This is a genomic window from Pseudoxanthomonas sp. SGNA-20, assembly GCF_003931635.1.
GTDB lineage: Bacteria > Pseudomonadota > Gammaproteobacteria > Xanthomonadales > Xanthomonadaceae > Pseudoxanthomonas.
The window spans coordinates 786,082-1,010,818 of the sequence record NZ_RRYK01000001.1; the positions used below are offsets into that span (position 1 = coordinate 786,082).

General features: G+C 72.6%; 203 protein-coding genes and 5 pseudogenes (1 of these 208 cut by a window edge). 81 read left to right on the top strand and 127 right to left on the bottom strand.

The annotated features are described in order from the left end of the window. The 6 genes and pseudogenes from EIM48_RS03500 to EIM48_RS03525 all read right to left on the bottom strand — a co-directional run. Window positions 1–322, bottom strand: the start of a protein-coding gene (locus EIM48_RS03500) for a TonB-dependent receptor (RefSeq protein ID WP_233581616.1). The gene continues 1,808 nt to the left of window position 1, outside the view; the window shows 322 of its 2,130 coding nt (coding positions 1–322); it begins with the start codon at window positions 320–322; its stop codon lies beyond the left edge, outside the window. A gap of 103 nt (window positions 323–425) precedes the next feature. Further along, window positions 426–821, bottom strand: a complete 396-nt coding sequence (locus tag EIM48_RS03505; protein ID WP_019398200.1) for a DUF2946 family protein — start codon at window positions 819–821, stop codon at window positions 426–428. A 66-nt stretch (window positions 822–887) separates the two neighbouring features. Then, entirely contained in the window at window positions 888–1,592 is a 705-nt protein-coding gene (locus EIM48_RS03510; RefSeq protein WP_019398199.1) for an HAD family phosphatase, read from the bottom strand. Continuing rightward, window positions 1,589–2,299 carry a pseudouridine synthase gene (locus EIM48_RS03515; protein WP_026010436.1) on the bottom strand — a complete coding sequence of 237 codons (711 nt, stop codon included), beginning with the start codon at window positions 2,297–2,299 and terminating at the stop codon, window positions 1,589–1,591. The genes EIM48_RS03510 and EIM48_RS03515 overlap by 4 nt, the downstream gene beginning before the upstream one ends. Window positions 2,300–2,307: 8 nt before the next feature. Beyond that, entirely contained in the window at window positions 2,308–3,351 is a 1,044-nt protein-coding gene (locus tag EIM48_RS03520) for a class I SAM-dependent methyltransferase (RefSeq protein ID WP_125111080.1), read from the bottom strand. Window positions 3,352–3,511: 160 nt separating this feature from the next. Beyond that, a pseudogene (locus tag EIM48_RS03525) lies at window positions 3,512–4,978 on the bottom strand (TonB-dependent receptor); the annotation flags it as partial. Between the two features lie 20 nt (window positions 4,979–4,998). On the opposite strand from EIM48_RS03525, the gene EIM48_RS03530 reads away from it, so the two are divergent. Next, complete coding sequence (locus EIM48_RS03530; RefSeq protein WP_233581618.1) at window positions 4,999–5,523, top strand: BadF/BadG/BcrA/BcrD ATPase family protein; 525 nt, start codon at window positions 4,999–5,001, stop codon at window positions 5,521–5,523. Window positions 5,524–5,731: 208 nt separating this feature from the next. Here EIM48_RS03530 and alr read toward each other — a convergent pair whose 3' ends face one another. Beyond that, entirely contained in the window at window positions 5,732–6,802 is a 1,071-nt protein-coding gene (alr, locus tag EIM48_RS03535; RefSeq protein ID WP_125111081.1) for an alanine racemase, read from the bottom strand. A 52-nt stretch (window positions 6,803–6,854) separates the two neighbouring features. After that, entirely contained in the window at window positions 6,855–8,165 is a 1,311-nt protein-coding gene (locus EIM48_RS03540) for a D-amino acid dehydrogenase (RefSeq protein WP_026010398.1), read from the bottom strand. 149 nt (window positions 8,166–8,314) lie between these two features. Between EIM48_RS03540 and EIM48_RS03545 the strand changes: the two genes are divergently transcribed. Further along, window positions 8,315–8,818, top strand: a complete 504-nt coding sequence (locus tag EIM48_RS03545) for a winged helix-turn-helix transcriptional regulator (protein WP_019398043.1) — start codon at window positions 8,315–8,317, stop codon at window positions 8,816–8,818. A gap of 157 nt (window positions 8,819–8,975) precedes the next feature. Here the strand turns inward: EIM48_RS03545 and EIM48_RS03550 are convergent, their stop codons facing one another. The 4 genes from EIM48_RS03550 to EIM48_RS03565 form a co-directional block, all read right to left on the bottom strand. Next, window positions 8,976–11,156 carry a carboxy terminal-processing peptidase gene (locus EIM48_RS03550; RefSeq protein WP_125111082.1) on the bottom strand — a complete coding sequence of 727 codons (2,181 nt, stop codon included), beginning with the start codon at window positions 11,154–11,156 and terminating at the stop codon, window positions 8,976–8,978. A 217-nt stretch (window positions 11,157–11,373) separates the two neighbouring features. Then, window positions 11,374–12,387, bottom strand: a complete 1,014-nt coding sequence (gene lipA / locus EIM48_RS03555) for a lipoyl synthase (protein WP_125075799.1) — start codon at window positions 12,385–12,387, stop codon at window positions 11,374–11,376. Window positions 12,388–12,748: 361 nt separating this feature from the next. Beyond that, on the bottom strand, window positions 12,749–13,462 hold the full coding sequence (gene lipB / locus EIM48_RS03560) for a lipoyl(octanoyl) transferase LipB (protein ID WP_125111083.1): 714 nt from the start codon (window positions 13,460–13,462) through the stop codon (window positions 12,749–12,751). Next, a complete protein-coding gene (locus EIM48_RS03565; protein ID WP_125111084.1) occupies window positions 13,450–13,728 on the bottom strand; it encodes a DUF493 family protein in 279 nt (92 codons plus the stop codon). Before EIM48_RS03565 ends, lipB begins: the two co-directional genes overlap by 13 nt. A gap of 147 nt (window positions 13,729–13,875) precedes the next feature. On the opposite strand from EIM48_RS03565, the gene EIM48_RS03570 reads away from it, so the two are divergent. Beyond that, window positions 13,876–14,946 carry a lipid A deacylase LpxR family protein gene (locus tag EIM48_RS03570; protein WP_343202905.1) on the top strand — a complete coding sequence of 357 codons (1,071 nt, stop codon included), beginning with the start codon at window positions 13,876–13,878 and terminating at the stop codon, window positions 14,944–14,946. A 51-nt stretch (window positions 14,947–14,997) separates the two neighbouring features. On the opposite strand, the gene EIM48_RS03575 is transcribed toward EIM48_RS03570, so the two are convergent. The 10 genes and pseudogenes from EIM48_RS03575 to EIM48_RS03620 form a co-directional block, all read right to left on the bottom strand. Further along, entirely contained in the window at window positions 14,998–16,185 is a 1,188-nt protein-coding gene (locus EIM48_RS03575; RefSeq protein WP_051403605.1) for a CsgG/HfaB family protein, read from the bottom strand. Between the two features lie 151 nt (window positions 16,186–16,336). Beyond that, window positions 16,337–17,224, bottom strand: a complete 888-nt coding sequence (locus tag EIM48_RS03580; protein WP_019397118.1) for a CsgG/HfaB family protein — start codon at window positions 17,222–17,224, stop codon at window positions 16,337–16,339. A 268-nt stretch (window positions 17,225–17,492) separates the two neighbouring features. Continuing rightward, window positions 17,493–18,710: a D-alanyl-D-alanine carboxypeptidase family protein gene (locus tag EIM48_RS03585; RefSeq protein WP_125075797.1), complete on the bottom strand. Its 1,218-nt coding sequence runs from the start codon at window positions 18,708–18,710 to the stop codon at window positions 17,493–17,495. Between the two features lie 77 nt (window positions 18,711–18,787). Next, window positions 18,788–19,885, bottom strand: coding sequence for a septal ring lytic transglycosylase RlpA family protein (locus tag EIM48_RS03590; protein WP_125075796.1), 1,098 nt, complete (start codon window positions 19,883–19,885; stop codon window positions 18,788–18,790). After that, window positions 19,882–21,027 carry a lytic murein transglycosylase B gene (gene mltB, locus EIM48_RS03595; RefSeq protein ID WP_125111085.1) on the bottom strand — a complete coding sequence of 382 codons (1,146 nt, stop codon included), beginning with the start codon at window positions 21,025–21,027 and terminating at the stop codon, window positions 19,882–19,884. The genes EIM48_RS03590 and mltB overlap by 4 nt, the downstream gene beginning before the upstream one ends. A 55-nt stretch (window positions 21,028–21,082) precedes the next feature. Then, window positions 21,083–22,204 carry a rod shape-determining protein RodA gene (gene rodA, locus EIM48_RS03600; protein WP_019398170.1) on the bottom strand — a complete coding sequence of 374 codons (1,122 nt, stop codon included), beginning with the start codon at window positions 22,202–22,204 and terminating at the stop codon, window positions 21,083–21,085. 401 nt (window positions 22,205–22,605) lie between these two features. Further along, window positions 22,606–24,468: pseudogene (mrdA, locus tag EIM48_RS03605) on the bottom strand (penicillin-binding protein 2); the annotation flags it as partial. Window positions 24,469–24,477: 9 nt separating this feature from the next. Continuing rightward, window positions 24,478–24,963, bottom strand: coding sequence for a rod shape-determining protein MreD (gene mreD, locus EIM48_RS03610; protein WP_019397792.1), 486 nt, complete (start codon window positions 24,961–24,963; stop codon window positions 24,478–24,480). Then, complete coding sequence (gene mreC, locus EIM48_RS03615) at window positions 24,960–25,934, bottom strand: rod shape-determining protein MreC (protein WP_125111086.1); 975 nt, start codon at window positions 25,932–25,934, stop codon at window positions 24,960–24,962. Before mreC ends, mreD begins: the two co-directional genes overlap by 4 nt. A gap of 103 nt (window positions 25,935–26,037) precedes the next feature. Next, a complete protein-coding gene (locus tag EIM48_RS03620) occupies window positions 26,038–27,084 on the bottom strand; it encodes a rod shape-determining protein (protein WP_013533965.1) in 1,047 nt (348 codons plus the stop codon). 327 nt (window positions 27,085–27,411) lie between these two features. On the opposite strand from EIM48_RS03620, the gene EIM48_RS03625 reads away from it, so the two are divergent. Beyond that, window positions 27,412–28,347: a carbohydrate kinase family protein gene (locus EIM48_RS03625; RefSeq protein ID WP_028914442.1), complete on the top strand. Its 936-nt coding sequence runs from the start codon at window positions 27,412–27,414 to the stop codon at window positions 28,345–28,347. A gap of 72 nt (window positions 28,348–28,419) precedes the next feature. Here the strand turns inward: EIM48_RS03625 and EIM48_RS03630 are convergent, their stop codons facing one another. The 4 genes from EIM48_RS03630 to ubiE all read right to left on the bottom strand — a co-directional run bounded on the left by EIM48_RS03630 (window position 28,420) and on the right by ubiE (window position 32,387). Continuing rightward, window positions 28,420–28,686 carry a hypothetical protein gene (locus tag EIM48_RS03630; protein WP_199728370.1) on the bottom strand — a complete coding sequence of 89 codons (267 nt, stop codon included), beginning with the start codon at window positions 28,684–28,686 and terminating at the stop codon, window positions 28,420–28,422. A gap of 7 nt (window positions 28,687–28,693) precedes the next feature. Then, window positions 28,694–29,434 carry a hypothetical protein gene (locus tag EIM48_RS03635; protein WP_125111087.1) on the bottom strand — a complete coding sequence of 247 codons (741 nt, stop codon included), beginning with the start codon at window positions 29,432–29,434 and terminating at the stop codon, window positions 28,694–28,696. Window positions 29,435–29,484: 50 nt separating this feature from the next. Then, window positions 29,485–31,419: a M1 family metallopeptidase gene (locus EIM48_RS03640; RefSeq protein WP_125075793.1), complete on the bottom strand. Its 1,935-nt coding sequence runs from the start codon at window positions 31,417–31,419 to the stop codon at window positions 29,485–29,487. A gap of 206 nt (window positions 31,420–31,625) precedes the next feature. Next, the gene (gene ubiE / locus EIM48_RS03645) at window positions 31,626–32,387 is read right to left on the bottom strand and encodes a bifunctional demethylmenaquinone methyltransferase/2-methoxy-6-polyprenyl-1,4-benzoquinol methylase UbiE (protein WP_019397786.1); all 762 of its coding nucleotides are present in this window, start codon (window positions 32,385–32,387) and stop codon (window positions 31,626–31,628) included. A gap of 89 nt (window positions 32,388–32,476) precedes the next feature. Here ubiE and EIM48_RS03650 point away from each other — a divergent pair, with 89 nt between their 5' ends. From EIM48_RS03650 to EIM48_RS03680, 7 genes are all read left to right on the top strand, one after another. Then, a complete protein-coding gene (locus EIM48_RS03650) occupies window positions 32,477–32,944 on the top strand; it encodes a MarR family transcriptional regulator (protein WP_158675193.1) in 468 nt (155 codons plus the stop codon). A 6-nt stretch (window positions 32,945–32,950) separates the two neighbouring features. Further along, window positions 32,951–34,558: an MFS transporter gene (locus EIM48_RS03655; RefSeq protein WP_125111089.1), complete on the top strand. Its 1,608-nt coding sequence runs from the start codon at window positions 32,951–32,953 to the stop codon at window positions 34,556–34,558. Then, window positions 34,555–35,676, top strand: coding sequence for an HlyD family secretion protein (locus EIM48_RS03660; protein WP_125111090.1), 1,122 nt, complete (start codon window positions 34,555–34,557; stop codon window positions 35,674–35,676). Before EIM48_RS03655 ends, EIM48_RS03660 begins: the two co-directional genes overlap by 4 nt. Window positions 35,677–35,731: 55 nt before the next feature. Continuing rightward, a complete protein-coding gene (locus EIM48_RS03665; protein ID WP_019397593.1) occupies window positions 35,732–36,202 on the top strand; it encodes a nucleoside deaminase in 471 nt (156 codons plus the stop codon). A 65-nt stretch (window positions 36,203–36,267) separates the two neighbouring features. Then, window positions 36,268–37,314 (top strand): ligase-associated DNA damage response exonuclease, encoded by a 1,047-nt coding sequence (locus EIM48_RS03670; protein WP_125111091.1) that lies wholly within the window; start codon window positions 36,268–36,270, stop codon window positions 37,312–37,314. Next, complete coding sequence (locus EIM48_RS03675; protein WP_125111092.1) at window positions 37,311–38,915, top strand: ATP-dependent DNA ligase; 1,605 nt, start codon at window positions 37,311–37,313, stop codon at window positions 38,913–38,915. The genes EIM48_RS03670 and EIM48_RS03675 overlap by 4 nt, the downstream gene beginning before the upstream one ends. Continuing rightward, window positions 38,912–41,482, top strand: a complete 2,571-nt coding sequence (locus EIM48_RS03680; RefSeq protein WP_125111093.1) for a ligase-associated DNA damage response DEXH box helicase — start codon at window positions 38,912–38,914, stop codon at window positions 41,480–41,482. Before EIM48_RS03675 ends, EIM48_RS03680 begins: the two co-directional genes overlap by 4 nt. Here the strand turns inward: EIM48_RS03680 and EIM48_RS03685 are convergent. From EIM48_RS03685 to EIM48_RS03695, 3 genes are all read right to left on the bottom strand, one after another. Further along, window positions 41,364–41,843, bottom strand: coding sequence for a LysR family transcriptional regulator (locus EIM48_RS03685; RefSeq protein ID WP_019397596.1), 480 nt, complete (start codon window positions 41,841–41,843; stop codon window positions 41,364–41,366). The genes EIM48_RS03680 and EIM48_RS03685 overlap by 119 nt on opposite strands. A 165-nt stretch (window positions 41,844–42,008) precedes the next feature. After that, a complete protein-coding gene (locus EIM48_RS03690) occupies window positions 42,009–43,616 on the bottom strand; it encodes an alkaline phosphatase D family protein (protein WP_019397597.1) in 1,608 nt (535 codons plus the stop codon). A 55-nt stretch (window positions 43,617–43,671) separates the two neighbouring features. Further along, window positions 43,672–46,299 (bottom strand): TonB-dependent receptor, encoded by a 2,628-nt coding sequence (locus EIM48_RS03695; RefSeq protein WP_019399933.1) that lies wholly within the window; start codon window positions 46,297–46,299, stop codon window positions 43,672–43,674. A 165-nt stretch (window positions 46,300–46,464) separates the two neighbouring features. Here EIM48_RS03695 and EIM48_RS03700 point away from each other — a divergent pair. Together EIM48_RS03700 and EIM48_RS03705 are read left to right on the top strand one after the other, a co-directional pair. Further along, a pseudogene (locus EIM48_RS03700) lies at window positions 46,465–47,194 on the top strand (metallophosphoesterase). Window positions 47,195–47,444: 250 nt separating this feature from the next. Further along, window positions 47,445–47,909: a hypothetical protein gene (locus EIM48_RS03705; protein WP_019399935.1), complete on the top strand. Its 465-nt coding sequence runs from the start codon at window positions 47,445–47,447 to the stop codon at window positions 47,907–47,909. Between the two features lie 57 nt (window positions 47,910–47,966). On the opposite strand, the gene hslU is transcribed toward EIM48_RS03705, so the two are convergent. Together hslU and hslV are read right to left on the bottom strand one after the other, a co-directional pair. After that, on the bottom strand, window positions 47,967–49,331 hold the full coding sequence (gene hslU, locus EIM48_RS03710; RefSeq protein WP_028914432.1) for an ATP-dependent protease ATPase subunit HslU: 1,365 nt from the start codon (window positions 49,329–49,331) through the stop codon (window positions 47,967–47,969). Between the two features lie 159 nt (window positions 49,332–49,490). Beyond that, window positions 49,491–50,042, bottom strand: a complete 552-nt coding sequence (gene hslV / locus EIM48_RS03715) for an ATP-dependent protease subunit HslV (RefSeq protein ID WP_019399937.1) — start codon at window positions 50,040–50,042, stop codon at window positions 49,491–49,493. A gap of 563 nt (window positions 50,043–50,605) precedes the next feature. On the opposite strand from hslV, the gene EIM48_RS03720 reads away from it, so the two are divergent. Further along, complete coding sequence (locus tag EIM48_RS03720; RefSeq protein ID WP_019399938.1) at window positions 50,606–51,766, top strand: zinc-dependent alcohol dehydrogenase; 1,161 nt, start codon at window positions 50,606–50,608, stop codon at window positions 51,764–51,766. 23 nt (window positions 51,767–51,789) lie between these two features. Next, entirely contained in the window at window positions 51,790–52,197 is a 408-nt protein-coding gene (locus EIM48_RS03725; protein ID WP_233581619.1) for a hypothetical protein, read from the top strand. A 59-nt stretch (window positions 52,198–52,256) separates the two neighbouring features. Here the strand turns inward: EIM48_RS03725 and EIM48_RS03730 are convergent, their stop codons facing one another. The 17 genes from EIM48_RS03730 to acs all read right to left on the bottom strand — a co-directional run bounded on the left by EIM48_RS03730 (window position 52,257) and on the right by acs (window position 69,983). Next, entirely contained in the window at window positions 52,257–52,580 is a 324-nt protein-coding gene (locus EIM48_RS03730) for an MmcQ/YjbR family DNA-binding protein (protein ID WP_019399940.1), read from the bottom strand. Window positions 52,581–52,603: 23 nt separating this feature from the next. Further along, window positions 52,604–52,996 (bottom strand): DoxX family protein, encoded by a 393-nt coding sequence (locus EIM48_RS03735; protein ID WP_051403602.1) that lies wholly within the window; start codon window positions 52,994–52,996, stop codon window positions 52,604–52,606. A 147-nt stretch (window positions 52,997–53,143) separates the two neighbouring features. Continuing rightward, window positions 53,144–54,025: a tyrosine recombinase XerC gene (gene xerC / locus EIM48_RS03740; RefSeq protein WP_125111095.1), complete on the bottom strand. Its 882-nt coding sequence runs from the start codon at window positions 54,023–54,025 to the stop codon at window positions 53,144–53,146. 66 nt (window positions 54,026–54,091) lie between these two features. After that, window positions 54,092–54,772 (bottom strand): DUF484 family protein, encoded by a 681-nt coding sequence (locus tag EIM48_RS03745; protein WP_019398822.1) that lies wholly within the window; start codon window positions 54,770–54,772, stop codon window positions 54,092–54,094. Continuing rightward, complete coding sequence (dapF, locus tag EIM48_RS03750; protein ID WP_125111096.1) at window positions 54,769–55,614, bottom strand: diaminopimelate epimerase; 846 nt, start codon at window positions 55,612–55,614, stop codon at window positions 54,769–54,771. The genes EIM48_RS03745 and dapF overlap by 4 nt, the downstream gene beginning before the upstream one ends. Then, window positions 55,601–55,846, bottom strand: coding sequence for a lipoprotein (locus EIM48_RS03755; protein WP_125111097.1), 246 nt, complete (start codon window positions 55,844–55,846; stop codon window positions 55,601–55,603). Before EIM48_RS03755 ends, dapF begins: the two co-directional genes overlap by 14 nt. A 49-nt stretch (window positions 55,847–55,895) precedes the next feature. Continuing rightward, on the bottom strand, window positions 55,896–56,306 hold the full coding sequence (locus EIM48_RS03760; protein WP_125111098.1) for a YbaN family protein: 411 nt from the start codon (window positions 56,304–56,306) through the stop codon (window positions 55,896–55,898). Window positions 56,307–56,412: 106 nt separating this feature from the next. Continuing rightward, entirely contained in the window at window positions 56,413–58,560 is a 2,148-nt protein-coding gene (locus EIM48_RS03765) for a S9 family peptidase (protein ID WP_233581620.1), read from the bottom strand. A 97-nt stretch (window positions 58,561–58,657) separates the two neighbouring features. Further along, window positions 58,658–60,769, bottom strand: coding sequence for a prolyl oligopeptidase family serine peptidase (locus EIM48_RS03770; protein WP_125111100.1), 2,112 nt, complete (start codon window positions 60,767–60,769; stop codon window positions 58,658–58,660). Window positions 60,770–60,868: 99 nt separating this feature from the next. Continuing rightward, window positions 60,869–61,210: a hypothetical protein gene (locus tag EIM48_RS15730; protein WP_026010563.1), complete on the bottom strand. Its 342-nt coding sequence runs from the start codon at window positions 61,208–61,210 to the stop codon at window positions 60,869–60,871. A gap of 283 nt (window positions 61,211–61,493) precedes the next feature. Further along, window positions 61,494–62,462, bottom strand: a complete 969-nt coding sequence (locus EIM48_RS03780; protein ID WP_028914427.1) for a YafY family protein — start codon at window positions 62,460–62,462, stop codon at window positions 61,494–61,496. Between the two features lie 148 nt (window positions 62,463–62,610). Then, on the bottom strand, window positions 62,611–63,516 hold the full coding sequence (gene hemC, locus EIM48_RS03785) for a hydroxymethylbilane synthase (protein WP_019398830.1): 906 nt from the start codon (window positions 63,514–63,516) through the stop codon (window positions 62,611–62,613). An 81-nt stretch (window positions 63,517–63,597) separates the two neighbouring features. Next, window positions 63,598–64,326: a LytTR family DNA-binding domain-containing protein gene (locus tag EIM48_RS03790; RefSeq protein WP_199728371.1), complete on the bottom strand. Its 729-nt coding sequence runs from the start codon at window positions 64,324–64,326 to the stop codon at window positions 63,598–63,600. An 88-nt stretch (window positions 64,327–64,414) separates the two neighbouring features. Next, a complete protein-coding gene (locus EIM48_RS03795) occupies window positions 64,415–65,077 on the bottom strand; it encodes a dienelactone hydrolase family protein (protein ID WP_125111101.1) in 663 nt (220 codons plus the stop codon). A 72-nt stretch (window positions 65,078–65,149) separates the two neighbouring features. After that, window positions 65,150–67,084, bottom strand: coding sequence for a glucans biosynthesis glucosyltransferase MdoH (gene mdoH, locus EIM48_RS03800; RefSeq protein ID WP_233581621.1), 1,935 nt, complete (start codon window positions 67,082–67,084; stop codon window positions 65,150–65,152). A gap of 159 nt (window positions 67,085–67,243) precedes the next feature. Continuing rightward, window positions 67,244–67,909 (bottom strand): response regulator transcription factor, encoded by a 666-nt coding sequence (locus EIM48_RS03805; protein ID WP_019398978.1) that lies wholly within the window; start codon window positions 67,907–67,909, stop codon window positions 67,244–67,246. A gap of 130 nt (window positions 67,910–68,039) precedes the next feature. Continuing rightward, window positions 68,040–69,983, bottom strand: coding sequence for an acetate--CoA ligase (gene acs, locus EIM48_RS03810; RefSeq protein ID WP_019398979.1), 1,944 nt, complete (start codon window positions 69,981–69,983; stop codon window positions 68,040–68,042). A 312-nt stretch (window positions 69,984–70,295) separates the two neighbouring features. Here acs and EIM48_RS03815 point away from each other — a divergent pair, with 312 nt between their 5' ends. Both EIM48_RS03815 and EIM48_RS03820 read left to right on the top strand, forming a co-directional pair. Then, on the top strand, window positions 70,296–71,636 hold the full coding sequence (locus EIM48_RS03815; RefSeq protein WP_125111102.1) for a DcaP family trimeric outer membrane transporter: 1,341 nt from the start codon (window positions 70,296–70,298) through the stop codon (window positions 71,634–71,636). Window positions 71,637–71,650: 14 nt separating this feature from the next. Further along, window positions 71,651–73,312 (top strand): MFS transporter, encoded by a 1,662-nt coding sequence (locus EIM48_RS03820; RefSeq protein WP_028914423.1) that lies wholly within the window; start codon window positions 71,651–71,653, stop codon window positions 73,310–73,312. Between the two features lie 436 nt (window positions 73,313–73,748). On the opposite strand, the gene EIM48_RS03825 is transcribed toward EIM48_RS03820, so the two are convergent. The 5 genes from EIM48_RS03825 to def all read right to left on the bottom strand — a co-directional run bounded on the left by EIM48_RS03825 (window position 73,749) and on the right by def (window position 79,753). Further along, on the bottom strand, window positions 73,749–74,990 hold the full coding sequence (locus EIM48_RS03825; RefSeq protein ID WP_125111103.1) for an O-antigen ligase family protein: 1,242 nt from the start codon (window positions 74,988–74,990) through the stop codon (window positions 73,749–73,751). 107 nt (window positions 74,991–75,097) lie between these two features. After that, entirely contained in the window at window positions 75,098–76,816 is a 1,719-nt protein-coding gene (locus tag EIM48_RS03830; RefSeq protein WP_125111104.1) for a glycosyltransferase family 39 protein, read from the bottom strand. 29 nt (window positions 76,817–76,845) lie between these two features. After that, on the bottom strand, window positions 76,846–78,201 hold the full coding sequence (gene rsmB, locus EIM48_RS03835) for a 16S rRNA (cytosine(967)-C(5))-methyltransferase RsmB (protein WP_199728372.1): 1,356 nt from the start codon (window positions 78,199–78,201) through the stop codon (window positions 76,846–76,848). Window positions 78,202–78,204: 3 nt separating this feature from the next. Beyond that, complete coding sequence (gene fmt, locus EIM48_RS03840) at window positions 78,205–79,125, bottom strand: methionyl-tRNA formyltransferase (RefSeq protein WP_019398985.1); 921 nt, start codon at window positions 79,123–79,125, stop codon at window positions 78,205–78,207. A gap of 115 nt (window positions 79,126–79,240) precedes the next feature. Beyond that, entirely contained in the window at window positions 79,241–79,753 is a 513-nt protein-coding gene (gene def, locus EIM48_RS03845; protein ID WP_019398986.1) for a peptide deformylase, read from the bottom strand. Window positions 79,754–79,897: 144 nt separating this feature from the next. Here def and EIM48_RS03850 point away from each other — a divergent pair, with 144 nt between their 5' ends. From EIM48_RS03850 to EIM48_RS03890, 10 genes and pseudogenes are all read left to right on the top strand, one after another. Beyond that, window positions 79,898–81,016: a LysM peptidoglycan-binding domain-containing protein gene (locus EIM48_RS03850; protein ID WP_125075772.1), complete on the top strand. Its 1,119-nt coding sequence runs from the start codon at window positions 79,898–79,900 to the stop codon at window positions 81,014–81,016. A gap of 74 nt (window positions 81,017–81,090) precedes the next feature. Beyond that, entirely contained in the window at window positions 81,091–82,209 is a 1,119-nt protein-coding gene (gene dprA / locus EIM48_RS03855; protein ID WP_125075771.1) for a DNA-processing protein DprA, read from the top strand. Window positions 82,210–82,284: 75 nt separating this feature from the next. After that, window positions 82,285–82,755, top strand: a complete 471-nt coding sequence (locus tag EIM48_RS03860) for a DUF494 family protein (RefSeq protein ID WP_019398989.1) — start codon at window positions 82,285–82,287, stop codon at window positions 82,753–82,755. A 103-nt stretch (window positions 82,756–82,858) separates the two neighbouring features. Then, window positions 82,859–82,999, top strand: a pseudogene (locus tag EIM48_RS15735) (DUF4339 domain-containing protein); the annotation flags it as partial. Window positions 83,000–83,128: 129 nt separating this feature from the next. Continuing rightward, complete coding sequence (locus tag EIM48_RS15740) at window positions 83,129–83,374, top strand: CD225/dispanin family protein (protein ID WP_050992193.1); 246 nt, start codon at window positions 83,129–83,131, stop codon at window positions 83,372–83,374. Beyond that, window positions 83,371–84,045 (top strand): GYF domain-containing protein, encoded by a 675-nt coding sequence (locus EIM48_RS03870; RefSeq protein ID WP_125111106.1) that lies wholly within the window; start codon window positions 83,371–83,373, stop codon window positions 84,043–84,045. The genes EIM48_RS15740 and EIM48_RS03870 overlap by 4 nt, the downstream gene beginning before the upstream one ends. Window positions 84,046–84,069: 24 nt before the next feature. Next, window positions 84,070–85,299, top strand: coding sequence for an RDD family protein (locus EIM48_RS03875; RefSeq protein WP_125111107.1), 1,230 nt, complete (start codon window positions 84,070–84,072; stop codon window positions 85,297–85,299). A 179-nt stretch (window positions 85,300–85,478) separates the two neighbouring features. After that, the gene (locus tag EIM48_RS03880) at window positions 85,479–87,971 is read left to right on the top strand and encodes a DNA topoisomerase I (RefSeq protein WP_125111108.1); all 2,493 of its coding nucleotides are present in this window, start codon (window positions 85,479–85,481) and stop codon (window positions 87,969–87,971) included. Window positions 87,972–88,092: 121 nt separating this feature from the next. Then, complete coding sequence (locus EIM48_RS03885; RefSeq protein ID WP_019399204.1) at window positions 88,093–88,656, top strand: Sua5/YciO/YrdC/YwlC family protein; 564 nt, start codon at window positions 88,093–88,095, stop codon at window positions 88,654–88,656. A 4-nt stretch (window positions 88,657–88,660) separates the two neighbouring features. Next, the gene (locus tag EIM48_RS03890; RefSeq protein ID WP_232210958.1) at window positions 88,661–89,362 is read left to right on the top strand and encodes a hypothetical protein; all 702 of its coding nucleotides are present in this window, start codon (window positions 88,661–88,663) and stop codon (window positions 89,360–89,362) included. Between the two features lie 7 nt (window positions 89,363–89,369). Here EIM48_RS03890 and EIM48_RS03895 read toward each other — a convergent pair whose 3' ends face one another. Beyond that, window positions 89,370–90,176, bottom strand: coding sequence for a sulfite exporter TauE/SafE family protein (locus EIM48_RS03895; protein WP_233581622.1), 807 nt, complete (start codon window positions 90,174–90,176; stop codon window positions 89,370–89,372). A 91-nt stretch (window positions 90,177–90,267) separates the two neighbouring features. On the opposite strand from EIM48_RS03895, the gene EIM48_RS03900 reads away from it, so the two are divergent. From EIM48_RS03900 to EIM48_RS03915, 4 genes are all read left to right on the top strand, one after another. Then, on the top strand, window positions 90,268–92,262 hold the full coding sequence (locus EIM48_RS03900) for a transglycosylase SLT domain-containing protein (RefSeq protein WP_019399207.1): 1,995 nt from the start codon (window positions 90,268–90,270) through the stop codon (window positions 92,260–92,262). A gap of 42 nt (window positions 92,263–92,304) precedes the next feature. Further along, a complete protein-coding gene (locus EIM48_RS03905) occupies window positions 92,305–93,546 on the top strand; it encodes a multifunctional CCA addition/repair protein (RefSeq protein ID WP_125111109.1) in 1,242 nt (413 codons plus the stop codon). A 102-nt stretch (window positions 93,547–93,648) separates the two neighbouring features. Then, window positions 93,649–94,005, top strand: a complete 357-nt coding sequence (locus EIM48_RS03910) for a DUF1428 domain-containing protein (RefSeq protein ID WP_125076083.1) — start codon at window positions 93,649–93,651, stop codon at window positions 94,003–94,005. A 91-nt stretch (window positions 94,006–94,096) separates the two neighbouring features. Beyond that, window positions 94,097–94,522 carry a YciI family protein gene (locus EIM48_RS03915; protein ID WP_125111110.1) on the top strand — a complete coding sequence of 142 codons (426 nt, stop codon included), beginning with the start codon at window positions 94,097–94,099 and terminating at the stop codon, window positions 94,520–94,522. Window positions 94,523–94,550: 28 nt separating this feature from the next. On the opposite strand, the gene crcB is transcribed toward EIM48_RS03915, so the two are convergent. From crcB to EIM48_RS03930, 3 genes are read right to left on the bottom strand one after another with little or no spacing between them, the layout of a single operon-like run. Continuing rightward, window positions 94,551–94,928: a fluoride efflux transporter CrcB gene (gene crcB, locus EIM48_RS03920; protein ID WP_026010643.1), complete on the bottom strand. Its 378-nt coding sequence runs from the start codon at window positions 94,926–94,928 to the stop codon at window positions 94,551–94,553. A 47-nt stretch (window positions 94,929–94,975) separates the two neighbouring features. Then, a complete protein-coding gene (locus tag EIM48_RS03925) occupies window positions 94,976–96,295 on the bottom strand; it encodes an SGNH/GDSL hydrolase family protein (RefSeq protein WP_125111111.1) in 1,320 nt (439 codons plus the stop codon). A 28-nt stretch (window positions 96,296–96,323) separates the two neighbouring features. Next, window positions 96,324–97,547: an MFS transporter gene (locus EIM48_RS03930; RefSeq protein ID WP_199728373.1), complete on the bottom strand. Its 1,224-nt coding sequence runs from the start codon at window positions 97,545–97,547 to the stop codon at window positions 96,324–96,326. Between the two features lie 148 nt (window positions 97,548–97,695). Here EIM48_RS03930 and EIM48_RS03935 point away from each other — a divergent pair, with 148 nt between their 5' ends. Next, a complete protein-coding gene (locus EIM48_RS03935) occupies window positions 97,696–98,616 on the top strand; it encodes a LysR family transcriptional regulator (protein ID WP_125075766.1) in 921 nt (306 codons plus the stop codon). A gap of 21 nt (window positions 98,617–98,637) precedes the next feature. Here EIM48_RS03935 and EIM48_RS03940 read toward each other — a convergent pair whose 3' ends face one another. From EIM48_RS03940 to EIM48_RS03950, 3 genes are all read right to left on the bottom strand, one after another. Further along, window positions 98,638–99,033 carry a GFA family protein gene (locus EIM48_RS03940; protein ID WP_125111112.1) on the bottom strand — a complete coding sequence of 132 codons (396 nt, stop codon included), beginning with the start codon at window positions 99,031–99,033 and terminating at the stop codon, window positions 98,638–98,640. A gap of 16 nt (window positions 99,034–99,049) precedes the next feature. Next, the gene (locus tag EIM48_RS03945) at window positions 99,050–99,475 is read right to left on the bottom strand and encodes a VOC family protein (RefSeq protein WP_125109108.1); all 426 of its coding nucleotides are present in this window, start codon (window positions 99,473–99,475) and stop codon (window positions 99,050–99,052) included. Window positions 99,476–99,544: 69 nt separating this feature from the next. Then, window positions 99,545–99,949 (bottom strand): ester cyclase, encoded by a 405-nt coding sequence (locus EIM48_RS03950; RefSeq protein ID WP_037034338.1) that lies wholly within the window; start codon window positions 99,947–99,949, stop codon window positions 99,545–99,547. A gap of 222 nt (window positions 99,950–100,171) precedes the next feature. Here EIM48_RS03950 and EIM48_RS03955 point away from each other — a divergent pair, with 222 nt between their 5' ends. Further along, window positions 100,172–101,446, top strand: coding sequence for an RNA polymerase sigma factor (locus tag EIM48_RS03955; protein WP_125111113.1), 1,275 nt, complete (start codon window positions 100,172–100,174; stop codon window positions 101,444–101,446). A gap of 8 nt (window positions 101,447–101,454) precedes the next feature. Here the strand turns inward: EIM48_RS03955 and EIM48_RS03960 are convergent, their stop codons facing one another. Genes EIM48_RS03960 through EIM48_RS03980 form a run of 5 tightly spaced genes read right to left on the bottom strand, consistent with a single transcriptional unit; the run spans window position 101,455 to window position 107,186 of the window. After that, entirely contained in the window at window positions 101,455–102,528 is a 1,074-nt protein-coding gene (locus tag EIM48_RS03960) for a heparan-alpha-glucosaminide N-acetyltransferase domain-containing protein (RefSeq protein ID WP_019399219.1), read from the bottom strand. Window positions 102,529–102,578: 50 nt separating this feature from the next. Next, complete coding sequence (gene nagA, locus EIM48_RS03965; RefSeq protein WP_125111114.1) at window positions 102,579–103,730, bottom strand: N-acetylglucosamine-6-phosphate deacetylase; 1,152 nt, start codon at window positions 103,728–103,730, stop codon at window positions 102,579–102,581. Beyond that, complete coding sequence (locus EIM48_RS03970) at window positions 103,730–104,779, bottom strand: SIS domain-containing protein (RefSeq protein WP_019399221.1); 1,050 nt, start codon at window positions 104,777–104,779, stop codon at window positions 103,730–103,732. Before EIM48_RS03970 ends, nagA begins: the two co-directional genes overlap by 1 nt. Window positions 104,780–104,786: 7 nt before the next feature. Continuing rightward, complete coding sequence (locus EIM48_RS03975) at window positions 104,787–105,860, bottom strand: LacI family DNA-binding transcriptional regulator (protein ID WP_028914409.1); 1,074 nt, start codon at window positions 105,858–105,860, stop codon at window positions 104,787–104,789. A 39-nt stretch (window positions 105,861–105,899) separates the two neighbouring features. After that, the gene (locus EIM48_RS03980; protein ID WP_028914408.1) at window positions 105,900–107,186 is read right to left on the bottom strand and encodes a sugar MFS transporter; all 1,287 of its coding nucleotides are present in this window, start codon (window positions 107,184–107,186) and stop codon (window positions 105,900–105,902) included. Window positions 107,187–107,564: 378 nt separating this feature from the next. On the opposite strand from EIM48_RS03980, the gene EIM48_RS03985 reads away from it, so the two are divergent. From EIM48_RS03985 to EIM48_RS03995, 3 genes are all read left to right on the top strand, one after another. After that, window positions 107,565–108,566 (top strand): glucokinase family protein, encoded by a 1,002-nt coding sequence (locus EIM48_RS03985; protein ID WP_125111115.1) that lies wholly within the window; start codon window positions 107,565–107,567, stop codon window positions 108,564–108,566. A 128-nt stretch (window positions 108,567–108,694) separates the two neighbouring features. Beyond that, window positions 108,695–111,361 (top strand): TonB-dependent receptor, encoded by a 2,667-nt coding sequence (locus EIM48_RS03990; protein WP_125111116.1) that lies wholly within the window; start codon window positions 108,695–108,697, stop codon window positions 111,359–111,361. A gap of 110 nt (window positions 111,362–111,471) precedes the next feature. Beyond that, window positions 111,472–113,781: a family 20 glycosylhydrolase gene (locus EIM48_RS03995; RefSeq protein ID WP_037034225.1), complete on the top strand. Its 2,310-nt coding sequence runs from the start codon at window positions 111,472–111,474 to the stop codon at window positions 113,779–113,781. Between the two features lie 44 nt (window positions 113,782–113,825). On the opposite strand, the gene EIM48_RS04000 is transcribed toward EIM48_RS03995, so the two are convergent. Together EIM48_RS04000 and EIM48_RS04005 are read right to left on the bottom strand one after the other, a co-directional pair. Next, window positions 113,826–114,212, bottom strand: a complete 387-nt coding sequence (locus tag EIM48_RS04000; RefSeq protein ID WP_019399227.1) for a membrane protein — start codon at window positions 114,210–114,212, stop codon at window positions 113,826–113,828. Next, on the bottom strand, window positions 114,209–115,399 hold the full coding sequence (locus EIM48_RS04005; RefSeq protein ID WP_028914405.1) for an SAM-dependent methyltransferase: 1,191 nt from the start codon (window positions 115,397–115,399) through the stop codon (window positions 114,209–114,211). Before EIM48_RS04005 ends, EIM48_RS04000 begins: the two co-directional genes overlap by 4 nt. A 51-nt stretch (window positions 115,400–115,450) precedes the next feature. Here EIM48_RS04005 and EIM48_RS04010 point away from each other — a divergent pair, with 51 nt between their 5' ends. After that, window positions 115,451–116,188, top strand: coding sequence for a pteridine reductase (locus EIM48_RS04010; RefSeq protein ID WP_019399229.1), 738 nt, complete (start codon window positions 115,451–115,453; stop codon window positions 116,186–116,188). A gap of 7 nt (window positions 116,189–116,195) precedes the next feature. On the opposite strand, the gene folK is transcribed toward EIM48_RS04010, so the two are convergent. The 7 genes from folK to tsaD form a co-directional block, all read right to left on the bottom strand. Next, a complete protein-coding gene (gene folK, locus EIM48_RS04015; protein WP_028914404.1) occupies window positions 116,196–116,705 on the bottom strand; it encodes a 2-amino-4-hydroxy-6-hydroxymethyldihydropteridine diphosphokinase in 510 nt (169 codons plus the stop codon). A 14-nt stretch (window positions 116,706–116,719) separates the two neighbouring features. Beyond that, a complete protein-coding gene (locus EIM48_RS04020; RefSeq protein WP_028914403.1) occupies window positions 116,720–117,550 on the bottom strand; it encodes a 20S proteasome subunits A/B in 831 nt (276 codons plus the stop codon). Between the two features lie 63 nt (window positions 117,551–117,613). Next, the gene (locus EIM48_RS04025) at window positions 117,614–118,543 is read right to left on the bottom strand and encodes an alpha-E domain-containing protein (protein WP_019399232.1); all 930 of its coding nucleotides are present in this window, start codon (window positions 118,541–118,543) and stop codon (window positions 117,614–117,616) included. Next, window positions 118,543–119,988 carry a circularly permuted type 2 ATP-grasp protein gene (locus EIM48_RS04030; protein WP_019399233.1) on the bottom strand — a complete coding sequence of 482 codons (1,446 nt, stop codon included), beginning with the start codon at window positions 119,986–119,988 and terminating at the stop codon, window positions 118,543–118,545. Before EIM48_RS04030 ends, EIM48_RS04025 begins: the two co-directional genes overlap by 1 nt. A gap of 72 nt (window positions 119,989–120,060) precedes the next feature. Continuing rightward, window positions 120,061–121,311, bottom strand: coding sequence for a mechanosensitive ion channel domain-containing protein (locus EIM48_RS04035; RefSeq protein WP_125109155.1), 1,251 nt, complete (start codon window positions 121,309–121,311; stop codon window positions 120,061–120,063). Window positions 121,312–121,368: 57 nt separating this feature from the next. Further along, window positions 121,369–121,734, bottom strand: coding sequence for a dihydroneopterin aldolase (folB, locus tag EIM48_RS04040; RefSeq protein ID WP_019399235.1), 366 nt, complete (start codon window positions 121,732–121,734; stop codon window positions 121,369–121,371). Window positions 121,735–121,858: 124 nt separating this feature from the next. Then, entirely contained in the window at window positions 121,859–122,893 is a 1,035-nt protein-coding gene (gene tsaD / locus EIM48_RS04045) for a tRNA (adenosine(37)-N6)-threonylcarbamoyltransferase complex transferase subunit TsaD (RefSeq protein WP_019397769.1), read from the bottom strand. Between the two features lie 132 nt (window positions 122,894–123,025). Between tsaD and rpsU the strand changes: the two genes are divergently transcribed. The 11 genes and pseudogenes from rpsU (at window position 123,026) to EIM48_RS15665 (ending at window position 133,278) form a co-directional block, all read left to right on the top strand. Then, window positions 123,026–123,241: a 30S ribosomal protein S21 gene (gene rpsU / locus EIM48_RS04050; protein ID WP_013533886.1), complete on the top strand. Its 216-nt coding sequence runs from the start codon at window positions 123,026–123,028 to the stop codon at window positions 123,239–123,241. A 155-nt stretch (window positions 123,242–123,396) separates the two neighbouring features. Further along, a complete protein-coding gene (locus tag EIM48_RS04055) occupies window positions 123,397–123,843 on the top strand; it encodes a GatB/YqeY domain-containing protein (protein ID WP_019397770.1) in 447 nt (148 codons plus the stop codon). A 216-nt stretch (window positions 123,844–124,059) separates the two neighbouring features. Next, window positions 124,060–125,226, top strand: coding sequence for an acyltransferase family protein (locus tag EIM48_RS04060; protein ID WP_125111117.1), 1,167 nt, complete (start codon window positions 124,060–124,062; stop codon window positions 125,224–125,226). Beyond that, window positions 125,216–126,349 (top strand): serine hydrolase, encoded by a 1,134-nt coding sequence (locus EIM48_RS04065; protein ID WP_051403597.1) that lies wholly within the window; start codon window positions 125,216–125,218, stop codon window positions 126,347–126,349. The genes EIM48_RS04060 and EIM48_RS04065 overlap by 11 nt, the downstream gene beginning before the upstream one ends. After that, window positions 126,340–127,440 (top strand): serine hydrolase, encoded by a 1,101-nt coding sequence (locus tag EIM48_RS04070; RefSeq protein WP_125111118.1) that lies wholly within the window; start codon window positions 126,340–126,342, stop codon window positions 127,438–127,440. Before EIM48_RS04065 ends, EIM48_RS04070 begins: the two co-directional genes overlap by 10 nt. A gap of 143 nt (window positions 127,441–127,583) precedes the next feature. After that, window positions 127,584–128,075 (top strand): GNAT family N-acetyltransferase, encoded by a 492-nt coding sequence (locus EIM48_RS04075; protein ID WP_125111119.1) that lies wholly within the window; start codon window positions 127,584–127,586, stop codon window positions 128,073–128,075. Between the two features lie 62 nt (window positions 128,076–128,137). Continuing rightward, entirely contained in the window at window positions 128,138–129,064 is a 927-nt protein-coding gene (locus EIM48_RS04080) for a YihY/virulence factor BrkB family protein (RefSeq protein ID WP_125111120.1), read from the top strand. Window positions 129,065–129,151: 87 nt separating this feature from the next. Then, window positions 129,152–130,870 (top strand): DNA primase, encoded by a 1,719-nt coding sequence (gene dnaG / locus EIM48_RS04085; protein WP_125111121.1) that lies wholly within the window; start codon window positions 129,152–129,154, stop codon window positions 130,868–130,870. A 379-nt stretch (window positions 130,871–131,249) separates the two neighbouring features. After that, window positions 131,250–131,996, top strand: a complete 747-nt coding sequence (locus EIM48_RS04090; RefSeq protein WP_125111122.1) for a TerC family protein — start codon at window positions 131,250–131,252, stop codon at window positions 131,994–131,996. A 656-nt stretch (window positions 131,997–132,652) separates the two neighbouring features. Beyond that, window positions 132,653–132,763, top strand: a pseudogene (locus tag EIM48_RS15660) (MBL fold metallo-hydrolase); the annotation flags it as partial. A 140-nt stretch (window positions 132,764–132,903) separates the two neighbouring features. Then, window positions 132,904–133,278, top strand: coding sequence for an MBL fold metallo-hydrolase (locus EIM48_RS15665; RefSeq protein ID WP_255416921.1), 375 nt, complete (start codon window positions 132,904–132,906; stop codon window positions 133,276–133,278). A gap of 48 nt (window positions 133,279–133,326) precedes the next feature. Here the strand turns inward: EIM48_RS15665 and EIM48_RS04100 are convergent, their stop codons facing one another. Genes EIM48_RS04100 through EIM48_RS04115 form a run of 4 tightly spaced genes read right to left on the bottom strand, consistent with a single transcriptional unit; the run spans window position 133,327 to window position 136,771 of the window. Next, on the bottom strand, window positions 133,327–134,226 hold the full coding sequence (locus tag EIM48_RS04100) for a heme o synthase (protein ID WP_125111123.1): 900 nt from the start codon (window positions 134,224–134,226) through the stop codon (window positions 133,327–133,329). Beyond that, entirely contained in the window at window positions 134,223–135,410 is a 1,188-nt protein-coding gene (locus EIM48_RS04105; protein WP_019397011.1) for a COX15/CtaA family protein, read from the bottom strand. The genes EIM48_RS04100 and EIM48_RS04105 overlap by 4 nt, the downstream gene beginning before the upstream one ends. A 13-nt stretch (window positions 135,411–135,423) precedes the next feature. Then, window positions 135,424–135,999 carry a hypothetical protein gene (locus EIM48_RS04110; protein ID WP_125111124.1) on the bottom strand — a complete coding sequence of 192 codons (576 nt, stop codon included), beginning with the start codon at window positions 135,997–135,999 and terminating at the stop codon, window positions 135,424–135,426. Window positions 136,000–136,054: 55 nt separating this feature from the next. Beyond that, window positions 136,055–136,771 (bottom strand): SURF1 family protein, encoded by a 717-nt coding sequence (locus EIM48_RS04115; protein WP_050992095.1) that lies wholly within the window; start codon window positions 136,769–136,771, stop codon window positions 136,055–136,057. Window positions 136,772–136,846: 75 nt separating this feature from the next. Here EIM48_RS04115 and EIM48_RS04120 point away from each other — a divergent pair, with 75 nt between their 5' ends. Then, entirely contained in the window at window positions 136,847–137,065 is a 219-nt protein-coding gene (locus EIM48_RS04120) for a twin transmembrane helix small protein (RefSeq protein ID WP_019397014.1), read from the top strand. 110 nt (window positions 137,066–137,175) lie between these two features. On the opposite strand, the gene EIM48_RS04125 is transcribed toward EIM48_RS04120, so the two are convergent. From EIM48_RS04125 to EIM48_RS04145, 6 genes are all read right to left on the bottom strand, one after another. Further along, entirely contained in the window at window positions 137,176–138,051 is an 876-nt protein-coding gene (locus EIM48_RS04125; protein WP_125111125.1) for a cytochrome c oxidase subunit 3, read from the bottom strand. 22 nt (window positions 138,052–138,073) lie between these two features. Then, entirely contained in the window at window positions 138,074–138,676 is a 603-nt protein-coding gene (locus EIM48_RS04130; protein ID WP_019397016.1) for a cytochrome c oxidase assembly protein, read from the bottom strand. After that, window positions 138,673–138,804 carry a hypothetical protein gene (locus EIM48_RS15670; protein WP_255326644.1) on the bottom strand — a complete coding sequence of 44 codons (132 nt, stop codon included), beginning with the start codon at window positions 138,802–138,804 and terminating at the stop codon, window positions 138,673–138,675. The genes EIM48_RS04130 and EIM48_RS15670 overlap by 4 nt, the downstream gene beginning before the upstream one ends. Window positions 138,805–138,871: 67 nt before the next feature. Beyond that, window positions 138,872–140,485, bottom strand: coding sequence for a cytochrome c oxidase subunit I (gene ctaD / locus EIM48_RS04135; protein ID WP_019397017.1), 1,614 nt, complete (start codon window positions 140,483–140,485; stop codon window positions 138,872–138,874). Between the two features lie 62 nt (window positions 140,486–140,547). Continuing rightward, window positions 140,548–141,471 (bottom strand): cytochrome c oxidase subunit II, encoded by a 924-nt coding sequence (coxB, locus tag EIM48_RS04140; protein WP_026010171.1) that lies wholly within the window; start codon window positions 141,469–141,471, stop codon window positions 140,548–140,550. A gap of 19 nt (window positions 141,472–141,490) precedes the next feature. Beyond that, a complete protein-coding gene (locus tag EIM48_RS04145) occupies window positions 141,491–141,964 on the bottom strand; it encodes a DUF2244 domain-containing protein (RefSeq protein ID WP_125111126.1) in 474 nt (157 codons plus the stop codon). A gap of 211 nt (window positions 141,965–142,175) precedes the next feature. On the opposite strand from EIM48_RS04145, the gene EIM48_RS04150 reads away from it, so the two are divergent. Continuing rightward, window positions 142,176–142,889 carry an AraC family transcriptional regulator gene (locus EIM48_RS04150; RefSeq protein WP_019397020.1) on the top strand — a complete coding sequence of 238 codons (714 nt, stop codon included), beginning with the start codon at window positions 142,176–142,178 and terminating at the stop codon, window positions 142,887–142,889. Window positions 142,890–143,085: 196 nt separating this feature from the next. Then, entirely contained in the window at window positions 143,086–146,274 is a 3,189-nt protein-coding gene (gene putA / locus EIM48_RS04155; protein WP_125111127.1) for a bifunctional proline dehydrogenase/L-glutamate gamma-semialdehyde dehydrogenase PutA, read from the top strand. A 72-nt stretch (window positions 146,275–146,346) separates the two neighbouring features. Here putA and tyrS read toward each other — a convergent pair whose 3' ends face one another. After that, window positions 146,347–147,555, bottom strand: coding sequence for a tyrosine--tRNA ligase (tyrS, locus tag EIM48_RS04160; RefSeq protein ID WP_028914390.1), 1,209 nt, complete (start codon window positions 147,553–147,555; stop codon window positions 146,347–146,349). Between the two features lie 182 nt (window positions 147,556–147,737). Here tyrS and EIM48_RS04165 point away from each other — a divergent pair, with 182 nt between their 5' ends. The 3 genes from EIM48_RS04165 to EIM48_RS04175 all read left to right on the top strand — a co-directional run bounded on the left by EIM48_RS04165 (window position 147,738) and on the right by EIM48_RS04175 (window position 151,392). Next, complete coding sequence (locus EIM48_RS04165) at window positions 147,738–149,165, top strand: peptidoglycan DD-metalloendopeptidase family protein (RefSeq protein WP_028914389.1); 1,428 nt, start codon at window positions 147,738–147,740, stop codon at window positions 149,163–149,165. A gap of 19 nt (window positions 149,166–149,184) precedes the next feature. Next, window positions 149,185–150,303: an anhydro-N-acetylmuramic acid kinase gene (locus tag EIM48_RS04170; protein ID WP_026010177.1), complete on the top strand. Its 1,119-nt coding sequence runs from the start codon at window positions 149,185–149,187 to the stop codon at window positions 150,301–150,303. Between the two features lie 63 nt (window positions 150,304–150,366). Beyond that, a complete protein-coding gene (locus EIM48_RS04175) occupies window positions 150,367–151,392 on the top strand; it encodes an isoaspartyl peptidase/L-asparaginase (RefSeq protein ID WP_125111241.1) in 1,026 nt (341 codons plus the stop codon). 6 nt (window positions 151,393–151,398) lie between these two features. Here the strand turns inward: EIM48_RS04175 and EIM48_RS04180 are convergent, their stop codons facing one another. Further along, window positions 151,399–151,905 (bottom strand): O-acetyl-ADP-ribose deacetylase, encoded by a 507-nt coding sequence (locus EIM48_RS04180; RefSeq protein WP_125111128.1) that lies wholly within the window; start codon window positions 151,903–151,905, stop codon window positions 151,399–151,401. Between the two features lie 229 nt (window positions 151,906–152,134). Between EIM48_RS04180 and EIM48_RS04185 the strand changes: the two genes are divergently transcribed. Then, on the top strand, window positions 152,135–152,824 hold the full coding sequence (locus EIM48_RS04185; RefSeq protein ID WP_125111129.1) for a hypothetical protein: 690 nt from the start codon (window positions 152,135–152,137) through the stop codon (window positions 152,822–152,824). Between the two features lie 25 nt (window positions 152,825–152,849). On the opposite strand, the gene EIM48_RS04190 is transcribed toward EIM48_RS04185, so the two are convergent. From EIM48_RS04190 to EIM48_RS04200, 3 genes are all read right to left on the bottom strand, one after another. Continuing rightward, window positions 152,850–153,077, bottom strand: a complete 228-nt coding sequence (locus EIM48_RS04190) for a hypothetical protein (RefSeq protein ID WP_028914386.1) — start codon at window positions 153,075–153,077, stop codon at window positions 152,850–152,852. 74 nt (window positions 153,078–153,151) lie between these two features. Next, window positions 153,152–154,459: an MFS transporter gene (locus tag EIM48_RS04195; protein ID WP_125111130.1), complete on the bottom strand. Its 1,308-nt coding sequence runs from the start codon at window positions 154,457–154,459 to the stop codon at window positions 153,152–153,154. Further along, window positions 154,456–155,268, bottom strand: coding sequence for an exodeoxyribonuclease III (locus EIM48_RS04200; RefSeq protein WP_019398612.1), 813 nt, complete (start codon window positions 155,266–155,268; stop codon window positions 154,456–154,458). Before EIM48_RS04200 ends, EIM48_RS04195 begins: the two co-directional genes overlap by 4 nt. Before the next feature lie 114 nt (window positions 155,269–155,382). On the opposite strand from EIM48_RS04200, the gene pyrE reads away from it, so the two are divergent. Together pyrE and EIM48_RS04210 are read left to right on the top strand one after the other, a co-directional pair. Continuing rightward, entirely contained in the window at window positions 155,383–156,042 is a 660-nt protein-coding gene (pyrE, locus tag EIM48_RS04205; protein ID WP_019398613.1) for an orotate phosphoribosyltransferase, read from the top strand. 51 nt (window positions 156,043–156,093) lie between these two features. Beyond that, complete coding sequence (locus tag EIM48_RS04210) at window positions 156,094–156,738, top strand: hypothetical protein (RefSeq protein WP_037034215.1); 645 nt, start codon at window positions 156,094–156,096, stop codon at window positions 156,736–156,738. 40 nt (window positions 156,739–156,778) lie between these two features. Here EIM48_RS04210 and EIM48_RS15515 read toward each other — a convergent pair whose 3' ends face one another. The 3 genes from EIM48_RS15515 to coaBC are packed head-to-tail and all read right to left on the bottom strand — an operon-like array spanning window position 156,779 to window position 160,835. After that, entirely contained in the window at window positions 156,779–159,118 is a 2,340-nt protein-coding gene (locus EIM48_RS15515; protein ID WP_125111131.1) for a phosphomannomutase/phosphoglucomutase, read from the bottom strand. A gap of 14 nt (window positions 159,119–159,132) precedes the next feature. Then, entirely contained in the window at window positions 159,133–159,594 is a 462-nt protein-coding gene (gene dut, locus EIM48_RS04220) for a dUTP diphosphatase (RefSeq protein ID WP_125111132.1), read from the bottom strand. Then, window positions 159,591–160,835 carry a bifunctional phosphopantothenoylcysteine decarboxylase/phosphopantothenate--cysteine ligase CoaBC gene (gene coaBC, locus EIM48_RS04225; protein WP_051403594.1) on the bottom strand — a complete coding sequence of 415 codons (1,245 nt, stop codon included), beginning with the start codon at window positions 160,833–160,835 and terminating at the stop codon, window positions 159,591–159,593. The genes dut and coaBC overlap by 4 nt, the downstream gene beginning before the upstream one ends. Window positions 160,836–160,930: 95 nt before the next feature. Between coaBC and radC the strand changes: the two genes are divergently transcribed. The 4 genes from radC (at window position 160,931) to EIM48_RS04245 (ending at window position 165,146) form a co-directional block, all read left to right on the top strand. After that, window positions 160,931–161,605 carry a DNA repair protein RadC gene (gene radC / locus EIM48_RS04230; RefSeq protein ID WP_125076345.1) on the top strand — a complete coding sequence of 225 codons (675 nt, stop codon included), beginning with the start codon at window positions 160,931–160,933 and terminating at the stop codon, window positions 161,603–161,605. A 76-nt stretch (window positions 161,606–161,681) separates the two neighbouring features. Continuing rightward, on the top strand, window positions 161,682–163,370 hold the full coding sequence (argS, locus tag EIM48_RS04235; RefSeq protein WP_028914380.1) for an arginine--tRNA ligase: 1,689 nt from the start codon (window positions 161,682–161,684) through the stop codon (window positions 163,368–163,370). A 28-nt stretch (window positions 163,371–163,398) separates the two neighbouring features. Next, window positions 163,399–164,172 carry an SPOR domain-containing protein gene (locus EIM48_RS04240; RefSeq protein ID WP_026010292.1) on the top strand — a complete coding sequence of 258 codons (774 nt, stop codon included), beginning with the start codon at window positions 163,399–163,401 and terminating at the stop codon, window positions 164,170–164,172. A gap of 224 nt (window positions 164,173–164,396) precedes the next feature. Next, window positions 164,397–165,146 carry an SDR family NAD(P)-dependent oxidoreductase gene (locus tag EIM48_RS04245; RefSeq protein WP_028914378.1) on the top strand — a complete coding sequence of 250 codons (750 nt, stop codon included), beginning with the start codon at window positions 164,397–164,399 and terminating at the stop codon, window positions 165,144–165,146. 37 nt (window positions 165,147–165,183) lie between these two features. On the opposite strand, the gene speA is transcribed toward EIM48_RS04245, so the two are convergent. Beyond that, window positions 165,184–167,073: an arginine decarboxylase gene (speA, locus tag EIM48_RS04250; protein WP_125109130.1), complete on the bottom strand. Its 1,890-nt coding sequence runs from the start codon at window positions 167,071–167,073 to the stop codon at window positions 165,184–165,186. A gap of 153 nt (window positions 167,074–167,226) precedes the next feature. On the opposite strand from speA, the gene speE reads away from it, so the two are divergent. Both speE and EIM48_RS04260 read left to right on the top strand, forming a co-directional pair. Beyond that, a complete protein-coding gene (speE, locus tag EIM48_RS04255) occupies window positions 167,227–168,078 on the top strand; it encodes a polyamine aminopropyltransferase (protein WP_019397621.1) in 852 nt (283 codons plus the stop codon). Window positions 168,079–168,308: 230 nt separating this feature from the next. After that, the gene (locus EIM48_RS04260) at window positions 168,309–168,977 is read left to right on the top strand and encodes a phosphotransferase (RefSeq protein WP_125111133.1); all 669 of its coding nucleotides are present in this window, start codon (window positions 168,309–168,311) and stop codon (window positions 168,975–168,977) included. A gap of 26 nt (window positions 168,978–169,003) precedes the next feature. On the opposite strand, the gene EIM48_RS04265 is transcribed toward EIM48_RS04260, so the two are convergent. Next, a complete protein-coding gene (locus EIM48_RS04265; RefSeq protein WP_019397619.1) occupies window positions 169,004–169,342 on the bottom strand; it encodes a P-II family nitrogen regulator in 339 nt (112 codons plus the stop codon). Between the two features lie 191 nt (window positions 169,343–169,533). On the opposite strand from EIM48_RS04265, the gene EIM48_RS04270 reads away from it, so the two are divergent. Beyond that, entirely contained in the window at window positions 169,534–169,809 is a 276-nt protein-coding gene (locus tag EIM48_RS04270) for an accessory factor UbiK family protein (RefSeq protein WP_019397618.1), read from the top strand. Window positions 169,810–169,815: 6 nt separating this feature from the next. Further along, window positions 169,816–171,336: a YifB family Mg chelatase-like AAA ATPase gene (locus EIM48_RS04275; RefSeq protein WP_028914376.1), complete on the top strand. Its 1,521-nt coding sequence runs from the start codon at window positions 169,816–169,818 to the stop codon at window positions 171,334–171,336. Window positions 171,337–171,553: 217 nt separating this feature from the next. On the opposite strand, the gene aceA is transcribed toward EIM48_RS04275, so the two are convergent. Beyond that, entirely contained in the window at window positions 171,554–172,846 is a 1,293-nt protein-coding gene (aceA, locus tag EIM48_RS04280) for an isocitrate lyase (RefSeq protein WP_028914375.1), read from the bottom strand. Window positions 172,847–172,981: 135 nt separating this feature from the next. Next, a complete protein-coding gene (aceB, locus tag EIM48_RS04285) occupies window positions 172,982–174,667 on the bottom strand; it encodes a malate synthase A (RefSeq protein WP_233581624.1) in 1,686 nt (561 codons plus the stop codon). Between the two features lie 114 nt (window positions 174,668–174,781). On the opposite strand from aceB, the gene EIM48_RS04290 reads away from it, so the two are divergent. Then, window positions 174,782–175,744, top strand: coding sequence for a LysR family transcriptional regulator (locus EIM48_RS04290; RefSeq protein ID WP_026010694.1), 963 nt, complete (start codon window positions 174,782–174,784; stop codon window positions 175,742–175,744). Window positions 175,745–175,789: 45 nt separating this feature from the next. Here EIM48_RS04290 and EIM48_RS04295 read toward each other — a convergent pair whose 3' ends face one another. The 6 genes from EIM48_RS04295 to EIM48_RS04320 form a co-directional block, all read right to left on the bottom strand. Beyond that, on the bottom strand, window positions 175,790–176,023 hold the full coding sequence (locus EIM48_RS04295) for a hypothetical protein (protein WP_125111134.1): 234 nt from the start codon (window positions 176,021–176,023) through the stop codon (window positions 175,790–175,792). A 21-nt stretch (window positions 176,024–176,044) separates the two neighbouring features. After that, window positions 176,045–176,308: a hypothetical protein gene (locus EIM48_RS04300; protein WP_019399431.1), complete on the bottom strand. Its 264-nt coding sequence runs from the start codon at window positions 176,306–176,308 to the stop codon at window positions 176,045–176,047. Window positions 176,309–176,421: 113 nt separating this feature from the next. Continuing rightward, the gene (locus EIM48_RS04305; RefSeq protein ID WP_125111135.1) at window positions 176,422–177,858 is read right to left on the bottom strand and encodes a deoxyribodipyrimidine photo-lyase; all 1,437 of its coding nucleotides are present in this window, start codon (window positions 177,856–177,858) and stop codon (window positions 176,422–176,424) included. Window positions 177,859–177,867: 9 nt separating this feature from the next. Continuing rightward, window positions 177,868–178,479, bottom strand: coding sequence for a lysophospholipid acyltransferase family protein (locus tag EIM48_RS04310; RefSeq protein ID WP_125111136.1), 612 nt, complete (start codon window positions 178,477–178,479; stop codon window positions 177,868–177,870). A gap of 2 nt (window positions 178,480–178,481) precedes the next feature. Continuing rightward, window positions 178,482–178,913 carry an alternative ribosome rescue aminoacyl-tRNA hydrolase ArfB gene (gene arfB / locus EIM48_RS04315; protein ID WP_019399428.1) on the bottom strand — a complete coding sequence of 144 codons (432 nt, stop codon included), beginning with the start codon at window positions 178,911–178,913 and terminating at the stop codon, window positions 178,482–178,484. A gap of 36 nt (window positions 178,914–178,949) precedes the next feature. Beyond that, the gene (locus EIM48_RS04320; RefSeq protein WP_051403592.1) at window positions 178,950–179,678 is read right to left on the bottom strand and encodes a pseudouridine synthase; all 729 of its coding nucleotides are present in this window, start codon (window positions 179,676–179,678) and stop codon (window positions 178,950–178,952) included. 177 nt (window positions 179,679–179,855) lie between these two features. On the opposite strand from EIM48_RS04320, the gene EIM48_RS04325 reads away from it, so the two are divergent. After that, complete coding sequence (locus EIM48_RS04325; RefSeq protein ID WP_125111137.1) at window positions 179,856–182,660, top strand: pitrilysin family protein; 2,805 nt, start codon at window positions 179,856–179,858, stop codon at window positions 182,658–182,660. Between the two features lie 91 nt (window positions 182,661–182,751). Here EIM48_RS04325 and ubiB read toward each other — a convergent pair whose 3' ends face one another. The 5 genes from ubiB to oleC form a co-directional block, all read right to left on the bottom strand. After that, the gene (gene ubiB, locus EIM48_RS04330) at window positions 182,752–184,410 is read right to left on the bottom strand and encodes a ubiquinone biosynthesis regulatory protein kinase UbiB (RefSeq protein ID WP_125111138.1); all 1,659 of its coding nucleotides are present in this window, start codon (window positions 184,408–184,410) and stop codon (window positions 182,752–182,754) included. Then, window positions 184,407–185,039 (bottom strand): SCP2 sterol-binding domain-containing protein, encoded by a 633-nt coding sequence (locus tag EIM48_RS04335; protein ID WP_028914369.1) that lies wholly within the window; start codon window positions 185,037–185,039, stop codon window positions 184,407–184,409. Before EIM48_RS04335 ends, ubiB begins: the two co-directional genes overlap by 4 nt. Before the next feature lie 123 nt (window positions 185,040–185,162). Further along, complete coding sequence (locus EIM48_RS04340; RefSeq protein ID WP_019399423.1) at window positions 185,163–185,321, bottom strand: DUF1328 domain-containing protein; 159 nt, start codon at window positions 185,319–185,321, stop codon at window positions 185,163–185,165. 68 nt (window positions 185,322–185,389) lie between these two features. Beyond that, complete coding sequence (gene oleD / locus EIM48_RS04345; RefSeq protein WP_125111139.1) at window positions 185,390–186,397, bottom strand: 2-alkyl-3-oxoalkanoate reductase; 1,008 nt, start codon at window positions 186,395–186,397, stop codon at window positions 185,390–185,392. Next, window positions 186,394–188,061 carry an olefin beta-lactone synthetase gene (gene oleC, locus EIM48_RS04350; RefSeq protein WP_019399421.1) on the bottom strand — a complete coding sequence of 556 codons (1,668 nt, stop codon included), beginning with the start codon at window positions 188,059–188,061 and terminating at the stop codon, window positions 186,394–186,396. Before oleC ends, oleD begins: the two co-directional genes overlap by 4 nt. A gap of 115 nt (window positions 188,062–188,176) precedes the next feature. On the opposite strand from oleC, the gene EIM48_RS04355 reads away from it, so the two are divergent. Further along, on the top strand, window positions 188,177–188,605 hold the full coding sequence (locus tag EIM48_RS04355) for a YkgJ family cysteine cluster protein (protein WP_028914366.1): 429 nt from the start codon (window positions 188,177–188,179) through the stop codon (window positions 188,603–188,605). Between the two features lie 113 nt (window positions 188,606–188,718). On the opposite strand, the gene EIM48_RS04360 is transcribed toward EIM48_RS04355, so the two are convergent. After that, window positions 188,719–189,633, bottom strand: coding sequence for an alpha/beta fold hydrolase (locus EIM48_RS04360; protein WP_028914365.1), 915 nt, complete (start codon window positions 189,631–189,633; stop codon window positions 188,719–188,721). A 118-nt stretch (window positions 189,634–189,751) separates the two neighbouring features. On the opposite strand from EIM48_RS04360, the gene EIM48_RS04365 reads away from it, so the two are divergent. Continuing rightward, entirely contained in the window at window positions 189,752–190,471 is a 720-nt protein-coding gene (locus EIM48_RS04365; RefSeq protein ID WP_232210957.1) for a UPF0149 family protein, read from the top strand. Window positions 190,472–190,567: 96 nt separating this feature from the next. Here EIM48_RS04365 and EIM48_RS04370 read toward each other — a convergent pair whose 3' ends face one another. The 3 genes from EIM48_RS04370 to EIM48_RS04380 all read right to left on the bottom strand — a co-directional run bounded on the left by EIM48_RS04370 (window position 190,568) and on the right by EIM48_RS04380 (window position 194,951). Beyond that, entirely contained in the window at window positions 190,568–191,584 is a 1,017-nt protein-coding gene (locus EIM48_RS04370) for a 3-oxoacyl-ACP synthase III (protein ID WP_019399417.1), read from the bottom strand. Window positions 191,585–191,677: 93 nt separating this feature from the next. Then, on the bottom strand, window positions 191,678–191,992 hold the full coding sequence (locus EIM48_RS04375) for a DUF4156 domain-containing protein (RefSeq protein ID WP_019399416.1): 315 nt from the start codon (window positions 191,990–191,992) through the stop codon (window positions 191,678–191,680). A gap of 106 nt (window positions 191,993–192,098) precedes the next feature. Further along, window positions 192,099–194,951, bottom strand: coding sequence for a pitrilysin family protein (locus EIM48_RS04380; RefSeq protein WP_028914363.1), 2,853 nt, complete (start codon window positions 194,949–194,951; stop codon window positions 192,099–192,101). 99 nt (window positions 194,952–195,050) lie between these two features. Between EIM48_RS04380 and EIM48_RS04385 the strand changes: the two genes are divergently transcribed. The 8 genes from EIM48_RS04385 to EIM48_RS04420 all read left to right on the top strand — a co-directional run bounded on the left by EIM48_RS04385 (window position 195,051) and on the right by EIM48_RS04420 (window position 205,561). Beyond that, entirely contained in the window at window positions 195,051–195,749 is a 699-nt protein-coding gene (locus tag EIM48_RS04385; RefSeq protein WP_028914362.1) for an SDR family oxidoreductase, read from the top strand. Between the two features lie 590 nt (window positions 195,750–196,339). Beyond that, window positions 196,340–196,747, top strand: coding sequence for a hypothetical protein (locus EIM48_RS04390; protein ID WP_028914361.1), 408 nt, complete (start codon window positions 196,340–196,342; stop codon window positions 196,745–196,747). An 87-nt stretch (window positions 196,748–196,834) separates the two neighbouring features. Beyond that, window positions 196,835–197,311 (top strand): tRNA (cytidine(34)-2'-O)-methyltransferase, encoded by a 477-nt coding sequence (locus EIM48_RS04395; RefSeq protein ID WP_125111140.1) that lies wholly within the window; start codon window positions 196,835–196,837, stop codon window positions 197,309–197,311. 471 nt (window positions 197,312–197,782) lie between these two features. Then, window positions 197,783–200,803, top strand: a complete 3,021-nt coding sequence (locus EIM48_RS04400; RefSeq protein WP_125111141.1) for a TonB-dependent receptor — start codon at window positions 197,783–197,785, stop codon at window positions 200,801–200,803. 215 nt (window positions 200,804–201,018) lie between these two features. Further along, complete coding sequence (locus tag EIM48_RS04405) at window positions 201,019–201,999, top strand: cupin-like domain-containing protein (protein ID WP_125111242.1); 981 nt, start codon at window positions 201,019–201,021, stop codon at window positions 201,997–201,999. Continuing rightward, on the top strand, window positions 201,999–203,537 hold the full coding sequence (locus EIM48_RS04410) for a tryptophan halogenase family protein (protein WP_125111142.1): 1,539 nt from the start codon (window positions 201,999–202,001) through the stop codon (window positions 203,535–203,537). Before EIM48_RS04405 ends, EIM48_RS04410 begins: the two co-directional genes overlap by 1 nt. 244 nt (window positions 203,538–203,781) lie before the next feature. Further along, a complete protein-coding gene (locus EIM48_RS04415) occupies window positions 203,782–204,339 on the top strand; it encodes an Ax21 family protein (protein ID WP_125111143.1) in 558 nt (185 codons plus the stop codon). Window positions 204,340–204,574: 235 nt separating this feature from the next. Continuing rightward, entirely contained in the window at window positions 204,575–205,561 is a 987-nt protein-coding gene (locus tag EIM48_RS04420; protein WP_125076361.1) for a LysR substrate-binding domain-containing protein, read from the top strand. Window positions 205,562–205,769: 208 nt separating this feature from the next. Here the strand turns inward: EIM48_RS04420 and EIM48_RS04425 are convergent, their stop codons facing one another. The 11 genes from EIM48_RS04425 to EIM48_RS04475 form a co-directional block, all read right to left on the bottom strand. Then, complete coding sequence (locus tag EIM48_RS04425; protein WP_125111144.1) at window positions 205,770–206,348, bottom strand: YceI family protein; 579 nt, start codon at window positions 206,346–206,348, stop codon at window positions 205,770–205,772. Window positions 206,349–206,389: 41 nt separating this feature from the next. Beyond that, the gene (locus EIM48_RS04430) at window positions 206,390–206,866 is read right to left on the bottom strand and encodes a TlpA disulfide reductase family protein (protein ID WP_019399405.1); all 477 of its coding nucleotides are present in this window, start codon (window positions 206,864–206,866) and stop codon (window positions 206,390–206,392) included. Further along, the gene (locus EIM48_RS04435) at window positions 206,863–208,659 is read right to left on the bottom strand and encodes a protein-disulfide reductase DsbD domain-containing protein (RefSeq protein WP_233581625.1); all 1,797 of its coding nucleotides are present in this window, start codon (window positions 208,657–208,659) and stop codon (window positions 206,863–206,865) included. Before EIM48_RS04435 ends, EIM48_RS04430 begins: the two co-directional genes overlap by 4 nt. Then, window positions 208,656–209,693 carry a cytochrome c peroxidase gene (locus EIM48_RS04440; RefSeq protein ID WP_028914353.1) on the bottom strand — a complete coding sequence of 346 codons (1,038 nt, stop codon included), beginning with the start codon at window positions 209,691–209,693 and terminating at the stop codon, window positions 208,656–208,658. Before EIM48_RS04440 ends, EIM48_RS04435 begins: the two co-directional genes overlap by 4 nt. Before the next feature lie 8 nt (window positions 209,694–209,701). Next, entirely contained in the window at window positions 209,702–210,178 is a 477-nt protein-coding gene (locus tag EIM48_RS04445) for a disulfide bond formation protein DsbD (RefSeq protein ID WP_125111145.1), read from the bottom strand. Between the two features lie 51 nt (window positions 210,179–210,229). Beyond that, complete coding sequence (locus tag EIM48_RS04450; RefSeq protein WP_125111146.1) at window positions 210,230–211,582, bottom strand: TlpA disulfide reductase family protein; 1,353 nt, start codon at window positions 211,580–211,582, stop codon at window positions 210,230–210,232. Window positions 211,583–211,812: 230 nt separating this feature from the next. Beyond that, on the bottom strand, window positions 211,813–212,844 hold the full coding sequence (locus EIM48_RS04455) for an NAD(P)H-dependent glycerol-3-phosphate dehydrogenase (RefSeq protein WP_028914351.1): 1,032 nt from the start codon (window positions 212,842–212,844) through the stop codon (window positions 211,813–211,815). Window positions 212,845–212,866: 22 nt separating this feature from the next. After that, on the bottom strand, window positions 212,867–213,403 hold the full coding sequence (gene secB / locus EIM48_RS04460) for a protein-export chaperone SecB (RefSeq protein ID WP_028914350.1): 537 nt from the start codon (window positions 213,401–213,403) through the stop codon (window positions 212,867–212,869). A 108-nt stretch (window positions 213,404–213,511) separates the two neighbouring features. Beyond that, window positions 213,512–213,946, bottom strand: coding sequence for a rhodanese-like domain-containing protein (locus EIM48_RS04465; RefSeq protein ID WP_026010665.1), 435 nt, complete (start codon window positions 213,944–213,946; stop codon window positions 213,512–213,514). A 67-nt stretch (window positions 213,947–214,013) separates the two neighbouring features. Continuing rightward, window positions 214,014–214,433 carry a hypothetical protein gene (locus EIM48_RS04470; RefSeq protein ID WP_019399304.1) on the bottom strand — a complete coding sequence of 140 codons (420 nt, stop codon included), beginning with the start codon at window positions 214,431–214,433 and terminating at the stop codon, window positions 214,014–214,016. Window positions 214,434–214,464: 31 nt separating this feature from the next. Beyond that, window positions 214,465–214,953 carry a YiiD C-terminal domain-containing protein gene (locus EIM48_RS04475; protein WP_125111147.1) on the bottom strand — a complete coding sequence of 163 codons (489 nt, stop codon included), beginning with the start codon at window positions 214,951–214,953 and terminating at the stop codon, window positions 214,465–214,467. Between the two features lie 57 nt (window positions 214,954–215,010). Here EIM48_RS04475 and EIM48_RS04480 point away from each other — a divergent pair, with 57 nt between their 5' ends. The 3 genes from EIM48_RS04480 (at window position 215,011) to EIM48_RS04490 (ending at window position 218,091) form a co-directional block, all read left to right on the top strand. Next, a complete protein-coding gene (locus EIM48_RS04480) occupies window positions 215,011–215,763 on the top strand; it encodes a uroporphyrinogen-III synthase (RefSeq protein ID WP_028914349.1) in 753 nt (250 codons plus the stop codon). Window positions 215,764–215,860: 97 nt separating this feature from the next. Beyond that, on the top strand, window positions 215,861–216,838 hold the full coding sequence (locus EIM48_RS04485; protein WP_028914348.1) for a uroporphyrinogen-III C-methyltransferase: 978 nt from the start codon (window positions 215,861–215,863) through the stop codon (window positions 216,836–216,838). Then, window positions 216,835–218,091, top strand: coding sequence for a heme biosynthesis HemY N-terminal domain-containing protein (locus EIM48_RS04490; protein ID WP_028914347.1), 1,257 nt, complete (start codon window positions 216,835–216,837; stop codon window positions 218,089–218,091). Before EIM48_RS04485 ends, EIM48_RS04490 begins: the two co-directional genes overlap by 4 nt. 82 nt (window positions 218,092–218,173) lie before the next feature. Here the strand turns inward: EIM48_RS04490 and EIM48_RS04495 are convergent, their stop codons facing one another. Further along, the gene (locus tag EIM48_RS04495) at window positions 218,174–219,451 is read right to left on the bottom strand and encodes an acetyl-CoA C-acetyltransferase (protein WP_019399314.1); all 1,278 of its coding nucleotides are present in this window, start codon (window positions 219,449–219,451) and stop codon (window positions 218,174–218,176) included. Between the two features lie 168 nt (window positions 219,452–219,619). Here EIM48_RS04495 and EIM48_RS04500 point away from each other — a divergent pair, with 168 nt between their 5' ends. Continuing rightward, window positions 219,620–220,507: a hypothetical protein gene (locus tag EIM48_RS04500; protein WP_019399315.1), complete on the top strand. Its 888-nt coding sequence runs from the start codon at window positions 219,620–219,622 to the stop codon at window positions 220,505–220,507. Between the two features lie 189 nt (window positions 220,508–220,696). On the opposite strand, the gene EIM48_RS04505 is transcribed toward EIM48_RS04500, so the two are convergent. From EIM48_RS04505 to EIM48_RS04520, 4 genes are all read right to left on the bottom strand, one after another. After that, window positions 220,697–221,284 (bottom strand): superoxide dismutase family protein, encoded by a 588-nt coding sequence (locus tag EIM48_RS04505; RefSeq protein WP_125076367.1) that lies wholly within the window; start codon window positions 221,282–221,284, stop codon window positions 220,697–220,699. 120 nt (window positions 221,285–221,404) lie between these two features. Next, window positions 221,405–222,835 (bottom strand): nitrogen regulation protein NR(I), encoded by a 1,431-nt coding sequence (gene ntrC, locus EIM48_RS04510; protein WP_028914344.1) that lies wholly within the window; start codon window positions 222,833–222,835, stop codon window positions 221,405–221,407. Further along, entirely contained in the window at window positions 222,832–223,890 is a 1,059-nt protein-coding gene (locus EIM48_RS04515; protein ID WP_125076368.1) for an ATP-binding protein, read from the bottom strand. Before EIM48_RS04515 ends, ntrC begins: the two co-directional genes overlap by 4 nt. Window positions 223,891–223,944: 54 nt before the next feature. Next, window positions 223,945–224,691 carry an N-acetylmuramoyl-L-alanine amidase gene (locus EIM48_RS04520; protein ID WP_125076369.1) on the bottom strand — a complete coding sequence of 249 codons (747 nt, stop codon included), beginning with the start codon at window positions 224,689–224,691 and terminating at the stop codon, window positions 223,945–223,947. Between the last annotated feature and the right edge of the window lie 46 nt (window positions 224,692–224,737).

Here is a 224,737-nt window from a genome sequence, read left to right on the forward strand (position 1 = left end):
GGCTGACCTGGCTGCCGGAGAAGCCGCGCCAGGCCACGTTGTTGCCTTGCCCGGGCGGAGCGGCGGCGGTCAGGCCGGGCACCGCGGCCAGGGCTTCCTGGGTGGTGCGCACGCCGCGTGCGTCCAGGGTGTCGCGTTCGACCACGGTGACTGCGGCCGGGGTGTCGAGCACGTCCAGCCCCAGGCGCGAGGCGCTGCCGGCCGGCGCCTGCAGCGGCCCGGCGCGGCCGCTGACCTGCACGGCATCGAGGGTGGTGGTGGCCGGCGCCTGGCCGGCATGCACGATCGGGATCGGGGACAGGAGAAGCAGGACCGCGGGCATGGCCACGGTCCGGCGTGCCGCGGTTGGCGGCAGGCGGTGGCAGGGCATGTTGGGCTCCAGGACGCGGGAACGCGCGGCGTGGCCGCGCGGGACGGTTCGCGGTTCAGGCCTGGAGCGGCGGTCCACGGCTGCCGGGACCGTGGAGGCGGCGGAAGCGGCGCCGCGGGCTGGCACGCCGGGCGGGAGGCGTGGCCGGGGCCAGGCCGGGCACGGTCGCGGTCGCCGTCGCCGGCAGCGCCAGCGAGGCAGCCAGCGGGCAGTAGGGGCAGTCGGCGTCGCCATGGAGGCTGGCCGGCGCCAGCGGTGCGCCGTCGGCATCGCGGGCCTCGCTGGGCGCCAGCTGCAGGCCTTCGGCGGTGCACAACTCGGACCAGCCGGCCAGCAGCTGCGGGCCGCCGGCGGCCAGCACGCGCCCGGCCACCGGCGCCAACGCCAGCAACAGCCCCGCCAGCAGGGCCAGCGGGGCCAGGAGCCGGTGGAGGCGGGAGGCGCGCAGCATGGGCCGGATTCTAGACAAAGGGGCGCGCACGGCCAGTGACAGATGGTCCCAGCCGCGCGGCGGCGCTCAGTCCGCCGCCGCCACCGGGTCGAACACCGCCTGCAGCAGCGGCAGCACCTGCTCCAGCGAGGCGGCGATGCGGTGGCCCAGGGCGCGGGTGGCCGCGTCCGGCGCCACCAGGTCCGGGACCTGGATCGGGGTCATGCCCGCGGCCAGCGCGGCGCGCACGCCGGCGGGCGAGTCCTCCAGCACCAGGCAGCGCGCCGGCTCCACGCCCAGGCGGCTGGCGGCCAGCAGGTACACGTCCGGCGCCGGCTTGGGATGGGCCACGTCCGAGGCGGTGCAGACCACCGGGAAGTACGGCAGCAGGCCGGCCTGGCGCAGCTTGTGGCTGGCCAGCGGGTTGCGGGTGGAGGTGGCGACCGCGCGCGGGACGCCGCGCTCCTGCAGCCACTGCAGCAGGGCGAGGATGCCGGGACGGTGCGGGATGCCGGCATCGACCATGGCGCTGTACTCGGCGCCGGAGCGCTGCAGCAACGCATCGGCCTGGGCCTGGCCCAGGCGCTCGACCAGCATCGCGCGGCAGGCGGCATCGCCGGTGCCGACCATCTGCAGCCAGTAGTCCTCGGGCAGGTCGTGGCCGAGCGCGGCGGCGGCGCGCGCGTAGCAGCGGGTGATGGCGCGCTCGCTGTCCAGCATCAGCCCGTCCATGTCGAACAGCACCGCCTCCGGGGCGAATGGCAGCGGGGCCAGGCCCGCGCCGGCGCTCACGCGCCCGCTCCGGCGAACAGCGCGTCGAGGTCGGCCTGGCCGAGCTGGCGCCACTGTCCTTCCGGCAACCCGCCCAGCTCCAGCCCGCCCACCTGCGGCCGGTGCAGTGCCAGCACCCGGTTGCCGGCGGCGGCGAACATGCGCCGCACCTGGTGGTAGCGGCCCTCGTGCAGGACCAGGCGCGCGCGGCGCGGGCCCAGCACCTCCAGGCGCGCCGGCAGCAGCGGCGTGTCCTCGCCTTCCAGCACCAGGGTGCCGCTGGCGAACAGCTGCGCCTCGTCGCCGCGCAGGTCCTCGGCCAGCCCGGCCTCGTAGACCTTGGCCAGCTTCGACTTCGGCGAGACGATCCGGTGCAGCAGCTGGCCGTCGTCGGTCATCAGCAGCAGCCCGGTGGTGTCGCGGTCCAGCCGTCCGACGGTGGACAGCACCGGGTTGCGCAGGCGGAAGCGCGGCGGCAGCAGGTCGTAGACGATGCGGCCCGGGTCCTTGGTCGAGCAGGTGTAGCCGGCCGGCTTGTGCAGCATCAGCACCAGGCCCGGCGGCGGGTCCAGCGGCTGCCCGTCCACGCGCACGTTGTCGTGGTCCAGCGGGTCGTCCTGGTACAGCACCCCGCCATTGGCGTCGGTGACGCGGCCCTCGCGGAACATCCAGGCCACCTCCTTGCGGCTGCCGTAGCCCAGGTTGGCCAGGTGCTTGACCAGCTTCATCGACTTGCTCAACGCGACGCTCCCTTGGTTGCCTCGATCACCTTGAATCCCCCGGCTTCGGCCAGCACCCTGCGCTGGCCGAACGCCTGCGCCAGGGTGCCCTCGTACGGCAGGTGGCGGTTGGCCACCAGCAGCAGGCGCCCGCCGGGACGCAGCGCCCGCGCCGCCACCTCGATGAATCGCTGGCCCAGTTCCGGGCGGTCGCCGCGGTCGTGGGCGTGGAACGGCGGGTTGCTGACGATGAAGTCGTAGCCGCCCCGGGCCAGCCCGGCGGTGACGTCGTGCCAGTGGAAGCCCGGCGCGATGCGCGCCCCGGCAAGGTTGCGGCGCGCCAGCTCCAGCGCGCGGAACTCGGCCTCGTACAGGTCCAGCGCGGTCACGCCCGGGGCGCGTTCCAGCACCTCGGCGGCGAGGTAGCCCCAGCCGGCGCCGAGGTCGGCGCCGCGCCCGCGCAGGTCGGCCGGCAGGTGCGTGGCCAGCAGCGCCGAGGCGGCGTCGATCCGGTCCCAGGCGAACACGCCGGGGCGGCTGTGGAAGCGCCCGCCCGGCAGCGGCCGCACCGCGTCGCCGCCGCGCCACTGCGCGGCCAGCGCGGCGTCGCGCGGCCCCTGCAACGGCGGGGTCCAGAACACGCGGCAGTGGAACTTGGCCAGGTTGCCGTCCAGCCCGGCCAGCTGCTGCAGGTCCTTCTCCCGCGAGCGCGCGCCTTCGTCGTTGGCCGCGGCGGCCACCACGCGCGCGCCGGGCGCGGCCAGGTCCACGGCGCGTGCCAGCAGGGCGCGCGCCTCCTCGCGCTGGCGCGGCGGCAGCACCAGCACCAGCGCCGCCGGCTCGTCGGCGGGCAGTTCCGGGACCGCGTCGATCCCGGCGCGCTGCAGCGCGTCGGCCAGCGGCCGCGAGCCCTGCTCGCAGCGCAGGCGCGAAAGGTCGTGGCGGCGCAGCGGCCAGCCGTCGCGCCCACGCAGGAACAGCACGCGGCCCTGCGGCCACGGCAGGACGCCGCCGTCGAACGGCAGCAGCAGGGCCTTGAGGGGTTCGTCTTCGGTGCTCACGCGGTCGGGAACGGGCGGCGGGGCCGGCTATTATCCGCCAGTCGCGGCAGCGCGCCGCAGCGGCCGGTGCGCGGGCAAAAAAAGAAGGCCAGCCTCCGCGGGGGAGGCTGGCCCGGGTTACGCGGCGTCATGGCCGGCGCCGCGTCGCCCTCTCGCAAGCTCAGAAGCGGTAGCTCACCCCGAGGGTGATGCCGCGGCCGTAGCGGTAGTAGCCCTGGCTCAGCAGCGGGTTGCCGTTGATGCTGTAGGTGTTGGCCTCGTCCAGCAGGTTGCGGCCTTCCAGCGAGAAGGTCAGGTGCTTGTCGTACTCGTAGGACACGTGCGCGGTGACCCAGGTGATCGGGTCGGCCACTTCGTTGAAGCCGGCGCCGAGCACGTTGGTCGCGGTGACGAAGCCGTCGGTGCGGTCGGCGGTGACGCCGGCCGACCACGGGCCACGCTCGTACATCACGCCCAGCGAGTACACCGACGGGGCGATGCCCTCCAGCGGGCGCTCCTCGCCGTCGACCCAGCTGCTGGACCAGTTGCGGGTGTACTGCGCGCGCACGCCGAAGCCGTTGTCCCAGAAGTGCTGGGCGCCGATCTCGTAGCCATGCACCTTGGCGTGGTCGCCGTTGATCGGGCGCATGATGTTGAACAGGGTCGGGCCGTCGGTGATGGCGTTGCCGGCGGCGTCGAGGATCGGGCCGACGCCGATGTCCTCGCCGGGCTCCCAGCTGGTGGTGATCTGGTTCTTGATCTTCTTGTAGTACACCGCGAAGTTGAAGATCGAGTTCTCGGCGAAGTACCACTCCAGCGAGGCGTCGGCCTGGTTGGCGGTGTACGGCTTCAGCTCGGCGTTGCCGCCGTAGATCTGGGTGAACTCGCCCCAGGACACGCTCTCGGTGGTGTTGGTCGGCGCCAGGGTGCTGACCGCCGGGCGTGCCATGGTCTTGGCCGCGCCCAGGCGCAGCAGCAGGTCCTCGCTGAAGTGCCAGCTGAAGTTGGCCGACGGCAGCGCGCAGGTGTAGTCCGAGGTCTGGTAGATCGAGCTGGGCTCGGCGTAGGTGGCGGTGTAGTTCCAGGCGCCGTTCTCGACGATCTTCGTGATCTTCCCGTCCCAGGCCTGGGCGGTGGTGCGGGTCTTGACCAGGCGCACGCCGGCGTTGGCGTCCCAGCGCTCGCCGGCCATCTCCAGCTCGACGTAGCCGGTCCAGGTCTTCTCCGTCACCCGGTAGCTTTCCAGCGGGTTCCACACCGGGCCGGCGGCGGCGTAGTCGTACGGGGTGCCGTCCGGGCGGGTGCCGTTGTAGGCCTTCAGCGCCTCGATGTAGGCCGGCACGTCGAACGCCAGGAACGAGCGCGGGAACACCGAGCCGGACTCGTCCATGAAGTGCGGCAGGTTGAAGCTGCGCGAGAGCACGTTGCCGCCCAGCAGGCCGACGTTGATCGCGTTGTCGCCGGAGTAGTAGTCGGCGCCGCCGTTGAGCGAGTTGTTGACCAGGTCGCGCGACTTCTTGCGCTGGTTGTGGCCGATCCCGAACTTGATCTTGTCGATGTTCAGTTCGCCCACGTACAGCTCGCCGCCGACGTTGCTGCCGGTGATCTGGTCGCGGACGTTGTCGCCGGCCAGCGAGAAGTAATGGGTGTTGAAGTCGGACGGCGCGCGTGGGCGGCTGGGGCGAGGTGTTCTCCGACGAGGGCTCGGCCTACTGGATCGCGGTGCGCGGCCTCAACGCGTATTCGCGCATGAGCGACGGCCGCTTGCCGAAGGGCCCGCTGCACGCGGTGTTCAACCGCGCCCTCGGCCTGCAGCGCGACCTGGACCTGTGCGCGCGGATCAACGGCGCCGGCGGCCTGGCGCGCGGCGAGCTGGCGCAGCTGTCGCGGCTGGTCAGCGAGGCGGCGGCCGCGGGCGACGCGGTGGCGCTGGCGATCTTCTCCGACGCGGCGCGGGAGTTGGCGGCGATCGCGCTGGCCCTGCACCGGGAACTGCGGTTCCCGGCCGGCACGCCGGTGCCGCTGTCCTGGTCCGGCGGCGCCTTCAGCGCCGGCGAACTGCTGCTGCAGCCGTTCCGCGAGGCCCTGGCCCGGGCCGATGCCGGGTTCGTGCCGACCGCGCCGAAGCATCCGCCGCACTACGGCGCGGCGCTGTATGCCGCGCGCCTGGCCGGCGTGTCCATCCCGGCCTGATTTCCCCCAAGGACAGCCGGGCCGCTCCTCCCCTCCATGGCCCGGCTGTCCGTCTTCTTCCGTGCATGGCGGACACCCGCCGGCACATGAAAAAGCCAGCCCCGCGGGGCTGGCCGGAAAACGTGGCGGCACCGGCCGCTGCATCAAGTAGTCCGCGCGCCGGGCCCATCCCGCGGGAGGATGGCCTGCGCGCCGCGCCCGCGCGGGCTCAGTCCTGGTACTGCAGCGGCACGCGCTTGACCGCGCACAGCAGGCGGTAGCTGCTGGTCTGGCTGTGCGCCACCACCTGCGCGGCCGGCACCCGGCTGCCCCACAGCTCGACCACGCTGCCGACCCCGGCGTGCGGGTGGTCGGTCAGGTCCACGGTGAGCATGTCCATCGACACCCGGCCGACGAGGCGCCCGGGGCGGCCGTCGATCGCCACCGGGGTGCCGTTGACCGCGAACTGCGGGTAGCCGTCGGCATAGCCCATCGCCACCACACCCACCCGGGTGGGCGCCTCGGTGACGAAGCGCGCGCCGTAACCCACCGGTTCGCCCGCGGGCAGCTCGCGCACCGCGATCACCTTCGACTCCAGGGTCATCACCGGGCGCAGCTGCGCGGCCAGGTCGTGGTCCTGGGCGAACGGCGAGACGCCGTACAGCATCAGGCCCGGGCGCGCCCAGTCGCCGCGTGCCTGCGGCCAGCCCAGCAGCGCCGGCGAGTTGCAGATGCTGGTCTGGCCCGGCAGCCCGGCGGTGGCGCGGGCGAAGGTGTCCAGCTGCTCGCGGGTGCGCGCGCAGTCCAGTTCGTCGGCGCGCGCGAAATGGCTCATCTTCACCACCACGCGCACGTGCGGCAGCGCCTCCAGCCGGCGCCAGGTGGCGGCGTAGTCGTCGGCGCCGATGCCCACGCGGTGCATGCCCGAGTCCAGCTTCAGCCACACCGTCAGCGGCGCCGGCAGCGGCGTGCGCTCCAGCGCCTCCACCTGCCAGGGTGCGTGGACCACGCACCACAGGTCGTGCTGCAGCAGCAGCGGCAGTTCGGAAGCCTCGAAGAAGCCCTCCAGCAGCAGGATCGGCTTGCGGATCCCGGCCTCGCGCAGGACCAGCGCCTCCTCGATGCAGGCCACCGCGAAGCCGTCGGCCTCCGGCTCCAGCGCCGCAGCGCAGCGCAGCGCGCCATGGCCGTAGGCATCGGCCTTGACCACCGCCAGCGCGCGCCCGCCGCCGAGGCTGCGTGCCAGGCGGTAGTTGTGGCGCAAGGCGGAAAGGTCGATCAGGGCGCGGGCGGGACGCATGGCAGGCAGGGGGCAGCGGGAACGGGGAAGCGGTGTGCGGATGCGCGCCGGATCAGGGCGACATTGTCGCCGGAACCGGGCCCTTGCCGTCGCCGCGTGCGCCGCCGCGGCCGTAGCGCGAGATGTCCAGGCCCTCGCGGCGGATGCCGGTGGGCTGGCGCGCGATCACGTCGGCCAGGTAGCGGCCGGAACCGCAGGCCATGGTCCAGCCCAGGGTGCCGTGGCCGGTGTTGAGGTACAGGTTGCGCAGGCGGGTCTCGCCCACCACCGGGGTGCCGTCGGGCGTGGCCGGGCGCAGGCCGGTCCAGAACGTGGCCCGGGACAGGTCGCCGCCACGCGGGTAGAGATCGTTGACCACCTTCTCCAGGGTCGCGCGCCGGCGCGGATCCAGGCGCAGGTCGAAGCCGGCCACCTCGGCCATGCCGCCGACGCGGATGCGCTGGTCGAAGCGGGTGATGGCGATCTTGTAGGTCTCGTCGAGGATGGTCGAGGTCGGCGCCATCTCCGGATCGGTGATCGGGATGGTCAGCGAGTAGCCCTTGAGCGGGTACACCGGCAGGTCGATGCCCAGCGGCCGCAGCAGCCGCGGCGACCAGCTGCCCAGCGCCAGCACGTAGCGGTCGGCGGTCTCGACGCGGCCGTCGATGCGCACGCCGGTGACGCGCTCGCCATCGGACTCGATCGCCTCGATGGTCGCGCCGTAGCGGAACTCCACGCCCTGCGCCGCGGCCAGCGCGGCCAGGCGCTCGCTGAACAGCTGGCAGTCGCCGGTCTGGTCGCCGGGCAGGCGCAGGCCGCCCACCAGCAGGCCGGAGGCGGCGGCCAGCGCCGGCTCCACGCGGGCGATGCCGGCGCGGTCCAGCACCTCGTAGGGCACGCCGGCCTGCTCCAGCACCGCGATGTCGCGCGCCGCGGCGTCCAGCTGGGCCTGGGTGCGGAACAGCTGGGTGGTGCCCAGCTTGCGGCCTTCCCAGCTCAGCCCGGTCTCGCGCGCCAGCTCGTCCATGCAGTCGCGGCTGTACTCGGCCAGCCGCACCATGCGCTCCTTGTTCACCGCGTAGCGGCCGGCGGTGCAGTTGCGCAGCATCTGCCACAGCCAGCGGTACTGCGCCGGGTCGGAGGTCAGGCGGATCGCCAGCGGGGCGTGTTCCTGGAACAGCCACTTGATCGCCTTCAGCGGCACGCCCGGCGCCGCCCAGGGCGAGGCATAGCCCGGCGAGATCTGTCCGGCGTTGGCGAAGCTGGCGCCGCGCGCCGGGCCCGGCTCGCGGTCGACCACGGCCACCTCGAAGCCGGCGCGCGCCAGGTACCACGCGCTGGCCACGCCAATCACGCCACTGCCAAGAACCAGGACCCGCTGCATCGCACCCTCCGTCAGGAGCTTTCACTGCCCCGAAGCGCCGGAGCCATGGAATGCGCGCATACTACCGCCACGATTCCAGGATTATTTTCTGTTTTTCTTCCCGCCAGCCGGCCTTTGCACTGCCACAGGCCGCTTCCACGGAGGTTTCCATGCCCGCCCGCCCCGAACGCCTGCGCGGCGACCGTCCGCGCCACCTGGACCGGATCGACCGCCACATCCTGCGCATCCTGCAGGAGGAGGGCCGCATCTCCTTCACCGAGCTGGGCGAGCGCGTGGGCCTGTCGACCACGCCCTGCACCGAGCGCGTGCGCCGGCTGGAGCGCGACGGGGTGATCACCGGCTACCACGCCCGCCTCAATCCGCAGCACCTGGGCGCCAGCCTGCTGGTGTTCGTGCAGATCAGCCTGGCCTACAAGTCCGGCGACATCTTCGAGGAATTCCGCCGCGCCGCGCTGAAGCTGCCCAACGTGCTGGAATGCCACCTGGTCTCCGGCGACTTCGACTACCTGATCAAGGCGCGCATCACCGAGATGGCCTCCTACCGCCGGCTGCTGGGCAGCAGCCTGCTGACCCTGCCGCACGTGCGCGAGTCCAAGAGCTACATCGTGATGGAGGAGGTCAAGGAGACACTGGCGCTGGATGTGCCTGACTGACGGGATTGGTGATTGGTGATTGGCGATTGGTGATTGGCGATTGGTAACGCGGGCAAGCGGAGCGCAGCCGGGATCGGCTTGCAACGCGCGCGGAACGCACAAAGAAAGACGGCGGCCCCTGGGCCGCCGTTCTTCATTGCACCACCGGCGCCGGGGCTCAGCGCGCCCAGCGCACCGCCGAGGCGGTCAGCGGCAGCACCTGCGCGGTCAGCGGACGGTCCTGCTCCAGCAGGCCGATGGCGTTGGCCAGGATCGCGGCGGCCTCGCGCTGCAACGGGTCCGGGCGCTTCTCGGCCGCCTTCTCGCGCTCGGCGTCCTTGACCACGTCGCGCTCGCTGGCGGTCAGGCCGTCGTCGAAGTCCTCGGCCAGCGGATCCAGCTCCAGGCCCTTCTCCTTGCGGATCGCCTGGCGCTCCTTGCGCTGCTTCTCCTGGCGCTCGCGCTCGGCGCGGCGCTCGGCCTCGTTGAGCGACAGGTACTTCTTCGCCGCTTCCTCGCGGTAGCGCGCCACGTCCTCGCTCCACCACTGGAACTCCAGGTCGTCGGCGATGCGGCGCGCATGCATGGCCTGCAGGCGCGGCAGCAGCGGCTGGAAGTTGCCGTAGCGCTCGTGCGGCACCGCGGCGATGCGGGTCCACGGCAGGGCGTTGTCGTAGGTGCTCTCGCCGAACTCGTTGGCGTCCACGCTCAGCGGGTAGGCGATGTCGGGGACCACGCCCTTGTGCTGGGTGCTGCCGCCTTCGATGCGGAAGAACTGGGCGATGGTCAGCTTGACGTGGCCAAAGCGCGGGCCCTCGGAAGCCGGCCAGCGGTCCAGGTCGACCAGGTTCTGCACCGTGCCCTTGCCGAAGGTGGTCTCGCCGATGATCAGGGCGCGGCCGTAGTCCTGCATCGCCCCGGCGAAGATCTCCGAGGCCGAGGCCGAGGCACGGTTGACCAGCACCGCCAGCGGGCCGTCCCAGGCCACGCCCGGCTTGTTGTCGCTGTTGACCGTGACCCGGCCGCCGGACTCGCGCACCTGCACCACCGGACCGCGGTCTATGAACAGGCCGGTCAGCTGCACCGCCTCGTCCAGCGAGCCGCCGCCGTTGTTGCGCAGGTCCAGGACCACGCCGTCCACGCCCTCTTCCCGGAAGCGCGCCAGCAGGTTGGCCACGTCGCGGGTGGCGGAGGTGTAGTCGCTGCCGTTGCGGCGGCGGCCCTCGAAGTCCTGGTAGAAGGTCGGCAGCTCGATCACGCCGATCTTGCGCGCCGGCAGGCCGTCCTGCGCCGGGATGTTGTACAGCTTGCTCTTGGCCGCCTGCTCGGACAGCTGGACCCGCGCGCGGGTCAGGGTCACGGTGCGGTGCTCGCCGTCCAGGCCATCCTCGGCCGGGATGTACTCCAGCCGCACCTGGGTGCCCTTGGCACCGCGGATCTTGGCGACCACGTCGTCGATGCGCCAGCCGATCACGTCCTCGACCGGCCCGGACTTGCCCTGGCCCACCCCGACGATGCGGTCGCCGGCCTTGAGCGTGCCGTCCAGGGCCGCCGGGCCGCCGGGGATGATCTCGCGCACCACCACCACGTCGTCCTGGCGCTGCAGCTGGGCGCCGATGCCCTCCAGCGACAGCGACATGGCCTGGTTGAAGTTCTCGGCCGTGCGCGGGTTGAGGTAGTTGGTGTGCGGGTCGATCGAAGCGGTGTAGGCATTGAGGAAGATCGAGAACACGTCGTCGCTCTTGAGCTGGTCCACCGAGCGGGCCAGCTGGGCGTAGCGCTTCTCCAGCGTCCTGCGGATCTCCTCCGGCTCCTTGCCGGCCAGCTTCAGGCGCAGCCAGTCGTTCATCACCGACTTGCGCCACAGCGCGTCCAGCTCGGCGCCGTCGGCGGCCCACGGCGCGTTCTCGCGGTCGTATTCCCAGCGCTCGTTGCCGCTGAAGTCGAAGTTGCCTTCCTGCAGCAGCTTCTGCGCGTAGGCCACGCGCTCGACCACCCGCTGCCGGTACACCGAGAACATGGCGAACGCGGGGCTCGGGTCGCCGCCGCGCACGGCGTCGTCCAGCTGCAGGCGGTAGGGCTCGAAGCGCTGGATGTCGGCCGCGGTGAAGTACTGCTTGTTGCCGTCCAGCGCCTCCAGGTAGCGGCGGAAGATGTCCTCGGACATCGCGTCGTCGGCCGGGCGCGGGCGGTAGGCGTAGCGGCTGTCCGACAGCAGGCCGTAGACCAGGCGGGTGGTGGTGGACTGGTCCGGGGTCGGCGCCACGGCCACCTGCGCGGGGGCGTCGGCGCGCGCGAGCAGCGCCGCGGGGGCGGCCAGCAGGAGGGCGAACAGTGCTGCGGTGATTCTGGAATTCATGCGGGGGCTCGGGCCGGAGGCGGCCGTTGGAAATCGGGCGTCACCGCCACTGGGACCACGGCCGGCGCCGGAAGTTGCCGGACGGTCCCGTGGGTGCACGGGGACGTTCCGCCGCAGGCTAGCCGCTGCGGCGTAGGGAAAGGTGAACGGAAACGGCGTGGCGACGGGGCGCGACGGGGCCGGCGCCCGCGGAGGAGAAGGACCGCGCGCGGCCGGCTCAGGCCGCCACCCCGGCGCCGGCCGCCTGGCGGTCGGCGTGGTAGGACGAACGTACCATCGGCCCGGAGGCGACGTGGCTGAAGCCCAGCTGGTAGCCGTACTCCTCCAGCGCCTTGAACTCCTCGGGGGTCCAGTAGCGCATCACCGGGTGGTGGTGCGCGGTCGGCTGCAGGTACTGGCCGATGGTGACCATGTCCACGTCGTGCGCGCGCAGGTCGCGCAGGGTCGCCTGCACCTGCTCAAGGGTCTCGCCCAGGCCCAGCATGATCCCGGACTTGGTCGGGATCGACGGATGCTGCGCCTTGAAGTTCTTCAGCAGGGTCAGCGACCACTGGTAGTCCGCGCCCGGGCGCACGTTGCGGTACAGGTCCGGGACGGTCTCGATGTTGTGGTTGAACACGTCCGGCGGGTTCTTCGCCAGGATTTCCAGCGCGCGCTCCATGCGCCCCTTGCCGCGGAAGTCCGGGGTCAGGATCTCGATCCGGGTGCCGGGAGCGCGCTCGCGGATGGCGGCGATGCAGTCGACGAAGTGCTGGGCGCCGCCGTCGCGCAGGTCGTCGCGGTCCACGCTGGTGACCACCACGTACCTCAGGCCCATGTCGGCCACGGTCTGGCCGAGGCTGGCCGGCTCGTCCGGATCCGGCGGCTTCGGGCGGCCGTGGGCCACGTCGCAGAACGAGCAGCGGCGGGTGCAGACCTCGCCGAGGATCATGAAGGTCGCGGTGCCGTGGCCGAAGCACTCGTGGATGTTCGGGCAGCTGGCCTCTTCGCACACCGTGACCAGGCGGTTGGCGCGCAGCTTGGCCTTGAGGTTCTGCACGGCGTTGCCGGACGGGATGCGCACGCGGATCCACGAAGGCTTGCGCAGCACCGGGGCGTCGGCGAACTGCACAGGAGAACGGCCGATCTTGTCCCCGCCCAGCTGCTTGGCCCCGGCCTGCAGCGGAGCCGCCGGGGCGGCAGGTTCGGACAGGACCTGGAGCGGGATGGTGCGGGGAGCGGCGTCAGTCATGGCGCCTATTGTAGGCCGCCGCCGCGCCCCGCGCCCGGCACCAGCAGTGCCGGGACCGGAACGCCCGGTGGCGGCGGATGGAACGGACGGGGCCAGCCCCCACTGTCCGCGCCTGCGGCGCAGCTGGATGGCACCCCACTCCGGGTACGGGAAAACGAAGCCACGCGCCCGGCGCGCCCGCGGACGCGGTAGCGCGGGGGATGGGGCAAGCAGGCCATGGATGGCCCGTGGTCGCGCATCGGAGCCAGGGCGGCGAGCGGGAGGGGGAAGCCCCGGGCAGTGCGGCCAGGCCAGCGGCGCGCGGCAACGCGTCATGCACGCCGGCACCCGATTCCATTCCCGGCGCCCGCAGCGCCGGTCTTCATTCCCCGCCTGGCGCGGCGGAGAGGTCGGGCAGCCCCGCCTGGGGCCGCAGCTCCAGCCCGAACTGGCGCGCGACCTGCTCCAGCAGCACCGGCTTGACCGCGTCCATCGAGGACGGGCCGCCCAGGTCCTGCAACGAGGTCACGCGCAGCCCCTGGTAACCGCAGGGATTGATCCGGTGGAACGGCTCCAGGTCCATGCCGATGTTGAACGACAGGCCGTGGAAGCAGCAGCCGCGGCGCACGCGGATGCCCAGCGCCGCGACCTTGGCCCCGCCCACGTACACGCCCGGCGCGCCCTCGCGGCGCCCGCCGCCGATGTTCCATTCGCCGAGCGTGTCGATGATCGCCTGCTCGATCCGGCACACGTACTCGCGCACGCCCACGCCCAGCCGGCGCAGGTCCAGCAGCGGGTAGAGCACGATCTGGCCGGGGCCGTGGTAGGTCACCTGGCCGCCGCGGTCCACGTGCAGCACCGGGATGTCGCCCGGCGCCAGCACGTGCTCGGGCTTGCCGGCCTGGCCGAGGGTGAACACCGGCTCGTGCTCGACCAGCCACAGCTCGTCCACGGTGTCGCCATCGCGCGCGTCGGTGAAACGCTGCATTGCCCGCCACACCGGCTCGTAGGCCTGGCGGCCGAGGTCGAATACCCGCGCCGGGCGCAGGGCGCGGGCCGGCGCCGCGGAGGCGCCGCAGGCGTTCACAGCGTCCATTTCACTTCCGGATGGTCGCGCAGCGCCTGGTGGGCGCGCTCGTACTGCTCGCGGCTCTGGGCGCGGAAGCCGATCCGCACCGAAACGTAGCGGCCGTTGGAGGAATGGCGCCACTGCACGCTTTCCTCCAGCACTTCCACGCCGGTGGCGGCCAGCAACCGGGGCAGTTCGGTCTCCAGGCCCTTGTCGGCCGCGCCCATGGCGCTGAGCTCGAAGGTGCCGGGGAACTGGAAGCCGTGCTGGGGGTTGTCGGACTTGATTTCCATCGGGGCATTATCAGGGCCTGCGTGCGCGAACCCAAGCGGCGGTGCGTTGCAACGCACCGGTGCGGCCATGCACGCCCCGCGGACGCTCCGCATGCGATTCAATGCGCGTCCCTCCCCCACCACCTCCCCCGCCCAAGGATCCCGCCCATGCCCGCTCCCGCACGGACGCGACCCCCGCGCGTCCCCACCGCCGCGTTGTTGTTGGTCTTCCTGTTCCCCGCCGCGGCCATCGGCGCCCCGCAATGCAGCAACAGCCGCCTCAGCGAAACCCCGCCGGCGGTGAACTTCCGCGTCGACAACGACCTGTTCGGCGGCGAGAACCAGGACCAGGGATACACCAATGGCGCGGTGATCACCCTGGTCTCGCCCAACCTGGCCGACTACACCGACGACCCCTGCCTGCCGCGCCCCGCGCGCTGGATCAACCGCTACCTGGAGCGGCTGCATCCCGGCCGCTTCGAGCAGCAGAACATGGTGTTCAGCATCAGCCAGAGCCTGTACACGCCCACCGACTACAGCCGCGCCGACCTGATCCCCGACGACCGCCCGTACGCGGCGATCCTGATGGCCAGCTTCGGCTACAACGCGCGCAGCGGCGACAGCCTGCGCACCACCCAGCTGCAGCTGGGCGTGATCGGCCCGGCGGCCCTGGGCAAGCAGGTGCAGAGGGCGGTGCACCACGTGTTCGACGGCGAGGACTTCCGCGGCTGGGACAACCAGCTGCACAACGAGCCGCTGCTGGGCATCGTGCACGAACGCATGCACCGCTGGGGCGACAGCGAGGGCAACGCCGGCGGCTGGGGCTGGGACGCGATCGCGCACTACGGCGGCGCCCTCGGCAACCGCGCCACCTACGTCAACACCGGCCTGGAACTGCGCTGGGGCTGGCGCCTGCCCGACGACTTCGGCAGCACCCCGCTGCGTCCGGCCGGCGAGAACACCGCGCCGGCGCGCGAACGCCTGTCGGGCTGGTCCTGGCACGTGTTCGCCACCTCCGACGTGCGCGCGGTGGCGCGCGACATCACCCTGGACGGCAACACCTTCCGCAGCAGCCACAGCGTGGACAAGCGGCCGCTGGTGGGCGAGGTCGGCTACGGGATGGCCGTGACCCACGGCCGCTGGAAGTTCGCGCTGGCGCGCTACCACGGCGCGCGCGAGTTCGAGGGGCAGAAGGAGCGGCCGGTGTTCGGCAGCTTCACCATCAGCCGGATGCTGTAGGCCCGGCCGGGAAGCCGGCGCCGCCGCGCGGCGGCGCCGGGGGAACGCGCCTTACTGGGCGACGGTGACCGCGGCCGAGGGCACCCAGCCGCGCTGGCCGACCTCGTTTTCGACCTCGAGCATGGTGCCCTGCTTGCCGCCGGTCGGGAACAGCAGCATGCCGGTGCGCAGCTCGGCCACGACGTCGGCGTCGGCGCTGGGCTGGGCCAGCAGGCGCGCGGTACGGCGCAGGGCCAGGGTCTGGCTGGCCAGCAGCTCCGCGTCCGCGTCCATGTCCGGCGCCACCACCGCCGCCGGCGCCGGCGCGGCAACCGCCGGTTCGGCGGCGGGCGCGGCGGCGACGGGGGCCGGCTCCGGTTCCGGCGCAGCGGCCGGCACGGGGGCCGGAGCCGCGGCGGCGGCCACCGGGGCGGGCGCCGCGCCCGTCCGCAGCGCCGCCGGGGCGTCCTTGGGCACGCCCAGCAGGCCCAGGGCGGCCGACATCATCCCCTGCGGGCGCCCGGTGCGCTGCGCGGCCAGCCGGCGCAGGGCCGGCTCCATCTTCTCGAAGGCCTCCTCGTAGGCCTTCTTGATCACCTTGCCGATCTCGGTGTTTTCCCAGCTGCTGTAGTGGATCCCGCCGCGCACGCCGGCCTGGGCCTGCTGCGCGCGCAGCGCCGCGTCCCAGGCCTTGTCGGAGATCTTGGCCTCGCCGCTGACGGTGGCCACCTGCTCGGAGGTGCGCGCATCGATCAGGGTCAGCACCACCTCCGCGTTCTGGCGCCGGGTGGACACGCCGGCGCGGCCGGCGCCGGTGATCCCGCGCAGCAGGCCGCGCTTGGCCTCGGCCTCGACCCCGAAGCTGCTGCCGCCGGCATTGGCGTTCTGCGAGACGATGTCCGGGACCAGCACGAAGTCGGCGGCGCGGATCTGGCCACCGCCGACGTTGTGGCCCTCGCGCAGCTGGCCGGCCGCGGCCAGCTCCTGCTCGGCACGGATCGCGGCCAGGCCGGCGCCGCGGTCGACCACGGTGAAGCAGCGCGATTCGTTGACCAGCACCCGCAGCATGCGGGTCGGGGCCGACAGGCCGTAGCTGGCCCACAGCTCGTCGCCGTCGTCCGGCTCGGAGATGCGCACGGTGCCGATCGGCTCGCTGCAGGTGGAGCCGAACAGGGCGGCGCGGGCGTCCGGCGCCCAGGCCGCCGTGGCGAGGACCGCGCCCAGCACCAGGGCACGGGACGGAAGATGCGGATGGCTCATGGTTTCCCCTTGGATTGCTCTGGCGCCTGGTTGCGGCGCGCAGGAAGCCAAGTTTAACGAAACCTTCATTTCAATGAACAAGGCCGGGAGGCCACCCTCCCGCAAAAGGAAAAGGCCGGCAAAGCGCCGGCCTTCCCCGGAACCGCCGCGCTCAGCGGGCCAGTTCGGTGCTGGTCGAGTTGACCCAGCCGCGGTTGCCGAGTTCGTCCTCGACTTCCCACATCGCCCCGTCCTTCTGCCCGGTCGGGTACAGCAGCATGCCAGGCTCCAGGTCGCGCACCGCCTTGCCGGTGCCCTTGGCGTTGGCCAGCATGCGCGCCGCGCGGGTTACGCGCAGGGCCTGGATCGGGCTGGCCGCCGAGGCGTCCTCCGGCAGGCCGCCGAGCTGGGCGACCAGGTTGGTGTAGGCCTGCAGGTAGGCCAGGGTGATGACCTGGCCGATCTCGGTGTTGGCGTAGCCGCCGACGCCGGCCGCGCCCAGGCCGCTGCCCGAGAACAGGTTGCCGCGCGCGCCGAAGCCGATGTCGGTCTTCTTGGCGCTGCCCTCGGCCAGCGCCACCTGCTCGGAGGAGCGCACGTCGGTGACCGTCAGCACCACGTCGGCGGTCTTCTTCTTGAAGTTGAGGCCGCCGAGCACCTGCCCGGCACGGCCGCCGACCAGGCCGCTGAGCAGGCCGCCGACCGCGTTGCCGCCGGCGTCGCTGTTCTGCGAGATCAGGTCAGGCACCAGCACGTAGTCGGCCGCCTTGACCTGGCCCTTGCCGACGTTGGAGCCGCGGCGCAGGTTGCCGTCCGCCGCCAGCGCGCGCTCGTTCTGCGCGGCGGCCATGCCGGCGCCGCGGTCGACCAGGGTGAAGCAGCGCGAGCGCGACACGAACACCTTGATCAGGCGCGAGGGCTCCGGGAGCTGGTGGCCGCTCCACCAGTTCACCCCATGCTCCGGTTCCAGTACCGAGATCGTGCCCAGCGGCTTCTTGCATACCGGGATCTCCGCCGCCTGCTGCTGGCGCAGTTCCTGCGCGCTGTGCCGTTGCGCCATGGCCGGAGCGGACACAAGCGCCACCGTCAACGCAGCGCCGAGCGCCGCGCGTACTGCCTTCCTATTGCCCATGTTTTTCCCCGTTGGAGATTTGCACAAAGCGCGGGCAATCCCGCCCGCCACGCGCGACCTCGGCAGGCAACGCGCCGGCCGAGGATAAACGATGGAAAAACCCGAGCGGGCGCCACCCGTCGGGAGGCGCGGTCGCGCGCAACGAAAACAGCCGGCGCGGGGCCGGCTGTTTCCAGGGCGTTGCGTGGGCGATCCGTCAGGATTCCCACCACATCCAGAACGCGTCCCACAGGCGCTTGAAGAAACCGGCCTCCTCGACCGCGCCGGTGGCCACCAGCGGCGCCTCGGCGATGACCTGGCCGTCCAGCGACACCTTCACCGTGCCGATCTGCTGCCCGGCGGCAATCGGCGCCACCAGCGAGCGCGGCACTTCCATCGCCGGCTTGAGGTCGCCGTAGCGGCCACGGGCCACGCTCACCAGCAGCGGCTCGGCCACGCCCAGCTGCACCTGGTCGGCCTTGCCCTTCCACACCTTCAGCGAAGCCACCGGCTTGCCGGGCTCGTACAGGCGGTGGGTCTCGTGGAAGCGGAAGCCCCAGTTGAGCAGGGCCAGGCTGTCGTCGGCGCGCTGGCGCTCGGAGGCGCCGCCCATCAGCACCGCGATCAGGCGCTGGTCGCCGCGCTGGGCCGAGCTCATCAGGCAGTAGCCGGCCCTGGAGTGGTGCCCGGTCTTGATGCCGTCGACCGAGGAATCGCGCCACAGCAGCAGGTTGCGGTTCGGCTGGGTGATGCCGTTGACCGTGAATTCCTTGATCTTGTTGTACGCGTACTGCTCCGGGTAGTCGCGCACGAAGGCGCGGCCCAGCAGCGCCAGGTCGCGCGCGGTGCTGTAGTGCCCTTCCGCCGACAGGCCGTGGGCGTTGACGAAGTGGCTGTTCTTCATGCCGATCTTCGCCGCGTAGCTGTTCATCAGGTCGGCGAACGCCTCCTGGGTGCCGGCCACGTGCTCGGCCAGGGCGATCGCGGCGTCGTTGCCCGACTGCACCGCCATGCCCTTCTCCATATCCTCCAGCGGCGCGGTCTGGTTGACCGGGAAGCCGCTGAAGCTGCCGTCGGTGCGCGCGCCGCCCTCGCGCCATGCGCGCTCGCTCATCAGCACCTGGTCGTCGGGCCGGACCCGGCCGGCGGCCATTTCCGCGGCGATCACGTAGGCGGTCATCACCTTGGTGATGCTGGCCGGTTCCACCCGCTCGTCGACGTTCTCCCCGGCCAGGATCTGGCCGGTGGCGTAGTCCATCACCAGCCAGGCGGTGGCCTGGGAGGGACGCGGCGCCGGCGGGATCGCGACCGGGGCCGGCGCGGCGGCGGCCGGCGCCGCCGGGGCGGGTGCCGGCGCCTGGGCGCTGGCCAGGCCGAAGGCGAAGGTGGCCACCGCGGCGAGGGCGGCGAGCATGCCTGGGGAACGGAACTTCATGGAAACGGGAACTCCTGCGGCAACCGGCTCGCGGCCGGGCGGAAGGGAAGGACGAAAGGACGGATTGTAGCCCCGGCTCAGTCGCGCACCGGCTGCGGGGTACCGAATCCCAGACCGGCGATGCGCAGTGCAAGTTCCGCCGGGTCGCCGGCGGCCGGCACCCGCAGGCGCCACAGGGTGCGCCCGCCGCTGACCACGTCCTCCAGGCGCGCGTCGCTGATGCCCGCGGCCAGCAACCGTTCCAGGGCGCGGCGGGCATTGTCGGCGCTGGAGAAGCTGGCCACCTGCAGCAGGGTCGACGCAGCGGCGGCCGGCGCGGCGGGGGTGGCGGCTGCCGGCGCGGCGGCAGCGGGCGGCGGATCCGGTGGCAGCGCCTGCACCAGCTGGTCCAGGGCGGTGGCCGGGGTGGCCGGCGCGGTCTGCACCGGCGCGGGCGTGGCCGGGCGCGCAGCGGGGGTGGCGGCGCGGCCGGCGTAACGGGTGCCGTCGTCCTCGCCCGGGACCAGCGCGCGCACCTCGACCCGCCCGGTACCGCGCGGATGGATGCCCAGCTTGACCGCCGCGGCGTAGCTGAGGTCGATCACCCGGCCCTCGTGGAACGGGCCGCGGTCGTTGACCCGCACCACCACCGACTTGCCGTTGTCCAGGTTGGTGACGCGGGCGAAGCTGGGCAGCGGCAGGGTCTTGTGCGCGGCGGTGAAGGCGTACATGTCGTACACCTCCATGTTCGAGGTGCGGCGGCCGTGGAACTTGGCGCCGTAGTAGGAGGCGATGCCCTGCTCGACGTAGCCGTGCGGACGGTCCAGCACCTTGTACTGCTTGCCCAGCACCGTGTACGGCGAGCGGTTGCCGACCGGCGAGCGCGGCTCGTCGGTCACCACCGGCTCGGGGATGCAGTCGACGTTGGGCAGGTGGTCGGGGAGCCGGTCAGGCACCCCGGGCTTGTACAGCCCACCGGCCGTGTAGTGGCCGCGGGTGGACGGGTCCTCCTGCGCCGGCGGGTAGTAGACCCCGGCGCAGTCGCCGGCCGGCGCGGCGCCCGCGGGCGCGCCGCCGGCCCTGCCCGTGGACGGGGCCGCAGGCTTCTTCGGCGCGCTGCCGCAGGCGGCCAGCGCAAGCGCGGCCAGCACCATGGCGGCGCGCAGCCCCAGGGTCCGGGCCCGGCGCCGGGTCATGCCGGCGGGATCTCCCGCCCGGCGATCGCCTCCGACAGCTGGAACACCGCCATCGCGTACATCTTGGAGATGTTGTAGCGGGTGATCGCGTAGTAGTTCTGGAAGCCCAGCCAGTACTGCGGGCCGTTGCTGCCGGCCAGGCTGACCGGGGTGGCGGTGGCGCCGGCCGGCACCGGCGCCTGCGGGGTGTAGCCGCGCGCGGCCAGCTCGGCCAGGCTGTGGGTGGGCGCCCACTCGGACGGCTCGAACGGCTCGCGCCCCGGCTCCAGGGTGGCCGGCACCGCGACCAGGCCGCCGCGCACCCAGCCGCCCTTCTCCACGAAGTAGTTGGCGACCGAGGCGAACACGTCGTCGAGGCTGCCGAACAGGTCGCGGCGGCCGTCGCCGTCGCCGTCCACCGCGTACTCGCGGTAGCTGGAGGGCATGAACTGGCCCATGCCCATGGCGCCGGCGTAGCTGCCCTTGAGCGCGGCGATGTCGAGCTTTTCCTCGCGGCCCAGCGCGAACAGCTGCGCCAGTTCCTCGCGGAAGAACAGCTCGCGCCGCACCTCGCGCTCGAGCTTGGCCGGGTCGCCGCTGCGCGGGTAGCGGAAGGCCAGGGTGTACAGCGCGTCGAGCACCGAATAGCGGCCGGTGTTGGCGCCGTAGCTGGTCTCCACGCCGATGATCGCCACGATCACCTCGGCCGGCACGCCGGTTTCGGCCTCCACCTTCGCCAGCTTCGCCCGGTGCTGTTCGAGGAAGCGGCGGCCACCGTCGATCCGGGCCTGGCTGATGAACATCGGCCGGTACTCGTGCCAGGGCTTGACCCGCTCGGCCGGTCGCGACATCGCCGCGACCACGCTGTCGAGGAAGTTCGCCCGGGCCAGGGTGGCCTCGATCTCGGCGGCGGGAATGCCGTAGCGCTCGCTGGTCTGGGCGACGAAGCGCGCGCGCGCCAGCTCGAACGGCACCGGGGTGAGGTCCACCGGCGCGGCGGCCGGGGCCTCGGGCCGGGCCTCGGCCGGCGTGGACGTGGCGGCCACCGGGACCGCGTCCGGCGGGTTCTGGGACACGACGCCGGCGCGGGGCGTGCAGCCCAGCAGTCCGGCGAGGATCAGGCCGGTCAGCACACGGCCGCGCGTTGCGGGCTTCCTGGTCATCGAAGGCAGATTAGCATGCGCGCGCAAGGCCGCGCAGGCATTGGGATTTCCCGCTTCAGTGCCAGGCATGGACCGGACGGTGGCTGCGCACCGCCATCACCAGCCCCAGCCCGGCCAGCAGCGACACCGCCGAGGTGCCGCCATAGCTCAGCAGCGGCATCGGCACGCCGACCACCGGCAGCAGGCCGGAGACCATGCCGCCGTTGACCAGCACGTAGACGAAGAAGGCCAGGCCCAGCGAGCCGGCCAGCAGCCGCGAGTAGCCGTCGCGCGCCTGCGCCGCGATCCACAGGCAGCGCCCGATCACGAACAGGTACAGGGCCAGCATGGTGGCCACGCCGATCCAGCCGAACTCCTCGCTGAGCACGGCGAAGGCGAAGTCGGTGGTCTGCTCGGGGATGAAGTTCAGGTGCGACTGGCTGCCCTCGCCCCAGCCCTTGCCGGTGAGGCCGCCGGAACCGATCGCGATCTTGGACTGGATGATGTTCCAGCCGGCTCCCAGCGGATCGCGCTCCGGATCGAGGAAGGTCAGGATCCGGTCCTTCTGGTACGGCCGCAGCAGCCAGAACCAGGCCACCGGCGCCACCGCGGCCACGCCGCCGATGCCGACCCCGACCCACCACCACGGCAGGCCGGCCAGCAGCAGGGCGAACACGCCGCTGCTGGCGATCAGCATCGCCGTGCCGAAGTCCGGCTGCAGCAGGATCAGCCCGGTCGGCACCGCGATCAGCACGCCGGTGGCCAGCACCGTCGGTACCCGCGGCGGCAGGGGCCGCGAGTGCAGGTACCAGGCGACCATCATCGGCAGGGCGATCTTCAGCAGCTCCGAGGGCTGCAGGTAGAACACGCCGAGGTTGAGCCAGTGCCGGCCGTGCTTGCCGGTGCCCACCAGCAGCACCGCCAGCAGCGGCAGCAGCGACAGCGCGTACACGATCGGCGACCAGGCACGCAGGCGGATCACCGAGACCCGCGAAAGCGCCCACATCGCCAGCACGCCCAGGGCGAAGCGCGCGCCCTGGGCCTTGACCAGCGCGGCGCCGCCGGAGGGGCCGCCGGCGCTGTACAGCACCGCCAGGCCGAACGCCATCAGCCCGGCCAGGGCCAGGCACAGCGGCCAGTCCAGGGTGCGCACGAAGCGCCCGGCCAGGTCCAGCAACCAGCGCAGGAAATCCCTCATGGGTCGCCTCCCTCCTGGTCGGGCGCGGGTCCGGGGGACGCCGGGGCGGCGGGCGCGTCCCCGCCGGGCCCGGCAGGCGGGGCAGGCGACACCTGCGTGCCGGTGCCGTTGTCGGTGCCGTTGTCGCCGCGCCTGCCATCGCCGCTGCCGCCGCCGGCCGCGGGCGTGGCCTGGCGCAGCAGGTGCGGCTGGCGCCGGATCCAGCTGCCGAAGCTGTTGCCGGCGGGATTGCGGTCGCTGGCCAGGGCCGGGGTGCGCCGCGACGCCACCGGCGCGGCCGGCACCGCGGCGGCATCCCCGCCCGCGCCGGCGGATGGCGTGCCCTCCCCGGGCTGCCCCGCCGCGTCCAGCGGCGCGCACCCGGCGCCGCCCTCGCTGCAGGAGGCAGGCTGCGGGGCGCCGTCCAGCGGTTCCAGCCCGTCCGGCAGCTTGCCCAGCAGCCAGGCGTCGAAGATCTTGCGCGCGATCGGCGCGGCGGTGCTGCCGCCGTAGCCGCCGCCCTCCACCGCCACCGCCACCGCGATCTGCGGGTCCTCGGCCGGGGCGAAGCCGATGAACAGCGCGCGGTGGCGCAGGTGCATGGGCAGGCTGCGCGGGTCGACCGCGCTGGTGCCGCGGCGGCTGACCACCTGCGCGGTGCCGGTCTTGCCGGCGATCCGGTACGGCGCGCCGACGCCGATCGCGCGCGCGGTGCCGCCGGGGCCGTGCACGGTCATCTCCATGCCCTCGCGCACCACCCGGAGGTTGTCCGGGCGCTCGCTGATCCGCTCCGGCTCGCCGCCGGGCAGCGGCGCCCACGGCGCGTCGAAGCGGTCGCGGCGCGCCTCCACCAGGCGCGGACGGCGCAGCCGGCCCTCGTCGGCCAGGGCACCGGTGGCGCGCACCATCTGCAGCGGGGTGACCTTCCAGTCGCCCTGGCCGATGGAGATGTTCACGGTGTCGCCGGGATACCAGCGCTCCTTGCGCTGCTTCATCTTCCACGCCGGGGTGGGCAGGATGCCCGAGCTCTCGCCGACCAGGTCGATGCCCGAGGGCTGGCCGAAGCCGTAGCGCACCAGGAAGCGCTCGATCCGCTCGATGCCCATGTCCAGCGCCAGCTGGTAGTAGTACGTGTTGACCGAATCGGCGATCGACTTGCGCGCGTCGGTCCAGCCATGGCCGCCGCGGTGCGAATCGCCCCAGCCGCGGCTGGTGCCGGGCAGGTAGAACATGCCAGTGGACAGGGTGCGGTCCTCGGGCCGGCGCACGCCGCTGTCCAGGCCGGCCAGGGCCAGGAACGGCTTGAGCGTCGACCCGGGGGCCACGCCGCCGAGCACCGCGCGGTTGAACTGCGGGCGCGAGGGGTTGTCCATCAGCGCGCGGTAGTCGGCGTGGGAGATGCCGTTGACGAACAGGTTGGGGTCGTACGACGGCAGGCTCACCAGCGCCAGGATCTCGCCGGTGCGCGGATCCATCGCCACCGCCGTGCCCTCCAGGTCGCCGAACGCGGCCACGGTGGCGCGCTGCAGCTCGGCGTCGATCGACAGGCGCAGGTCCGCGCCCGGACGCGCCGGCACCCGGCCCACGGTGCGCAGGGCGCGGCCCTGGACGTTGGTCTCGATCTGCTCGTAGCCGACCTTGCCGCGCAGCACGTCCTCGTAGGCGCGCTCGATCCCGGTCTTGCCGATGTGGGTCAGCGCGCTGCCGCCCTCGCCCAGCGTCTCCAGGTCCTTCTCGTCGATCCGGCCGACGTAGCCGATCACGTGCGCGAACAGCTCGCCGTAGGGGTAGTGCCGGGTCAGGTACGGCTCCATCTCCACGCCCGGGAAGCGCCAGCGGTTGACCGCGAACGCGGCCATCTCCTCGTCGGTGAGGCGCAGCTTCAGGGTGATCGGCCGGAAGCCGCGCCCGGCCTTGCGCTCGCGGCGGAAGCGCTCGATGTCGTCCTCGTCCAGCCGGATCAGCCGGCCGAGCTCGGCCAGCAGCTTCTCGGTGTCGCCGGCCTTGTCCGGGACCACGTCCAGGCGGAAGGCGGGCACGTTCTCGGCCAGCAGCCGGCCCTGGCGGTCGTAGATCATGCCGCGCGCGGGCACCACCGGCCGCGGGCGGATGCGGTTGGCCTCCGAGCGGGTGGCGTAGTCGTCGTGCTGCAGCACCTGCAGGCGGAAATACCAGGCCGCCAGCCCGCCCAGGGCCAGCGCCACGGCGAGGAAGCCGAGCGCGGCGCGGCGCCGGAACTGCTCGGCCTCGGCGTGCGGGTTCTTGCTCGCGCGGCGGCTGCCCATGCGATGGCCTCAGTCCCGGCGGCCCAGGCGCAGGGCGTCCAGCAGCAGGAACAGCGGCGGCCACAGCGCCAGGCCCAGCAGCGGCGCCCACCAGTATTCCCACGGCAGCAGCGGCTGCCCCAGGGCCAGGTTCACCGCCGCGTCGACGATGCGGTCGTTGAGCAGCAGCGCGCCGATCGCCAGCGCCTGCTGCGACAGCGGGAAGAAACGCAGCCGGGCGCGGAAGCGCTGCAGGATGAAGGCCATGATCACCAGCCGCAGGGCCTGCTCGCCGAGCAGGCTGCCGTAGGCCAGGTCGGCGACCAGGCCGCAGGCGAAGGCCAGGCCCAGGCCGGCGCGCGAGGGCGTCTCGATCACCCAGTAGGCCAGCACCAGGGCCAGCCAGTACGGCCGCAGCGGCTGCAGCTGCGCGTGCAGCGGCAGCAGGCCCAGCAGCAGCGCCAGCAGCAGGCTCAGCGGCAGCAGCCAGCCACCGAGGCGGTCGCGGGCGCTCATCGGGTCGCCTCCTGCGGAGGCTGTGATTCGTTATTGGGGATTGGTGATTCGGAAGAGCCGGCGGCCGGCTCCCCTTGCGCGGCCGGATCCTCGGCCTCGCCGGGCTCGCCGGGGACGGGAGGGAGCGGCAGGTCGGGGGCGGCGCCAGGGCGCAGGAGCAGGACGTCGCGGCCGCGGTCCAGCTGCGCGGCCGGCCTCAGCTCGCCGACCAGGAAGGCCTGGCTGTCGTCCGGGTGCAGGGCGGTGATGGTGGCCACCGGAAAACCCGGCGGGAAGCGCCCGCCCAGGCCGGAGGTGACCAGCTGGTCACCAACCTGCACGTCCTGGTTGAGCGGGATGTCGCGCAGCTCCAGGCGGTCGCCGCGGCCGTACACGATCAGGCGCACGCCGTTGCGCGCCACCATCACCGGCACCGCGTGGTCCGGGTCGGTCAGCAGCAGCACGGTGGACTGGGTCGGGGTGGTCTCGATCACCTGGCCGAGCAGGCCGCCGGCGTCGATCACCGCCTGCCCGCGCTGCACGCCCTGGCGGCTGCCGGCACGCAGCACCAGGCGCTGGCGCGAGGGCTCCAGGTCGATGTCCAGGATCGGCACCAGCTGCACGTCCAGGCCGCGGCGCTCGACCACGCCCAGCAGTTCGCGCAGCTGGGCGTTGTCGACCGCGGCGTTGCGCAGCCGGGTCAGGCGCGCATTGGCCACCAGCAGCTCGTTGCGCAGGCGCCGGTTCTCCTCGACCAGGCTGGCGTGCGAGGCCAGGCCGTCGCGCAGCGCGCCGCGGACCGTCCCCGGCAGGCCGGCGATGCTGCGCAGCGGCTGCACCAGCACCGTGGCCTGGGTGCGCACCCACGACAGCCAGCCGCCGCGGTGGTCCAGCACCAGCAGGGTCACGGCCAGGGCGAGGTAGGCCAGCAGCCGCAGGGGACCGGATTCACCGGGGCGCGCAGCGTGTGGGGAACCGACGTAGGACGACACGGACGGTGATCAGTCGGGGCAGCGCGGCGGAGATGGGAGTATGGCGGCAGCGTCCGCCGCTGGCGAACGCCGCCCCGGCGCGGGGCGGCGCGGAGGGCGCGGGTCAGTCCGGCGCGAAGAACTCGTTGCCGTGCATGTCGACCAGCTCCAGCGCGCGGCCGCCACCGCGGGCCACGCAGGTCAGCGGGTCGTCGGCGACCTGCACGTGCAGGCCGGTCTCCTCGGAGATCAGCTTGTCCAGGTCGGCCAGCAGGGCGCCGCCGCCGGTCAGCACGATGCCGCGCTCGGCCACGTCCGCGCCCAGTTCCGGCGGGGTCTGCTCCAGCGCCAGCTTGACCGCCGAGACGATGCCCGACAGCGGCTCGTGCAGCGCCTCCAGCACCTCGTTGGAGTTGATCTTGATCATCTTCGGCACGCCCTCGGCGAGGTTGCGGCCGGTGATCTCCATCTCCTTGGCCTCGGCCTGCGGATAGGCGCAACCCAGCTCCATCTTGATCCGCTCGGCGGTCACCTCGCCGATCAGCATGCCGTGGTTGCGGCGCACGTAGTTGGTGATCGCCTCGTCGAAGCGGTCGCCGCCGATGCGCACCGAAGCCGAATACACGATGCCGTTGAGCGAGATCACGGCGACCTCGGTGGTACCGCCGCCGATGTCGATGACCATCGAGCCGCGCGCCTCGGACACCGGCATGCCGGCGCCGATCGCCGCGGCCATCGGCTCCTCGATCAGGTAGACGTCGCGGGCGCCGGCCTCCTCGGCCGATTCCTTGATCGCGCGGCGCTCGACCTGGGTGGAGCCGGCCGGCACGCACACCAGCACGCGCGGGCTCGGACGCAGGACCCGGGCCTTGTGCACCTTCTTGATGAAGTGCTTGAGCATGGCCTCGGTGTAGGTGAAGTCGGCGATCACGCCATCCTTCATCGGCCGGATGGTGGTGATGTTGCCCGGGGTGCGGCCCAGCATCTGCTTGGCCTCCGCGCCCACCGCCGCGACCGAGCGGGTGCCGCCGATCGCGCGGTCCTGGCGCACGGCCACCACCGAAGGCTCGTTCAGCACGATGCCCTGCCCGCGGACGTAGATCAGGGTATTGGCCGTGCCCAGGTCGATGGACAGGTCGTTGGAGAACATGCCGCGGAGCTTCTTGAACATCGAGGGGCGGTCCTGGGGTTTCCGGTCTGGAGGAGGCGGGCGTGACGGAACCGGCTGGACGCCGGCGCTTGCGGCGGTCGGCGCGCGAGGCGCGCCGATGGCGAAAAATTGGACAGCGAAAACAGGCCGGCTAGCCTAGCAACGGGGCCGGTCGCGGGCAAGGAATTCCGCGGTAATCCGCGGGTTTGGACGCATCCGGGGCGTCGCCGGCGGCGCCCGCCCCGAGGCCCGGGCTGGCCGCGCGGGGGCGCAGCCGGTAACCTTTGCGCCGCGGCGCAAGGCCGCAGCCCCTGTCACGCGCGCCGCGCGCGCCCGAGTACCAAGCCGATGTCCACCCTGATCTGTGGTTCCCTCGCCTACGACACCATCATGGTGTTCCCGGACCAGTTCAAGAACCACATCCTGCCGGACAAGGTGCACATCCTGAACGTCTCCTTCCTGGTCCCGCGCATGCGCCGGGAGTTCGGTGGCTGCGCCGGCAACATCGCCTACAACCTCCACCTGCTCGGCGGCAAGCCGGTGCCGATGGGCACCGTTGGCGGCGATTTCGGCCCTTATCGCGAGCATTTCGAGTCCCTTGGCATCGACCTGTCGCAGGTCAAGGTGATCGAGGAGCTGTTCACCCCGCAGGCCTTCATCACCACCGACCACGACAACAACCAGATCACCGCCTTCCACCCGGGCGCGATGATGCGTTCGCACGAGAACCACGTGAAGGACGTGCCGGGGATCACCCTGGGCCTGGTCGGCCCGGACGGCCGCGAGGGCATGTTGCAGAACGCCGCCGAGTTCCACGAGATGGGCGTGCCGTTCATCTTCGACCCGGGCCAGGCCATGCCGCTGTTCAACGGCCAGGAGCTGCGCCAGTTCATCGAGCTGGCCGACTACGTGGTGGTCAACGACTACGAGTCCAACCTGCTGCAGGAGCGCACCGGCTGGACCGACCGCGAGATCGTCTCGCGGGTGAAGGCCTACATCACCACCCAGGGCCCGCGTGGCGCCCTGGTGCATACCCCGGAGAAGACCTACGAGGTGCCGCCGGCGCACGAGCGCCGGGTGGTCGATCCGACCGGCTGCGGCGACGCCTTCCGCGCCGGCCTGATCTTCGGCATCGAGAAGGGCTACGACTGGCTGACCATCGGCCGCATGGGCAACCTGATGGGGGCGCTCAAGGTCGAGCACCCCGGCACCCAGAACCAGCGCTTCGACTTCGCCGAGTTCAACGAGCACTTCCGCCAGCAGTTCGGCTACAGCCTCGAGTAAGGCGGCCCGCGCCGCCGGGCAGGCGCCCGGCACCGCCGTCGCCGCGGGCCAGGCCAGCCCGCGCCTTCGCTTTCAGCCTTCCGCCGGCGGGCTTGCCGCCGCGGGCGCCGCCCTGGCCGCCTGCTCCAGCCAGACCGGCAGATCGCGCCGGCGCACGCCCTGGCGGCGGGCCAGGGCCAGCTGCTCCAGCATCCACTGCCGCCGCGCCGGGTCCTCGCCGGCCAGCGACAGCGCCAGGTCGCGGTCCATCCAGCGCCGCACCAGCACGAACAGGACCACGTGCAGGGCGATGGCCAGCACGCTGACCACCGCCACGACCACGTAGTCCAGGTTCGGCATGGCGGCGTCAGTCCCAGCCCGGCATCTGGCTGCCGTCCAGGCCCCCGGTCTCGAACACCGCGGTGCGGCTGCCGCCGGCCTTCACCGGGAAGCTGATCTCCAGCCGCCGCGCCTGGCGCATGCGCTTCCACAGCCCGCGGTAGTCCTCGATGAACATGGCGATGGCCTCGTCGGTTTTCGGGCGCCAAGCCGACATCGGCCGCGCCGCGGCATCGTCGAACTTCACCTGGACCTTGCAGCCGCCGTAGCAGTCGAAGTCGCCGCCCTCCAGCACCAGGTAGGCGCTGCGCTTCCACTCGGGGTGGTCGCGGATCACCAGCTGCACCGCGGCCGGGCGGCTGCCGCCGGTGTCCACCGGCTCCTGGCTGAGGATCGCCGCGGTGCGCTGTTCGCCCTTGCCGGCCGGCACCCGGGCGTAGTTCCACAGGCTCGCCAGGCGGCGCTGCTCGCGCGCCTCCTCGGCGCGCGCCTTGACCTCCTCCAGCCCGGGGCCGATGGCCGCGGCGGCCTCGCTGTCCGGGTACTGGTCCAGCAGGGCCACGCCGTGGACCCGCGCCAGTTCCCAGTTGCGGTCGGCCACCGCCGCCTCGTACTGGCGCTGCAGTTCCGCCGCGGCACGGGCCCGGGCCTCGGCCTCGGCGGCCAGCTGCGCCTGGCGCTGGGCCTCGCGGTCGGTGCAGGCGCTGGCGCCGGCCAGGGTGGCGGCCAGCAGCAGGGCCAGGGACAGTCGCGGACGGATCGGCTGCATGTCTTGCTTCCTCGGGCGGGCGCGCCGGGTGGGCCGGCGCGCCCGGGGTCTTACTGCTTCGCGCCTTCGGCACGGGCCAGGATCGCCTCCACCGAGGCGGTGGTGATCGGGTGGTAGCCGGGCCTGGCGCGCTCGAACACCTCGCGGGCGAAGGCCAGGCCGTCCGGCGTCTTCACCAGCTCCAGGTACACCGGCAGGATCAGCTTGCGCCGGCCGACCCGCTGGATGAACTCGCCGGCCGCCGGGCGCGCCTCGAGGTAGCCGCTGCGCAGGGCCAGCGGATACCAGCGCATGGCGATCTCGCCGTTCGGGGTGCCGGTGAAGCGGTAGGCCTTGTCCAGCTGCGCCAGCCGCGCGGGCTCGAGGCGCTCGCCCATGCCTTCCAGGAAGCGCACCCAGGCCTGGGTGCCCCAGTCGGCGGTCACCTGCGGGCTGGGCAGCTCGCCGCTGCCGAGCCAGGCGATGCGCGCGCTGTCCACGCTGGCGAAGGTGCGCGCCTGCGCCGGGGTGGCGAACGCGGGGATGCCGGGCTGGTTGAGCCAGGCGTCCAGCTCTTCCTCGGTCACCGCCATCGGGTTGTCCTTCAGCAGCTTCTCGCGCAGGTAGGCGACGAACTGCTCGCTGTCGGCGCTCTGGAAGGCGTGGTCGTCGAACCAGCCGCGCAGGAAGGGGTCGAACTTCGCGCGGCCCACCCGCTGCTCCAGGAACTGCAGGAACCAGGCGCCCTTGGTGTAGGCCACCTCGCTCAGCGCCTCGTCCGGGTCGCGTGCGGCCAGCGGCGGCAGCACCAGCAGCTGGTCCTGGGCGGCCATGTGCTCCATGTCGGCCTTGACCCCGGCCTGGTCGATCTGGCGCTCCATCTCGGCCAGCTCCTCGCCGTACAGCGCCTCGACGATGCGGCCCTGGACGTAGGTGGTGAAGCCCTCGTTGAGCCAGATGTCCTTCCAGCTGGCGTTGGTGACCAGGTTGCCGGACCAGCTGTGCGCCAGCTCGTGGGCGATCAGCGAGACCAGCGACTTGTCGCCGACGATCACGGTCGGGGTGATGAAGCTCAGGCGCGGGTTCTCCATGCCGCCGAACGGGAACGACGGCGGCAGCACCAGCATGTCGTAGCGCTCCCACCGGTAGGCGCCGTACAGGCCCTCGGTGGCGACGATCATCTGCTCGGTGTCCTCGAACTCCTTCACCGCGCGGTCGACCATGGACGGCTCGGCCCACACGCCGCTGCGCGCGGAGATCGGCTTGAACACCAGGTCGCCGGCGGCGATCGCCAGCAGGTAGGACGGGATCGGCTGCGGCATGGTGAAGCTGTAGTCGCCGTCGCGCACCGCCGCCGGGTCGTTGTCGGCGCTCATCAGCACCATCACGTCCGGGCGAGTGGTGACGTGCGCGCTATAGGTGAAGCGCACGCCCGGGGTGTCCTGCAGCGGCACCCAGCTGCGGGCATGGATCGCCTGCGACTGGCTGAACATGAAGGGCAGCTTGCCGCCCTCGGTCATCGACGGCTCCAGCCACTGCAGGCCGGAAGCCTGCGGCGAGGTGGCGTAGGTGACGCGGATCCTGGCGTTGCGCTGCGGCGCCTGGATGGTCAGCTTGCTGCCGAACACCGGGTCGGCCTCGGCCAGCTCGAACTGCAGCGGGGTCCAGGCGCCGTCGACCTCGCCCTCGACCTTGTCGATGGCCAGGTCGCGGGTGTCCAGCACCAGCTGGGTGGCCTTCGGATCGGCCCACTGCAGGGCGTAGGTGGCGGTGCCCGACAGCTGGCGGGCGTCGAAGTCCAGCTTCAGGTCCAGCGCCAGGTCGGCGATGCGCACCTTGTCCGGCTCGGACCAGGAGCTTTCGTCGTGGCGGCGGGCCGAGGCCTGGGCGGCCTGGGCCGGGCGGGCCTGGGGATTGGCGGGATCGGCCGGACCGGCCTGTTCGCCGGAGCAGCCGCTGGCGGCGGCGGTCATGGCAAGGGTGAGCAGCAGGGCTGGAAAGCGCATGTTCGAGGGTCAAGCGGAAAACAGCGAGTGTACCGCGCGCCCCGCGCCCTGCCCCCTTTCCCAGGCCGGTGGCCCCTGACCCCGGCTGGCGGCCGGCCACCGGCGCAGGCCACGCCACGCCGGGCGCGCCCGCGCCCCGGCCACCCGCCGACGCGCAGGCCGGGCAAGCCGGAAGGACAATCCGGGCCGCCTGGCGGCCCGCGCGCTCAGACCTTGTAGCCGGTATGCACCGCGACGATGCCGGCGCTGAGGTTCACGTAGCCGCAGCGCGACAGCCCGGCCTCTTCCATCATCGCCTTCAGCTGCTCCTGCGGCGGATGCTTGCGGATGCTCTCGGCCAGGTACTGGTAGCTGGCGGCATCGCCGGCGAACAGCTGGCCCAGCCTCGGCAGCACCTTGAACGAGTGGAAGTCGTAGATCGGCCGGAACCACTCGGCCTTCACCTCGGAGAACTCCAGCACCCGCGCCTGGCCACCCACGCGCAGCACGCGCGCGATCTCGCGCAGGGCCGCGTCCTTGTCGGTGACGTTGCGCAGGCCGAAGGCCATGGTCACCAGGTCGAAGCTGCCATCCGGGAACGGCAGCTTCTCGGCGTTGCACTGCACGTACTCCAGGCCCGAGACCAGGCCGCGGTCGGTGAGGCGGTCGCGGCCGACCGAGAGCATGCCGGCGTTGATGTCGCCCAGCACGATCTGCCCGGTGGCGCCCACGCGCGGCTTGAGCAGCGCGGCGATGTCGCCGGTGCCGCCGGCCAGGTCCAGCACCCGGTCGCCCGGCTTCACCTGGCAGGTGGCGGTGAAGTAGCGCTTCCACGCGCGGTGGATGCCCAGGCTCATCAGGTCGTTCATCAGGTCGTACTTGCGCGCGACCGAGGTGAAGACCTGGCCCACCAGCTTCTGCTTCTCCGTGGCCGGGACGTCCCGGAAGCCGAAGTGGGTGGTGCCGCGTTCGTAGGGGGATTCGCTCATGCGGCAATTATGGCACCACGGGCGTGGAGGCCGCCCGCCGGGCGCGCGGTTCCGGCCAGTTCATAAGCCAAGCTTACAATATGGCTCCCATGGAAACCCACTCCCCCTCACGCGGCGACGACAGCTTCGGCTTCCTGCTGGTCACCGCCGCCCGCCTGCTGCGCCAGCGCTTCGAGGCCGCCCTGGCCGCGGCCGACCTGGACATGACCCCCGGCGAGGCCCGCACCCTGGTGGTGGCCGACAAGCTCGGCCCGGTGCGCCAGACCGAGCTGGCTGCGGCGCTGTCGATCGAGCCGATGTCGCTGGTCGCCCACCTGGACCGGCTGGAGGCGCGCGGCATGGTCGAGCGCCGGCCCGATCCGGACGACCGCCGCAGCAAGCGCGTGCACCTGGCGCCGAAGGCGCGCCCGGCCCTGCGCCGGATCCTGCGCGTGCTCGGCCAGGCGCGCGAGCAGGCCATGCAGGACTTCGGCCCGGACGAGACCGCGCAGCTCCACGACTACCTGCGGCGGCTGTGCCGCAGCCTTGGCGCCGCGCCCGGGGACGGCAACGGCTGAACCCCGATGGACCCGCGCTACATCCCGCGGCAGTGGCTCCCGCACGAACGCCCGACCTTCCCCGGCTCGCCGTCCACGCCCCACCATCCCACCCTGCGCCGGCTGCAGTTCGCCGGCGTGGGCGTGCTGGTGGCGCTGGCCGGCGGCCTCGGCAACGCCCTGGTCAGCGCCAACCTGCCCTACCTGCAGGGCAACTTCGGCGCCTATGCCTGGGAAATGCAGTGGCTGCCGGCGGCGTTCTTCATGACCAGCATGTCGGCCAACCTGGTGCTGGTGAAGTTCCGCCAGCAGTACGGCCTGCGCCTGTTCACCGAGATCTGCCTGGCGCTGTACGCGGCCATCGCCCTGGCCCACCTGTTCGCCAACGACCTCGGCTCGGCGGTGGCGGTGCGTGCCGCGCATGGCCTGTGCGCCACCGCGCTCAACTCGCTGGGCGTGTACTACATGATCCAGGCCTTCCCGCCCGAGCACCGCCGCAAGGCCCTGGCCATCGCCCTGGGCCTGACCCAGCTGCCGATCCCGCTGGCGCGGATGTTCTCCACCGAGCTGCTGCAGCTGGGCGAATGGCGCGGCCTGCACGTGTTCGAACTGGGCCTGGCGATGGTGGCGCTGGCCGGGGTGCTGGCGGTGAAGCTGCCGCCCGGCGACCGCTACAAGGTGTTCGAGCGGCTGGACCTGGCCACCCTGCTGAGCTTCATCCCCGGCGCCGCGGGCCTGGCCGTGGTCCTGGCCTTCGGCCCGGTGTTGTGGTGGGCCGACACCCCCTGGCTGGGCCTGGTGCTGGCCGCCTCGCTGGCCCTGCTGGCGGTGCCCGCGGTGATCGAGCACAACCGCCGCAATCCCATGCTCAACCTGCGCTGGCTGGCCAGCGGCGACCTGCTGCGGCTGACCCTGTCGATCCTGCTGATCCGCGTCTGCCTGTCCGAGCACAGCTTCGGCGCGGTGCCCATGTTCCAGCAGCTGGGCCTGGACAACGCCCAGCTGCAGGTGATGTCGGCAATGGTGGTGGCCGGCTGCCTGTGCGGGATCGCGGCCAGTGCCCTGACCCTGGCGCCGCCGAACTTCCCGCAGCAGCTGATCGCGGCGGTGCTGCTGATCGCCACCGGCGCGTTCATGGACGCGCACGCCACCAGCCAGACCCGGCCGGCACAGATGTACCTCAGCCAGTTCCTGATCGGCTGCGGCAGCACCGTCTTCATCGCCCCGGCCATGCTCAGCGGCATCGGCAAGGTGCTGGCCCAGCCGCGCAACTTCATCAGTTTCATCGTCCTGTTCGGCATGGCCCAGGGCCTGGGCAGCCTGCTCGGCAGCGCGGTGCTCGGCAGCTTCCTCACCGTGCGCACCCGGCTGCACGCCGCGCGCCTGGGCGAGGGCCTGGAGCCGCCCGACCCGCAGGTGGCCGCGCGCCTGCACGGCTACGCCGCGCTGCACCTGCACGACGTGCCCGATGCGGCGCAGCGCCAGCTGCAGGCGCTGCGCATGCTCGGCCAGGCCACCGGGCGCGAAGCCACGGTGCTGGCCTACAACGACCTGTACCTGCGCCGGCGCAAGGCCGCGCCGCAACCCACCGCACCCGGCGCGTTGCCCGCGCCCGCTTCCCCCGCACGCCCATGAACGCCCCCGCCACCGCCTCCCCCACCGCCTCCCCCACCGCCTCCACGCCGCAGCCCGCCGCGCCCCGGCGCCGGCTCTTGGCCACACTGGGCATCGCCGCGCTCGCGCTGGCGGGGATCGGACTGGTGCTCTACGCCTGGCAGGTCCCGCCGTTCCACGGCGCCATCGAACGCACCGAGGACGCCCAGGTGCAGGGCCAGGTCACCCTGGTCGCACCGCAGGTGGAAGGCTACGTGGTCGAGGTGGCGGTGCAGGACTTCCAGCAGGTCCGCCGCGGCCAGCTGCTGGCGCGGATCGACGACCGCATCTACGCCCAGCAGCTGCAGCAGGCCCGGGCCCAGCTGCTGGCCGCCCGCGCCGAGCTGGCCGCCTGGGACCAGCAGCGCCGCGGCGCGGCTGCCGCCAGTGCCCAGGTCGCCGCCCGCATCCAGGCGCAGCAGGCCCAGCGCGAGCATGCCGATGCGGTGCTGCGCCGGGCCAACGAACTGGCCGCGCAACGCCTGGTTTCCGAACAGGACCGCGAGGCCGCGCTGGCCAGCGACCGCCAGGCCCGTGCCGACCTCGTCCAGGCCCGTGCCGACCTCGTCCAGGCCCGCGCCGCGCTGCAGGCCGCGCGCGAGAACGAGCGCGGCATCGAGACCGGGCGCCGGGGCCTGGAAGCGCGGGTGGCCGCCGCCGAGGCGGCGGTGGAACTGGCCCGGATCAACCTCGACAACACCCGCATCCTCGCACCGCGCGACGGCCGCCTGGGCCAGGTAGGCGTGCGCGAGGGCGCATACGTGGCCACTGCGACGACGCTGATGGCACTGGTGCCGGACGAGCTGTGGGTGGTGGCCAATTTCAAGGAGACGCAGATGGCGCGGGTGCAGTCCGGGCAGCCGGTGCGCTTCACCGTCGACGCGCTTGGCGGCCTGGCCCTGTCCGGCCACGTGGAGCGCATCGCCCCGGCCACCGGCGCGCAGTTCTCGGTGCTGCCGCCGGACAACGCCACCGCCAACTTCGTGAAGATCCCGCAGCGCATCCCGGTGCGGATCGGCATCGACCCGGGCCAGGAACCGCTGCTGTCGCGCCTGGCGCCGGGCATGTCGGTGGTGGTGGCGGTGGATACCGGCGCCTGACAACCACGCCCGTCCGGCGTACGCTGGCGCCCCCCTCCGCAACCTGACCGCGACCGTGAGCATCGATTACCGCAGCCTGCTGGCCATTGCCGTCGAGGAAGCCCGCCAGGGCCTGGCCGAGGGCGGCATCCCGATCGGCGCGGCCCTGTTCCGCCGCGACGGCACCCTGCTCGGCCGTGGCCACAACCGCCGGGTGCAGGAAAACGATCCTTCCGTGCACGGCGAGACCGATGCCTTCCGCAAGGCCGGGCGCCAGCGCTCCTACCGCGACACCATCATGGTGACCACGCTCTCGCCGTGCTGGTACTGCAGTGGCCTGGTCAGGCAGTTCGGCATCGGCACGGTGGTGATGGGCGAGGCGGTCAACTTCCAGGGCGGGCACGAGTGGCTGCGCGAACAGGGCGTTGAGGTCATCGACCTCAACGACGCCGAGTGCATCCGCATGCTCGGCGACTGGATCGCCGCCAACCCGCACGTGTGGAACGAGGACATCGGCGAAGACGACGCCTGCGGCCACGGACACTGAATGACTGATCCGCGGCGCGCGGGAGGTTCTCGCCGCCTGCACGCGCGCCGGCCGAGACTCGGGCCATGCCCGAGTCCCCCGACGACCTGGTCGTCCTGCGCCCGGAAGGGCTTTACTGCCCGCCCGGCGATTTCCACATCGATCCGTGGCGGCCGGTGCCGCGCGCGGTCATCACCCATGGCCATGGCGACCACGCCCGCGGCGGCATGGGCGAGTACCACTGCAGTCGCGACAGCATTCCGATCCTGCGCTGGCGCCTGGGCGGGCAGGTGGTGCACGCGCACGATTACGGCGAGGCCTTCACCCTCGGCCGGGCACGCGTGTCGCTGCATCCGGCCGGGCATGTACTGGGCTCGGCGCAGGTAAGGATCGAGGCCGATGGCCAGGTCTGGGTCGCCTCGGGCGACTACAAGCGCCAGCCCGATCCCACGTGTGCTCCGTTCGAACCGGTCCAGTGCGACACCTTCATCACCGAGGCGACCTTCGGGCTGCCTGTGTACCGCTGGCCGGACACGCGCCAGGTCGCGGCCGACATCGTGCAATGGCGGCGGCAATGCGCCGAGCGCGGCGAGGCCGCGATCCTGTACTGCTACGCGCTGGGCAAGGCGCAGCGCGTGCTGGCCGAACTGCGCGACCTCGACGACGTGCCAGCGCTGCTGCACGGTGCGATCGACGCCGGCGTGCAGGTCTACCGCCAGGCCGGCATCGCGATGCTCGATACCGAACGCGTCTCGGACCTGCCACGCAACGCCGACTGCGCCGGGCGCCTGGTGATCGCCCCGCCCTCGGCCGCAGGCAGCGCCTGGCTGCGGCGCTTCCGTCGCGCCCAGCACGGCTTTGCCTCCGGCTGGATGCGGATCCGCGGCAACCGCCGCCGGCGCAACGTGGACCGCGGCTTCGTCATCTCCGACCACGCCGACTGGCCCGACCTGCTGCGCACCATCGCCGACACCGGCGCGCGCCGGATCATCGCCACCCACGGCAACACCGACGCCCTGGTGCGCCACCTGTGCGAACAGGGCGTGGCCGCCGAGTCCTTCCACACCGGCTACGGCGATGAAACCCTGCAGGACGCCGCAGCGGCCGGCGAGCCGCAGGAGCCGGGCACATGAGGCGCTTCGCCGCGCTCTACCGGGAACTGGACCGCAGCACCGCCACCGGCGACAAGCGCGCGGCCCTGGTCGCCTATTTCCGCGATGCGCCGCCGGCCGACGCCGCCTGGGCCCTGCACCTGCTGTCCGGCGGCAAGATCTCCGGCGCCGGCCGCAAGATCGCCGCCAGCGGCGAACTGCGCGCCTGGGTGGGCGAAGTCGCCGGCCTTCCCGGCTGGCTGGTGGACGACAGCTACTCGCAGGTGGGCGACCTGGCCGAGACCGTGACCCTGCTGCTGGACGACCCGCCCGATGCCGGCGCCGACGTGCCGCTGTCGGAATGGATCGAACGGCGCCTGCTGCCGCTGGCCAATGCCGTGCCGGAAGTACGTCGCGCCGCGATCATCGAGGCCTGGCGCAGCCTGTGCTTCGACGAGCGCCTGGCCTTCAACAAGCTGCTGACCGGCTCGCTGCGGGTGGGTGTGTCGCAGCGACTGGTGCAGCAGGCGCTGGCCGAGCTGTCCGGGGTGGATATCGCCCGCATTGCCCAGCGCATGCTTGGCGCCTGGACGCCCGATGCGGCCTGGATGCAGCACCTGCTGGACCCGGAAGAGCAACCAGGCGACCGCCAGCAACCCTATCCGTTCTTCCTTGCCTCGCCGCTGGAAGCCGAACCCGGGAACCTGGGCCCGATCGACGACTGGCTGCTGGAATGGAAGTGGGACGGCATCCGCGTGCAGCTGCTGCGCCGCGCCGGCGAGGTGGCGCTGTGGTCGCGCGGCGAGGAGCGCCTGGATGGCCGCTTCCCCGAGATCGAACAGGCCGCCGCGGCGCTGCCGGACGGGACGGTGATCGACGGCGAACTGCTGGCCTGGCGCGATGGCGAGGATGCGCCGCTGCCGTTCACCGCGCTGCAGACCCGAATCCAGCGGCGCAAGCCGGGCGCGAAGACCCTGGCCGACACGCCGGTGCGGGTGGTGGCATACGACCTGCTGGAGCTCGATGGCCAGGACCTGCGCGCGTTGCCGCAACTGCAGCGCCGCGCGCGGCTGGAACGGGTGCTGGCGGCGCTGGATGGCCCGCGCATCGCGCTGTCGCCGCAGGTGCAGCCCGCCAGCTGGGAGCACGCCGCCGCGCTGCGCATGCAGTCGCGCGGGCGCGGCGTGGAAGGCCTGATGCTCAAGCGCGCCAGTGCCGCCTACCAGTCCGGCCGCCGCCGCGGCGACTGGTGGAAGTGGAAGATCGACCCGCTGACCATCGACGCTGTGCTGATCTACGCCCAGGCCGGCCATGGCCGGCGCAGCACCCTGTTCACCGACTACACCTTCGGCCTGTGGCACGACGGCGCCCTGGTGCCGGTGGCCAAGGCCTACTCCGGGCTGGACGACGCCGAGATCCTGAAACTCGACCGCTGGATCCGCGCGCACACCCTGGAACGCTTCGGCCCGGTGCGCTCGGTGGAACCGGTGCAGGTGTTCGAGCTGGGCTTCGAAGCAGTCAACCGCAGCAGCCGGCACAAGTCCGGCATTGCCGTGCGCTTCCCGCGCATCCTGCGCTGGCGCCACGACAAGCCGGCCGCCGAGGCCGACGTGCTGGCCACGCTGCAGGCGCTGGCGCGATGAGCGGCGCGCCGCCGGCCACGCCACCGGCGCCTCCGCGGCCGACCGCGGCCGCATTGCGTCGCGCGCGCCGGCAACTGGATGCCTGGTTCGCGCAACGCGAATGGATTCCGCTGCGTTTCCAGCGCGAGGTCTGGCGCCGCGCCCTGGCTGGCGAGTCAGGCCTGCTGCACACGCCCACCGGCAGCGGCAAGACCCTGGCGGTGGCCGGCGCGTCCCTGCTCGAGGCGCTGGCACGCGCCGAATCCGCGCCAGCCACGAAGCGCCGCATGCGCGCCGCCGAGGCGCATCCCCTGCGCCTGCTGTGGATCACCCCGCTGCGCGCGCTGGCCAGCGATACCACCCGCGCGCTGCGCGAGCCGGCAGCGGCGCTGGGCCTGGACTGGCGCGTGGGCCATCGCACCGGCGACGCCTCCGCGCGCGACCGCCGCCTGGCGCGCGAGGGCGGGCTCGACGCGCTGGTGACCACGCCGGAATCGCTGGCCCTGCTGCTGTCCTATCCCGACGCGCCGGAGCGCCTGCGCGCGCTGGACATGGTGGTGGTCGACGAGTGGCACGAGCTGCTGGGCAACAAGCACGGCGTGCTGCTGCAACTCAACCTCGCGCGCCTGCGCGCGCTGCGCCCCGGGCTGCGCATCTGGGGCCTGTCGGCCACGCTGGGCAACCTCGGGCAGGCACGCGAGGTGCTGCTGCCTCACGTTCCCGGTGCGGCCCTGGTCGGCAGCCCCCGCGCCCGCACGGTGGCGGTGCGGACGCTGCGACCCGAGGGCCGTGAACGCTTCCCCTGGGCCGGGCATCTGGGCCTGGGCCAGCTGGCGCGCGTGCTGCAGCGGCTGCTGGCGGTGCGCAGCAGCCTGCTGTTCACCAATACCCGCGCCCAGGCCGAACTCTGGCACCAGGCGCTCGCTGCGGTCTGGCCCGAGGATCCGGCCACCCTCGCCCTGCACCACGGCTCGCTGGACCCGGCCCTGCGCGGCGCCGCCGAGCAGGGACTGCGCGAGGGCACGGTGCGCTGCGTGGTGGCCACCTCGAGCCTGGACCTGGGCGTGGATTTCCCGGCGGTGGACCAGGTGCTGCAGCTGGGCAGCCCCAAGGGCGTGGCGCGCCTCCTGCAGCGCGCCGGCCGCGCACGCCACCGTCCCGGCGAATCCGGCGCGATCACCTGCGTTCCCACGCACGCGCTGGAACTGCTGGAGTTCGCCGCCGCCCGCCATGCGCTCCGCAGCGGCCGGGTGGAAGCGCGCCCGCCACCGCGGTGCCCGCTGGACGTGCTGGCCCAGCACTGCGTCAGCTGCGCGCTGGCCGGCGGCTTCGAGCCGGATGTGCTGCTGGCGGAGGTGCGCGGCACCCACGCCTTCGCCGGGCTGGACGATGCGACCTGGCGGGCGGTGCTGGACTTCATCGTCCAGGGCGGCCGCGCGCTCTCGCACTACCCGGACTTCCGCAAGGTGGTCCGCGCGGAAGACGGCCGCTACGTGGTCGAAGACCGCCGCGTGGCGAGCCGCCACCGGCTGTCGATCGGCACCATCACCAGCGATGGCAGCGTCACCGTGCGCATGCTGCGCGGCGGTCGGCTCGGTGCGGTGGAGGAACAGTTCGTCGGCCGCCTGCGTCGCGGTGACCGCTTCCGCTTCGCCGGCCGCCTGCTGGAGCTGGTGCGGCTGGAGGACATGACCGCCTACGTGCGCCTGGCCCGTGGCGGCGAGGGTGCGGTGCCGACCTGGCGCGGCGGGCGCATGCCGCTGTCCTCGCAACTGGCCGACGGGGTGGAGCGGTTGCTGGCCGTGCCCGACGGCTCGCTCGAGCTGCTCGCGCTGGCGCCACTGCTGGCGCTGCAGGAGCGCATCTCCGCCCGGCCCGGACCGGACCGCCTGCTGGTCGAGCGGCTCCGCCTGCGCGGGCGCCAGCACCTGTTCGTGTACCCGTTCGGCGGGCGCCAGGTGAACGAGGGCCTGGCCGCGCTGTTCGCCCTGCGCTGGGGTCGGCTGCAGCGCAACAGCTTCGCCTTCGCCGCCAACGACTACGGCCTGGTGCTGTCGCCGGTGCAGGCGGCGCCGGTGGACGAAGCCCTGCTGCGGGCGATGTTCTCGCCGGCAGGGCTGGAGGCCGACCTGCGCCAGGCGCTCAACCTGGGCGAGCTGGCGCGCCGCCGCTTCCGCGAGATCGCGCGCGTCTCCGGCCTGCTGGTGCCCACGCTGCCGGGCCGCCAGCTGCGCAGCCTGCGCCAGCTGCAGGCCTCCTCCGGGCTGCTGTTCGACGTGTTGAGCCGCCACGATCCCGGGCACCTGCTGCTGGCCCAGGCCGAGCGCGAGGTGCTGGAGGGCGAACTGGAACTGGCGCGGCTGGAGCAGGTGCTGCGCGACCGCGGCGCGCGCGCGCTGGTCCTGGCCCGGCCGCCGGGGCTGACCCCGCTGTCGTTCCCGCTCTGGGCCGAGGGCCAGCGTGGCCAGCTCAGCACCGAGGACTGGCGCACCCGCGTGCGCCGCGCCGCCGAACGTGGAGACCGGGCCAAGTGCCCAGTCCGCTGCGGATCGCGACGTCGAAATCGAGCGCATCGAGGTCCGCCGTAGGGACGCTCATGTCGAGGCGCACGCGCAGGGCAGGCATGCGCGCCTTGAAACGGCCGAGCTTCGGCGCCAGCCATGTCGCGCCGACCGTCGGCAAGGTCGTGATGGAAAGTTCGTCCTGCGCACGCTCGACCGTCTGGGCGACTGCGGCTCGCATCGTGGCGAATGCGCCGGAGATCGCCGGTGCGAGCATGTCCCCATTCGCGGTCAGTTCCACGCGGCGCGGGAAACGGCGGAAGAGCACTACGCCAAGCCGCGCTTCGAGTTGCTTGATCTGGTAGCTGACCGCCGCCGGGGTCATGTTGAGCTCGGCGGCCGCCCGCGAAAAGCTGCCCAGCCGCGCGGCCGCCTCGAAGGCGCGCAAACTCGAGAGCGGCGGCAAGGAGGGCGGAGGCACACGGCAAGTTTAGCTTGCCCTGCGAGCCTCGCCCCGGGTCGACCGGCGCGGTGTTCCCCATGCCGGGTGCCCCGGGGTGGCGGGCTGGCGGGGCGCACAGGGCCGCCCCGGCAGCTCGCCAAGCGGCCGGCGTCAGGCCGGCTGCAGCCCCGGCCGACCGCGCTCGACCACGAAGCTGGCGTAGGTGCGTACCGGTTCGTCCGGTACCGTCACCCGGTCGAGCACCTTCAGGTCGCCGCGCCACTCGTCGCGGGTCACCTCGCACAGCACGTAGCCGCGGCGGTCGGTGATCGCCTTGAGCTGCGGATTGAGGCTGCGCGCGTTGCGGTTGAAGTCGTCGTCCTCGCCGGCGCCGTCGGCGCCCGAGCTGATCGACGTGGCGAGGAACTCGGTGGAGATCACGCCGGAGTCCTCGTGGTCCTGCAGCAGGTCGCTGGCGAAGTGCCGATGCGCGTCGCCGCACACGGTGACCACGTTCTTCATGCCCGCCTCATGGATGTGCCCCAGCAGGCGGCGGCGCGGGCCGAGATAACCGGACCACTGGTCCATGGAATGCACGACCTCTCCGGTTTCGCGCGAGCGCATCGCCAGGTTGGCCAGGCTCACCTGGTGGGCGATCGCGTGCCAGCGATGGTGGTCCGGGCGCAGGCCGTCGTACAGCCAGGCTTCCTGTTCCGCGCCGAGCATGGTGCGCGAAGGATCGGCCACCGCGTCGTTCTGGGGACCGTCGCGGTCGCCGTTGACCTGGTCGCTGCGGTACTGGCGCGTGTCGAGGAAGTGCGCCTGCAGCAGGTCGCCCCAGCCCGCGCGGCGATACATGCGCATGTGGCCGTTGTGCGGCATCGAGCGCCGCCGCAGCGGCATGTGCTCGTAGTAGGCCTGCATGGCGACCGCACGGCGCAGCATGAACAGCTCGGGCGGCGTGCCGTCCTGGTCGAACTCGCCGGCCCAGTTGTTGTCGATCTCGTGATCGTCGAAGCTGACGAACCAGGGCACCGCAGCGTGCGCCGCCTGCAGGTCCGGGTCGCTGCGGTACTGCGCATAGCGCCGCCGGTAGTCGTCCAGCGAATAGATCTCGCCGCCGACGTGGCGGCGCAGCGGCATGAACGGGCGGCCGTTGAGCATGCGCTCGCCAGGGCCGCGGTCGGGGCCTTCGTATATGTAGTCGCCGTAGTGGAAGACGAAGTCCAGGGGCTCCTCGGCGATCCGGCGCCAGGCCGTGAAATGGCCCTCCTCCAGGTGCTGGCAGCCGGCCACGGCGAAGCGCACGCGGTCCACGCGCGCATCCGTCGCAGGGAGCGTGGCGCTGCGGCCGACCGGACTGGTCGCACCGCCTACGGCGAAGCGATACCAGTACGGCCGTCCGGGCGCCAGGCCCTCGACCTCGACATGCACGGCATGCGCGAGCTCCGGCCGGGCCAGCGCTTGGCCATCGCGGACGACGCGGCGGAAGCCTTCGTCCTCGGCCAGCTCCCAGGTCACCGCCATGGGCCGCATCACCATGCCGCCGCCCTGTTCCAGCGGCTGCGGCGCGAGCCGGGTCCAGAGGACGAAGCCATCGGGCGCGGGCTCTCCGGAGGCGACGCCGAGCTGGAACGGGTCGCGGTCGAAGCGCGGATTGGCAAGCAGGTTGCGCGGTGCGGCCTGGCCGAAGGCCATGCCGAACGGCGCGAGGAGCCCGCTGGCGGCGCCGGTGCCCAGCGCCTTGAGCAGGCGCCGGCGGTTGATGTCGTGGGTCATCTCGGACGGTTCCGGAACGGGCGCCGCGCCCGTGCGGGCGCGGCGCGAAGGCGGGTCAGAACGAATAGATGGCGTGGAAGTACACGCCCTGGCCGTACTCGTCGCGCTGAGAGATCGTGCCGCCGATGTCGCGCGCGTGGTACCACTCCGGGCTCGCATCCAGCAGGTTGTCGATCTCGTACTTGAACGTCCAGCGCTCGCCCACCTGGTGCCAGAAGGAGAGATCGACCGTGGTCATCCGGTTGACGAACTTGTCGTTCCATGGCGTGGAGCCGATGGAGCCGAGGTAGTCGTCCTGGTGGTTCACCGACAGGCGCGCGGTGCCGCGGATCGCGGGGATGCGGTAGCTCAGCGTCAGGTTGGCCATCCAGTCCGGCTGGTACTGCATGCGGTCGAGCTTGCGGCCGCTGCCGTCGGCAACGTAGTTCATCTCGCCGTCGAGCCAGCTGACGTTGAACGAGGCGCCCAGGTTCGGATGGAAGCCGAACGAACGGTTCACCAGGGCGAGCTCCAGGCCCTGGATCATCGATTTCTCGGCATTCATCGGCTGGCGGATGCGGTTGGTCAGCCCGTCGACGACCTCTTCGGTGGTGAGGGTGAAGATGTCGTCGGCGATGTCCTTGCGGAACGCGGTCAGCGCGACCAGGGCGCTGCCGCCGAAGTAGCGCTCGATCGCCAGGTCGTAGTTGTCGGCGCGGCGGGGGTCGAGATCGGGGTTGCCGCGGGTGATGCTGCAGCCGCTGGTTTCCTCGCCGCAGGTGCGGCTCTCGGCCTGGGCGAGCTGCCCGGGCGTGGGCCGGCCGATGGTGCGGCTCACCGAGCCTCGCAGCTTCCAGTTCTCGCCGAGATCGTGGACGACGTTGAACGACGGCAGCCAGCTCCTGTACTCGCCGCTCGGCCGGGTGACCTGGTCGGTGAGCGTGCCGTCTAGGGTCAGCGGGGTGCGGGCATCGAAGCTCGCATCGTCGTAGCGCAAGCCGAGGATGTAGTGGGTCGCGTCGGTCGCGTAGTGCAGCGACAGGTAGGCGTTGGCGACTTCTTCCTCGTAGGCGTAGTCGGAGATCGTGCTGTGGTGCCGGGTGGCCGCCTGGTCGACCGGCAGGTTCGGGAACACGCTGCCGTAGAAGCGGTCGTAGTCCGGCCACGGCACGACGAAGCCGTTGCTGCCGTGGTGCGAATAGCCGGGGTCGTACATGTATCCGGTCGCGTCGCTGCCGGTGACCTTGCGTATGCTGTCCACGTCCTTGTCCATGCGCAGGCGGCTCCAGCGCACCCCGGTCACGAAGCCCAGGCCGGTCGCGCCGGGGGCCACGTTGAATGAGTAGTCGGCGCGCAGGTCGAGGACGTTCTGCTGCGCCCGGGTGTAGGTCATCTCCGCCGAGCGCAGCACGTAGGTGTTGGAGAGCGGGTCGCCGGTGTATCCGGCGAGCTCCGGAAGCTCGCTCATCCGGTAGCTGAAGTACTGCCCGCGCGGCGTCGTGCGCGTCTGCAGGTAAGGCTGCGTGTCCTTGTAGACCTCGCGCGTGTAGCCGGCGCGCAGCGACAGGTCGGACAGGTCGCCCAGCCGCCAGTCCATGCCGCTGATCAGGCCGCTGGCGGTGCGGTCCCACTGGTTGTAGCGCACCACGGACTGGATGTAGTCCACGGCCACCGTTCCACTGTCCCGCAACCGTTCGGGGAAGTTGCGGGGGTTGCCCAGCAGGTTCGTCGAGTTCATCGTCGACGATTCCCGGCGGTTGTAGGCATAGCCCATCGCGAAGGCGTCGACGTCCTCGCGGGGGCGCCACTCCAGCTTGAGCGAGGCGCCCTTGTTGGTGATGACGTTGCTGTAGTCGCCCCAGGCCAGCTTCGTCAGCGAGTTGTTGCCGTCCCAGCCCAGCGCCGGGTCGGGCGCGGCGATCGTCTGGCCGGCCTCGTTGAAATAGGTGCGCGCGTCGCTCCAGATCTTGCTGGAGTTGCGCACGCGGTCCTGGTAGCGCGCGGTGAACACCACGCCGAACTGCTCGTCGGCGCCGAAACGGCTTGCGAACGCGGTCTTCAGGCCCTTGCCCCAGTGCGACCTGCCGGCGCCGCCCGCGTTCTCGCCGGCCGGGCCCTCGAAGCTGGAATAGATCCCGTAGGCGTCGGCCATGAAGTAGGGGCTGGCCGTGGCGAAGGCCGATCGCGTGACGATGTCGACCGCACCGCCGATGGCGGCGGCATCCTGTTCCGCGGTGAACGCCTTGAATACGTCCACGCGTTCGGCGATGTCGCTGGGGATCAGCTGCAGGTTGACGCGGCGGCTGCCGCCGCCGTTCTCGCCGGTCGTCGCCAGCGCCAGGCCGTCCAGCGTGGTCACGTTGAGGTCCGCGGAGATGCCGCGAATGGTGATGTAGCGCGGCTCGTCGCCGTCGCCCTCGAAGCTGACTCCCGGGACCTGGACCAGCATCGAAGCGATGGAGTTGTCGCCGGTCGGCGCCTCGAGGTCGTTGTACGTGACCGAATCGACGATGACGTCGGCGTCCCGCTTCACGTCGACGGGCTGGTAGCCGTAGTCCGCCACGACGCGCACGGCGTCGAGCGTGCTGACCGGGGTGTCGGCGGCGACTGCATCTTCTGCCATGCCGGGGGCCGCCGGCGCGAGCGCCAGGATGCCGGAGATGACGACGAACAGGCGGTTTCTGCTGCAAGTGGTGCGCTTCATCGGGTTCTGCCAAAAAAGAAAGGCCACCGGTCGGTGGCAGCGCGGCATGGTAGTCGCCAGTGCGTTTCAAATTTTTCTTCGCGAACATTGCAGGGCGATGAAACCCGCGTGCGCCTTGCGACGCCGAGTTGTCGACGCGATCCCAGAAACGGCTGGAGCGCCGCCATGGACGCTGAGTGGCGCACGCGGCTGGCCGGCGAGCCGGTGCACCTGCTGGGTGGCCGCGCGCTCTGGCGCCCACGCGCGCGCGCCCTGCTGGTGGCCGACCTGCACCTGGGCAAGGGCGATGCCTTCCGCCGCTGCCTTGAAGAAGTCCGATTTCCACTACGACCTGCCCGAGGAACTGATCGCGCAGGCGCCCGCGTGCGCCGATTCCAGGACGGGGATCGCCATCCCCGGCGGCGGCACCGCGCACGACCTGCAGCGCCTGGATGCCCTGCTGGCCGCGCATCCGGCCCAGGTGCTGTGGATCCTCGGCGACCTCCTGCACGGCCCGGCACCGCGCGCACACTGGCTGGCGGCGTGGCAGGCCTGGCGCGCAGGCCATCCCGGCTTGCGCATCCGCGTGCTGCGCGGCAACCACGACCGCGCCCTGGACGCGGCCGCGCTGGGTGTCGAGGACGCCGGCAGCGAACAGCGCGATGGCCCGTTCCTGCTGCGCCACGAGCCGCGCCCGGCGCCGGACGCGCACGTGCTGTGCGGCCACCTGCACCCCCTGGCCGCCCTGCCCGGCATGCGCCGGCGCTGGCCGGCGTTCTGGCTGCGCGAGCGCCTGACCGTGCTGCCGGCGTTCTCGGCCTTCACCGCCGGCGTGGTGCCGATGCAGCAGCCGGGCGAGCGCCTGGTAGCGTGCGTCGAGGACGAGGCCTTCGCCCTGCCGCCATGGCCGCGCTGAACGCTGTGCGATGAAGGCCCTCTAAAGCGCCAGCCACCAGCCGCCGAGGAACGCGCCACCACCGCCGGCGCAGTGAAGCAGGCATCGGCGATTCCGCTGCATGACGCGCGCGGAGGCTCGCAGATCGCGAAGCAGACCCGGGGCACGTCCGCCGGGTGGCGCGTGGCCCGCGGGGCGGCACAAATCGCACGGCCTGCACGCCGTGCTCCGCATGATCCAGGGCACGCCCGACGAAGACGGAGGACCTCAGATGAGGATGACGCCCGCCCAGTCCGCCCTGCTCAATGCCCGCGAGAAGCAGCTGCTGCAGGCGCGCGGGCCGTACGAAGTGAAACAGCTGGCCACCCTGATCCGGCGCACCCGCGAACTGCGCGACCGCCAGCGCGACCTGGCCCAGCGCCAGCGCGTGGCGGCAACCACGCAGGGACGCTCCAGGGAATCGGCCACGATCACGCGCACCTTGCGCAAGGAGCAGCTGTTCAGCCGCGCCCTGGAGCACTTCGAGGCACAGCTGGCCCGGATCAACCGCGAATCATCCGATGTGATGGGCGAGCTGGCACTCGGCAACAACGCCGCCGCCTCGCGCCCGGGCCGGCGCGCGACGACCGCGGCCGCGCCGCGCGAGCCTTCGGCCGGGAGCGCGAAGAAAGCCGGCGTGGCCAGGTCGCGCACCGGCGTTGCGCTGCGCGGGCGCGCCCAGGCGGCTTTCCGCTAGCAAGAAGGGCCGGCACCGCCATGGTGCCGGCCCTTCCATGCCAGGCGTCGCGAGCGCTCAGAGGATGTAGCGGCTCAGGTCCGGATCCTGCACCAGTTCGCCCAGGTGCTGGTCCACGTAGGCGCGGTCGATGGTAATCGCCTGGCCATCGCGGTCCGGGGCCTCGTAGCTGAGGGTGTCGAGCAGGCGCTCGAGCACGGTGTGCAGGCGGCGGGCGCCGATGTTCTCCTGGCGCTCGTTGACCTGGGCCGCGATCTCGGCGATGCGCTCGATGGCGTCGGTGGTGAATTCCAGCTTCACCCCCTCGGTGGCCAGCAGCTCCACGTACTGCCGGGTCAGCGCGGCCTTGGGCTCGGTGAGGATGCGCACGAAGTCTTCCTTGCTCAGCGCGCCCAGTTCCACGCGGATCGGGAAGCGGCCCTGCAGCTCCGGGATCAGGTCCGAGGGCTTGGCCAGGTGGAAGGCGCCGGAGGCGATGAACAGGATGTGGTCGGTCCTGACCGTGCCGTACTTGGTGGACACGGTGGAGCCTTCCACCAGCGGCAGCAGGTCGCGCTGCACGCCCTCGCGGGAGACGTCGCCGCCGCCCACGTTCTCGCCGCGCTTGGCGACCTTGTCGATCTCGTCGATGAACACGATGCCGTGCTGCTCGCAGGCCTCGATCGCCGCGGCGCGCACGTCGTCCTCGTTGACCAGGCGCGCGGCCTCCTCCTCGATCAGCTGCGGGCGCGCGGCACGGATGGTCAGGGTGCGCTTGTGGGTGCGGCCGCCGCCGAGGCTGGCGAACATCTGCTTGAGCTGCTGGCCCATCTCCTCCATGCCCGGCGGGGTCATGATGTCCACGCCCGGGGCGGCGGCGGCCAGCTCCAGCTCGATCTCGCGGTCGTCCAGCTCGCCGTCGCGCAGCATGCGGCGGAACTTGGCGCGGGTGGAATCCTCCGGGCCGGACACCTGCACCTCGGCGGTGCCGCCGCCGAAGCCCGGCACCGCGCGGCGCGGCAGCAGCGCGTCGAGGATGCGCTCCTCGGCGCGTTCCTCCGCCTGCAGGCGCACGCGCGCCTTGGCCTGCTCGCGGTACATCTTGACCGCGGTATCGGCCAGGTCGCGGATGATCTGCTCCACGTCCTTGCCCACGTAGCCGACCTCGGTGAAGCGGGTGGCCTCGACCTTGACGAACGGGGCGTTGGCCAGCGTCGCCAGGCGCCGCGCGATCTCGGTCTTGCCCACGCCGGTGGGGCCGATCATCAGGATGTTCTTCGGCATCACCTCGTTGCGCAGCTCCGGGTCCAGCTGCATGCGCCGCCAGCGGTTGCGCAGGGCGATCGCGACCGCGCGCTTGGCGGCCTGCTGGCCGACGATGTGGCGGTCCAGCTCCTGCACGATCTCGCGCGGGGTCATGGTCGGGGAATTGTTCGCGGTCATCTGGGGGATCCGTGATTCGTTATTCGTGGTTCGTGATTTGTGGCTGGAAGAAGCAGCACCGGGCCGGTTCGCGACGGAAGTGAGTTGAAGGAGCGCTTTGCTCTCTACGAATCACCAATCCCGAATCACGAATCCCGGCTCTTGAATCCCGGTTCTTCCTCACAGCTCTTCGACCACCACGTTGCGGTTCGTGTAGATGCAGATGTCGCCGGCGATGCCGATCGCCTCGGTGGCGATGGTGCGGGCGTCCAGTTGCGTATGCGCCAGCAGGGCGCGCGCGGCCGACAGCGCGTAGCTGCCACCGGAACCGATGGCGATGATGCCGTCCTCCGGCTCGATCACGTCGCCGGTGCCGCTGATGACCAGCGAGGTTTCCTTGTCGGCCACCGCCAGCAGGGCCTCGAGCTTGCCGAGGCGGCGCTCGGTGCGCCAGTCCTTGGCCAGCTCCACCGCGGCGCGGGTCAGCTGGCCATGCTTCTCAAGCTTGGCCTCGAACAGTTCGAACAGGGTGAAGGCGTCGGCGGCGGCGCCGGCGAAGCCCGCCAGTACCTGGCCGTCGCGGCCCAGGCGGCGCACCTTGCGCGCGTTGCCCTTCATCACCGTGTGGCCAAGCGTCACCTGGCCGTCGCCGGCGATGGCCACCTTGTCGCCGCGGCGCACGCAGACGATGGTGGTGGCGTGGAACACATTGGGGTTCTGGCTGGGGTCCATGCGGCACTCCGGGGATCGATAGCTCCCTCAGTGGGGGCTGACCCGGACCGGTTCAAGCCGGCCGCCGCCAGGCCTGGCGCCCGCCGGCGATGACCACCGCGCGCAAGCCCATTGGGCATCCAGGGCCCGGATCCCCACCGGGGCCAGGCCAGGCCCGCCATCGCCGCGCCATCCAGGCCGCAGCCCAGCAGTCCACCGCTCGCGGCAACCGGGACCGCGGCGGGCAGTCTCCGCACGCGACGCCTCGCTGGCAGCTGCGCGTGCGATCCCCTTCCACGGGCCCGGCAAGGCCGCGTCGCCGCAAGTCCATCCACCGCACGCGGACGCGGCACCGGCCGGGTTCCTGCCCGCGATTGGCGGCCTGCCGCCCTCGGGTCCGGCCCGCGGCGGCTGGCAGGCGGCTGCGGAGCATCTGCCGGACCGTCGGCACTGCAGAACGTGCAGGCTCCGGCGCGGCACCTCCACGCCCCCGCCACGTCGGCGACGCGTGCTGTTCACGGCTCTGGCGCCAAGGTCGTACGCCTGGCCGGGCCCCCGGCGCAGCAATCCGAGTGGAGATCCCAATGCTGGCCACCACCTACCGCCGCCCCCGCAAGATGCGCATCGAGCATGTCGCCGAGCCGGAGATCGAGCATCCGAACGATGCCATCGTGCGCGTCACCCGCACCTGCATCTGCGGATCGGACATCCATATCTACAACGGCCTGGTGCCCGACACCCGGGTCGGCTCGATCATCGGCCACGAGTTCTGCGGCGTGGTCGAGGAAGTCGGGCCCTCGGTGCAGAACCTGAAGGTGGGCGACCGGGTGCTGGTGCCGTTCAACATCTTCTGCGGCAGCTGCTATTTCTGCCAGAAGGAGCTGTACGGCAACTGCCACAACGTCAATTCGCAGGCCAGCGCAATGGGTGGCTTCTACGGTTACACCCATACCGCCGGCGGCTACGACGGCGGCCAGGCCGAGTACGTGCGCGTGCCCTTCGCCGACGTCGGCCCGACCGTGATCCCCGAGGACATCCACATCGAGGACGCGGTGCTGCTGACCGACGCCTTCCCCACCGGCTACCAGGCCGCGGAGATGGGCAGCATCCGCGAGGGCGACACCGTGGTCGTGTTCGGCGCCGGTCCGGTCGGCCTGTTCGCGGCCAAGAGCGCGTGGTTCTTCGGCGCCGGCCGGGTGATCGTGGTCGACTGCGAGGACTACCGCCTGGAGTTCGCGAAGAAGTTCGCCCACGCCGAGACGGTCAACTTCCGCGAGGTCGATGACGTCGCCACCCACCTGAAGAAGATCACCGACTGGCTGGGCGCGGACGTGTGCATCGACGCGGTCGGCTGCGACGCCACCGGCAGCGCGTTCCACGGCATCACCGGGAAGATCCTGATGCTGCAGGCCGGCTCGCCGATCGCCCTGCACTGGGCAATCAACAGCGCGCGCAAGGGCGGGCGCATTTCGATCGTCGGTGTCTATGGGCCGACCTTCAACATGATTCCGATCGGCAACGCGGTGAACAAGGGCCTGACCCTGCGCATGAACCAGGCCAGCGTGAAGCGCCACCTGCCGCGGCTGATCGAGCACATCCGCGCAGGCCACATCTCCCCGCGCGAGGTCATCACCCACCGCATCCCGCTGGAGGACGTGGCCGACGCCTACGACATCTTCGTCAACAAGCGCGACAACTGCATCAAGACCGTGCTGGTCCCGCCTTCGGCGCGGGCGGAAGCATGAGCCGGCGCGCACAGGAGCAGACCATGGATCGCAGCAGCTACGCCCACATCCCCGGCTGGGGTTCGGACCTGGAACGCGGGAACCGCCCGGCTGTGCCAATGGAACGCACCCCACCACGGCTGGACGTGCCGTGGAGCGACCCGCCGCCGCGGCAGCCGATGACCGTCGAGGTGCTCAAGTCGGTCGAGCGGCCGGAGCATTCGCGCACGTTCGGCACCCGCCTTCCACCGAAGGGCCTCAGCGGCGCGATCCGCCGCGCCGCCTTCCGCCGCAGCGAGAACGACATCGGCCACTGGTTGGCGCTGGTTGCCGCCGACCGGGTGAACATCGTCGAGGGCCTGTGCCAGGACGTGCGCCGCTCGCCGGCCAAGGCCATCATCGCCGGGCTGGGCATCGGGCTGGCGGCCTGGTGGCTGTTGCGGCGCGACTGAGCGGCCGGAACTTCGATCTGGCCAGGGCCGCTGGCACGCAGCTGCGGCGTCCCGGCGCCTCAGCCGCCGCGCAGCGCCCTGGGCGCCCGGCGCTCCCAGGCCAGGCGGACCAGCGCGGCCACGATCTTCGGGTTGGCGCCGGCCAGGCGGATGCGCACCCCCACCGCCTTGCTGCCCCAGGTCAGGGTCTCGACCCAGGCCGGATGCAAACGGACCGCCAGTTCCCGCTGCTCGTCGTCGAGGAAGAGGTGCGCGTGCTTGCCGTCCGGCGGCATGGTCGCGAAGATCCTGCCCCCGACCCGGAACGAGGCGTAGTCGAAGTGCGGGGCCTCGCTGGCCTCCGGCAGTGAGAGCGCATACTGGCGCAGTTGTTCCGGCTTCATTGGTAGCCTCCGGGTGCCGGGCTTCAGGAGCGCGGTCGCGACTCCCGGTAATGCGTGCCCACGCATAGCAGGGCGCAGACCAGCAGCACGCTGTACTCCATGCCGTTGCGGCCCAGGCCGACCACGAACCAGCCCTCGGGCAGGTGCACCAGCACCAGTCCCGCCAGGTAGATCGCGGCAAAGCCCAGGCTCAGCGGGAACACCAAACGACGCAGCGCGAACAGGGCCGAGCCGACGATCTCGTACAGCGTCACGCCCCAGGCGATCACCGGTCCGATCATGAAGCCCAGGCCGTCCAGCCACTGCCCGAACGGCGCCACCGCGCCGGCGAACAGGCGTGCCCAGCCATGCGCGGCGATCAGCACCGCCAGCACGAGGCGCAGCACGGTCCACAGCTTCTCGTCGCGGGAATGCATCCTCGTCCTCCACTGCCCGCGGGCGCTGCCGGTTGCGGCGCTACCCTGCCCAGGATGGCCCGCCGCTGGAACCCGGCGGGGCGACGCAGGCAGGGTACGCCGGAATCGCCTGCGGGGCATCTCCGGGCCGGCCTGCGCCGCCCGCCGCTAGCCCTTGCGCCGGGCGCGCGGGTGCGCGGCGTCGTAGACCTTCGCCAGGTGCTGGAAATCGAGGTGGGTATAGATCTGGGTGGTGGCGATGTCGGCATGGCCGAGCAGTTCCTGCACGCCGCGCAGGTCGCCGGAGGACTCCAGCACGTGGCTGGCGAAGCTGTGCCGCAGCATGTGCGGGTGCACGTGCTTGAACAGCCCCTGGCGCGCGGCCAGCTGGCGGATCCGCACCTGCACCGCGCGCGGGCTGATCGGGCGGCCGCCGCGGCCGGGGAACACGAAATCGTCGGCGCCTGCACCGGTGGACTTGCGCCACTCCTGCAGCGCGCGGCGCGCGTGCGAGCCCACCGGCACGGTGCGCTGGCGGCTGCCCTTGCCGAGCACCGTGACCAGTCCTTCCTCCAGCTGCAGGTCGCGCCAGCGCAGCGCGCACAGCTCGCTCAGGCGCAGGCCGGAGGAATAGAACAGTTCCAGCAGGGCGCGGTCGCGCAGGCCCAGCGGGGCGTCGGTGTCCACTTCCACCAGCTGCACCGCCTCGTCCACGTCCAGCACCTGGGGCAGCCTGCGCGGGGCGCGCGGCGCGCGCAGGCCGGTGGCCGGGCTGGCGGCGATCGCGCCGTGCTTCAGCAGCCAGGCGTAGTAGCTGCGGCAGGCGGACAGGCGCCGCTGCAGGCTGGTCGGCGACAGCCCGCGGCGGTGCTCGCTGGCGATGAACTCGCGCAGCTGCGCGCCGTCCAGGCGGGCGGCCGCGGCGCCGCGCGCGGCAGCCCAGTCCTGCAGCGCCTGCAGGTCGCGCTGGTAGGCGTCCAGGGTGTGCGGCGACATCGCCCGCTCCACCCGCAGGTGCTCGAGGAAATCGTCGATGCCGTTCGTGGTCATGGCGCCGGGGCCGGGGACATGGGTCGCATCATGCGCCCGCCGCGGCGCGGCGGGCGCGTGCCGGGCTCAGGGCTGGGCGTCGAAGCGCGCCAGCGCGGTGGCCAGGGCCTCGCCCATCATGCGCAGGAACAGGGTGCCCATGCCCGGGTAGAAGCGGTTCGGGTCGTGGCTGCCGACCGCGACCAGGCCGGTGCCGGCCAGCGGCAGCAACGCGCTGGACTGCACCTGCTCGCGCGCCTGCCCGTACAGCACCGCGTTCTTGTCCGCTTGCAGGCGCCCGCACAGCGGCTCGCCGGAGGCCAGCGCGTCGCGGAACGCGCCCAGTTCCGGCGCGTCCTCGGCCACCACGCGCAGCCACTCGGCGTCCTCCAGGCCCGCCACCGGGCGGAACGAGACGATCCGCACCAGGTCGCCGGCGAAGTCCTCGGCCAGCGAGGCGGCCATCGCGCGCAGGGTCTCTGCGCGGCTGTCCTGGCGCATCAGCGACAGGGTCAGCTGGTGGGTGCGCACCGCCAGCTGCTCGTTGACCTGGGCGTTGGCCGACAGGTCGGCCAGCCGCCGCGACAGCTCGCGGTTCTTCTCCCGCAGCACCTCCAGCTGGTAGCTGGCCAGCGAGGCGGTGCGTCCGTCCTCGCGCGGCACCACCAGGCTTTGCGCCAGGTCGGGGAACTGCTTGAGGAAATCCGGGTGCCGGCGCAGCCAGGCAGCCACCTCGTGCGCGCCGAGTTTCTCCTGGGTCTCGCTCATGCCTGCCACTCCCCTTCGAATACGAATGCGGCCGGTCCGGCCATGATGATCGGTGCGTCGTCGGCCGCCCAGCCGATGCGCAGGTCCCCGCCCGGCAACGACACCGTGGCCTGCCGCGCGATGCGGCCGCGCCGCACCAGCGCGGCCACCGCGGCGCAGGCGCCGCTGCCGCAGGCCAGGGTCTCGCCCACGCCGCGCTCGTACACGCGCAGGCGCACGTGGTCCGGCGCCAGCACCTGGGCGAAGCCCACGTTGACCGACTGCGGGAACGCGGGCGAGGCCTGCAGGGCGGCGCCAAGCCCGGCCACGTCGGCTGCGCCCACGTCGCCTACCTCGATCACCGCGTGCGGATTGCCCATCGACACCGCGCCAAACACGACGCGGCGGCCATCGAGCTCCAGCGCGTACTCCGCCGCCTCGGCCTCGAACCCGGCCAGCGGCACCGCAGCCGGGGCGAAGCGCGGCGCCCCCATGTCGACCGCGTAGCGGTCGTCGCCCAGTACCTGCACCTGGTGGATGCCGGCGGGGCTGTCGACCACGAAGCGTTCGCCGCGGGCGGCACCGTCGCGCACCAGCCAGGCGGCCACGCAGCGCGCGCCGTTGCCGCACTGCCCCGAGGGGCTGCCGTCGGCGTTCCAGATGCGGTAGGCGGCCACCGCGCCGGCGCTGCGCGGCGGCTCGATGGTCAGGATCTGGTCGCAGCCCACGCCGCGGTGGCGGTCGGCCAGGCGCGCGGCCAGTGCCGCGTCCGGCGGTGGGCTGCCATCGCGCAGGTCCAGCACGACGAAGTCGTTGCCGGCCCCGTGCATCTTGCTGAAGCGCAGGCGCTCAGCCATCGCCATCGTCCGCGCCTGCGTCCTCCGGCACGGGCAGCGGCCCGGCCGGGGTGGTGGGAACGGCGCCCGGCGCGGGCGCGTCCGGCTCCACCGGGGAACTGGCCGGCGGCGCGGGCGCCGGGTCCTCGACCGGGACCGGCTTCTGCGGCATGACCAGCGGGCCCTTGTTGCCGCAGGCGGCCAGCAGCGGCAGCGCGGCAAGTGCCAGGAGCAAGGCGGAACGTCGGATGGTGTCCATGCGCCGAGTATAGCGACGCGCTGGTGCAGGCCGGTTCGCCGGCTGCCATTCACGGCGGCGGATCGGCGCCCTCCGGTGGCTCCGGGCGCAGCCACAGCCAGGTGCCGACCACGGCCATGCAGGCAACCGGCAGCACCACCATCCAGGCGCGGTGCGAGGGCACGGCCAGCATCACCCCCAGCAGGACCGCGGCGCAGGCGAGCATCGCCCAGGTCGCCGCCCATTTGGCCCGGCGTGGTACCGCGCGGTGCTGGCGCCAGGCGCCAATCACCGGACCGAAGCGCGGATGCTCCAGCAGCCGCCGTTCCAGCCGATCGGAGCCGCGTGCCGCGGCCCAGGCCGCGACCAGGATGAAGACCGTGGTCGGCAGGCCCGGCAGGAAGATGCCGAGGATGCCCACGCCGAGGCTGGCGTAGGCCAGCAGCCACCAGGCCCAGCGGAAGCGGTCGCGGTTGCCCATCGGCGCATCATAGGCCGGCGGGCGTGGCGCGTCCGTGGCCGCCCGGCCACGGACGCTGCAGGAAGGCATGGCGTGCGCGGGCGGCAGGCCCGCGCACGCGCCCGGGTCAGGGCTTTTCGGCCACGCCCAGCTGGTCGAGCACGAAGGCGTAGTACTCGGCCTGCTCGCGGAAGCGGCGGAAGCGGCCGGACTTGCCGCCGTGGCCGGCGTCCATGTTGGTGCGGAACACGATCGGCGCGCTGCCGGTGTTGAGGTCGCGCAGCTTCGCCACCCACTTGGCCGGCTCCCAGTACTGCACCTGCGAGTCCCACAGGCCGGTGCCGACGAACATCGCCGGGTAGGCCTGGGCGCGCACGTTGTCGTACGGGGAGTACTTGAGCATGTACTCGTAGTACTGCGGCTGCTCCGGGTTGCCCCACTCGTCGTACTCGTTGGTGGTCAGCGGGATCGACGGATCGAGCATGGTGGTGACCACGTCCACGAAGGGCACCTGGGCCACGATCACCTTGTAGTCCTGCGGCGCCTGGTTGGCCACCGCGCCCATCAGCAGGCCGCCGGCGCTGCCGCCCATGGCCGCGACCCGGGCCGGCGCGGCATAGCCCTGCGCGACCAGGGCGCGGGTCACGTCGACGAAGTCGTTGAAGGTGTTCTGCTTGCGCAGCAGCTTGCCGTCCTCGTACCACTTGCGGCCCAGTTCCTGGCCGCCGCGGATGTGGGCGATGGCGTAGACCACGCCGCGGTCCAGCAGGCTCACCACCGGGCCGTTGAAGCCCGGGTCCATGGAGATGCCGTAGCTGCCGTAGGCGTACTGGAACAGCGCCGCGGTGCCGTCCTTCCGGAAGCCCTTGCGGTAGACCAGCGACACCGGGATGCGCACGCCGTCGCGCGCCTCCACCCACAGCCGCTCGGTGGCGTACTGCGACGGGTCGTAGCCCGGCACCGCCTGCTGCTTGAGCTGGCGGCGCTCGCCGGTGGCCACGTTGAGCTCGTAGGTGGTGGCCGGGGTGGTCAGCGAGGTGTAGCCGTAGCGCAGCCACTGGGTGTCCGGCTCGGCGTTGACCGACAGGCCCATCGAGTAGGCCGGCTCGTCCGCCGCCACGTACTGCTGGCTGCCGTCGGCGCGCAGGATGCGCACCCGCTCCAGGCCGCCGGAGCGCTCGCCGACCGCGGTGAAGCCGTCGAACAGCTCGTACTCCTCGATGAACACCTCGGGGTCGTGCGGCAGCCAGTCCTGCCACTGCTTGCGCGAGGTGGCGTCGCTGGGCGCGGTGACCAGCTTGAAGTTGGTGGCGCCGTCGGCGTTGGTGCGGATCACCCAGCGGCCGCCGTGGTGGTCGGCGTCGTACTCCACGTCGCGCTGGCGCGGCGCCAGCACCCGGAACTCGCGCGGGTCCGCGGCCGGGGCGTAGCGGACCTCGGAGGACACGGTGCTGTCCAGGCCGATGGTGATGTACTTGTCGTCGCGGGTGCGGCCGATGCCCATGTAGAAGGAATCGTCCTCCTCCTCGTACACCAGCGGGTCCTGCTCCGCCGGGGTGCCCAGCACGTGCTTCTTCACGCGCACGGTCAGCAGCGTTTCCGGGTCGTTCTCGACGTAGAACAGGGTGCGGTTGTCGTCGGCCCACACCAGGTTGGGCGAGACGCCCTTGATGGTGTCCGGGTAGACCTCGCCGGTGGCCAGGTTGCGGAAGCGGATGGTGTACTGGCGGCGGCCGACGTCGTCCTCGGCCCAGGCCAGCAGGGTGTTGTCGGGGCTGACCTCGTAGTCGCCGACGCTGAAGTAGTCCTTGCCGGCGGCCAGCTGGTTGACGTCCAGCAGCACCTGCTCGGCGGCGAAGTCGCCGGCCTCGTTGGCGGCCTGGATCGCGACCGCGTCCACGCCGGGGCCGTCCTTGCGGCGGGCGTGGACCGGGTAGTCCTTGCCCTTCTCGTAGCGCGAGTAGTACCACCAGCCGCGCTCGCGGTACGGCACCGAGCTGTCGTCCTGCTTGATGCGCGCGACGATCTCCCCGTACAGCTTCTCCTGCAGCGGCTTCAGCGGCGCCAGCAGCTGGTCGGCGTAGGCGTTCTCGGCCTCCAGGTAGGCCAGCATGCGGCGGTCCTGGCGGGTGTCGTCGCGCAGCCAGTAGTAGTCGTCCTGGCGGGAGGCGCCGAACGGGGCGGTCACCGTGAACGGCTTGCGCTCGGCGTCGGGCGGGGCGGCGATGGCGGGGGGCGTGGTCATCAGCAGGGCAAGTGCGAACAGGAAGGGCATTCTCATCGATGCGGTCCCGGGATGGAAAACGGAAGGGTCCGCGCGCGCGCGGACCCCGGAACCAGGCGCCCCCGGCCGGGGCCGGGGGCGCGAGGGATCACTTCTTGGCCTTGGCCGGCTGGCTCAGGCGCTGCCAGAGGAAGGCGTAGGCCAGCGCGCTCATGTGCGCGGCCTGGGCATTGTTGGCCGCGCCGCCGTGGCCGCCCTCGATGTTCTCGTAGTAGGTCACGTCCTTGCCGGCATCGATCATCTTCGCCGCCATCTTGCGCGCGTGGCCCGGGTGGACGCGGTCGTCGCGGGTGGAGGTGAGGAAGATCACCGGCGGGTACTCCTTCGCCGGGTCGAACAGGTGGTACGGCGAGAAGGTCCTGATGAACTCCCAGTCGGAAGTGTCCGGGTTGCCGTACTCGGCCATCCACGAGGCGCCGGCCAGCAGCTTGTTGTAGCGCTTCATGTCCAGCAGCGGCACCTGCACCACCACCGCGCCGAACAGCTCCGGGTACTGGGTCAGCATGTTGCCGGTCAGCAGGCCGCCGTTGCTGCCGCCCTGCACGCCCAGGTGCTGCGGCGAGGTGATCTTGCGCTTGACCAGGTCCTGCGCGACCGCGGCCATGTCCTCGTAGGCCTTGTGCCGGTTCTGCTTGAGCGCGGCCTGGTGCCAGCGCGGGCCGTACTCGCCGCCGCCGCGGATGTTGGCCACCGCGTACACGCCGCCGCGCGACAGCCAGGCGCGGCCGAGGCCGCCGGAGTACGACGGGGTCAGCGAGATCTCGAAGCCACCGTAGCCGTACAGCAGGGTCGGCGCCTTGCCGTCCAGCTTCAGGTCCTTCGGCCGCACCAGGAAGTACGGCACGCGGGTGCCGTCCTTGCTGGTGGCGAAGTGCTGCTCGATCGCGTGCTTGCTGCTGTCGAAGAACGACGGCATCGACTTCAGCTGCTCCGGCGGCTGGCCGATGGCGGCCAGCGACAGCGTGGTCGGGGTCAGGTAGTCGGTGGCGGTCAGCCACACCGCGTCGGATTCGTCGCTGTCCACCGCGCCCACGGCCAGGGTGCCGAACGCCGGCGCGCCCACGAACTCGCTGCGCTTCCAGCCGCCGGCGGCCGGGGTCAGCACGTGCAGGCGGTTCTTCACGTCCTCCAGCACGTTGAGCACCAGGTGCGAGCGGGTCCAGGCGAAGCTGGCCAGCGAGCTGCGCTCGGTCGGCTCGAACAGCACCTGGAACTCGCGCTTGCCGGCCATGAACTCGTCGAAGTTGGCCGCCAGCAGCGAACCGGCGGCGTAGGTGCGGCCGCCCACGGACCACGGCTCGCGCAGCTCCAGGGTCAGCCACTGGCGCTTGACGCCCTTGTTGGCCGAGTTGGGCGCGTCGACCTTGGCCAGCTTGCCGTCCTTGCCGACCAGGTACAGCTCGTCGTTGTAGAAGGCGATGGTGCGGCTGACGAAGTCGCGCTCGAAGCCCGGGGTGTCGTCGTGGAAGGCGGCGATGTACATGTCGTCGTCCTTGCCCTCGTACACGACCTCGGCCGACTCCAGCGGGGTGCCGCGCTTCCAGCGCTTGACGATGCGCGGGTAGCCGGACTCGGTGGTCGAGCCGTCGCCGAAGTCGGTGTAGACGTAGACGGTGTCCTGGTCGATCCAGTTCAGGCCGCCCTTGGCCTCGGGCCGGAAGAAGCCGCCCTCGACCCAGGCCTTGCGCTTGAGGTCGAACTCGCGGGTGACGTCGGCGTCGGCGCCGCCGCGCGACAGCGCGATCAGGCAGCGCTCGTAGGCCGGGCGCAGGCAGTCGGCGCCGTGCCACACCCAGTTCTCGCCCTCGGCCTTGTTCAGCGCGTCGAGGTCGAGGATCGTTTCCCAGGCGGGATTGGGCTTGCGGTACTCCTCGAGCGTGGTGCGGCGCCAGACGCCGCGCTCGTGGTTACGGTCCTTCCAGAAGTTGTAGTAGTACCCCCCGATCTTCTGCACCCCGGGGATCTTGGCGTCGGAGTCCAGCACCTCGCGGATGCCGGCCTCCATGGCCTTGAACTCGGGCGTGGAGGCGAGGGCGGCGTCGGTCCGGGCGTTCTGGGCGCGGACCCAGGCCAGCTGGCGCTCGCCGGTCACGTCCTCCAGCCACTGGTAGGGATCGTCGGCCATGTTGGGCTCCTGGGCATGGGCCACCCCGGCGGCGGCGAGACCAGCGACGAGGCAGGCCTGGGCAAGACGCGACATACGCACTCCGTGAAACTGGGACAGCCGGCGAAGCTAGCACAGCGCCCGCCGGACGTACGCATGCCGATGGTCAGGGGCCCGTGGCGGTCCCGGCCGCGCTCAGGCGGCGGCGCGGCGGCCGAAGCCGGAAGCCCGGCGCCCCCCGCGGCGGCGGGCCTGGACCCGCGGCCGCAGCTGGCGCAGGCGGCGCGCGGCGGCCGGCAGCGCCGGCGGCAGGCGGAAACGGTGCAGCGCCCACCATGCCGCCAGCGGCATGCCCACCAGCCACAGCGGCCACCAGCCGATCCACTCGGAGGAACCGCGCAGCGGCGGCACCAGGCATACGCCCAGCAGGCCGGTGGCGAACCAGTAGCGCAACAGCCTTTCCAGGTTCGATTCCGGAGCCCCGGCCGCTTCGGGTTGGCGGGGGGCGGCGGCGGGGGTAGGCGACCAGTTCGACATGGCTGCGGCTCCTTGTTGGGAGGCGCAGGTTGCCGGGGGGCCATCTCACCGGCTGCGATGGTGTACCCCCTCCGCCTGCGGGGAGGTCGGGGGCGAGAGCCGGGCTCCAGCCGCAGCGATCACTGCCAGGGCCTACGGAAGCACACCGACTTTGCGGGCAATGCTGCAACCGGTGCCCGCGCCCGGGGAGCCCGGAGTTCCGCTTCTTGCGGGCCCCAGCCGGCGCCGGGTTGCCGGGCCCTTCCCCTATCCCCGGGAGGAAGAGGGAAGCATGGCCCCCGCCTCAGCGGTCGTACTGCGCCAGCGCCAGCGAAAGCAGGCTCTTGGCCTGCTCGCGCAGCACCGCCGGCTCGACGATCTCGGCATCGGCACCGTAGTGCAGCACGTCCATCAGCAGCTCGCGCGAGACGCTGTAGGGCACCTTCAGCTCGTAGCGGCCGTCGGGCAGGAAGCGGCCCTGCTGGCGCGAGTGCCAGTGCTCGTCGGCCACCCAGCGCGCGACCTTGGGGCTGAACACGATGGTCGCCCAGCCCTTGGGCTCGCCGGAGAAGATGCCGTAGCTGGAAGCGAAGTGCTGGTCCAGCACGCCGTCCTCGACATCGTGCGCCGGCTCGTCCAGCAGCCGCGCCTGGCTGATCCGGTCCACGGCGAAGCTGCGCAGGCCCTCGCGCTCGTGGTCCCAGGCATCCAGGTACCAGTTGTCGCGGTAATGGGTGATCCGCTGCGGCGAGACCTTGCGCCGGGTGATCTCGTCGGTGGAGCGGGCGCGGTATTCGAAGGCCAGGCGCTTGCGCTCCAGCACCGCCGAGGCGACGGTGCGGAAGCTGGTCTCGTCCAGGCGGCGGCCGCGGTGCGGGATCACCCGCACCCGCTCCACCGGCCAGCGGCTGGTGCCAGCCTGGGCGGCAAGCAGGCCCTCGATGCGCTGCTGCAGCGGCGCCAGCACGCTGGACAGCACCCCGGCGCCGGTGCGCCGCAGCAGCTGCTGCGAGGCCAGCAGCGCGTACAGCTCCTCGGAGCTGAGCCACAGCCCCGGCAGCTCGAACCGCTCGCTCTCGGCCGCCGCGTAGCGGAAGCCCGCCTCGCCGTCGCCCTCCACCGGCGCCATCAGCGCGTCGCGCAGGAAGGCCAGGTCGCGGTAGACGGTGGCCCGGGAGCAGCCCAGCTCCTCCTGCAGCCGCGGCACGGTCACCGGGTAGCGCGCCGCCTTGAGGATGCGGTGCAGCGCGTTGATGCGTTCGTAGCGGTCCATGCCCGCGATTATGCGCGGTTGCAGGGCCCGCTGCGACGGAGGCCGGGCGACCCGCCCTGCCGGCCGCGCTTGCCTGGCTCGCAGGCACCCGGCCCACCGGCGCGGCTCGCGCCAGCTGCGGCACGGGGCGTGCGGGCGGGCGCGGGGCCTACAGGAACTCGCCGGCGCCGCGCTCCAGCAGCTCGGCGGCCAGGCGCCGGCCCAGCGCCGCCGGGTCGGCGGCCGGGCCCTCGCCTTCGGCGCGCACGGCGCGGCCGTCGGCGGCCGAGCCGACCAGGGCCTGCAGGTGCAGGCGGTCACCGCGCAGCTCCGCGTAGGCGGCCACCGGCACGTGGCAGCTGCCGTGCAGGCTGCGGTTGAGCGCGCGCTCGGCCTCGATCACGGTGCGGGTGGGCGCGTGCTCCAGCACCGACAGCAGGCCGAGGGTGCGTTCGTCGCCGGCGCGGCACTCGCAGGCCACCACCGCCTGCGCCGGCGCCGGCAGCCACTGCGGCGGCAGCAGGCGGGAGCGGATGCGCGCGTCCAGGCCCAGCCGCTGCAGGCCGGCGCACGCCAGCACGATGGCGTCGTACTCGCCGGCGTCGAGCTTGGCCAGGCGGGTGTTGACGTTGCCGCGCAGGTCGCGCAGCTGCAGGTCCGGGCGGCGCGCGCGCAGCTGCGCCTGGCGGCGCAGCGAGGAGGTGCCGACCACCGCGCCCTGCGGCAATGCGTCCAGGTCGGCGCAGGCGTTGCTGACGAAGGCATCGGCCGGGTCGGCGCGCTCCAGCACCGCCGGCAGGGCGAAGCCCGGCTCCAGCTCCATCGGCACGTCCTTGAGCGAGTGCACCGCGCAGTCGGCCTCGCCGCGCTGCATCGCCAGCTCCAGTTCCTTGAGGAACAGGCCCTTGCCGCCGATCGCCGCCAGCGAGCGGTCCAGGACCTCGTCGCCGCGGGTGCTCAGCGGCACCAGCACCACCTCCAGGCCGGGATGGGCCGCGCGCAGGCGGGCGGCGACGTATTCGCTCTGCCACAGGGCGAGCGGGCTCTTGCGGGTGGCGATGCGCAGGGTGTCCATGCGCGCATTATCGGCGAAGCACGCCCCCGGCGCCTTGCGCGGAACGCTTGCGCCGGTGGCCTGCCCCTGCCCGGCTGGCGCTCAGGGCTGCTGCAGGGCCTGGCGCAGCACCGGCACGCAGCGCCGGCTGACCTCCAGGGCCGGCCCGCCGCTGCGCAGCAGGGCCTGGACGTGGCCGTCCGGGCCGCGCCGCAGTTCGGACAGTTCGCGGCGCGCCACCAGGCAGTTGCGGTGGATGCGCACGAACAGGTCGCCGAACTCCTCTTCCAGCGACTTCAGCGATTCCTCGATCAGGTCCTGGCCGCGGGCGTGGTGCACGACCACGTACTTCTCCTCGGCCTGCAGATAGCGCACGTCCTCCAGCGGGATCACCCGCAGGCTGCCGCGCAGGCGCGCGCACAGCTGGGTGCGGCGCTGCGCCGGGACGGCGTTGCCGCGCCCGGTCAGGAACGCGCGCACGCGCTCCAGCGCGGCGGCCAGCCGCTCCGGGCGCACCGGCTTGACCAGGTAGTCGATCGCCGCGGCCTCGAACGCCGACAGCGCGTGCTCGTCGTAGGCGGTGCAGAACACCACCGCGGTGGCCGGGTCGCTGCCGGCCAGGCGCCGCGCCACTTCCAGCCCGTCCATGCCGGGCATGGCGATGTCCAGCAGCACGGCGTGCGGCTGGTGGCGGGCGCAGGCCTCCAGCGCCTCGCTGCCGTCGCCGGCCTCGGCCACTACTTCGACTCCTGCATCGCCGGCAAGAAGCGTGCGCAGGCGCTCGCGCGCCAGCGGCTCGTCGTCGGCGATCACCAGCTTCAGGCTGTGCATCAGGCGGATTGCGGATTTTCCCCGCGGCCATGGTAGCCGCGCCGGCGGCCGGCCGCCATCCGTCCTCGCCGCCCCCCCGTTCCGCGCCTCAGCGGAAGCGGCGTTCCAGCCAGTCGCCGAGGTCGGCGATCTCCTGCGCGCAGACCTGGTGGGCCATCGGGTAGTGGTGCCATTCCACCTCGAAACCCGCCTGCTCCAGCGCGCGCGCGCTGGCCTGCCCGTGCTGGAAGGCGACCACCGGGTCGGCGCTGCCATGGGCGAAGAACACCGGCTGGGCCACCGCGTTGGGCTCGCGCGCGGCTGCCGCCGCGGTGCCGCCGGGCAGGTAGGTGGACAGGGCGACCAGGCCGGCCAGCGGCTCGCGCCGGCGCAGGCCGGTGGCCAGGGTGATGGCGCCGCCTTGGGAGAACCCGGCCAGCAGCAGGCGCGAGGCGGGGATGCCGCGCTCGGCCTCGCGGGCAATCAGGGCCTCGACCTGTTCGATCGATTCCTCCACCCCGGCCGCGTCGGCGCGGGTGGCGAAGTCCATGCCGACGATGTCGTACCAGGCGCGCATCGGTACCCCGCCGTTGATGGTCACCGGGCGCACCGGCGCGTGCGGGAACACGAAACGCAGCGCCGGCCAGTGCGGACGCACCAGCTCCGGGACGATGGGGGCGAAGTCGTGGCCGTCGGCGCCCAGTCCGTGCAGCCAGAGCACGGTCCATTGCGGGTTGGCGCCGGTTTCCTGTTCGACGGTCTGCAGCAGCATGGGATTCCCCGGAAAACGAAGCCCCACAGTATGCCCGCTGGCGGCAGGCGCCGCCGCGGGCACCGTCGCGGCTCAGGCGCGGGCGCGCAGTTCGGCGGCGCGGCGCAGCACCGGCGGCGGCTGCAGTTCCTCGGGGATGCACAGCAGGCGGTGCCGGCGCAGCCACTGGCCGGCCTGGCGCGAGGAGGTCAGCCACACGGTCGGGATCGACAGCACCATGCCGGCCACCACCGGCAGCATCCACAGCGCCAGCCCGGGCGACACCGCCCAGGACAGCAGGCCCATGAACGCGCCGAACAGGGTGATGCCGCCGTAGCTGCGCACCAGCGCCGACAGCGGCACGCTGCCGTCGTCGCGCTGCTGCGCTTCCCAGCCGGAATCGCGGCCGGCCAGCACCTCGGCCACGCCGCGCGACTGCCGGAACATCACGATCGGCGCCATCAGCGCGGCCAGCACGCTCTCGATCAGCACGCCGGCGAAGGCGCGCGCCGCGCCGCCGCAGCCACGGCGCTCGGCCGGGTCGGCGAGCATGGCCAGGAAACCCAGGATCTTGGGCAGGAACAGCACCAGCATGGTCGCGGCGAACAGCCAGGCCACGCGCTCGGCGTCGTGCCGGGTCCAGTACTCGATCGGCGAGAACCCGGCCAGCTGGAAGCCGTCCCAGGCCAGGTCGGCGTGGTACAGCGGGATCGCCAGGCCGACCAGCATCAGCATGGCCCACATCGGCGCGGTGAAGTAATGGCCGATGCCGACCAGCATGTGGCTGCGGCTGACCCAGTGCAGGCCGGCGCTGCCGACCACCTTCATGTGCTGCAGGTTGCCCTGGCACCAGCGGCGGTCGCGCACCATCATGTCGCTCAGCGAGGGCGGGCCCTCCTCGTAGCTGCCGCCCAGCTCCGGCACCAGGTGCACGGCCCAGCCGGCGCGCCGCATCAGCGCCGCCTCGACGAAGTCGTGGCTCAGCACGTGGCCGCCGAACGGCTCCCGCCCCGGCAGCTCCGGCAGGCCGCAGTGCGCGGCGAAGGCCTCGGTGCGGACCATCGCGTTGTGGCCCCAGTAGTTGCTCTCGGCACCGTGCCACCAGGCCACGCCATGGCCAATCACCGGGCCGTACACGCGCCCGCCGAACTGCTGCATGCGCGCGAACAGGGTGTTGCCATTGACCACCCGCGGCAGGGTCTGCAGCAGGCCCACGCCCGGATGCGCCTCCATCGCCCCGGCCAGGCGCACCAGGGTCTGGCCGCTCATCACGCTGTCGGCGTCCAGGATCAGGAACTGCGGGTAGGCGCCGCCGAAGCGCTGCACCCAGTCGCCGATGTTGCCGGCCTTGCGCCCGCGGTTGTCCGAGCGGCAGCGGTAGAACAGCCGGCCCTCGGCGCCCAGGCGCTCGCGCAGGGCGCGGAACTGCTCGACCTCGGCCGCCACCACTTCCGGGCGGCGGCTGTCGCTGAGCAAGAAGAAATCGAATGCGTCCAGCTGCCCGGTGGCGGCCACCGACTCGTACACCGCCTGCAGGCCGGCCAGGACCCGCGCCGGGTCCTCGTGGTAGGTCGGCATCAGCAGCGCGGTGCGGGTGCGCAGGCGCGGCAGCGGGCCGTCGGCCGACAGCCCCAGCGGATTGCGCCGGCGGGACAGCAGCACGCAGAAGCCGGCGAAGGCGGTCACCGCCGACAGCGCGATCCAGGCGAACAGGGCCACGAACAGGCCCAGCAGGATCAGGTCCAGCAGGCTCAAGCCGCCAATGCGCAGCACCTGGGTCATGCCCAGGCTGGCGGCGGCGGTGAGCACGGCGGTGGAGCCGACCACCGCGGCGCGTCGCCAGCCGACGCGGGCCGGCGAGGTGGCCGGCCGGACCCTGGCCAGCTCGCCTTCGCGCAGGGACTGGCGCGGCATCGGCAGCGGCGTGGCCGGCGGCAGCCAGGCCTCGGCGGCCAGCGGCCGCGGGGACGGCAGCGGCGCGGGGCACCGCTGGACGGCGGGGCCGGTGGATTCGATGACTTGCAACACGGGTGTCTCCCTCGGTCGCATTCCGGAGCCCGGTGAGGGGCCGGAGGAAAGCGTCGCATCATTGTGCGCCGCACCAAGGGGCTGGGCACGGGGTTGCAGTATTCCCGTTCAGCCGCGTGTTTGCCTTGCGAAGGGTTGGTTAGCCGTGGTTTTGTGACATCAGTCCTGTTCTTCCGGCGGCACCACCAGCCCGTCCGGATCCACCGCCAGGCGTCCGGCCATCAGCACGGCCTGGGTGCGGTTGCCCACCCCCAGCTTGCGCAGCACCGCGGTGACGTGCGCCTTGATGGTCGCCTCGGACACGCCCAGGTCGTAGGCGATCTGCTTGTTCAGGCGGCCCTCGCCCAGCATCTGCAGGACCCGGAACTGCTGCGGGGTCAGCTCGCGCAGGCGCTGGGCCACTTCCTGCTCGTCGCGGCTCAGCGCCGGGGCGGCGGCCGCAGCCGCCGGCGCCCAGCGCTCCCCGTCCAGCACCGTGCTGATGGCGGTGCCGATGGTCTCCGAGTCGGCCGACTTGGGAATGAAGCCCAGCGCGCCGTGGTCCAGCGCCCGGCGCATCACCCCCGGCTCCTCCCGCGCCGAGACCACCACCACCGGCAGCTGCGGGTGCTGGGCGCGCAGGTGCACCAGGGCGCTGAAGCCGTGCGCGCCGGGCATGTTCAGGTCCATCAGCAGCAGGTCCGCGTCCGGATGCGCCTCCACCAGCGCGTACAGCGCGTCCACGCTGTCGGCCTCGTGCAGCTCGGTGCCCGGCAGGATCCGCTGCACCGCCCCGCGCAGGGCCTCGCGGAACAGCGGATGGTCGTCGGCGATCAGGATGGTCATAGGGGCCGTGATTGGGGATGCGTGATTCGCGGTTCGCAAAAGCGGGGGCGGCCGGACCGCCGCCCCGATGGTGACCGAAGCGGGCGCCTCGCTCTTCCGAATCACCAATAACTAATCACGAATCACGACCTCATTTCACCTTGCGCTCGGAGACCAGCGACTCGACCACCGACGGATCGGCCAGGGTCGAGGTGTCGCCCAGCTGGTCCGGGGCGTTCTCGGCGATCTTGCGCAGGATGCGGCGCATGATCTTGCCCGAGCGGGTCTTGGGCAGGCCGGCGGCCCACTGCAGGTGGTCGGGGGTGGCGATCGGGCCGATCTCCTTGCGCACCCAGGCCACCAGCTCCTTCTGCAGCTCGTCGCTGGGCTGCTCGCCGGCCTTGAGGGTGACGTAGGCGTAGATGCCCTGGCCCTTGATCTCGTGCGGGAAGCCGACCACCGCGGCCTCGGCCACCTTCGGGTGCGCCACCAGTGCGCTCTCCACCTCGGCGGTGCCGATGCGGTGGCCGGAGACGTTGATCACGTCGTCGACGCGGCCGGTGATCCAGTAGTAGCCGTCCTCGTCGCGGCGGCAGCCGTCGCCGGTGAAGTAGGTGCCCGGGTAGGTGCGGAAGTAGGTGTCGATGAAGCGCTGGTGGTCGCCGTAGACCGTGCGCATCTGCCCCGGCCAGGAATCCAGCAGCACCAGGTTGCCCTCGGCCGCGCCCTCGAGCACGCGGCCGTCGGTATCGACCAGGGCCGGGCGCACGCCGAAGAACGGGACCGTGGCCGAGCCCGGCTTGAGGTCGACCGCGCCGGGCAGCGGCGAGATCAGGATGCCGCCGGTCTCGGTCTGCCACCAGGTGTCCACGATCGGGCAGCGGCCGTCGCCGACCACGTCGTAGTACCAGCGCCAGGCCTCCGGGTTGATCGGCTCGCCGACGCTGCCAAGCAGGCGCAAGCTGGAGCGGCTGGTCTTCTTCACCGGCGCCTCGCCCTCGCGCATCAGCGCGCGGATCGCGGTCGGGGCGGTGTAGAAGATGGTGACCTGGTGCTTGTCGATCACTTCCCAGAAGCGCGACACGCTCGGGTAGTTGGGCACGCCCTCGAACACCAGCGAGGTGGCGCCGTTGGCCAGCGGGCCGTAGACGATGTAGCTGTGGCCGGTGACCCAGCCCACGTCCGCGGTGCACCAGTAGATGTCGTCCTCACGCAGGTCGAAGATCGCCTCGTGGGTGTAGGACGCGTACAGCAGGTAGCCGCCGGTGGTGTGCAGCACGCCCTTCGGCTTTCCGGTCGAACCGGAGGTGTAGAGGATGAACAGCGGATCCTCGGCGTTCATGCGCTCCGGCTCGCACTGCGCCGGCTGGCCATCGACCACGTCGTGGAACCAGCGGTCGCGCGGGGCCTGCATGTCGACCGCGCCGCCGGTATGGCGCACCACCAGCACGGTCTCGACGGTATTGGTGCCCGGCAGCTTCAGCGCGGCGTCGACGTTGGCCTTCAGCGGGATCTTCTTGGCCCCGCGCAGGCCCTCGTCGGCGGTGATGATCAGCTTGCTGCCGCAGTCGGCGACGCGGTCGGCGATGGAGTTGGGCGCGAAGCCGCCGAACACCACCGAGTGGATCGCGCCGATGCGCGCGCAGGCCAGCATCGCCACCACCGCGTCGGGGATCATCGGCAGGTAGATGGTGACGCGGTCGCCCTTGCCGACGCCGAGGTTGCGCAGGGCGTTGCCCAGCTTGCACACCCGCTCGTACAGCTGGCGGTAGGTGACCTTCTGCACCGGCGCGGACGGGTCGTCCGGCTCGAACAGGATGGCGACCTTGTCGCCGCGCTTCTCGAGCTGGCGGTCCAGGCAGTTGACCGAGGCGTTGAGCTCGCCGTCGGCGAACCAGCGGATGCGGAAGTCCTCGAGCTTGTAGCTGACGTCCTTGATGACGGTCGGCTTGCGGAACCAGTCCAGGCGCTCGGCCGCCTTCGCCCAGAAGCCCTCGGGATCCTCCACCGATTCGCGGTAGAGGCGCTGGTAGTCGTCCTTGCCGATCCTCGCCTTGGCGGCGAACTCGGGCTTGACGGGGTACAGGTCGGACATGGCTTCCTCCTCCAGATGCCAGTGACTGGACGCCGCGCGGGGGCGTGCGGCAACGGCCCAAGTTTGACGCAAGGGCCGTGACGCAATGCAGCAGTATGGCTACTACCTTGGTCGATAGATGCACTGCAGCATGGCGGCCTTGCGCGCGCGGATCCCGCAACGGCGGGCCCGGATGTCCGGCCGCCCGGCGTTTTCGACTAATGGCGAATAGGCGCTTGCCCGGCAGCGTGCGAAGTCTGGCCGCGCAACCGGCCGCAGAGGGGCGGTCGGTCGCCATTTCGAGCACTCATTCGCAGAGGGAGAGGAGGGGCAATGAGCATGCATCCCGCAAGACTGGTGCGCAGGCCGCTGGCAGCCGCAATGCTGCTCGCGCTTGCCGTGCCCGGCGCCGCCATGGCGCAGAGCGACCGCGAGAAGGAACTTGAGGCGAGGGTGGCCGAACTGGAGCGCCAGGTGCAGGCGCTGCTGACCACCCAGCAGCAGCAGGCGGCGCAACCGGCGGCACCGGCGGTCCCGGCCGGCAAGCAGCCGGTGCAGGCCACCACGATCACGCCCAACGCCAACCCGGGCACCACGTTCTCGTACACCGGCTTCATCAAGATGGACGCGATGGTCACCGAGACCAGCGACGGCCGCATCGCCGACGGCTCGTCGGGCCGGCTGTTCTACGTGCCCAGCACCATCCCGGTGGGCGGCGCCGGCGCCGGCGGCGGCGACCCGTACACCGACTTCCATGCCCAGTTCTCGCGCTTCGGCCTGGGCGTGGACCACGTCACCGCCAACGGCGACAAGTTCAAGGGCTACGTCGAGGCCGACTTCTTCGGCGGCGGCAGCAACGCCCTGGCCGGCAACGAGACGGCGACCAACACCTACGCCGTCACCCTGCGCCACGCCTACGTCAGCTGGAACAACTGGCTGGCCGGCCAGACCTGGTCCAACTTCATGGACGTGGCCGCCCTGCCCGACGCGGTGGACTTCGTCGGCCCGACCGACGGCACCGTGTTCGTGCGCCAGGCCCAGGTGCGCTACACCAAGGGCCCGTGGTCGGTCTCGCTGGAGAACCCGCAGACCACGGTCAACCCGTACCTCAGCGCCGCGGCGCGCTTCAACAGCGGCGACAACGTCCTGCCCGACCTGACCGCGCGCTGGCTGACCAAGGGCGACTGGGGCCACTTCACCGTCGCCGGCCTGGTGCGCCAGTTCAAGTGGCTGGACGAGACCGAGACCGGCGCCGCGCTGAGCGTGTCGGGCAAGTTCAACCTCGGCGCCAGCGACGACATCCGCTGGGCGGTCAACGGCGGCAGCGGCATCGGCCGCTACCTGGCGTTCGGCATCGGCAGCGACGTGGTGGTCGACGCCAACGGCGCGCTGCACGCGCAGGACGGCTACGGCGGCTTCGTGGCCTGGCGCCACGTGTTCAGCCCGAAGGTCCGCACCAACCTGATGTACGCGGCCTCGCACTTCGACAACGACACCAGCCTCACCGGCTACGGCGCGACCGAGCGCACCCAGTCGTTCCACGCAAACCTGATCTACTCGCCGTTCCCGAAGCTGGACGTTGGCGCGGAAATCAGCTACGGCCAGCGTTCCCTCGAGGATGACCGCGAGGGCGACCTCAAGCGTCTGCATACCTCCATCAAGTACAGCTTCTGAGGAAGGGGATCCCTATGAGCACCACGGCAGCATCCGCCTCGCCCAAGGGCGAGCTCACCTCGGGCCACAAGAAGGTCATCTTCGCGTCGAGCCTGGGTACCGTCTTCGAGTGGTATGACTTCTACCTCTACGGCTCGCTGGCAGCGATCATCGCCAAGCAGTTCTTCAGCGGCGTCAACCCGACCACGGGCATGATCTTCGCGCTGCTGGCCTTCGCCGCCGGCTTCTTCGTGCGTCCGTTCGGCGCGGCCTTCTTCGGCAGCCTCGGCGACCGCATCGGCCGCAAGTACACGTTCCTGGTCACCATCCTGATCATGGGCATCTCGACCTTCCTGGTCGGCGTGCTGCCCAACTACGCCTCGATCGGCATGGCCGCCCCGGTCATCCTGATCATCCTGCGCCTGGCCCAGGGCCTGGCCATGGGCGGGGAGTACGGCGGCGCGGCCACCTACGTGGCCGAGCACGCGCCCGCCAACCGCCGCGGCCTGTACACCAGCTTCATCCAGACTACCGCGACCCTGGGCCTGTTCCTGTCGCTGCTGGTGATCCTGGGCTGCCGCCTGTCGCTGGGAACCGAGGCGTTCGAGGACTGGGGCTGGCGCATCCCGTTCCTGGCCTCGATCGTGCTGCTGGGCATCTCGGTATGGATCCGCCTGCAGCTGAGCGAGTCGCCGCTGTTCCAGGAGATGAAGGCGCAGGGCAAGGGCTCGAAGATGCCCTTCCGTGACTCGATCAAGACCGGCAACCTGAAGCTGATGCTGCTGGTCCTGTTCGGCGCCACCGCCGGCCAGGCCGTGGTCTGGTACTGCGGCCAGTTCTACGCGCTGTTCTACCTGCAGAGCATGCTCAAGGTCGACTCCACCGTCGCCTACCTGCTGATCGCCGCGGCGCTGGCCCTGGCCACCCCGTTCTTCCTGTTCTTCGGCTGGCTGTCGGACAAGATCGGCCGCAAGAAGATCATCATGGCCGGCTGCCTGCTGGCCGCGGTGACCTACTTCCCGATCTTCAAGGGCCTGACCCACTTCGCCAACCCGGCGGTGGAGGAAGCCGCGCGCACCTCGCCGGCGGTGGTGGTGGCCGATCCGGAAACCTGCAGCTTCCAGTTCGACCCGGCCGGTGTCCGCAAGTTCACCAGCTCCTGCGACGTGGCGACCGCCGCGCTGGCCCGCGCCGGCGTGCCGTACACCATCCAGCCGGCGGCCCCGGGCTCGGTGGCCGAGGTCCACATCGGCGACCGTCCGGTCACCTCGTACGACGCCACCGGCCTGGCCGGCGACGAGCTGAAGGCCAAGCAGGGCGAGTTCGGCGGCGCGCTGAAGGCTGCCCTGGTCGACGCCGGCTATCCGGACAAGGCCGACACCGCCCGGATCAACATGCCGATGACGATCCTGCTGCTGTGGCTCCTGGTGATCTACGTGACCATGGTCTACGGCCCGATCGCCGCCTACCTGGTGGAGCTGTTCCCGACCCGCATCCGCTACACCTCCATGTCGCTGCCGTACCACATCGGCAACGGCTGGTTCGGCGGCTTCCTGCCGGCGATCTCCTTCGCCCTGGTGGCGGCTTCGGGCAACCTGTACTACGGCCTGTGGTACCCGATCATCATCGCGGTCATGACCCTGGTGATCGGCACCCTGTTCCTGCGCGAGACCAAGGACGTGGACATCACCGCCTGACCCTCCGCGGCAGGCAAGGCCGGTCCCGCGCGGACCGGCTGCAGCACCCGGCGCCGGCCCCCGTGGGCCGGCGCTTTTTCATGCCGCGCGTGGCCCGCGGCCGGCCGGCAGGCAGGCACGGCCTGGCATCCCCTGCCCTGCAACGGCGGACACCGGACGCGACGGCGCCATCGGCCAGTGCCCCCGCGCCGCTGGGCCGCGACCGTTGTCCGCGCAGGCGCAGCACGCCCGGGAATGGAGGGCGCGGAACACGACACCAGCACGGCCGGTGGGCCGTCGCGGAGCAGTCCGGACAAGCGCAGCACGCCCGGGAGAACGGAAGGCGAGGCCCGTGCCAACCGGTGCACACCCGGGACTGCGGCTGTGGCCGCGGCCTGCCACGGACCATGGAGACGGCAGCGGCCGGCAGGCGCCGGGCGCCGGACCGCGCCGCGGTTCAGTCCCCGCGCACGCCGCGTCCGCGCAGGCGTCCGGCGGCGGCGGCCTCGTGCAGGGCCAGGCCCAGCAGGATGCCGGTCAGCGCGGCATAGGCGCTGGTGGTGGTCTGGTGCGCGAACATCGACTGGGTAAGCCCGCACAGGGCGAACACCACCACCAGCATGGCGCCGCCGGCGGCGATGCCGCGCATGCGCGGCACGCCGGTGCGCCAGGCCAGGTGCAGGAACAGCGCCAGCGGCACGCCGTACAGCAGCAGCAGCGAGACCAGGCCGGGGATGCCCATGGTCGCGGCCCACTCGGCCAGGTCGTTGTGGGCGTGGCCCAGGTCGCAGCGCTCGGCCGGGTGCGGCTCGCGGCAGGCCGGCAGCTGCTCGCGCATGGCGCGGTCGAACTGGGCAAAGCCCACCCCGGTCCAGGGCCGCTCGAGGAAGGCGTCGACCGCCACCTGCAGCCGTTCCAGGCGCGCGCCGGCGGAGGAATCGTAGTCGCCGGCATTGATCCGCTCGATGTCCTGCTGCAGCTCGACCAGCCGCATCTGGTGGCTCATCCCGGGCACCGCCCCCACCAGCGCCACCACGCCGGCCAGGGCGGTGGCCAGCAGCAGCACCCGGTAGCGCCAGCTCTGCCAGCCGCTGCCCAGCACCACCGCGGCCAGCAGCAGCAGCAGCCCCGGCCAGGTCCCGCGGGTGCCACTGAACAGGATCGCCACGGTGCCGCAGGCCACTCCGAACAGCGCCCAGTGCCAGCTGCGCGGCGGCCGGCAGAACACCGCCAGCACCATCAGCAGCAGGACCACGTCGGCAAACACGATCGCGTTGACCCAGCCGGAGGCGCGCCCCAGCCCGGTGGCGACCTGGACGAAGGCCAGCACCACCGCGCCGGCCAGGCCGGCCATCGCCCCGCGCCACAGCCAGCTGGCCGGCGGACGCAGGGCCCAGGCCCAGGCCATCGTCCACGGCAGGACCAGCAGGCGGTCGCGGCTCTCGATGCTCCCGCCGCCGGCCCAGTGGCTGGAAAGCAGGGCCACGCCCATCGCCAGCAGGGCCGTCGCGGCCACTGCCGCCAGCGGCCAGCCGATGCGGCGGGCGCCGGCGACCACGCCGGGCACCAGCAGGGTGGAGACGAGCAGCAGCAGGCCGAACGGGAGCAGTCCCTTGGGCAGGGTCAGGGCCAGCGCCGGCAGGCACCACAGCGCGCAGGCCGCACAGCGCCGTGCCCAGTGCAGCCGGTGTCCTTCCATGCGGTCGTCGTCACTCCCCACTCTTTCTTCGGCTTGCGTGCGCGGCGAGCCGCACATGGTCGCCGCGCCACGCGGAACGAAGGCTGAGCCGGCGCCGGCGCCGGCGCTCACTCCTCCAGGTCCCGCGCCTGCCCGGCGGCCGCGCGCGCGCGCTCCTCCGGGGTAGCCTCGCAGGGGGCGACGACCGCGTCCGGCGGCACCAGGTACCAGCGGCGGCGGTTGGAAATGCCGGCCAGCTCGATCCGCTGCGGGTCCAGGCAGTGCTCCAGCGCGTCCTCCAGCACCAGCAACCAGCGGTCCGGGGCCTGCGCCTGCCAGGCCACCGCCAGCTGCAGCTGCTCGTCCCAGGGACGGTTGAAGCCGAAGGTCGCCGCCGGGCGGTCGGCCATCAGCAGGTTCTGCTCCTTCCACGCGACCAGGCCCAGCTCCGCCTCCGGGCCGATGCGGCGGCCGGCCGCGGCCATCACCCCGCGCGCGGAACTGGCGTCGTTGAGCAGGCCGTAGCCGACCAGCCCGAACACCACCCACAGCCCCGCCAGGGTGGCGGACAGCGCCGCCACCGCGCGGCGGCGGAAAGCCAGCACGCAACCCAGGCCCCAGGCGCCGATCGCCAGCAGCATCCAGCCGCCGGCGACGATGCCCTGCGGATCCAGGCCGCGCTGCTCGCGCAGCCGCTCCGGCAGCGAACCGACGCCGGACAGCACCGAGGCACCGCCGGCCAGGAACAGCAGCGCCACCAGCAGCGCCAGCGCCAGCAGCAGCGCGCGCGGCAGGCGCCGGCGCAGGATCCCCGGCAGCAACGGCGCCAGCGCCAGGCACATCATCGGCAGCGCCGGCATGATGTACACGTCGCGCTTGCCATCGGGGATGGAGAAGAACACCAGCACCAGCAGCCACCAGGCCAGCGGCAGCAGGTAGCGCGGGTCGCGCCGGCGCAGGCGCCGGCGCCAGGCCGGGATCGCCCACGGCAGCGCCAGCACCGCCGGGATCCACATGCTCGCCATCACCCCCAGGTGGTACCAGGCCGGCTGGTGGTGGTCCCAGGACTGCGAATAGCGCTTGGCGGTCTGCCGCAGCAGGATGTCGTGCAGGTAGGCGCGATACTCGGGCAGGTCCTGCGACAGCGCCACCGCGAGCACCGGCACCAGCCACACCGACACCGCGCCGAGGAACGCCAGCGGGCCCAGCCAGAAACGGCGGTCGCGCGCGTGTACCCGCACCCGCGGCCAGCCGCGCACCGCGGCGATCGCCGCCGGCAGCACCATCAGCAACGCCAGCGCGCCCACGCCCTTGGTGATCGTGCCCAGGCCGGCCGCGGCCCAGCCCAGGGCCCACCAGCGCCAGGCCGGGCCCAGCAGCAGGTGGCGCAGCAGGCCGTAGTTGGCCAGGGTGATGAAGAAGGTGACCAGCGGGTCGATCTGCGCCTTCTTCGCCTGCCAGGTGAACTGGAACGCGAACAGCAGCGCCCACGCCGCGTACAGGCCCACGCGCCGGGTCCACAGCCGGCCGGCCAGGTCCTGCACGCACCACAGCGTGCCCAGCGCGGCCAGCAACGAGGGCAGCAGGAACGCCACCCGCCAGTTGCCGGTCACGGTGTAGAACGCGGCCTGCAGCCACATCAGCATCGGCGGCTTGTCCGAGTACAGCTCGGTGCCGCGGTGCGGGAACAGCCAGTTGCCGCTCTCCACCATCTGCTTGGCCACCAGGGCGAAACGCGGTTCGTCGGCCGGCCACGGGTCGCGCAGGCCCAGGCCCGCGCCGAGTACCAGCAGGGCCAGGGTCCAGAACAACCAGAGGTCGCGCTTGCGCAGGTCTTGTATCGGCATGGCCGTGGCTCGGGTTGGCGGGGATCAGGTCACTCGGATTTGCGCAGGCGCGCGTAGAAGAAGCCGTCCATGCCGTCCTCCCCGGTCAGGCGCTGGCGGCCGGGACCGGCGGCATGGCCGAACGCCTCCGGCAACGGCACTGCGGCCGCGTCCGGGGTACGGGCCAGGAACGCCTCGACCTGGCCGGCGTTCTCCTCCGGCAGGATCGAGCAGGTGGCGTACAGCAGGATGCCGCCCGGGCGCAGCAGCGGCCAGACCGCGTCGAGCAGGCGCGCCTGCGCGGCGACCAGGGACTCGATGTCCTCGGGACGGCGGTGCAGCAGGATGTCCGGCTGGCGCCGGACCACGCCGGTGGCCGAGCACGGCGCATCCAGCAGGATCGCGTCGAAGGTGAAACCGTCCCACCACAGTGCCGGGGTGGTGGCGTCGACCGGGCGCAGCTGCACGCGCTCGCCGAGCAGGCCGCCGCGGCGCAGGGTGTCTTCCACCCGCGCCAGCCGGCGCGGGTCCACGTCCAGCGCCAGCAGTTCCAGCGTGGGGTCGCGCTCGAGCAGGTGCGCGGCCTTGCCGCCGGGGGCGGCGCAGGCATCGAGCACGCGCGCGCCCGGCTCCGGGGCCAGGGCGTCGGCCGCCTGCTGCGCCGAGCCATCCTGGACCGCGACCAGGCCTTCCTCGAAACCGGGCAGGGCCGCCACCGGCACCGGCTCGTCCAGGCGCAGGCCGTCGACCAGGCGCGGATCGATGCTGGCGGCGATGCCCGCCTCCTGCAGCCGCGCGCGGTAGGCCTCGCGACCGGCCAGCCTGCGGTTGACCCGCAGCCACAGCGGCGCGGCATGCGCGCTGGCCGCGAACACCGCGGCCGCGTGCTGCGGCCAGGCGGCCTCGACCTTCTTCCGCAGCCATTGCGGCCAGGCCGCGGCCGGATCGGCGGCCGGGAAACCCTCGCGCTGGGCACGGCGCAGCAGCGCGTTGACCAGGCCCGCCTGGTGCGGACGGCCCAGCGCGCGCGCGGCCTCGACCGTGGCATCCAGGGCCGCGTGCGCCGGCAGCTGTAGCGCGTCGAGCTGGGCGCAGCCGGCCAGCAGCAGGGCCACCAGGGAACCGTCGCCGGCGCCCGGCGGCCTGGCCAGCCAGCCGCGCAGCGCGGCCTCGTAGCGGTGGCGTCCGCGCAGCGCGGCGAACACCACCGCCTCCAGCAGGGCACGGTCGCGCGGATCGGCCAGGCGCGGCAGCACCGGCGCCAGCTCGGACTTCAGCGAGCGGCCGCGGTGCACCACCGCGTCGAGCACGCGCGCGGCGTGCACGCGCACTTCCACGCCGGGGGCCAGCGGCCGCTCCGGGCGCGGGTGCGCAGGGCGTCGTGCGGGCGGACGCGGCGCAGGCATCCGTCAGCCAGCCACCAGGTCGCGGCGCGCGTTGAGCCAGTCGGCCGCGGTGATCGCGCGGCCGCCGTCGCGCTGCACCGTGCGCAGGCGCAGCACGCCCTCGCCGCAGGCGATGTCGATGCCCTCGCGGCTGGCGCCGAGCAGGGTGCCGGGCGCGGCGCCATGGGCCTGGTCCAGCGCCACCGCGCCGTGGATGCGCAGGCGTTCGCCGGCCACCTGGGCCTCGGCCACCGGCCACGGGTTGAATGCGCGCACGGTGCGCGCCAGCTCGGCCGCCGGGCGGCTCCAGTCCAGCCGCGCCTCGGCCTTGTCCAGCTTGTGCGCGTAGGTCACGCCCTCGGCGGGCTGCGGCCGCGGCACCGGCCGGATCCCGGCGCGCAGCAGGCCCAGGCCGTCGCCCAGTACCTGCGCGCCCAGCTCGGCCAGGCGGTCGTGCAGCTGGCCGCCGGTCTCGGCCTCGCCGATGGCGGTGCGCTGTTCCAGCAGCACCGGGCCGGTGTCCAGGCCGGTTTCCATCTGCATCAGGCACACGCCGGTCTCGGCGTCGCCGGCCTGGATCGCGCGCTGGATCGGCGCGGCGCCTCGCCAGCGCGGCAGCAGCGAGGCATGCACGTTCCAGCAGCCGTGGGTCGGGATGGCGAGCACGGCCTTGGGCAGGATCAGGCCGTAGGCCACCACCACCATCAGGTCCGGCCGCAGCGCGCGCAGCTGTTCCTGGGCGGCGGGGTCGCGCAGGCTTTCCGGCTGGTAGACCGGGATGCCACGGGCCACCGCCTCCAGCTTCACCGGCGAGGCCTGCAACCCGCGGCCGCGGCCGGCGGGCCGGTCCGGCTGGGTATAGACGGCCACCACCTCGCCGCGTTGCGCGGCGACGCGCAGGGAAGGCACCGCGAACTCCGGGGTGCCTGCAAATACGATCCTCATCGGGTCATCGTCTCCAGATGGCCCGTCCGCCCGCGGGCGGTACGGGGGCCGGCCGGCGCGCCGCCGGCGGCCCGGGGGGCTGCGGGGCGCCGCCGCGGCGGGGGCGCCACCGGGCTCAGGCGGCGTGCCTGCGCGCCTTGGCCAGCTTCTTGCGCACCATCTCGCGCTTGAGCGGCGAGAGGTAGTCCACGAACAGCTTGCCGTCCAGGTGGTCGATCTCGTGCTGGATGCAGGTGGCCAGCAGGCCCTCGGCGGGCAGTTCCTGCTGCTTGCCCTCGCGGTCCAGGTAGCGCACGACGATGGTGTCGGCGCGGGTCACGTCGGCATAGATGCCCGGGATCGAGAGGCAGCCCTCCTGGTAGGCGCGCTTGCCCTGGGAGGAGACGATCTCCGGGTTGATGAACACCATCGGCGCGGACTTGTCCTCGCTGACGTCGATGACCATGAAGCGCAGGTGGCGGTCCACCTGGGTGGCGGCCAGGCCGATGCCCGGCGCCGCGTACATGGTCTCGAACATGTCGTCGACCAGGCCCTGGAACTCCGGGCTGGTTACCTGCGCCGGATCGACCTGGGCGGCCTTGGTGCGCAGGCGCGGATCGGGGAATTCGAGGATGGGCAGCAGGGCCATGGCGGGCGCTCCGGGGGGTGGCAAACAGGATCGGCCGGGACGGACCCGGCCAGCGTCCCCAATTCTAGCGCGGATGCTTGCGCTGGGACCGGGTTTCTGGACTATAGTCCGCGGACCTGTTGGGGAATCAGGCGGATTTCAACAATGCTCACGCGCCTTCGGACGGCCTTCGCCGTCGCGATGCTGACTGTCGCTACCTATGCGCTGGCGGTCGAATCCGCCGGCTCCCATCCGGATACCTACGTCGTCCAGAAGGGCGACACCCTCTGGGACATCGCCGGCCGCTTCCTGAAGAAGCCCTGGCTGTGGCCGGAGATCTGGCAGGCCAACCCGCAGGTGGCCAACCCCCACCTGATCTATCCGGGCGACGTGCTGAGCCTGGCCTACCTGGACCGCGTGGTCGCGGTCGAGCCGGGCCCGCGCGAGGAGGCCCCGATCGGCGCCGTGCCGCTGTCGGAGATCGAGCCGTTCCTGAAGAACCTGCGCGTGACCGACGCCTTCGAACACCTGCCGTACGTGGTCGCGTTCGAGGACAACCGCCTGCGCGGCAGCGCCGGCCAGGCCGCCTACGTGAAGAACCTCGCCGGCGCCGCCGTGGGCCAGCGCTACGCCGTGGTCCGCCCGACCGTGCGCTACGCCATGCCGCGCAACACCCGCGACCTGCTGCCCAGCGGCCGCCCGACCCCGGGCGACGGCGCGCTGTGGAAGGAATACGTGCCGCCGACCGACCGCAACGAGTTCCTCGGCTACGAGCTGACCCAGGTCAACGTCGGCACCATCACCCGCGTGCCGGCCGGCTCGGTCGAGGTGGCCACGCTGACCCTGGAGGACAGCAACGGCAAGGAAGTCCGCGCCGGCGACCGCCTGATCCCGGTCGAGCCGCAGCCGTACGACCTGCAGTTCTTCCCGCACCCGCCGCGCGAACTGCCGACCGACGTGCGCGTGCTGGCGGTGGCCGACGCGATCGCCTCCGGCGGCCCGCGCGACGTGATCGCGCTGTCGGCCGGCGCCCGCGACGGCTTCGACAACGGCACCGTGGTCTCGCTGTGGCGCACGAGCACCAAGGTCAACGACCGCGTCACCGGCGGCCAGACCTCGCGCATGGACGACCGCTTCAGCGGGGGCGGCGTGGCCCTGCCGGAGGAGTACGCGGCCCACGCGATGGTGTTCCGCACCTTCGACAAGGTCAGCTACGCCCTGGTGATGGACGGGGTGAAGCCGGTGCGCGTGGGCTACAGCGCGCGGCATCCGGATACCGAGTAAGCCGGACTAGTCCTACGCACCGATGCGACGGCGCCCTAGGGCGCCGTCGCCGTTTCCGGGCGACGATGGCGGGCATGTCCGCCGCCGTCGCCTACCCGCCCGCAACTGCCGCCGATCCCCTGCCCGCCCTGCGCCTGGCCCTGGCCGGCGGCCCGCGCGCGCCGCGCCGGGCGCTGTTGCAGGCCGGGCCGGCGGCGCGGCCCGATCAGGAGCTGGCCGCGCGCCTGGACGCGGTGCCCGCGCCCCTGCTGGAGCGCTGCCTGGCCTGGCTGGAACAGCCCGGGCACCACTTCCTGCCCTGGAACGACCCCCGTTACCCGGCCCTGCTGCGGGAATGCGCGGACGCGCCGCTGGCGCTGTTCGTGGCCGGCGACCCGGACCTGTTGTGGCGGCCGGCCCTGGCGCTGGTCGGCAGCCGCGCCGCCAGCGCCGGCGGCCGCGACAACGCCCGCGCGTTCGCCCACGCCTTCTGCCGCGCCGGCCTGGTGGTGGCCAGCGGCATGGCCGCCGGCATCGACGGCGCCGCGCACGAGGCGGCGCTGGAGTGCGGCGGCGGCACCGTGGCCGTGCTTGGCACCGGCCCGGACGTGGCCTATCCGCGCCGCCACGCCGGGCTGCTGGAACGGATCGCGGCCCACGGCGCGGTGGCCAGCGAGCATCCGCCCGGCACCCCGCCGCGGGCCGCGCACTTCCCCGGGCGCAACCGGATCATCGCCGGGCTCGCCCTGGGCACGGTGGTGGTGGAGGCCGCGCTGCGCTCCGGCGCCCTGATCACCGCGCGCCTGGCCGCGACCTACGGGCGCGAGGTGTTCGCCCTGCCCGGTTCGATCCACCACCCGCAGGCCCGCGGCTGCCACCGCCTGATCCGCGACGGCGCCCAGCTGGCGGAAACGCCGGAGGACGTGCTGGCCGGCATCGCCGCGCTGGCCGGGCACCTCGCCCGGCAGCTGGCCCCCCCGCCCGCGGCCCGTCCCGGACCCGCCACGACGCCTGCCCAGCCCCGGGGGGACCACGACAAGTTGTGGCAGGCACTGGGCCATGACCCAATCCCTATGGACATCCTCGCTGAACGGACCGGATTGACGCCCGCCACCCTGTCGTCCATGCTGCTGGCCATGGAACTGGACGGGCGGATCGTGGTCGAACATGGCCGCTATGCGCGCAGGTCCAGCGGCGACGGCCCCGGAGCCTGACGGCGGCCGGACGGCCTGGCGCCAGGCCCGTGGTTCCCCACCCACCGCGTCCTTCCCGGACGCAGGCCGAGGGCAATGAAAGAAAGCATCCTGGACGTCCTGCTCTACCTCTTCGAACACTACATCGCCGACGATGCGGACACCCTGCGCGACCGGGATCCGCTGCAGGCCGGCCTGATCGAGGCCGGATTCACCCCCGCCGAGATCGCCAAGGCCTTCGACTGGCTCGACGGCCTGGCCCAGCAGCGCCCCAGCGCCGAGCCGCGCTGCAACGGGCCGGTGCGGGTGTTCCATGGCCCGGAGCTGGACAAGCTGGACGTGGAATGCCGCGGCTTCCTGACCTTCCTGGAGCAGCAGGGGGTGCTGGATGCCGCCCAGCGCGAGCTGGTGGTCGACCGCGCCATGGCCCTGGACCAGGACGAGCTGGACCTGGACGACCTCAAGTGGGTGGTGCTGATGGTGCTGTTCACCCAGCCCGGCGCCGAGGCCGCCTACGCCTGGATGGAAACCCAGATGTTCGGCGAGGACCCCGAGCCGGTGCACTGACCGGCCGCGCCACTGCCCTGCCTCCCGGAAGCCGGCCACGCGCCGGCTTCCGCGCATCTGGAGGTTAAGGTAACGTGACGAAACGGATTTTCCGGGGACACGAATGGACTGGTATTACGCCACTGCCGGCGGGCAGGGGCATGGCCCGGTGCCGGCCGCGCGCCTGCGCGAGCTGGCCGCCACGGGCGAGATCGGGCCGGCCACGCTGGTGTGGCGCGAGGGCATGGCGCAGTGGCAGCCGCTGGCACAGGTGGCGGCCGAGCTGGGCCTGCCCGGCTTCGGCGCAAGCCCGCCGCCGCCACTGCCGCCGGCCGCCGCTGCCGGCCCCTACGCGCCGCCGCAGGCCTGGGACAGCGCGCGCCCGGCGCCGGTCGTGCAGCCGGTGCCGACCTACCTGGCCTGGGCGATCCTCACCACCCTGCTGTGCTGCTGGCCGCTGGGCGTGGTGTCCATCGTCCATGCCTGCAAGGTGGACCGCCGCCGCGCCGAGGGCGACCTGGCCGGGGCCTTGGAGGCCTCGCGCAAGGCGCGCCTGTGGGCGCTGTGGTCGGCGCTGTCGGTGCTGATCGCGCTGGCCGCGTTCGTGTTCTTGTCCGTGCTTGGGGAGCTGCTGGGATGAGCCATTGGTACTACGCCACCCCGGACGGCCAGCAGCACGGGCCGCTGCCGGCCGCCGAACTGGCCGCGCTGGCACGCCGCGGCGCGATCGGGCCGCAAACCCTGGTCTGGCGCGAAGGCCTGGCGCAGTGGTGCCCGCTGTCGGCCGTGGCCGTCGAACTGGGCCTGGCCGCCCCGCCGCCGCCCCCGCTCCCCGGCCAGGCGCGCACCGCCATGCCGGCGCCGCCGCCGCGGCGCACCGGCTGCATCGTGGCCGTGGTCCTGGGCGTCGCGCTGCTGGTGCTGGTCGCGATCGTGGGCATCATGGCGGCGGTCGCCCTGCCGGCCTACCAGGACTACGTGGCCAGGACCCGGGTGGCGGCGGCCATCGCCGAGGCACGCGCGCACCAGCCGGCGGTGGTGGCCTTCGTCGAGGAGCACGGCCGCTGCCCGACCAACGACGACGAAGGCTTCGCCAGCGCCGAGGAATACGCCGGCGGCAACCTCGCCGCGATCCGCTTCGGCGAGTTCGAGGAAAGCGAGCTGTGCGGCCTGGCCGCCACCCTGCGCGTGCCAGGCAACGACGACCTCGACCAGCAACCGGTCTGGCTGGAATACAACGCGGCGGTGGACACCTGGCTGTGCTCCTCGGCCATCGAAGACCGTTACCTGCCCCATGAATGCCGCGGCTGACGCGGTACACGAAGGATCCAACGCATGACCCAGTGGTATTACGCCGATCACAACCGCCAGCAGCAGGGCCCGGTCGCGGCCGCCGAAGTGGCGCGCCTGTACCGCCAGGGCCGGGTCGGCGATGCCACCCTGGTGTGGCGCGAGGGGCTGTCCCAGTGGCAGCCGCTGGGCGCCCACCGCGGCGAGCTGGGCCTGGACCAGCCGGTGCCGCCGCCCGCGCCGGTGGCCGCGCCGCCGGCCCCGCAGCCCGCCCCGGCGCCGGCGACCGCGCCCGTCGCGGCCGGACCGGCCGCGTGGCAGCCCGCGGAGCCCGTGCTGGAACCCGTGCTGGAACCCGTGCTGGAGCCCGTCCTGGAACCGGTCGCGGAACCGGTCGTCCCCGGAACCGCCGCATCCGGCGTGGCGCCCGTCGCTGAGCCCGTGCTGGAGCCAGCCACGCCCGAGCAGGTGGCCGGACCGGCCCTTGCCGAGGTCACCAGCCCCCACCACGGGAGCGCCCCCGAGGCCCGCCTGGAACTGGAGCCGCTGGCCCCGACCGCCGCCCCCGGGACCGGCACCGCGGACGGCCACGACGGCGGCCACGCCTGGACCACGGCCGAGGCCAGCCAGGCCTATTCGCCCTACGCCGCCCCGGTGGCGGCGGCCACCGGCTCCTACGCCCCCCAGGCCGCCGGCGAGGTGGTGCTGGCCGGGTTCTGGAAGCGCGTGGCCGCCTACCTGATCGACAGCGTGATCGTCGGCGTGGCCGGCACCCTGGTCGGCATGGTCCTGGCCCTGTTCGCGCTGCCGCTGGCCCTGTCCGACGACTCCGGCGCCGCCACGGCGATCATGCACCTGGGCGTGCAGCTGTTCTCGATCCTGCTGACCGCCGTCTACTACGCCGCCTTCCACGCCTCGCGCGGCGGCGCCACCCCCGGCAAGATGGCCATCGGCATCAAGGTCGTGCGCACCGACGGCAGCCGCATCAGCCTGCTGCGCGGCATCGGCCGCTACTTCGCCACCATCCTCAGCAGCCTGATCCTGTGCATCGGCTACCTGATGGCGGCCTTCACCCAGCGCAAGCAGGCCTTGCACGACATGGTTTGCGACACCCTGGTGGTGGACAAGTGGGCCTTCACCGAGCACCCGGAATGGCAGCGCCGGGAGCTGGGCACGCTGACCATCGTGGTCCTGGTCCTGGGTGGCCTGCTGCTGGTCGGCGCCCTGGTCGCGCTGGTGGCCATGATCGGCGTGATCGCCTCGCTGGCCGCCTGAGCCGCGCCGGAGGCCGGCTTGACACGGCCGGCCGGGGCGTGATTCACCTATAAAAAGAAAGCTGGCCGACGCCCGGGGGTCCCGCCCCCGGGCGTCGACATCTATGGGGAACGCGTTCTTCACGCGTCGTCCCGCACGTTCCGGTCCCGGAAGGACCGTCGCCCTTGTCTGGTTCACACATGCCCAAGCACCTCCTCATCGTCGAGTCGCCCGCCAAGGCCAAGACGATCAACAAGTATCTCGGCAAGGACTTCACCGTCCTGGCCTCCTACGGGCACGTCCGCGACCTGGTTCCCAAGGAAGGCGCGGTCGACCCGGACCGCGGCTTCGCCATGCGCTACGACCTGATCGAGAAGAACGAGAAGCACGTCGAGGCGATCGCCAAGGCGGCCAAGGCGGCCGACGACATCTGGCTGGCCACCGACCCGGACCGCGAGGGCGAGGCGATCAGCTGGCACATCGCCGAGATCCTGAAGGAACGCGGCCTGCTCGACGGCAAGCCGCTGCGCCGGGTGGTGTTCACCGAGATCACCCCGCGCGCAATCAAGGAGGCGATGAACCAGCCGCGCACCATCGCCGCGCCGCTGGTCGACGCCCAGCAGGCGCGCCGCGCGCTGGACTACCTGGTCGGCTTCAACCTCTCCCCGGTGCTGTGGCGCAAGGTGCAGCCGGGCCTGTCGGCCGGCCGCGTGCAGTCGCCTGCGCTGCGCATGATCGTCGAGCGCGAGGAGGAGATCGAGGCGTTCAAGGCGCGCGAGTACTGGAGCATCGGCGCCGAGCTGGCGCACCCGGCGCAGCCGTTCGCCGCCAAGCTGGTCAAGCTGGACGGGCAGAAGTTCGAGCAGTTCACCATCACCGACGGCGAATCGGCCGAGGCTGCGCGCCTGCGCATCCAGCAGGCCGCCGGCGGCGCCCTGCACGTCACCGCCGTGGCCAGCAAGGAGCGCAAGCGCCGCCCGGCGCCGCCGTTCACCACCTCGACCCTGCAGCAGGAAGCCTCGCGCAAGCTCGGCTTCACCACCCGCAAGACCATGCAGGTGGCGCAGAAGCTGTACGAGGGCGTGACCCTGGGCGAGGAGGGCACGGTCGGCCTGATCACCTACATGCGTACCGACTCGGTGAACCTCTCCCAGGAGGCGGTGGCCGAGATCCGCGACGTGATCGCCCGCGACTACGGCACCGCCTCGGTGCCGGACAAGCCGGTGGTGTACCAGACCAAGTCCAAGAACGCGCAGGAGGCGCACGAGGCGATCCGCCCGACCTCCGCGCTGCGCACCCCGGCCTCGGTCGCCCGCTTCCTCACCGACGACGAGCGCAAGCTCTACGAGCTGGTGTGGAAGCGCGCGGTGGCCAGCCAGATGGTGCCGGCCACCCTCAACACCGTCTCGGTCGACCTGGCCGCCGGCAGCGAGCACGTGTTCCGCGCCAGCGGCACCACCGTGGTCTTCCCCGGCTTCCTGGCGGTGTACGAGGAAGGCAAGGACGTGAAGTCCGCCGAGGACGAGGACGAGGGCCGCAAGCTGCCGCCGCTCAAGCCCGGCGAGCGGGTGCCGCTGGACCGCGTCCACGCCGACCAGCACTTCACCCAGCCGCCGCCGCGCTACACCGAAGCGGCCCTGGTCAAGGCGCTGGAGGAATACGGCATCGGCCGTCCCTCGACCTACGCCTCGATCATCCAGACCCTGCTGTTCCGCAAGTACGCGGAGATGGAAGGCCGCGCGTTCAAGCCCACCGACGTGGGCCGCGCGGTCAGCAAGTTCCTGGCCGGGCACTTCAGCCGCTACGTGGACTACGACTTCACCGCGCGCATGGAGGACGAGCTGGACGCCGTCTCCCGCGGCGAGGAGGAGTGGGTGCCGCTGATGGAGCGCTTCTGGGCCCCGTTCAAGGAGCTGGTCGAGGAGAAGAAGGAATCGCTGGACCGCACCGACGCCGGCAGCTCGCGCGTGCTGGGCGTGGACCCCAGGACCGGCAAGGAAGTCAGCGCGCGCATCGGCCGCTTCGGGCCGATGGTGCAGATCGGCACGGTCGAGGACGAGGAGAAGCCGAAGTTCGCCTCGCTGCAGCCGGGCCAGAGCATCTACTCCATCACCCTGGAGGAGGCGCTGAAGCTGTTCGACATGCCGCGCAACCTGGGCGAGAGCAACGGCCAGCAGGTGAGCGTCGGCATCGGCCGCTTCGGCCCCTTCGTCAAGCGCGGCAGCACCTACGCCTCGCTGAAGAAGGAGGACGACCCGTACAAGATCGACCTGGCGCGGGCGGTGTTCCTGATCGAGGAGAAGGAGGAGATCGCGCGCAACCGGATCATCAAGGAGTTCCCGGGCAGCGACATCCAGGTGCTCAACGGCCGCTTCGGCCCGTACATCAGCGACGGCAAGCTCAACGGCAAGATCCCCAAGGACCGCGAGCCGTCCTCGCTGACCCTGGAGGAAGTGCAACGGCTGCTGGCCGAGACCGGCAAGCCCGCGCGCCGCGGCTTCGCCGCCAAGAAGGCGCCGGCGAAGAAGGCGGCGAAGAAGGCGGTCGCCGATGACGCCGCGCCGAAGAAGGCGCCGGCGAAGAAGGCCGCGGCAAGGAAGGCTCCGGCCAAGAAGGCCACCAAGACCGCCGCGAAAAAGGCTCCGGCCAGGAAGGCCGCGCGCGCGACGGCCGACGACGCCCCGCCGTTCTGAGTCCGGCGGCATCGATCGCAACCAGGCGGGCCCGCGCGAGCGGGCCCGTCCGTTTTCCGCGGGCGCGTTCCCGCCAGCCGGGCTTCATCCCGGGCACACCGCCGCGTACTACCATCCGCGCATGGAGAACACCCTCGACATCGCGTCGGCCGTGGACCTGCTGCGGCGCGGCGGCGTGATCGCCTATCCCACCGAAGCCGTATGGGGGCTGGGCTGCGACCCGGCCGACCAGGCGGCGGTCATGCGCCTGCTGGAGATCAAGCAGCGGCCGGTGGAAAAGGGCCTGATCGTGGTGGCCGCCGGGCTGGAAGCGGTGCGGCCGTGGCTGGACCTGGCGCAGTTGCCGGCCGGGCGCATGACCGAGGTCTGCGCCAGCTGGCCCGGCCCGAACACCTGGGCGATCCCGGCCACGTCGCTGGCGCCGCCGTGGGTGACCGGCAGCCACCGCAGCCTGGCGGTGCGCATCAGCGCGCATCCGGAGGTGGTGGCGCTTTGCGAGGCCTTCGGCGGAGCCCTGGTCTCCACCAGCGCCAACCTCGCCGGACGGCCGCCGGCCTACGCCCGGCACGAACTGGATCCGGCCCTGCTGGGCGGGATCGACGGCGTGGTCGGCGGGGAAACCGGCGGCCTCGACCGCCCCACCCCGATCCGCGCCGCGCTCGACGGCGCCGTCCTGCGCGGATAAGCCCATGCCCGGGCACGGTCATCGCGCAGGCGCGGTTGCCGGGGCCACGACTGCCCTGCTTGCCTGCCTGGCACCGTTGCTGGCGGCAGCGCCCGCGACCGCCGGCGACGCGCTCACCATCTACCGCTGCACCGCCAGCGACGGCACGGTCAGCCTCGGCAACCAGCCCTGCGGCAGCGGCGAGCGCCAGCAACAGCGGACCATGGAGCGTCCGCGCGACCCCGCGCCCGGGGCCAATCCGGTGCCGCCCGCCCCGGCGCAGCCCGCGCCGCCGCCACGCAGCATCGTGCACGTGGTCCGGGTGCAGGACCCGGAGCCGATGTACGCCTGCACCGCTCCCGACGGCGAGCGCTACCTGAGCGACCAGCCGCAGGGCACGCCGCGCTGGGTGCCGCTCTGGGTGGCAGGGCGCGCCCCGCCGCCGCGGCTGCATCCGCCGCGTCCCCCGGCCCGTCCGGGTCCCGGCCGGGATCCGGTGCCGCCGGTGCGGCCGCCCCATCCGGGCACGGCGCTGGTCGCCACCGGCACCTGGGTGCAGGACCCGTGCGAGCGCCTGCCGCAGGAAGAGGTCTGCGCGCGACTGTCCGACCGCCGCTACGGGATCCTGCGCGTCTACCACGGGCTGATGCCCAGCGAACGCCAGGCGCTGGACGCCGAACAGGCGCGCATCGACGCGCGCATGGCCCGCGACTGCGGTGGCGGCTGATCGCCGCTCAGCCCGACAGCGCCACGCTCACGCCCACCAGCAGCAGGAACAGTGCGAACACCTTGCGCAAGGCCTGGCCGCTGATTGCATGCGCCAGCCGCGTGCCCAGCGGCGCCGCCAGCACCGAGGCCATGGCCACGCCCAGGGCCGCCGGCAGGTAGATGTAGCCGAACGCGTGCTGCGGCAACGCGCCCGGCGGCGCGTGCAGGGCGTAGCCGGCGGCCGAGGAAACCGCGATCGCCACGCCGCAGGCGCTGGACGTGCCCACCGCGCGCACCGGGCGCACCCCGCGCCATACCAGCAGCGGCACGGTCATGCTGCCGCCGCCGATGCCGACCACCGCCGACATCGCGCCGATGCCGCCGCCGGCCAGGGTCATCGGCCAGCCGCGCGGCGGCGCCACCTCGCTGCCGTCGGCCGGCGCGCGGGTGGCGCCGAAACCGATCTGCCAGGCCGCCAGCAGGCAGTACCCCGCTACCACCCAGCGCAGCACCGAATCATCCAGCGCCACCGCCAGGCCGCTGCCGAGCCAACCGCCCAGCAGCAGGCCCGGCACCATCCACGCCACCGTCGGCCACAGCACGCTGCCGCGGCGTGCATGGGCGCGCGCCGACGACAGGCCGGTCAGCACGATGCTGGCCAGCGAGCTGGCCAGGGCCGCGTGCATGGCCGCTTCCTGCGGGATGCCGAACAGCGGCAGCATCCACGCCAGCGCGGCGATGATCACCAGCCCGCCGCCGATGCCCAGCAGGCCGGCAAGCAGGCCTGCGGCCAGGCCAAGCAGGGGGAATCCGAGGTACATCCACGGCGACACGGCGTGCTCCTGTCGATGCGCCGGCCGTGGACGCCGCCGCGCGCGGCCGCTTCGTCACGGCCATTCAGGCGCGTTGCGTATATTCGAGCGCATGTCGTCTCCCCCCACCACCCCCCGCTTCGCTTTCCCGTCCATCGCGCGCAACCACCCGGCCCTGGCGCCGCTGCTGTGGCTGCTGGCCGCCCTGTGCGGCGCGGCCCAGGCGCAGGCGCTGCCGGATGCCGCCGCCGATGCCGCGGTGAGCGCCGCCATCGCCGCTGCCCGGCGCGGCGAGCCGGTGGCGGCCTCGCCGGCCCTGCGCGCGGATCCGCGCTGGCCTTGGATCGAGTACGCGCGCCTGTCGCGCGACCTGGACCGCGCCGACCCGGCCGAGGTCCGCGCTTTCCTGCAGCGCCACGACGGCCAGGCGGTGGCCGCGGCGCTGCGCCCGCTGTGGCTGGCCTCGCTGTCGCGCCGCAAGCAGTGGGCCGACCTGCTGGCCGACTGGCGCCCGGTGGAGGACGTGGCCCTGCGCTGCGCGCGGCTGACCGCGCTGCACGAACTCGGCCGCCACGGCCCGGACTGGAACCGCGAGGCGCAGGCGATCTGGCGCACCGGCGAGTCACTGCCGGACGCCTGCGACCCCGTGATCGCGGCGCTGGAGCGGCGCGGCGGCCTGGACGAGGCGCTGCGCTGGGAGCGCTTCGACCTGGCGGTGGCCGCCGGCCAGCCGGGCGTGATGCGCGCCATCGCCCGCGGCCTGCCGCACGCCCGGCGCGGGCTGGCCGAGGACTACGCCGCCTTCGTGCTGGCGCCGCACCCGCGCGCGGCGCAATGGCCGCGTGACGCGCGCAGCCGCAAGGTGGCTGCCGCCGGCCTGGCGCGGCTGGCGCGCAACGATCCGGACGCGGCCGAGCGCCAGCTGGCGCAGCTGGCGCCGGCGCTGGGCCTGGACGAGGCCGAGCGCGGACAGGTGCTGTACCAGGTGGCGTTGTGGACCGTGGCTTCATATCTGCCCGATTCGGCGCGCCGACTGCAGGCGGTGCCGGACGCGGCCTACGACGAGCGCCTGCACGAATGGCGGGTGCGCGAGGCCATGGCCCGCGGCGACTGGAAGGCGGCGCTGGCGGCACTGCAGAAGATGCCGCCGAAGCAGCGCGCCGATCCGCGCTGGCAGTGGTTCGAGGCACGCATGCTGGAGAAGACCGGCCAGGCCGCGCAGGCGCGCGAGCTGCTGGCGCAGGCCGCGCGTACCGCCACCTTCCACGGTTTCCTCGCCGCCGACCGCCTCGGCCTGTCCTACGCGCTGTGCCCGTGGAAACCGGAGGAACCGGCGGCGCTGCGCGCGGAAGTGGCGCGCGACCCGGCCCTGGTGCGGGCGCTGGCGCTGTACCGCATCGACCAGGCCGGCTGGGCCACGCGCGAATGGAACGAGGCCGTGGGCCGCTTCGACGACGTCCGCCGCCGCATCGCCGTTGCCCTGGCCCAGGAGCAGGGCTGGTTCGACCGCGCGGTGTTCTCGCTGGGCCGCACCCCCGACGAGCTGCGCCTGTACGAACTGCGTTTCCCGCTGCACCACGACGCCGACATCCGCGCCGCGGCCGCGCGCAACGGCCTGGACCCGGCCTGGATCGCCGCCGAGATCCGCGCCGAGAGCATCTTCAACCCGAAGGCACGCTCGCCGGCCAACGCCCGCGGGCTGATGCAGCTGCTGCCGGGCACCGCCGCCGCGGTCGCGCGCCGCACCGGCCTGCCCTACGCCGGCGCCGACAGCCTGTACGACCCGGCGGTCAACATCGCCCTCGGCAGCGCCTACCTGCGCGAGATGGAGGACAAGTACGGCGCCACCTACCAGGCCATCGCCGCCTACAACGCCGGGCCGACGCCGACCGCGCGCTGGCTGCAGCAGCGCCCGGGGCACGACCCGGACCTGTGGATCGAGACCATCAGCTACAAGGAAACCCGCGACTACGTGGCGCGGGTGCTGGCCTTCAGCGTGATCTACGACTGGCGCCTCAACGGCGACGCACTGCCGCTGGGCGAGCGCATGCTTGGCCGCACCAGCGGCAAGCGCAAGGGCTTCGCCTGCCCGGCCGCGGCGCAATAGCGCGCGGCGGCCGCGGCGGCCGGCCACGGTAGGATGCCGCGCATGGAAACCTATCTTGTCGGCGGCGCGGTCCGCGATGAACTGCTCGGGCTGCCGCCCGGCGACCGCGACTGGGTGGTGGTCGGTGCCACCCCGCAACAGATGCTCGAAGCCGGCTTCCAGCCGGTGGGACGGGACTTCCCGGTGTTCCTGCACCCGCAAACCGGCGAGGAGCACGCGCTGGCGCGCACCGAGCGCAAGAGCGGACGCGGCCACCGCGGTTTCGTGGTCGACGCCGATCCCTCGGTGACGCTGGAGGAGGACCTGCAGCGGCGCGACTTCACCATCAACGCCATCGCCCGCGCCGGCGACGGCCGCCTGGTCGATCCCTGGGGTGGCGCGCGCGACCTCCGCGACCGCGTGCTGCGCCATGTCGGCCCGGCCTTCGTCGAGGATCCGCTGCGGGTGCTGCGCGCCGCCCGGTTCATGGCGCGCCTGGCGCCGCTGGGTTTCCGCGTTGCCCCGGAAACCATGGAACTGATGCGCGCCATGGTCGCCGCCGGCGAACTGGAAACCCTGGTGGCCGAGCGGGTGTGGCAGGAACTGCGCAAGGCGCTGGCCGCGGCGCGGCCGTCGGCGTTCCTGGCCACCCTGCGCGCCTGCGGCGCACTGGCGGTGGTGCTGCCGGAGGTCGACGCGCTGTACGGCGTGCCGCAGCGCGCCGAGTTCCACCCGGAAGTGGACACCGGCGTCCACCAGGAACTGGTCAGCGACATGGCCGCGCGGCTGGCGCCGGGCGACGACCTGGTCGGCTTCGCCGCGCTGGCCCACGACCTCGGCAAGGCGCTGACCCCGGCGCACGTGCTGCCGCGGCATATCGGCCACGAAGGCGCCGGGCTCAAGCCGCTGGCGCGGCTGTGCGAGCGCCTGCGGGTGCCGGCCGCGCACCGCAAGCTGGCCGAGGCCGTGTGCCGCGAGCACCTCAACGTGCACCGCCTGGGCGAACTGCGCGACGACACCGTGCTGGAACTGCTGGAGCGCTGCGATGCCTTCCGCCAGCCGGCGCAGGTGGCCCGCATCGCGCTGTGCTGCGAGGCCGACAAGCGCGGCCGCCTGGACCACGAGGACGACGCCTATCCGCAGGGTCCGGAACTGCAGCGCCTGCATGCCGCGGCCGCGGCGGTGAACGCGCGCGACCTGGCGCTGGCCGAGGGCATCTCCGGGCCCCAGGTCGGCGCCGCCCTGCGCCGCGCGCGGGTGCGGGCGATCGCCGCCGCGCGCACCCTGCGCCGCGACGCGGGCTAGCGCCACGCCAGCCCGCGCACCGCGGCCGCCGTCGAATCCGCGCGTTTCCATCCGTCGCACCAGGCGGGGCGGCCGCCCCGCGCAACCGAGGAGGAAATGGCAATGGCTTACGTGGATGGTTTCGTGCTGCCGGTGCCCCGTGACCGGATCGAGGACTACCGGGCGATCGCCGGACAGGCCGGCAAGGTCTGGCTGGAACACGGCGCGCTGGAATACGTCGAATGCGTCGCCGACGACGTGCAGCCCGGCAAGCTGACCTCGTTCCCGCAGGCGGTGCAGCTCAAGCCGGACGAGGTGGTGGTGTTCGCCTGGATCCGCTATGCCTCGCGCGAGGATCGCGACCGCATCGATGCCGCGGTGATGGAGGACAAGCGCATCGCCGGCATGGACCCGGCCACCCTGCCGTTCGACGGGCAGCGCATGTTCTGGGGCGGCTTCAGGCCGATCGTCGAGTACTGAGGCGGCTGTCGAATCCGGCGCGCTCCATGCGTCGCAGCTGCGAGGACCGCGACGGCGGGCGCCGCGGCCATCCACCCAGGAGGACACCGACATGCGCGTGATGGTGATGGTGAAGGCCACCCCAAGCTCCGAGGCCGGGGCGATGCCCGACGGGCAGCTGCTGGCCGACATGGGCCGCTACAACGAGGAACTGGTCAAGGCCGGGGTGATGCTCGCCGGCGAGGGTTTGCACCCCAGCTCGCGCGGCGTGCGGGTGCGCTTTTCCGGCAGCACCCGCACGGTGACCGACGGACCGTTCACCGAGACCCATGAGCTGGTGGCCGGCTTCTGGCTGTGGCAGGTGCGCTCGATGGAGGAGGCGATCGAGTGGGTGCGGCGCTGCCCGAACCCGATGCCCGAGGACAGCGAAATCGAGATCCGGCCGGTATTCGAGACCGAGGACTTCGGGCCGGAGTTCACCCCGGAACTGCGCGAGCAGGAGGAACGCCTGCGCCAGACCCTGGCCAGCCGCGGCTGAGCGCCGGTGCGCGGCGGCGGCGTGCGGGCTAGGCCTGCGCGCCGCCGGCCAGGCGCCAGCCCAGCCACACCGCCAGCAGGCCCGCGGCCACGCTGCCGGCCACGTACGCCGCGGCCAGCGCGGGCTCGCCGCGGCGCAGCAGCTGCAGCGACTCCAGGCCAAACGCGGAGAACGTGGTGAAGCCGCCGAGGAGGCCGGTGACCAGGAACAGGCGCAGCTGCGCCGGTACCGGCACGCGGGTGGACAGCCCCGCCAGCAGGCCGATCGCCAGGCAGCCGGCGGCGTTGACCGCGAAGGTCGGCCACGGGAAGCGTTGCATCGCCGCCTGGCCCATGGCCAGGGCCACCGCGTAGCGCGCGACCGCGCCCATGCAGCCCCCAAGTCCCACCCACAGGAAATCGCCCACCGCATCCTCCATCGAGCGCAACGCGCCGTCCGCGCGCGCGGGCCATGTTAGCGCCGCGGCCGGCGCTGCCGCGCCGGCGCGGCCAGTGGCGCCCGGTCCCCGCCCAGCAGCAGCCTCAGGTCCGCGGCTTCTCCCATCGCCCGGTAGCCGGCATCGCCCGGATGCAGGTGGTCGCCGGAGTCGTATGCCGGCAAAAAGCGCGTGGGCCGGGCGGGGTCGCGCAGCAGCGCGTCGAAGTCGAGCACCGCGTCGAACTCGCCGCCGTCGCGGATCCAGGCGTTGACCTGCTGGCGGATGCGTTCCTTGGCGGCGCTGTGGTAGCCGTGCTGCGGGGTCTGCTCCAGCGCGCCCTCGAACGGGGTCAGCGTGCCGCCGACGATGCGCACGCCGCGGGCGCGGGCCCGCGCGATCAGCTGGCGGTAGCCGGCGATCAGTTCCTCCGCATCCGCGGAGCGCTCGCCAGGCCCGAGCGGGGTGTCCTGCCAGCCGATGTCGTTGATGCCCATCAGCAGCACCACCGCGGCCACGCCCGGCTGCGCCAGCACGTCGCGCTCGAACCGGGCCAGGGCGTTGTCGCCCATGCGGTCGCGCAGCACGCGCGCGCCGGAGATGCCGGCGTTGAGCACGGCCACGCCCTGCGGCGCCAGGCGCGCGGCCAGCACGTCGGGCCAGCGCGCATCGGCGTCGATGCTGGCCATGTTGCCGTCGGTGATCGAGTCACCGAACGCGACCACCGCGCGCGTGCCCGGCGCCGCCTCCACCAGCACGTCGCGCAGGAACACGCGCGTGTCCAGGGTCGCGTCGGCGGCGATGCGCGTCGCGCCGGCCTGGTTGCCGGCGCCGACCCACGCGGTCTGGCGCGCGTCCCAGTGGAAGGTGGACGGCGCGGTCGGTTCCGGCAGGTACAGGCTGACGGCGACATGCGACAGCGGCGCCACCTCCAGCTCCACCGGATCGCTCAGCAGCGGCGCGCCGGGCGGGATGCTCGCCGCCGCCTGGCCGCCGAAGCTCAGCACGCGGTCGCTGCCGGGCACGATGGCGCCGTCGCGGCCGGCCAGGGCAATGCGCGCGGCGCCGATCCGCAGCGGCCGCGTGCCGTACTCGTTGGACAGCACCACCCGCACCCGCGGTCCGCCGATGCTCACCCGCGCCACCTGGCGCACGGTCTGGTCGAAGAACTGGAACGGAAGATTGCTCGGCAGGGCGAAGTCGCCATCCCAGCGCGGCTGCGGGCTGGCGGTCCAGGTCGCGATCCATGCCGGCCGCACCGGCTGTGCCTGCAGTGGTACGGCGACCGCCACGGCCAGCAGCAGCGCGGCAAGGCGGCGGATCGGGGCGGAAAAGCGGGTCGGGCTGAGGGATTGCATGCGGGTTCTCCGTGGCAGGGGAAACGGATCAGCAGCGTTCGGGCATGCCGCCTGCAGGCGCACTGGCGGCATGCGCTTCGCGCCGCTCCAGGCGCACGCTCCAGGCCGCCACCGCCAGGCCGGCAAGGGTCACGATCGAGGCCAGCCACGGCAGCGCCGGCAGGCCGGGACCGCGCTCGATCGCGACCCCGCCCAGCCAGGCGCCGGCGGCGTTGCCGAGGTTGAACGCGGCGATGTTGAAGCTCGAGGCCAGGTTCTGTCCGGCGCCGGCGGCATGGCGCAGCACGCGCAGCTGCAGCGGCGGGACGGTGGCGAACGCGGCCACGCCCAGCAGGGCCACGGCCAGGACCATCGCCGCCGGCGCGCGCACCGCCACGGCCATGCCGGCCAGCACCACCGCCAGCGCCAGCAACGTTCCCAGCAGCGCCGGCACCGGATGGCGGTCGGCCAGGCGGCCGCCCAGCAGGTTGCCGACCACCATGCCGGCGCCGAACAGCAGCAGCACCGGCGACACCGCACCCTCGCCGAAGCCGGCCACCCGGGTCAGCAGCGGCTGCACGTAGGTGATCACCACGAACACGCCGGCGAAGCCGAGCATGGTGGTCAGCAGCCCCAGCAGTACCTGCGGGCGCGCGATGGTGGCCAGTTCGGCGCGCAGCGGCACCGGCGTATCGCCGCCGCGGCTGCGCGGCACCAGCGCGGCGATCACCAGCAGCGAGGCCAGCCCCACCACGACCATCGCCCAGAACGTGGAGCGCCAACCGAAGTGCAGGCCCAGCCAGGCCCCGGCCGGCATGCCCAGCAGGGTGGCCAGGGTCAGGCCGGAGAACATGACCGAGATTGCCGAGGCCTTGCGCGCTTCCGGCACCAGCCCGGTGGCCACCACCGCGCCGACGCCGAAGAACGTGCCGTGGGTCAGCGAGGTGAGCACGCGCGCGGCCATCAGCGTGGCGTAGTCCGGCGCCAGCGCGCAGGCGAGGTTGCCGGCGCTGTAGATCGCCATCAGCGCCAGCAGCACCGCCTTGCGCGGCATGCGCCGGGTCAGCAGGGTCAGCGCCGGTGCGCCGACGGTCACGCCCAGCGCATAGCCGGTCACCAGCAGTCCTGCGGCGGCGATGGTGACCTGCATGTCGGCGGCGACCTGCAGCAGCAGGCCCATGATCACGAACTCGGCGCAGCCGATGCCGAACGAGCCGGCGGTCAGGGCGTAGAGGGCAAGCGGCAGGCGCCCCTGGGAGGAAGTGGCAGTCACGGAAGCCTCCGGGATCGGGATGACGGACGCAGGCTAGGCGCGTCCGGCTTCCGCAATAACCACGCAATCCGGCAAGCACTTTCAACGGACCGTTGACAATCGCCGCGACCGGCGCAACCGTGGAGCGGCCTTCCGCCCCGCCCCGGCCATGGACCGCATCGGCGACATCACCCTGTTCCTGCGCGTGCTCGACCTCGGCTCGATCTCGGCGGCCGCGCGCAGCCTCGACCTGTCGGTGGCGGTGGCCAGCCAGCGCCTCAAGCGCCTGGAATCGGAACTGGGCGTGCGCCTGCTGCACCGGACCACGCGCCGGCTGCACCCCACGCCCGAAGGCATGGCCCTGGCCGAGCAGGGCCGTCCGCTGGTCGAGGACCTGGAGGCCCTGGCCGGGGGCCTGCGCCAGGCCGGCACCGAGGTCGCCGGCACCCTGCGGGTGACCGCCTCGGCCTCGTTCGGACGCGAGTACATCTCGCCGCTGCTGCCGGAGTTCCTGGCCCGGCACCCGAAGCTGACCCTGCGCCTGGACCTCAACGACCAGCTGCGCGACCTGGTCAGCGACGGCTTCGACCTGGCGGTGCGGATCGGCGAGCTGGGCGATTCCAGCCTGGTCGCGCGGCGGCTGGCCGAGAACCGGCGGGTGCTGTGCGCCGCACCCGCCTACCTGCGCCGCCGCGGCACCCCGCGCACGCCGCAGGAACTGGCCGCGCACGACTGCCTGCTGCTGGTGGGCCGCCACGGCCGCCAGGACGTGTGGCGGTTCGGCGACGGCCGCGGCGGCGAAATCGTGGTGCGCGTGCGCGGCCGCCTGGAAAGCAACTACGGCGAGGCCCTGCACGACGCCTCGCTGGCCGGCCTGGGCATCGCCATGCACTCGACCTGGCAGGTCTGCGAGGACCTGCGCCGGGGCCGGCTGGTGCAGCTGCTGGCCGATTACCCGATCGCGGCCACCGGCATCCACGCGGTGATGCCGCAACGCCGCCTGGTGCCGCCGCGGGTGCGCGCGTTCGTCGACTTCCTCGCCGAGCGCTTCGCCGATCCGCCCTGGGAACCGGGCCACGGCGGGCGCTGACGCCGGTCGGCGCAGCGCGGGTCAGTCGATGTGCTCGATGTCCCCGGACAGGCGCACCCAGGCGTGCCTGCGCGCCTCGTACACGGATACGCGCGGTGGCGGGAAGCCGGGATCGGCGAACACGCCCACCGGGACGCTCACCACGCCCGGGATCGCATCGGGTACGAAGTACACGGTGGTGCCGCAGCGCGGGCAGAAATGGAAGGTGCACGAGGTGCCTTCGTCGCCGGTGCGCGCGTAGGCACCGGCCTGGCCGCGGATCGCCACCGCGTCGGCCGGGAACCTGGCCTGCACCGCGAACACGCTGCCGGAGCGCCGCTGGCATTCCAGGCAGTGGCAGACTGACACGCGCAGCGGTTCGCCTTCGGCGGTCAGGGCCAGCTGGCCGCAGCTGCATGAGGCATGGCGACGGGTCATGGCATCTCCTCCGCGGTCACGTGGGCGGATCGCCGGCGGCGCGCGGCGCCGGCGAAGGCTGCAGCAGGTCCCACAGGTTGCCGTACAGGTCGCGGAACACCGCCACCGTGCCGTAGGGCCTGGTCCTTGGCGCGCGCACGAACACCACGCCCCTGGCGCGGTAGGCGTGGTAATCGCGCCAGAAGTCGTCGGTATACAGGAACAGGAAGACGCGCCCGCCGGCCTGCGCGCCGATCCGCGCCCGTTGCTCCAGGGTGGACGCGCGCGCCAGCAGCAGCTGGCCCGCGTCCGCGCCCGGCGGCGCCACCACTACCCAGCGCTTGCCCTGCTCCGGCACGCAGCTGTCCTCGACCAGGCGGAAGCCCAGCGTGCCGACGAAGAACGCGATCGCCTCGTCGTATTCGCGCACGACCAGCGATACCAGGCCCAGCGACTGCCGCATGCCCGCGTCCTCCGGCGATCGATGGCCGAGTCTAGCCGGCAGGCGCGCGCGGTTCCGCGACGCATGCCGCTACCGGCCGGCTCCCGGCTCCAGCTGCGCCTCGATCGACGCCTTGTCGATCACCGACCACACCCGCGCGATGCGCTCGCCGGCGAATTCGTAGAACGCGTGCTCGGCGAAGCGGATCCGCCGGCCGCCTGCGTCCAGGCCGAGGAAGCGGCCCCGCGGCGTGCAGTGGAAATCCAGGCGCGCGGCAAGCCGCGGCGGCTCAGCCACCAGCAGTTCGACCGCGTACTGCAGGTCCGGGATCGCCGCCACGTCCTGCTCCAGCATCCGGCGGTAGCCGGCCAGGCCCAGGGCCCTGCCGTTGTGCTCCACGGCCGCATCGACGAACCGGCCCAGCGCGTCCCAGTCGCGCGCGTTCAGGCAGGCAATGTAATCGCGGTACCGCCGTGCGAGCAGCCTGGCGTCCACCACCGCCTCCGCTTCCCGTGATCCGGAGCTTCCTGATCGCATGCATGGCGTGCATGCCGCGTGGTGGCACCGCGCGCGGCGGCCTTGCCCGGGCTGCCCGGGGCACGCGCCGGCCATGGCCGCTTCCCGCCGGTCCGGCCGCCGGCCCCAGGGCCGGGCGCCGCAATGCGATGCGCATCACGGCTTGCTCCGCGCCGCGCGCGGTGGTGTGATCCACCGCGCATGAGTCCGCACCCGCACCAGGTCGACATCGCCCGCACCATCGACGCCGTCTGGCGGATGGAATCGGCGCGCGTGATCGGCGGCCTGACCCGGCTCGTGCGCGACGTCGGCCTGGCCGAGGAGCTGGCCCAGGACGCGCTGGTGGCGGCGCTGGAGAAGTGGCCGGCCGACGGCGTGCCGGACAATCCCGGGGCCTGGCTGATGACCACCGCGCGCAACCGCGCCATCGACCGCCTGCGCCACCTGAAGCTGCGCGAGGAGAAGCACGTGCAGGTGGCCTGGGAGCTGGAGCAGCTGCAGGAGGACGTGGCCGCGCGCGCGGAGCACCTGCTGGACGACACCGTCGGCGACGACGTGCTGCGGCTGATGTTCATCGCCTGCCACCCGGTGCTGCCGCAGGACTCGCGCGTGGCCCTGACCCTGCGCCTGCTCGGCGGCCTGGAGACCGGCGAGATCGCGCGCGCGTTCCTGGCCAACGAGGCCACCATCGCCCAGCGCATCGTGCGCGCCAAGCGCACCCTGGCCGAGGCCGGGGTGCCGTTCGAGATCCCGCGCCGCGAGGAGTTGCCGGAGCGGCTGTCGGCGGTGCTGGGGGTGATCTACCTGGTGTTCAACGAAGGCTACGCCGCCAGCAGCGGCGACGACTGGATGCGCCCGGCGCTGTGCGAGGAGGCCATGCGCCTGGGCCGGGTGCTGGCCGGGCTGATGCCGGAGGAACCGGAGGTGCATGGCCTGGTCGCGCTGATGGAACTGCAGGCCTCGCGCCTGCACGCGCGCACCGGCCCGGACGGCGAGCCCATCCTGCTGCTGCAGCAGGACCGCTCGCGCTGGGACCGGCTGCTGATCGGGCGCGGCCTGGAGGCGCTCGAGCGCGCGCAGCGGCTGGGGGGCGGCGCGGGCTTCTACGCGCTGCAGGCGGCGATCGCGGCCTGCCATGCCCGCGCCCTGGCGCCGGAGGACACCGACTGGAGCCGGATCGTGGCGCTGTACGACGCGCTGGCGCGGCTGACCCAGTCGCCGGTGGTCGAACTCAACCGCGCGGTGGCGGTGTCGATGGCCGCCGGCCCGGAAGCGGCGCTGCCGCTGGTCGATGCGCTGCTGGACGAGCCCAAGCTGTCCAGCTACCACCCGCTGCCCAGCGTGCGCGGCGACCTGCTGTTCCGGCTCGGCCGCCTGCACGAGGCGCGCGCCGAGTTCGAGCGCGCCGCGGCGATGACCGGCAACGCCCGCGAGCGCGGCCTGCTGCTGGCGCGCGCCGCGCGTTGCCACGCCTAGCTGGCGGCTCAGATCTTCAGGTACCAGCCGCGCCGGTCCATCCAGCGCACCAGCAGCCACCACAGGCCGACGAAGGCCAGGGCGAACGCCAGCGACGGCAGGTACGGCCCGAAGCGCGGCGTCATCCATCCGGCGAAGACGCCGCGGTAGACCGGCTCCCACCAGCCGCGCCCGGCCAGCGCGTAGACCATCACCGCCGAACCCGCGTAGGCGGCGATCGCATTGACCCCGAACGCGCGGCCCAGCGCCGGCCAGCCGCGCAGGTCCACCAGTGCGTGCGCCACCACCAGCGCCAGCAGCGCCCAGCCGCCGCTCCACGCCACGTAGGACGGCGTCCACAGGTTCTTGTTCCAGGGCATCCATGGCGTGCAGGCCAGCCCCAGCAGCAGCGCCAGAACAGCGGCGCCCGCCAGCCGCCGCAGCTGGCCGTGGCGCAGCCAGTCGCCGGCACGCAGGCCCAGGAGGGTCGTGGCCAGCGCGCCAAGGGTGGTGGGCAGGCCTTCCGGATCATGGCCGCGGCCGGCGGCGTCGTGCTGGTACAGCCATGGACCCAGCAGCGCATCGTCGATGCGGCTGGCGATGTTGGCGTAAGGCTCCAGGCTGCCGCCGGCGCGCAGCAACGCCCACCAGCCGGCGAGCAGGCCCGCCAGCAGCAGCCACTGCCCGCGCGGCCGCAGGTACAGCGCCGCCGCGCCGGCGGCGAGGAAGCACAGGCCGATCCGCTGCAGCACGCCCCACGGCCGGTAATGCGGCAGGTCCAGCCACCACCAGGCCAGCAGGTGCAGCAGCAGGCCCAGGCCGAGGATGCGCAGCGCGCGCACCGCCACCGCGCGCATCAGCACGGCGCGGTCGCCGCCAGCCTCCGCGCGCGGCACCACGCCCAGCGCGATGGAAACCCCGACGATCGCCAGGAAGAACGGGAACACCAGGTCGGTCGGCGTGCAGCCCTGCCAGTCTGCGTGCAGCAGCGGGGCATACACGTGGCCCCAGTCGCCGGGGTTGTTGACCAGCAGCATCGCCGCCACGGTCAGCCCGCGCAGGGCATCGACCGAGGCCAGGCGTTGCACGCCCGCGTGCGCCATGGAACTCACCGGGAAACCAGGGCCAGGGCCATCGTGGCTCCCCGCGACGCTCAGGCGTCCGAAGCGGCGCCTGCGACCCAGGTCGCCTGCACCTGCAGCGCCTCGTCCAGCAGCACCAGGTCGGCCTGCCAGCCCGGCGCGATCCGGCCCAGCCGCGAATCCACGCCAAGGAAGCGCGCCGGGTAGGTCGAGGCCATGCGCGCCGCCTCCTCCAGCGGCAGGCCCAGCAGCCGCACCGTGTTGCGCACCGCGGTGGCCATGTCCAGGGCCGAGCCCGCCAGTGCGCCGGCGGCGTTGCGCACCACGCCATCCACCGCAGTGATGGTTTCGCCGTACAGCTCGAACGAGGGATCGTCGGAGCCGACCATCGGCATCGCATCGGTGACCAGGAACAGGGTGCCGCGCGGCTTGGCCGCCAGCGCCACGCGCAGGCTGGCCGGATGCACGTGCACGCCGTCGACGATGATCCCGCAGTAGGCCTCGCGGCTTTCCAGCGCGGCGCCGACCGTGCCCGGCTCGCGCCCCTGCAGCGGCGACATCGCGTTGTACAGGTGGGTGAAGCCGCGCACCCCGGCCTCCAGCCCGGCATGGACCTGCTCGTAGGTGCCGGCGGTATGCCCGGCGCAGACGATGGCCCCGCGCGCGACCATGGCGCGGATGGTGTCGGCCGGCACCTGCTCCGGCGCCAGGGTGACCAGGGTGATGCCGTTGTCCAGCGAGGTGGCCATGGCCAGTTCGGCCGCGTCCGGCACGCGGAAGCGGCTGGCGTCGTGCGTGCCCTTGCGCGCCGGCGCCAGGTAGGGGCCTTCCAAGTGGATGCCCAGTACCCCGGGCACGCCGGCGGCGATCGCCGCGCGGGTGCCGGCGATGGCGCGCTCCATCACCTCGGCGGTGTCGCTGATCAGGGTCGGCAGGAAGCTGGTGGTGCCGTAGCGGCGGTGCGCGCGGCCGATGGCGTCGATCGCCTCGGGACGGGTGTCGTTGTTGAACAGCACGCCGCCGCCACCGTTGACCTGCACGTCGATGAAGCCCGGCAGCAGCCAGCCGCCGCCGAGGTCGCGCACCTTGCCGGCCTCGATCCGCGCCTGGCCCTCGGGCACCAGCGCCTGGATGCGGCCGCTGCCGTCGACCAGCACCGCCACGTCGTCATGGAAGCCGTCGTCCAGCAGGACGCGGCCGTTCACCAGGGCCTGGGTGGCCATCACACCGTCTCCGTGACCTTGTTGAGGTGCGGCGGCAGGTCCGGGTTGTGCCCGCGCCGCAGCGCCAGCGCGTTGACCGCACGGTAGAAGCTCTGCACCGCCAGCAGCGGCGCCAGCGCCGGGTCCGGCGCGGCGGCCAGCGGCAGCGCCGTGCCGGCGCCGCCGGCGCTGGCATCGGCGGCGGCCAGCCAGACCTGTGCGCCGCGCGCATGGAACTGCGCGGCGGCCGATCCGGCATCGGCGCCGGTGGCGTCGGGCTGGGCGAAGGCCAGCACCGGGAAGCCCGGGCCGACCAGCGCCATCGGCCCGTGCCGCACCTCGGCCGAGCTGTAGGCCTCCGCATGCAGGCCGCAGGTTTCCTTGAACTTGAGCGCCGCTTCCTGGGCCCCGGCCAGGCCCAGGCCGCGGCCGAGCACGAACAGGTTGTGCGCATCGGCCAGGCCATCGACCAGCGGCGACCAGTCCTGCGCCCACGCCTCCGCGAGCGCGTCCGGCAGCGCCTCGAGCGCGCGCAGCAGGGCCGCGTCCTGGCTCCAGTGCGCGACCAGCTGGGCGATGGCCGCCAGCGAGGCCAGGTAGCTCTTGGTCGCCGCCACGCTGCGCTCCGGCCCGGCGCCCAGCGGCAGCACCGCGTCGGCCAGCCGAGCCAGCGGCGAATCCTCGACGTTGACCAGCGCCACCACGCAGGCGCCGGCCGCGCGCGCGGCCTCGGCGTTGCGCAGCAGGTCCGGGCTGCGCCCGGACTGCGAGATCGCCAGGAACAACGCGCCGCGCAGCCGCAGTGGCGCGGCGTAGACCGAGCCCACCGAGGGCGACAGCGAGGCAGTCACCACGCCCAGCCGGGTCTCCACCAGGTACTTGGCGTAGGTGGCGGCATGGTCGGAGCTGCCGCGCGCGCAGGTGGCCACGAACGGCGGCGTGTCCGCGCGCAGGCGCGCAGCCAGCGCGGCCACGGCATCGTGGTTGCGGCGCAGCTGCGCGGCCACCACCTCGGCCGCCTGCGCGGCCTCGCGGAACATCAGGGTCTGGTCTTGCGCGGGCAGGGCCATGGCGGGTTCAGGCCTCGTCGGAGGATGGCGAAGCGGCGCGGGCGCGCGGCAGCGGCGCCGGGCCGGTGGAGCCGCGCACCACCAGCTGCGGCACGAAGCCCTGGTTGGACAGGCCCAGCGGGTGTTCGGCATACGCGTCCTGGCGCAGGCTGCCGATCAGCAGCCGCGCGGCATGGCGGGCGATGTCCTCGGTGGCCTGCTTGGCGGTGGTCAGCGCCGGCCAGGACTGGCGCGAGAACGGGCTGTCCTCGAATCCGGCGATCGACAGGTCGTAGGGCACGTTGAGCCCCACCGACTTGGCCGCGGCCAGCACGCCGGCGGCGATCTCGTCGTTGGAGCCGAAGATCGCGGTGGGTGGCTCGCGCAGCGCCAGCAGCCGGCGCGCGCCGCGGAAACCGTCGTCGAAGGTGTAGTCGCCCGGGATCACCAGGTGCTTGTCCAGGGTGATGCCGTAGTCGTTGAGCGCGGCCTCGTAGCCGGCGTAGCGCTCGGCCGAGGAGCGGTGCTGCGGCCCGCCCCAGAGGAAGCCGATGCGCTGGTGGCCAAGCTGGATCAGGTGCTCGGTGATCTCGTAGGCGGCGTCGCGGTCGTCGATGTACACGCAGGGACCATCGCCAGGGTCCTCGGTGGCGGCGATGATCCGCACCACGCGGATGCCGCGCGCCACCAGCGCCGCCACCAGGTCCGGCCGCTCCGACATCGGCGCGGTCAGCACCAGCCCGGCCAGGCGCGAGCGCTGCACCAGCTCGGCCAGCTCCTCGGCCAGCAGCGGCGAGGTCGAGTCGCACGGATGGATCTGCAGGCCGAAGCCGGTCTCGCGGCAGGCCGCCAGCACGCCGTTCTGCACCGCGATGATGTGGTACGGGTTGGGGTTGTCGTACACCAGCCCGATCACGAACGGGGTGCCGCTGCGCAGGTTGCGCGCGGTGGCGTCCGGCTCGTAGTCCAGCTCGGCGATCGCCGCCAGCACCCGCGAGCGGGTCGCCTGCATCACCGAAGGCTCGTTGTTGATGACCCGCGACACGGTCTTGAGCGAGACCTTCGCCCGTTCCGCGACGTCCTTGATGGTGGGCCTGCGCATGCCGTCCGTCTTCCTGGAAACCGTGTCCATGATGCGCGATCAGCGACCGGCCGGCAGCCCGGCGCGGTGGCCGCGCAGGGCGTAGTAGAGGATGTACAGGTAGCAGGGCACGCCCAGCGCGGCGAACACCCACTGGAAGTGGAAGTACTGCTTGAGCACGGCGAACGCCTGCGGGATGACCGCGCCGCCGGCGATGCCCATGATCAGCAGCGCCGAGCCGGTCTCGGTGAAGCGGCCCAGGCCGCGGATCGCCAGCGGGAAGATCGCCGGCCACATCATCGCGTTGGCGAAGCCCAGCGCGGCGACAAAGCCCACCGAGACGTAGCCATGGGTCAGCAGGGCGCCGAGCGACAGCAGCACGCCCAGCACCGCCGACACGCTCAGCCAGCGCTCCTGGGTGAACACCCGCGGGATCAGCGCCAGCCCGGCCAGGTAGCCCAGCAGCATCGCCGCCAGGGTGAAGGAGGTGAAGAACTTGGTCTGGTCCAGCGGCAGGTGGAAGGCGTGGCCGTAGGTGCCGATGGCGTCGCCGGCCAACACTTCCACCCCGACGTAGGCGAACAGGCAGGCCACGCCCAGCCACAGGTGCGGGAAGCCGAAGATGCTGCGCGGCCCCCCGCCGCCGGCGTGCGCGGGGGTGGCGTTGGCTTCCTCGCTGCGCAGTTCCGGCAGCGGCGAGAACAGCACCGCCACCGCCACCACCAGCAGCACCGCGGCCATCGCCAGGTACGGCGCGTGGATGCGGGTGGCGAAGCCCTCCAGCAGCTGCGCCCGCAGCGCCGGGTCGGCCGCCTGCACCTGCGCCGCCAGGTCGCCGATGCCGCGCAGCACCAGCGAGCCGAGCACCACCGGGGCGAGGATGCCGGCGATCTTGTTGCAGATGCCCATCAGCGCGATGCGCCGCGCCGCGGTCTCGATCGGGCCGAGGATGGAGATGTACGGGTTGACCGCGGTCTGCAGCAGGGCCAGGCCGCCGCCGATCACGAACAGCCCGGCCAGGGCGCCGCCGAACCAGCGGCGGGTGGCGAACTCGCCGAACAGCGCCGCGCCGGCGGCCATCACCGCCAGGCTCAGCGCCAGACCCTTCTTCAGGCCAGTGCGGCGCAGGATCCACGACGCCGGCAGGGCGAGGAAGAAGTACGACAGGTAGAACACCATCAGCACCAGGAACGCGGCGATCTCGCTCACGTCGAAGGCCAGCTGCACGAAGGTGATCAGCGGGCCGTTGATCCAGGTGAAGAAGCCGATGATGAAGAACAGCCCGCCGACGATGGCGATCGAGGCGGCGAGGCTGGAACGCGCTTGCGTGGCGGTGGTCGCGGACATCTGGTGGAGCCCTCCCCGGCGGCTGGATGCCGTTCCCGCGCAGCTCCCGGGGGCGCGACGGTCGCCAGCCAGGTGGGAACAACGTTGTCACATTCTTTCCGCGAGACTTGCCCGGATGTCAACCGCCCCGCGCGCCGTCCGGCGCATCCGTGGTGCTGCCCCGCAACATCGCCCTGCCTCGCTTGACCCGGCTGTTTTTTGCTGAATACGAGGGAATGCCGGGATTCGTGCCGGGTGCCGCCGCAACCCACGGCCAGCGCCCCGGGATAGTCCGGGGGAAGTGTTGACATCGTTGTCACGATGACCCAAGACTCGGCCCGTCCGGTGGGCGCCCGGGATGGCCGCCCACGCCAACCATGCCGCCCAACGGGAGCCCGCGTGACCGCATCGATCCAATCCCGCATCGCGCCATTCATCGCCGCCGACGTCGGCGGCACCCACGTGCGCATCAGCCTGGTCACCGCCGACGGCGACGGCGGCGCGCCGCAGGTGCTGGCCTACAGCAAGTTCCGCTGCTCCGACTACGCCAGCCTCGGCGACATCCTCGCCGAGTTCATCGCCAGCCTCGGCCGCCATCCGGTGTCGGTGGCGGTGATCGCCAGCGCCGGCTACCCGCTGGCCGATGGCACGGTGATCACCAACAACCTGCCCTGGCCGCTGTCGCCGCGCGAACTGCGCGAGCGCTTCGGCCTGGACGCGGTGCACCTGATCAATGACTTCGAGGCGGTGGCCAACGCGGTCAACCAGCTCGGCTCCAGCGAGGTGCTGCAGCTGTGCGGCCCTGCCCAGGCCGCACCCGGCCCGCTGCTGGTGCTGGGCCCCGGTACCGGCCTGGGCGCGGCGGTGTGGATCCCCACCGGGCGCCGCGGCGTGGTGCTGGCCACCGAGGCCGGGCAGGCGGCGCTGGCGGTGGGCACGGAACTGGAGATGCAGCTGCTGCAGCACATGCTCGGCCAGCGCAGCCACGTGCCGATCGAGCACGCGCTGTCCGGGCCCGGCCTGCTGAACCTGTACCAGGCGCTGTGCGCGCTGCGCGGCGCCGCGCCGGTGCACGCGCGCCCGGGCGAGATCACCGCCGCCGCGCTGGGCGGCGGCGACCCGCTGGCGCGCGAGGCGCTGGAGGTGTTCTGCGGCCTGCTCGGCAGCACGGTCGGCGACATGGCCCTGCTGTACGGCGTGCACGGCGTGTACCTGGCCGGCGGGATCCTGCCGCAGATCGGCCGTTTCCTCGCCGGCAGCCGCTTCCGCGACCGCTTCCTCAACAAGGGTTCGATGCGCGAGGCGCTGGAGCGGGTCTCGGTGAAGCTGGTCGAGCACGGGCAGCTGGGCGTGATCGGCGCCGCCAGCTGGTACCTGGGTTCGGAATTCGTGGAGCAGTGAGTGGAACGGCGCGCCAGGCGCCGGGTGTAGTCGTGCCGCGGAGTCGAGCGGTCGTGCCGTTCCGTCGCACCTGATGCAGTCCGTTGCCGGCATGCCGGCACAACCAAACCGATGATGGGAGAGACATCATGAAGTACTGCAAGTCAGCACTGAGCGCGGCGATCCTTGCCAGCCTGGCCGTGGCCGCCGGCGCGCAAGCCCAGGATGCGGGGGAACGGGCCACCGAGCTGGACACGGTCGTGGTCACCGGCATCCGCGGCTCGATGGAACGCTCGCTGGACACCAAGCGCGAGGCCGACGCGCGCCTGGAGGTGGTCACCGCGGAGGACGTGGGCAAGCTGCCGGCGCACAACGTCGCCGACACCCTGCAGCGCCTGCCCGGCGTGAACATCAGCTCATCCTCCGCCGACGAAGGCGGCTTCGACGAGGCCGACCGGGTCAGCCTGCGCGGCACCAGCCCCAGCCTCACCCAGACCCTGATCAACGGCCACAGCGTCGGCTCGGCCGACTGGTTCGTGCTCAGCCAGGGCAACAACGTCGGCCGCAGCGTCAGCTACACCCTGCTGCCCTCGGAACTGGTCAGCTCGGTCGAGGTGCACAAGTCCTCGCAGGCCAAGCTGCCGGACGGCGGCACCACCGGCAGCGTCAACATCGTCACCCGCAAGCCGCTGCAATTCGCCGACGCGATCACCGCCGAGGCCTCGCTGGGCGTGGTCAACTCCGAGCAGGCCGACTCCACCGACCCGCAGCTGTCGGCGCTGTTCAACTACCGCAACGAGCAGGGCACCTTCGGCATCCTGGTCCAGGCCTTCAGCCAGAAGCGCGAGCTGCGCCGCGAGGCGCAGGAGATCCCGGGCGGCTTCTTCCAGATCGGCGAGGACGACCCGGTGGCCGCGACCAACCCCGACCTGGTCGGGGTGTGGGCGCCGGGCCTGCTGGGCTCGACCCTGTTCGAGCAGACCCGCGAGCGCAAGGGCGGACTGGTCGATGTCCAGTTCAAGCCGGCCGACAACCTCACCCTGGGCGTGAGCGCCTTCAGCTCGGACATGGACGCGGACAACTACAACCGCAACTTCATGCTATGGGGCGGCAACTTCGCCCGCGCGCAGGCGCCGGAGCCGGGCTACGTGGTGCGCGACGGGGTGCTGGCCCAGGCCAGCTATACCGGCGAGCCGGGCCGCGACTACGCGGTGTACGACATGATCTACCGCGAGGCCAGCGCCAAGACCCGCTACGCCACCTTCGACGTGGACTGGGACATCAGCCCGGACCTGCGCTCGCGCTTCCAGGCCGGCACCACCAAGGGCGAAGGCACCACCAACCGCCAGTACATCGCCGAGGTCACCCTCGCCCGCGGCGGCGGCGCCAGCTGGAACACCCACGGCGCCAGCGCGCCGGTGGACTGGAGCGTGGGCGGCGACACCAGCCCGGCCGGCGTCACCAGCTTCGGCACCTGGGGCAACCAGCTGGTGAGCGCGATCGACGAGGAGGACTGGTTCAGCGCCGACTTCACCCGCTACTTCGACGTTGGCGCGCTGTCCTCGCTGGACTTCGGCCTGCGCTACGCCGACCACGAGCGCGAGGCACGCTCGCCCGAGGGCGCGACCCCGGGCGACATCTGGAGCGACCTGCAGGACGGCGCCACCGCGCCCTACCCGTCCGGCTTCGCCGACGGCATCGGCGGCAGCTTCCCGCGCAACCTGTGGTACTTCACCCCCGGCGCGCTGCGCGACGCGGTGGTCGGCAACTCCACCTGGCTGTCCGGCGACGACGGCCCCACCGGCCGCCACAACTACGGCGGCGAGTGGAAGGTGGCCGAGGAAAGCCTGGCCGCCTACGTGCAGGCCAACTTCCGCGGCGACAACTGGAGCGGCAACGTCGGCCTGCGCTATGTCGACATCGACCAGGACATCCACTCCTACCAGGCGGTCAGCAATCCGGCCAACGCCGAGGTCTCCAGCCTGTTCGGGCAGTGGATCCGGGTCCGCACCAGCAACTCGCACAGCCGCGTGCTGCCCAGCGCGAACCTGAAGTTCAACCTGGCCCCGGACCTGGTGTTCCGCTTCGCCGCCTCGCAGACCCAGACCCTGCCCGACTACTCGGCGCTGGGCGCCGCGTCCTGGGGCTCGGACCTCAACAAGACCGGCGGCGGCGGCAATCCCAACCTCAAGCCGGTGGTGTCGACCAACTTCGACGCCAACCTGGAGTGGTACTTCATGCCGCGCGGCCTGCTCTCGGTCGGCGCCTATGCCATGGACCTGAAGGACTACGTGGCCTTCGGCACCGAGACCCGGCAGCTGTTCTCGGAGCTGACCAACCAGCTGGAGGACTACCTGGTCTCGGTGCCGGTGAACTCCGACGGCAAGGTGCACGGCGTCGAGCTGGCCTACGAGCAGCCGATCGGCGAGAACTTCGGCGTCAGCGCCAACTACACCTTCGCCGACGGCAGCACCGCGCACACCTGGGCCGACGGCAGCAACAACCTGCTGGGTACCTCCAGGCACACCTACAACGTCGGCGCCTGGTTCGAGAACGAGGCCTTCGGCGCGCGGCTCAGCTACACCCGCCGCTCGGAGTTCCTGATCGGCCTGTCCGGCGCCAACCCGTACTACCAGGACGACTTCGGCACCCTGTCGGCGGCACTGAGCTACAAGCTCAACGACCAGCTCAGCTTCAGCCTGGACGCGCTGAACCTCAACGACCCGGAGATCACCTACTACCAGAGCTCCACCATCCCCACGGCCTTCTACAGCAACGGCCGCCAGTACTACTTCAACGTCCGCCTGAAGTACTGAGCGGGGACGCCGGCGCGGCGCGGTCGACCCGCGTCCGCGCCGGCCGCATCATCGGGCCCGGAGCCTTCCGGGCCCGCTGCATTGCCGAAGGCCATGACCAGGGAGCACGCATGACCCGATCCAACCCGTTGCGGCGGCTGTGCCTGCTGGGCGCCGTCGTGCTGGCAGGCACGCTGGCCGGTACCGCCACCGCCTCCGCCCCGGCGCAACCGCTGCCGCTGATCCCGATGCCGGCCTCGCTCGAGCCGCTGCGCGGGCAGTTCGCGCTGGACGCGGACACGCCGCTGCTGGCCGCCGGCGAGGCCGAGCGCACCGTGGCCGCGCAGTTTTCCGCGCTGCTGGAAAAGAGCCGCGGCATCGCGCCGAAGGTGGTGGCCGGCAGCCGCCGCCCCGGCATCCGCTTCCGCCTGGACCCGGCGCACGGTGGCGGCCGCGAAAGCTACCTGCTGGAAGTCGCGCCCGGCGGCGCCAGCATCACCGCCGGCGACCAGGCCGGCCTGTTCTACGGCGCGGTGACCCTGCTGCAGCTGGCCACCCTGGACGAGTCCGGCCCCATCCGGCTGCCGGCGCTGCGGATCGAGGACGCGCCGCGCTTCCCCTGGCGCGGCTTCATGCTCGATCCGGCCCGGCACTTCTGGAGCGTGGAGCAGGTCAAGCAGGTCATCGACGCGATGGCCCTGCACAAGCTCAACACCCTGCACTGGCACCTGACCGACGACCAGGGCTGGCGGGTGGAAATCAGGCGCCATCCGCGCCTGGTGGAGGCCGGCAGCTGCCGCCTGCCGGCCGGCGACGGCGCCATCGATCCGGCCAGCGGCCAGCCGCGCCCTTACTGCGGCCACTACACCCAGGAGCAGGTGCGCGAGGTCGTGGCCTACGCCGCGCAGCACCACATCACCGTGGTGCCGGAGTTCGACGTGCCCGGCCACGCCACCGCGGCGATCGCCGCCTACCCGGAGCTGGGCAGCACCGATGCGCCGCTGCGCCCGACCAGCGAGTGGGGCGTGTTCCCCAACCTGTTCAACACCGAGGAAGCCACCCTGGCCTTCCTCGAGGACGTGATCGCCGAGCTGCTGCCGCTGTTCCCCGGCCGCTACTTCCACATCGGCGGCGACGAGGCGGTCAAGGACCAGTGGCAGGCCTCGGCGCGGGTGCAGGCGCGCATGCGCGAGCTGGGACTGGCCGACGAGACCGCGATGCAGGCGCATGTCGTCCATCGCCTCGCCGCCTTCCTGGAGAAGCACGGCAAGCGCGCGATCGGCTGGGACGAGATCCTCGACGGCGAACTGCCGGCCGGCGCGGCGGTGATGTCCTGGCGCGGCACCGAGGGCGGGCTCAAGGCGGCGCGCCTGGGCCACGACGTGGTCATGGCGCCGGTGTCGGCGCTGTACCTGGACTACCTGCAGACCGGTTCCCCGCACGAGCCGCCGGGCCGCCCGGCCACCATCACCCTGCAGCAGGTCTACGGCTTCGAGCCGGTGCCCGAGGGCCTGGAGCCGGAGCGGCAGCACCACATCCTCGGCGTGCAGGCCAACCTGTGGACCGAGCACACGCGCAGCTTCGAGCGCCTGCAGCACCACATGTTCCCGCGCCTGGCGGCGCTGGCCGAGGTGGCCTGGTCGCCGCGCCAGGCGCGCGACCTGGGTTCCTTCCTGCAGCGCCTGCCGGTGCAGCTGCAGCGCTACCGGCGCTGGGGCATCGGCTACGCGTCCACCCCGTTCCAGGTGGACGTGGAACTGCAGGACGAAAGCGACGCCGGCGTGCGCGTGGCCCTGTCCAACCCGCTGGGCTACGAGATCCGCTACAGCAGCGACGGCAGCGCGCCGACCGCGGCCTCGCCGCGCTACCAGGCGCCGCTGCAGCTGCCGCTGCCGGCGCGGCTGCAGGCCGCGGCGTTCTTCGCCGGCAAGCCGCTGGCGCCGGCGCGCGCCTGGCACTGGGACGCGGCCTCGCTGCTGACCCGCAGCGACGAGCAGCTGGACGCCTGCCGCGGGCGCGCGGCGCTGCGCCTGCGCCTGGAGGACGACGGCCCGGCCGAGGGCGAGCGCGCGATCTTCGACACCGACATCTTCTATCCGTGCTGGCAATGGACCGCCGCGCGCCTGGACGGGGTGGTCGCGGTGAAGGTGCGCGCCGGGCGCATCCCCTACTACTTCCAGCTGGCGCACGACGAACCGCACCGCCGCTTCGAGCCGGCGCGTTCGGCGCATGGCGAGCTGGACGTGCATGCCGGCGGCTGCGACGGCCAGCGCGTGGCCAGCGTGCCGCTGCCGGCGGCGCCGGACGCGGACGGTTTCGTCGAACTGGAGGCGCCGCTGGCGCCCGCGCTGTCCGGGCGCCAGGACCTGTGCCTGCGCTTTACCGGCGATACCCGCCCGCAAATGTGGGTGGTCGACCGGGTGACGCTGGAAAGGCGCTGACCGCGCGGCGCGACGCCGGCCCGCGGCTGCGGCCGGCGTCGCGTTCAGCCGCCGCGCCGCAGCAGCAGGTCGCGCCAGCGGGTCAGGCGGGTGCCCAGGCCCAGCAGCACGCCAGCGGTATTGGCCAGGGCATCGGCCGGATCGGCCATGCGCGTCTGCGTCAGCGCCCCCTGGGCGAACTCCAGCGCCACGCCCATCAGGACCAGGCCGATGCCCGCCGCCCACAGCGCGCGCCCGGGACGGAAAACCTGCACCGCCGCGGCCGCCAGCGCGGCATAGGCCAGCAGGTGCTCGACCTTGTCGCCATGCCGCGGCAGTTCCATCGGCGGCGGCGGGGTCAGGCTGGCCACGCAGACCACGGCCACCGCCAGCAGCCACAGGCCCAGCCACAGATGCGGCCGCCGCAGCGGCTTCAGCGCGCCGGTGCTCACAGCCGCCAGGTCATGTCGCCGAGCAGGAAGGCCGCGCCCAAGTCGATGTCGCGGGTGAAAGCCATGGCCTGGAAGCGCTCGCCCATCTGTTCGGGCAGGGTCAGGCGCTTGAGTTCCTGGCGCAGGCGCAGCACGCCGGCCTCGTCGGTACGCGCCTCGGCCTCGGCCAGCAGGCGGTCGATGCCGTTGCCCAGCAGGAAGCTGGCCTGGCTGCAGTAGCCGGCCAGGTCCAGGCCGGCGCCGGTGCCGGCCTCGGCCAGCGCGGTGAAGTCGACCGAGGCGGTGATGTCCTGCAACCCGGGCCAGCGCAGCACGTCATCGTGCATGCGCTGGCGGTAGAACGCGCGCAGGGTGCCGTCGCTGCGCTGCGGCAGGTAGTACTCGCGGCGGGCGTAGCCGTAGTCGAAGAACAGCATGCCGCCGCTGCGCAGGCCGCCGCCGACCGCCTGCAGCCAGTACGGCAGCTGCGGCAGCAGCTCGGAGCGGTAGCCGTCCGGGAATGGCTGCTCCAGGTAGTCCTCGATGTGGCGCACCGCCGCTTCCAGCAGGGCGTCGGCCGGGCGGTCCACGCGCACGAAGCCGTCGTTGCCGTCCAGCGCCACGTGCTCCTCGTACACCTGGCGGTCGCGCAGCACGAAGCGCGGCGTCGGCAGGGCGTCGATCACCTCGTTGGCGAACAGCAGGCCGTCCCACTCGTCCTGGAACGGGCGGTCCAGCCACTCCACCAGCTCGAACACGGTGGGCACCAGGGTGCGCCGGAGGTGCTCGCGCTGGCGCTCGCGCAGGTCGGCCGAGGGCTCCAGGATCGCGTAGCGGTCCGGCAGCGCGTCCAGTTCCAGCAGTCGCTTGAGCGCGACCTCGGCGAACACGCCGCTGCCGCCGCCCACTTCCAGCACCCGCGCGTGGCCGCCGAGCTGGCGCAGGCCCTCGGCCAGCACGCCCGCCACGGTGGCCGCGAACAGCCGCCCGGACTCGGGTGCGGTGACGAAGTCGCCGGCCGGGCCGAACTTGGTCGCGCCGGCGCTGTAGTAGCCCAGGCCGGGTGCGTACAGACAAAGCTCCATGAACCGGGACATCGGGATCGCGCCACCGCCGTGGCGGATCTCCTCGCGGATGTGGTCGGCCAGGATCGCGCTGTGGTGGAGGGCGCCGGGCGCGGGTTCCGGCAGGTCGGTGTGGGGGTGCATCGCTGTGGGACGGCGTGGAGAATGGCCAGCATAGCCGAGCGGACATGCCCGATGCCCCATCCCCGCCCCGTCGTCCTGGTCACCGGCGCCGCCCGCCGCATCGGCGCGGCCATCGCCCGGCGCCTGCACCGCGACGGCTTCGACCTCGCCCTGCACTGCCACGGCTCGCACGCCGAACTGCAGGCGCTGGCCGGCACCCTGGAGGCGGCGCGCCCGGGCAGCGTGCTGGTGCTGCAGGCGGACCTGCAGGCGGAGGAAGCGCCGGCGGCACTGGTGCAGGCCTGCATCGCCCGCTACGGCCGCCTGGACGGGCTGGTCAACAACGCCTCCAACTTCTTCCCCACGCCGCTGGACCAGGCCACGCCGGCGCAGTGGGACGCGCTGTTCGCGGTCAACGCGCGCGCGCCCTTCTTCCTCGCCCAGGCCGCCGCCGCGCACCTGCGCGAGCGCGGCGGCGCGGTGGTCAACCTGGCCGACGTGTACGCCGGGACGCCGCTGCGCGGGCATCCGCTGTACTCGGCGGCCAAGGCGGCGCTGGTCTCGCTGACCCGCGGCCTGGCCCAGGCACTGGCGCCGCAGGCGCGGGCCAACGCGGTGGCGCCGGGCGCGATCCTGTGGCCGGAGCAGGCGCAGGACCCGGCGGCGCAAGCCACGATCCTTGGCGATACCGCGCTTGGCCGGGCCGGCACGCCGGAGGACATCGCCGCCGCCGTGGCCTGGCTGCTGTCGGAGGAGGCCGGCTACGTCACCGGCCAGGTGCTGCACGTGGACGGCGGCCGCACCCACTGAAGGCGGGTCACAGCGGCACCACCTCGAACGCCTCGCCGTGCTGCGGGTGGTCGCGCCACAGCTCGGCCAGGGTGCGGCCGCTGAGCGGATCGACGAAGTCCGGGGCGATGTCGGCCGCCGGCTTGAGCACGAAGGCGTGCTTCAGTTCCGGGCGCGGGATCCGCACCTTGCCGCCCTCGCGCAGCACCAGGTCGCCATGGAACACCACGTCCACGTCCAGGGTGCGGTCGGCCAGGCGCGGGCCGCTGCGCACGCGGCCGTGGCGGTCTTCCAGCGCGTGCAGCCAGGCTTCCAGCTCCGGCAGCGCGAGGCCGGTATGCAGCAGGGCGGCGTTGTTGAGGAAGGGCGGGCCGTCGAAGCCGACCGCCGGGGTGCGGTAGGCCGGGGAGACCCGCAGCGTGCCGAAGCGGGCGCGCAATTCCTCCAGCGCCGCGCGCAGGTGGCGCTCCGGCTGCAGGTTGCTGCCGAGGCTGAGCAATACGGGGGTGGCGCCCGCGGGCGCCGGCTGGCTGTGCATGCGGTGCGTGCCTGTTACTGCTGCGCGGACTGGTCGCCGGGATCCTTGCGCGCCGGCACCCGGCGCGGTGGCAACGGTGGCAGCGCGGACGGGTCCTCCGTGGCCTGCGCCTGCGGCTCCCAGGGGAAGCGCGGCAGGGTGCGCACCGCGTTCTCCAGCTTGCGCGACCAGGTGTCGTGGATCTCCGCGTACAGCGGGGTGTCGGCCTCCAGCCGCATCTGCTGGCTCACCCGCAGGTCGCCGGCGCGGACCAGCGCCAGGTCCACCGGCAGCCCGACCGAGAGGTTGGAGCGGATGGTCGAGTCCAGCGACAGCAGGGCGCAGCGCGCGGCGTCCTCCAGCGCGGTGCCAGGGCGCACGATGCGGTCCAGGATCGGCTTGCCGTACTTGGATTCGCCGATCTGCAGGTAGGGCGTTTCCGGCGAGGCGGAGATGCAGTTGCCCAGCGGGTACACCAGGTACAGGCCCGGGCGCTCGCCGGCGATCTGTCCGCCCAGGATCAGCGTGGCCTGGGTGTTGATGCCGCCGTGCGGGTTGTCGCTGCCGGCCTGCACCTGGCTGGCGACCAGCACCTCGCCGACGTACTCGGCCACCTCGAACAGGTGGCGGAAGTTGCGCAGGCTGCGCGGCGCGGACGGATCCTCCGCGTCGCGGCGCAGGCGCGACACCGCCAGCTGGGTGGTGGCCAGGTTGCCCGCGCTCATGACCACGAACACGCGCTCGCCGGGATACTCGAACACGTGCAGCTTGCGGTGCACGCGCACGTCGTCGAGCGAGGCGTTGGTGCGGGTGTCGGCCGCGAACACCAGGCCCTCGTCCACTTCGATGCCGACGCAATAGGTCATGGGTATCTGCAGGTTGCGGTTCGGTGGATTCTACACCCGGCCCCGGTGGCGGCCGGCGCGCGCTCAGCCGGCGAAATAGCCCTCGGCGATGGCCTCGTGCAGGCGCCCAAGCAGCACCTGCGCCTCGTCCATGAAGCCGGCCGGGTCGCCTGCGGCCAGCAGCGCCGGGTCGGCCTGGCGCACCAGCCCGGTGACCCGGTTGAGGGCGCGGTCCACCGGCGGCCGCGGCGGCAGCGCCGGCAGGATCCGGTGCAGCCGCCCCAGGCAGAACTGCACGCTGCGCGGGAACTCGTTGTCATGCAGCAGGAAGCGCAGGGCGTGGGCGGCGGTGACCCGCTGGCGCAGGTGGCGGCGGTACATCTGGTACGCCGCCAGCGCGCGCAGCACCGCCATCCACTGCATGTTGCGCCAGGCTTCCAGGTCGTCCTCGTGGCGCGGCCGCACCAGGCCGGAGGCGCCGGCGTCGATGATCCGGGTGGTCATGTCCGCCTGCTCGATCGCCGTGCCCAGGCGCAGGAAGTGGAAGCCCATGTCGCGGCTGACGTTGGCCTGCAGCAGGCCGGAGACCTTGAGGCAGCCGTCGGTGATGCGGCCGATGAAGTCCATGCGGTAGCGGCGGGTGAGCACCCGCGGGCCGTCGGCGTCCAGGTACAGGTGCAGGTCGTTGACCGCCTCCCACACCTCCTGCGGCAGCGCGTCGCGGATGCTGCGCAGGATCTCGCGCGCCTGCGCCACCGAACTGCGCAGCGAGGACGGGTTGCGCGCGTCCAGCAGCAGGAAGTCCAGCACATCGGCTTCGTCCGGCTCCGGATGCACGCCCAGGAACAGCTCCTCGGCGCCGACCGTGGCGATCATCGGCCGCCAGGTGAAGCGCACCGAGCGCGGCAGGTCCAGCTGCAGCAGGCTGCCCACGCCCACCAGCCGCGCGGTGTTCTCGGCGCGGCGCAGGTAGCGGCTGAACCAGTACAGCTGGCTGGCGACGCGCGAGAGCATCAGGCGGTCTCCTCCAGGTCCACCACCCAGGTGTCCTTGGCGCCGCCGCCCTGGGAGGAATTGACCACCAGCGAGCCCTCGGCCATCGCCACCCGGGTGAGGCCACCGGTGGTCACGTAGGTATCGCCGCGGGAGAGGATGAACGGCCGCAGGTCGATGTGCCGCGGCACCGGCCCGCCGGGACCGATGATCGGCGCGGTGGACAGCGACAGCGTGGGCTGGGCCATGTAGTTGCGCGGGTCGGCCTCGATCAGGGCGCGGAACTTCTCGCGTTCCCTGCTGCTGGCGCGCGGGCCGATCAGCATGCCGTAGCCGCCGGACTCGTTGGCCGGCTTCACCACCAGTTCGCCAAGGTGCTCGAGCACGTAGCGGCGGTCGTCGGCGTCGTGGCACAGGTAGCTGGGCACGTTGGGCAGGATCGGCTCCTCGCCCAGGTAGTAGCGGATCATCCTCGGCACGTAGGCGAACACAACCTTGTCGTCGGCCACGCCGGCGCCGGGCGCGTTGGCCAGCGCGACCTTGCCGGCGCGCCAGCTGCGGATCAGCCCCGGCACGCCCAGCAGCGAGTCCGGGTGGAACACCTCCGGGTCCAGGAACAGGTCGTCGACCCGGCGGTAGACCACGTCCACCCGCTGCGGGCCGTCGACCGTGCGCATGTAGGTGCAGTCGTCGTCGGCCACGAACAGGTCGCTGCCCTCGACCAGCTCGATGCCCATGGCCTGGGCCAGGTAGGCGTGCTCGAAGTAGGCGCTGTTGAACACCCCCGGGGTCAGCAGCACGATCACCGGGGTGTCGCCCGGGCGCGGCGACAGCGCGGCCAGGGTGTCGTACAGCTGCGCGGTGTAGTCGTCCACCGGCAGGATCGCGCTGGTCTCGAACAGCTCCGGGAACACGCGCTTGGCGACCATGCGGTTCTCGAGCATGTACGACACCCCGGAGGGGATGCGCAGGTTGTCCTCCAGCGCGTACAGGGTGCCGTCGGCGTCGCGCACCAGGTCCGAGCCGCAGACGTGCGCCCACACGTCCAGCGGCGGGCGCACGCCCACGCACTGCGGGCGGAAGTTGACCGAGCGCTCCAGCAGCGCGGCCGGGAACACCTTGTCGCGGACGATGCGCTGTTCGCCGTAGATGTCGGCGATGAACAGGTTGAGCGCGCGCATGCGCTGGACCAGCCCCGCCTCGGTGCGCTGCCACTCGCGGCGGTCGATGATGCGCGGGATCAGGTCGAACGGCAGGGTGCGGTCGACGTTGCGGCCGTCGCTGTAGACGGTGAAGGTGATGCCCATGACCCGGGCGGCGACGTCGGCCGCCAGCTGGCGCTCGGCCAGCTCCTGGTCGGAGAGCCCGGACAGGTATTCCACCAGCGGGCGCGCGGCCGGGCGTGGCCGGCCGTCCGGCCCGATCAGCTCGTCATACGAAGGCGTCCGGTACTTCGTCCAGTCCATCGCACCCGCCCGGCCTCCCGGCGGCCCCGCGCCGGTTGTTGCACCGCAACATGCAACGCCGGCGGGCGGCCGTCAAGAGGCCGGGGCGAGCGGGCCCTGCCCGCCCCGTTCGGCCAGCAGGGCGCGGAAATCGGCGCCCCCGGGCTGCTGGAACACGCGCAGGCCGAACTCCGGCAGGATCGCCAGCAGGTGGTCGAAGATGTCCGACTGGATGCCCTCGTACACCGCCCAGCGGGTGTCGTTGGTGAAGCAGTAGATCTCCAGCGGGATGCCGTCGGCACCCGGCTGCAGCTGGCGCACCAGCAGGGTCATGTCCTGGTGCACGCCGGGATGGCGGCGCAGGTAGCGCTCCACGTAGGCGCGGAAGGTGCCGAGGTTGGTGATGCGGCGGGCGTTGACCGGCAGCTGGCCGTCCTCGCCCAGACCGGCATTCCACTCGGCCAGCTCGCGCTCCTTCTGCGCCAGGTACTCGCGCAGCAGCACGAAGCGCCCAAGGCGCTGGCGCTCCTCCGGCTCCAGGAAGCGCACACTGGACTGGTCCAGGTACAGCGCGCGCTTGATCCGGCGCCCGCCCGCCTCCTGCATGCCGCGCCAGTTCTTGAACGACTCGCTGATCAGCTTCTTGGTCGGGATGGTGGTGACGGTCTTGTCCCAGTTCTGCACCGTGACCGTGTGCAGGGCGATGTCGATCACGTCGCCATCGGCGTTCTGGCTGGGCATCTCGATCCAGTCGCCGATGCGCACGCGGCCGTCGCCGCTGATCTGCACGCTGGCCACCAGCGACAGCAGGGTGTCCTGGAACACCAGCATCAGCACCGCGGTGGCCGCGCCCAGGCCGGTCAGCAGGTGCAGCAGCTTCACCCCGGCCAGGGTGGCGACGATCGACAGGCCGGCCAGGGCGAAGACCACGATCTTGGCCACCTGCAGGTAGCCCTTGATCGGCTTGTTGCGCGCGTCGGGACGGCGCTCGTACAGCTCGTTGGCCGCGTCCAGCGCATGCGACACCGCCAGCGCCAGGGTCAGCACCACCCAGGCCTGGCAGGCGCCGTGGACGAAGGCGACCAGCGCCGGCGACAGGTCGGGGATCCAGCCGATGCCGGAGGAGATCACCATCGCCGGCACCACGTTGGCCAGGCGCGGGATCACCCGCATGTCGGCGATCCCGGCCTTGCCGGTCTGGCTGGCGAGCATCGCCAGCAGCCGGCGCAGGCCGCGCAGCAGGATGCGCTTGGTGACGAAGTTCGCGATGGCCGCGGCGCCCAGCAGCAGCGCCAGCAGCAGGGCCGGCCAGGCCCAGGGCCAAGGCGCCAGCAGGTCCCTCACCCCATGCAGCCCGATCAGGCTGGTCCAGTCACCCGCAGTCGATACACCCCACACCACTTACGACTCCTTCGCCGGCGCACTGCGCTCGATCACCACGCCCACCGCCTGCGCACCGCGCACCGCACCGGGCTTGCTCAGCTTCAACCGCACCCACTGCACGCCGAACTCGCGGATGACCAGTTCGACGCAACGTTCGGCCAGGGTCTCGACCAGGCCGAAGCCGGACTGGCCCACGTACTCGATCAGGCGCTTGCTCACCGCCTTGTAGTCGAGGGTGTCGGCGATGTCGTCGCTGGCCGCGGGCACGCGGTTGTCGAAGGCCATCTCCAGGTCGAAGCGCAGGGTCTGGCGGATGCGCCGCTCCCAGTCGTAGATGCCGATCAGCGCCTCGATCTCGAGGCCTTCGATGAAGACTTTGTCCATGAGGCGGTGATTCGTGATTCGTGATTCGTGATTCGTGATTCGTGGGATGGTAACAGTCGTCGCCGCGACGCCAGCGCCGGCCGCTTCGCTTTGCGCCTTTGAATCACGAATTACCAATCACCAATCACGGCGACGCTGCCGCCAACGGCGGCAGCGTCGCCATGTCCCATCGCGGCGTGACCCGCACCGACGTGTCCTCGTGCTGGCCGGCCTCCAGGCGCAGCGCGCCGGCAAAGGCGATCATCGCGCCGTTGTCGGTGCACAGCGACGGGCGCGGGAAGCAGGCGCGGCCGCCGCGCCGGGCGCACATCTCTTGCAGCCTGGCGCGCAGGCGCTTGTTGGCGCCGACGCCGCCGGCGATCACCAGGGTGTCGCTGCCGGCCGCGTCCAGCGCGCGCCCGCACTTGATCGCCAGGGTGTCGACCACCGCGTCCTCGAAGCCGCGGGCGATGTCGGCGCGGGTCTGCTCCGACTGGTCGGACTGCTGCCAGGCCAGCAGCACCTGGGTCTTCAGCCCGCTGAAGGAGAAATCCAGTCCCGGGCGGTCGGTCATCGGCCGGGCGAAGCGGAACGCACCCGGCGTGCCGCGTTCGGCCAGCGCGGCCAGCTGCGGGCCGCCCGGGTACGGCAGGCCCATCAGCTTGGCGGTCTTGTCGAAGGCCTCGCCGGCGGCATCGTCCAGGGTCTCGCCGAGCAGGCGGTAGCGGCCGATCGCCTCCACCGCCACCAGCTGGGTATGGCCACCGGAGACCAGCAGGGCCACGAACGGCGGAGCCGGCGGGTTGTCCTCCATCAACGGCGCCAGCAGGTGGCCTTCCATGTGGTGCACCGCCACCGCCGGCACGTCCAGCGCCCAGGCCAGGGCCCGCGCGGTGCCGGCGCCGACCAGCAGGGCGCCGACCAGGCCGGGGCCGGCGGTGTACGCCACCCCGTCCAGGTCGGCCGGGGCCAGCCCGGCCTCGGCCAGGGTCTGGCGCACCAGCGGCAGCAGCTTGCGCACGTGGTCGCGGCTGGCCAGTTCCGGCACCACGCCGCCGTATTCAGCGTGCAGGGCGATCTGGCTGTAGACCGCATGGGCGAGCAGGCCTGCGCCGGGGGCGGTGTCGTACACGGCCACGCCGGTTTCGTCGCAGGAGGTTTCGATGCCAAGGACACGCATGGGGGGAGTTCCGGGGGGAAAGGGGGCGGCCGCGGCGCGGCCTGCACCGGCGCACTTGCAGCGCGGCCGGCGAGGTGGCTATCATACGCGGCTCACCGGGCGCGACCCGGTATTTTGTGTCCCGGAGATTCCATGCCCAGCGTCAAAGTCCGCGAGAACGAGCCCTTCGAGTTTGCGCTGCGTCGCTTCAAGCGCACCTGCGAGAAGGCCGGTGTCCTGGCCGAAACCCGCAAGCGCGAGTACTACGAGAAGCCGACCCAGGAGCGCAAGCGCAAGGCTGCTGCCGCGGTGAAGCGCCAGCTGCGTCGCATGTCGCGCGACGTCACCAAGCGCCAGCGCCTGTACTGAGCCTGCGCTGCTGACGCCATGCCGCCCGTGCGCGGGCGCATGGTGTACAGGGCACCGAAGCCGGCACGCCGTCGCGTGGCCGGCTTTTTGTGTTCGCCGCGGCACCGCCCCGGGCGGCCGTCCGGCTTTGATTTAGCGACCTTGGAAGGTGTGCGATGAGCCTCAAGCAGCGTCTGACCGACGACATGAAGGCCGCCATGAAGGGCGGCGACAAGGAAACCCTGGCCGTGATCCGGCTGATCAACGCCGCGATCAAGCAGAAGGAAGTCGACGAGCGCATCCAGCTGGACGATGCCGCGGTGGTCGGCGTGCTGGACAAGATGGTCAAGCAGCGCCGCGACTCGGTGTCCCAGTACGAGGCCGCCGGCCGCGAGGACCTGGCCGCGGTCGAGCGCAACGAGATCGCGGTGATCGAACGCTACCTGCCGGCCAAGCTGGACGAGGCCGCGATCCTGGCGGCGATCGACGCCGCCATCGCCCAGACCGGCGCCGCCGGCCCGGCCGACATGGGCAAGCTGATGGGCGTGCTCAAGCCGCAGCTGGCCGGCCAGGCCGACATGGGCCAGGTCTCGGCCCTGGTCAAGCGCCGCCTCGCCGGCTGATCCCTCCCCCCGCCGGTGCCCCCGCACCGGCCCCTGCCCCGGCCGCCCCCGCGACCGGGGCAGCCCTATCCCTGATCGGGCCCTCACGGCGGCATTGCTGCAATGGCCGTCCCCGCGCCCGGAACCCGCCCATGGCCACCCACGCCCGCGACGGGCGCCCCGACCGGCCCGCCGCCGCCGCGGGCAGCCGTCCCGCTTGCGCGGCGGATCGGGCGCATGTCCGCTGACAGCCTCGCGACCACGGCCGCGCCCGGCACGGTCCCGGCCGCCGTGGCCGTGGGCGGTGGCCGGATCGGCTCGATCGACCTGGCCCGCGGCCTGGCCGTGTGCCTGATGATCGTTTCCCACGGCACCAACGGGCTGATGCCCTACGCCGACTTCCCGGACTGGGGCCAGGTGCCGGTCCACGCCCTGACCAAGTTCTCCTCCTCGCTGTTCTTCATCGTCTTCGGCATCGCCCTGGCCGTGGCCTTCGTGCCGAAGACCGCCGCCCCGGACTGGCCCGGGCGGCGCAACCACCTGGTCCGGCGCGGCCTGCTGGTGCTGTTCTGGTACAAGCTGCTGACCGTGGTCGAGCTGTGGGACCGCGGCCGCGACGCGGTGGTGGACGCCCTGCTGTACCGGTCCTTCCCCTCGTTCGTGGAGATCCTGGGCTTCTACGCCATCGCCCTGCTGTGGATCCCCTGGCTGCTGCCGCTGTGGGCGCGTACCCCGGCCTGGCTGCGCTGGGCCAGCCCGCTGCTGGCGGGCGGGCTGTGGTGGTGGGTGTCCGGCCACGTCGACTTCGACAGCCGGCCGCTGCGCGCGGTGCTGGTCGAAGACCACGAGCTGTACACCTGGGGCCAGCTGTCGCGCCTGCCGCTGGTGCTGCTGGGACTGCTGCTCGGCGGCCTGCTGCGGCGCTGGGACCAGGAGGCCCGCAGCCGGCTGCTGCTGGCGGGCGGGATCGTGGTGGCCGGCTTGCTGCTGCTGGCGGCCTTCGCACACCTGGCCGGCGAACCGCTGCGCCCGGTGCTGGTGGAGATCGGCCGCAACCACGGCAAGCATCCGCCCGGCCTGCTGTTCTCGCTGTTCAGCGTCGGCGGCGCCCTGGTCCTGCTGGGCCTCAGCGTGGCCGGCGGCAACCTCCTGGCGCGCGCACTGCGGCCGCTGGCGGTGGTCGGCAGCGACTCGCTGATGGCCTTCATCGTCCACATCTCGGTGATCTTCCTGCTGCTGCGCGGGACGCTGGGCTATTACCAGGCCGTGTCCTACGAGCACGCGCTGCTGCTGTCCGGCGGCCTGGTCGTCGCGACCGCGGCGTGGATCGCGCTGTGGCAGGCGCTGCGCGCGCGCCTGCGCCAGTGGCGGGAGCGGCAGCGCGGAGCCGCGCATGCGGGCTAGCCGCTGCTGCCTGCTGCTGGCCCTGCTCGCCCTGCTGCCGCCGCCGGCGGCCGCCGCGCCGCCGACCGCGCCTCCCGCCACCCAGGCCGCGGTGCCGGCCTGGTCCACCGCACTGGAGCCCAGGCTGCGCGCGATCGAGGCCGCGCTGGGCGAGGGCGCCGGGATCGGGGTCTACGTGCTGCACATGGAGCGCGACGAGTCCTACGGCTACCGCGCCGGCGAGCCCTGGTACCTGGCCTCCGGGGTGAAGGTGCCGGTGGCGATCGCGGTACTGCGCGAGGTCGAGCGCGGCACGCTGGCGCTGGACACGCCGGTGGTGTTGCGGGCCGACGACTTCGTCGACGGCGCCGGCGCCACGAACCGGCACCGCCCCGGCGAGGCGCTGGCGCTGTCCTGGCTGCTGGAGCAGATGATCGTGCACAGCGACAACACCGCCACCGACGTGCTGATCCGCACCGTCGGCCTGGCCGCGGTGAACCGGGTCGCGGCCGAACTGGTGGACGCGCGCCTGCGCATCACCACCCTGGCCGACGTGCGCCGCCTGGCCTACGGCCAGTTCCATCCCGGCGCGGCGCGGCTGGACGCGCAGGACCTGCTGGCACTCAAGCGCGTCCCCGCCGGCCCGGCACGGGTACGCAAGCTCGCCGCGCTGCTGGGCGTGCCGCCGGAACAGCTGCGGCAACCGGACCTGGCCGCGGCGTTCGAGGCCTACTACGCCACCGGCGCCAATAGCGCGACCCTGGTCGACTACGGGCGCATGCTCGCCACCCTGGCCGACGGCAAGGCCCTGGGCGCGGAGGCCACCGGCTGGCTGCTGGAGCGGATGCTGCGGGTGGAAACCGGCCACCGCCGCCTGCGCGCCGGCCTGCCGCCGGGCATCGCCTTCGCCCACAAGACCGGCACCCAGTACCGGCGCACCTGCGACCTGGGCATCGCCATGCAGCCGGCCGATCCGCCGGCGCGTCCGGATCCGGCGCGGGTGGTGGTTGCCGCCTGCGTGCGCGGCATCGGCACCGCCGCCGGCGTGCACGCCCTGCAGCGGATTGCCGCAGCCATCACCGCCGCCGGGGTATTCGTGGACACCCCGCCACGACCCACGGTGTCGCCGCCGGCATGGCCCTGAGTTCCCGCCCCCTGCATCCTGCGCTGCCGGCCGTGCTGGCCCTGGTGCTGGCCGCCTGCAGCCGCCCTGCCCAGCCGCCTGCCGCGCCCACGGCAACGGAAGCGGAAGCGCCGGCGTGGATCGCCGCGCTGGAGCGGGACGTGGCGGCGATCGACGCGGCCATGCCCGGCGATTTCGGCGTGTACGTGCACCGCCTGGGGCCCCCGGCCCAGGCCGGCAAGCTGGACCTGGGCCAAGGCCGGGCCTGGTACCTGTCCTCGACCATCAAGGTGCCGGTGGCGATCGCGGTGCTGGAGGCGGTGGATGCCGGCGAACTGGCCCTGGACGAGGAACTGGAACTGACCGCCGGCGACTTCGTAGATGGCGCCGGCGACATGCTCCAGCACGAACCGGGCGAGCGCTTCAGCATCGCCACCCTGCTGCACAAGTCGCTGCGCGACAGCGACAGCACCGCCACCGACATGCTGGTCCGGCGGATCGGCCAGGACCGGCTCAACGCGCGCCTGTCCGCCTGGACCGGCTCCGGCTTCGGCCGCGTCACCAGCATCCGCCAGGTACGCTACGACGCCTATGGCGCGCTGCATCCGGGGGTGGCCGGGCTGGACAGCATGCAGATGCTGGCCCTGCGCCAGGCCGAGGCCGGCGAGCCGCGGCTGCAGGCGCTGGCCGATGCGCTGGGCGTACCGCGCGCGGAGCTGGGCGACACCATCCTGGAGCAGGTGTTCGAGGACTACTACGCGCGCGGCCTGAACTCGGCGACCCTGCCGGCCTACGGCCGCCTGCTGGAGCGGCTGGCCAGCGGCGAGCTGCTGTCGCCGCGCTCGACCGCGCTGCTGCTCGGGCACATGCGCGCGATCAGCACCGGCAGCCGCCGCATCCAGGCCGGGCTGCCGGCAGGCGCGGACTTCGCGCAGAAGACCGGCACCCAGCAGCAGCGCGCGTGCAATGTCGGCCTGCTCGATCCCGCCCTGGGCCGCGACGGCGCCACCGTCGTGGTGGCCTGCGCCGAGCGCTTCGGCGAACTGGAGCAGGCCGAGCAGGCATTCCAGGCGCTGGGCCGCGCCCTGGCCGCCGCGCTGGCATTGCCCTGACCCGCCGCCCCGCCACGCGCCAGCGGTGCCCCGGCAAGGCGGCGCCGTTTGCGCGTGCGCCACACCGGGCGGAGGCCAGTACCGATTCATTCCGCGCGCCCTAGAGTTGGCGGTTCCAGCACCGTATCCATTCCCGCCGACGCATGAGCCACCTGTCCCTGCGCCCCGCCACCCCCGCGGATATCCCGCTGATCCTGTTGCTGGTCCGCGAACTGGCCGAATACGAGCGCCTGGCCCACGAGGCGGTGGGCACCGCCGCCGACCTGGAGGCGGCCCTGTTCGGCGCGCGCCCGGCGGCGGAGGTGGTGATCGCCGAATGCGACGGCCAGGCCGCCGGGTTCGCCCTGTTCTTCGTTTCCTTCTCCACCTTCCTGTGCAAGCCCGGCCTGTACCTGGAGGACCTGTACGTGCGCCCGGAATTCCGCAGCCGTGGCATCGGCCACCGGCTGATGGCCCATCTGGCGGCGCTGGCGGTGGAGCGCGGCTACGGCCGCTTCGAGTGGTCGGTGCTGGACTGGAACGCGCCCGCGATCGCCTTCTACCGCCGCCTCGGCGCGCGGCCGATGGACGAATGGACCGTGCAGCGCGTCGACGGCCAGGCCCTGCACGCGCTGGCGGCCCAGGCCGGCGGCTGAGCGCTCACGCACCGGCAACGCGCCAGTCAACAAGCTGGGCACGCCACCGCGACCGTGCCCGCATGACCCGTCCCTCGCCCAACAAGCTGCGCCGGCACCTGCAGCGCCTGCAGGAAAGCCTGCCGGTGGCGCTGGTGAAGCGCTTCGTCGAGGCCGACCTGATGACCCAGGCCGCCTCGCTGTCCTTCTACACCCTGCTGTCGCTGGCGCCGCTGCTGGTGCTGCTGCTGTGGCTGACCGCCTCGCTGTACCCGCCGGCGCAGCAGTCGCTGGTGGACCAGATCGGCGCGCTGGCCGGCGAGCAGGCCGCGGTGGTGGCCGAAACCATCATCCGCAATGCCGATTCACAGCCGGACGTGGGCTCGCTGGCCGGCCTGGCCAGCACCGGCCTGCTATTCGTCGGCGCCACCGTGGTGTTCGCCCAGCTGCAGGGCGCGCTCAACCTGATCTTCCGCACCGGCGGCGAAAAGCTCGGCGGGCTGGGTGCCTGGCTGCGCAAGCGGGTGTTCTCGCTGGGGGTGGTCCTGGCCCTGGGCTTCCTGCTGATCGTGTCGATGATCGCCACCACCGCGCTGCAGCTGGTGTTCGCGCGCATCCCCTCGCTGCTGCCGGTGGTCGGCTACGTGACCACCCTGCTGCTGTACGCGCTGGCCTTCGCCTTCCTCTACCACTACCTGCCCGACCGCCGGGTCGACTGGCGCCAGGCCTGGCTGGGCGGGGCGATCACCTCCGGGCTGTTCGCCCTGGGCCGGTACCTGATCGGCCTCTACCTGGCCCAGGCCGCCCCGGGCAGCGCCTACGGCTCGATGGGCGCGCTGGTGCTGCTGCTGGTGTGGATGTACTACGCGGCCCTGGTGTTCTTCGCCGGGGCCCTGGTGACCGCGGTGATCGACGAACGCGCGCACGCGCGCCAGCGGCTGCGCCGGGCCGGGATCGGCGCCGTGCCCCCGCGCACCGGCGCTGACGGGGGCACGCAGGCCGCGCCCTGAGGCCCCGCGCGCGCCGCCGCGCCCCGCCGGGGCTTTTTCCGCCACGCGGACAGGGCCAGGAACCCGCGCGGATGGCATCCTATTGCGATGGCCCGCCTGCCCGACGCGTTCATCGACGACCTGCTCGCGCGCACCGACATCGTCGAGATCGTCGGTGCGCGGGTGCCACTCAAGCGCAAGGGCCGCGAATACGCCGCGCCCTGCCCGTTCCACGACGAGCGCACGCCCTCGTTCTACGTCTCGCCGACCAAGCAGTTCTACCACTGCTTCGGCTGCGGCGCGCACGGCACCGCGATCAGCTTCCTGATGAACTACGACCGCCTCGAGTTCCTCGACGCGGTCGAGGAACTGGCGCGGCGCGCCGGCATGGAGATGCCAAAGGACACCCGCGCCGGCCCGCAGGACAACGACCTGCGCGACCAGTACGCGGCGCTGGAGGCGGCGGCCCGGCTGTTCCAGCGCCAGCTGGCCGACAGCCCGCGCGCGCTGTCCTACCTGCAGGGCCGCGGGGTGGACGCGGACACCCGCGCCCGCTTCGGCATCGGCTACGCCGCCGACGGCTATTCCACCCTGCTGGACGCGCTGGGCACGGACGAACGCCGGCGCAAGCTGCTGGAGCGCACCGGCATGCTCTCGCGCAACGAGCGCGGCAGCGTGTACGACAAGTTCCGCGACCGGATCATGTTCCCGATCCACGACCGCCGCGGCCGGGTGATCGCCTTCGGCGGTCGCGTGCTGGACAAGGACGCCAGCCCCAAATACCTCAACTCGCCGGAAACCCCGCTGTTCCACAAGGGCCGCGAGCTGTACGGCCTGTGGCAGGCACGCCAGGCCAACCAGAAGCTGGAGCGGCTGGTGGTGGTCGAGGGCTACATGGACGTGGTCACCCTGTTCCAGTTCGGCGTCACCCAGGCGGTGGCGACCCTGGGCACCTCCACCACCGCCGAGCACGCCGAGCTGCTGTTCCGCAACGCGCCGGACGTGTACTTCTGCTTCGACGGCGACGCCGCCGGCCGGCGCGCGGCCTGGCGCGCGGTCGAGTCGGTGCTGCCGCGGATGAAGGACGGGCGCCAGGCGTTCTTCCTGTTCCTGCCGGAGGGCGAGGACCCGGACACCATCGTGCGCAAGGAGGGCGCGGCCGGGTTCGACGCGCGCCTGGCCCAGGCCACGCCACTGTCGCAGTTCTTCTTCGAGGAACTGGGCCGCGACATCAACCGCAACACCCTCGACGGCCGCGCCCGCCTGGCCGAGCGCGCGCGTCCGCTGCTGGCACAGCTGCCCGACGGCGCCTTCGCCGACCTGATGCGCCAGGAGCTGCAGCGCCAGACCGGGGTCACCGCCACGGTCGCCGCCGCGCCGCCGCCCGCGCCCGCGCGCCGGGTGGTGCCGGCGCAGAAGCGCAGTCTGGTGCGCAGCGCGATCGCCCTGCTGCTGCAGCAGCCCTCGCTGGGCCTGCAGCTGGAGCGGCCGTACCGCTTCGACACCCTGCGCGCAGCGGGCGTGCCGCTGCTGCTGGAACTGCTGGAGGTGGTGCACCAGCGCCCGGAGATCAGCACCGGCGCGCTGCTGGAACACTTCGCCGGGCACGAACAGGGCGAGGCCCTGCGCAAGCTGGCGGCGCAGCCGCTGCCCGGCGACGAACAGAGCTGGGCAGTGGAGCTGCACGATGCCATCGCCCAGCTGGAGCGGCAGACCCTGCAGCAGCGCATCGACGAGCTGCAGGCCAAGCAGCGCGCGCAAGGCCTGGACGAGACCGACAAGTACGAACTGCGGATGCTGCTGAAGGTCCTGGCCGGGCGCGCCTGAAGCCCGGCCCCGGCGTGCCATGCTAGGATGCGGGCCTTCGAAGGGGAGTAGCCCCCAACGCTGGCGTCGTCATGACGGGCCACCCGGCCCCGGCGCAGCGGCAGGCCCGGACGGCCTGCGGGCAAGACCTTCGCCACCCCGCGGCGAAGGTGCGTCCATCGGCGATGCCACCCCACCGCGGCCCTGGAAACCCTGGAGCCCGCAACCCGTGCCAGATCCAACGCCATACCGCTCCCCGGCCCGCGCCGTGCGTGGCGCCGTGCGGCGCCGCCCGCCCGCGTCCCACCGCGCGCGCGCCGGCATCCCCGTCCCCGCATCCGCTACGCCGCCTGCACCCGCACGGCGCCAGTCTTCCGTTGCCTGACCCACGCGAGCCCACATGGACGCCCTGCTCAACCCCGAAACCTGGATCGCCCTGGCCACCCTCACCGCGCTGGAACTGGTGCTGGGCATCGACAACATCATCTTCATCTCGATCCTGGCCGGGCGCCTGCCGCCGGAACAGCGCAACAGGGCGCGCAGGCTCGGCATCGCCGCCGCAGCGATCACCCGCCTGGGCCTGCTGTTCACCATCGCCTGGATCATTGGCCTGACCAGGCCGCTGTTCGAGCTGTTCGGCCATGCCTTCTCCTGGCGCGACCTGATCCTGATCGGCGGCGGCCTGTTCCTGATCGCCAAGGCCACCCATGAGATCCACCAGAAGATCGAGGGTGCCGGGCTGGCCGAGGAAGGGCCGAACCTGGCCCGCGCCGCGACCTCCTTCGGTGGCGTGATCCTGCAGATCATGGTGCTGGACATCGTGTTCTCGCTGGACTCGATCATCACCGCCGTGGGCATGGTCGACGAGCGCTGGGTGATGGCCACCGCGATCCTGATCTCGATCGTGTTCATGATCGGCTTCGCCGGCCCGATCGGCGATTTCGTCGAGCGCCATCCCACGGTCAAGGTGCTCGCGCTGAGCTTCCTGATCATGATCGGCCTGGTGCTGATCGCCGACGGCTTCGGCCAGCACATCCCCAAGGGCTACATCTACGCGGCGATGGCCTTCTCGGTGTTCGTCGAGCTGATCAACCTGTGGATCCGGCGCCGCGAGCAGCAGGCTGTGGCGCGGGCAGGCGGGGACTGACGCGCGCCCCTGGTTGCGCGGCCCCGCCCGGCGAAGGGAGGGCAGGTATCGCCCAGGGGCGGCCGATGTCCGCGTGACCGTGAAGCGCGGCAACACGGCGCGGCAGCCGGATGCTTCCGTCGCGGTCATGCGCGCGCCGCGGGTCGCCGGCGGCGGGCATACCCGGTGGGCGCCGGAAGCCACCATGCCCGCCCGCGGCGGCGCGGGGCTGGTTCCCGCCTTCCGTCGGCGCCTGCCGCCATCGCCTTGCCGCTGCGCCGGCGCGCCGCCAGAATCCGGCGGTCAATCCACGGGAGTCAGCCATGTCGCACGTACGCAAGGCGGCGCTGCCGCTGCTGGTGGTAGCAATGGGCGCGGCGCTTGCCGCCTGCAGCCGCAACGAGGAAGCGGCCGGGGCCGCGCCTGCCCCGGTCGCCGCGCCGGAGGCCGCCCAGGCCGGCGTGCCCGCCAGCGAGCACGTCCACCCGTTCCAGGTCGGATCGCTGCAGGCTGCCGCGCTGCGCGACGGCGGCATTGCCGTGCCCAACGACAACTCGGTGTTTGGCGTCGGCCTGACTCCGGACGAGGTCGCCGGCGTGTTGTCGGGCGCTGGCCTGGACACCGATCGCCTGCACCTGAGCGTGCAGCCGCTGCTGGTGCGCGACGGGCAGCGGGTGATGCTGTTCGATGCCGGCGCCGGCCAGTTCGTCGGCGACAGCGCGGGCAAGCTGGGCGCGGCGCTGCAGGCGGCCGGCATCGTGCCGGCGCAGGTCACCGACGTGTTCATCTCGCATGCGCACGGCGACCATGTCGGCGGCCTGGTCGATGCCAGCGGCGCGCTGGCCTTCCCCAACGCCACCCCACCATCCATGTCTCGCAGCCGGAGTGGGAGGACCTGCAGGCCCAGGCCAGCGGCGAAGGCGCGGCCATGGCCAGCCTGGTCGCGGCGATCGCGCCGCAGGTCGACGCCTTTGCCCCGGAGGCGGAGCTGGTGCCGGGCATGGTGCAGGCGCTGCCGACCCCGGGACACACCCCGGGCCACGTCTCCTTCCGCATCAGCAGCGGCGGGGAAAGCCTGCTGTACGTGGGCGACCTGGTGCACCACCCGGTGGTCTCGGTGCAGCGCCCGCAGTGGACGATCCAGTGGGATCGCGACGCCGCCGCCGGCGCGGCGCAGCGGGCGAAGATGCTGGACACCGCCGCCGACAGCGGCGAACGCCTGTACTCGGTGCACTTCCCGTTCCCCGGCCTGGGCCGCATCGAGCGCGCCAGCGACGGCCAGCTGGCCTGGGTCGCCGAGTAAGCGATGCCAGGGCGCGGGCCGTCGCCCGCGCCCGGCCGTGCTGCCGGCTCAGACCGGCAGCAGCAGCGGCAGCCAGTGGTCCACCAGCAGGAAGGCGAACAGCGCCATCAGGTAGACGATCGAGTAGTTGAACACGCGCATGGCGTAGAACTCGTCCGGCGGATCGAGCAGGCGCCAGGCGTACCACAGGAACACGCTGCCCAGCACCAGCGCGCCGCCCAGGTAGAACAGGCCGCTCATGCCGAACACCACCGGCAGCACGCTCACCTCGACCAGCAGCACGGTGTAGAACAGGATCTGCCAGCGGGTGTAGGTCACGCCGTGGGTCACCGGCAGCATCGGGATCAGCGCGCGCGCGTAGTCCTCGCGGCGGAAGATCGCCAGCGCCCAGAAGTGCGGCGGGGTCCAGACGAAGATGATCAGCACCAGCAGCAGCGCGTGCTGCCAGTCCCAGGCGCCCTGCATGTTGGTGACCGCGGCCCAGCCCAGCAGCGGCGGCGCGGCGCCGGCCACGCCGCCGATCACGATGTTCTGCGGCGTGGCGCGCTTGAGGTAGCCGGTGTAGACCACCGCGTAGCCGATCAGCGAGGCGAAGGTCAGCACCGCGGTGACGGTGTTGACCCAAAGCACCAGCACCAGCATCGACGCCACGCCCAGCGCCAGCGCGAACGCCAGCACCTGCGCCGGGCGCAGCGCGCCGGTGGCCAGCGGGCGGTGCGCGGTGCGCGCCATCAGCTTGTCGATGCGCTGGTCGATCAGGTGGTTGATCGCCGCGGCCGAGGACGCGGCCAGCCAGATGCCGACCAGGCCCAGCACCGATTCGCGCAGCGGCGGCAGCCCCGGCACCGCCAGGAACATGCCGACCAGGGCGGTGAACACCAGCAGCGCGACCACCCGCGGCTTGGTCAGCTCCAGGTATTCGCGCCAGAGGGAAACGTGGGTGCTCATGCGACCTGCTCGGGCTCCCGCAACCGAGCCAGCAAGGTCACCAGCACGAACAGCAAGGCCGCGGCGCCGCCGTTGTGCATCACCGCCACCGGCAGCGGCAGCGACAGCTTGACGTTGAGCACGCCCAGCGCGACCTGGACCAGCACCAGCAGGCCCAGCAGCGCGGCCCAGCCGCGCATGCCCGGCAGCCGGTACAGCCGCCCGGCCAGCAGCAGCAGGTACAGCGCCGCGACCACCGCCATCATCCGGTGCGCCATCTGGATGGCGATGCGCGAGGCGCCGTCGAGCACGCCGCCTTCGTAGTCCACGCCGATCCCGCGCCACAGCACGAAGCCTTCGCGGAAGTCCGCAGGCGGCCACCACTGGCCGACGCAGCGCGGGAAATCCATGTAATGGTGGCTGGCGCCGGTCCAGCCGCCGCCGCCACAGGCGAGCGCCGCGTAGTTGGCGCTGGTCCAGCCGCCGAGCGCGATCTGCAGGCCCAGCACCACCAGCCCGGCGACCACCCAGCGCCGCAGCACGCGCGCGTCTGCCAGGCGGATCGGCAGGCCGGTGGCGCGCCAGGCCATCCATACCAGCAGCGCGAACGTGGTCAGCCCGCCCAGCAGGTGGCCCATCACCACGATCGGCTTGAGCAGCAGGGTCACGGTCCACTTGCCCAGCAGCGCCTGGAACACGATCACCGCCAGGGTCAGCACCGCCGCGCGCGCCAGGTCGATGTTGGACCAGCGCAGCGCCGCCAGCAGCAGTACCGCCTCGCCGGCACCGGCCAGGGCGAAGGCCAGGCCGATGTGGCCGTACATGTACGCCGGGATCGCGGCGGCGACCAGCAGCGAGGCGCCGATCACCAGCGGCACGCCGAGGCGGCGGCGGCGCACCGCCAGCAGCGCCAGCAGCAGCACCACCACGCCCAGGCTGGCGGCGAGGTGGCGGTGTACCTGCTCGCGCCAGGCCTTGTGGGTCTCGAACGGACGGATCCCGCTGGCCGCGTGCGCGGCCGCGTCGGCCGGCGCCGATGGCCAGGTGGCACGGCCGTAGCAGGTCGGCCAGTCCGGGCAGCTGAGGCCGGCGTCGGACAGGCGCACGAAGGCGCCGAACACGACCACGCAGGCGGTCAGCGCCACCGCCAGCCAGGCGATGCGGTGGAAATGGCGTGCCAGCGTCGGGCGGACGAGCGCGTTCATCGGATGGGAAGCCTCACTTCAGTTTCAGCAGGCGCGCGACATCGGCGCGCAGGCCGGCCGGATCGGATTGCGGCGCGTAGCGCAGGATCACGAAGCCGTTGGGATCGACCACGTACACCGGCACGCCGGCCGGGTCGGAGGCGCCGGGCAGGGACGCGCGCACGCCCGGGTCGTCGCGCAGCACGCGCATCTCCGGCAGCTGCGCAGCGCCGGCCGGGGCGGCGCCCAGCCACAGCACGTGCACGTGGTCGGCGTTGTGCCCGAACAGGCGCCAGACCTTGTCCAGCTGCGCCGCCAGCGTGGTGCACGCCGCGTCGCAGCCGGAGGCCGGGGGCACGGCCACGATGCGCCAGATGCGGGCCTGCGGCTGCCAGGGATAGGGCTCGCCGGAGGCCAGCTGCAGGCGGGCCTGGCGCAGGTCCACCGGCGGCTCCAGCAGCTGGCCGTGGTTGCGCAGGCCGGCCGGCATCCAGCCGCTGAAGCGCAGCGCGCCGGCGGCCAGCGCGCTGCCAAAGAACAGCACGAACAGCGCAACCAGCACCAGGCGGCCGCGGGCAGTGCGATCAGCGTCGGGAACGGAATGGCTCATGCGCGGGATTTTCGCATGCCGGGCCATGCCCTGTTCCGCGCGCCGGCCACGCGCCTCACCGGCGCCGCCGCAGGGTCAGCACCAGGGCGATGGCCAGCGCCGCGGCGGCCAGGGCGAACCACTGCACCGCGTAGCCCAGGTGGCGCTGCGGCGGCAGCGTGTTCGGCAGCAGTTCCAGGTCGCGCGCGTAGCCCAGCGGCAGTTCCGGATCCAGGCGCAGCACCCGCGGCGCCAGCGCCGGCAGGCCCAGTGCGGCGGCCACTGCCGCCGGCTCCAGCGCCACCACCAGCGCGGTGCCGTCGGCCTGGCGCTGCACCGCCGGCGCGGCCAGGCCGCGGGCCGGCGGCGGCAGCAGCAGGCCCGAGGCTTCGATCGTGCCGGCTGCCGGTGGCGGGACCTGCGGCATGCGGCGGTCGCCGGGCAGGGGCAGCCAGCCCAGATCCACCAGCAGCGGCAGCCCGTCCTCCGGTTCGAACACGCGGTAGGCGCGTACGCCGGGCCGGGAATCGCGGTTCTGGTTGTCCAGCAGCACCGCCGGCAGGTCGGCGAAGCGGCCGCGGCCGGACGCCCAGTCGTAGCCGCGCGCGCGCGCCGGATCGGCGGCCAGCGCCAGCGGTTGCGGCCGGCGCTCGGCCAGCACCTGCGCCGACGCGTCCAGCAGGGCCTGCTTGGCGTGCATGCGCTGCAGCTGCCAGGTGCCCAGCCCGCAGCAGGCCGCGGCCACGGCCAGGGCCAGGCCCCAGCCCGCCCACGACGGCAGGCGACGGCTCACGCGGCCCCCACGCCCGCCGCGGCGCCGGGCTGCGATAATGCCCGGCGCAAACCCGCACGCCACGAGCCACGTCCCGTGAACGATTCGCTCAAAACCCTGATCGTCGTCGCGTTCCTGCTGCTCATCATCTGGAACCTCGGCTCGGCGCTTTACTACCTCATGGTGGACCGCGGCGAGAGCAAGCGCACGGTCAACGCCCTCACCCGCCGCATCGCCCTGTCCATCGGCCTGATCCTGCTGGTCATCATCGGCATCTGGACCGGCGTGATACAGCCGCATGGGGTTGGCGGCTGAGGCCGCCAGCCCGTGGTTTGTCATTGGTGATCAGTGATCCGAAACAACAAGGGCGCCTGATGGCGCCCTTGTTGCTTGTGGCTCGCGCTTCGCTTCTATCGAATCACGAATCACAGCACGTAAACAAAGAGGAACAGCCCCAGCCAGACCACGTCCACGAAGTGCCAGTACCAGGCCGCGGCTTCGAAGCCGAAGTGCTTGTCCCGGGTGAAGTGGCCCTTCAGCGCGCGGAACCACATCACGATCAGCATGATCGTGCCCAGGGCGACGTGGGCGCCGTGGAAGCCGGTGAGCATGAAGAAGGTCGAACCGTAGATGCCCGAGCCCAGGGTCAGGTTCAGCTCCTTGTAGGCGTGGATGTACTCCTCGCCCTGGAACACCAGGAAGGTCAGGCCCAGCAGCACCGTGGCGCCCAGCCAGACCAGCAGCTGGCCGCGCTTGCCGGCCTTGAGCGCGTGGTGGGCCACGGTCAGGGTCGCGCCGGAGGTCAGCAGGATCAGGGTGTTGACCAGCGGCAGGCCCCAGGCCGGGATGGTCTGGAACTGGCCGCCGACGCCGCCCGGGCCGGCGCTCGGCCAGGCCGCGCTGAAGCCCTGCCACAGCAGCTCGTTGGTGAGCACGCCGTCGCCCTCGCCGCCCAGCCACGGCAGCGCGAACTGGCGGGTGTAGAACAGCGCGCCGAAGAACGCGCCGAAGAACATCACCTCGGAGAAGATGAACCAGATCATCCCCATCCGGAACGAGCCGTCGACCTGGCGGTTGTAGTGGCCGCCCTGCGACTCGCGGATCACCTCGCCGAACCAGTAGAACAGGGTCGCCACCATCAGCGCCACGCCGAGGAAGAACGACCACTTGCCCCAGGCGATCTCGTTGAGCCAGGTGGCCACGCCGATCATCATCACGAACATCGACACCGAAGCGAAGATCGGCGCCTTGCTCTTGGCCGGCACGAAGTAGATGTTGGCGTCGGTCTGGGAATGGGCCATGGCGTGGATTCCGTTGCTCGGGTCAAGGCGCCGCGAGCGGCGCGCGGGAAGCCCCGCCCGCGCCCAATTGCGCGGTGAGGGCCTCGTTCCTGAAGAAGGTATACGAGAGGGTGATGGTCTTCACGTCGGCCGGCAGGTCCGGGTCCACGATGAAGCGCACCGGCATTTCGCGCCGCTCGCCCGGCTGCAGGGTCTGGGCGGTGAAGCAGAAGCACTCGGTCTTGGTGAAGTAGCCCGAGGCCCGCGCCGGCGCCACCGAGGGCACGGCGCTGCCGACGATCGGGCGGTCGCTGTCGTTGCGCGCGTAGTACGTCGCCTCGGCCAGTTCGCCCGGGACCACCTGCATGGTCAGCTGCTCCGGGCCGAAGGACCACGGCAGCTTCGAGTTCACGCCGCCATCGAACAGCACGGTGACGGTACGTTCCTGGCGCGGCCCGGCGGCGGCCGGCGCGGCGGCACGGGCCTGGCCGGTGCCGCCTTCCAGGCGGATGCCGAACACCTTCTCGCACGCGATCCGGTACAGCGGCACCAGCGAGAAGGCGAACGCGAACGCGGCCAGCGACACCCCGGCCAGCTTCAGCCAGCCGCGGCGGCGCGGAGCGGCGTCGGCGCGCGGATCGCTCATGCCTGCAGCACCCCCGAGAGGATGAAGCCCACGTAGATCGCCAGGGCGATCGCGCCCACGACCCACACGGTGCGCACCACGCCACGGCGGCGTGCGGCGTCATCGCGATGGTCGGGGGCGTGGTTCATCGTTCCTCCGTTGTTCCGGGCCCGCCCGGGCGCGCCGGGCGGGAACTGCTTCCGCCGCGGCGGAAGCTCAGTGGGTGATGTCGCCGTGGGCCAGGTCGCCGTCCTTGATCACCGGCGGCACGGTGAAGGTGTGGTGCGGCGCCGGCGACGGGATGGTCCACTCCAGGCCACGCGCGCCTTCCCAGGCGCGGGCCTCGGCCCTGGCGCCGTGGCGCAGCGAGTGCCACAGGATGAAGCCCATCATGAACGGCGTGGCGAACATGCCGAACGCGCCGATCGAACTGACCAGGTTCCAGTCGGCGAACACCACGTTGTAGTCCGGGATGCGGCGCGGCATGCCGGCCAGGCCCAGGAAGTGCTGCGGGAAGAACAGCAGGTTGGCGAACACCACCGACCACCAGAAGTGGAACTTGGCCCAGCGCTCGTTGTACATGCGGCCGGTGAACTTCGGCCACCAGTAGTACACCGCGGCGATCAGCGCGAACACGGCGCCGGTGACCAGCACGTAGTGGAAGTGCGCGACCACGAAATAGGTGTCGTGGTACTGGAAGTCGGCCGGCACGATCGCCAGCATCAGGCCGGAGAAGCCGCCGATGGTGAACAGCAGCACGAAGGCGATCGCCCACAGCATCGGCGCCTCGAAGGTGAGCGAGCCCTTCCACATGGTGGAGACCCAGTTGAACACCTTCACGCCGGTCGGCACCGAGATCAGCATGGTCGCGAACATGAAGTAGATCTCGCCGCCCAGCGGCATGCCCACCGTGAACATGTGGTGCGCCCACACGATGAACGACAGGAAGGCGATCGCGGCGGTGGCGTACACCATGGCCTGGTAGCCGAACAGCGGCTTGCGGCTGAAGGTCGGGATGATCTCGCTGACCACGCCGAAGGCGGGCAGGATCATGATGTAGACCTCGGGGTGGCCGAAGAACCAGAAGATGTGCTGGTACATCACCGGGTCGCCGCCGCCGGCGGCGTTGAAGAAGCTGGTGCCGAAGAACTTGTCGGTCAGCAGCATGGTCACCGCGCCGGCCAGCACCGGCATCACCGCGATCAGCAGGAACGCGGTGATCAGCCAGGTCCAGCAGAAGATCGGCATCTTCAGCAGGTCGATGCCCGGGGCGCGCATGTTGAGGATGGTCGCGATGATGTTGATCGCGCCCATGATCGAGCTGATGCCCGCCACGTGGATGGCGAAGATGGTGAAGGCCACGTTGTAGCCGCCCTGCAGCGACAGCGGCGGGTACAGGGTCCAGCCGCCGGCCGGCGCACCACCGGGCAGGAACAGCGAGATCAGCAGCAGGGTGAAGGCCACCGGCAGCAGCCAGAACGACCAGTTGTTCATGCGCGGCAGGGCCATGTCCGGCGCGCCGATCTGCAGCGGCACCATCCAGTTGGCCAGGCCGACGAAGGCCGGCATCACGCCGCCGAAGATCATGACCAGGGCGTGCACCGTGGTCATCTGGTTGAAGAACTCGGGGCTGACGACCTGCAGGCCGGGGGTGGCCAGCTCGGCGCGGATGACCACGCTCATGGCCGCGCCGATGATGAACATCACGAAGGAGAACAGCAGGTACAGCGTGCCGATGTCCTTGTGGTTGGTCGAGAAGAACCAGCGCTCGACGAACCCCTGCTTGTGGCCGTGGTGGTCGTCGTGGTGCTCGGCGGCGGTATGGGCCATGGCGTTGCTACCTCTGGGATGCGTTTGCGTGGCGGCCGCGGCGGCGGCCGTTGCGTGCGGGATCAGGCGGCCTGCGGCGCCGCGGCCGGGGCGCTGCCCTCGGCCTCGTCGACCGGCTCGGCGGCGTCGGCCGGCGCTTCGCCGGACTCCTCCGCGGGCGCCTCCGGCGCGGCCGGCTTCTTCGAGGCCAGCCAGCGCGCGAATTCCTCCTTGGAGACCGCCTCGACCACGATCGGCATGAACGCGTGGTCCTTGCCGCACAGCTCGGCGCACTGGCCGCGGTACACGCCAGGGGTCTTGATCTCGGTCCAGGCCTCGTTGATCAGGCCGGGGATGGCGTCCTGCTTCCAGCCCAGCGCCGGCACCCACCAGGAGTGGATCACGTCGTCGGCGGTGATCACGAAGCGGACCTTGGTGTCCACCGGCAGCACTAGGCGGTTGTCCACCTCGAGCAGGTAGTGCGGGTGCTGCGCCGGGTCCGGGCGCTCGCCGCTCTGGCGGATGCGGTCGTGCTCGCGGTCCAGGCGGCTGGTGAAGCTCACGCCCTCGCCCAGGTACTCGTACTTCCACATCCACTGGTAGCCGGTGACCTTGACGGTCATCTCGGCGTCGCGGGTGTCGTACATCGAGATCAGCTTGGCGGTGGCCGGCCAGGCCATCGCGATCAGGATCAGGACCGGGATCACCGTCCAGATCAGCTCGGCGGTGGTGTTGTGGCTGAACTGGGCCGCGACCGCGCCCTTGGACTTGCGGAAGCGGACCACCGCCACGGCCATCGCGCCGAACACCACCACGCCGATGGCCACGCAGATCCACAGCGCGACCATGTGCGCGTCATAGGCGTTCTGGGAGGTGGCGGTGACGCCGCGCCCCATGTTCAGCTGCCACCGTTGCGGATCGGCCGACTGGGCCCAGGCCAGCAACGGTGCCGCCATCAGCGTGCCCGCAGCCATCCAACGCTTCCACCATCCCTTCGCTTGCATCATTGCCTAGACCCTGGTTGCGTCATCGGTTGCGGCCGCTGGCGGCCGCCAGGAATTCCCTCAGGCACCGCGCCAGCTGCCGGCGCTCGCCCGGGCCGAGGAAGGTTCCCACCTCCACGTCCCGGCCGCCGGAGGAGAGCATGACCATGCCATCTTCCGGCGCCACCTGCAGCCTCACCCAGTAAGGATGGGCGCTGAATACCGTCTCGGCGCCGCGGCGGACTTCCACCGCCCGCGGCCCGATGGCGATCTCCTCGCCGCGTTCCCCGTTGCTCCACAGCATGCGCAACGCCAGCGCCACCCCTGCGCTGTGCAGCAGTGCGAACGCCGGCGCGAAGACGTTGCCCGCCAGCCAGCCCAGGCCGGCCGCCAGCCACATCGCCCCCGCCAGCGCGGCGAACAGCGCCCTGAACTGGCCTGCCGTCAGGGCCCGCGGCGGGCGCAGCCTCAACTGCGCGCCGGCGTCGCCGGACCTGCCTGGCAGCACCTCGATCACGTCGCCTACCGCCGCTCGCAGCTGCGGAAAACCGAAAGATGGTAAGCGCGAATCACTGGCAGCGGCAACCCGCATTGATCCAGGACAAGGCGGCCGGGCCCGGGCCGTGGCATGGAGGGGGTCACGCCCGCGCGGCCCGGGCCGGACCGGGGGCGGCCTGACACCGCACCCAATTAGAATGTCGTGCCCTGCCGCCGGCCCCCCTGCCCCCGTGAAGCCCAGCCCGCTCGCCGTGGATGCCGCCGAGGTCGAGGCCCTGTTCGACTCGATCCCGGACGTGCTGTTCTTCATCAAGGACCGCGAGGGCCGCTACACCCACGTCAACGCCACCATGCTGCGCCGCCTCGGCCTGCGCTCGCGCAAGGAGATCATCGGCAAGCGCGCCAGCGAGGTGTATCCCAGCGGCCTGGGCGCCAACTACGGCCTGCAGGACCGCCAGGTGCTGGAAGGGGCGGTGATCGACAACCTGCTGGAGCTGCACCTGTTCTCCGACCAGGAGCCGGGCTGGTGCCTGACCTGCAAGCGCCCGCTGCGGATCGACGGCCAGGTAGCCGGGCTGATCGGCATCTCCCGCGACCTGGCCGGGCGCGAGGGCCTGGAGGCGGACTACCGCTCCCTGCGCGAGGCCCTGGTGCACATGAACCGGCACTACGCCGAGAACATCCGGGTGCAGGACCTGCTGGACATCACCGGCTTCTCCGAGTCCAAGCTCGAGCGCACCTTCCAGAAGGTGTTCCAGCTCTCGCCGTTGCAGCTGCTGACCCGGGTGCGGATCCAGGCGGCGATGCACCGCCTGCACGGACCCGGCAGCATCGCCTCCATTGCCCAGGCCTGCGGCTTCTCCGACCAGAGCGCCTTCACCCGGCGCTTCGTGGCCCTGGTGGGCATGACCCCGGGCGAGTACCGGCGCCTGCGCGCGGGCTGAACCGGACAGGCAGGCGACGCCGGCGTTCACGCCATCCGCCCGCCGGTGGACCAGGCTGGGGACGCGGCCCGCGCGCGCTGCGTTTGTGCCGCCCCCCGCGGCCGCGCCGGGGGAATCGATCAATCCAGCCGCCACGCCCGGCGGCGAAGATGCGCTCGCACGGCGGCCCTCCGGCCGCCCCGTTCCGAGTCGACCCATGTCCGCCCTGACCGTCCCCTGCCAGGAGCTGCCGCCTGGCACCGCTTCGCCCCTGCGCGCAGCCATCACCGCCGCCTGGCTGCGCGACGAGACCACCCATGTGCGCGAGCTGCTGGAGCAGGCGCGCCTGGACCCCGCCCGCCAGGCCGAGGTCGAGGCCCTCGCCACCGACCTGGTCCGCCGCGTGCGCGCCCGCGCCGCCGACCAGGGCGCGATCGAGGCCTTCATGCGCCAGTACGACCTGGGCAGCGAGGAAGGCGTACTGCTGATGTGCGTGGCCGAGGCGCTGCTGCGCATCCCCGACCAGGAAACGGCCGACAAGCTGATCCGCGACAAGCTCGGCGACGCCGACTGGGAGAAGCACCTGGGCCAGAGCGAATCGGTGCTGGTCAACGCCTCGACCTGGGGCCTGATGCTCACCGGCCGCCTGGTGCAGCTCAACGACGCCACCCGCCACGACGTGCCCGGCGCGTTCAAGCGCCTGGTGGCGCGCATCGGCGAGCCGGTGGTGCGCCTGGCCGTGCGCCAGGCGATGCGGATCATGGGCCACCAGTTCGTCATGGGCCGCACCATCGAGGAGGCGCTGGCCCGCTCGCACAAGGGCGACAACGCCGGCTACCGCTATTCCTTCGACATGCTCGGCGAGGGCGCGCTGACCACGAAGGACGCGCGCCGCTACCTGGAGGACTACAAGCGCGCCATCCACGCCATCGGCAAGGACAACCTCGCCCGCGGCGGCGGCCCGGGCGGCGACGTCACCCGCGCCCACGGCATCTCGATCAAGCTCTCGGCCCTGCATCCGCGCTACGAGCACGCCAAGCGCGGGCGGGTGCTGGCCGAGCTGGCCCCGGCGGTGCTTGAGCTTGCGCAGCTGGCCCGCTCCTACGGCATCGGCTACACCGTCGACGCCGAGGAGAGCGAGCGCCTGGAGCTGTCGCTGGACATCATCGAGGCCACCTTCTCCGATCCCTCGCTCGAGGGCTGGGAAGGCTACGGCCTGGCGGTGCAGGCCTACCAGAAGCGCGCGCCGTACGTGATCGACTTCCTCGCCGACCTGGCCCGCCGCGTAGGCCGCCGCATCCCGGTGCGCCTGGTCAAGGGGGCGTACTGGGACGCGGAAATCAAGCGCGCCCAGGTCGAAGGCCTGGCCGGCTATCCGGTGTTCACCCGCAAGCAGAACACCGACGTGTCCTACCTGGCCACGGCGCGGCGCATGTTCGAGCACGGCGACGCGATCTACCCGATGTTCGCCACCCACAACGCGCAGACCATCGCCGCGATCCGCGCCATCGCCGATGGCCGCCCGTACGAGCACCAGAAGCTGCACGGCATGGGCGACGACCTCTACGCCGAGGTGGTGCCGGCCGACCGCCTGGGCGTGCCCTGCCGGGTGTACGCGCCGGTCGGCAGCCACGAGGACCTGTTGCCGTACCTGGTCCGCCGCCTGCTGGAGAACGGCGCCAACTCCAGCTTCGTCAACCGCATCACCGACGAGGAGGTGCCGGTGGCCGAACTGGTGCGCGATCCGGTGGCCGTGGTCTCCGGTTTCGACTCCATCCCCCACCCGCGCATCCCGCTTCCGCGCGACCTCTACAGCCACCAGGGCTTGGACAGGAACAACTCCATGGGCCTCAACCTCGCCGACGACAACGCACTTGCCGGACTGGCCGCGCAGATGGCCGCGCATACCGGCCTCTGGCGCGCCGCGCCGCTGGTGCCCGGAGCACTCGATGCCGTGCTCGAGCCGGTGGTGGTGCGCAACCCGGCCGACCGCCGCCAGGTCGTCGGCCAATGGCAGCCGGGCAACGAGGCCACCGTCGACCGCGCCCTGGCCAATGCCGTGGCCGCGCAGCCGCAGTGGGACCGCACCCCGGCCGCCAGCCGCGCCGCGATCCTGGAGCACGCCGCCGACCTGCTGGAGCAGCGCATGCCGCAGTTCATGGCCATGTGCGTGCGCGAGGCCGGCAAGACCATCCCCGACTCGGTGGCCGAGGTACGCGAGGCGGTCGACTTCCTGCGCTACTACGCCGCCCAGGCACGGGCGAAGTTCGGCGCCCCGGAGCAGATGCCGGGCCCGACCGGCGAGTCCAACCAGCTGCAGCTGCAGGGCCGCGGCGTGTTCGCGTGCATCAGCCCGTGGAACTTCCCGCTGGCGATCTTCCTCGGCCAGGTGGCCGCGGCCCTGGCCGCCGGCAACGCGGTGGTGGCCAAGCCGGCCGAGCAGACCAGCCTGGTCGGCCACGCCGCGGTGCAACTGCTGCACGAGGCCGGCGTGCCGGAGGCGGTGCTGCAGTTCGTGCCCGGCGACGGCGCCAGCGTCGGCGCCGCGCTCACCAGCGACGCGCGCGTGGCCGGCGTGGCCTTCACCGGCTCGACCGAGACCGCGCGCGCGATCAACCGCGCCCTGGCCGCGCGCGAGGACGCCGGCATCGCCGTGCTGATCGCCGAGACCGGTGGCCAGAACGCGCTGATTGCCGATTCCTCGGCCCTGCCCGAGCAGCTGGTCAAGGACGCCATCGCCAGCGCCTTCACCTCCGCCGGCCAGCGCTGCTCGGCCGCGCGCGTGCTGTTCGTGCAGGAGGACATCGCCGACAAGGTCACCACCATGCTGGCCGGCGCAATGGCCGAGCTGCAGGTTGGCGACCCGGCGCTGCTGGCCACCGACGTCGGCCCGGTGATCGACGCCGACGCGCTGGAGATGCTCAAGGCGCACGCCGCGCGCATGGACCAGGAGGCGCGCGCGATCGCGGTGGCGCCGCTGGATCCGGCGCTGGAGCACGGCAGCTTCTTCGCCCCGCGCGCCTACGAGCTGCAGTCGCTTTCGCAGCTGCAGCGCGAGGTGTTCGGCCCGGTGCTGCACGTGGTCCGCTGGAAGGCCGACCAGCTGGACGCGGTGATCGACCAGGTCAACGCCACCGGCTACGGCCTGACCCTGGGCATCCACTCGCGCATCGACGGGACCGTCGAGCACATCGTGGCGCGGGCCAAGGTCGGCAACGTCTACGTCAACCGCAACCAGATCGGCGCGGTGGTGGGCGTGCAGCCGTTCGGCGGCCAGGGCCTGTCCGGCACCGGCCCCAAGGCCGGCGGCCCGCACTACCTGCTGCGCTTCGCCACCGAGAAGACGGTGACCATCAACACCACCGCCGCCGGCGGCAACGCCTCGCTGCTGACCCTGGGCGACTGAGCCGCGGCCAGCCACGTAGGAAACGGAAAGGGGCGCCATCGGCGCCCCTTTTCCATCCGCCGGCCGCCGGGCTCAGGCGGCGACCAGGCGCACCCGCGCGAAGTTGCGCTTGCCCACCTGCAGCACGCCTTCGAAGCCCGGGGTGAATACCCGCGAGGCGTCCTCGACCACTTCGCCGTCGACCTTGACCGCGCGCTCCTTGAGCTTGCGGTTGGCCTCGGAGTTGGACGGGGTGATGCCGGCGGCGGTCAGCAGGGCGGCGATGCGCAGGCCCTCGGCCGGAACGGCCACGTCCTGCAGCGGCAGCAGCGAGGTATCGCCCTGGCCGGTGACCGCGGCGTGCCAGCCGGCGATCGCGGTCTCGGCCGCGGCGGCGTCGTGGAAGCGGGTGGCCAGCTCGCGCGCCAGGCGCAGCTTGACGTCGCGCGGATTGAGGCCGGCGGCGACCTCCTCGCGCAGCTTGCGCGCCTCGGCGGCGGAGATCTCGAAGCTGAGCAGCTCGATCCACTTCCACATCAGCTCGTCGCCGATCTTCATCGTCTTGTTGACGATGTCGATCGCGGCTTCGGCGATGCCGATGTAGTTGCCCAGCGACTTGCTCATCTTGTTCACGCCGTCCAGGCCTTCCAGCAGCGGCATGGTCAGCACGATCTGCGGCGCCTGCCCGTAGTGCTCCTGCAGGCCGCGGCCCATCAGCAGGTTGAACTTCTGGTCGGTGCCGCCCAGCTCGACGTCGGCCTGCAGCGCCACCGAGTCGTAGCCCTGCACCAGCGGGTACAGGAACTCGTGGATGGCGATCGACTGCTGCGCGGCGAAGCGCTTGGAGAAGTCGTCGCGCTCGAGCATGCGCGCCACGGTGTGCTGGCCGGCCAGGCGGATCATGTCCGCCGCCGACATCTTGCCGAACCACTCGCTGTTGAAGCGGACCTCGGTGCGCTCGCGGTCCAGCACCTTGAACACCTGCTCGGCGTAGGTCTGGGCGTTGGCCAGCACGTCCTCGCGGGTCAGCGGCTTGCGGGTGGCGCTCTTGCCGGTGGGGTCGCCGATCATCCCGGTGAAGTCGCCAATCAGGAAGATCACCTGGTGGCCCAGGTCCTGGAACTGGCGCATCTTGTTCAGCAGCACCGTATGGCCCAGGTGCAGGTCCGGCGCGGTGGGGTCGAAGCCGGCCTTGACCCGCAGCGGGCGGCCAAGCTTCAGCCGCGCCTCCAGCTCCTCGGGCTTGAGGATCTCGTCGGCGCCGCGACCGATCAGGGCAAGGGATTCTTCGACGGAAGGCACGTTCTGCTCCAGCGGGAAGTCGGGGGAAGGGGGCTGACAAACTTGAACGTCATGTTAAGTGCTAGTTAACGGGGGCGCCACCGGAAAGTTCAGGTTCTTCAATGGTTTGACGCATGGATTTCATGTGTCTAAGGTACGCGGCGGTGGGCCGCATTCCGGGGTCCCGTGAAGGAAGCCGTCCAATGCCCCTGACCGAACACCGCGTGCGCAAGCAGCAGTTCCACGACCGGCTCGGGATCCTCCACCACAGAACCCTCCGCCACAAGCTCAAGCTGAAGAAACGCTTCCCGGCGGCCTTCAACACCCGCTGGACCCGCCGCCACTGGGTCCACGCCAGCCTGTTCGCCACCCTCGGCGCCCTGATCGCCACCATCATCCCCGGATTCTCCGCACAGCTGGAGCCGCAGACCCGGCTGCACGCCACCCTGCCGCTGAGCCTGCCGCCGCTGACCGTGCGCGCGCCCACCGCGGCCCAGCCCGGGCACCAGTGGGAAGTGGTCCAGATCCAGCCCGGCCAGACCCTGGGCGCGCTGTTCGCGGCGATGGGCGTGTCCAGCCAGGTGATGCACCAGATCCTCGAGCAGCCCGGCAACCGCGAGCCGCTCAGCCGCCTGCGTCCCGGCGCCGAACTGGCCTTCGCCCTGGGCGAGGACGGGCAGCTGCACGGCTTCCGCTTCGACCGCAGCCCGACCGAGCGGGTCGAGCTGACCCTGGCCGGCGGCAAGATCCACCAGAAGGTGCTCGAGCGCGCCACCACCACCCGGATCGCGGTGGCCAGCGCCGAGATCGAGCACTCGCTGTACGCCGCCGGGCGCAAGGCCGGCCTGAGCCCGGCCTCGATCGCGGTGATGACCGACGAGATCTTCAAGTACGACATCGACTTCAAGGACGTGCAGCGCGGCGACCGCTTCAGCGCCGTGATCGAGGAGACCTGGCGCGAGGGCGAGCGCATCGGCGGCGGCCGCATCCTGGCGGCAAGCTTCACCACCGGCGGCAAGACCTACACCGGCGTGCGCTTCGAGCACGAGGGCAAGGTCGGCTACTACACCCCCGACGGGCGCCCGCTGAAGAAGAGCTTCATCCGCATGCCGATCCCGTATGCGCGGCTGTCGTCCAAGTTCGGCGCGCGCCACCACCCGGTGCTGGGCAAGATGCGCATGCACAAGGGCGTGGACTACGCCGCCAGCACCGGCACCCCGATCATGGCCGCCGGCGACGCCAGGGTGCAGTTCGTCGGCCAGCAGCGTGGCTACGGCAACGTGGTGATCCTCGACCACGGCAAGGGCCACACCACGCTGTACGCGCACATGTCGCGCTTCGGCAAGATCCGCCAGGGCCAGCACGTGTCCCAGGGCACGGTGATCGGCTACGTCGGCTCCACCGGCCTGGCCACCGGCCCGCACCTGCACTATGAATTCCGGGTCAACGGCCAGCACCGCAACCCGCTGTCGGTGACCATGCCGCCACCGGAGCCGCTCAAGGGCGCCGCCCTGGCCGCGTTCCGGCAGCAGACCGCGCCGACCTTGGCGCGCATCGAGTCGATGGAGCAACTGCTCTACGCCAGCGCACCCAAGGCGGAGGCGGACAAGGCCGCCGGCAAGCGCGGCTGAGCCGGCGCCCGCGCCTACAATGGCGCGCATGTCCCGACTCTTCCTTGGCCTGATCTCGGGCACCAGCGCCGACGGCATCGACGCGGCGCTGGTCGAATTCCCCGACGGCCCCGCCACCGCGGGCCTGCGCCTGGTCGCCGCCCATACCCATCCCTGGGAAGAAGCCGTGCGCGCACGCCTGGTCGCGATCGGCCAGGGCGGCGAGCCGCAGTCGCTGGACGAGCTGGGCCGGCTGGACGTGCAGGTGGGCGAGGCCTTCGCCGCCGCGGCCCTGGCCCTGCTGCGCCAGGCCGGGGTGGCGCCGGCGCAGGTGGCGGCGATCGGCTCGCACGGCCAGACCCTGCGCCACCGCCCGCACGGCCCGGCGCCGTTCACCCTGCAGGTCGGCGACGGCGCGGTGATCGCCGAGCGCACCGGCATCGCCACGGTCTGCGACTTCCGCCGCCGCGACGTCGCCGCCGGTGGCCAGGGCGCGCCGCTGGTGCCGGCGTTCCACGCCGCCCTGCTGCATTCGCCGGCCGAGGACCGCGCCGTGCTCAACCTCGGCGGGATCGGCAACTACACCCTGCTGCCGCGCGCCGGCGCGATACGCGGCTTCGACACCGGCCCGGCCAACGCCCTGCTCGATGCCTGGTGCCTGCGCCATACCGGCGCGGCGTTCGACGCCGGCGGCGCGTTCGCCGCCTCCGGCAGCGTGGACCAGGCGCTGCTGGCACGGCTGCTGGACGAGCCCTGGTTCGCCCTGCCACCGCCCAAGAGCACCGGCCGCGAGCAGTTCCACCTGGAGTGGGTGGAAGCGCGCCTGCGCGGCGAGCCCGCGGCCGACGTGCAGGCCACCCTGCTGGAACTGACCGCCGCCACCGTCGCGGACGCGCTGCAGGCGCACCAGCCCGGCACCGCGCGCGTGCTGGTATGCGGCGGCGGCGTGCGCAACCCCGTGCTGATGGCGCGGCTGGGCGCGCGCCTGCCGCAGGTGGCGGTCGAGTCCACCGCGGCCTACGGCCTGGACCCGGATTTCGTGGAAGCGATGGCGTTCGCCTGGCTGGCGCGCGAAACCCTGGCCGGGCGCCCCGGCAACCTGGCGGCGGTCACCGGCGCGCGCGGACCCCGCGTGCTGGGCGTGGTGCACCCGGCCTGAGCGCGGCGCCGCGCGCCGCACCGGAAGAGGAGGATGGCAATGGGCAAGCGTGGCGGGACCTGGATGGCGGCCTGGCTGGCACTGGGCGCGATGCTCGCGGCCCGCGCCCAGGCCGGAGTGCAGTCCGATCCGGTACACGACGGCGCCCCGGCGGCGGCGCCACTGCTGGTGCTGCATGGCGGCGCCGGGGTGGAGCGAGGCAGCCTGGCGGCCGCCGAGGAAGCCGCCGCGCGCCAGGCCCTGGCCCGGGCGCTGCAGGCCGGGCACGCGGTGCTGCGCGAGGGCGGCGCGGCGCTGGACGCGGTGACTGCCGCGATCGCGGTGCTGGAGGACGCGCCGGAGTTCAATGCCGGCCGCGGCGCGGTGTTCACCCACGACGGCCACAACGCGCTGGACGCGGCGGTCATGGACGGCACCAGCGGCCGCGCCGGCGCGATCGCCGGGGTGCGCCGGGTGCGCAACCCGATCCGCCTGGCGCGCGCGGTGATGGAAGCCTCCCCGCACGTGATGCTCGCCGGCGAGGGCGCCGAGGCCTTCGCCGCGGCCCGGGGCATCGAGCTGGTCGATCCGTCCTGGTTCCGCACCGACAAGCGCTGGCGCCAGCTGCAGCAGGCGCGGGCACGCGAGCAGGGCCAGGCCGCCGCCGCGCCGGCGCACCCCTACTTCGGCACGGTCGGCGCGGTGGCGCTGGACGCGCGCGGCGGCCTGGCCGCCGGCACCTCCACCGGCGGCATGACCAACAAGCGCTGGGGCCGGATCGGCGACTCCCCGATCATCGGTGCCGGCACCTGGGCCGACGCCCGCTGCGCGGTGTCCGGCACCGGCTGGGGCGAGTACTACATCCGCGCCGCCGCCGCGCACGAGATCTGCGCGCGGGTGCGGCTGGCCGGGCAGCCGCTGGTGCAGGCGGCCGCGGAGGTGATCAACCGCGACATCCCCGCCGCCGGCGGCAACGGCGGCGCCATCGCCCTGGGCGCGGACGGCAGCATCGCCCTGCCGTTCAACACCGGCGGCATGTACCGCGGCTGGATCGGCGCCGACGGGGTGCCGCACGTGGCGGTGTTCGACGAGCCGCTGCCGCTGCCCTGAGCCGGCTCAGGCGCCGGCCAGCAGGCGCTGGTAGCGCGCCAGGTCGGCCGCCGAGAAGCAGCAGAACAGCACTTCCCGCACCACCCGCGCCGGGAACCCCGCCACCGTGGCCAGCGCCAGCGGCGCCGCCAGGTCCGGTGGATAGCCGTACACGCCGGTGCTGATCGAGGGGAAGGCGACGCTGGCGCAGCCATGCGCCTCGGCCAGGGCCAGGCTGTTGCGGTAGCAGGCCGCCAGCAGTTCCGGTTCGCCGGCCTGGCCGCCGCGCCACACCGGGCCGACGGTGTGGATCACGTGCCGCGCCGGCAGGCGGTGGCCGGCGGTGATCCGCGCCTCGCCGGTCGGGCAGCCGCCCAGCGCGCGGCACTCCTCCAGCAGGCCCGGCCCGGCGGCGCGGTGGATCGCGCCGTCGACCCCGCCGCCGCCCAGCAGCGAGGAATTGGCGGCATTGACGATGGCGTCCACCGCCAGGGTGGTGATGTCGGCCTGTACCGCCCGCATTCGCAGGGTCATGGTTCGCGTTCCTCCGTGCCTGGCACTGCGCAGGGTGCCACGCGGCCGGCCCGCGTACAGCCGCGCGACGCCCGCGCAGCTGAAGCAGCGATGACGCAATGTTCCACGGGCCGGGCTGCCGGGGGCGGCTGCCAAAATTAAAATTCCGCTACCCAACGCGCGCGTCCCCCCCCCCCCCCCCAGGCCCGCCCCCGACCGGGCCCCGCGCGCCTCCCCCGAGGGTTTGGACATGGAAAAACAACGGCACATCCTGCTGGCCCACCTGGGCCGTTCCGCGCTGCTGGCGCTGGTCATGGCCACCCCGGTGGCGCTGCTGTACGCCGACATCCAGCTGCTGGGCGACAACGTGGGCGAATGGTCGCTGGTCGAGCTGACCCAGCTCGGCTTCCTGGTCGCCACCGTGCTGGCGTTCGTGCGCCTGGCCCGCGCCCGCGCGGACGAGCGCGGCTTCGCCGTGCTGGCGGCCGGCTTCTTCGGCTGCATGCTGATCCGCGAGCTGGACGCGGTCTGGGACCTGCTGTTCCGCGGCCTGTGGTCGATCCTGGTCGCGGCCCTGGCCGCCGCCAGCCTCGGCTACGCCCTGCGCCAGCGCCAGGCCACCCTGGACGCCACCGCGCGCTTCCTGCGCTCGCGCCCGGCGGCGGTGATGACCATCGGCCTGGTGCTGCTGCTGATCTATTCGCGCCTGTTCGGCATGACCACGCTGTGGCACGGCCTGCTGGCGGAGAACTACGTGCGCGTGTTCAAGAACGCGGCCGAGGAATGCACCGAGCTGCTGGCCTACACCCTGATCATGGCCTCGGCCCTCACCTATGCCGCCCAGCGCATCCGCGAGCAGCGCAAGGCCCTGGCCGCGCGCGGCCACGCCCGCGCCGGCGCGGCGCTGCTGCAGGCGCGGCGCGCCTCCGGACGCCACTGAGGCGGCGGATCGCCGGCCGGCGGGCTCAGAAGTCCCGCCCGGCCGGCAGCAGCTTGAGCGCGGCGATGGCCTCGGCCAGCGCCTCCACTTCCTGGTTCTCGAAGCCCGCGCGCACCTCTTCCTCGGCCGCGAACAGGCCCTGCTCCAGCAGCCGGATCACGGCTTCCCGCAGCGGCCAGCCGCGGGCCTGGGCGACGCGCTGGATGCGCTCGGCCAGGATCGGGTCGATGTCGCGCAACACCAGGTCGGGCATGGCCTTGGCGGCTCGGTGGGGGGCGGGGCAAAGACTGCCACGAAGCGCCGCCGCATACGAGTCGCCGGCCGCCGTCAGCGTGCCGGGTCGGCCCCGGCCTCGCGGATCCGCGGCCACAGCCAGGCCAGCAGGGCCAGGGTCGGGACCACGGTCAGCGCCGACAGCACGAAGAAGGTCGCGTACGAGGTGGCCTCGACCACGTAGCCGGACACGCCGCCGGCGAACTTGCCCGGCAGGTTGGCCAGCGACACCAGCAGCGCGAACTGGGTGGCGGTGAAGTTGCGGTCGGTCAGCGAGGACATGAACGCCACCAGCACCGTGCCGGCGAAGCCCTGGGCCACGTTGTCCACGGTGATCGCCGCGTAGAACGCCCAGATCTGCGACGGGTACTGGCTCATCAGCAGGAACGCCAGGTTCGACAGCGCCACGCCGAGGGCGGCGACGAACAGCATGCGGCGGAAGCCGAACGCGGCCACGCACAACCCGCCCAGGAACGCGCCGCCGATCCCGGCCCAGATGCCGTACAGCTTGGACACGGTGGCGATGTCGGCCTTGCTGTAGCCGCTGTCCAGGTAGAACGGGCCGGCCATCACCCCGATCACCTGGTCGGGGAACTTGAACAGGCCGACGAACAGCAGCAGGGCCAGGCCCAGGGCCAGGCCGTTGTTGGCGAAGAAGCTGGAGAACGGCTGCCAGAACGCGCCGAGGAAATCGATCCGGCGCACCACGGTGGCCTCCGGCACCGCCGGCTCGCGCGACAGCAGCGTCGCCAGCGCCGGCGCCAGCATCAGCGCCGCCATCGCCAGGTAGGCCACGGTCCAGCCGCCGAACTCGGCCAGGTAAAGCGCGCCGGCGCCGCCGAGGATCAGGCCGATGCGGTAGCCCAGGGTATAGGTGGCCGCCAGCGCGGCCTGGGCCTGCGCCGGGGCGACCTCGATGCGGTAGGCGTCGACCACCGAGTCCTGGGTGGCGCCGGCGAAGGAGGTGAACAGCACCCAGCCCACCAGCGGGCCCACGCCCAGCTCCGGGCGGGTGAAGGCCAGCGCGGCCAGGCCCGCCGCCACGCCCAGCTGCGCCGCCAGCAGCCACGAGCGGCGCCGTCCGAGCAGCCCCAGCGGCGCGAACACGTAGCGGTCCAGCAGCGGCGCCCACAGGAACTTCAGCAGGTAGAAGAAGCTGGCCAGGCTGATCAGGCCGATGCTGGCCAGGTCCAGGCCGCCGTCGCGCAGGCGGGTGGACAGGGTCATCGAGGCCACCGGCAGGAACGGCAGGCCGCAGCCGAAGCCCAGCAGCGCCAGGGTCAGCGCCGACGGCGTGCCGAAGGCGCGGCGGATGCCGGCCCAGCCCTTGTAGCGCGGCGGCTCGCCCGCGGGCGCGTTCACGGCAGCGCGCCTTCGTAGTCGACGATGAACGGGGCGTGGTCGGAGAAGCGCTGCTCGCGGTAGATCGAGCAGCCGCGCAGGCGCGGTTTCAGCGACGGGGTGACGAACTGGTAGTCGATCCGCCACCCCACGTTGTTGGCGCGCGCCGCGCCACGGTTGCTCCACCAGGTGTAGTCCTCGCCCTGCGGATGCAGCGCGCGGTAGGCGTCGACCCAGCCGCCGGGTCGCGGCGGGGTGCCGTCGCTGCCCTCGTCCGGGCCGATCATGCCGTTGAGCCAGGCGCGCTCCGGCGGCAGGCAGCCCGAATTCTTCTGGTTGGAGGTCCAGTTCCGGATGTCCTTGCGGCAGCGGACGATGTTCCAGTCGCCGCACAGCACGTAGTCGCGGCCGCTGGCCAGCCACTCGTCGAGCACCGGCTTCAGCCACTCCATGACCTGGAACTTGTAGCCCTGGCGCAGCTCGCCGGAGGAGCCGGAGGGGATGTAGAACGAGACCACGCTGAGGTTGCCGAAGCGCGCCTCGATGTAGCGCCCCTCCTCGTCGAAGTCCGGCCGGCCCAGCACCGTGCGCACCTCGTCCGGCTCGCGCCGGGCGTAGATCGCCACGCCGCTGTAGCCCTTCTTGCTGGTGGCATCGCGGTAGAAGCAGTGGTGGCCGTCGGGGCGGAAGCAGGCGTCGGCCAGCTGGTGCTCCTGCGACTTGGTTTCCTGCAGGCAGACCACGTCCGCGTCCTGGCCGGCCAGCCAGTCGAAGAAGCCCTTGCTGGCGGCCGAGCGGATGCCGTTGGCGTTGAAGCTGATGATGCGCATGCGGGGACGGGTCGGAAAAACAGGCCGACAGCCTACCCAATCGCGCCCGCCGGCGCTGCCTCCGCGGCGCGCCGCGGCCGTATCCTATGCCGCCGTCCCACCGCCGCCATCCCCATGTCCGACCACCGCACCCGCTTCCTGCAGCTGGCCTTGGACGCCGACGCCCTGCGCTTCGGCGAGTTCACCCTCAAGTCCGGCCGTGTCTCGCCCTATTTCTTCAATGCCGGCCGCTTCGACAGCGGCGCGCGCCTGGCCGGCCTGGCCGCCTGCTACGCCGACGCGGTGGACGCGGCCAGGCTGCAGTTCGACGTGGTGTTCGGCCCGGCCTACAAGGGCATTCCGCTGGCCACCGCGCTGGCCTGCGAGTACGCCGGCCGCGGCCGCGACCTGCCGCTGGCGTTCAACCGCAAGGAAGCCAAGGACCACGGCGAGGGCGGCACCCTGGTCGGCGCGCCGCTGGCCGGGCGCCGGGTGCTGGTGGTGGACGACGTGATCACCGCCGGCACCGCGATCCGCGAGGCACTGGGGATCATCGCCGCCGCCGGCGGCACCGTGGCCGGGATCGTGGTCGCGCTGGACCGCCAGGAGATCGCCTCCGAGCAGGACCGCCGCTCCGCCGCGCAGGCGGTGGCGGCGGAGGCCGGGGTGCCGGTGGTGGCGGTGGCCGGGCTGGCCGACCTGCTTGCATTCGCCGCCGGAAACGACACACTGGCGGCGTACCACGCACCGTTGCTGGCCTACCGCGCCCGCTACGGCTGCGACCACACGGGCTGACTGACAGCGCAGGGGGCTGCCGTGACGCCGCAACACATCCGTCCGCTGGCGATGCTGGCGGCACTGGTCCTGCTGCCGGCGCCGGCGATGGCGCAGCAGAAGGCCGCCAACAAGAAGCTCTATTGCTGGGACCAGGACGGGCAGCGCGTGTGCGCCGACACCCTGCCGGCGGAAGCGGCCGGGATGGCGCGCGACGAGATCAGCGCCAGCAGCGGCATGCGCACCGGCCAGGTGCAGCGCGCGCTGACCCCGGAGGAACGCGCCGCGCTGGCCGAGGAGGAGCAGCGCCGGCAGCTGGATGCGATGGCCGAGGAGACCCGGCGCCGCACCGAGCAGGCGATGCTCATCACCTTCCAGGACGAGAACGAACTGCGCCGGGTGTTCAGCGAGCGCGTCACCCTGGTGGAGAACAGCATCGAGACCGCGCGCTACAACGTGGCCAGCCTGCGCGAGGGCCTGGTCACCCTGCTGCGCACCGCCGCCGAGCGCGAACTGGCCGGCAAGCCGGTGGCCGAGAAGCTGGCCGCCGACATCCGCCAGCGCCATGCGCAGCTGCTGTACCACCAGCTGCTGCAGCGCAATTTCGAGCGCCAGCGCGCGGCGCTGGACGGCGAGATCGAGGCCACCCTGGAGCGCTACCGGGCGCTGAAGTCCGGCACCACCGCCGCTGCACCGGCCACCGCCGCGGCGCAGTAAGGCCGCCGGCCGCGCCCGCGGCGCGGCGGCCCCGCTCCGCTCAGAACGGCAGGGTGCGCCCGGGCAGCAGCGGCTGCAGCTGCTCGCGGAACAGGGTGCGGATCCGCGCCAGCGCCGGCTCGTCGTCGGCCTCGAAGCGCAGCACCAGCACCGGGGTGGTGTTGGAGGCGCGCAGCAGGCCCCAGCCATCGTTCCAGTCCGCGCGCAGGCCGTCGATGGTGGTCAGGCGCGCGCCGGCGAACGCCGAATCCTCGGCCTGGGCCGCGGCGGTGAACCGCTCCACCAGCGCGTGCGGGTCCTCGCCGTCCTCCAGCGCGACCTTGATCTCCGGGGTGGACACGCTGTCCGGCAGCGCGTCCAGCACCTCCGAGGGCGCCTCGAAGCGGCCGGCCAGGATCTCCAGCAGGCGCGCGGCCGCGTACAGGCCGTCGTCGAAGCCGTACCAGCGCTCCTTGAAGAAGAAGTGGCCGCTCATCTCGCCGGCCAGCTCGGCCTCGGTCTCGCGCATCTTGGCCTTGATCAGCGAGTGCCCGGTCTTCCACATCTGCGGGCTGCCGCCGTGGCGCAGGATGTAGTCCTGCAGGCGGCCGGTGCACTTGACGTCGTAGATCACCATCGCGCCCGGGTTGCGCTGCAGGACGTCGGCCGCGTACAGCATCAGCAGGCGGTCGGCGTAGACGATGCGGCCCTCGCGGGTGACCACGCCCAGGCGGTCGCCGTCGCCGTCGAAGGCCACGCCCAGGTCGGCGTCGAACTGGCGGACGGTCTGCACCAGGTCCTCGAGGTTGCGCGGCTCGCTCGGGTCCGGGTGGTGGTTGGGGAAGGTGCCGTCGACGTCGCAGTACAGCGGCACCACCTCGGCGCCGATCGCCTCCAGCAGGCGCGGCGCGATCTCGCCGGCCACGCCGTTGCCGGCGTCGGCCACCACCTTGAGGGGGCGCTCCAGCTGCACGTCGTCGGCGATCCGGCGGACGTAGTCCTCGGCCACGTCCTGGGTGGCGTAGCTGCCCGGGGCGTCGCTGCGCAGGCGGCCGTCGCGGATGCGTGCGTACAGGTCGACGATCGCCTCCCCGGACAGGGTCTGGCCGCCGACCACGATCTTGAAGCCGTTGTAGTCCGGCGGGTTGTGGCTGCCGGTCACCGCCACGCCGCTGCCGGCGCGCAGGTGGTAGGCGGCGAAGTACACCACCGGGGTCGGCACCATGCCGATGTCGATGACATTGCGGCCTGCCTTGCGCAGGCCCTCGACCAGGCCCTCGACCAGCTCCGGCCCGGACAGGCGGCCGTCGCGCCCGACCACGATGTCGGTGAGGCCTTCCTCGGCCATCACCGTGCCGATCGCCTGGCCGATGCGCGCGGCCACCTTCGCGTCCAGCTGGCTGCCGACCACGCCGCGGATGTCGTAGGCGCGGAAGATCGCCGGGTCCACCGCGACGTCGTCTTCCGGCGCCGGCGCCGGTGCGGCCGGGGCCGCGGCCGGGGTGGAAGCGGCCGGTGCCGGGCGCGGCTCCTGCTTCAGGGTCTGGCCCAGGGTCGGGGCCTCGTCCACCGGCGCCGGGGCGGCGCTGCGGCGCCGCCGCAGCTTGCCGCCGGCGGCCAGCAGCGCCACCAGCACGCCCAGCGCCAGCACCGCCGCCGCTGCCAGGCACGGCAGCGCGCCCAGCCCGAACGGGCCGGCGCCCGGATCCGGCGCCGCCGCGGCGGCGCGCAGGCCCTCCTGGCCGACCGGGCGCGACAGCACGTCGGCGCTGCCGCCGAGGCCGGCGTCGCCGCGCTCGAGCACGTTGTAGTTGCCCTGGCGCAGGGCCAGGTAGGCGCCGTCGGGCACCGCCGCGGCCTCGGTCGCGGCGGTCAGCACGCCCAGCGGCAGGCGCACGTAGGCGACCGCGGCGTCCTGGCCCAGGCGGACCGGCGCCGCCACGCCCAGGGCGATGCGGTCGGCGTCACGCACCACCGTGGCGACCGCCTCGTCCTGCGCCAGCGCGCGCTGCAGCAGGGCCAGGCGGGCGTAGCCGAAGGTCGCCGCGTCGGCATGCGCCGCGGCCAGGTCGGCTCGCAGCACCTGCGCCTGCTCGGCCTTGTCCCAGCCGTCCACCAGGGCGGCGGCGGCCGCTTCGGCATCGCCGGCCTCCAGGGCGGCGGCGACCGCGGCGCTTTCCAGGCGGCCGGCCAGGGCGCGGGTCTGCGCCCGCACCGCCGCGGCGGTGGCCTCGACCACCTGGTCGCGCGCCGCCTCCAGCTGCGCCAGGCGCTGGTCGGCCTGCCATTGCCGCACCCCGCTCCAGGCGAACCAGCCGGCCAGCAGCGCCAGCAATGCCGCCAGCAGCAGCGCCCCCCGCCGGACCTGCGACAGCCCCGGACCCGCGTCCTTCTGCTTCATCCCCGCCCCCTGTTTCACCGTACGCCCGTGTGGCCGAAACCGCCCTCTCCCCGGGCGCTGGCCGCGAACGTGTCCACTACCTTCAGTTCCGCTCGCACGATTGGTGCCAACACCAGCTGGGCGATGCGGTCGCCCGGCTCGATGGTGAAGGCTTCCCGGCCCCGGTTCCAGGTGCTGATCAGCAGCGGCCCCTGGTAGTCGGCGTCGATCAGGCCGGTGCCGTTGCCCAGCACGATGCCGTGGCGGTGGCCCAGGCCCGAGCGCGGCAGCACCAGCGCGCACAGGTTCGGGTCGCCGATGTGGATCGCCAGGCCGCTGGGGACCAGCGCGGCGTCGCCGGGCCGCAGCACCAGCGGAGCCTCGATCGCCGCGCGCAGGTCCATGCCGGCGCTGGACTCGGTGGCGTAGGCCGGCAGCGGCCAGCTGTCGCCGAAGCGCGGGTCCAGCAGCTTCACCTCCAGCACCCGGGAGCTCATGCCTGCAGCCTCTCGGCCACCAGCGCCACCAGGGCGTCGGCCAGCTGCACCTTGGGCGCGGAGGCGAAGTCGCGCTCGCCACCCGGCCAGAACGCGGTCATCGCGTTGGTGTCGCTCTCGAACCCGGCGCCGGGCACGCCCACGCGGTTGGCGATGATCAGGTCCAGGCGCTTGGACGTCAGTTTCTGCCGCGCATAGTCGGCCACGTTGTCGGTTTCGGCAGCGAAACCCACCACCAGCTTGAGCCCGGCGTCCTCGCGCGCGGCCACCTCGGCCAGGATGTCCGGGGTGCGCACCAGGTCCAGGGCCAGCACCTGGCCGGTGCCGGTCTTCTTGATCTTGCTCGGCGAGAACGCGCGCGGGGTGTAGTCGGCCACCGCGGCGGCGCCGATGTAGATGTCCGCCGGCAACGCGGCGAACACCGCCTGGCGCATCTGCTCGGCCGAGCGCACGTCCACCCGCTGCACCCCCGGCGGGGTCGGCAGCTGCACCGGACCGGCGACCAGCACCACCTCCGCGCCGGCGCGGGCGGCGCTGGCGGCCACGGCGAAGCCCATCTTGCCGCTGCTGCGGTTGCCCAGGTAGCGCACCGGATCCAGGTCCTCGTAGGTCGGGCCGGCGGTGACCACCACCTTCAGGCCCTGCAGCAGGCCCGGCGTGGCGGCCGCGGCCGGGGCCGCGGCGGCGCCGCCGGCCAGGGCGGCGACGATCGCCTCCGGCTCGGCCAGGCGGCCGGGGCCGGATTCGCCCTCGGCCAGCGGGCCGTCGTCCGGGCCGATCACCTGCACCCCGCGCGAGCGCAGCAGCTCGACGTTGGCCACGGTGGCCGGGTGCTTCCACATGCGGTGGTTCATCGCCGGGGCCACCGCCAGCGGGGCCTCGGTGGCCAGGCACAGGGTGGTGACCAGGTCGTCGGCCAGGCCGTGGGCCAGGCGCGCCAGCAGGTCGGCGGTGGCCGGGGCCACGACCACACGGTCGGCCCAGCGTGCCAGCTCCAGGTGGCCCATGGCCTGTTCGGCGGCGGTATCCCACAGGGTGGTGCGCGCCGGATGCCCGGACAGGGCCTGGAAGCTCAGCGGGGTGACGAACTGCTGGGCGCCGGCGGTCATCGCCACCTGCACCTGGGCGCCGGCGTCGCGCAGGCGGCGCACCAGTTCCAGCGCCTTGTAGGCGGCGATCCCGCCACCGACGCACAACAGGATCCGCTGTCCCGCCAGGGCGGCGGTGGCCGTTGCAATCACTTGGAAATTCCTACCCGGGAAAGGGCTACAAGCTTACTCCAGGCGGCGCTTCCGCCTGATTCCCGCGAGCCTGCGCGGACGGCACCCTTGGGCATATGCGGATCCGCGACTGGCCAGCCGGTGAACGTCCACGGGAGAAGCTGCTGGCGCACGGCGCGGCGGCGCTCTCCGACGCCGAACTGCTGGCCCTGTTCCTCGGCTCCGGCCTGCGCGGCCGCGACGCGGTGCAGACCGCGCGCGAGCTGCTGGCCGCGCACGGCCCGTTGCGCGCCCTGCTGGACCGGCCGCCGCGGGCGCTGGCGCGCCTGCCAGGGGTGGGTCCGGCCCGCGCCTGCGCCCTGGCCGCGGCCCTGGAACTGGGCAACCGCCACCTGGCCGCCGCCCTGGAGCGCGGCGAGGCCCTGACCGACCCGGCCAGCGCCGGCCGCTACTTCGCCCGCCGCCTGCGGCCGCGCCCGCACGAGGTCTTCGCCGCCCTGTTCCTGGACAACCGCCACCGGGCGCTGGCGTTCGAGGAGCTGTTCACCGGCACCATCGACGGCGCCGAGGTGCACCCGCGCGAGGTTGTGCGCCGGGCCCTGGCGCACAACGCCGCGGCGGTGATCGTCGGCCACAACCATCCCTCCGGCTGCCCCGATCCCTCGGCCGCCGACCGCGCCATCACCGCCCGGCTGCGCCAGGCCCTGTCCCTGGTGGAGGTGCGGCTGCTGGACCACTTCGTGGTCGGCGACGGCGAGCCGGTGTCGATGGCCGCGCGCGGCCTGCTCTAGGCCCCGCCGGCGCGGGCATCGGCCCGGGCCCGCGGACCGGGTAAAATAGGCGGCCAAACCGCAGAACCGGTCCCCCGTGAAGATCCTCCTGAAGGCCCTGGTCAGCCAGGGTATCGAAGCCCTGCGCGTCGCCGGCAAGCTGCCCGCCGACGCCCCCACGCCCGACTTCGTGATCGAGCGCCCCAAGACCCGCGAGCATGGCGACTTCGCCACCAACGCGGCGATGCTGCTGGCCAAGGCCGCGCGCACCAACCCGCGCGCGCTGGCCCAGGCGCTGGTCGAGGCCTTCCCCGCCAGCGACGACATCGCCCGGGTGGAGATCGCCGGGCCGGGCTTCATCAACTTCCACCTGGCCCCGGGCGCGTGGCAGCGCGAGGTCGCCGGCGTGCTGCGCCACGGCGCCGAGTACGGCCGCAACACCTCCGGCCAGGGCCGCACCGCCGGCGTGGAATACGTCTCGGCCAACCCGACCGGCCCGCTGCACGTGGGCCACGGCCGCGCCGCGGCGATCGGCGACTGCATCGCCCGCGTGCTCGACGCCAACGGCTGGAAGGTCAAGCGCGAGTTCTACTACAACGACGCCGGCGTGCAGATCGAGAACCTGGCGCGCTCGGTGCAGGCGCGCCTGCGCGGGCTCAAGCCGGGCGACGCGCAGTGGCCGGCGGAGGCCTACAACGGCGACTACATCCAGGACGTGGCCGACGCCTACCGCCGCGGCGAAACCGTGCAGATCGAGGGCCACGCGGTCACCGGCAGCGGCGACGCCGAGGACATCGAGGCCATCCGCCGCTTCGCCGTGGCCTACCTGCGCAACGAGCAGAACCAGGACCTGGCCGCGTTCGGGGTGGAGTTCGACATCTACTTCCTGGAAAGCTCGCTGTACCGCGACGGCAAGGTCGAGGAGACCGTGCGCGAGCTCACCGCCAAGGGCCACACCTACGAGGAAGGCGGCGCCCTGTGGCTGCGCACCACCACCTTCGGCGACGACAAGGACCGGGTGATGCGCAAGTCCGACGGCACCTACACCTACTTCGTGCCGGACGTGGCCTACCACCTGAGCAAGTGGCAGCGCGGCTACGAGCGCGCGATCACCGAGCTGGGCGCCGACCACCACGGTTCGCTGGCGCGCGTGCGCGCCGGCCTGCAGGCGCTGGACGTGGGCATCCCGCAGGGCTGGCCGGAGTACGTGCTGCACCAGATGGTCACGGTGATGCGCGGCGGCGAGGAAGTGAAGCTGTCCAAGCGCGCCGGCTCCTACCTGACCCTGCGCGACCTGATCGACGAGGTCGGCCGCGACGCCACCCGCTGGTTCCTGGTCGCGCGCAAGCCCGACTCGCAGCTGGTGTTCGACATCGACCTGGCGCGCCAGCAGAGCAACGACAACCCGGTGTTCTACGTGCAGTACGCCCACGCCCGCGTGGCCGCGCTGTTCCGCCAGGCCGGGGAGAAGGGCTACGCCTTCGACCAGGACAACGGCCTGGCCAACCTCGCCCGCCTGGACGACGACGGCTCGCTGACGCTGGTCGTGGAACTGTCGCGCTACCCGGAGGTGGTGGAGGCGGCCGGCCAGTCGCTGGAACCGCACCTGGTGGCGCAGTACCTGCGCGACCTGGCCTATGCTTTCCACACCTGGTATGCGAACACGCCGGTGCTGGTGGACGAGGCCCCGCTGCGCGACGCGCGCCTGGCGCTGGCCCGCGCCGTGCAGCAGGTACTGGCCAACGGCCTGGGCCTGCTCGGCGTGGGCGCGCCGGAGCGCATGTAAGGCACCAGGCTACGGAGACCGGAAGACGATGGCGGCAAGACGCGGCAAGAGCCAGGCACGACGCAACGGCAGCAGTGGCCGGCCGGCGTGGGTGTGGCTGGTGGCCGGCCTGGCGCTCGGCGCCCTGGTGGTGCTGGGCGCGCCAGGCCTGCTGAAGCAGGACGGCGACGGCTTCGTCCGCTTCGGCCCGCGCGCCGATCCCGACGCGCAGCCGCCGCCGGTGGCCGACCCGGAGGCCATCGCCGAGACCGCGCCGGCCGAGCCGGCGCGCCCCGCCGCGCCGCCACCGCCGCAGTACGACTTCTACACCGTGCTGCCGGGCAACGAGGTGCGCATGTCCGACGCCGAGCTGGCCGCCAGCGCGCGCGAGGAACAGGCCCGCCGCGAACGCGAGGAGGCGCGCCGCGCCCGCGATGCGCTGGAAGGCCGCGCCCCGGACCCGGTGCCGTTGCGCGAGCCGGACCCGGCCATGGCCGGCGCCTCCACCGCCATGCCGGCCGCCGGCAGCGATGCCGGTGCGCCCACGCCCGCCCCGCCGGCGCCGGCCCAGGCCGCTACCGGCACGGGCGAGGCACGCTACATCCTGCAGGCCGGCGCCTTCGGCGCGCCCGGCGATGCGGAGGAAGTGAAGGCCAAGATCGCCATGCTCGGGCTCAGCGCCCGGGTGGAATCCGGCGAGGCCGGCGGGCGCACCGTGTACCGCGTGCGCATGGGGCCGTATGGCAGCGCCAGCGAGCTGGCCGCGGCCAAGCAGGCGCTGGCCGAAGGCGGCCTGCCGGCGGTGGCGATCAGGGCGCAGTGATTCCGCCCCGGGCGGAATCACCCCAAGGTTTGCCCGGCACAATCCCGGGCCCCGTGCCCGCTGCATCCATACCCCCTGCGCCCGCCGGCGCGCACCCCCTGGCCCAGGGGGTGCTGCCCATGCCCACAGCGCCCAGGGAGGCCGAAGCCCGGCCTCGCATGCGGTGGGCCACCGTCGCGTGATGGTGCGAGAATCGGCGGGTTTCTCCCGCGAGGAAATCCACGATGTCCAAGACCGTGTTCATCACCGGCGCCACCTCCGGCTTCGGCCTGGCGGCGGCGCGCCGTTTCGTCTCCGCCGGCTGGAAGGTCGTGGCCACCGGCCGCCGCGCAGACCGCCTGCAGTCCCTGGTCGCCGAGCTCGGCGCGGACAACGTGCACCCGGCGGTCTTCGACGTGCGCGACGCGGCCGCCATGGATGCCGCCCTGGCCGCGCTGCCGGAGGCCTTCGCCGGGATCGACGTGCTGGTCAACAACGCCGGGCTGGCGCTGGGCACCGCGCCGGCGACCCACGCCTCGCTGGACGACTGGAAGGTGATGATCGACACCAACATCACCGCCCTGGTCACGCTCACCCACCGCCTGCTGCCGAAGCTGGTCGAGCGCCGCGGCGCGGTCATCAACATCAGCTCGGTCGCCGGCGTGTACCCGTACCCGGGCGGCAACGTCTACGGCGGCACCAAGGCCTTCGTCAGCCAGTTCTCGCTGAACCTGCGCAGCGACCTGCACGGCACCGGCGTGCGCGTGACCACGATCGAGCCGGGCATGGCCGAGACCGAGTTCACCCTGGTCCGCACCCACGGCAACCAGGCCGCCTCCGACGCGCTGTACAAGGACGCGCACCCGATGAGCGCCGAGGACATCGCCGAGCAGATCTACTACGTGGCGACCCTGCCGCCGCACCTCAACATCAACCGGCTGGAGATCATGCCGGTGACGCAGAGCTTCGCCGGCTTCCAGGTGCACCGCGGCTGACGGCCGGCGGCGGCCGCGCCGCCGCGCGCCGGCACCGTCACTCGAACGGCGAGTCGGTCAGGTAGGTGTAGCCGGTCAGCCCCGCCTCCAGCGCCGCGGCCATGGCCAGCGCCTCTTCCTGCGGCAGCCCGGCGTCGTGCACCCGCTGCGCGTAAGCCGCGCGCAGGTCGTCCAGGCGGTAGCCCACGTAGTCCAGCATCACGTCGGTGGTGTCGCCGCGGCGCTGTTGCGCCAGCTCGTAGCCGCCGCCCTCGGCCAGTCGCACCTCGACCGCGTCGGTATCGCCGAACAGGTTGTGGATGTCGCCGAGGATCTCCTGGTAGGCACCGACCAGGAAGAAGCCGAGGCGGTAGCGCTCGCCGCGGCGCACCGGGTGCAGCGGCAGCGAGGTGTCCAGGCCGCCGTTCTCGACGTAGGTCTTGACCGTGCCGTCGGAGTCACAGGTCATGTCGGCGACCACGCCGCGGCGGGTCGGCGCCTCGTCCAGGCGCTCGATCGGCACGATCGGGAATACCTGGTCGATCGCCCACACGTCCGGGATCGACTCGAACACGCTGAAGTTGACGAAGTACTTGTCGACCAGGCGGTCGTTGAGCTCGTCCAGCACCGGGCGGTGGCTGCGCTCGTTGCCGTCCAGGCGCGCGCGCACGCCGTTGAGCACGGCGTAGAACAGGTCGTCCACGCGCGCGCGCTGCGGCAGGTCGATCTGGCCCAGGGCGTAGGCAGCCAGGCCTTCGGCATGGAAGTGCTGGGCCTCGTGGAACAGCTCCAGCGGCGGGCGGCGGTCGAGGTCGGCATGCAGCTCGCGCAGGTGGCGGATCGCCGCCGGCTCGTCGTCGTGCGGGTCCGGCACGCGCCCTTCCGGCGCCTGCTCGACCTCGATGGTGTCGGCCACCAGCACCGCGTGGTGCGCGGTCATGGCGCGGCCGCACTCGGTGACGATCCGCGGCGGGGCCAGGCCCTGCGCCGCGCAGGCCTCGGCCAGCGGCTGCACGATGTTGGCCGCGTACTGGTGCAGGCCGTAGTTGATCGAGCACTCGCTGCGCGAGCGGGTGCCTTCGTAGTCGATGCCCAGGCCGCCGCCCACGTCCATGTAGCGGATGCCGGCGCCCAGCCGCGACAGCTCGCTGAAGTAGCGCACCGCCTCGCGCATGCCGTTGGCGATGTCGCGCACATTGGAGATCTGCGAGCCCATGTGGAAGTGCAGCAGCTGCAGGCAATCGGTCATGCCGCTGTCGCGCAGGTTCTTCCACAGGTCCAGCAGCTGGCGCGGGGACAGGCCGAACTTGGCCTTGTCGCCGCCGCTGTTCTGCCACTTGCCGGCGCCCAGCGAGGCCAGGCGCATGCGCACGCCCAGGCCCGGCTGCACGCCCAGCGCGCGCGCCTCCTCCATCACCAGCCGCAGCTCGGAGGGCTTCTCGATGACGATGAAGGTCTCCAGGCCCAGCTTGCGCCCGATCAGGGCCAGGCGGATGTACTCGCGGTCCTTGTAGCCGTTGCACACCACCAGCCCGCCGGGCCGCGACAGCGCCAGCACCGCCATCAGCTCCGGCTTGCTGCCGGCCTCCAGGCCGAAGCCCTCGCCGTGGTGCGAGGCCAGGGTGCCGGCCACGCCGCGGTGCTGGTTGACCTTGATCGGGTACACCGCGGTGTAGCCGCCGGCGTAGCCGGCGTCGTCCATCGCCAGGGCGAAGGCCGACTGCAGCTGCGCCAGGCGGTCGCCGAGGATGTCCGGGAAGCGCAGCAGCAGCGGCAGCTGCATGCCGCGCGCGCGCGCCGCCTCCACCAGCTCCGGCAGCGGCAGCGCCGGGCCGCCCTCGCCGCGCGGCCGCACCTGGATCGCGCCGTCGGCCACGTCGAAATAGCCCCCGGACCAGTGCGGGATGGACCAGGTGGCGCGGGCGCGGTCGGCGGACCAGTCGCTCATCGGGCAGGACTCGGATGGTGAAAAGGACGCGCATTCTAGCGCCGACGTGCGCCGCGCTCCGTTACAATGCGCGCCCTTCGCCGCCGCCCCCCGGCGGCGCCCCGCCCTCCCGGCCGCCGCCGCGGCACCCCCTGCTCCCCACGAGGACTGCCCATGAGCACCCAGGACAACTGGTACATCGAGCGTTTCGAGCCGACCGGATCGGCCATCGGCTACCGGGTCGAGGCCAAGCTGGACGAGGTGCAGTCCCGCTTCCAGAAGATCGAGGTCTACCGCACGACCGACTGGGGCAACCTGATGCTGATCGACGGCGCGGTGATGCTCACCAGCCGCGACAACTTCCTGTACCACGAGATGATCACGCACCCGGCGCTGTTCACCCACGCCGCGCCGAAGCGCGTGGTGATCATCGGCGGCGGCGACTGCGGCACCCTGCGCGAGGTGCTCAAGCACCCGGGCGTGGAGAGCGCGACCCAGTGCGACATCGACGAGCAGGTCACGCGCATGGCCGAGAAGCACTTCCCGGAGCTATGCGAATCCAACGCCGACCCGCGCGCCGAGCTGCTGTTCGACGACGGCGTGGCCTACATGGCCAACTGCCCGGCCGGCAGCGTGGACGTGGTGATCGTCGACTCCACCGACCCGGTCGGCCCGGCCGAGGGCCTGTTCAACAAGGACTTCTACGCCAGCTGCTTCCGCGCCCTGAAGGAGGACGGCATCCTGGTGCAGCAGTCCGAATCGCCGCTGGCGCAGCTGGAGCTGATCAAGGCGATGCGCGCGGAGATGGGCAAGGCCGGCTTCTCGACCTTCAAGACCCTGCCGTTCCCGCAGCCGTGCTACCCGACCGGCTGGTGGAGCGTGACCCTGGCGCGCAAGGGCCAGGGCTTCGGCTTCCGCGAGGCCGACGCCGAAGCCAAGGGCTTCGGCACCCGCTACTACACCGCGCACCTGCACCGCGGCGTGCTGGTGGCCCCGCCGTTCGTGGCCCAGGCCCTGGGCGAGTAAGCCGGACCCGGCCCGGCGGCCATGTCCCCGCCGGCGCCGCCACGCGCTGACCCGTTCAGCTGGCGGCAGGGAAACCTGAACTTTTTAAGGCTCCGTTCTGCGAACGGAACATAGCCTTTTCTTAACATTCATAGTTACCAGACGCGCCGGTTTTATATTTGCGCCTGGTGTTACCCCCCACCCGCGGCTCCCCCTTCCCCTTCCCGCGGGCACGAAGAAGAAGAAGATCCATGAACACCTTTGCCGATGCCGCAGGCATCGCCGGGCGGCAGTTCGAGGCGCCCGTGCTGCTCAAGGAAGGCACCCGCCTGCTGGAGCCAGACGTCTACCGCACCCTGGTCAAGGGCCGCGTGGCCGTGGTCAAGGATTACAGCCGCTACCGCCGCACCCCGCTGGCGCCGCTGGCGCGGCTGCTGGTGCGGCGCGAGGCGCGCGCGCTGGGCCGCCTGCGCGGCTGGGCGCACGCGCCGATGCTGCTGGGCATCGTCGGCGGGTTGGCGCTGGCGATGGAGTTCGTGCCGGGCGAACCGCTGGGCGCGCAGCGCCGGGTCAGCGAGGACACCTTCCGCCAGCTGCGCGACGCGGTGGCGCACCTGCACGCCAACGGCATCACCCACAACGACCTGCACCCGGCCAACGTGATGGTCAGCGGCGACCGCGTGGTCCTGCTGGACTTCGCCTCGGCCCTGCGCGTGCCGCGCTGGATGCGCAACGCCCCGGTGGTGCGCGAGCTGCGCCGCAGCGACCTGGCCAACGCGCTGAAGATCGAGCAGCGCTTGACCGGCCGCGCGCCGGGCGAGTTCGTGTCGCAGGTGCTGGCCGACCCGCGCTGGGTCACCGCCGTGCGCGATGGCTGGAAGCGCTTCTACCGCGGGTTCAAGGCCACCTTCGGCGGCTGAGTCGCCGACCGGATCGCCGGCGCGCCTCAGAGCGCGTCGGCGTCCAGCTCGCCGGTGCGGATGCGCACCACCCGGCCCAGGTCGTACACGAACACCTTGCCGTCGCCGATCTTGCCGGTGGCCGCGGCCTTGACGATCGCCTCCACCACCGCGTCGACGCGGTCGTCGGTCACCGCCACCTCGACCTTCACCTTGGGCAGGAAGTCGACCACGTACTCGGCGCCGCGGTAGAGCTCGGTGTGGCCCTTCTGCCGGCCAAAGCCCTTGACCTCGGTGACGGTGATGCCCGCGATGCCCTGGCTGGCGAGTGCCTCGCGCACGTCGTCCAGCTTGAACGGCTTGATCACGGCCATGATCATCTTCATGCGTTGGTCTCCGGGTCGCCACATGGGATAACGGGGCGCACAGGATACCGCGCCGCGCTGCTTGCCCAGCAGCACCCGCCTCCTGTCCAATGCGCCAGGCTCGGAGTTTTCCCACGCCGCGCCGCGAACCCCGCCGACTGCCGTGCCCCCCGTCGCCGGCGCACACTGCCCATCCCGCCGGAGGAGCACCCATGATCGACCTGAACCACATCGACGACCTTGCCCGCCGCCTGAGCGAGCTGGTCCCGCCGGGCCTGCGCGAATCGCGCGAGGAGCTGCAGGCCAGCTTCCGCGCCGCGCTGCAGGCCGGGCTGTCGCGCCTGGACCTGGTGACCCGCGAGGAGTTCGACGTCCAGCGCGCGGTGCTGCTGCGCACCCGCGAGAAGCTGCACGAGCTGGAGCGGGCGGTGGAGCAGCTGGAAGCCCGGCTGGCCGCCGGCGACGGCGGAAGCGGCACCGCCCACTGATCCACCATGGGCCTGGCCCTGGTGCACAGCCGCGCCCGTGCGGGCGTGGCGGCTCCGGCCGTGCAGGTCGAGGTACACCTCTCCGGCGGCCTGCCCTCCACCCAGATCGTGGGCCTGCCGGCGGCGGCGGTGCGCGAATCCCGCGACCGGGTGCGCGCGGCCATCCTCTGCGCGCAGTTCGAGTACCCGCAGCGGCGCATCACCATCAACCTGGCCCCCGCCGACCTGCCCAAGGACGGCGGCCGCTTCGACCTGCCGATCGCGCTGGGCATCCTCGCCGCCAGCGGCCAGATCGACCGCGACGCGCTGGCTGGCTGCGAGTTCCTCGGCGAGCTGGGCCTGACCGGCGAGCTGCGCGCGGTGGACGGCGTGCTGCCGGCGGTGCTGGCCGCCGCGCGCGACGGCCGCCGCCTGGTGGTGCCGGCCGCCAGCGCGGCCGAAGCGGCGCTGGCACGCCAGGCCGAGGCCTATGTCGCGCGCACCCTGCTGGAAACCTGCGCCGGGCTGGGCGGCCAGGCGCGGCTGCCGCGCGCGACCGAGGCCGGCGCCGCGGCCACGCCCGTTGCGGCAGCTCCCGCCCTGCCCGACCTGGCCGCGGTGCGCGGCCAACTGCAGGCGCGGCGGGCGCTGGAGATCGCCGCCGCCGGCGGCCACCACCTGCTGATGAGCGGCCCGCCTGGCTGCGGCAAGACCCTGCTGGCCTCCTGCCTGCCCGGACTGCTGCCGGAAGCCAGCGAGGCCGAGGCCCTGGAAACCGCCGCGGTGCATTCGATCAGCGGCCATGGCCTGGACCCGGCGCGCTGGCGCCAGCGCCCGCTGCGCGCCCCGCACCACGGCGCCAGCGCGGTTGCCCTGGCCGGCGGCGGCAGTCCGCCGCGCCCGGGCGAGATCTCGCTGGCGCACAACGGCGTGCTGTTCCTGGACGAGCTGCCGGAATGGAGCCGCGCCGCGCTGGAGGTGCTGCGCGAGCCGCTGGAATCCGGCCGCATCACCGTCTCCCGCGCCGGCCGCAGCGCCGAGTTCCCCGCACGCTTCCAGCTGGTGGCGGCGATGAATCCCTGTCCCTGCGGCTATGCCGGCGACCCGTCGGCGCGCTGCCGCTGCACCCCGGACATGGTCGCGCGCTACTGGGGCCGGCTGTCCGGTCCGCTGCTGGACCGCATCGACCTGCACCTGGCCATGGCCCGGCTGCCGCCGGCGCAGCTGCGCGCCGATGCGCCGCCGGGCGAATCCAGCGCCGCGGTGCGGGCGCGGGTGGAAGCGGCGCGCGAACGCCAGCAGGCCCGCGGCACCGGGCCCAACGCGCGCCTGGATCCGGCCGGGCTGGCCGCGTGCTGCCGCCTCGGTGCAGGCGAGCAGGCCCTGCTCGAACAGGCCGCCGAGCGCCTGCAGCTGACCGCGCGCAGCCTGCACCGGGTGCTGCGGGTGGCGCGCACCATCGCCGACCTCGACGCCAGCGAGGGCATCGGCCGCGACCACCTGGCCGAGGCCCTCGGCTTCCGCGCACCGCTGCTGCTGCGCGACTGAGGCCCGATCCGCAGCATTCCTCCAGGCACGCAGTGGCGCTGCGCCGGAGCCGGGGCGTCCGCATCGACCTGCCTGGTGAATTCGCCTCCCGCGGGAAGGGGAGCTTGCGCGGTACGCACGCATCGGGGGGAACAAAAGAAACCCCCGGCTGCACGACCCACCAAACCCGTGCAGCCGGGGGCGGTGCCGGAGCGCCGCCACTCCGGCATCCTGGACGTCAGGCCGCGTTGCGGTCCTGGAACTGCTCTTCCTCGGTCGAACCCTTCAGGGCGGTGGTCGAGGACTGGCCCTGCTGGATCGCCTGGGTGACCGCGTCGAAGTAGCCGGTGCCGACCTCGCGCTGGTGCTTGACCGCGGTGAAGCCCTTGTCCGCGGCGGCGAACTCGGCTTCCTGCAGCTCGACGAAGGCGCTCATCTGGTTGCGGGCGTAGCCGTAGGCCAGGTTGAACATCGAGTAGTTCAGGGCGTGGAAGCCGGCCAGGGTGATGAACTGGAACTTGTAGCCGTAGCTGGCGATTTCCTTCTGGAACTTCGCGATCGTGGCGTCGTCCAGGTTCTTCTTCCAGTTGAAGCTCGGCGAGCAGTTGTAGGCCAGCAGCTTGCCCGGGAACCTGGCGTGGATGGCCTCGGCGAACTTGCGCGCGAACTCCAGGTCCGGCTTGCCGGTCTCGCACCAGATCAGGTCGGCGTACGGGGCGTAGGCCAGGCCGCGGGCGATGGCCTGGTCCAGGCCGTTGCGGGTGCGGAAGAAGCCCTCGACGGTGCGCTCGCCGGTGCAGAACGGCCTGTCGTTCTCGTCGATGTCCGAGGTCAGCAGGTCGGCGGCCTCGGCGTCGGTGCGCGCGATCAGGATGGTCGGCACGCCCATCACGTCGGCGGCCAGGCGCGCGGCGTTGAGCTTCTCCACCGCCTCGCGGGTCGGCACCAGCACCTTGCCGCCCATGTGCCCGCACTTCTTCACCGAGGCCAGCTGGTCCTCGAAGTGCACGCCGGCGGCGCCGGCCTCGATCATCGCCTTCATCAGCTCGAAGGCGTTGAGCACGCCGCCGAAGCCGGCCTCGGCGTCGGCCACGATCGGCTGCAGGAAGTCGATGCTGTCGTTGCCCTCGGCGTGGTGCAACTGGTCGGCGCGCAGCAGGGTGTTGTTGATGCGCTTGACCACCGCCGGCACCGAGTCGGCCGGGTACAGCGACTGGTCGGGATACATCTGCCCGGCGAGGTTGGCGTCCGCCGCCACCTGCCAGCCGCTCAGGTAGATCGCCTTGAGCCCCGCCTTGACCTGCTGCATGGCCTGGTTGCCGGTCAGCGCGCCCAGCGCGTTGACGAAGTCCATCTCGTGCAGGTAGCGCCACAGCTTCTCGGAAGTGATGCGGGCGATGGAGTGCTCCACCGGGATGGTGCCGCGCAGGCGCACCACGTCCTCGGCGGTGTAGTTGCGGGTGATGCCGGCCCAGCGCGGGTCGGTGTTCCATTCGTGCTGGATCTGCTCGGCGGTCTTCAGCGTGCTCATGGTGCTTCTCCGTGGCGGTGGGCTTCTTGCGCTCGAGGGGTCCTGCCGTCGTTCCGGCGGGCCGGACGCGGTGGCCTCGATGGGTCCGTGGTGGAAGGTCCCGGGTCCCGGCCTGGGCCGGGACGCGGGCGTGGGTCAGTCGATGCGGGCGTAGGCCGGCAGGGTCAGGAACTCGACCAGCTGGCAGGCGCGGGTCAGCTCGTCGAGCAGGGCGGTGGCCTCGGCGATGCGGCGGCCACCCGGCAGGTTGGCGGTGTCCCCCAGGCGCCCGGGCAGCGCGGCCAGGGTGCGTTCGAACAGGGCGAAGTCGATGACGGTGCCGTCGGCCAGGTGCACCGGGCTGCCGTCGGCGTGGCGGCCGCGCGGGTCGGAGTGGTGCAGCCACTGCCACAGCTGGGCGCGGGCGATCTCGGCGGTGGCCGCGTCCTCCATCATCCCGTGGATCGGCACGCAGCCGTTGCCGTCCAGCCAGGCGGCCAGGTAGCGCACGCAGACCTCGATGTTGTTCTCGAAGCCCTCGCGGGTGATCGTGCCCTCGCACGGGCGGATCAGGTCGTCGCGGGTGACCTGCACGTCCTCGCGCAGCACGTGGTGCTGGTTGGGCGTGGGCATGTGCGCGTCGAACACCTCGCGCGCCACCGGGATCAGCGCCGGATGCGCCACCCAGGTGCCGTCGTGGCCGGCGGTGACCTCGCGCAGCTTGTCCGCGCGCACCCGCGCCAGGGCCTGCTCGTTGGCCACCGGGTCGGAGGCGTTGGGGATCTGCGCGGCCATGCCGCCCATGGCGTGCGCGCCGCGGCGGTGGCAGGTGCGGATCAGCAGCTCCGAATACGCCTTCAGGAACGGCTGGGTCATGGTCACCTGGCCGCGCTCGGGCAGGACCTTGTCCGGGTGGGCGCGGAACGTCTTCAGGTAGGAGAAGATGTAGTCCCAGCGCCCGCAGTTCAGGCCGACGATGCGGTCGCGCAGCGCGTGCAGGATCTCGTCCATCTCGAACACCGCCGGCAGGGTCTCGATCAGGACGGTGGCCTTCATCTGCCCGTGCGGCAGGCCCAGGAAGGCCTCCACGTGCGACAGCGCGGCTTCCCACAGCGCCGCCTCCTCCATCGACTGCAGCTTGGGCAGGTAGAAGTACGGGCCGCGGTCGTTGGCCATCAGCGTGCGCGCGTTGTGGAAGGCGAACACGGCCATGTCGAACAGGCCGCCGGCGATCGGCTCGCCGTCCACGCGCACGTGCTTCTCGTCCAGGTGCCAGCCGCGCGGGCGCACGATCAGCACCGCGCGCTCCTCGTACGGGCGCAGGCGGTACTGCTTGCCGTTGCCGGCCTGGAAGCTCAGCGAGCCATCCACCGCCGCGGCCAGGGCGCGCTGGCCAGCCAGCAGGTTGCGCCAGGTCGGCGAGGTGGAGTCCTCGAAGTCGGCCATGTAGCAGTGGGCGCCGGAGTTCAGCGCGTTGATCACCATCTTCGGGTCCACCGGGCCGGTGATCTCCACGCGGCGGTCCTGCAGCGCGGCCGGGATCGGCGCGACCTTCCAGTCGCCCTCGCGGATGTGGCGGGTGTCGGCGCGGAAATCGGGCAGGCCGCCGGCGTCGAAGAACGCCTGGCGCTCGCGGCGGGCGGCCAGCAGGGCGCGGCGTTCCGGCTCGATCGTGCGGTGCAGCGACACCAGCAGCCCCAGCAGCGGCGCCGGCAGCAGCTGTTCCTGCCCGGCGACCCGCTCGGTCAGCGAAAGCCCGGCCGCACCCTTGGGAACGGCGGCCGGCCCCGGGCGCCGGCCCGGATTCGAAGCGGGAATGGCGGATTCAGCGGTCGCGGACATGACGGTGCTCCTGCATCGGTCGGGCGTCCACGCTGCTTGCTTGGCCAGGTATTTGACAAAGCAGTTTTGTCAATGTAGTTCATTAGCCAGGCTTATAGCCACCGTGAGGCTGCCGTGAGTGCCGCTGCAAGTCCTCGTTTTTCCTACAAATCCGACCGTCTCAAGCCGCTGCGCGCGTTCTGCCAGACGGTGCGGCTGGGCTCGGTATCGAGGGCGGCGGAGGCGCTTTTCGTGTCCCAGCCGGCCATCACCCTGCAGCTGCAGGCGCTGGAGCGCGACCTGGGGATGCCGCTGCTGGAGCGTTCCGGGCGCCGCCTGGTGCCCACCCGCGAGGGCGAGCTGCTGTACGAGATGGCCCAGCCCCTGGTCGAGCAGCTGGACGGCCTGGAGAACGCCTTCCGCGAGCGGGTGCGCGGGTTGGATGCCGGCGAGCTGCGGATCGCGGCCAACAGCTCGACCATCCTCTACCTGCTGCCGAAGATCGTCGCCGCCTTCCGCCAGCAGCACCCGGACGTGCACCTGGTGCTGCACAACGTGGTCACCAGCGAGGGCACCGAGCTGCTGCGCGAGGACGCGGTGGACCTGGTGGTCGGCACTTTGCTCGACGTGCCGGCCGACCTCAGCTACGAGGCCGCGCACCGCTTCGAGCAGCGGCTGATCGCGCCGCCCGGGCACCCGCTGCTGCGCAAGCCGCGGCTGGAACTGGCCGACCTGGCCGAATACCCGCTGATCCTGCCGCCGCAGCGCCAGGTCACCTGGCGCCTGGTCGACCTGGTGCTGCAGCAGAACCGGGTGCCGTACACGGTGGCGCTTGAGGTCAGCGGCTGGGACGTGATCAAGCAGTACGTGGCCATGGGCCTGGGCGTGTCGATCATCCCCTCGGTATGCCTGGCCGAGGGCGACGAGGCCCGCCTGGGCTCGCGCTCGCTGGCGGCGTTCTTCCCGGCACGCAGCTATGGGGTGGTGGTGCGCAAGGGCCGGGTGCTGTCGCCGCAGGCGCGTGCGTTCGTGGCCCTGATCCGCCCGGACCTGCTTGCGCCGCGCGAGTACGACCAGAGCGGACATTCCGAACGCTGAGCATCCGCCTACGGGCCGGCAGCCTGGCCAGGAGGAGGGGATGGATCAGGCCGGGTGCGTATGCCGCCAGATGGCCACGGCCGCGGCCATGCACAGGAACCAGAACGCCAGGCCCACCACCGCGCACCACGCACTTTCCGGGTGGGTGCGCACGCCGAGGCCGCGCAGCAGCGCATAGCCCATGCCCTTCACCAGGATTTCCAGCACCACGTCGACCAGGACGTAGCCGACGACGCGGACGGTCCAGCCCAGCAGGCCCCCGATGGCTTCCTCCGGCATCGTCGCCCCTCCGGACTTGGCTCAGCGGACCTGGGCGGCTTCCACCTGCCGGTCGCGCATCGCCAGGTCCTTGCCGATGCCGTAGCCGGCAACGAACAGCAGGAAGGCCGCCGTGCAGGCCAGCCCGGCGCCGCCGAGGAGGCGGTTGTGCCGCGCCAGGACCAACCCATAGGTCGCCCATGCCCCGGCAAGCAGCAGCGGGGACCAGGCCAGGCCGGCGACCACGAACGCGCATGCGGCGAACGTCTCGGCGGCGGTGATGCGGATGCGGCGGATCGAGTGCATGGATGGCTTCCTGTCCGTTGCATGTGGGTTGTCGCGCCATGGCCGGTCCCGGCCATGTTCCCCCCCCCCCCCCGGCGCGATGCCGATCCTATCGCGCCGGCAAGCGCCGCACATCAGCCTTCCCGGCCGGCCCGCAACGCCGCGAACGCCTCCAGCGCCGCCGCCCTGCCCGCGGCCAGGTCCACCTGTGGCCGCCGCGGATAGCGAGGCGCGACCCTGCGCAGCAGCTCCGGGTGCTGCCACGGTGCGAACCGCGCCGGCAGCGGCAGCGGCGCCAGCTCCGGCACCCAGCGCGCGATGTACTCGCCCTGCGGATCGAACTTCTGCGCCTGGCTGACCGGGTTGAACACACGGAAGTACGGCGCTGCGTCGGCGTCGGCGCCGGTGCCGGCCACCCACTGCCAGCCCTGGGTGTTGTTGGCCAGGTCGGCGTCGACCAGGGTGTCCCAGAACCAGCGCGCGCCGTGCCGCCAGTGGATGCGCAGGTGCTTGGCCAGCCAGCTGGCCACGACCATGCGCACCCGGTTGTGCATCCAGCCGGTGTGCCACAGCTGGCGCATGCCGGCATCGACGATGGGCACGCCGGTGCGGCCGCGCTCCCAGGCATCGAGGGTGGCGCGCAACGGCCGCGCCCAGCGGAACCCGGCCATGCGCGGGTCGAGGTCCTGGTCGACCACGTGCGGGTAGTGGTGCATGACGTGGTGGGCGAACTCGCGCCAGCCCAGCTCGGCCAGGAAGCGTTCGCGGTCGGCCTCGGCCACCTCCGCCGCCTGCACCGCGGCGGCCACGCGCTGGACCGAGATCTCGCCGAAGTGCAGGTGCGCCGACAGGCGCGAAGTGCCGTCGGCCGCGACCTGGTCGCGGGCCTGCGCGTAACCGGCCAGGCCCGCGGCCAGGAACCGCTGCAGCCGCGCCTGCGCCCCGGCCTCGCCGGGGGTGGCCTGCTCCCAGAAACCGGCGTCCCAGTCCGGGCGGGTCTCGGGGATGATCGCGTCCAGGTGCCGGCCTTCCGGCGCGCCGGCCAGGTCCGGCGAGGGCAAGCGCTCCGGCGCCTGCCACAACGGGCGCAGGCGCCAGTGCGCACGCGCCGCTTTCCAGAACGGGGTGAACACCCGGTACGGGTCGCCCTGCCTGGTCTCGATCTCCCACGGTTCGAACAGCAGCGAGCCGTTGAAGCTTTCCGCATGCAGCCCGGCCTGGCGCAGCTGCCGCTTGATCCGGGTGTCGCGGGCCTCGATCCGCGGCTCGTAGCGGCGGCACCACAGCACCGCCTCGGCCCCGGTCAGCGCCGCCAGCGCCTGCAGCGTGCCCAGGCTGGGCCCGTGCAGCATCAGCAGGCGCGAGCCGCGGCGCCGCAGTTCGGCCGCCAGCGCCGCCAGCGAGCGCCGGCGCCAGGCGTTGGAAGCGGCGCCCGGCGCCCAGTCGCCCTCCTCGTCCGGGGCGTGGATGTACACCGGCACCGGCACCAGGCCGCGCTCCAGCGCGGCGCGCAGGGCGGGGTGGTCGTCCAGCCTGAGATCGTCACGGAACCAGACCAGCGCCACGCCCATGGGCGACCCTCAGGCAGTGCCGCGGTTGCGGCCCATCCACGGCCGGTACCACTGGCGCACCGCGGCCATGTCGGCCTCCATGTCGCCGGTGGTGTGGAACAGCGGGCCGAAGCCGATGATCCGCTCCGGGTAGTGGAAGTAGGTCATCAGCACCGGCACGCCGGCACCGTGGGCGATCTTCCAGAAGCCGCGCTTCCACTCCTTGACCGGCTTGCGCGTGCCTTCCGGGGCGACCACGAACCACATCCGCTCGCTGGCGCGCACCAGGTCGATGGCCTGGTCGACGATGCCATGCGGGTTGCTGCGGTCCACCGGGATCACGCCCAGCCGGCGCAGCACGATCGACAGCGGCCACCAGAACAGCTGGGCCTTCGCCAGCACCCGGATGTCCACGCCCAGGGCCAGCTTGGCGGCCATGCCCCAGATCCCGTCCCAGTTGGACGAGTGCGGCGCGGCGATCACCACCAGCCGGCCGACCGGCGGGATCTGCCCGACCACGCGCCAGCCGCCCAGGCGCAGCACGCTGCGGCCCAGCCAGCAGGTGAAGCGGCCCATGCCGCGCTCGGGGGTCTGCGGAACCCGCGCCGGCATCGCCGGCAGCAGGGGTGAAGCCTCGGACATTCTCACTCCCAGTCGCGGCGCGAGCGCCCGCGCTTGATCTGGCTGCGCTCGCGCTTGCCCTCCAGGCGCCGCTGCTGCGAGGCGCGGGTGGGGCGGGTCGCGATGCGCCGCTTTGGCACCGCCAGGCCGGCGGCAATGAACGCCGCCAGGCGCTCGCGCGCATCCTGGCGGTTGCGCTCCTGGGTGCGGAAGCGCTGCGCGTCGATCACCAGCACGCCGTCGTCGGTCAGCCGCCGGTCGCGCCGCGCCAGCAGGCGCGCACGCAGCGCCTCGGGCAGCGACGGCGAGCCGGCGACGTCGAACCGCAGCTCGACGGCGCTGGAAACCTTGTTGACGTTCTGCCCGCCGGCGCCACTGGCGCGCACGAAGCGCTCGACGATCTCCGACTCCGGGATCGCCAGGCCGGGGCTGATGCTGAGCGCGTCGACGGGCATGGCCGGATTGTAAGCGGGCGGCGCGCCGCGGCGTGCTCAGCCGGCCGCCCCGGTGTGTTCCGGCAGGCTCCAGCCGAACAGCGCCATCGCCCTGATGAACTCGCCCGAGGGCGGCGCCACCACCTCCACCCGGGCGCCGCCGCGCGGGTGCGGGAAGCCCAGCTTCCACGCATGCAGCAGCATGCGGTGCACCCCGCGCATGCGGAAGATGCGGTTGTGGCGGCCGTCGCCGTGGCTGGTGTCGCCGATGAGGTGGTGCGAGGCGTGCTTGAGGTGGCGCCGGATCTGGCGGAAGCGGCCGGTCACCGGCGCGCATTCCAGCAGGGCGTAGCGCGAGGTCGGGAAGCCGGCCGAGGGCTCGTCCAGCTCGCCGCAGGCCAGCCGCCGGAAGCGGGTCAGCGCCGGTTTCTTCTGCGGCTTGCCGGGCCCGCCGTCCAGCGGATGGTCGATCTCGAACGCCTCCTCCGGCCAGCCGCGGCACACCGCCAGGTAGCGCTTGTCCAGCTGCTGGGCCATCACCGACCGGCCCAGGGCCGAGGCGGTGTCGCGGTCGAAGGCCAGCAGCAGGCAGCCGCTGGTGGCGCGGTCCAGGCGGTGGACCAGGTACACGGGCCGGCCGAACTGGGCGCGCAGGCGGTCGGCGGCGAAGTCGGTCTCGTCCGCCGCCAGCGGGCTGTCGTGCACCATCAGCCCGGCGGGCTTGTCCACCACCGCCAGGCAGTCGTCGGCGTGGAGGACGGCGAGGGATCCGGGAATGTCGTTCACCCGCGCATTATCCGCGGGCGCGGCGGCGATTACGAAGGCGGGCGCGGCAAGGGCGCGCCGGGCCCGGGCGGCCCATGCGGCCGTGCCGGCGCGGCTTCAGGGACGCTTCAAGCCCGCGCCGCCGCATTCTGGGAAACTCGGCGCCGGCCATGAGGCCGCAGCAACTGGAGACCAAGGATGATCCCCGGAAGACATGCACTCGCCCTGACCCTCGCCGTCGCCCTGCTGGCGCCCGCCTGGGGCGCCGGCGCCGCCGCGCCCGCCCTGCCGCGCGGCGTCAGCGCCGGTCCCTCCATCGAGGGCATCAGCGAATACACCCTGGGCAACGGCCTGCGCGTGCTGCTGTTCCCCGACCCGACCAAACCCACGGTCACGGTCAACCTGACCTACGGGGTCGGCTCGGTGCACGAGACCTACGGCCAGACCGGCGCCGCGCACCTGCTCGAGCACCTGCTGTTCAAGGGCACGCCCGCGCACCGCGACATCAGCGGCGAGATGAAGCGCCGCGGCATCCGCTACAACGCCACCACCGGGCAGGACCGCACCAACTACTTCGCCTCCTTCCCCGCCGGCGGCGACAACCTCGACTGGGTGCTGGCGATGGAAGCCGACCGCATGGTCAACGCGCGCCTGGAACGCGCCGACCTGGACAGCGAGATGACGGTGGTGCGCAACGAGCTGGAGGCCGGCGAGAACAACCCCAGCGGCGTGCTGGTGCAGCGCGTGCGCGCGGCCGCCTACCAGTGGCATGGCTATGGCCAGGCCACCGTGGGCGCGCGCTCGGACGTGGAGGCGGCCGACATCGGCCAGCTGCGCGCCTTCTACCGGACCTGGTACCGCCCGGACAACGCCACCCTGGTGGTCGCCGGCCGGATCGACCCGGCGGATGTGCTGCGCAAGGTGCAGGCCACGTTCGGCAAGCTGCCCGCGCCGGCCACGCCGCTGCCGCGGCGGGCCACGGTGGAGCCGCCGCAGGACGGCGAGCGCGAGGTCACCGTGCGCCGCACCGGCGACTTGCGCATCGCCATGGCCAGCTACCACATCCCGGCCCGCACCCATGCCGACAACGCCGCGCTGGTGGTGCTGGCGCAGGTCCTGGGCCACACCCCCGGCGGGCGCCTGCACAAGGCCCTGGTCGAGCCGCGGATCGCCGCCGGCGTCGGTGCCGGTGCCGACGGCCTGGCCGAGCCGGGCCTGTTCAGCGCGGTGGTGGTGCAGCCGCGCGACGGCGACGGCGAGCGCGCCGAGCAGGTGCTGCTGGCGCAGCTGGAGGAACTGGCGCGCAACCCGGTGACCGAGGCCGAGGTCGAGCAGGCCCGGCAGCGGGTGGCCAATGCCTACGACCTGTACTTCACCGACGTCAACGCGGTGGGCATGGGCTTGTCGGAGTTCGTCGCCGCCGGCGACTGGCGCCTGCTGTTCACCAGCCGCGACGCGATCGCCGCGGTGACCGCCGCCGACGTCAACCGCGTCGCCGCCGCCTACCTGCGCCGCGACAACCGCACCCTGGGCCGCTTCGTGCCCACCGACGAACCGCAGCGGGTACAGGTGCCGGCGGCCCCGGCCGCGGCCGAGGTGGTGGCCGGTTACACCGGGCGCCAGGCGCTGGACGCCGGCGAGCACTTCGATCCCACGCCGCAGAACATCGAGGCCCGCACCCAGCGCTTCACCCTCGGCGACGGGCTCCGGGTGGCGCTGCTGCCCAAGCGCACCCGCGGCGGCACCGTGGTGGTCGACGGCTACTTCCGCTTCGGCGACGCGCAGTCGCTGGCCGGGCGCCAGCATGCCGCCGGCCTGGCCGGGGCGATGCTGATGCGTGGCGCGCGCGGGCTGGACCGCGAGGCCATCGACCGCAGGCTGGAGGAGCTGCAGGCCCGGGCCCAGGTGGCCGGCGGGCTGCAGGGTGCACAGCTGTCGCTGATCGGCCGCCGCGAGCGGCTCGGCGAGACCCTGGAACTGCTGGCCACCCTGCTGCGCGAGCCGACCTTCCCCGAGGACGAGTTCGAGCAGCTGCGGCTGCAGGCCATCACCGGGCTGGAGGCCTCGCGCGGCGAGCCGGGCGCGGTGGCGCAGCGGGCGCTGGCGCTGCACTTCGATCCGTGGCCGGAAGGGCATCCGCTGCACGCGCAGAGCCTGGATGAAACCCTGGCCGCGGTGCGTGCGCTCCGGCGCGAGGAGGTGGTGGCGTTCCACCGCGACTTCTACGGCACCGCGCAGGGCGAGATCGCGATCGTCGGCGACTTCGACCCGGAGGCGGTGCGCGCGCAGCTGGAACGCCTGTTCGCCGGCTGGCGCAGTCCGCATCCGTACCAGCCGATCGCCACCCGGCATGCCGAGGTCGCGCCGCTGCAGCGGCAGCTGCCGACCCCGGACAAGGCCAACGCGGTGCTGCTGGCGCGGCAGAACGTGGCCCTGCGGGTCACCGACCCGGACTACCCGGCGCTGGTGGTGGCCAACCGCATCCTCGGCGGCGGCGCGCTCAAGTCGCGCCTGGGCGACCGCATCCGCCAGAGGGACGGCCTCAGCTACGGGGTCAGCAGCTCGTTGCATGCCGACGACAGCGCCGACGGCGTGGACGATGCCGGCAACCTGCTGATCCAGGCCATCGCCGCGCCGCAGAACCTGGCCCGGGTCGAGGTGGCCATGCGCGAGGAACTGCAGCGGCTGGTGGCCGAGGGCATCACCGAGGCGGAACTGCAGGATGCGGTGTCCGGCCTGCTCACCGAGCGCGCGCAGGCGCGCGCGGACGACCAGAACGTGGCGGGCATGCTCCAGGACCAGCTGTACTTCGGCCGCACCATGGCCTTCACCGCGGAACTGGACGAGGCCTACCGCAGGCTGACCACGGCCCAGGTCAACGCCGCCATCGCCCGCCACCTGGCCCCGGGCAAGCTGAGCGTGGTCGCCGCCGGCGACTTCGACGCGGTGGCCCGCGCCGGCTCCGGCGCCGCCGCCCCGGCCGCGCCGGCCATGGCCGACTAGCCCCGGCAAGCCCGCCGCCAGGCGCGGCGGGCGCAGCGGCGAACGGGCCCGCGCGAGGCGGGCCCGTTCGTTGCTTGCGGCTGCGCGGGGGTCAGCGTCGCGGCAAGGCCGCCAGCACCGCCCACAACCCGCCGATTCCGGCGACCCAGGCCGACAGCGGCACCCCGGCCAGGCGCGGACCGCCGGCCTCCAGCGCGTACAGCACCGCCGCCACCAGCAGCAGGCCCACGCCCAGGATCGCCGCCACCGCCCGCCGCTGCATCACCCGCAGGGTGTGCTCGATCCCGGCCAGGTCGGGCGAGTGGATGCCCATCCGGTGCCGGCCCTGCACCTGCTGCTCCAGCCACTCGTGCAGCAGGCGCGGCATCTCCGGTGCGCGGGTCATCAGCTCCGGGGCGCGCTGGCGGAACTCGCGCAGCAACCGGCGCGGGCTGTAGCGCTCGCGCAGGATCTTCCCAAGCACCGGGCTGGCCACCGCCCAGATGTCCAGCTGCGGATCCAGCTGCCGGCCCACGCCCTCGATGTTGAGCAGGGTCTTCTGCAGCAGGATCAGCTGCGGCTGCAGGGTCAGTTCGTAGCGCTGCGCGGTGCGGAACAGCTTGGCCAGCACCTCGGCCAGCGAGACCTCGCTCAGTGGCCGGGTGAAGTACGGCTCGCACACCGCGCGCGCCGCCGCCTCCAGTTCCTCGATCCGCACCGTGGCCGGCATCCAGCCCGCCTCCACGTGCAACTCGGCGATGCGGCGGTAGTCCTGGCGGAAGATCGCCATGAAGTTCTCGGCCAGGTAGTACTGGTCGCGCGGCGACAGCTGGCCGACGATGCCGAAGTCCAGGGCGATGAAGCGTGGGTCGTGGCGCCGCGCCGGGTCGCCATCGACCCAGATGTTCCCCGAGTGCGCGTCGGCGTGGAAGAAGTTGTCGCGGAACACCTGGGTGTAGAACACCCGCACGCCCTTGGCCGCCAGCACCTTGCGGTCGATGCCTGCGGCATCCAGCGCGGCGATGTCGTCGGAGGGGATGCCGTGCACCCGCTCCATGGTCAGCGCCCGCTGCGCGCTGTGCGACCAGATCACCTCCGGCACGTACAGGTCCGGCGAGTCCTTCCAGAAGCGGCGCATCACCGAGGCGTTGGCGCCCTCGCGCTGCAGGTCCAGCTCGGCGGCCAGGGTGGACTCGATCTCGGCCACCACCGCCTGCGGGCGGATGCGGTCGGCCCGCGGATGGGCGCGGTCGACCAGCGCCGCCAGCGAGCGCAGCAGGGCGAGGTCGGCGTCGATCTGGCGCTCGATGCCCGGGCGCAGCACCTTGACCACCACCTCGCGGCCGTCGTGCAGGCGCGCCGCGTGCACCTGGGCGATCGAGGCCGAGGCCAGCGGGCGGGTGTCGAAGCCGGCGAACGCGGCCTCCACCGGCCGCCCCAGCGCCTGCTCGACGATGGCCCGCGCCGCCTGGCCGTCGAACGGCGCCACCTGGTCCTGCAGCAGGGACAGCTCCGCCGCGATGTCCGCCGGCAGCAGGTCGCGGCGGGTGGACAGGATCTGCCCGAACTTGACGAAGATCGGTCCCAGTTCCTGCAGCGCCAGGCGCAGGCGCATGCCGCGCGGCTGCGAGGCCACGTCGGCCGCCGCTCGCGGCACGAACGGCTTGGCCAGGCGCAGCCAGCGCTCGGCCGGGGTGCCTTCCAGCAACGCGTCCAGCCGGTAGCGCAGCACCACCCGGGCGATGCGCCAGGCGCGCAGCGCGGCCCTCATGGCGCGCCTCCGGGCACGCGCAGGCGGGCGATGCGCGCGGCCAGGCGCTCGACGTCGTCGCGGACCGCATCGACCTCGTCGTTGAACGCGGCCAGCTCGGCGCGGCCGACCACGTCGCGCGATTCCTCCACCAGGTATTCGGCACCGGAACGCGCCAGGCCGCCGGCCAGCCCGCGCGCGCCGCGCAGGGCCGCGGCCGCGGCATTGGCCAGCTGCACGCCCAGCACCGGGCCGAACAGCTCCACGAACGGCTGCTGCCAGTCCGGTTCGAAGCCGGAGGCCAGCTTCTGCAGGCGCCGTGCCAGGTCGGCGTCGCCGGACACGTGCAGGCGCCCGGCGGGCTTGCCGCGCGCGGCGGCGGCCAGGAACGGCAGCTGGCCGAGCAGGCCGCCGATGGTTCCGCGCACGGCCAGGTCGGCCTCGCGCAGCGGCGGGCCGACCTGCAGGTAGCGGTCATGCACGCGGATTTCCAGCGCCAGCGCCGGGCGCTCCAGGGTCAGGGAAACGCTGCGACCGTCCAGCTGCGCCAGCGCGGCGAGGGTATCCGGGTCCAGCGCCGCGGCACGGTTGAGCGCCGCTTCCAGGGCGCGTCCGGCCAGCGGCTTGAGGGCATCGAGGGGGCTTGGCATGCGGCCATTCTAGCGGTCGCGGCGGCGCCGCACCGGAAAACCCGGGGTCCGGATACGACACGGGCGCAGCCAGTGGCCACGCCCGTGCTGGGGTTCCGGCGGCGCCAGGGGCGCCGGCGCGGACTAGACCCGCCTGCCGCGCAGCAGCGAGATCGCACCCAGGATCAGGAACACGACGAACAGGATCCAGGCGATGTTGGTGGCGGCGCCGGCGATGCCGCTGAAACCCAGCAGGGCGGCGATCACGGCGATGACGAAAAACACGACGGCGTAATGGAGCATCTGGGCATTCCTCGGGGTGGCGCCGCGGGGGGCGGTCGAGCGGCATGCTGCCCAAGCGCCGGTCGTGATCAGGTGACGGATGCGCCCTGTTGCCAGCTGGCCTTCAGCCTGATGATTCCCTCGTCAAAACCGACCCTTGGCACGTAGCCGAAGTCGCGCCGCGCCGGCTCCATGCTGTACCAGTGCGCGGTGGCCAGCTGCTCGGCGAGGAAGCGTGTCATCGGCGGCTCGCTGCGCAGGCGCAGCAGCGGCCACAGCCGCTCGCACACCGCACCGATGCGGTACGCCGTCTTGAACGAAATGCTGCGCGTGACCGGCGGCGCACCGGCGGCCTGCAGCAGGCGGTTGAGCACCTCGCGGATCGGCAGCGGTTCGCCGTTGGAGATGAAGTACGCCTTGCCGGCGCAGGCCGCATCCGGCGCCAGGCGGTCCAGCGCGTCCAGGTGCGCCTGGGAGGCGTTGTCGATGTAGGTGGTGTCGACCAGGTTGGAGCCGTCGCCGACCAGGCGCAGGCGCCCGGCATGCGCGCGTTCGACCAGGCGCGGCAGGATCTGCGGATCGCCCGGGCCCCAGATCAGGCGCGGGCGCAGCGCGACCACCGCCAGCTCCGGTCCGTTGGCCGCCAGCGCCTCCTGCTCGGCGATGGCCTTGGTCGCCGCGTACGGCGCCTGGAAATCCTCGCCGTAGGGCACTTCGTCCGCGCCCAGGCCTTCCACCGGATGGGTGGCGCGATGGGTGACGCTGGGCGTGGAGGTGTAGACCAGCCGCTGCACGCCATTGGCGCGGCAGGCGGCAATCACGTTGCGGGTGCCGACCACGTTGGCCTGGTAGTAGCTGTCGTAGCTGCCCCAGGCGCCGGCCTTGGCGGCGTTGTGCAGCACCGCGTCCATGCCCGCCACCGCCCGCGCGACCGCGGCCGCGTCGGCCAGGTCGCCAAGGTGCTGGACCACGCCCATCGCCTGCAGCGCGGGCGAATGGCTGCGCTGGAAGCTGTGCACCGCATGGCCGCGCGCCAGCAGCGCGCGGCACAGGGCCTGGCCGAGGAAGCCTCCGCCACCGGTCACCAGCACCTTCATCGGGCCTTCTCCAGTTGCCGGGCCGCCCATGCGGCGAGCTTCTCGCGTCCGATCTTGGCGTTGTGGCGGATGTCGACCGGGAACGCGGGATGGCGCAGGAAGCGGCCGATGCGCGCGGTCTGCGGGGTACGGCTGCCAAGCATGCGCAGTTCCTCGGCGATGCGCTCGAACTCGGTGGCGCGCACGCCGCGGGCCAGTTCCACGCACAGCACCGGAACCTGCGCCCCGGGCGCGCCCACGCCTACCAGCGCGGTGCGGCGCACGCGCGGATGCACGTTGAACACCGGCTCGACCTGCTCGGTGTACAGCGGGCCCTGCTCGGTCTCCACGCGCTGGGTCTTGCGCCCGCAGAACCACAGCCGGCCGTGTTCGTCGAAATAGCCCACGTCGCCCATGCGGTGCACGACGCGGGTGCTGCCGTCGGCCAGGGCCTCGCGGATCTTGGCCGCGCGGGTGGCGGCCTCGCGGTTGAAATAGCTGTCGGTGGCGGTCGGGCCGGCGACGGTGATCTCGCCCACTTCGCCCACGCCCAGCACGCGCGCCTGGCTCCAGCTTTCGATCGGGCCGTCGTCCACGGCGATGATGCGCACCTCGTTGGGCGCCACCGGGCGGCCCACGCAGGTGCCGGCGCCGGCCTCGGTGGCGGCGCGGGTTTCCTGAAGCTCGCGGCCCTCGATCACCGCCACCGGCAGGCACTCGGTGGCGCCGTAGGGCGTCCAGAACTGCGCATCGGCCGGCAGCAGCGCGCGGATCTTCTCCACCACCTCCGGCGGCACCGGCGCGCCGGCGGAAGTGGCGCGGCGCACGGTGGGCAACGGCGCACCATGGTCGGCCAGCACCCGCATCAGCGCCGGCGAACCGAACAGCTGGGTCACGCCGAAGCGCGCGATCGCATCGTGCAGGCGGCGCGGGTCGGCCTCGGCCGGGCGGGTCGGATCCATGTCCGGGATCACCGAGGTCAGGCCCAGGGCCGGATCGAACAGGGCGAACGGCGGGAAGGTCGGCAGGTCCACGCCACCGGGCTCGATGCCGAAGGCCTCGCGCATCAGCGCGATCTGGGCGACGAAGTGGCGGTGGCGGTAGACCACGCCCTTGGGCACGCCGGTGGAGCCGCTGGTGAACAGGATCGCGGCGACCTCGTCCGGAGCGGTGTCGGCCAGCTGCGGGCCGGCACCCTGGCCGGCGCGCTCGACCGCGGCCAGGGTGGTCCCGCCCCAGCCCATGCGGGTGCCCACCGTGACCAGCTTCCTCGCCGACGGCGCCCAGCCCAGCAGGCGCCGGGCCACGTGCGCCAGCGGGATGCCGATGAAGGCCTCGGCGCGGGCCTCGTCCAGGCACTGCTTCAGCGCGCGGCGGTCGATGCCCGGGTCCACCAGCACCGGCACCGCCCCGGCCTTGAACAGGGCGAACATCACCAGGAAGAACTCCGGCGAGGGCCGCACCATCACCACCGTGCGCACGCCGCGGCCGATGCCGTGCGCGGCCAGGCCGGCGGCGAGCGCATCGCTGCGGGTGTCCAGGGTGCGGTAGTCGAGGACCACGTCGTAGCGGGCCAGGCCGCGGCCGGAGGCGCGCTTGCCGGGGCAGCGGATCGCGGGCTGGTCGGGACGCTCGGCGGCCAGCCGCGGCAGCGCCGCGGCGATGTTGCAGGGGCTGGAAGTCATGCGGGGATTATCCCACGCGCGTGCCCACCGCCCGGCGCCACTTCGCCGCCGCCACCGGATGCGGCAGAATCGCGCCTCCCGCAACTGCAGCCGCGCAAGGCCCGGCCCGCCCCCCATGCATCCCTGCCTCACCTGTGGCGCCTGCTGCACCCAGTACCGGGTCGCCTTCCACTGGATGGAATCGGATGAAGTGACCGAAGGGGGCGTACCCGCCGCACTGACCCAGCGCCTGGACGCGCACCGCCTGTGCATGCGCGGCACCTACGGCCCGCCGGTGCGCTGCGTGGCGCTGGACGCGGACATCGGGGTGTACTCGCGCTGCACCATCCACCCCAACCGGCCCTCGGTATGCCGCGAGGTGGATGCGTCCTGGGAATTCGGCGCCGCCAGCTCGCAATGCGACCGCGCCCGCATCGCCCACGGCCTGCCACCGCTGACCCCGGCCGACTGGACCTGGCGCGAAGCCGCCAGCAACGACGACGGCGAACCGGACGACAGCGGCAACAGCCCGTCCTCGCCGCCGGTCACGCCAATCGCGGCCTAGGCGGCTGCATCGCAACGGGCGCCATCCCGCATTGCGGGAAGGCAGGGATTCGCCGCATGGATTTTCCTGCGGCGCGGGCTAGCCCGCGCAGGGAAAGCCGGCCCGTGGTCCGCTCAGGCCAGCGGATTGGCGTCGAGGAAGGCGCGGATCGCCGGCACCAGCACTTCGTGCCTGTCTTCCAGCACGTAGTGGCCGGCGTCCTCGAACGCATGCACCTGCGCGCGCGGCAGGTCGGCGCGGAAGCGCTCGAGGAAGTGGTGGTCGAACACGAAATCCTTCAGGCCCCAGCCGATGAAGGCCGGGCGGTCGGCGAAGGACGGCAGCGCCTTGCCGGCCGCTTCCAGCAGCGGCCAGGCCTTGTCGCCGGGGCGCAGCGGGATGTCCTGCATGAAGCGGATGGTGGAGATGCGGTTCTTCCACGAGTCGTAGGGAGCCACGTAGGCACGGCGCACGTCGGCCGGCATCTTCCGCTCCACGCCGAAGTACGAGGCGCCGGCGGAGAAGGCGTTGAACGCGCGGATGATGACTTCGCCGACGAAGTAGTCGCGGCCCAGCGCGATCTGCCAGGGCATCTGCTTGGCCGCCGGCATCGGGAACGCGGCGGTATTGAGGACCACCAGGCGCTTGACCTGGGCCGCATGCGACAGCGCCCAGCCGAAGCCGATCATCCCGCCCCAGTCGTGCACGGCCAGGGTCACCGGGGTGGCGTCGTCGACCCCGGCATGGCGCAGCAGCGCCTCCAGGTCGTCCACCCGCGACTGCAGGGTGTAGTCGTAGCGCGGCGAGGCGGTGGGGCGGTCGTCCGGCTTGTCCGACAGGCCCATGCCGACGTGGTCGGGGACGATGCAGCGGTAGCGGCCGACCAGCGCGGCCACCAGGGTGCGCCAGTAGTAGCTCCACGACGGGTTGCCATGCAGCATCACCACGACTTCGCCGTCGCGCGGGCCCTCGTCCAGGTAGGACATGTGGATGCCGGGCCGGACTTCGAAGCGGCGGGGGTGCTCGGGGTAGCCGGGGAACTGGGACACGGGCAGCAGGTTCGCGCGGAAACCGCGCATTGTAGGCCAGCGCGGACCCGCCACGGCCCCGCCGCGGCCCGCCAGGGACTACCATGCACGCCCCTCCACCGTTCCAGCCGCCATGGCCATGCCCCCGCCCTATCTCGACGACGCGCAGATCGAACGCCTCTCCACCCTGCTTGAACAGCGCGCCGTGCCCTTCCGCGGCTTCAACCTGGAGGCGCTGGACGGCTTCCTGTCGGCCCTGGCGGTGGCACCTGCGCCGGTGCCGCCGGAGGAATGGCAGCCGGTGGTCTGGGGCGGCAAGCTGCCCAGCTGGGGCAGCCCGGAGGAGGCCGAAGAGGTCCAGGCCCTGCTGCAGGGCCACTGGAACATGTGCGTGGCCCGCGCCCGCCAGGGCGAGGACCTGCCGGAACACCTGCTGCCGCTGATGTGGCTGCCCGAGGACCCGGAAAGCGCGGACGAGGCCCTGGCCGAGGACGAACTGGACGTGGGCCGGGAATGGGCGCTGGGCTTCTTCGAGGGCGCGGCCCTGCGCGAGGAGGCCTGGGACCGCTGGCTGGACGAGCACGAGTGGATCGAGGAGATCTTCGACCTGCTCGAGCGCCTGGCCTCCGGCGAGGTGGTCGATCCGGAACACCCGGAGAAGGAGCCGGTGCCGCTGGCCTACCGCGAGCGCCTGGACATCGTCATGGACCTGCCGGGCATGCTGGCCGACCTCAACCACCAGCACATCGCCGAACAGACTCCGCGCACCCCGATCCGCCGCGAGGACGGCCCCGGCCGCAACGATCCCTGCCCCTGCGGCAGCGGCAAGAAGCACAAGAAGTGCTGCGGCGCCGGCTGAGGCCGCGCCGCCACCCCGGCCCCGGCAGCGATGCCGGACGCCGGAAAAGCAAAGGGCCGGCAGAGCCGGCCCTTTGTCATGCGGGGCAGGAGTGGGTTACCACACCACCTCGGCCATCGAGCAGTTCAGGCCCGAGCCGATGCCCAGCAGGGCGATCCGGTCGCCCTTCTTCAGGCGCCCCAGTTCCTTGAGCTTGCTCAGCACGATCGGCACCGAGGCCGGGCCGATGTTGCCGTGTTCGCCGAAGATGGTCATGACCTTCTTCGGATCCACGCCCAGCGACTTGATGAAGGCCTTGGTGTGCGGGCGGCTGACCTGGTGGATCACGAACTGGTCCAGCTCGTCCACCGCCCAGCCCAGCGCCTGCTTGGCCGCGGCGAAGGTCTTGGTGGCCAGTTTGATGCCCTCGATCAGCAGCAGGCGGGTGTCGGTGACCATGCGGTCGAGGTTGCCGCGGCACAGCTGGTTGAACTCGGTGGCCGAACGGGTCACGCCGCCCTTGTAGCGCGGGGCATCCGGGGCCAGTTCGCGGCGGCACAGGACCATGGCCGCGGCGCCGCAGCCCAGGGTCAGGGCCGCCATCTCGTCGCGGAATTCCTGCTCGGTCACGTCCGGGGCGCTCATGCGCTCCAGGGTCTTCTCGTACACCAGGTTGGCGGTCTCGCCGTCCACCACCAGGGCGTAGTCGATCTCGCCGCGCTCGAGCATGCGCGCGGCGATGTCCATGCCGTTGATGAAGGCCAGGCAGGCGTTGGCGACGTCGAAGGTCATGCACTCCTCGGACACGCCCAGGTTGCCGGAGACGATGGAGGCAGTGGACGGCTCCAGGTAGTCGCGGCTGACCGAGGTGTTGACCAGCAAGCCGATCTTCTCCACGCCGATGCCGGCGTCCTCGAGCGCCTTGCGCGCAGCCATGGTCGCCACGTCGGAGGCCGTCATGCCGTCATCCCACAGGCGGCGGGCATGGATGCCGGCGATGTCGCCCAGCACGTCCACCCGGATGCCGAGGCGGTCCAGGGTCGGCTTCAGGCGCGCGTTGATTTCCTCCGAGGTCAGGGTATGCGGCGCATCGATATGCGCCAGCCCCGCGATCGAGACGTTCTTGAAAAGCATGGCTAGACCACGCCGGTAAGGCGAAAGGGGCGTCGATTCTACCGGTTGCCCGCCTTCACCGCACCTTTACGTACGGGGCGGGGCGTGCCCCGTTCAGGGACACTGCCAGGCGGCGAAGCGCTGGGTCCCGCCGGCCGGCTCGCCCAGCGGCTGGACCACGTTGGCCCCGACCCCCGGGGCCTCGTTGCGGGCCAGGCTCTCCAGCTCGTCGCGGACCTTGACCTGGTCGCGCTGGTAGAAGCCCACGCTGTGCTTGACCGAGACCTCGACCTCGCCCTGGCGGGTGCAGCCGGCCGGGGCCGCCCCGGCGGCGATCACGCGCACGGCCTTGCCCTGGGGCTGCAAGGGCACCCAGGTGCAGGCGGCCAGCGGGAGGACGAGCAGGAGGGAGGCGGCGGCAAGGCGCATGCGGGTCTTCCGGGAAGGTGAAGGCAGGCCGGAAAGCCTGCCATGGTTCGGTGCAACAGGGGGACAACCGCCGGCGCCGCCCGTCGGGACGGCGCCGGCGCACGGGTCAGCGCGCGACCGGGCGACCGTCGGCGTCGATCACGTGGACCGGGCCGAGCTTGAGCGCGCGCACCGGCTGCTCGACCTGCTTGAGGTCGCCCACCACAACCCAGACCAGCTTGTCCGGATCCAGGGTGGCGGCCGCCTGCTGCACCTGCTCCACGGTCAGCGCCTCGATCCGGGCCTTGCGCCGGAACACCCAGTCGTCCGGGCGGTCGTAGCGGACGATGCCACCGATGGTGCCCAGCACCGCGCGCGCGGTTTCGTAGGCACCGGGCAGGCTGCGGATCTCGGTGGCCTGGATCTTGGCCACCTCGGCCGGGGTCGGCGGCTTGCGCCCGCCGACGTACTCGCGCACCTCGCGGTCCAGCTCGGCCAGGGCCTCGGCGGTCTTGTCGATCTGCACCGGGGCAAAGGCCATCCACGGCCGCTGGCCCAGGGCCTGGGTGGTGAAGCTGTAGGCGCCGTAGGCCCAGTGCTTGTCCTCGCGCAGGTTCATGTTCAGGCGCGAGGAGAACTCGCCGCCCAGCACCGAGTTGGCGAAGTCGAACACGATGGTCGACGGGTCCTTGGTCGAGGGCACGACCTGGCCCGCGAGGATGGTGGCCTGCACCGCGCCGGGCTGGTCGATCAGGTACACCGCCGCCGCCTGCGGACGCTCCACCTCCGGGATGGCCTCGACCGCGGCCGGGGCCGGGGCGGCCGCCTTCCAGTCGCCGAAGTGGCGCTCCAGCAGCGGCACGATCTCCTCCAGGGTGGTATCGCCGACCACGATCAGGGTGGCGCCGTCCGGGCGCACCCACTGCGCGTGGAAGGACTGCAGGTCCTCGCGGGTCAGCGAGGCGATGGATTCCTCGGTGCCGGTGCCGCTGAACGGGATCGCGTAGGGGTGGCCCTGGCCGTACAACAGCGGCGGCAGCACGCGCATGGCCGCGCCGTTGGGGCGCGCCTTCTCCTGGGCGATGCCGGCCAGCCAGGTGGCGCGCACGCGTTCGATCTCCTTCTGCTCGAAGCGCGGGCGGCGGACCATGTCGGCGAACAGCTGCAACGACGCGTCCAGGTTTTCCTTCAGCGCCGACAGGTAGGCGTTGCCGCCGTCCAGGGTGGCGCCGGCGCCGAGCACCGCGCCCAGCGACTCGGCGCGGTTGGCGAAGCCCAGCGCGTCCAGCTCGCCGGCGCCCTCGTCGAGCATGGCCATGGTGAAGCTGGAGGTGCCCAGCTTGCGGCCCAGGTCGGCGGCGAAGCCGCCCTTGAACTCGTAGCTCAGCTGCACCACCGGCACCGCGTCGCGGCGGGCCAGGATCACCTGGGTGCCGTTGCTGAGCGTGGCCCGCTCCAGCGCCGGGAATTTCAGGTCCGGGAAGCGGTCGGGCATGGGCACGCCCTTGCTGCGGTCCACCTGCGGCTTCAGCGCGCGGTACTTGCGGTCCGGCGGCGGCAGCTTGAACGGTTCCGGGGTCGGCGACGGTTCCTCGGCCAGCGCCTGGCGCTCGCCCGGCAGCACCACCAGGGTGTGCGAACCCTCGCCCAGCCAGGTGCGGCCGGCCTCGCGCACTTCCTCGACGGTGGCGTTGGCGACCACCTCCAGGGCGTCGCGGAAGCAGCCGGGGTTGCCGGTGTACACCGCGCACTCGGCCAGGGCGTCGGCCTTGCCGCCGAAGCCGCCGATGCGCTCGATCCCGCGCACCACCGAGGCCTTGGTCATGATCTTGGCCTGGCCCAGCTCCTCGGCGGTCGGCCCCTCGGCCAGCAGGCGCGCGATTTCCTCGTCCAGCGCCTTCTCCACCTGCGCCGGGTCCACGCCCTGGCGCACGTCGGCGGTGACGTAGAAGGTGGAGGCCAGCTCGAACGGCAGCACGTAGGCGCTGACCTTGTCGGCCAGCTTGTCCTCGAATACCAGGCGGCGGTCCAGGCGCGAGCCGCGGCTGCCGCCCAGCACCTGGGCCAGCAGCTGCAGCCGCTCCAGGTCCGGCTTGCCGTATTGTTCCACGCTCCAGGCGCGGTAGATGCGCGCCTGCGGGACCTTGTCCTCCATCGTCTCGCGCGTGGTCGCGCGCTTCACCGGGCCGGCCTGGATCCGCTCCAGGGTCGGGCCGGCGGGGATGTGGCCGAAGTAGCGGGTGACCTTCTCGCGCGCGGTCTTCACGTCGATGTCGCCGGCCAGCACCAGCACCGCGTTGTTCGGGCCGTACCAGGCACGGAACCACTGCTTCACGTCCTCCAGCGAGGCCGCGTTGAGGTCGTTCATCGAGCCGATCGTGCTGTGGTGGTACGGGTGGTCCTTGGGGTACAGCGCGCGGTAGATCAGGTCGTCGGCCTGGCCGTAGGGCTGGTTCTCGCCCTGGCGCTTCTCGTTCTGGACCACGCCGCGCTGCTCGTCCAGCACCTTCTGGTCGATCGCGCCGAGCAGGTGGCCCATGCGGTCGGACTCCATCCACAGCGCCAGGTCCAGCGCGGTGGTGGGCACGTTCTGGAAGTAGTTGGTGCGGTCCAGCCAGGTGGTGCCGTTCATGTCGGTGGCGCCGACCAGCTCGAACGGCTCGAAGTACTCGCCGCGGTGGTTCTCCGAGCCGTTGAACATCAGGTGCTCGAACAGGTGGGCGAAGCCGCTGCGGCCGGCCGGTTCGTCCTTGCTGCCGACGTGGTACCAGATGTTCACCGCCACGATCGGCGCCTTGCGGTCGGTGTGCACCACCACGCGCAGGCCATTGGGCAGGGTGAACTCCTCGTACGGGATCAGCACCTCGCTGCCGGCCGCGGGACGGGTGGCGGCATCCGCCGGGGCCAGTCCGGCGACCCCGAAGGTGGCGGTGATGGCCATGGCCAGGGCCGCGGCGAGCGGCCTGCGCGTGATCCTCATCGTGACGCTCCCTGTGCTGTGATTGGTGCGCCGATGCTAGCCGCCACGGGCGGCCTTTACACTAGGCCACAAGCCATCCCGGCCGGAGCGGACACGGACATGCGCCACTGCCTGGTCACCGGGGCCAACCGCGGCCTCGGCCTGGAGTTCACCCGCCAGCTGCTGGCGCGCGGCGCGCGCGTGGTCGCCACCGCCCGCCATCCCGGCCGCGCCGCCGCGCTCAATGCCCTGGCCGGGGATTACCCCGGGCGCCTGCACGTGCTGCCGCTGGACGTGGCCGCTGCGCGCAGCCGCGGGGAACTGGCGCGCGAACTGGCGCTGGTGCTGGACGGCCAACCGCTGGACCTGCTGCTCAACAACGCCGGCGTGCTGCACGGCGGCGAGCGCTTCGGCCAGGTGGCCGAGGCCGACCTGGAAACCAGCCTGCGCACCAACGCCATCGGCCCGTTCCTGCTGGTGCAGGCGCTGGCGGACCTGCTGGCCGACGGCGGCATCGTCGCCAACCTGTCCTCGGAGATCGGCTCGCTGGCGCTGCGCCGCGAGTTCCGCACCCCCAGCTACGCCGTCGGCAAGGCCGCGCAGAACATGGGCACGGTGCTGCTGTCCCGGGCGCTGCAGCCGCGCGGCATCCGTGTGGTGGCCCTGCATCCGGGCTGGGTGCGCACCGACATGGGCGGCGAGCGCGCCCCGGCCCTGCCGGCGGAGGCCGCCGCCGCGCTGCTGGCGGTGCTGGACCGCCTGGGCCCGGACGACAGCGGCCTGTTCCTCGGCCCCGACGGCGCGGTCCTGCCCTGGTGAGAACGGTTGCCCGGGCCCGGCCGGCCGCTACGAAGGCGGCGGCCGCAACCGGAAGCACGCATCCGGCCTGAGGCTGCAATCCGCTCCGGCGCCCGACCCCGGCCCTCCCGGTTCCTGCCGTGCCTCCGCTTTCCCCGGCCAGGCCGCGCGGCCTGGCGACGGGCGCACGACCACCCCGTCGGCTGGCGCTCCACGCCCTGCGCCGGCAGCTGCACGGGGCCAGCGCTGCGGCCGGCCCTGGCGGCGACACGCCACCGGCTTCCAGGCCGTTCCGGTCCCGGATTTCGGCCCTGCTGCGGCCTGCGGACCGGTGACCACGACCCTCGTCCGCATCCCTGTCCGGCGCGGTGTCCGCCCCGTGCGGACGTCCGCGCCGTCCCGCGGACACCGGGTCAGAAATCCAACCAATTGATCTGGAAGAAGAAATTCTTGGCACGCGACGTGCTTTGTACAGCTTTCCCCGGAAGCACTCCGAGGGTTACTGAATAAATGCTGAAGCAGCGTGCCGGAACCCCACCTTCTCCTTGCACCCTCTGCTTAGGTGTACTACATTACTACCACACCACTGATCAACGACACCGGAGCACACGATGAACGCCAAGACCCTTGCCGCCTCGTTGGCCCTTGCCCTCGCCGCGACGCCTGCCTTTGCCGCCGAGACCCCGCGCGTCGACCACATCGTCGACCTGCCGGCGGTCGAGGTCCGCCCGGATCCGGCCCTGCGCGCCGAGCTGGCCGCCAACCGCATCGTCGACCTGCCCGCCGTCGTGGTCCGCCCGACCACCGCGCAGAAGGCCGAATACCTGGCGGTGCAGGCCATGCAGGGCCGCATCGTCGACCTGGCCACGGTCTACGTCCGCCCCACCGCCGAGCAGCTGGCCGAGCGCGCCGCGATCGTCGCCCGCGAGCAGGCCGAGGCCCTGGCCGTGCAGGTCGGCAACACCCTGGCCGGGCAGGCCCAGGCCCACGTCGGCGGCCTGGCCGCGATGGGTAACTGAGTGCGGGCCGCGGAAGACACCGGCGGACGCGGCGCAGGCCGCAAGGCGCTCCAGCGCCCCGTCCGCCGGCACGTCTAGAATCCGCGGATGCCAGCCCCCGTTTTCGACGTCCTGCTCTACCAGCCCGAGATCCCGCCCAACACGGGCAACGTGATCCGCCTCTGCGCCAACACCGGCGCCCGCCTGCACCTGATCGAGCCGCTCGGCTTCAGCATGGAAGACCGGCAGCTGCGCCGCGCAGGCCTGGACTACCACGAATACGCCAGCGTGCAGGTCCATCCCGACCTCGCCACCGCGCTGGAACGCATCTCCCCCCGACGCCTCTTCGCCCTGAGCACCCGCGGCCAGGTCCGCCACGACCAGCCGGCCTATGCCGACGGCGACGCCTTCCTGTTCGGCTGCGAGACCCGCGGCCTGCCCGACGCGGTCCTGGAAGCGGTGCCGGAAGCACAGCGCCTGCGCCTGCCGATGCGCCCGGGCAACCGCAGCCTCAACCTGTCCAACGCCGTGGCCGTGCTCGTGTTCGAGGCCTGGCGCCAGCACGGGTTCGCCGGCGGCCAGTAGCCGCCCCCGCTCCCCTCCCCTGCAGGCGCGCCCTCCGCCCTGCACTCCAGACACCGCGTGCCCGCTGCCGCCCAGGCCCGGTCCTGTCCCCGGCGCGGTTCGTGGCCATGGCCGGCCATCCGCACGGCGGCGGGGAACCGGGCCGGACGATGTCAACGTTGTCACGCAAAGACCGGCCGCTGGTCTGTCCAAGTCCCGTTCCTGTCCACTCCGAAGCACCGGCAGGACACCACGTGTCTCGTCCCGCCGGCTCCGGGTGCGGCCCCGGGAAACTGTTGATCCCAATGGCCTTTCCCGGTGTGTGCGCAAATTTCTGCTGCACGGCAACACAGCCGGGCCGGTGTTAGCGCTACATCGGTTCCGGGGTGGCCAATTTCGCCCCGAATCGTTGACAACGCTGTCAGCCGGACTCCCAATCGTGCGCACCGGGCCCGTGCCCGGCCACCCACGTCCCGGAGAGGGGAGGATCCCATGAAGCGTTCCCATGCACCCGGCCGGCCGCGACGGCGGCTGCTGAGTACCGCCCTGATGGTGGCGCTGGCGCCACCGGCCACCCAGGCCCTGGCCCAGGAGGCACCGCCGGCCGCCGACCCGGTCCAGGAACTGGACGCGGTCGTCGTCACCGGCATCCGCGCCAGCCTGGCCTCGTCCATGAACCTCAAGCGCGACGCCCAGGGCGTGGTCGACGGCATCGTCGCCGAGGACATCGGCAAGTTCCCCGACACCAACCTGGCCGAGGCCCTGCAGCGCATCAGCGGCGTGTCCATCGACCGCACCAGCAGCGGCGAGGGCTCCAAGGTCACCGTGCGCGGCATCAGCCCGGACTACAACCTGGTGTTGCTCAACGGCCGGCAGATGCCGGCGTCCAACCTCGGCCCGGGCGGCGGCGGCACCTCCAACTCGCGCTCGTTCGACTTCGCCAACCTGGCGGCCGAGGCGATCTCGGCGATCGAGGTCCACAAGACCGGGCGCGCCGAACTCCCCACCGGCGGCATTGGCGCCACCCTCAACGTGAAGACCGCCCGCCCGCTGGACATCGGCCAGTTCCTCGGCAGCGTGGGGCTCAAGGCGGTGCACGACACCTCGGTCGACAACCTGCCGCGCAGCTTCGCCGGCAGCAAGTTCACCGGCGAGCTGTCCGGCATCTTCAGCCAGACCTTCGCCGACAACACCTTCGGCGTCATGGTCAGCGGCAGCTACCAGGAACGCGACTCCGGCTTCTCGCAGGCCTCGGTGGCCGACGGCTGGCTGACCTTCCCCGGCGACGATGCCACCAGCGGCACCCGCCTGCCGCTGTCGGGCGAGCCCGGCTACGAACGCATCCAGAACCGTCCCGGCCCCGACGACATCTATGCGCGGCCGCAGAACACCGGCTACAGCGTCAACGGCGTCCAGCGCCAGCGCACCAACGGCAACATCACCCTGCAGTGGGCGCCCAGCGACGCGGTCACCGCGACGCTGGACTACAACTACATGGAGAACAAGGTCCAGCAGCAGCGCAGCGAGCTGTCGGTGTGGTTCAACTACCAGCCCGGCGACAGCTCCTGGACCGACGGCCCGGTGGCCGCGCCGACCTGGTACTCGGAGGACATCCCGGCCGGCAACAGCGACCTCTCCATGGGCGGCATGCGCCTGGCCACGAAGAACAGCGGCGATTCGCTGGGCTTCAACGTGGAATGGGAAGTCAACGACGCCCTGGGCCTGGAGTTCGACTACCACAAGGCCAAGGCCGAATCGCGCCCCGACGGTCCGTATGGCTCGGCCGGCGTGCTTGGCGTGGCCGCGTTCGTGCGCGGCACCACCTCGGTGGACTACACCGGCGAGATCCCGATCGTGAACGTGGTCCTGCCGCCGGGCATGGACGAAGTCGGTCCGGCCGACGCGGTGGTCACCGGCTCCGTGTTCCAGAACAGCTACAACCGCTCGGAGGTCGAGCAGTTCCAGGTACGCGGACGGTTCGAGTTCGGCGACTACTCCGGGCTGGATTTCGGCGTGTCCGCCACCGAGGTCGACAACCGCACCGCGGCCTCGGTGATGCAGGCCGACAACTGGGGCGGCCTCGGCAGCCCGGGCGACTACGACGATGGCATCTGGTACCTGGACCACATGTCGCGCTACTTCGACGCCTTCGGCAACTCCGGCGACCCGCGCTGGAGCGACGGCTTCCTGGTGTTCGACTTCGAACGCCTGCGCCAGCGCGCGGCGCAGATCCCGCAGCCGGACGGCCAGCCCTGCCCGTCCTGCTACCAGATGCGCCCGGACTACACCGACGACCTGCGCACCACCGAGAAGACCCGCAGCGCCTACCTGCAATGGACCAACACCTTCGACTGGTCCATGCCCCTGGACGTGGCGGTGGGGGTGCGCTACGAGAAGACCGAGGTGGAGTCGTCGGCGCTGGTGCGCATCCCCACCGGCATCAGCTGGGTGGCGGCCAACGAGATGTACGTGCAGTACGCCGACGAGCAGGGCTTCACCACGCTGGACGGCGAGTACGACTACTTCCTGCCCAACCTCGACCTGGCCCTGCACATCCGCGACGACCTGGTGCTGCGCGGCAGCTTCAGCGAGACCATCGGCCGCCCGGGCTGGCAGGACATCCAGGGCGGCCAGCGCCTGGACAACATCGTGCGTACCATCGGCGGCAACGGCAGCCGCGGCAACCCCGCGCTGGAACCGCTGGAATCGCGCAACTTCGACCTGTCGCTGGAGTGGTACTACGGCGAGGCCAGCTACGTGTCCGCCGGCTATTTCCGCAAGAACGTGCGCAACTTCATCAGCAGCACGGTGCTGCGCGAGTCGCCGTTCGAGCTGCACACGCCGGTGGGCGGCGCCTACTGGAACGAGGCCACCTCCACCGGCGGTTGCGGCCAGACCGACCTGCCCTGCATCCGCGACTACATCTTCGCCAACTTCGACGGCCAGCCCGGCGTGGCCTACACCGGCCTCAACTCGGCCGGGCAGATGACCGGCAGCATCGAAGGCCTGCCCGGCGATCCGGTGGCGCAGTTCGACATCACCGTGCCGGTGAACCAGCGCCGCGACCACGTCGACGGCTTCGAGCTGAGCATCCAGCACGTGTTCGGCGAAACCGGCTTCGGCCTGGCCGCCAACTACACCAAGGTGGATTCGGGGCTGACCTTCGACAACGCCAGCCTGGAGACCCAGTACCCGATGGTGGGCCTGAGCGATACCGCCAACCTGGTCACGTTCTACGACAAGGACCGGTGGCAGGTGCGCGCGGCGTACAACTGGCGCGACAAGTTCTTCAACGGCATTGGCGGCCAGGGCCCGAATCCGAACTGGACCGAGGAATACGGCCAGCTGGATGCGATCGTCAGTTATTCGGTCACCGACAACCTGGTGCTGAGCCTGGAGGGCATCAACCTGACCGACGAAACCCAGCGCATCCACGCCCGCCACCGCAACATGGTGCGCTACGCCACCCAGACCGGCCCGCGCTACATGTTCGGCCTGCGCTACCGCTTCTGACCGTGCAGCAACCCGCCGCGCCCTCCCTCCCGGGCGCGGCGGTTTCCGGGTCGCCGGAAGGACCTGGCGACCTTTCTTTCCACCCCCGCGCTGCGGCACGATGCCGCCACGCCCTTCCTGGACCTGGCGCCGTGGACGAACAGGCCATCCATCGCCGACACCCCGCCGGCCCGGCGGGCGGGACGATCCCGGAACTGGAGGTCGCCGCGCCCGGCATGGTGCCCGAGGCGGTGCTGCAGGGATCGCGCCCGCTGGTCCTGCGCGGCCTGGTCGCGCACTGGCCGGCGGTGGCCGCGGCGCGGGAATCGCCCGAAGCCGCCATCGCCTACCTGCGCGGGTGCGAACGCGCGGATGCGCCGCCGGCGGTCGCGACCGTCGGGCCGCCCGATATCGAGGGCCGCTTCTTCTACGACGAGGACCTGGCCGGATTCAATTTCCGCCGCGAGGAGGTGCCGCTGGGCGTGGTCCTGGCCACCCTGCGCAAGTACCTGGCGCACGAGCGGCCCCCGGCAATCTACGTCGCCTCCACCACGCTCGACACCTGGCTGCCGCGGTTCCGCGCGGCCAACGACCTGGCCCTGCCCGGCGCCGAACCGCTGGCCAGCATCTGGATCGGCAACCGCAGCCGCATCGCCGCGCACCAGGACCTGCCGGAGAACATCGCCTGCGTGGTCGCCGGGCGCAGGCGCGTGACCCTGTTCCCGCCGCAGCAGCTGCGCAACCTCTACGTCGGTCCGCTGGAATTCACCCCGGCCGGGCAGCCGGTGAGCCTGGTCGATCCGGCCGCCCCGGACCTGCAGCGCTTCCCGCGCTTCGCCGAGGCGCTGCGCCACGCCATGTCCGCCGAACTGGGCCCGGGCGACGCGGTGTTCATTCCCTCGATGTGGTGGCACCACATGGAAGGCCTGGAGGGCTTCAACGTCCTGGTGAACTACTGGTGGCGGCGCGCGCCGGCGTGGATGGACAACCCGGTGGACGCCCTGATGCTGGCCATCGCCAGCCTGCGCGGCCTGCCACCGGAGCAGCGCGCGCTGTGGCGCGACGCCTTCGAGTACTACGTGTTCGGCTACGACGAGGGGCAGGTGGCCGGCCACCTGCCGCCGGCCGCGCGTGGGGTGCTTGGTCCGCTGGACGAGGCGCGTGCGCGGCGCATCCGGGCCAAGCTGGTGCAACGGCTGCAGCAACGGGGGACCTGATGGACGACGCACGCCTGCCTTCCACCCCCATCCGCCGCGTGGTCATCGCCGGCGGCGGCACCGCCGGGTGGATGGCCGCCGCCGCGCTGGCGCGCACGCTGGGCCGGGTGCTGGACATCACCCTGGTCGAGTCGGAGCAGATCGGCACGGTCGGCGTGGGCGAGGCCACCATCCCGCCGCTACGCACCTTCCACCGCCTGCTGGGCATCGGCGAGCAGGACTACCTGGCCGCGACCCAGGGCACGATCAAGCTGGGCATCTCTTTCGAGAACTGGAGGGCGCAGGGCCACCGCTACATCCACTCCTTCGGCAGCAGCGGCCGCGACCACTGGTCGGCCGGCTTCCAGCACTTCTGGCTGCGCGGCAGGCAGGAGGGCCTGGCCGGCGATTACGCCGACTACTGCATCGAGCTGCAGGCCGCGCACCAGGACCGCTTCTCCCACCTGCCCGACTACCACGTCAACTACGCCTACCACATGGATGCGGCGCTGTACGCGCGCTTCCTGCGCGCACTGGCGCAGCGCCATGGCTGCCGGCGCGTGGAGGGAAAGATCGCCGAGGTGGAAACCGACCCGGGCAGCGGCTGCATCGGCGCGCTGAAGCTGGAAAGCGGGGACGTGCTCGAAGGCGACTTCTTCATCGACTGCACCGGCTTCCGCGCGCTGCTGATCGGGCAGGCCCTGGGCGTGGGCTTCAGCGACTGGTCGCAGTGGCTGTTGAACGACCGCGCCCTCGCCGCCCAGACCACCGCGGTGCGCGACGCGGTGCCGTATACCCGCGCCATCGCCGGGACGGCGGGCTGGCAGTGGCGCATCCCGCTGCAGCACCGCGTGGGCAACGGCATCGTCTATTCCAGCCGCTTCATGGATGATGACCAAGCGCGCGAGGCCTTCCTCTCCAGCTTGGAGGGCGAGGTGATCCGCGCGCCGTGGCCGGTACGCTTCCGCCCCGGCCAGCGCCAGCGCTGCTGGGAGAAGAACTGCGTGGCCCTGGGCCTGGCCGGCAGCTTCATCGAACCCCTGGAATCGACCACGATCCACCTGATCCAGCGCGGCATCGTGCGCCTGCTGCAGTCGTTCCCCGGGGTGCTCAGCCAGGCCGCCATCGACGATTACAACGCGCAGCTGGACGCCGAACTGCAGCACGTGCGCGACTTCGTGGTGCTGCACTACCACGCCACCGAGCGCCGCGACTCGCCGTACTGGGAGGAGGTGGCCTCGATGCGGCTGCCGCCGAGCCTGCAGCACCGCATCGACCTGTTCCGCGAGACCGGCCTGGTGTTCCACCAGCCGGGCGAGCTGTTCGCCGAGAATTCCTGGGTCCAGGTGATGATGGGCCAGGGCATCGTCCCGGCGCGCCACCATCCGGCCGCGACGGTGCTCGGCCGCGGGGACCTGCAGCGCTTCCTCGGCGACGCCCGGCGCCAGGTGCTGGAAACGGTGGCACGCATGCCCGCGCACATGGATTACCTGCGCCGCTACGCGCCGGCCCCGCCGCCGGGGCTGCAGCAGGCCGGCACTGCCGCGCAGGACGCCTGAGCGCTCCGTCCGGCGCGTTCCCGCGCGGCGATCGGCCGGATTCCGCCAAACGTTTCACACAAATCGCGTGCGCGTCGGCGCGGGTCGGCGGCGCCGCGGAAAAGTTCCCCCGGCGCGCGGGTAATTCATGTACTGGTCAGTTCTGAATTCAGGCCATGTTGCAGGTGGCGGCGAATAATGCGCCTGCCGTGAACGCGAACGCTTCGCTCACTGGCCCATAACAACGAGACAAGAGAGTCCGTACATGAAGAAGAATTCCCTGCTTGCCCTGGCCCTGATCGCCACCCTCCCGTTTGCTGCCAGCGCCGCCGATGGTGTGTCGTACAACTACGTCCAGGGCGGCTACGCCGCGACCAATACCGATGGCGCGGATGCCGACGGCTTCGGCGTGGACGCCTCGGTCGCCATCGCCCCCAACTTCCACCTGTTCGGCGGCTACAGCAACCAGGAGATCGACCACAGCTCGGTCGACTTCGACCAGTACCGCTTCGGCGTCGGCTACAACCGCGAAGTCGCCCCGGCGGTCGACCTGGTCACCAAGGTCGCCTACGAGAAGTTCGATGCCGGCCGCGGCTTCGACTACGACGGCTGGAGCGCCGAGGTCGGCGTGCGCGGCTCGCTGCATCCGAACCTGGAAGGCTACGTGATGGCCGGCTACGAGGACGGCGACGAGTACGACGGCGAGTTCTACGGCCGCATCGGCGCGCTCGCCAAGTTCAACCAGAACTGGGGCATCAGCGGCGACGTGAAGTTCGTCGATGGCGACACCCAGTGGTTCGTGGGCCCGCGCTTCACCTGGTAACCCGCGTCCTCCGCGCAGGGCGGGAGGTCTCTCTCCCCCGCCCGCCCTGCGGGGACAGTGCTGGCGTGTCCCCTCTCCCTCGCGCCAGCCACCCGGAGCCCGGCCTCGTGCCGGGCTCTTTTTTTGCGCATAGGCCGCCTGCTCATGTCGTCATGAGCATCGCGCATGGCCGCGGGCGGTCCACGGGCCGGACGCCATGACAGACTCGCGCAGCGACCACGCTCCGTGTCCCGCGATGACCCTGACCCAGCTGCGCTACTTCGCCGCCATCGTCGATGCCGGGCTCAACATCACGCTTGCGGCCCGCAAGGTCCACGCCACCCAGTCGGGACTGTCCAAGCAGATCAAGCAGCTGGAGGAGGAACTGGGCTTCCTGCTGTTCACCCGCCGTGCGCGCAGCCTCACCGCGCTGACCCCGGCGGCCGAACGCGTGCTCGAGCACGCGCGCCCGCTGCTGGCGCATGCGGCCAACATCCGCGCGCTGAGCGAGAACCTGCGCCGCGAGAGCGGCGGCGAACTGCACATCGCCACCACCCACACCCAGGCCCGCCACGTGCTGCCCCCGGTGCTGGCCGCGCTCAAGCGCAGCTACCCGCAGGTGGCCATGCACCTGGCGCCGGGCGGGGACGGCGAATCGCTGGCCCGCCTGGCGCGCGGCGAGGCCGACCTGGCCATCGTCAGCAGCAGCGGTGATCCGCCGCCGGGTGACATCCGGCTGCCGCTGTACCACTGGGAGCGGGTGGTGGTGGTGCCGGCGCGGCACCGCCTCACCCGCCTGGGCCGGCCGTTGCAGCTGGACGACCTGGTGCACTACCCGCTGGTCAGCTACGAATCCAGCCGCGAGCCCGGTTCCTCGCTGCAGCGCGCGTTCCGCGCCGCCGCACTGGAACCGCAGGTGGCGGTCACCGCGCGCGATGCCGACCTGATCGCGACCTACGTGCGCAGCGGCCTGGGCGTGGGCATCGTCGCGGAGATGGCGGTGGAGTCGATCCAGGGCGAGGACCTGGTCGCGCTGCCGGCCGACCACCTGCTGCCCACCTGCACCACCTGGCTGCTGCTGCGCCGCGACCGCCTGCTGCGCGACTACACCGCCGAGCTGGTCGCGCGCATGGTCGGGGCCGACGTGCGCGACGTGCGCCGTGTCGCCGGCGGCGAGGCCACGCCGGAATGGCCGGTACCGCACTGGCGCGAGACCGGCACCCTGCTGCGCCGCCGGCGCTGAGCGCCGCGCAGTAGCCAAGGCCATGCGGGCGGGCGCACCAGGCGTGCCGCGCCTGCGTGCGCCATCGAAGACTGGCGCGATCCGGGCCGCTGCCACGGCCGGTGCCATTGGAGTGCGGCGCCCCGGCCTACGCAGCCTAAGCCGCATCCGGATGCCAGCGCCGCGCGTCCCAGGCGCGTGCATCCCGGATGCGGTGTTGGCGCCAGGCCTACTGCACGCCGCCGGCCAGGGCCAGGAGCTGGATCCGGATCTCCAGTTCGTCGCCGATGTGCGGCAGCTGCTGCACCAGGCCGAACTCGCTGCGGCGGATGCGGGTGCTGGCGGACACGCCCAGCGCCGGCGCGTCCTTGGCCGGGTGCTGCGCGGCGCGGGTCACCACGGCTTCCAGCTCGACCGGCCTGGTCACCCCGCGCAGGGTCAGGTCGCCGGCCACCTGCAGGCGCTGGCCGTCCACGCGCACCGAGCGGCTGGTGAAGCGCGCCTCGGGGAAGCGCCCGGAATCGAAATAGTCCTCGCGCTGCACGCGCTGGTTGAGGCGCTCCACGTGGCCGTCGAAGCTCGCCAGCGGCAGCACCACGTCCACCCGCGAGGTGGCGGGGCTGGTGGGGTCGTAGACCACGGTGCCGGTGGCCTCCAGCCGCGCGGTGGGGCGGGCGAAGCCGAGGTAGTCCCAGCTCACCAGCACATCGGTATGGGTCGGGTCGATGGTGTAGCTCAGCGGTGCGGCGGTGGCGCCGGCGGTGGCGGCCAGCAGCAGGGCGGCAAGGGTCGGGCGCAGCGGTTTCATGGCGGGACTCCGGGGTCGTGGAAGGAATGCACGGCGGCGGCTCAGCGCGCCGCCGCCGTCCAGGCCGCCAGTTCGGCGGCGGTGAGCGGGCCGGCCTTGCTGCGCAGCACCCTGCCCTGCGCGTCGAGCAGGACCGAGTACGGCAGCACACCCAGGCGGTTGCCATAGCGCGCGGAACTGCCGGCCTGGCCGTAGTCCACGGCCTCGACCAGCACCGGGTAGCGCACCGGCCGCCGCGCGAGGTAGGCCTGCACGCTGGCCGGCTCGTCCAGGGCGATGCCCACCACCTGCACCGCGCGCTTGCCGGCCTGCGCGGCGGCGAAGGCATCCAGCTCCGGCATCTCGCGCAGGCACGGCGCGCACCAGGTCGCCCAGTAGTTCAGCAGCACCGGCTGGCCGCGCCACTGCTCCAGCGGCGGCGCGTGCGCGGGCGCAGCGGCCTGGGCGATGGCGGCGCACAGCACCAGGGGCAGCCAGGCGAAGCGGCGGTGGCGCGCGCGGGCGGACGTGCGTTTCATGAGGCATCGCCCTGCAGCGCGGCCTCGACCTGGGCCTGGGTGGGAACGGTGGACAGCACCCGGCCGGCGCCCCCGGGGCGGAACACCACGTACAGCGGCACCCCGACCGCGCCGTGCTCGCGCAGGAACGCGGTGATCTCCGGATCCATCCGGGTCCAGTCGCCCTTGAGGTAGACCGCACCGCTGCGATGCAGGGCGGTCCGGAACGGCGCGCGCGCGAACACCCGGCGCTCGTTGGCCTTGCAGGTCACGCACCAGTCGGCGGTCATGTTCACGAACACGGTGCGGCCGTCGGCGCGCAGCCGCGCCAGCGCCTGCGCCGAGTACGGCAGGCTGCCGTCGGCCGCTTGCCGCGCCGGCTCCGGTGCCGCCGTCGGCAGGGCGTGGATCCGGTACAGCGGCCAGGCCGCGACCAGCGCCAGCAGCAAGGCCGCAAGCCGCGGTCCGCCGTTGCCGACGTGGCGCAGGCGCTCGCTGGCCCACAGCGCCAGTGCCAGCCACAGCATCCCGGCCAGCAGCCAGCCCAGGGCCTCGCTGCCGTGCTGGCGCACCAGCACCCAGGCCAGCCACGCGGAGGTGGCGTACAGCGGGAAAGCCAGCGCCTGCTTGAGGGTTTCCATCCACGGCCCCGGGCGCGGCAGGCGCGTGGCCAGCGCCGGGACGAAGCCCGCCAGCAGGAACGGCAGCGCCAGCCCGAGCCCCAGCGCCAGGAACACACCCAGCGCGGCCGCGACCGGGAGCGCAAAGGCCGCGGCCAGGGCCACGCCCATGAACGGCGCGGTGCAGGGGCTGGCTACCACCACCGCCAGCACGCCGGTGGAGAAATCGCCCCCCAACCCGTCGCGGCCTGCCAGGGCCTGGCCGGCGCCGCCCAGGCGGGTGCCGATCAGGACCACGCCCGACAGCGACAGGCCCAATGCCAGCATCACCCAGGCCAGGAACGCGACCACCACCGGCTGCTGCAGCTGGAAGCCCCAGCCCACGGCCAGGCCGGCGCCGCGCAGGGCCAGCACGATGGCACCAAGCGCGGCGAAGGCCAGCAGCACGCCGGCGGTATAGGCCAGCGCGCGGTGGCGCGCATGGCGCGGCGAGCCGCCGGATCCGGCCAGCGACAATACCTTCAGCGACAGCACCGGCAGCACGCAGGGCATCAGGTTGAGCAGCAGGCCGCCAAGCACGGCCGACAGCAGCAGCGCGGCCACGGCCGGAGCGCCGGTGGCGGCGGCTGCGGCGGTTCCGGATCCCGTCGCGCCGGCTACCCCGGCATCCACGGCCACGGTGGCGGTGGCGCCCGCGTCCGGCGCGCCTTCCACCCGCACGAGGCCGCCGTCGATCCGCAGCACCGTGGCGTGCGGCGGATAGCAGACCAGCGGCTCGACCTCGTGGCAGCCCTGCACCACCACGCGCAGGCGGGTGGCCGTGGCCGGCGCCGCGGGCGCCGCCAGCACGACCTCGGCGCTTGCCTTGCCGCGGTAGACCTCAACCGGCCCGAGGTACGGGTCGTCCTTGGCCACGCCTGGCGGCAACCGCAGTTCCGGCGCCGGCGCATCGTCCAGCGCGCGTACGTGGATGCGTTCGCGGTAGAGGTAGTAGTCGTCGGCCACGCGCCAGTGCAGGCGCAGCCGGGTCGGCGACTGCAGCCGCGCGTCCAGGGCGAACGCCTGCTCCACCGGCAGCAGGCCCGGCGGTCCTGTGTCCTTCGCATGCAGCGACGGGACCACGGCGCCGGCAAGCAATGCGCCAAGCAACGGCCAGCGCGCGCGCAGGGTACGGGGCATGGCGACCGCGCTCATCGCCGCGCCTCCAGCAGCGGCGCGTAACGCGCGTCGGTCAGCGACACCAGGAAGGCCTCCAGGTCGTCCAGCTCCTGCGCGTCCAGGCCCAGCGGGCCGGCCATCGAGGCATCGCGGCCGTGGGCGCCGGGTACCACGCGGTCCGGGTCGTTGTAGTACTCCAGCACCTCGCGCAGGGTGGCGAACATGCCGTTGTGCATGTACGGCGCGGTCACCGCCACGTTGCGCAGCGAGGGCACCTTGAACTGGCCGTCATCGGCCGGGTTGCCGGTGACTTCGCCGCGGCCACGGTCGGCGAGCCCGGCGCCGTCGTACAGGCCGATGTTGCGGAAGCGGTCGGAGGTGAAGTCCTCGCCGGAATGGCAGTCCGCGCACTTGCCCTTGCCGATGAACAGCAGGCGGCCGCGGCGCGCCGCCTCGCTGATGGCGCCGTCGTCGCCGCGCGCGTAGCGGTCGTAGGGCGAATCGCCGGACTCGAGGGTCTTCTGGTACGCAGCCAGGGCCCGGCCAAGGCTGCGCGCGGTGGCCGGACCGCCGTAGGCGGCCTCGAACGCGGCGCGGTAGGACGGGTCGGCGTTGAGCCGCGCCAGCGCCTGCTCCAGCGGCAGGTCCATCTCCAGCGGGTTCTCGATCGGGAAGATCGCCTGCTCCTCCAGGGTCTCGGCGCGGCCGTCCCAGAACATCGAGGTGCGCGCGGCGACATTGAGCACCGAGGGCGTGTTGCGCCGGCCCAGGCGTCCGCCCACGCCGGCGCTTACCGGCACGTCGTCGGCGAAGGCGCGCTCGGGGCGGTGGCAGGACGCGCAGCTGGTGCTGCGGTCGGAGGACAGCAGCGGGTCGAAGAACAGGCGCCGGCCCAGCTCCACCCGCAGCGCGGGCAGGTCGGCGGCGGCCGGTGCGCCGGTGGCGGTGGCGGCCGCGCCGGCCAGCCACGGCAGCGCGGCCAGGCCCGCGGCGGCCAGGGCCAGGCCCAGCAGCAGGCGCGGCCCGTGGCCACGACGGCGGCGGCGCGTGCGCAAAGCGGCAGCGTCCACGGCATTCCTCACGGCACGACGGCGAACGGTGCCTTGAACAGGGTGCACAGCCCGCTGCCCTCGTGGCAGCTCTGCCCGGCCAGGGTGCCGCTGACCTCGCGCGCGCCCGGCTCCAGGCGCACGCGCTGGCGGAAGGTGGCCTGCCCGGCGAAGTAGGCATAGCGGTACTCGCCGGCGAAGTTGCTGCCGCTGCGTTCCTGCGCGCCTTCCGCGCGCAGCGGCTGCAGCGCCTGGCCGCCGGACTCCACCGCCAGCCGCGCCGGGCGCGGCCCGAAGTCCCCGGCGTCGAAGCCGGCGGCGTACACGATCCAGCCCGGGCGCACCGGCGCGCTGGCCACCAGCTCGACCTCGCCCGGCGCGCCGGGCACCGCTTCGGCGCGCCAGCGCCAGTCCAGTTCCACTTCTTCCTGCGCCGGCGCCGGCGCCGCGACGAGGGCGAGCGCGCCCAGCAGCAGGCCGCGGGCGGCCTGTTTCCAGTCCCTCATGGTGCTTCCTCGTTGCGATGGCGCCTGCCGCCGCCGCGGCAGGCGCCGGGTTCAGGGTGCGGCGGCCAGCGTGGCCGGCGGCGCAGTGCCGGCATCGGCGCTGGCGTACGGGTCCGGCTCGGCCAGCAGTTCGTCAAGCAGCGCGTTGAAGCGGGCCACGTACTGCTCGTAGTACTCGCCGGTCACGGTGCCGGTGTAGCCGGTGTAGATCTCGCGCACCTCGCCCTTGCGGTCGATGATGAAGGTGGTCGGGAACGCGGCCAGGTAGTTCACGCCCTGCAGCTTCTCGGTCGCCACCTTCTTGTCGGCGATGCCGCCGAACACGATGTCGTACTGGATGTCGAAGTACTGCTTGAACTTGCCCAGCACTTTCTGGAAGTACTCGAAGCTGTCCTCCTGCTCGAACGCGACCGCCACCGCCTCGACCCCGCGGTGCCTGTTCTGCCTGAACCACGGCGCCAGGAAGTAGGTCTGGTCGGTGCAGTTCGGGCACCAGGTGCCGATCACCTCGACGATCACCACCTTGCCCTTGTACTTGTCGTCGCGCAGGGAGACGGTGTGGCCCTGCAGGTCGGGGAAGCTGAAGTCGATGCGCTTCTGCCCGTCCTTGAGGAAGGTCAGCTGGTAGGGGTCGGGCAGCTCGGCCGCCGGGTCCTTGCGGCCCTCGAAGCGCACCACGTTGTAGATGCCCGAGCCGGACACGCCCTGCAGGTTGCCGTCCTCGTCGATCGTGCCCTTGATCAGGCGCGGGCTGGGGCCGCTGAAGTGCGACAGCCAGAAGCGGTTGCCCTGGACCACGCCCTCCAGCTCACGCGAGTCGCCCACCGCGGTCATGATCACGCCGGTCAGGCGGTTGCCCTGCTGCTGGAACAGGCCGACCTGGTTGCGGCGGTTGCGGCGCTCGTCGGGGTTGTCGTCGCGCAGGCGCGCCTGGTCGGACTGCTGCAACGCCCACTTGCCGCTGAGGTCGACCCCGGCCGGCTGCTCGCGGCCGGGTTCGACGAAGCGCCAGGCCTTGCCGTGCTCGGCGGTGAACGGGATGTTGCGCGCGCCGTTGCGGCTGGGCACCAGGTCGCGGTACTCGCCGGCGAGGGTGCCGTCGTCGCGCACGGTGAACACCAGGGCGGCGTCGTAGGTGTTCATCGGCACGGACAGGGTGTCGTCGGACACGCGCTCGACCACGAAGCGGTCGCGGCGCGAACCGTTGATCAGCTCGAAGCTGGCGTCGGCCGCGTCGCGGCCCCGGACCTCGAAGTTGAACGGGATCGGGTCGCCGTCCACCGTGAACTCGCCGCGCCAGATGCCTTCCTTCGGGAAGCGCGCGGCGGCCTCGGCGGCGGCGGCCGGCAGGAGCGTGGCCAGCAATGCGGTGCCTGACCACAGCAGCGCTGCAACTGCCTTCATTGCCTCACCTCGTCGTTGGGGATGCCTCCGGGGCAACGAATGTAGGAAGCGGCACGCGGCGGCGTCCACGCGAAAACCCACGCCATGCATGGCATGTGCTCATGTGCTGATGAGGGCAGGTGCTGAGGCGGCTTCCGCGGCGGCGGCTACACCCGGCCGCCGCCTGCGATGGCGGCTCCGGTCGATCCATCATCACGGGGACCCGCGCCGCGAGCCGGCGCGGGCAGCCCTCAGCGGAACAGGGTTTCCGGGTATTCCGGCTTCTGTTCGCGGGCCAGCAGCTGCTCCAGGCCCTGGCGCGGGGTCAGCTCGCCGTGCAGCACGGCGTGCACGCCGGCGGAGATCGGCAGTTCCACGCCGTGGCGGTTGGCCAGGCGCATGACCTCGTTGGCGGTCTGCACCGATTCGACCACCTGGCCGATCTCGCGCACCGCCTCGTGCAGCTCCTTGCCGCGGCCCAGGGCCAGGCCCAGGCGGCGGTTGCGCGACAGGTCGCCGGTGCAGGTCAGCACCAGGTCGCCGAGGCCGGCCAGGCCCATCAGGGTCTCCGGGCGCGCGCCGATCGCCGCGGCCAGGCGCAGCATCTCGTTGAGGCCGCGGGTGATCAGGCCGGCACGGGCATTGAGGCCCAGCTCCATGCCGTCGGCCACGCCGGTGGCCACCGCCAGCACGTTCTTCATCGCCCCGCCCAGCTCGGCGCCGACCATGTCGTCGCCGGTGTAGGCGCGGAACGCGGGGCCGTGCAAGGCCGCGGCGACCTTGCGGGTAAACGCCGGGTCCTCGCCGTGCACGGTCACCGCGGTGGGCAGGCCCAGGGTGACTTCCTTGGCGAACGAGGGGCCGGTAACCACGGCCAGCGGCACGCCCGGGCCCAGCACGTCGGCGGCAACCTCGTGCAGGAAGCGGCCGGAGCCGGGCTCGAAGCCCTTGGTCGCCCAGGCCACGCCGGCACCGGCCGGCAGCAGCGGCTTGAGCGCGTGCAGGGTCTCGGTGAAGGCATGCGAGGGCACCACCACCAGCACCCAGTCGCAGCCGGCGACGGCCGCGGCCAGGTCGGTGGTGGCACGCAGGTTCCCGGGCAGCGGGATGCCCGGGAGGTAGCGCGGGTTCTCGTGGCGCTGGTCGATGGCCTCGACCACCACCGCGTCCCGGCCCCACAGGGTGGTGGCCAGGCCGTTGCGGGCGGTCAGGGTCGCCAGGGCGGTGCCCCACGACCCGGCCCCGAGGACCGCCAGCCTGCTGCTGCCGGTTGCGGCAGTCATCGGATGCGCGTTTGCCGCCGGATCAGGCGTTGCCGGCCGGCTCGGCCGAGGCCGCGTCGCCCTCGGCGGCCTGCTGCTGCGCGGCCTGGGCCTGGCGCTGGCGCAGGGTCTCGGCGTACAGCGCGTCGAAGTTGATCGGCTGCAGCAGGAACGGCGGGAAGCCGCCGGCCTGGACCAGGTCGCTGACCAGCTGGCGCACGTACGGGAACAGGATGTTCGGGCACTGGGTGCCCAGCAGCACGTCCACGCCCTGCGGCGGCAGGCCGGCGATGCCGAACACGCCGGCCTGGTCGACCTCGACCACGTAGGCGGTCTTCTCGCCGACCTTGCAGGTCAGGGTGACGCGCAGGGAGACCTCGAACGCGGTCTCGTTCAGGCGCTGCACGCGCTGGTTGAGGTTCAGCTGCAGGTCCGGCTGGCCCTGCTCGTTGAAGATCGCCGGCGAATTGGGCGACTCGAAGGAAACGTCCTTGACGTAGATCTTCTCGACGCTGAAGGCCGCGCCGGCGGCTTCCTGCGGGGCGGGGGCGGCAGCGCCGTTGGTGGTTTCGTCGGACATTTCGGACTCCGGAATCGCTGGTTGGATGGCCGGCTGAACCGGCCGGGAACGGAACGCGGGATTATGGCACGTGCGCCGGACGCGGGTAGCCCCGGGGCGCGGCCGGGCTCAGCGGCCCTTGACCAGGGGCAGGCCCGCGGCCTGCCAGGCGACCAGCCCGCCGTCGAGCCAGTACACCTGCTCGAAGCCGGCCTTCTTCAGCTTGCGCGCGGCGCCGGCCGAGGCCATGCCGGTGCGGCACACCACCACCACCGGCGACTGCTTCGCGCCGGCCAGCAGCTTGCCGGCCGGGTCGAACTGGCTGGGGATGATGTTGCGGCTGCCGGCGATGTGGCCCTTCTCGAAATCGGCGATCGCCGACAGGTCCACCACCAGGGCGCCGGGCTGGTTGGCCACCAGCGCCAGCTCCGACGGCTTGAGCGCCTTGTAGCCGCGCAGCAGGCGCATGATCTCGGTGTAGATGATCGCCACGGTCAGACCGGCCAGCGCCAGCGACAGCATCGGGTGGCGGCCGGCGAAGGCCATCAGGGTCTCAAGATTCACGGCGCGCGTTCTTCATGCGGATGGGACGGGGCGGCGATTGTCGCACATGCCCCGCGCCGCGCCGCCGCTAGTGCCCGTCCCAGAAGTCCGGCAGCCCGGAGACCTGCCACCAGCGCCGCGCCTGCGCGTCCCAGCGCCACAGCTCGCGCCAGCGCACGGTGCGCTCGGCCTGGGTGTGGCGGTTGACCGCGCCGACCTCGATCTCGCGCGCGACGGTGCCGTCGGCCAGCACCGAGCTGGTGCCCTCGCGGTAGCGGGTCACCTGCAGCTGGCGGTAGCGCTCCAGTTCCAGCCCGCTGACCGGGTGGGCGGCCAGCCATTCCGGATCGACCAGCTGCAGCGCGGCCTCGTAGTCGCTCCAGCGCACCGCCGCGGCGAACGCCTCCTGCGCCTGGCCCAGGGCCTGCGCCTGGCGCTTGCCCATGGCATGCGCCGGCAGCACCAGCGCGCACAGCGCCAGCAGCAGCAGGATCCCTGGAATGCGCATCGTCGTCCTCCGGCGGGCCATGGCCGGCATGCTAGCAGCTGGCCCCGGCGGCGCGGCCGCCGGCCATGGCCACGTAGCGGCCGCTGAACACGGTCGCATCGCCGCCGCCGGGCAGGGTGATGCGCGCGGCGATCCGGCAGCGCGCGCGGCCACGCTGGCGGAAAGTGGCGAGGAAATCCTCCCACTGCCCTTCCTCCAGCCAGGCCTCCGCCTCCAGCGCGTCGTACAGCGGCGCCAGGTAGCGCACGTGGCTGTCGGCCACGTACACGTCGGCCGGGTGCCCGGCGCGGGCCAGCTGCCAGGTGGCCAGGCCCCAGCCGGCCAGGGTCATCAGCGAGGCCAGGCTGCCGCCGAAGGCCGAGCCCTTGTCGTTGATGTTGGGCGCCAGCGGCGCGCGCAGGCGCAGGCGGCCGTCGCCGGCATGGACGATCTCGATCTGCATCTGGCGCGCCAGCGGGATCGCGCACAGCTGCGCGCGCACGGCGGCCAGGGCGGGGTCATGCGGCTCGTTCGTGGTCATCGGCAAAGGGTAGCGGAAGCCCGGCCCGGGCCGGTCCGCGGCCCGCATAATGCGCGGATGCCTGCACCCCCTCCGCCCTGGACCCTGGTCTCGCTGCGCCCCGCCGGCGGCCACGACGCCATGCGCCGCGCCGCCGCGCGGCATGGCGCGCGCCTGCTGGCACTGTCGCCGTGGGCGTTGCGCCCCTGCGACGACGACGATGCCCGCCGCGCGCTCGACGCGGCCCTGGCCTGCGAGGCGGTGCTGTTCACCAGCCCGGCGGCGGTGCGCGCCGCCGCGGCCCTGCGCCCGCTGCGGCCGGGTCCCGGCCAGGCCTGGCTGGCGGTGGGCGCCGGCAGCGCCGCCGCCCTGCGCCGCGCCGGCGTGGCCCGGGCGCAGGCCCCGGCGCGGATGGACAGCGAGGGCGTGCTGGCGCTGCCCGCGCTGGCCGCGCCCGCCAGCGTCGGCCTGGTCACCGCCCCGGGCGGACGCGGGATGATCGCGCCGACGCTGGAAGGCCGCGGCGCGCGGGTGCTGCGCGCCGACGTCTACCGCAGGGAGCCGCTGCCGCCGGCGCCGCGCGCGCTGGCCGCGCTGCGCGCGCTGCAGGGCCCGGCCTGCGTGGCGGTCAGCAGCGGCGAGGCGCTGGAACGGGTGCTGGACGGCTGGCCGGAGGACGCGGTCGCGGTCCTGCGCCGCTGCGCCGTGGCCGCCGCCAGCGAACGCCTGGCGGAACTGGCGCGCGCGCGCGGCTTCGCCCGCGTCGCCTCCGCCGCCAGCCCGCGCCCGGCGGCACTGGCGGCGCTGGCGCAACAGCTGGTTGCCGGGTGAGTCCTTGCGGGCGCGGCGGCGGCCAAGCGATGCTTGCCGCTGGCCGGATGGCCGCCTGGAGCGCGGCACCCCCCGCCCGGCCGAACAGGATGCAGCCGTGAACGAGACTCCCCCTTCCCGCCGGCCATCCACGCGCGCGCTCGCGTGGCTGCTGGTCCCGCTCGTACTGGTGCTGGCCGGCGCCTTCGCCTGGCATGCCTGGCGCCAGCAACAGGCGCGCCTGCACGACCGCAACGCCGACCAGGCGCGCCAGCTGGAAACCCTGATCGCGCGCATGGACAACCTGCGCAGCGACCTGGCCACCCAGTCGCGCCTGATCCGTGATGCGTCCAATGCCAACCGCGTGCTGCGCGACGAGGTACTGGGCCTGGGCCAGCGCAACGCGCTGCTGGAGGACAACGTCGCGCGGCTGGCCGCCAGCAGCCGCGACGGCAGCCGCAGCGCGCGCCTGGACGAGGCCGAGCTGCTGCTGGTGATGGGTGCACAGCGCCTGCGCATCGCCGGCGACGTGGAAGGCGCGCGCCGCGCCTACGCGCTGGCCGCCAGCCTGCTCGAGGGCCTGCACGACCCCGGCCTGCTCAACCTGCGCCAGACCCTGGCCGAGGAGCGCGCCGCGCTGGACCGGCTCGGCCCCGGCCCGCGCGCGGCCATCGCCGCGCGCCTGGACGCGGTGGCCGCGCGCCTGGCCGACCTGCCGCTGGAAGCCCCGGCGGCCGACGAAGGCCGCCCGCAACCGTGGTGGCAGCGCGCGCTGGCGCCGCTGGTGCAGGTGCGCCCGGCCGGCAGCCACGAACTGCTGACCGGCAGCGAGCGCATCGCCGCCGAAACCACCCTGCAGCTGGAACTGACCCTGGCCCGCGCCGCGCTCGAGCGCGGCGACGCGCCGGCGTTCGGTTCGGCGCTGCAGCGCGCGCAGGCGGCGATCCGCCGGTTGTGGCCGGATTCACCCGCCCTGCGCGAGGTTCAGGGTCAACTGCAGGCCTTGCGCGGCCAGCCGCTGGAACTGCAGGAACCGGTGCTGGAAGCCACCCTGCTGCAGCTGCGGGCCGCGCGCGAAGCGAGGAGTGTGCAATGAAGCCGTATCGATGGCTGGTGGCGTTGCTGGTCGCGGCGGTGCTGGGCGTGCTGGCCGCGCAATGGATCGCGCAGCAGGACCCGGCCGCGCTGGGCCGGGTGATCGTGCGCACCGGCGGTTACGACTACAGCACCAGCCTGCCGGTGGCCATCGCCCTGGCGGCGCTGGCGCTGGTGGTGCTGGGCGCGGCCTGGCACCTGCTGCGGCTGCCGTTCCGCGCCTGGGGCCGCTACCGCAAGCGCCAGGGCCGCGGGCGCCTGATCGAGGGCATGCGCGCGGTCTACGGCGGTCGCTGGAGCCAGGGCGAACGCCTGCTCGGCAATGCCGCCGACGATGCCGAGGCCGGCACCCTGGCCCTGGCCGGCGCGGTGCGCGCGGCCGATGCACGCGGCGACGAGGCCGCGGCCGCGCAGTGGCTGGCGCAGCTGGCGCAGCGCGACCCGGTGCTGCACGCGGTGCTGCAGGGCGAGCGCATGCTGGCGCGCGGCCGTCCGGTGGACGCGATCAACGCGCTGGACGTGGCCGAGGCGCAGCCGCTGCCGCCGCGCGGCCTGCTGTTGCGCGCCCGCGCCCTGGCCGCGGTGCACCGCGCCGGCGAGGCCTACGGCCTGCTCGGCGCGCTGCGCCAGCAGGCAGTGCTGCCGGCCGACGAGCTGGCCACCCTGGAGCTCGACCTGGCGGCCGCCTCGCTGGAGGAGACCGACGACGCCAACCTGCTGGCCGAGCGCTGGGAAGCCATGCCCAAGACCCTGCGCACCGAGCCGGCGGTGGTCGGGGCCTATGCCCGCCGCGCCGCCGCGCTGGGCTGGCACGAGGCGGCCATGCGCCACCTGGAGCAGGCGCTGGACGCGCACTGGGACGAGGAGCTGGTGGACCTGTACGCGCGGCTGCCGGTCGGCCACGTGGATTCGCGCCGGGCCAGCGCCCAGCGCTGGCTGCAGCAGCACCCGGGCAGCCCGGCGCTGCTGGTGGCGCTGGCGCGCCTGGCAAGGCAGCAGGAGCAGTGGCCGCAGGCGCGCGACTTCCTGCAGCGGGCACTGGAACAGGGCGCCGGCGCCGAGGCCTGGGAACTGCTGGGCGACGGCCTGGCCGAGGCCGGCGACCACGCCCTGGCCGCGCAGGCCTACGCCAACGCGCTGCTGGCAGGACGCGGCGAACCGGTGCAACCACTGCCGGCGCGCCTGCTCCAGCCGCCGGCCGACGCCGCCCCGGAGGAACGCGACGCCAACGGCCTGCCGCGGCTGGTGGAGTGATCCGCCGCGGCGCGGATCCCGGCGACCCGGAAAAGGAAAGGCGGCCCCAGGGCCGCCTTTCTTCGTTGCGCCGGCGCCGGGATCAGCGCTCGACGATCGCCACCACGCCCATGCCGCCGGCGGTGCAGATCGAGACCAGGGCGCGGCCGCCGCCGCGCTCGGCCAGCTGCTTGGCCGCGGTGGCGATGATGCGCGCGCCGGTGGCGGCGAACGGATGGCCGGTGGCCAGCGAGGAACCGACCGGGTTGATCTTCTCCGGGTCGATCCGGCCCAGCGGCGCGTCCAGGCCCAGGCGGGTGCGGCAGTAGTCCTCGCTCTCCCAGGCGCGCAGGGTGCACAGCACCTGCGCGGCGAAGGCCTCGTGGATCTCGTAGATGTCGAAGTCCTGCAGGGTCAGGTTGTTGCGGCGGAGCATCTCGGCCACCGCCACGGTCGGCGCCATCAGCAGGCCCTCGCCGTGGACGAAGTCCACCGCCGACACGTGCGCGTCGCGCAGGTAGGCCAGCGGCTCGTGGCCGTGGGCGCGGGCCCACTCCTCGGTGGACAGCAGCACCGCCGCGGCGCCGTCGGTCAGCGGGGTCGAGTTGGCGGCGGTCAGGGTGCCGCGGCCGGAGGTCTTGTCGAACGCCGGCTTGAGCGTGGCCAGCTTCTCCAGCGAGGTGTCCGGACGCAGGATGTTGTCGCGCTCCACGCCGCGGAACGGCGCGATCAGGTCGGAGAAGAAGCCGCGCTCGTAGGCGGCGGCCAGCTTCCTGTGCGAGGACACCGCCCACTCGTCCTGCGAGTCACGCGAGATGTTCCACTGCTTGGCCATGTCCTCGCAGTGGTCGCCCATGCTCTTGCCGGTGCGCGGCTCGGCCACGCCCGGGAACTCGGGCTTGAGTTCGGACAGGCGGAAACCCTTGAATGCGGCCAGCTTGTCCTTGAAGGTCTTGCCGCGGTTGGCGGCCAGCAGGCGCGCGCGCAGCTTCTTGCCGTAGACGATCGGCACGTCGGAGGTGGTGTCCGAGCCGCCGCCGATGCCCGAGTCGATCTGCCCGACCGCGATCTTGTTGGCGATGGTGATGATCGAATCCAGGCTGGTGCCGCAGGCGCGCTGCAGGGTGATGCCCGGGGTCAGCGGCGACAGGCCCGACGACAGCGCCGCCTCGCGGCCCAGGTTCCAGTCCGAGGAGTGCTTGATGACCGCGCCCATGGCCACCTCGCCCAGCTGCTGCCCGTGCAGGCCGAAGCGCTCGACCAGCGCCCCCAGGGTGCGCACCGACATGCCAAGGTTGCCCACGTCGGAGTAGGCGGTGTTCTGGCGGCAGAACGGGATGCGGACGCCGCCGAGGATGGCGACGGGGCGGGTGGATGGCATGGGATGACCTCGGGTGGATTCCATCGGGATTACGGTCTGCATACGCGACCGAATGCATAATGGCCGAAGTGTATCCCCCAGCCGTCAGGCGGCCAACGATGCAGACCCATTTCGCGATGAACGGCGGCCCGCGCCGCCAGTCCCACCCTTCCCGGCGGAGGACTGCGCGTGGCTGACACCGTGTTCCGTGGCGTGTTCGCGCTGGAGCTGGCCGGGGGGCAGGCGCCCGGCCGCGCCGCGCTGTCCCAGGAAGAGGCCGGCACCCTGGCGGTGGCCGTGGGCCGCGACCTGGCGCGGCTGGTGCCGGACGTCGCCTCGCTGGACCTGGTCCTGGCCGCCGCCCACTTCGACCCGGCCGAGGCCCTGCGCCCGGGCTGGTCGCTGCACCGCCGGCTGGAGGAGCTGCACATGCGTGCCCCGGGCCGCAACCAGGGCCCGCGCGTGGTCGCCTTCGGCACCGATGCGGACGGCGACGTCCCGCTGCCGCTGCAGGCCGACCCGGCCCTGACCGGCGGCGGCCTGCGCGTGCTGCCCTTCATCCTCGCCGGCGAGCCGCAGACCCTGGCGGTGGTCGCCGGCGCGCTGGAGGAAAGCCTGCTGCCGCAGGGCATGGCCGGTGCCGACACCGCGCTGCTGGCGCAGGACGGCTTCCGCGCCCGGATCGAGCATGCGCGCTACCTCAGCGCCCACGACCTGGCGGCGATGATGGCCATGCAGTACGACAACCAGGGCCTGTCGGCGCTGTGGAACCTGATCGAGGCGGCGCTGCTGGCGCCGGGCTCGGAGGAATGGCTGGACGCCGGCCCCGAACCGCTGCTGCGGCTGGCCGACGGCGAGGCGCGCATGGCCCTGTTCGACCCGGCCGGCTGGTGCGCGCACTACCACGGCGGCACCCCGGGCGAAGGCGAGTGCGAGCGCCTGCAGCGGCTGTACGAGCTGTTCCTGGCGCGCCAGCGGCAGCTGGCCGCGGTGCTGGAGGCACACGGCATCCCGGTGCTGTACGTGCACGCCAACGGCCAGCAGGACGCGCGCGCCCTGCTTTCGCAAGCGGCCTGATCCGCAGGCTGCATCCCGCAGCCGTTGCGGCGTCTTCCCGCCCGCGTGCGGCGGATGCGTCCACGCCCCTGCACACCGGAGCGCGGCCCGGACCGTGGCCCCGGCCGCGCCGCCTTGCAGCGCGGGTTTTCGCGCGCGGCCCGGGACCCGGCCCCCTCCGTCCGCCGGAGGGGAGGGCCCTGGTGCCGCTCAGCGCACGACCTTGATCACCCCGCAGGCCACGCGCGCGCCGGCGTTGCCGGTGGGCTGGCTCTGGTAGTCGTCCGGGTCGGCATGCACGATCACCGCGCGCCCGGCGATGTCGTTGGCCGCGCCGCCGCCCAGGGTCACCCCTAGCAGGTGCGCATCGACCGTGGCCACGCCCTCGGCGTCGCTGCTGATGTTGTCCATGTCCCCGCCATGGTGGGCGCCGCTGCCGGCGCGGCCGTGCGGGGCACCGGCCGGGTTGAAGTGGCTGCCGGCGCTGGTGGCGTCGGCCGCGCTGCAATCGCCCTTTTCGTGCACGTGGAAACCGAACTGGCCGTTGGCCGGCAGCCCGCCGACCTGGCCGCGCACGTGCACGCCGCCGTCCATCGGCACCAGGACCAGGGTGCCGCTGACCCGGCTGCCGGAGGCCGAGGCCAGCGCCACGCGCGCTTCCTGCGCGGTGCTGGTGGCGACCGGCTCGGCCGGCGCCGGCGGTGCCGGGGCCACCGGCTCGGTGGTGCTGCAGCCGGCCAGCAGGGCCAGGGCCGCCAGGGCGGGCAATGCGATTCGCGGATGGGCGGGAGTCTTCATGCACGTGCACCGGTCAGTGGAACGGACCGCCATGGTGTCCGCTGGCGCGTTGCCGGGCAATCAAGGGCCGCGGCCCCCCATCCGCGACGGCTCGCCCGCACCGCAGCGGGGCCACGCCGCTCAGCGCTCGCGGCGGCGCCCCGGGCCCAGCTTGCGGGTGACGGTGTTGCGGCCCACGCCCAGCAGCGCCGCCGCTTCCACCCGGCGGCCGCCGGTGTGTTCCAGGGCGGCGTTGAGCAGGGCCCGGTCGAAGCGTTCGCGCGCCTCGGCGTGCAGGTCGCGGGCGCCGGCGCGCAGGCAGTCCAGCGCCCATTGCCGCAGCTGCATGTCCCACTGCGCGGCGCTGGCCGGCGCCGCCGGCGGCGCGGCCACCGGTGCTTGCAGCACCTGCAGGTCCTCCAGGGTGATGGTTTCGCCCGGGGCCAGCGCGGCCAGGCGCCAGCACAGGTTCTGCAGCTCGCGTACGTTGCCCGGCCAGTCCATCGCCTGCAGCGCGGCCAGCGCCGCCGGCTCGAAGCGCTTGGCGCCGCCGCCGAGCTTGCGCGAGGCGCGGTGCAGGAAGGTGGTGGCCAGCAGCGGGATGTCGCCGCGGCGCTCGCGCAGGGCCGGGATCTGCAGCCGCACCACGTTGAGCCGGTGCAGCAGGTCGGCGCGGAAGCGGCCCTGCTGCACCAGCGCCTCCAGGTCCTGGTGGGTGGCGGCGATCACCCGCACGTCCACCCGGATCAGCTCGCGGCCGCCCACGCGGAAGAACTCGCCCTCGGCCAGCACGCGCAGCAGGCGGGTCTGCAGCGAGGCCGGCATGTCGCCGATCTCGTCCAGGAACAGGGTGCCGCCGTTGGCCTGCTCGAAGCGGCCCACGTGCCGCTTCTGCGCGCCGGTGAAGGCGCCGGCCTCGTGCCCGAACAGTTCGCTCTCCAGCAGCTCGGCCGGGATCGCGGCGGTGTTGAGCGCCACGAACGGGCCATCGGCGCGCGGCGACTCGCGGTGCAGGGCGCTGGCGACCAGTTCCTTGCCGGTGCCGGTCTCGCCGGTGATCAGCACCGACAGCGGCGCCTGGGCCAGGCGGCCGATCGCGCGGAACAGCGCGCGCATGGCCGGGGTGTCGCCGATCAACTCCTGGCTGGCGGCCTCCTCGGCGGCGGCGGCCGGCACCGGCGGCGGTGGCGGCGCGCCCTCGGCCGGCAGCGCGCGTGCGGCCAGCGCCACCGCGTCGTCCAGGTCGAACGGCTTGGACAGGAACTCGTGGGCGCCGCCGCGGAAGGCCGAGGCGGTGCTGGCCACGTCGGTGTAGGCGCTCATCACGATCACCGGCAGCTGCGGGTGCGCGGACTTGAGCCGGTCCAGCAGCTTGAGGCCGTCGTCGCCGGGCATGCGCACGTCGGTGAACAGCAGGTCCGGGGCGCCACGCACGCGCAGTGCCGCCAGCGCGCTGGCGGCGTTCTCGAAGCCGTCCACCTCGTAGCCGGCGTCGCGCAGCGCGGTCGCCAGCACGAAGCGCACCGAGCGGTCGTCGTCCACCACCCAGACGCGGCGGCTCTCGGAATTCATGCGGCGGTCTCTCCTTCAGGCTCGGTCTGCGGCAGCAGCAGGGTGAAAACGGTATGGCCGGGGCGGGAACGGAAGGTCAGGGTGCCGCGGTGCTCGCGCGCCACCTGGTGGGCCAGGGCCAGCCCCAGGCCGGTGCCCTCGGCGCGGCCGCTGACCAGCGGCAGGAACAGGTGCTCGGCCAGCTCCTCCGGCACCCCGCGGCCGTCGTCCACGATCTCCACCCGCAGCGCGCGTGCGTGCAGGTGGTCGCGGATGTTGAGGCCATGCTCGAAGCGGGTGCGCAGGATGATGGTCGAGGCTCCCGCCTGCAAAGCGTTGTTGACCAGGTTCCACACCGCCTGGGCGAGGCGGTCGGCGTCGCCGGGGAATTCCGGGATCGAGGGGTCGTAGTCGCGCTGCATGCGCACCGGGCGGCGGCCCTCGGCCTCGGCCTCGGCCAGGCGCAGCACGCGCTCGAGCACGGCATGGATGTTCAACGGCGCGTGCGGCCGCTGCGGCGCCGGCGACAGCAGCTGGTCGACCAGGCTGCTCAGGCGCTCGATCTCCGAGCCGATCAGCTCGATCAGCTCGCGCTCGCCGGCATCGTCCTGGCGGCTGGCGGCACGCCGCGACAGTAGCTGGGCCGCGCCCTTGAGCCCGGCCAGCGGGTTGCGCAACTCGTGGGCCAGGCCCTTGAGCGCGGCCTGCAACGCCCCGGGCAGGGCCTGGGCCGCGTCCGGCAGGGTCAGGTCGTCGCAGGGATGGGCCTCCAGCAGCCAGCCGCCCTCGACCCGGGTGACCCAGCCATCGGCCAGGCGCGGGGCCTCGCCGGGCAGGCCCAGGGCGATGCGGTGCAGGCGCAGGATCTCGCGCTCGTCCTGCTCCAGGAACCGGGCCAGGGCGTCGCCCTCCTGCTCCAGTGCCGCCAGCGGCTGCCCGACCAGGCGCCGCGGGCCGATCCCCAGCCAGCGCGGGAAGGCGGCATTGACCCCGGCGATCCGCGCCTGGGCATCGGCCCAGACCACGGGCGTGGCCAGGTGTTCGAGGGTGGGTGCGGCTACGGCGCTCATCGACATTGCACCAATCTAGTGCATGGCGCCGATGGCGGCGATGGCCGCCGCGGGTGGCGGTCAGCGCCGGCGCCGCGCCTGCAGGACCAGCGAATGCAGGATGCGGAGGTCCTCCGCGTCCAGGGTGTCGGCCTCGTCGCCGCGGTAGTGGCGGCGGTAGGCGCGCACCGCCGCGGCCGGGTCGTGCAGCGGCCAGCCGATGGCCTGCAGCGCCAGCCACGGATCGAAACCGGGAGGCGGTTCGCCATCGGCCGGATCCGGCCACAGGCCAAAGCCGGCCTCGGCCAGGCGCTGCCACGGGAACCGCGGGCCGGGATCGCGCTTGCGCGTGGGCGCCAGGTCGGCGTGGGCGATGACCGCGTGGCGCGGGATGCCCAGGCGCGTGGCCAGGTCCTCGAGCAGGCGCAGCAGGGCCTCGATCTGCGCGGGCGGGAACGGTGCGGCGCCATCATTGTCCAGCTCGATGCCGATGGACGCGGAGTTCAGCTCGGTGAGCGCGCCCCAGCTGCCACCGCCGGCATGCCAGGCACGGCGCCGGTCGTCGACCAGCTGGTGCACGCTGCCGTCGGCGCCGACCAGGTAGTGCGCGCTTACCGGCCCGCCGCTGTTGCGGGTGCGCAGCGTGTGCAGGCTCTCCGCCACCGAGCCCTGTTCGGTGGCGTGCAGCACGACCAGCGAGGGCCGCCGGGCGTCGTGGTTGGGCGAAGGCGTCCATTGCGCCAGCGGGCTGCGCTGCGGCGCGTGCGCGCAGGCGGCCAGCAGCAGGCAGAGGACGGCGGGAAAGAGCGTGCGCAGGTCCGGGCTCATGCCCCATTGCACCGCCCCGCGGCGGCGGCGGCAAGCACTGCCTCCG

Excerpts from the sequence above, each read along its gene's own strand:
- EIM48_RS03505 (WP_019398200.1), bottom strand. The coding sequence starts at position 821 with ATGCTGCGCGCCTCCCGCCTCCACCGGCTCCTGGCCCCGCTGGCCCTG.
- EIM48_RS03515 (WP_026010436.1), bottom strand. The coding sequence starts at position 2,299 with ATGAAGCTGGTCAAGCACCTGGCCAACCTGGGCTACGGCAGCCGCAAG.
- alr (WP_125111081.1), bottom strand. The coding sequence starts at position 6,802 with ATGCGTCCCGCCCGCGCCCTGATCGACCTTTCCGCCTTGCGCCACAAC.
- EIM48_RS03540 (WP_026010398.1), bottom strand. The coding sequence starts at position 8,165 with ATGCAGCGGGTCCTGGTTCTTGGCAGTGGCGTGATTGGCGTGGCCAGC.
- EIM48_RS03545 (WP_019398043.1), top strand. The coding sequence starts at position 8,315 with ATGCCCGCCCGCCCCGAACGCCTGCGCGGCGACCGTCCGCGCCACCTG.
- EIM48_RS03550 (WP_125111082.1), bottom strand. The coding sequence starts at position 11,156 with ATGAATTCCAGAATCACCGCAGCACTGTTCGCCCTCCTGCTGGCCGCC.
- lipA (WP_125075799.1), bottom strand. The coding sequence starts at position 12,387 with ATGACTGACGCCGCTCCCCGCACCATCCCGCTCCAGGTCCTGTCCGAA.
- lipB (WP_125111083.1), bottom strand. The coding sequence starts at position 13,462 with ATGGACGCTGTGAACGCCTGCGGCGCCTCCGCGGCGCCGGCCCGCGCC.
- EIM48_RS03565 (WP_125111084.1), bottom strand. The coding sequence starts at position 13,728 with ATGGAAATCAAGTCCGACAACCCCCAGCACGGCTTCCAGTTCCCCGGC.
- EIM48_RS03570 (WP_343202905.1), top strand. The coding sequence starts at position 13,876 with ATGCCCGCTCCCGCACGGACGCGACCCCCGCGCGTCCCCACCGCCGCG.
- EIM48_RS03575 (WP_051403605.1), bottom strand. The coding sequence starts at position 16,185 with ATGAGCCATCCGCATCTTCCGTCCCGTGCCCTGGTGCTGGGCGCGGTC.
- EIM48_RS03580 (WP_019397118.1), bottom strand. The coding sequence starts at position 17,224 with ATGGCGCAACGGCACAGCGCGCAGGAACTGCGCCAGCAGCAGGCGGCG.
- EIM48_RS03585 (WP_125075797.1), bottom strand. The coding sequence starts at position 18,710 with ATGAAGTTCCGTTCCCCAGGCATGCTCGCCGCCCTCGCCGCGGTGGCC.
- EIM48_RS03590 (WP_125075796.1), bottom strand. The coding sequence starts at position 19,885 with ATGACCCGGCGCCGGGCCCGGACCCTGGGGCTGCGCGCCGCCATGGTG.
- mltB (WP_125111085.1), bottom strand. The coding sequence starts at position 21,027 with ATGACCAGGAAGCCCGCAACGCGCGGCCGTGTGCTGACCGGCCTGATC.
- rodA (WP_019398170.1), bottom strand. The coding sequence starts at position 22,204 with ATGAGGGATTTCCTGCGCTGGTTGCTGGACCTGGCCGGGCGCTTCGTG.
- mreD (WP_019397792.1), bottom strand. The coding sequence starts at position 24,963 with ATGAGCGCCCGCGACCGCCTCGGTGGCTGGCTGCTGCCGCTGAGCCTG.
- EIM48_RS03620 (WP_013533965.1), bottom strand. The coding sequence starts at position 27,084 with ATGTTCAAGAAGCTCCGCGGCATGTTCTCCAACGACCTGTCCATCGAC.
- EIM48_RS03625 (WP_028914442.1), top strand. The coding sequence starts at position 27,412 with ATGTCCACCCTGATCTGTGGTTCCCTCGCCTACGACACCATCATGGTG.
- EIM48_RS03630 (WP_199728370.1), bottom strand. The coding sequence starts at position 28,686 with ATGCCGAACCTGGACTACGTGGTCGTGGCGGTGGTCAGCGTGCTGGCC.
- EIM48_RS03635 (WP_125111087.1), bottom strand. The coding sequence starts at position 29,434 with ATGCAGCCGATCCGTCCGCGACTGTCCCTGGCCCTGCTGCTGGCCGCC.
- EIM48_RS03640 (WP_125075793.1), bottom strand. The coding sequence starts at position 31,419 with ATGCGCTTTCCAGCCCTGCTGCTCACCCTTGCCATGACCGCCGCCGCC.
- ubiE (WP_019397786.1), bottom strand. The coding sequence starts at position 32,387 with ATGAGCGAATCCCCCTACGAACGCGGCACCACCCACTTCGGCTTCCGG.
- EIM48_RS03650 (WP_158675193.1), top strand. The coding sequence starts at position 32,477 with ATGGAAACCCACTCCCCCTCACGCGGCGACGACAGCTTCGGCTTCCTG.
- EIM48_RS03655 (WP_125111089.1), top strand. The coding sequence starts at position 32,951 with ATGGACCCGCGCTACATCCCGCGGCAGTGGCTCCCGCACGAACGCCCG.
- EIM48_RS03660 (WP_125111090.1), top strand. The coding sequence starts at position 34,555 with ATGAACGCCCCCGCCACCGCCTCCCCCACCGCCTCCCCCACCGCCTCC.
- EIM48_RS03670 (WP_125111091.1), top strand. The coding sequence starts at position 36,268 with ATGCCCGAGTCCCCCGACGACCTGGTCGTCCTGCGCCCGGAAGGGCTT.
- EIM48_RS03675 (WP_125111092.1), top strand. The coding sequence starts at position 37,311 with ATGAGGCGCTTCGCCGCGCTCTACCGGGAACTGGACCGCAGCACCGCC.
- EIM48_RS03680 (WP_125111093.1), top strand. The coding sequence starts at position 38,912 with ATGAGCGGCGCGCCGCCGGCCACGCCACCGGCGCCTCCGCGGCCGACC.
- EIM48_RS03690 (WP_019397597.1), bottom strand. The coding sequence starts at position 43,616 with ATGACCCACGACATCAACCGCCGGCGCCTGCTCAAGGCGCTGGGCACC.
- EIM48_RS03695 (WP_019399933.1), bottom strand. The coding sequence starts at position 46,299 with ATGAAGCGCACCACTTGCAGCAGAAACCGCCTGTTCGTCGTCATCTCC.
- EIM48_RS03705 (WP_019399935.1), top strand. The coding sequence starts at position 47,445 with ATGAGGATGACGCCCGCCCAGTCCGCCCTGCTCAATGCCCGCGAGAAG.
- hslU (WP_028914432.1), bottom strand. The coding sequence starts at position 49,331 with ATGACCGCGAACAATTCCCCGACCATGACCCCGCGCGAGATCGTGCAG.
- hslV (WP_019399937.1), bottom strand. The coding sequence starts at position 50,042 with ATGGACCCCAGCCAGAACCCCAATGTGTTCCACGCCACCACCATCGTC.
- EIM48_RS03720 (WP_019399938.1), top strand. The coding sequence starts at position 50,606 with ATGCTGGCCACCACCTACCGCCGCCCCCGCAAGATGCGCATCGAGCAT.
- EIM48_RS03725 (WP_233581619.1), top strand. The coding sequence starts at position 51,790 with ATGGATCGCAGCAGCTACGCCCACATCCCCGGCTGGGGTTCGGACCTG.
- EIM48_RS03730 (WP_019399940.1), bottom strand. The coding sequence starts at position 52,580 with ATGAAGCCGGAACAACTGCGCCAGTATGCGCTCTCACTGCCGGAGGCC.
- EIM48_RS03735 (WP_051403602.1), bottom strand. The coding sequence starts at position 52,996 with ATGCATTCCCGCGACGAGAAGCTGTGGACCGTGCTGCGCCTCGTGCTG.
- xerC (WP_125111095.1), bottom strand. The coding sequence starts at position 54,025 with ATGACCACGAACGGCATCGACGATTTCCTCGAGCACCTGCGGGTGGAG.
- EIM48_RS03745 (WP_019398822.1), bottom strand. The coding sequence starts at position 54,772 with ATGAGCGAGACCCAGGAGAAACTCGGCGCGCACGAGGTGGCTGCCTGG.
- dapF (WP_125111096.1), bottom strand. The coding sequence starts at position 55,614 with ATGGCGATGGCTGAGCGCCTGCGCTTCAGCAAGATGCACGGGGCCGGC.
- EIM48_RS03755 (WP_125111097.1), bottom strand. The coding sequence starts at position 55,846 with ATGGACACCATCCGACGTTCCGCCTTGCTCCTGGCACTTGCCGCGCTG.
- EIM48_RS03760 (WP_125111098.1), bottom strand. The coding sequence starts at position 56,306 with ATGGGCAACCGCGACCGCTTCCGCTGGGCCTGGTGGCTGCTGGCCTAC.
- EIM48_RS03765 (WP_233581620.1), bottom strand. The coding sequence starts at position 58,560 with ATGCCCTTCCTGTTCGCACTTGCCCTGCTGATGACCACGCCCCCCGCC.
- EIM48_RS03770 (WP_125111100.1), bottom strand. The coding sequence starts at position 60,769 with ATGTCGCGTCTTGCCCAGGCCTGCCTCGTCGCTGGTCTCGCCGCCGCC.
- EIM48_RS15730 (WP_026010563.1), bottom strand. The coding sequence starts at position 61,210 with ATGTCGAACTGGTCGCCTACCCCCGCCGCCGCCCCCCGCCAACCCGAA.
- EIM48_RS03780 (WP_028914427.1), bottom strand. The coding sequence starts at position 62,462 with ATGGACCGCTACGAACGCATCAACGCGCTGCACCGCATCCTCAAGGCG.
- hemC (WP_019398830.1), bottom strand. The coding sequence starts at position 63,516 with ATGGACACCCTGCGCATCGCCACCCGCAAGAGCCCGCTCGCCCTGTGG.
- EIM48_RS03790 (WP_199728371.1), bottom strand. The coding sequence starts at position 64,326 with ATGCACAGCCTGAAGCTGGTGATCGCCGACGACGAGCCGCTGGCGCGC.
- EIM48_RS03795 (WP_125111101.1), bottom strand. The coding sequence starts at position 65,077 with ATGCTGCTGCAGACCGTCGAACAGGAAACCGGCGCCAACCCGCAATGG.
- EIM48_RS03805 (WP_019398978.1), bottom strand. The coding sequence starts at position 67,909 with ATGACCATCCTGATCGCCGACGACCATCCGCTGTTCCGCGAGGCCCTG.
- acs (WP_019398979.1), bottom strand. The coding sequence starts at position 69,983 with ATGTCCGACCTGTACCCCGTCAAGCCCGAGTTCGCCGCCAAGGCGAGG.
- EIM48_RS03815 (WP_125111102.1), top strand. The coding sequence starts at position 70,296 with ATGAGCATGCATCCCGCAAGACTGGTGCGCAGGCCGCTGGCAGCCGCA.
- EIM48_RS03820 (WP_028914423.1), top strand. The coding sequence starts at position 71,651 with ATGAGCACCACGGCAGCATCCGCCTCGCCCAAGGGCGAGCTCACCTCG.
- EIM48_RS03825 (WP_125111103.1), bottom strand. The coding sequence starts at position 74,990 with ATGGAAGGACACCGGCTGCACTGGGCACGGCGCTGTGCGGCCTGCGCG.
- EIM48_RS03830 (WP_125111104.1), bottom strand. The coding sequence starts at position 76,816 with ATGCCGATACAAGACCTGCGCAAGCGCGACCTCTGGTTGTTCTGGACC.
- rsmB (WP_199728372.1), bottom strand. The coding sequence starts at position 78,201 with ATGCCTGCGCCGCGTCCGCCCGCACGACGCCCTGCGCACCCGCGCCCG.
- fmt (WP_019398985.1), bottom strand. The coding sequence starts at position 79,125 with ATGAGGATCGTATTTGCAGGCACCCCGGAGTTCGCGGTGCCTTCCCTG.
- def (WP_019398986.1), bottom strand. The coding sequence starts at position 79,753 with ATGGCCCTGCTGCCCATCCTCGAATTCCCCGATCCGCGCCTGCGCACC.
- EIM48_RS03850 (WP_125075772.1), top strand. The coding sequence starts at position 79,898 with ATGCTCACGCGCCTTCGGACGGCCTTCGCCGTCGCGATGCTGACTGTC.
- dprA (WP_125075771.1), top strand. The coding sequence starts at position 81,091 with ATGTCCGCCGCCGTCGCCTACCCGCCCGCAACTGCCGCCGATCCCCTG.
- EIM48_RS03860 (WP_019398989.1), top strand. The coding sequence starts at position 82,285 with ATGAAAGAAAGCATCCTGGACGTCCTGCTCTACCTCTTCGAACACTAC.
- EIM48_RS03870 (WP_125111106.1), top strand. The coding sequence starts at position 83,371 with ATGAGCCATTGGTACTACGCCACCCCGGACGGCCAGCAGCACGGGCCG.
- EIM48_RS03875 (WP_125111107.1), top strand. The coding sequence starts at position 84,070 with ATGACCCAGTGGTATTACGCCGATCACAACCGCCAGCAGCAGGGCCCG.
- EIM48_RS03880 (WP_125111108.1), top strand. The coding sequence starts at position 85,479 with ATGCCCAAGCACCTCCTCATCGTCGAGTCGCCCGCCAAGGCCAAGACG.
- EIM48_RS03885 (WP_019399204.1), top strand. The coding sequence starts at position 88,093 with ATGGAGAACACCCTCGACATCGCGTCGGCCGTGGACCTGCTGCGGCGC.
- EIM48_RS03890 (WP_232210958.1), top strand. The coding sequence starts at position 88,661 with ATGCCCGGGCACGGTCATCGCGCAGGCGCGGTTGCCGGGGCCACGACT.
- EIM48_RS03900 (WP_019399207.1), top strand. The coding sequence starts at position 90,268 with ATGTCGTCTCCCCCCACCACCCCCCGCTTCGCTTTCCCGTCCATCGCG.
- EIM48_RS03905 (WP_125111109.1), top strand. The coding sequence starts at position 92,305 with ATGGAAACCTATCTTGTCGGCGGCGCGGTCCGCGATGAACTGCTCGGG.
- EIM48_RS03910 (WP_125076083.1), top strand. The coding sequence starts at position 93,649 with ATGGCTTACGTGGATGGTTTCGTGCTGCCGGTGCCCCGTGACCGGATC.
- EIM48_RS03915 (WP_125111110.1), top strand. The coding sequence starts at position 94,097 with ATGCGCGTGATGGTGATGGTGAAGGCCACCCCAAGCTCCGAGGCCGGG.
- EIM48_RS03925 (WP_125111111.1), bottom strand. The coding sequence starts at position 96,295 with ATGCAATCCCTCAGCCCGACCCGCTTTTCCGCCCCGATCCGCCGCCTT.
- EIM48_RS03935 (WP_125075766.1), top strand. The coding sequence starts at position 97,696 with ATGGACCGCATCGGCGACATCACCCTGTTCCTGCGCGTGCTCGACCTC.
- EIM48_RS03940 (WP_125111112.1), bottom strand. The coding sequence starts at position 99,033 with ATGACCCGTCGCCATGCCTCATGCAGCTGCGGCCAGCTGGCCCTGACC.
- EIM48_RS03945 (WP_125109108.1), bottom strand. The coding sequence starts at position 99,475 with ATGCGGCAGTCGCTGGGCCTGGTATCGCTGGTCGTGCGCGAATACGAC.
- EIM48_RS03955 (WP_125111113.1), top strand. The coding sequence starts at position 100,172 with ATGAGTCCGCACCCGCACCAGGTCGACATCGCCCGCACCATCGACGCC.
- EIM48_RS03960 (WP_019399219.1), bottom strand. The coding sequence starts at position 102,528 with ATGGCGCACGCGGGCGTGCAACGCCTGGCCTCGGTCGATGCCCTGCGC.
- nagA (WP_125111114.1), bottom strand. The coding sequence starts at position 103,730 with ATGGCCACCCAGGCCCTGGTGAACGGCCGCGTCCTGCTGGACGACGGC.
- EIM48_RS03970 (WP_019399221.1), bottom strand. The coding sequence starts at position 104,779 with ATGGCCCTGCCCGCGCAAGACCAGACCCTGATGTTCCGCGAGGCCGCG.
- EIM48_RS03975 (WP_028914409.1), bottom strand. The coding sequence starts at position 105,860 with ATGCGCAGGCCCACCATCAAGGACGTCGCGGAACGGGCGAAGGTCTCG.
- EIM48_RS03980 (WP_028914408.1), bottom strand. The coding sequence starts at position 107,186 with ATGTCCGCGACCACCGCCACGCAAGCGCGTTCCAGCCTCGCCGCCTCG.
- EIM48_RS03990 (WP_125111116.1), top strand. The coding sequence starts at position 108,695 with ATGAAGTACTGCAAGTCAGCACTGAGCGCGGCGATCCTTGCCAGCCTG.
- EIM48_RS03995 (WP_037034225.1), top strand. The coding sequence starts at position 111,472 with ATGACCCGATCCAACCCGTTGCGGCGGCTGTGCCTGCTGGGCGCCGTC.
- EIM48_RS04005 (WP_028914405.1), bottom strand. The coding sequence starts at position 115,399 with ATGCACCCCCACACCGACCTGCCGGAACCCGCGCCCGGCGCCCTCCAC.
- EIM48_RS04010 (WP_019399229.1), top strand. The coding sequence starts at position 115,451 with ATGCCCCATCCCCGCCCCGTCGTCCTGGTCACCGGCGCCGCCCGCCGC.
- folK (WP_028914404.1), bottom strand. The coding sequence starts at position 116,705 with ATGCACAGCCAGCCGGCGCCCGCGGGCGCCACCCCCGTATTGCTCAGC.
- EIM48_RS04020 (WP_028914403.1), bottom strand. The coding sequence starts at position 117,550 with ATGACCTATTGCGTCGGCATCGAAGTGGACGAGGGCCTGGTGTTCGCG.
- EIM48_RS04025 (WP_019399232.1), bottom strand. The coding sequence starts at position 118,543 with ATGCTCTCGCGCGTCGCCAGCCAGCTGTACTGGTTCAGCCGCTACCTG.
- EIM48_RS04030 (WP_019399233.1), bottom strand. The coding sequence starts at position 119,988 with ATGGACTGGACGAAGTACCGGACGCCTTCGTATGACGAGCTGATCGGG.
- folB (WP_019399235.1), bottom strand. The coding sequence starts at position 121,734 with ATGGACAAAGTCTTCATCGAAGGCCTCGAGATCGAGGCGCTGATCGGC.
- tsaD (WP_019397769.1), bottom strand. The coding sequence starts at position 122,893 with ATGCGTGTCCTTGGCATCGAAACCTCCTGCGACGAAACCGGCGTGGCC.
- rpsU (WP_013533886.1), top strand. The coding sequence starts at position 123,026 with ATGCCCAGCGTCAAAGTCCGCGAGAACGAGCCCTTCGAGTTTGCGCTG.
- EIM48_RS04055 (WP_019397770.1), top strand. The coding sequence starts at position 123,397 with ATGAGCCTCAAGCAGCGTCTGACCGACGACATGAAGGCCGCCATGAAG.
- EIM48_RS04060 (WP_125111117.1), top strand. The coding sequence starts at position 124,060 with ATGTCCGCTGACAGCCTCGCGACCACGGCCGCGCCCGGCACGGTCCCG.
- EIM48_RS04065 (WP_051403597.1), top strand. The coding sequence starts at position 125,216 with ATGCGGGCTAGCCGCTGCTGCCTGCTGCTGGCCCTGCTCGCCCTGCTG.
- EIM48_RS04070 (WP_125111118.1), top strand. The coding sequence starts at position 126,340 with ATGGCCCTGAGTTCCCGCCCCCTGCATCCTGCGCTGCCGGCCGTGCTG.
- EIM48_RS04075 (WP_125111119.1), top strand. The coding sequence starts at position 127,584 with ATGAGCCACCTGTCCCTGCGCCCCGCCACCCCCGCGGATATCCCGCTG.
- EIM48_RS04080 (WP_125111120.1), top strand. The coding sequence starts at position 128,138 with ATGACCCGTCCCTCGCCCAACAAGCTGCGCCGGCACCTGCAGCGCCTG.
- dnaG (WP_125111121.1), top strand. The coding sequence starts at position 129,152 with ATGGCCCGCCTGCCCGACGCGTTCATCGACGACCTGCTCGCGCGCACC.
- EIM48_RS04090 (WP_125111122.1), top strand. The coding sequence starts at position 131,250 with ATGGACGCCCTGCTCAACCCCGAAACCTGGATCGCCCTGGCCACCCTC.
- EIM48_RS15665 (WP_255416921.1), top strand. The coding sequence starts at position 132,904 with ATGGCCAGCCTGGTCGCGGCGATCGCGCCGCAGGTCGACGCCTTTGCC.
- EIM48_RS04100 (WP_125111123.1), bottom strand. The coding sequence starts at position 134,226 with ATGAGCACCCACGTTTCCCTCTGGCGCGAATACCTGGAGCTGACCAAG.
- EIM48_RS04105 (WP_019397011.1), bottom strand. The coding sequence starts at position 135,410 with ATGAACGCGCTCGTCCGCCCGACGCTGGCACGCCATTTCCACCGCATC.
- EIM48_RS04110 (WP_125111124.1), bottom strand. The coding sequence starts at position 135,999 with ATGAGCCATTCCGTTCCCGACGCTGATCGCACTGCCCGCGGCCGCCTG.
- EIM48_RS04125 (WP_125111125.1), bottom strand. The coding sequence starts at position 138,051 with ATGGCCCATTCCCAGACCGACGCCAACATCTACTTCGTGCCGGCCAAG.
- EIM48_RS04130 (WP_019397016.1), bottom strand. The coding sequence starts at position 138,676 with ATGAGCGATCCGCGCGCCGACGCCGCTCCGCGCCGCCGCGGCTGGCTG.
- EIM48_RS15670 (WP_255326644.1), bottom strand. The coding sequence starts at position 138,804 with ATGAACCACGCCCCCGACCATCGCGATGACGCCGCACGCCGCCGTGGC.
- ctaD (WP_019397017.1), bottom strand. The coding sequence starts at position 140,485 with ATGGCCCATACCGCCGCCGAGCACCACGACGACCACCACGGCCACAAG.
- coxB (WP_026010171.1), bottom strand. The coding sequence starts at position 141,471 with ATGATGCAAGCGAAGGGATGGTGGAAGCGTTGGATGGCTGCGGGCACG.
- putA (WP_125111127.1), top strand. The coding sequence starts at position 143,086 with ATGTCCGCCCTGACCGTCCCCTGCCAGGAGCTGCCGCCTGGCACCGCT.
- EIM48_RS04165 (WP_028914389.1), top strand. The coding sequence starts at position 147,738 with ATGCCCCTGACCGAACACCGCGTGCGCAAGCAGCAGTTCCACGACCGG.
- EIM48_RS04170 (WP_026010177.1), top strand. The coding sequence starts at position 149,185 with ATGGCGCGCATGTCCCGACTCTTCCTTGGCCTGATCTCGGGCACCAGC.
- EIM48_RS04175 (WP_125111241.1), top strand. The coding sequence starts at position 150,367 with ATGGCGGCCTGGCTGGCACTGGGCGCGATGCTCGCGGCCCGCGCCCAG.
- EIM48_RS04180 (WP_125111128.1), bottom strand. The coding sequence starts at position 151,905 with ATGACCCTGCGAATGCGGGCGGTACAGGCCGACATCACCACCCTGGCG.
- EIM48_RS04185 (WP_125111129.1), top strand. The coding sequence starts at position 152,135 with ATGGAAAAACAACGGCACATCCTGCTGGCCCACCTGGGCCGTTCCGCG.
- EIM48_RS04190 (WP_028914386.1), bottom strand. The coding sequence starts at position 153,077 with ATGCCCGACCTGGTGTTGCGCGACATCGACCCGATCCTGGCCGAGCGC.
- EIM48_RS04200 (WP_019398612.1), bottom strand. The coding sequence starts at position 155,268 with ATGCGCATCATCAGCTTCAACGCCAACGGCATCCGCTCGGCCGCCAGC.
- pyrE (WP_019398613.1), top strand. The coding sequence starts at position 155,383 with ATGTCCGACCACCGCACCCGCTTCCTGCAGCTGGCCTTGGACGCCGAC.
- EIM48_RS04210 (WP_037034215.1), top strand. The coding sequence starts at position 156,094 with ATGCTGGCGGCACTGGTCCTGCTGCCGGCGCCGGCGATGGCGCAGCAG.
- EIM48_RS15515 (WP_125111131.1), bottom strand. The coding sequence starts at position 159,118 with ATGAAGCAGAAGGACGCGGGTCCGGGGCTGTCGCAGGTCCGGCGGGGG.
- dut (WP_125111132.1), bottom strand. The coding sequence starts at position 159,594 with ATGAGCTCCCGGGTGCTGGAGGTGAAGCTGCTGGACCCGCGCTTCGGC.
- radC (WP_125076345.1), top strand. The coding sequence starts at position 160,931 with ATGCGGATCCGCGACTGGCCAGCCGGTGAACGTCCACGGGAGAAGCTG.
- EIM48_RS04240 (WP_026010292.1), top strand. The coding sequence starts at position 163,399 with ATGGCGGCAAGACGCGGCAAGAGCCAGGCACGACGCAACGGCAGCAGT.
- EIM48_RS04245 (WP_028914378.1), top strand. The coding sequence starts at position 164,397 with ATGTCCAAGACCGTGTTCATCACCGGCGCCACCTCCGGCTTCGGCCTG.
- speA (WP_125109130.1), bottom strand. The coding sequence starts at position 167,073 with ATGAGCGACTGGTCCGCCGACCGCGCCCGCGCCACCTGGTCCATCCCG.
- speE (WP_019397621.1), top strand. The coding sequence starts at position 167,227 with ATGAGCACCCAGGACAACTGGTACATCGAGCGTTTCGAGCCGACCGGA.
- EIM48_RS04260 (WP_125111133.1), top strand. The coding sequence starts at position 168,309 with ATGAACACCTTTGCCGATGCCGCAGGCATCGCCGGGCGGCAGTTCGAG.
- EIM48_RS04265 (WP_019397619.1), bottom strand. The coding sequence starts at position 169,342 with ATGAAGATGATCATGGCCGTGATCAAGCCGTTCAAGCTGGACGACGTG.
- EIM48_RS04270 (WP_019397618.1), top strand. The coding sequence starts at position 169,534 with ATGATCGACCTGAACCACATCGACGACCTTGCCCGCCGCCTGAGCGAG.
- EIM48_RS04275 (WP_028914376.1), top strand. The coding sequence starts at position 169,816 with ATGGGCCTGGCCCTGGTGCACAGCCGCGCCCGTGCGGGCGTGGCGGCT.
- aceA (WP_028914375.1), bottom strand. The coding sequence starts at position 172,846 with ATGAGCACGCTGAAGACCGCCGAGCAGATCCAGCACGAATGGAACACC.
- aceB (WP_233581624.1), bottom strand. The coding sequence starts at position 174,667 with ATGTCCGCGACCGCTGAATCCGCCATTCCCGCTTCGAATCCGGGCCGG.
- EIM48_RS04295 (WP_125111134.1), bottom strand. The coding sequence starts at position 176,023 with ATGCCGGAGGAAGCCATCGGGGGCCTGCTGGGCTGGACCGTCCGCGTC.
- EIM48_RS04300 (WP_019399431.1), bottom strand. The coding sequence starts at position 176,308 with ATGCACTCGATCCGCCGCATCCGCATCACCGCCGCCGAGACGTTCGCC.
- EIM48_RS04305 (WP_125111135.1), bottom strand. The coding sequence starts at position 177,858 with ATGGGCGTGGCGCTGGTCTGGTTCCGTGACGATCTCAGGCTGGACGAC.
- EIM48_RS04310 (WP_125111136.1), bottom strand. The coding sequence starts at position 178,479 with ATGTCCGAGGCTTCACCCCTGCTGCCGGCGATGCCGGCGCGGGTTCCG.
- arfB (WP_019399428.1), bottom strand. The coding sequence starts at position 178,913 with ATGCCCGTCGACGCGCTCAGCATCAGCCCCGGCCTGGCGATCCCGGAG.
- EIM48_RS04325 (WP_125111137.1), top strand. The coding sequence starts at position 179,856 with ATGATCCCCGGAAGACATGCACTCGCCCTGACCCTCGCCGTCGCCCTG.
- ubiB (WP_125111138.1), bottom strand. The coding sequence starts at position 184,410 with ATGAGGGCCGCGCTGCGCGCCTGGCGCATCGCCCGGGTGGTGCTGCGC.
- EIM48_RS04335 (WP_028914369.1), bottom strand. The coding sequence starts at position 185,039 with ATGCCAAGCCCCCTCGATGCCCTCAAGCCGCTGGCCGGACGCGCCCTG.
- EIM48_RS04340 (WP_019399423.1), bottom strand. The coding sequence starts at position 185,321 with ATGCTCCATTACGCCGTCGTGTTTTTCGTCATCGCCGTGATCGCCGCC.
- oleD (WP_125111139.1), bottom strand. The coding sequence starts at position 186,397 with ATGAAGGTGCTGGTGACCGGTGGCGGAGGCTTCCTCGGCCAGGCCCTG.
- oleC (WP_019399421.1), bottom strand. The coding sequence starts at position 188,061 with ATGACTTCCAGCCCCTGCAACATCGCCGCGGCGCTGCCGCGGCTGGCC.
- EIM48_RS04355 (WP_028914366.1), top strand. The coding sequence starts at position 188,177 with ATGCATCCCTGCCTCACCTGTGGCGCCTGCTGCACCCAGTACCGGGTC.
- EIM48_RS04365 (WP_232210957.1), top strand. The coding sequence starts at position 189,752 with ATGCCCCCGCCCTATCTCGACGACGCGCAGATCGAACGCCTCTCCACC.
- EIM48_RS04370 (WP_019399417.1), bottom strand. The coding sequence starts at position 191,584 with ATGCTTTTCAAGAACGTCTCGATCGCGGGGCTGGCGCATATCGATGCG.
- EIM48_RS04375 (WP_019399416.1), bottom strand. The coding sequence starts at position 191,992 with ATGCGCCTTGCCGCCGCCTCCCTCCTGCTCGTCCTCCCGCTGGCCGCC.
- EIM48_RS04380 (WP_028914363.1), bottom strand. The coding sequence starts at position 194,951 with ATGAGGATCACGCGCAGGCCGCTCGCCGCGGCCCTGGCCATGGCCATC.
- EIM48_RS04385 (WP_028914362.1), top strand. The coding sequence starts at position 195,051 with ATGCGCCACTGCCTGGTCACCGGGGCCAACCGCGGCCTCGGCCTGGAG.
- EIM48_RS04390 (WP_028914361.1), top strand. The coding sequence starts at position 196,340 with ATGAACGCCAAGACCCTTGCCGCCTCGTTGGCCCTTGCCCTCGCCGCG.
- EIM48_RS04395 (WP_125111140.1), top strand. The coding sequence starts at position 196,835 with ATGCCAGCCCCCGTTTTCGACGTCCTGCTCTACCAGCCCGAGATCCCG.
- EIM48_RS04400 (WP_125111141.1), top strand. The coding sequence starts at position 197,783 with ATGAAGCGTTCCCATGCACCCGGCCGGCCGCGACGGCGGCTGCTGAGT.
- EIM48_RS04405 (WP_125111242.1), top strand. The coding sequence starts at position 201,019 with ATGGTGCCCGAGGCGGTGCTGCAGGGATCGCGCCCGCTGGTCCTGCGC.
- EIM48_RS04410 (WP_125111142.1), top strand. The coding sequence starts at position 201,999 with ATGGACGACGCACGCCTGCCTTCCACCCCCATCCGCCGCGTGGTCATC.
- EIM48_RS04415 (WP_125111143.1), top strand. The coding sequence starts at position 203,782 with ATGAAGAAGAATTCCCTGCTTGCCCTGGCCCTGATCGCCACCCTCCCG.
- EIM48_RS04420 (WP_125076361.1), top strand. The coding sequence starts at position 204,575 with ATGACCCTGACCCAGCTGCGCTACTTCGCCGCCATCGTCGATGCCGGG.
- EIM48_RS04425 (WP_125111144.1), bottom strand. The coding sequence starts at position 206,348 with ATGAAACCGCTGCGCCCGACCCTTGCCGCCCTGCTGCTGGCCGCCACC.
- EIM48_RS04430 (WP_019399405.1), bottom strand. The coding sequence starts at position 206,866 with ATGAAACGCACGTCCGCCCGCGCGCGCCACCGCCGCTTCGCCTGGCTG.
- EIM48_RS04435 (WP_233581625.1), bottom strand. The coding sequence starts at position 208,659 with ATGAGCGCGGTCGCCATGCCCCGTACCCTGCGCGCGCGCTGGCCGTTG.
- EIM48_RS04445 (WP_125111145.1), bottom strand. The coding sequence starts at position 210,178 with ATGAGGGACTGGAAACAGGCCGCCCGCGGCCTGCTGCTGGGCGCGCTC.
- EIM48_RS04450 (WP_125111146.1), bottom strand. The coding sequence starts at position 211,582 with ATGAAGGCAGTTGCAGCGCTGCTGTGGTCAGGCACCGCATTGCTGGCC.
- EIM48_RS04455 (WP_028914351.1), bottom strand. The coding sequence starts at position 212,844 with ATGACTGCCGCAACCGGCAGCAGCAGGCTGGCGGTCCTCGGGGCCGGG.
- secB (WP_028914350.1), bottom strand. The coding sequence starts at position 213,403 with ATGTCCGACGAAACCACCAACGGCGCTGCCGCCCCCGCCCCGCAGGAA.
- EIM48_RS04470 (WP_019399304.1), bottom strand. The coding sequence starts at position 214,433 with ATGCGCATTCCAGGGATCCTGCTGCTGCTGGCGCTGTGCGCGCTGGTG.
- EIM48_RS04475 (WP_125111147.1), bottom strand. The coding sequence starts at position 214,953 with ATGACCACGAACGAGCCGCATGACCCCGCCCTGGCCGCCGTGCGCGCG.
- EIM48_RS04480 (WP_028914349.1), top strand. The coding sequence starts at position 215,011 with ATGCCTGCACCCCCTCCGCCCTGGACCCTGGTCTCGCTGCGCCCCGCC.
- EIM48_RS04490 (WP_028914347.1), top strand. The coding sequence starts at position 216,835 with ATGAAGCCGTATCGATGGCTGGTGGCGTTGCTGGTCGCGGCGGTGCTG.
- EIM48_RS04495 (WP_019399314.1), bottom strand. The coding sequence starts at position 219,451 with ATGCCATCCACCCGCCCCGTCGCCATCCTCGGCGGCGTCCGCATCCCG.
- EIM48_RS04505 (WP_125076367.1), bottom strand. The coding sequence starts at position 221,284 with ATGAAGACTCCCGCCCATCCGCGAATCGCATTGCCCGCCCTGGCGGCC.
- ntrC (WP_028914344.1), bottom strand. The coding sequence starts at position 222,835 with ATGAATTCCGAGAGCCGCCGCGTCTGGGTGGTGGACGACGACCGCTCG.
- EIM48_RS04515 (WP_125076368.1), bottom strand. The coding sequence starts at position 223,890 with ATGTCGATGAGCGCCGTAGCCGCACCCACCCTCGAACACCTGGCCACG.
- EIM48_RS04520 (WP_125076369.1), bottom strand. The coding sequence starts at position 224,691 with ATGAGCCCGGACCTGCGCACGCTCTTTCCCGCCGTCCTCTGCCTGCTG.